Origin of the sequence: Phytopseudomonas flavescens (assembly GCF_900100535.1) — a bacterium.
Classification (GTDB): domain Bacteria; phylum Pseudomonadota; class Gammaproteobacteria; order Pseudomonadales; family Pseudomonadaceae; genus Aquipseudomonas; species Aquipseudomonas flavescens.
The window spans coordinates 224,791-443,083 of sequence record NZ_FNDG01000002.1 but is presented as its reverse complement, the minus strand read 5'-3'; the positions used below and the strand labels follow the sequence as shown (position 1 = coordinate 443,083).

Genomic DNA, 218,293 nt, shown 5'->3' with positions numbered 1-218,293 from the left:
CGCTGGCTATGTCGCGCTTTGGCAGTGTGGTCAGCGCTTTGACCTTGAGTCATCCGCCGTTCAGAAGCACCGCGCCCGCCTGCGCCAGATCGGTATCGATATCAAGTTGCCGTTCGATGCGACCCGCCACGGTGTGGTCTTCATCCGCAACGTTCGGGAAATCGAGCGCACCTTTGACGCTCCGCTGCCGTCGTTCTACCGACCGGCCGTGGTGCCGCGTCACCTGCAATTGGTGGCCGCATGAAAACCGAGCGCGGTTATGCCTGCGACTGCTGCGGCGCTGAGCTCGTGCGAGATATCGAGCTCGATGCGCTGGGCTCGGTGTTCTGGGCCAATGAGGCAGAGCATGTCTGCCTGATGTGCTGTTTTGTTTCAGGCGCAGACGCTCTTGCTCTTCGGGCGAGCGACTCCGGAAAACAAGCGAAGCGCAGCCCGTCGCACGAATGTGCAGAGGGTGAAGAGCGCGTAGCGGCACGTAGTGCGAACTCTTCATTGACGGCATTGGAGCGAGCCCGGCTCTTGACGTTGAGGGATTCGGCATGACCCTCCGCACTGTCTACCGCCTCACGGTGCTTGCTGCTAACGGCTGCTACGTCGCGCCTCGTTACGTCAATGTCCGCGCCTTGATGCTCGATGACGACTCGCAGTGTCTGTACACGCCGATCCGCTGGCTCGCTTATGAGGTGGCCGCATGATCGCCGCGACCATGGATATAGCCATCATCACGACGGCCGGCGTCGCAGCCATTATCTGGCTCGGCGATTGGGTGCGCGCATGAACCGTGTCCAGCTGCAGGGCAGGGCGCCCACGCTTCGCGAGCAGCAGCGCGCCGCGCTTTCTCGCTTCAGCACCGTTCCTACGGCCAATTGGGACGCCCTTCGCGAGCGCTTCGCCCCGTTCGTTGGCCCGTACGCGCCGCCTGTGATCGATCACGACGCAGAGACCCGCGCCTATTGGCGCATGGCCCATCAATTCGAGCGGTTCGGCCGCCTGATCCCCGAAGAATCCTTCACCGGTGTTCCGTTCTGCGGCGACCGGACATTCACGCAACAGGAGAACACCCTATGAAAATCCTCCGCGGCTACGTCAAAGGCGTTATCACCAAAGGCACTGAGCAAAAGCCCTGGTCGATGGTCGGCATCGAGTGCACCAGCCAGGATCGCGACGGCTTCGATCAGACCATTTTGGTCAAATTCATGGTCGCCGGTAAGCAGCATCAGGAAGGCCTGCAGAACGCCTACCGCGTGCTTATCGGCTCCGAGGTGTTCGCGCCCTTCAGCGATGAAATCGACGAGTACAACGGCAAGTCGCGCATCCGCTACAGCCTGCAGGGCATCCCGCTGCGCCTGCAGGAAATTCAACGCGAGCGCCCGGCGACTGCACCAACTTCCACCCAGCAGCCACAAGTTAAGGCCGCTGGTTAATGAATTTCATTGCGTGCGATGGCCAATGGGAAGTTGTCGACCATAGACCAAGTTGTGTCGGCACTCTTATTACTGTCGCCCGCGATGATTTAATCCCGCAAGGGGCCACCGCCGAAGACTACGCACAAGTTAAAGGGTTTGCCCTGGAGTTGTTCGTAATCATTTTCGGAATTCTTGCACTTCGCAAGGTACTTTAAAGGAGCAACATCGATGCGTAACTTCAAAGTTCTGACCCGTTCCCTGGGCGCTGCCGCTGCTACTGGCCTGCTCATGGCTCAACAGGCCTACGCCGCGCTTCCCGCTGAGGCTGAGGCTGAAATGAGTTCTTCCAAGGCTGACGCTATCGCCCTGGGCGGTCTCGTCCTCGTCGTGCTGATCGCTATCGCTGCGTTCAAGTACATCCGCAAGGCTCTGTAACTTTCGCCGCTGCAAACAGGCCCGCTTAGTTTGCGGGCCTTTCTTTTTCTGGAGTATTAAACATGCTCGACGCCCAATCTTTGATGTACCTCGTTATCATCGTCTCTTTCGCCTTTTTGTTATTTGGGCGGGTCTGATATGCGTTATATTATTTCTCTTCTGATTCTCCTGTCTTTTTCTGCTTTTGCCGATGAGTACAAATGGCACTCTATTTATAATGGTGCTATGGGGCCTAAGTTTTCTAAACCTCAGCAAGCATGCGACTGGTATAAGGCATCTGCAAAATCTGTTACTCAAGTTACGGCCTCCGTCAGGTCTGCCGCTGCTGGCGTTTGTGTTTATTACTTCAATTCCAACTATGGCAGTTCTGCTCCTCCACGTATTCAGGGGCCTTTTGAGGATGTGCCCCTGTATAGGACTGGTGACGAATGTATTTCACCTGCTATTTACAATGCATCTAACGGTGAGTGTGAGATTCCTCCCCAGGACTGCAAGTCAACTCTTGGCCAAGAAAACTCTAATCTTTCTTATGCCGGCCCTCGTGCAAATTTCCCCCCGGGTGCTTCTGTATCGCCTGTTAATAAGCGTATGTGTGATAACAAGTGCGCCTATCAATACACTGGCGGCGAAACAACTAAGTGCGGTTCGTTAAAGGGCGGTGATCCTGAATCCTTGTTCTGTATTTTCACCTATAAAGGTACTGGCGAAACTTGCATTGATAGTGATGAACCATCCGATGCAAACGCACCACCTAATCCTGATCCACCTGCTGACCCTAATGACCCTACAGACCCCCGCAATAACTGCGGCCCTGGTTATGCTTGGTCTGGTACAACTTGCGTTCCATACTTCGATCAAGACCCTGACCCAACTAATCCAGATCCTGGCACTGGCGGCGGTGGCGGCGGCGGTGGCGACCCTGGAACAGACCCTGGCACAGACCCTGGTACTGGTTCCGGTACAGATCCAGGCACTGGCGGTGGCGGTGGCGGTGGTGCCCCCGACACTGATCCAACTGATGATGACAAGCTTGAGGGTGAGGCTTGCGATCAGATCCTTCAGTGTTCTGGTGACACTATTCAGTGTGCAATGTTGCGTCGCCAGAAAGAGCAAGCTTGTTCTTGGGACTACGCCAAAGTATCGAAAGATATTGACGCAACAGCAGCTGGTGACGCCTATAAGCTAACTGAGTCCACTGTTGATATCGGTAACTCATTTAATGAGGCTGCCGGTTCTGCGCGCTGGCTGTCTTCGTCTTGCCCCTCACCAAAGTCTGTCAGCATTCATGGCAAGACATATCAACTTGATTTAGCGCCTACTTGCCAATTTGCAAGCTCCCTTTCTTACGTACTTGTCGCACTTGCAGGACTTTTCTTCGCCGTTTATGTCGGTCGAGCCTTCGGAGATTAACTTATGCCATTCGTAGCCATATTTGCATTTCTATCATCCATTGCCGGCCCCTTGGTTGCTCGCGTCTTGCTGTCACTTGGTATTGGCGCGATAACCATTTCCGGCATGCAGCTTTTGATTAATCAGGCCAAGCAATACGTCATGACTAACTTTTCCGGCTTGCCCTCTGACGCTGTTGCCATCATGGGTCTTGCTAAAGTCGATGTTTGCGTAAACATCATGTTTGCCGCTGTCGTTACTCGTGCCGTTGTCGCAGGTATGAATAAAGCGACTGGCTCAATTAGCAAGGTTGGCGCAGTAGGGAAGGGTAGCTAATGTTCGTTCTTAGAACTGGCCTTCAGGGAAACGGCAAAACCCTTAACACGATCATTGAAGTTGATGCTTTGGCGGCTAAGCAGGGTAGGACTGTTTACTATCACAACATCCGCGAGTTCAATCCCGCTCATCCTGCAATCAAAGCGACCTGGGTTGAGTTTGAAAAGCCTCAGGAGTGGTACGACTTACCTCAGAACGCGGTTATCGTTATTGATGAGGCGCAAACTTTCTTTCGTATTCGTCCCCAAGCTGCTGCCGTTCCTAAGTACGCCAGCGCCCTGGAAACTATGCGCCATTCCGGCCACGAACTGCACTGTATTACGCAGAATCCCGGCCTTATCGATCATCACTTCCGCAAGCTCTGCAACTCACATATTCATTATGTCCGAGGCCATAAGGGCAAGGTTATTAAGCGCTGGGAATTCGAGCGCCCCAATATGGAAGTTGAGAAAAAGAACACCTTCGCCGACGGTGAATCCAGCCGGCTATTGATCAATAAGGATTACTTCGGCTGTTATAAGTCTGTTGCCGATGGCTCTCAGCATCATTTCAAGTTTAAGCCGCCCAGGGCACTGTTTGTTCTGCTCGGGTGCATACTGTTATTCGGCGTGTTCGGCTACCGGTTCTACAGTAACCGCATAGCTCCTGCGGACGCGCCTGAGCCAAAGCCCAGTGCAGATGCCTATGTCGCAGCCGGTCAGGCCGTCCCCAGCGCGCTACCGTCCCAGCAGAACGCTAACAGGCCACTTACTACCGAGGAATGGCTAGAGCAACGCCAGCCACGCATACTCGACGTCCCTAGTTCTGCGCCGATTTATGATCAGATCACGCAGCCGGTGACCTATCCGAAGCTATCGTGTCTATCGTCCATCGATGATGATTTCGTGCTCAGGAATCGCGAACGCTTCATCGTAGGTGTCTACAAGGGCCGTACTACAGGCTGTCGGTGCAACACGCAGCAAGGCACCCGCTATGATGTTTCTTTCGCCTCATGCATGTCCTACGTCGAAAACGGGGCGTTTGACCCGGCCAAGCCGGACCGTCAGCAACAGCCAATAGCGACAGCAGGCAGCGCGCCTGGGCTAGCCGAGGAACGAGGCAGTACAGGCGTGCAGCCAGTCGAGCGTTCAGTGCCTCCTGAAATCGTTTCCGTTGGCGGCGGAAAACCTGGGCTTTTGTGGTGAGGACTGACCATGCACGACGCACACGTATGGGAATTCAAGCGACGCCAGTTGATCATCGACATCATGATCGCTGGCTTTCCGATCTGGCTTGCAGCACGTGAGAGAGCCATTGATCGTCAGCTACGTGGCTTCGCATAATGTATATTATGTTAAATGGCGCATACCACGATACCTGTCTTGGCTTGTTGGCTTGAATGCAACCCAGGCTAATTGGTTGGCCCCCATTTTAGTTACGCCTTTCCTGCGTTCATGATGGCCACTACACGAACGGCCCCGTTGCATGACGAATTCCGCTAAGGTCGCGTGCTCGATCTTTTTTGGATACAGGTACATGAAGTCGTTGTTCCGCTTGGAGGATTTAGAGTTCAGCCAGGCACAGTTGCGTCTGGTGGTCGCTTTTACGGTTTCGCTGTATGCCTTGATCATGTATCCACTGGGGCTGCTCGATGGCGATCTGCTAAAGGCTGTCCTCATCACAGGCGGCCTGTTCACGTGCCTGTCGCTGCTACTGCTCGCCCATCTCTGGTTCTTTCCCCAGCCGTTGGTATGGCGAAGGGTTACCGCCATGCTGCTGGACAATATGGGCGCCTGCGCCGTGATGATCATCGGTCAGGAAACGTTGCTGCCGACATTCTGCGTCCTGCTGAGCATGACCGTGGGCAATGGAGTGCGTTTTGACCGGCCCTACCTGATCCTGGCCACCTCCTTTGGCCTTGCATCGCTGTCGCTCATCGCGGTCTACGTGCCCTTTTTGCAGGAGTATCCGGCGGTGCTGGTGATGATGGTGTTGAGCATGCTGGTGCTGCCAACTTTCAGCTATTTCTTGCTAGGTCGTTTACAGGAGGCCATGGAAGCGGCGAAGCGGGCCGATCAAGACAAGTCTCGTTTTTTGGCGCAGGCCAGCCACGACCTGCGGCAACCCGTTCACGCCATTGGTCTGTTCACGACATGCCTGCGTGGCACTTCTCTGAATGCCGAGCAACACCAACTGATCGACAGCGTCGACCGCTCCCTGCTCAGTGTCGAGCAACTGTTCCGCTCCCTGCTCGACATCTACACGCTCGATCAACAGCAGGTCCTGCCGCGCAAACAGATGCTTGATCTGCGCCAATTGCTGGCAGACCTGAAGGATCAGAACAGCGAGGCGGCACGCTGGGCGCAGGTGGATATCCGGATACGTGGCGCGGCCCCAACGATCTACACCGACCCCGCGCTGCTAAGTACCCTGCTGCAAAAAATGCCATCAAATATGCCCCAGGTAGCCCGCTGCTGATCGCCTGCCGTCGGCGTGGCTCGACCCTCACCGTACAACTGCATGATCGCGGCCCGGGCATCGCCGCAGAGCACCTGCCACACCTATTTGAAGAGTTCTATCGCGTACGCGAAGCGCGAGACCGCGATGTCGAAGGCATTGGACTGGGCCTGAGCATCGTGAAACGCATCGCCGCCCTGCTCGACCTGCAGATCACCTTCGCTTCGCGAGTCGGCCATGGCACCTCAATCACACTGTCAGGCCTGCCGGTGGTCAAGGCCAGTGCCATGCCGAGTACCTTGCCGACGGTGGCACCTGCCCAGCGTTTGGAGGGTGTCCATGTGTTGCTCATCGACGATGACAGCAGCGTCCTCGAGGCGATGGCCAGGCTGCTACGAAGCTGGGGCTGCACGGTGACTGCGCTTGACGGCCCACCCAGCGAAGCCCTGTCGTGCGATGTCGTGGTGACGGATTTCGACCTTGGCCGGGAGGCCACAGGCGTCGAATGCCTGGCACAGCTCGAAAAGTGGCAGGGTCGCTCACTACCGGCCTTGATTCTTACCGGCCATGATCTGGACAAGATCAGATCCGCCTTACCGGATCCACGCATCCCGCTGCTATCGAAACCTGTCCGCTCAGGCGACCTGCAGAAGGTCATAGCGGAACTGGCCGGACGTCCAGTCGGCCCCTCCCCTGGCTAACCCCCGGCGCTTCGATTCTGAGCGCCGAGCCCATGACGAGCGCCGACAGCCGCTGCCGCCGCACGCGTGCTCACGTTCAAAGCGCTTAGCAACGCAGACACATGGATTCTGACGGTAAAGGGCGAGATACGCAGAGCCTGCGCTATCTCCTTGTTGCTCAGCCCTTCGATGATGAGCTGCAGCACCTCCAGTTGCCGGGCTGTGAGCGCCGTGAAGTATTCAGCGGCGGCAGGCGGCTCAAACGAGGTGAAGCCTCCCTGAGGGGCGCAGCGCACGAGGCGCTCGCCTTTCAACGCTGCCTTCAATGCCTCGGCAATCTCGCGAGAGGGTAGCGATTTGCCGATGAAAGCGCTGGCACCTTGGCTCATGACACGCTCGATCACCAGCGGGTCTTCGCACATGGACACCACTATCAGCAGCGAATCAGGAAATTCCTGACGCCAGTCGGCAATGGAAGCCCATTCGGGGCCACTGGAATACATCAGATCCAGCAGAATGCCCGCTGGGGGCTGCAACCGTGCCAGTGTCAATGCTTCATCCAGAGTCGCCGCCTCCTGAAGCGAGGCCTGCGGGCGTACCTGAGCAAGCAGCCGCACCAGTCCATCACGGAAGATCGGGTGGTCATCGGCGATGATGTACAGATCATCGAGCATTATTAGAGTTGTCCGCACGTCAGGCTGTGGCTGACACGATACCGCATCCTCATGCGTGTGACAGCCGGCGGGGCCGTTGCGACGTCCAACAAAGTGAGCGCCGGTCAGCTAAAGCCGTCTCTACATTTGAAACCTGGCTGGCCCTGCCACTGCGCAGGAGCCGCCCATTGGCCTTGTCCAAGCCCTTGCTCAGCCTGGAAGCGTTCGGCATTTTCGAGATCGGCAAGCGGAGACAGCAGCCCTGGATCGAAAGCGTTCAAAGGCCTACCGTCAGCCAGCCGCCTCGGCCAATCGGCATGCATAATCGCGCCACGCCCGAGAGCAACTGCATCGGCTTCGTCTCGGCGGACCATGCCGGCGGCCCGGTGCTGATCATGGAGCGAACCGTTGGCCAGCACTGCCAGAGCAGCGTACTTTTTCGCCAGAGCAGCGAGACTCGGCCCTTTGCTGAAGGCGGGTGTCCAGGCGTCATATTCCGTGGTGTGCAGATAGTCCAGAGGCAACGTGCCCAGGGTGGTGAAAATCTCGGCAGCCTCCTGTTCACCACGCGACCACTTATGGGTGAAATCATTGACCTTGGCCTGGGAGATGCGCAATCCGACGGCGAACCCTGGCCCGGTCGCATCACGTACTGCAGCGACCACCTCATTGATCAGGCGTAACCGTCCGGCGAGGCTTGCCCCGTGGATGTCACTGCGAAGGTTGCTGCCTTCGGTTAGAAACTGATCCAGGAGATAGCCGTTGGCTCCATGAATCTCGACACCGTCGAAGCCTGCTTCACGGGCACGTACAGCCGCCTCTGCAAAGCCAGCAATTGCATTCGAGATATCCTGCAGCGTCATCGCTTCCGGCACGGGATACTCACCCTTGCCACGATAAAAGGCCATCTGCTGCCCCTTCGGCCGCACGACCGAAGGGCCGAGGTTTCGATCGCTGTGAGCGCTGCCCTGGGACAACGCCCCTGCATGCATGAGCTGGGCAATGATCCGCCCGCCCCCATCATGAACATTCGCGACGATCTTTCGCCATCCGTCGAGCTGAGCCGCATTGGCCAGGCCGGGTTGAAACAGATACCCCTGGGACGATCGTCGGTCCGTATAAAGGCCTTCGGTGATCACCAAGCCAAAGCCACCTTCGGCGAAACGGCGGTAGTAATCGCTCATTCGCGCAGTAGGCACCCCCTGCTCGGTCGCGCTCACGCGGGTCATCGGGGCGACCACCAGCCGGTTCGCCAGGGCCAGCCGGCCAAGCCTGGACGGCTGGAGGAGCAACTGGCGGTCTTGTTGCGCTGCGGTGCTTGAAGAGCCTGCCATTTCACTGCCCTCCTGGTTGTCGCACGACGGCAATGGCTTCGATTTCGATCATGGCCCTCGGGTCGTAAAGTGCGCTGATCTCGGCGATGGTATCGGCCGGATAAGGTGCCGAGAAAAACCGGCGGCGCAGCTCGACAACCTCGTCGAAGTGGCCCATGTCAGTCACCAACAGGGTCACCTTGATCACGTCCTGGAGGCTGGAACCCCCTGCCTCCAGCGCCCGGCGCAAGTTAGCGAACGCTTGTTCGCCTTGGGCGAGGAAGCCACCTGCAACGATTTGCCCATCAGCTCCACTGCCAGCCTGGCCGGAAATGAACACGAGGTTTTCGAACTTGATGCCTTGTGACAGCAAGTACGGTTCGTAGGGGTCAGGGTGAGTGACGATACGTTCAATCATGATTGCCTCCAGTAGCCGTACGCCTTCATGGATGACCTGATGTCATCGGACCGGCTTCGAATCCATACTGAAGTGCTAGAAACAGGCAGACAAACGATCAAATATCAGGTGTAAGATGATTTCAGATCATTCATGCACAGCCTCCGATCCATGCGCCGACTTCTTCCTCTTTCAGCCCTGCGTGCTTTCGAAGCGGCGGCACGGCATGGCAGCTTCAAACAAGCCGCCCACGAATTGGCTGTCACACCTACCGCGATTAGCCATCGGATTCGTACCCTCGAGGAGCACACCGGCCTGGAGCTGTTCGTACGCTCAGTGCGTCAGGTCACCTTGACTGAAGCGGGCGCAACACTGTTCCCGGTGTTGAGGCAGGGTTTCGACGCTTTCGAGGCGGTGTTGCAGCAACTGACACAGCCCACCCGGCGCAAGCGTGTCATCATCACCGCCACCAACGCGTTCACCGCGAAGTGGCTGGTGCCTCGCCTTTCCCGGCTTCATACGCTGCATCCGGATATTGATCTGCAGATCCACGCCAGCGACCAGGCAGCCCTTTTGTCGGGGCAGGCCTTCGACATCGCCTTGCGCTACGGACGAGGGCCGTATCCCGGCTTCAACGCGGAACCGCTGTTTACCGACGACTATGCGCCGGTGGTCAATCCGCTGCTACGGGTGAGCGAGGTGTCATCGCTGCGATCAGTGCCGCTGATTCATTTCGCCTGGACACGGGACAGCCCTGACAACCCTACTTGGCAGAGGTGGCTGGCTCACGCGGGCCTGCAGGGAATGCCTCTCCAGGGGCACTTACACTATTCGGACGAGGGGCATGCGATCCAGGCGGTTGTCGCGGGCCAGGGCATTGCCCTGCTCAGCCTTGCACTGGTTGCCGAAGAGCTTGCTGCCGGGTATCTGGTGCAGCCGTTCGGACCAGCGATTTCCGGTTATACCTACCACCTGCTGACTCGTGCAGACAGACAACCCGAGCCCTCGGTACAGAATGTGCTGACCTGGCTTCGGCAAGAGTTCGAAGCCTGCCGCTGACCCGGCGCCTGCAACCCTGGTCGGCCGCAACCGGCTGAAAGCCGATGCGAGCCCGTTGGGCCAGGCGCCCTGCTCTACGGCAGATTAGTGCGAGGTGGTGATTTTCACCATTTCAGTGGTCACGTCCGGTAAGCCGCCATGGGCAGGAACGAAGGTTTTCAGGAGGCGACCGCTATAAGGCCCCTCGGACGCAAACCAGCTCTCGATGACGGCCAGATTGGATGCGGGCCCGGAGGAAATCTCATTGGTGAACTTGCACGTATCGAAGGTACCCAGCGGGGTCTTGATCGTCTCTCGACCGATGTAGGTGTGCTTCTCCGTGATCTCGGACTCGGCACCCGGACCGGCGGTGACGGTTTTACTGAGATAGCTGACCGTAACGCTTTGCCCCGGCTGGAAATCGATCGGTACAGCCGGTGGCGGGATGTTGTAGGTAGTGACCAGTGAAGCACCGCTGCCGTGTTGATTGCCATATCGGATGATCTTGCCATCCACCAGGTCAACAAAGGCGTAACCCGTGAAGACGGGGGCATTGTTGATCAGCGTCGTTTGCGCCTGAACCAACGGATTGGCATCCGCAAATGACTGACGGCCCCGGGTTTCGGTTTTGTTGTGACCTAACACATCGGGCGAGTTGCTGATCCGCGCCTGCGTTTCGACCACACTGCCCTGGCGGAAGTCTGCCTCGGCAATGCAGTCACCCGATGACGTGTCACTTGCAGCCGATGAACCCGCGAATGCCCCGCTCCACGCCAAGACCATCACAGCGGTAACGCGCGTCGTTCGCTTGAGGCAACGATGTTGCACACCGATTTCACCCATGAAGCGCCTCTTGTCTGCCAGTAATGAACGCCCTTCGCCTGGCGCAAGTCGCTCGGCTGCGCCAGCGTAGAGGCAAACCATGGAAATTATCAGTGGCTCGAAGGGGGCTCAATAGCACAGATGTGCTGCAAGACGGCTCTCTCCTTGCCGATATGCCGGTGGCCTCATGGACGCTGCGTGTCGCGCTCACAACACGCTGGCAAGAAACTCGCGCAGGCGCGGGTGTTGAGGGTTGTCGAGCAGCGTACGGGCGTCACCGCCCTCCACCACCTTGCCGTTGTCCATGAATACGATATTGTCCGCCACCTCCCGGGCAAAACCGATTTCATGGGTCACCACCACCATGGTGATGCCCGAGTGCGCCAGTCGCTTCATCGCCTGCAGCACTTCACCGACCAGTTCGGGGTCGAGGGCGGATGTCGGTTCGTCGAACAGCATCACGTCGGGCTGCATGGCCAGTGCCCGGGCGATGGCCACACGCTGTTGCTGGCCGCCAGACAGCTCGCGCGGCCAGGCGTGGGCGCGGTGCGCCAGGCCCACCTGCTCGAGCAGTTGCATGGCCCGCGCTTCCACCTCGGCACGCTTCTGGCGAAGGATGCGCAGCGGTGCGTCGACGATATTCTGCAGCACGGTGCGGTGCGGGAACAGGTTGAACTGCTGGAACACCATGCCGATACGCTGGCGCTGCCGGGCCACGAGCTTTTCCGGCAGCTCGTACAGGGCCTGGCCCTTGCGCTGGTAGCCGATCAGGGTCTCGCCGACGTGGATGGTGCCGCCGTCGAGCTTTTCCAGATGGTTGATGCAGCGCAGCAGGGTCGACTTGCCGGAACCGGACGGCCCGAGGATCACCGTCACCGAGCCGGCGGCGATGTCCAGGTCGATACCGTGCAGCACGGTGTTGCCGGAGAACTGCTTGTGCACGCCACGCAGGCGGATGGATTCACTCATGCTTCGGACTCCTGCGTGCCCTTGTTGCGGCGCAACCAGCTGCTGCGTGCAGGGCCATTGCCACGGCTGAACCACACTTCCACGTAATGCTGCAGCACCGACAGCAGCGAGGTCATCACCAGGTACCAGGCGGTGGCCACCAGCAGCAGCGGAATCACTTCATAGGTGCGCTGATAGATGATCTGCGCCGAATAGAGCACGTCCTGCAGCGCGATCACCGACACCACCGCAGTGGTTTTAAGCTGGCCGATCACCTCGTTGCCCGCCGGCGGCAGAATGGTGCGCATGGCCTGGGGCAGCACCGTCTGGCGGAAGATCTGCCCAGGCCGATAGCCGAGCGCCTTCGCAGCCTCGAGCTGGCCCTGGCCGACACTCTGGATACCGGCCCGGATGATCTCTGCCGCATAGGCGGACTGGTGAATGACCAGTGCCAGCACCGCCGCGCTGAACGGGCTGATGATCTCGTTGGTGGCAGCGCTCCATACTTCGCCAATGAAAGGCAGGCTCAGCGACAACTGCGGGTAGAGCGCGGCGATGTTGTACCAGAGAAACAGCTGCACCAGCATCGGCACCGCCCGAAAGAACCAGGTGTAGCCCCAGCTGACAGCGACCAGCACCGGATTGGCAGACAGGCGCATCAGGGCCAGCAATGTGCCGCCGGCGAAGCCGAAGACCACCGATATGACCGTCAGCTCGATGGTCATCAGCACGCCCTTGAGGATCGACTCCTCCGTCAGGTTCTGTGCCACCACGTCCCATTCGAAACGTGGGTTGTTGACCATCGAAGTGGCCACCAGCGACAGCAGCAGCAAGACGATCAGGGCGCTGAACCAGCGCCCCCAATGACGGTTTCGGACGATGCGCAGCCCGGCGATGTCGTCGTCAGGCCGTGGGCTCATTTGATGTTTTCTTCGTTGAGGCCAGCGGACTCGACCGCGCCGAAGCCGATTTCCCACTTGTCGAGAATCTGCTGGTAGGTGCCGTCCTTGATCAGCGAATTGAGCGCGGCCTGGATCGGTTTACCCAATGGCGAGTTCTTGGCCAGGGCGATGGAAACGATGGTGTCCTCGATGGTGATCTCCCCCGCCAGCTTCAGCGCCTTCACCTGGCTGGCCTGGTAGCGCAGGCCCTCGTAGGGGCCGAAGAACATCGGCACGCGGCCGCTGATCACCGCCTGCACGCCAGCCGGACGATCCGGGAAGATCGGCACCTTGATGGCGGGCTTGCCATCGGCCACGCAGGCGTCGCTGGCCTGTTGCAGGCGGGTCACCTGAGAGGTGCCGGCACCGGCGCCGACGGTCTGCCCGCACAGTTCCGGGAAGGTGTTGAACGGTCCCAGATTGGCATCGCTACGACCGATCAACGCCAGTTTGGAGGCGTTGTAGTAACCGACGAAATCCACCTGTTCGAGACGCTTGGCATTGGCGTCGATATTGGAGATCGCGGCATCGTAACGCCCGGACTTCAGGCCCGGAATGATGTTGTCGAAACCACCGGTATCGCGCAGCTCCAGCTTCACGCCAAGGCGATCGGCAACGGCGCTGATGATGTCGATTTCACGCCCGGCCAGGGTCTTGTTGTCAGCCTGGTAGAAGGTGGTCGGCGGTGTGTTCGGGTTGGTGCCGGCGATGATGCTGCCACGCTTCTTGATCGCCTCCGGCAGGCTGTCGTGCAGCGCGGCATCGGCCTCCGGCTTGGCGGTAGCGTTGAAGGGCACACCCTTGTCGGCGGCAAAGGCGCCGGACAGTGGCAGCAGTGCGAATGCAGCAGCGGTCAGTGCAGAACGTTTCATGACTTATTCCTTCTCGGTTGCCAGCGGGGCAACGGCGGCAAAGTTTTCTTCAACGGGGGGCAGGCCGAGGTTTTCCCGCAGCGTGCTGTAGTGGTATTCGCTGCGGAACAGGCCGCGGCGCTGCAACTCGGGAATCACCAGCTCGACGAACAGTTCCAGCTGGTCAGGCAGCACGGCGGGCATGATGTTGAAACCATCGGCACCGCCCTGCTCCAGCCACAGCTGGAAGTCATCGGCGATATCTTCTGCGGTCCCGACCACCACACGGTGGCCGCGCGAGCCTGCGGCCACCGCAGCCAGTTGGCGCAGGGTCAGGTTTTCCCGGGCGGCCAGCTCGGTGAGCAGCTTGACGCGGCTCTGGCTGCCTTCGGTCGCGGGGATTTCCGGCACCGGGCCATCGAGCGGATAGGCGGTCATGTCCACCCCGAAGCGAGCGGACAGCTGCTCGATACCGTTGTCGATATCCACCAGTTCATTGAGCTGGTTCCAGACTTCCTGCGCCTGCTCGCGGGTGCGCCCGACAATCGGCATCACCCCCGGCAGAATCAGCAGGTGGTCGGCGTGGCGACCGGCGTCACGCACGAACTGCTTCTGGCTCTTGTAGAACGCCTGGCCTTCTTCCAGCGAAGACGCCGCGGTGAACACCACCTCGGCGGTTTGCGCCGCCAGTTGCTGCCCGGCAGGCGAAGAACCCGCCTCGATGATCACCGGGCGGCCCTGGGGAGAACGCGCGATGTTCAGCGGGCCCTGCACCTGGAAGTGCTTGCCCTTGTGGTTGGCCGCGTGAATCTTGCTGTCGTCGGAGTAACGGCCAGTGTCCTTGTCACGGACGATGGCGCCCTCCTCCCAGCCGTCCCACAGTTTGAAGGCCACATCGAGGAACTCGCGAGCCATTTCATAGCGGTCGGCGTGGGACGGCAGGTCTTCGCGGCTGAAATTGCGTGCCGCGTCGAGGGAGAACGACGTGACCACGTTCCAGGCGCCACGCCCGTGGCTGATGTGGTCCACCGAGCAGAGCGCGCGGGCCAGGTGGAACGGCTCATCGAAGGTCGTGGAGGCCGTGGCGGCCAGGCCGATGTGCTTGGTTTGCACGGCCAGCGCGGACAGCAGGGTCAGCGGTTCGAGGCGCGACAGGGTGGACGGCAGACGATGCACGCTGGTGGCCAGCGCATCGCCGACGAAGAACATGTCGAACTTGCCCGCTTCCGCGGTCTTGGCGATCCAGGTGAACCACTCGACATCGGTGGGCGAACCTTTCGCGCCCTCGGCACGCCAGCCACCCACGTGGTGCCCCAGCGCCTGCACGAACAGACCAAGGCGTAACTGACGGGGCGACGTTTGTTGCACGGACATAACCAATCCTTATTGAAAGCCAACGAGTGAGATCAGGCGATGCAACGCGGCATCGTCTGCAAGGCGTAGATCCTGACTGATCGCGAATACCCGCTCATCAGGCAGCGATCGAAGATTCTTGTGCAGCTTGGCCTGCACATCGGTGGGCAGTGCGGCGGTCTCCTTGCGGGTCACGCAATGGCTGTGGGAAGACCCGTCGGCCATGAACAGGGTGACCCGGTGAAAGCGCAGGTCCGGGTCGAGCTCGTCCGCCGGCGCATCCAGGTCCGGCACGCGGCGCACCCGCGCAGCCAGTTCGGTAATGGTCGGCTCGACCGCTGCCTCTCCGTAGCGTTCGAGGGACACCGCACCGTTGATCAGCGCATCGGCGATCACGTACTCCAGGCTGAAGCGCGCCTGCACGCCATTGACCGGTGCGATGATGTTCGGCGCGGTATCGGCACCCGGCGGGAAGCTCACTTCGATGCGCTGCACGGCGTCCAGTTCAGCGTCGATCCGCTCGCGCAACACGAACGCCGCCTCGGCAGCGCTGTGGGTGCCGCCGCAGGTGGGGTAACGCTTGAACTCCAGGCCCGGCGCGATGATCCGCCACGGCTCGCCCCAGCCCGCCAGCAGGTCATCCGGCTGGGCCACACCGAAACCGAGTGTGGCGAGAAACGCCTCCAGCACCCCTTGGCGCTGCGCCGCGAACCCGCTACGGGCCAGCTCGATGCTGTTGACCGCACTGCGCGCCGCATAGCCGGCATGCAGTGCCTTGGCGGCAGAGCCGAACTGGGCGCGCAGGCCCGAAGCCTGAGTAGCGGCAAGGCCGATGGCGACTTCGGTCTGCTCTAGGGTCAGGCGCAGCAGGCGGCTGGCGGCACCGGCGGCGGCAATCCCCCCCAGGGTCGCGGTACTGTGCAAGCCAGCCGCGTAATGACGGGTACCAATGGCCTTGCCCAAGCGGCCGGCCAGTTCCACACCGACCACATAGGCATCGAGAAAATCGTCAGCCGCCTGGCCCGGATACCGTCCGCTCAAGGCCAGCAGCGTGGAGAGCACCACCGTGGTGGGGTGCCCACGAAACGTCGCGTGGTAGTCGTCGAAGTCCAGCGCATGGCTCATGTAACCCAGCTGCAGCGCCTGGTTCTGCGTACTGCCCTCAGCGGGGAATACGTCGCGAACAGGCACCAGCCCGGAATCGGCAAGCAGACCCAGCTGCACGGGCAACAGGCACGCGAAATAATCCATCAGCCCTTCGCGGGCCTGCTGGCGTTCAGGTTCACCTGGGTGGATATCGAAAAGCGCCTTGGCCAACTGGTCACTAAGGGAAGGGTTCAAAAGGCACCTTTAAAAGTAAGGCTTTGACCTATATCAAGAAATTCTTACGACCGGGCATTTTCCTTGCCCGGGAAAAGCCCCGCAAATATCCAAAAGCTATTTGCTTAGCGCCAAAAGACATAACCAGTGGAGCGCAAGGCGGCGTCTGCTCACCCTGAATGCGGCCACGACCTCGACCCGGCGTGGGGCGACGCGATACCCGGCATGGCATGCTGAGTGCCTTCGATCCCACCGCTATCTCATGACAGGATCGCCTCTGGATCTCGCTGCGCTCGACCACAGCCTACAGGGCCGTACCAGTCGCATTTGCTGTGCTCAAGGACTACCCTGCCGCTATATGGCCGAACGCAGCCAGCATGGCGGACACACCACAAGCCACTGGTCTACGGCTACCAGCGGATGCTCCTCTCGTACGAAAACGCGGTCACGAGCTCATCGACCACCGGGTATTCGAGGGCCTGAAGGGTCTGGGCATGCTCGGGGGTGGCGGCTCGATGACGGGCTGATTGGTAATACCGAAGGGCACATGCACCGAGGGAGCGACCGCACTCGCTGACTTGAGATGCCCTGGCTGATCGTCGAAGAATATGTGCGGCTTCAACACCGCGAGCACTCTTCCTTTCTCGATTATGTCCGCAATCCTCAAACAGCTACAGGGTGACGATATCCCGGCTGAATACCGCCACCCCGATCGAGGCACCCTATTCCAGGTCGTTGCCGATGATGGCGAGGCGTTCATGTTCACCAGTGAGCTGGATGCGGCTGCCAAGGTGGTCGAGCTTACCGAGCACGAGGCAAAGCTCTAGGCCGCTTTACTCGAAACGAAGCGCCAGCAGCCTAACTGCTGATCACATCGCGCAGGAATTGAATCAGCGCCTGCCAGAGCGCCGGCGCGTCATGGGTGTGGCTCCATACCAGCCCGACGTCCATGGAAGGCACCTCATCGCTGATCGGGCGGCGCACGATGCGTTGCCCCTCCAGTGACCAGGGCCGATAGACCAGATCCGAAAGGATGGTCACCCCTTCGCCTGCCGCCACCAGGCTGCGAACCGCTTCGATCGATTGGCTTTGCAGGCTCACCCTGGGCCTCAGCCCGTGGTGCCCCCAGTAGCGCTGCACCGTCGTCAGGTGCTCATCCATGTCCAGCAACAGGTAGTGCTGTGTCGCGATGTCGGCCAGGGACACCCGTTCCTGCAGCAACAGCGGGTGCTCCTGGCTGGCCCAGAACTGTCGATTCGAGCGCAGCAGGGTTTCGCAGTGCAGGCCCGGATGCCCGGACAGGTTGCTGGTCAGCATCAGGGCCAGATCCAGCTTGCCAGCCAGCAGCGCTTCTTCGGTCTGCTGCCGCTCCTGCTCGATGCAGACCACCTCCAGCTGCGGAAACTTGCGGTGCAATGCGGGCAGTACGCGAGGCATGAGGTAGGCGCTGATGGTCTCGGTCAGGCCGATTCTTACCGTGCCTCGGGTGGCCACCGGCACGGTCCGAATATCGCTCACCGCCTCGTCCAGGCTGCTGATCACCCGTTGTGCATTGCGCAAGAAGCGCAGGCCTTCGGTGGTCAGGCGGATGCCGCTGGCCTGGCGCATGAACAGGTCGACACCGAGCACCTTCTCCAGCCCCTGCAGCGAGGCGGTCATCGCCGATTGCGAGACATGGCAGCGCAGCGCAGCACGGGACACCTGGCCGGTCTCGGCCAGGGCCACGAAATGGTGAAGTTGTCGGATCGTGGGTTGCATCGATTTTCTCGATAATGCTTTTTCCAAAATTCGAATTAGGAATATCACAACGCCCTGCATACATTCCAATCCCATGCCCACTCAGCATGGATTTCGTTTTGGCACTCAAAGCTGGTTACTGCACCCTCTGCCGCTCACGCTGCGGCACGCTCAATACGGTCGAGAACGACCGGTTGATCGCTGTGCAACCGAACCCCGAGCACCCGACCGGTGCAGCCATGTGCCTCAAGGGCAAGGCGGCCCCCGAGTTGGTGGACAGTGCCGACCGACTGCTTTACCCGATGCGTCGCAGCCGCCCGAAAGGCGATGCGGACCCGGGCTGGGAGCGTATCAGCTGGGATGAGGCGCTGGACGAAATCGCCTCGCGCATGGGCGATATCAAGGCGCGTCGCGGTGCCGAAGCCTTCGCCTTCAGCGTGACAACGCCGAGCGGCACACCGCTGAGCGACAGCATCGACTGGATCGAGCGACTCATTCGCCGCTACGGCAGCCCCAACACCTGCTATGCCACGGAAATCTGCAATTGGCACAAGGATGTCGCCCACGCGTTCACCTTCGGGTGCGGCATTCCGGTGGCCGACTACCGCAATGCTGGCCTGATCCTGCTCTGGGGGCACAATCCCACCAATACCTGGCTGGCCCAGGCTCAGGCCATAGCCGACGGCCGCCAGAACGGCGCCAGGCTGCTGGTGGTCGACCCTCGCGGCACGGCGCTGGCACGCGAAGCGGACGTCTGGCTGCAGGTCAAGCCGGGCAGCGATGCGGCGCTGGCCATGGGCCTGGCCAACCTGTTGATCGAGTCCGGTCGCTTCGACATGGCGTTCATCGATCGCTGGTCCAACGGCGCACTGCTGGTACGCACCGACAATGGCCGCTTCCTGCGAGCCAGCGACCTGACCGTCGACGGCGATGACAGCTGGCTGGCCTGGGACGAGCGACGTGACGCTGCGGTTCTGCTGCCCAGCCTGCCGCAGGACGACGAAGGCCTGCGGGTGTCTCTGCGTGGCCGCTACCTGATCGACACGCTCAGCGGCCCGGTCAGTTGCAGGCCGGCATTCGACCTGTACCGGGAAACCTGCGCGACCTTCACCCCCAGCCTCACCGCCGAGCTCACCTGGGTGCCTGAAGAGACGCTGAGAAAGGCCGCCGACCTGATCGCCGATGCTCACAGCGTGGCTTACCACGCCTGGTCCGGTGTCGCTCAGCAACACAATGCCAGCCAGGCCGAGCGCGCCATCGCCTGCCTGTATGCGCTGACGGGCAGTTTCGATGCGCCAGGCGGCAACAGGCTGCTGGGCAAGCTGCCGACGATTCAGGTCAGTGGCCAGGACCTCATCGCCCCGGAACAGCAAGCCAAGGCCCTCGGCCTTTCGCAGCGCCCTCTCGGGCCACCGTCCCAGGGCTGGATCATGGCGCGGGATCTGTACCACGCGATCCTCGACGGCCAGTCCTACAAAGTGGAGGGTCTGCTGGCCTTCGGCAGCAACCCGCTGAGCTCCCAGGCCGATGCCGAGCTGGGGATCGAGGCCCTGAAAGCGCTGGAGTTCTACGCCCACTGCGACCTGTTCATCAACCCCACGGCGCGCTATGCGGACATCCTCCTGCCGGTGAACACCCCCTGGGAGCGCGAAGGCCTGCGGCTCGGCTTCGAGATTTCCGAGCGTGCTCAGCAGCACGTGCAGTTGCGTCAGCGCATGGTCTCGCCACGGGGCGAATCGCGCTCGGACAACGACATCGTCTTCGCGCTGGCCAACCGCCTGGGCATGGCCGACGACTTCTTCGGCGGCACGCTCGAACAGGGCTGGAACGCCATGCTCGAACCCATGGGGCTGAGTACCAGCCAGCTCCGGGAACGGCCCGAGGGTATCGATGTCCCTCTACGTCACGAGCATTTCAAATACCGCCACAGCGGCTTCGCCACGCCAACGTCGCGGGTGGAGCTCTACTCCGAGCGGCTTCTCGATCATGGCTATGCCGCGCTGCCCGAAAGCGCCGCCCCGGCGGCGGCTGACGCGCGCTTTCCGCTGCTGCTCACCTCGGCGAAGAACGGCTATTTCTGCCACAGCCAGCACCGTAACCTCAGCAGCCTGCGGCGCAAGGCACCAGCTCCCGGCCTGCTGATAGCCCGCGAGCTCGCACACGAGAAAGGCATTGCCGAGAACGACTGGGTGCGCATCAGCACCGCAGCCGGAAGCGCGCGCTTCCAGGCCAGGCTGGATGACCACCTGCACCCTCGCGTGGTGGTGGGCGAGTTCGGCTGGTGGCAGGCCAACCAGGCCCTCGGGCTGGATGAAACCCCGGTGCACGGTGCCGGCAACAGCAGTTACAACGCCCTGGCCAGCGCCGAGCATTGCGACACCATCAGCGGCTCGGTGCCCCTGCGCGAACTGCATTGCAGCTTGCGCCGCGAAGCACCGCCCCAGCAGGTTCCCGCTCGTTGGAGCGGCTTTCGGGCGTTTATCGTCACCGAGCGCCGTAGCGAAGCCGAAGGGGTGACCAGCGTGCATCTGCAGGCCGCCGATGGCGGGTTGCTGCCGGATTACCGGCCTGGGCAGCACATCACCCTGCGCGTCGACACCCCAGGCGACGGCGAACAGACCCGTGCCTATTCGCTTACCGGCCCGGCAGTCGACCCGGATCGACGCCAGTACCGCATCGCCGTGCGCCATGCCCAGGGCGTAACGACCGAAGGCAGCGCGTGGTTCGGCAAGCTGTCCTCGCACATCAACCAGGCCCTCGCCGTCGGCGACCGCGTCGAGGTTCAGGCGCCCGGCGGCACCTTCCTGATTCCCGAGCGCTCCCAGCGGCCCTTGGTGTTCTACGCCGGAGGGGTGGGTATCACGCCCTTCATGAGTGCGCTGGAGAGCGCCGCGGCCCTGGAATTTTCCGGCGACATCCTGCTGCTCTACGGCAACCGCAGTGGTGCCGGCCATGCCTTCCGCGAGCGTCTGGAAGCACTCGGCCAGCGACTGCCGGGGCTGCGCGTGGTGGATGTCTACAGCGCGCCGACGGCTGAAGAAAAGCTGCACCTCGATTTTCAGGTACGAGGCAATGTCAGCCGCTCGCTGGTGCCCGACAGCTTCTTCGCCAGGCGCGCCCTGCACTACCTGTGCGGCCCCCAGGTGATGATGGATACCCTCATCGGCGAGCTGCTTGCCGCGGGCGTGCCGCGCTTCGACATATTCAACGAGGTTTTCCGCTCGCCGGCCGTCCTGCCGAGCGGCAACCAGCGATTTGCCGTGACGTTCGCCCGCAGCGGGCAGACCCACGAATGGAACAATGAGGCCGGACCATTACTGACGTTCGCCGAGCGACTGGGCATCCAGTTGCCGAGTGGATGCAGGGTCGGTCAATGCGAGAGCTGCGTGGTTCGCGTGCTGGAGGGCGAAGTCGTCCACCTGCACGGTCAGGAGCCCGAAGATGCTCGTGTATGCCTGAGCTGTCAGGCAATACCTGCCACAACTCTGACACTGGATGCCTAAGCGTTAGCGCCCTGAAAACGGCGCTTCCGACCAAGCTTCGGTGTTCCCAAATGACGTTCGCAGAGGCCGCTCTGTGCGCCACCGTGCGCTCTGCGAGCTCATAAAGGACGCAGGCCGTCAGGTCGAGCGTCACTCGAATATTCGGAGAGGTAGGTCATGAGCATAGATATAACAATAAATCGGCAAGCCCCGGATGCTTCGGGGCGCCTGGAACGAATAGCCATTCGGGTCAGTAACTGGGCAGAGAAATGGTTCCCCGACGCCTACATCTTCGCCGCGCTGGCAGTGATCGTGGTCGCCTTGGCGGCCTGGGCCATGGGCGCGCCGGCGCATGCCGTCGCCCAGGGTTTCGGCGATGGCTTCTGGAGCCTGATCCCGTTCACCATGCAGATGGCAGTCGTGGCCATCTCAGGTTACGTGGTGGCGGTCTCCCCGCCCGCCGCCAAGCTGATCGAAGCACTGGCGCGCATGCCCAAATCGGCGCGTTCGGCAGTGGTGCTGATCGCCACCATCAGCCTGGTCTCGACCCTCTTCAACTGGGCCATCAGCCTGATTTTCAGCGGCCTGCTGGCTCGCGCCATCGCTCGCCGCACGGACCTGCGAGTCGACTATCGGGCGATGGGTGCCGCTGCTTACATGGGCATGGGCGGCATCTGGGCACTGGGCATCAGCTCCGCTCCGGCGCAGTTGATGGCCAACCCGGCGAGCCTGCCCAGCGGTTTGCTGGAAATATCCGGCGTGCTGCCCTTCACCGAGACCATCTTTCTCTGGCAATCGATGGTCATGACCCTGGCGATACTGCTCATCTCGGTGCTGGTCTGCTTCTACTCGGCCCCCACCGGCGAGCGTATAAAGACCGCCAAGGACCTTGGCGTCGACCTACAGGATTCCGACATCAGGTTGGACAAGCCGACACGTCCGGGCGAATGGCTGGAATACTCGCCGTTGGTCACCGTTGGCCTGGCCTTCATCAGCGCCATCTGGCTGTTCGGTGAATTCACCGGCAAAGACCCGCTGCTCGCTATCTCCAACCTCAACACCTACAACTTCCTGTTCCTGACCATCGGCATGCTGCTGTGCTGGCGGCCGATCCGCTTCGTCAAAGCGTTCTACAAGGCGGTACCTTCGGTGAGCGGCGTGCTGATCCAGTTTCCGCTCTACGGTGGCATAGCCTTCATGATGACCAAAGTGGTCAACGAGCAGGGCGAAACCCTCTCCCACCTGCTGGCGTCCGGCTTCGTGGCGATCGCCACCCAGGAAACCTTTTCCGTGGTCATGGGCGTGTACTCCGCGGTGCTCGGCTTCTTCATTCCGTCGGGTGGTGGCAAGTGGCTGATCGAGGCGCCCTACGTGATGCAGGCGGCCAATGACCTGAAGGTTCACCTCGGCTGGGCGGTGCAGGTGTACAACGCGGCAGAAGCCCTGCCCAATCTGATCAACCCGTTCTGGATGCTGCCGCTGCTGGGCGTTCTGGGGCTCAAGGCACGGGATATCGTGGGCTTCACCTTCACCCAGTTGCTGATTCATACGCCGCTGGTGCTATTCATGCTGTGGTTCTTCGCCGGCACGCTCACCTACGTACCGCCGGTTATACCGGGCTGACCCTCTGCATCGGGCCGGTAGCGCGCATGCACCGGCCTCGATGCAACCTACCCAATCTGGAGCCATCGAATGCAGTTCTACAATGCCCGACAAACCGCTGAACGCCTGCCGTTCCACGAGCTGGTCGCAGCACTGCGGCAGGCAGTCGGCGAATACGCCAGCGGCCGGATCATCAGCCCTGAGCGGATGGTCGTGCCCCTCGTGGAAGGTGGCATCATGCTCAGCATGCCGGCCACTGCCCCCGACATCGCCATTCACAAGCTGGTCAACGTACAGCCCGCCAACGCTCGCCGTGGCCTGCCGACCATTCACGGTCAGGTCGCGGCGTTCGACAGCGTTACCGGGGTCCCGCTGTTCACCCTGGACGGGCCAACGGTGACCGGGCGGCGGACCGCAGCAGTTTCCCTGCTGGGAATCGACACCCTGCTCGCTGCACCGCCCCGCTCGGTCCTGATCATCGGCACGGGGACCCAGGCCGATCACCATGTGCTGGCGGTCCAGAGCCTCTACCCGCAGGCGGATATCTGGGTACGCTCCCGAGACGAGCGAAAGGCGCGTGCGTTCTGCGCTCGCCATCAGGATTGTGCCGAGCCTCCCAGGCCCTGTTCGGGCGAGCAGATCCCCAGCGGGGTGGAGGTGATCATCACGGTGACCACCAGCAGCACACCGATCTATGACGAGGCAGCCCAGGCTGATCGGTTGATCATCGCTGTAGGCGCCTTCACGCCGCAACTGGTGGAAATCGGCAGCACCACCATCGCGCAAAGCAGGCTGCTGGTCGATGACCTGGCGGGAGCCAGACACGAGGCCGGTGACTTCATCCAGGCGGGCGTGGACTGGGCGCAGGTGCAGACACTGGCCGAGGCAATCGACGCAGGACCGCACAGCGAAAAGCCCGTGGTACTGAAAACCGTGGGCTGTGCCGCCTGGGACCTTGCCGCGTGCCGTACGGCGCAGGCCAGCCTCGCTGGGGAGGGTCACAAGCGATTCTGAAGCCTCGAATGGGTGATGGGGCGTAGGGAAACAACGCACCTGCTCGAAACGTTTCGAGCAGGTGATGCCCAATGTTCTATTCCGAACCGCTGGTGTCGTAGCGACCCGCCATCGCTGTCGGCACGCTCCAGTTTGTGCTCACCGGTGATGACATAGAGAACGTCTGCACCTGCATCTTCAACAGCAGTAAGCGGCATCAGGAAAGCGCATACCGTTTTCGTACTTGCCTTGTGCATTGGCTTTGACGCCACCCGGCTCCCCTTACATACCGAGCAATAATGCAATAACATAACATTTAAAGTTGCGTAAGCTCGGAAGCGAATGATCATGCATAGACGTCAACTACTGCACTTCGCCCTGGCCGGTATCACCCTCCCCTGGGCCTTGGCCGCATCCGCCTCCCAGAAAATCCTCCACGCTCGCGCATGGGACGATGGAGAGAAACTGAGGCTGGTATTCGAATTGAGCGGCCCGACGAACTATCAGATTTTCTCGCTGAAGGCCCCGGAGCGACTGGTCGTCGATCTCACCGATACGGGTATTCTCACCAGCCTCGACGAGCTGTCCGTCGGCAGCCGGGTGGTCAGCGCCATTCGCAGCGGCGCTCAGTCGGGTGGCACGCGCATCGTGCTCGATCTGAAACAGCCTGCCAGGGTGAAAAGCTTCCTCCTGGGGCCAGCCGGCAGTGAGGGCCACCGGCTGGTCGTGGACCTGCACGGCAACGCCCCCGTCACGCAGAGAGTCGCCGAGCAGCAGCCCGCCGACAATCGCTCGCTGCGGGACGTGGTCGTGGTGATCGACGCCGGGCACGGTGGCAAGGACCCTGGCGCCCTGGGCAGCCAGGGCGAGCAGGAAAAAGTCGTGGCCCTTGCCATCGCCAGGCTGCTTGCGCAGAAGCTCAACCGCCAGCGTGGCTTCAAGGCGCAACTCGTGCGCAACCAGGATGTCTTCGTCCCCTTGCGAAAACGGGTCGAAGTGGCTCGCCGTCACAACGCCGACATCTTCATTTCCGTGCATGCCGACGCCGCGCCCCGCAAGAGCGCATCGGGAGCCTCGGTATTCGCCCTGTCGGAAAATGGCGCCACCTCGACCACCGCACGCTGGATGGCCGAGCGGGAAAACAGCGCGGATCTGCTCGGCGCCAGGGATCTGCTTTCGCTCAAGAACAAGGACCCGGTGCTCGCCGGGGTACTGCTGGACATGTCACTGACGTCCACCATCACCACCAGCCTGGATCTGGGCAAGACCATTCTCGATGATGTGGGCAAGGTTGCCGGCGTCCATCAGAAACGCGTCGAACAGGCCGGTTTCGCCGTTCTGAAGTCGCCGGACATTCCATCGATACTGGTGGAAACCGGCTTCATCTCGAACCCCGCCGACTGCCGCAAGCTCTGCGACCCTCTTCACCAGAAGCGCGTCGCCGACGCCATTTGCAACGGCGTGCAGAAACACTTCGCAGCTCGCCCTCCGGTGGGCACCTTCCTCGCCAGCCAGAAGGAAAGGTCCGTCAGCTGAGCGTTGCATGCGAGGCATGCATTCCCGTAGATCAACCCGCCAGGCCGCAGGCATCCTGAACATGGGAGGCATTCAGCCGCTATCAAACATTTGCCATGCGTCAATATAATGCGCAACCCAAAACCCGATCGAATCACGCGCATTTAAAGGGAATTGACTCATGCCAACAGGCGGATCGCAGCACGTCGCCTCCCGCTTGGACAAGTGGATCAACACCACCCTGGTCGTCGTCAGCCTAGGTATCTTGCTGAGTTTCCTGCTGATCGATACGGACTTCTATAAAGCCTACCGAGCGCAAGTGAAAACGCTTACGCAGTTGAGCGTGTTCGAAAACGCACTGCGCACGATGGAGGCCATGTCCACCGAGCGTGGGCCTACGAACGGCATGCTCGGCGGTCTCGATGGTGATCCGCAACGGCTGCTGCGCGCCCGTACGCTGAGCGACGAGAGGCTCCACTCTCTAACGGTTGCGATCTCCGACTGCCAGCCGTGCGAAGAATTGCCCTACCGGGTATCGGATATAAGCGAAGCCCTGGAGAAAGCCCGCGCGAACGTCGACAGTCTGCTGTCGCAACCCGTTGAGCGGCGCGACCCGGCGAGCCTCGCAACAGCCGTTTCGGCAATGATCGCGGCCACGGAGCAGATGTTCCCGCTCATCGATTGGCTATCGCGCGACATGGTTCGCCGCACACCACAGATAAGCGCCACGCTTTTCAACACCTACTGGGCCGCGCATCTGCGGGAGATCGCCGGCCAGTGGGGCTCACAGCTGACCTCTGCGCTTGCTGAGCAGCGCCCTGTCAGCGTTGCCGAAGCCCGGCAGTTGCAGACAACCGAGGGCCGCATCGTACAGTTGCAGATGCAACTCGGGCTCGGTATGGACAACCTGCCGAGCCACTTCGATGCCGCGGCTTCACGCGAATTGAAGAGTGCCTACGCAAACATGCATCAGGTTTATCGCCGTGAGGGAATGGAGTTTCACCGCAGCGTGGTGGATTCACTGGCCCAGGCCGTGGCGCCGAGCCCGGCCGCATTCGCAGAGCGTTATGTGCCCACCATGGCCAGTATCCTTGCGTTGCGTGACACCGCCCTGCGTCTGACCAAGGCGGATTTGCAGCGCACGACTCGCAAGTCGTTGACCCATCTGCTGCTGGTAACCGGCTCGGAGCTTGCGCTCCTGCTGCTACTGGGTGCCGGCTTTCTGTGGTTCAGGCGACGTGTAATCAAACCGCTGGTTTTGGGTACGCACAAGATAATGACGCTCGTCGATTCGCAAAATGCGACGCAGCCTGGCTCAGGCAGCGAAGGCTACAGCGTGTTCGAGACCCTTCACGACCTAGAACGTCAGTTGCGTCAGGCCCACGCGTTACGTCGCGAGCGCGATGAGCTGATCACGGAACTGAAGGCGAACGCGGAAACCGATCACCTTACCGGGCTGCCGAACCGCCGCGCCTTCGACCGCGTGTTCTACACGCCCGGACAAGACGACAACCGTCACCGCACGATCATCCTGTTCGATATCGACCACTTCAAGCGCATCAACGACACGTACGGGCATCCGGCTGGAGACAGGCTCCTGCAACTCATCGCCGCTCGCTGCCAGGCGCAGATGCGCGGAGAGGAGCGCATCGCCAGAATTGGCGGTGAAGAGTTCGCCATCCAGCTGTGGCTATCGAGCGCCGAGGCTGCCCTGCACTTCGCCGAGCGCATACGCTGTGCCATCAGTGACGCGCCGTTCGATCTCGGCCTCGATCAGCCCATTGAAGTGACGGCGAGTTTCGGTATCGCGCAGGCAAACTCGGCGAGCCGCGATGATGTTGAAAAGTTACGCGCCCGGGCAGACGAAGCGCTTTACAGAGCCAAGCGCAGTGGCCGTAACCGCAGCGAGCTGGCCATCTAGGCGATAGACAGAACTCTTGGCCTCGGCCGAGCCAGCGAACTTCAGGCGAACGGCAGCACCACCCGTACTTCCAGGCCGCCCTGCTTTCGGTTGCGTAGCGTCAGGGTGCCGCCATGTTCCAGCACCGTGGAACGGGCGGCAGAGAGACCCGGGCCAACCCCGCCGGTATGTTGTTGCGCGAGCCCTCGATGCGGAAGAAGGGTTTGAAGACCTCTTCCAGATGCTCTTCAGCGATACCAGGCCCGCGATCCAGCACCCGCATCGTCACCGCCTGCGCGCCCTCCTCCAGCTTGATGAGCGGCGCCTGCCCGTACCTGATGGCGTTGTCCAGCAGGTTGACGCCGATCGGGCGACCGACGTACTCCACCCGGCTCGGGCCGCTCAGTTGTACTTCGATGCCGGCATCCTTGTAGTCGTCGAAGATGGTGTGCAGTAGCCTGATGAGCGTCAGCGCGGTATTTGCAGAAGGCCTGAGGTAGCGGTAGCCTGAAATGCCCGCCCTGCCCGCAGAAGAGGCAGTCCCGCAGCGTTGTGGCGCGCCACCGGCCTGCGGGCTCCCGGCCCTCAGCTGATACGAGGATCGATAGCAGGCCACGGGCAGTTTTCCCTGTGTATCAAGGTTGCGCACGGTTTCTGGCTTAGTTGGAGGTATCCGTTGGATCCTGTTACCCGTCGCACCCGGGAGGTCATGACCCGTTACCACAAAGCCTGGATCGAACGAGACGTCGAGAGCATCCTGCAGCTCTATCACCCCGAGCTCGAATACTACGACTTCTTCAACAACCTGCAGCTCTCCTATGCCGACATGCAGGATTATGTCCGCACCGGTATGCCCAGGAATGCCGAGCAGCACATTGAGCATATCGATCGAATTCGGGTGGACGGCGACACGGCTTTCATCCAGTACTGCTCGCGCCTTTCGCTCAGGCGCAGCAGCCGCCTGGCTTCCTTCCGCGCGAGCGAGGCCGTCACCGTCAAGGATGACCTGATCTGGCGCGTCCACGAGTACGCCACCATGGTTCGCGACGAGCCGCTGGCGAACCAGAGCAAGGTGCAACGCCTGGGACTGTCGAGGCAGCAGCTGAGTGTCATGCTGCTGGATCTGGAGCAGTTCTTCGCCACGCGCAAGACCTTCCTGGAAGCCGATTTCGACCTGACCCGGCTGGCCAGTACCATCGGTTACACGCGCAACCAGATGTCCTACCTGCTCAACCAGGTGCTGGGCCAGAGCTTCTACCAGTACCTCAGCCAGGCACGGATCGACTGGCTGCTCGAACGCCTGCAGGAGAATCCGCAACTGCGGCCGGACGACCTCGCCTTCATGGCGGGTTTCAATTCGCTGTCGGTGTTCTATCGCTGTTTCCGCGAACGCACCGGCATGTCGCCCAAGGCCTACATGAAGCAACTGGCCAGCAAAAATTCCTGACGTGCACGGAAGAAAGACGCCGGGCCGCCTGAACTCCTAACCTCCGTCATGCACGTTGATTGGGAGTCGCCAATGTCGGCCTGGAAACATGTCAGTCTGTGGATGGATCAGCTTGGCGAGACGGTCGCCGCTCGTCCCTGCCTGGATCAGGACCGCGATGTGGACGTCGCCATCATCGGCGCTGGCTTCACCGGGCTGTGGACGGCGTACTACCTCAAGCGCCAGGCGCCGCAGCTCAATATCGTCGTCCTCGAAGCCCAGACCAGCGGTTTTGGCGCCTCCGGCCGTAATGGCGGCTGGCTGATCGGTGGCATGCTCGGCGAAGCACGCCTTCTCGGCCAACTGAGCGCCGAACGACGCAGACAGGCGTACCGGCTGTTGCAGGCCATCCCCGACGAGGTGCAGAGCGTGCTCCTGCGCGAGGGCATCGATTGCCACTACCGCAAGGCGGGCATGCTCAATTGTGCGGCGCGTTACCCGGAGCAGGCCACCCGCCTGCGCCAGGAACTGCAGGCCCTGTACGACGAGGGCCACGACCAGGACGATTACCGCTGGCTGGATGCGCAGGAACTGGCGGCCCAGGTACGCATCCCCGGCGCCTATGGCGCGATCTACTCGCCGCATTGCGCGACCATCAGCCCCGCCCGCCTGGTGCGCGGCCTGGCCGATGCCGTCGAACGCCTCGGCGTGAGCATCCATGACCAGAGCCCGGTCAGCGACTGGCGCGGGCGTGAAGTGCGCACCGACAAGGCGCGTATCCGTGCGCAATGGGTGGTACCCGCCGTGGAAGGCTACGCCGCGGATTTCGCCGCCCTGAGAAGAATCCAGATCCCCGTTCAAAGCATGCTGGTGGCCACCGAGCCGCTGTCGGCGGAGCGCTGGGAGCAGATCGGCCTCGACCGGGGCCAGGCCTTGTGCGAGCACAGCCGCCAGGTCACCTATGCCCAGCGCACCCTGGACGACCGCCTGGTGTTCGGCGCCCGGGGTGGCTATCGCTTCGGCGGCCGTCTGCGCGCGGATTTCCAGCTCAGTGACGATGAAATAGGCCTGCGCCGCATGCTCATGGAGTCGCTCTTCCCCTCGCTCGGCGGTGTTCGCCTGACCCATGCCTGGGGCGGCAACCTGGGCATGGCCCGGCGCTTCCGCCCGCACATGCTGTGCGACAGGCGGCAGGGCCTGGCCCTGGCAGGCGGTTTCGGTGGCGAGGGGGTGGGCGCCACGCACCTGGCGGGCCAGACCCTGGCCGACCTGATCCTCGAGCGCGCGACCAGCCGCGTCGAACAACCCTGGGTGATCCGGGAGAAGCCCCTGTCGACACTGCCGGCCTGGGAACCCGAGCCCTGCCGCTGGATTGCCTACAAAGGGATCATGTCGGCATTCGCCAACGAGGATCGCCTGCTGGCGAACCCGAACACCGCGCCCTGGCGCAGGGCGCTGGCGAGCAGGATCGCCGCGAGCCTGGAGCACCTGATGCGCTGAACCGAATCCCCCATAAGAAAGAGCCACACGACTGCCTGTACAGACAAGCCAGTCCGCAACACTTGCCAACTGCCTAGAAACGGTACGCACCCGCCGCTGGCCGCGGAGCGTTCAGTTCCAATATCAATAATGAAAGGAGTTGACCATGTCCACGCAGTGCACACTCAGCAAGTTCCGGTTCAACAAGACTGCAGCGGGCCTCGGCCGCATCCTGCGCCCGTTCACCTCGCTGTTGCTGGCAGGCTCGCTGGCCTTCGCCGGCACCGTTCAGGCCCAGACCTACAAGGTCGGCACGACCACCTCCGGCATGCCCTTCACCTTCCTCGACCTGGGTTCGGAAGAAATCCAGGGCTTCGTTCCGGATCTCATGCAGGCCCTGGCCAAAGAACAGGATTTCACCTACGAGCTGGTGCCCAGCCGCTTCGACTCGCTGATCCCGGCCATCGGCGCCGGCAAGATCCAGATCATCGCCGCGCCCATGTACATCACCGAGGAAAGGGAGAAGGTCGTCGACTTCACCCAGCCCATCTACACCTACGGAGAAGGCTTGCTGCAGCAGGCCGACGACCCCACCGGCTACCGCACCCTCGATGACCTGAAGGGCAAGGTCGTCGGCGTCGAAACCGGCACGACCTTCATCGAAATCCTGCAAAAACGTGGCGACATCAAGGAAATCAAGACATACGGCTCGTCGGTGGACCTGATGCGCGACGTGGCCCTCGGCCGCGCCGATGTCGGCCTGTGGGATGCGCCGATCCTCGCCTTCCAGTTGCAGAAAAAACCCAACGCCAAGCTGAAGGTGGCCCCGAACTACCACGCCCAGATGTCCGGCAGCATCGGTTTCTCCGTCAAGGACGGCAATACCGAGCTGTTGAACAAGCTCAATGACGGCCTCGATGCGCTGAGAAAGGATGGCCGCCTCGATGCCCTGTTGAAGAAATGGACGCTCGAGTGACGTCGGGCTCTCGAACCGCTGGTTCCTTTCAAGCTGTGACGAGATCTCCCAGTCATGATGGATAACGTTCTTCAGTTCCTGCCACTGCTGCTGGCAGCCTCGGTGGTGACGGTGAAGGTTTCGCTGCTCGCCCTGCTGGTCAGCAGTGGCCTGGGACTCGTTCTGGCGCTGCTGAAACTCTCGCCCAGGCGGGCGCTGTCTTATCCGGCAGGCGCCCTGGTCAACATCATCCGGGGTCTGCCGATCCTGATCGTGCTGTTCTACATGTACTTCGTCCTGCCGGAGCTGGGTATCGGCCTGACGGCTTTCGAAGCGGGCGTGCTCGGCCTGGGGATCGGCTATGCGGGCTACCAGGCGGAGATCTTCCGTGCCGGCATCCAGGCGGTCGACCAGGGACAGGTCGAAGCGGCCAAGGCCATCGGCATGAAGTCCAGCATGACCATGCGCCGTGTCGTGCTGCCACAGGCGCTGCGCATCAGCCTGCCGCCCTACGCCAACACCTTCACGATGATCCTCAAGGACTCGTCGCTGGTCTCGACCATCACGGTGGCGGAGATGACCCATGCCGGACAGCTGATCGCCTCTTCCACCTTCCAGAACCTGACGGTTTACACCCTGACCGCCCTGCTCTACCTCGCCATGAGCCTGCCGCTGCTGTTCCTGGTCGGCTGGCTCGAACGGCACCTGCGTCGATAAGGGAGGGACCATTCATGATCAAGCTATCCAACGTGCGCAAGCACTACGGCAACCTCGAGGTGCTCAAGGGCATCAGCCTGGACGTGGCCAGCGGCGAAGTGATCTGCCTCATCGGGCCCTCGGGCTCCGGCAAGTCGACCCTGCTGCGCTGCATCAATGCCCTGGAGACCTACGATGGCGGCGATATCTTCATCGGCGACAAACGCGTCGATGCGCGGAGCAGGGACATCCACGAGTTGCGCACCCAGGTGGGCATGGTGTTCCAGCGTTTCAACCTGTTCCCCCACCGCACGGTGCTGGAGAACGTCATCGAAGGCGCCGTGCACGTTCGCCGCGAGCGCAAGCAGCACGCCATCGACTACGCCATGGAGTTGCTGAACAAGGTCGGCATGCACGGCAAGCGGGACTGCAAGCCCCAGCAGCTGTCCGGCGGGCAGCAGCAACGGGTGGCCATCGCCCGCGCCCTGGCCATGCGGCCGGCGGCGTTGCTGTTCGACGAACCTACCTCCGCGCTCGATCCGGAACTGGTCGGCGACGTGCTGGGGGTCATGCGCGAACTGGCCGACGAGGGCATGACCATGGTCGTGGTCACCCATGAAATGGGCTTCGCCCGCGAGGTCGCGGACAGGGTCTGCTTCCTCTACGACGGGGTCATCGCCGAGAGCGGGCCCGCGGCCCAGGTACTCGAGGCGCCACAGCATCCACGCACCCAGGACTTCCTGCGTCGCGTCCACCGGCACGTGCCACCCATCCCTTTCATTCCTCCAGAGACGTCCGCATGACCCCTATCAAACGCATCCAGCCCTATTGCGGGCTACTCAGTCATGCCTCCGTCTACAACGGCGTGGTCTACGTGACCGGCCAGGTCGCCGATGACTGCAGCCAGGATGTCCACGGCCAGACCGAGCAGATCCTCGCGCGCCTCGACGCCTTGCTGGCCGAAGCCGGCTCCGACAAGAGCCACATTCTCTTCGCCCAGGTGTGGCTCAAGCACGCCGTGCAGGACTTCGAGGAGATGAACAGGGCCTGGCGCCACTGGGCGCCGCCGCAGTCGCTGCCCAGCCGCGCCACCGTCGAAGCCAACATGGCCGGCGAGGACATCCTCGTCGAGATCGCGATCCAGGCGGCAGTCAAGGCCTGACAGGCCGTCGGGCGAGGCTTTCGCCCATCATCTGATGCCGGGTGCGTACCCGGCCCTTGCGGAGCCACCATGACGAAAAGAATCCCTCACCTGATCAACGATACCCACGTGGTAGGTACGGGGCGCAGCGCCGATGTCTACAACCCTTCCACCGGGCAGGTCATCGCCCAGGTCGGTCTGGCCGATGCCGATGTACTGCGCCAGGCGATCGATGCGGCCAGCGCGGCCTACCCGGCATGGCGCAACACGCCGCCGGCCAAGCGCGCCCAGGTCATGTTCCGCTTCAAGCAATTGCTGGAGACGCACGAAGCGGCCATCGCCCGCCTGATCAGCGAAGAACACGGCAAGACCCTGGAAGACGCCGCCGGCGAACTCAAGCGCGGCATCGAGAACGTCGAGTTCGCCTGCGCGGCGCCGGAACTGCTCAAGGGCGAATACAGCCGTAACGTCGGCCCCAACATCGACGCCTGGAGCGACTTCCAGCCGCTCGGCGTGGTGGCCGGTATCACCCCGTTCAACTTCCCGGCGATGGTGCCGTTGTGGATGTATCCGCTGGCGATCGTCTGCGGCAACTGCTTCATCCTCAAACCCTCGGAGCGCACCCCCAGCGCCACCCTGTACATCGCCGAGCTGCTCAACGAGGCCGGTCTGCCCAAGGGCGTCCTGAACATCGTGCAGGGTGACAAGCAGGCCGTGGACGGCTTGCTCGAGGCACCGCAAGTCAAGGCCCTGAGCTTCGTCGGCTCGACGCCCATCGCCGAGTACATCTACAGCGAAGGCACCCGGCGCGGCAAACGCGTACAGGCGCTCGGCGGCGCGAAGAATCATGCCGTGGTGCTGCCGGACGCGGACCTCGACAACACCGTCAACGCGCTGATGGGCGCCGCCTACGGCTCCTGCGGCGAACGCTGCATGGCGATCTCCGTGGTGGTAGCCGTGGGTGGCCAGGTCGCCGACAGCCTGGTCGACAAGCTGCTGCCGAAAATCCGCGAGCTGAAAATCGGCGCCGGCACCTCTGCCGGCCTCGACATGGGCCCGCTGGTCAGCGCGGCGGCGCAGGACAAGGTCGTGGGCTACATCGCCAGTGGCGTCGAACAGGGCGCCAAGCTGTTGCTGGACGGCCGCGACCTCAAGGTGAGAGGCAACGAGCCAGGCTTCTTCGTCGGCGGCACCCTCTTCGATCACGTCAAGCCCGGGATGACCCTCTACCAGGAAGAAATCTTCGGCCCGGTACTGTGCATCGTGCGGGTCGCCAGCCTGGAAGAAGCGATGGCCCTGATCAACGCCCACGAGTACGGCAACGGTACCTGCATCTTCACCCGCGATGGCGAGGCGGCGCGGCTGTTCTGCGACGAGATCGAGGTCGGCATGGTCGGTGTCAACGTGCCACTGCCGGTACCGGTGAGCTACCACAGCTTCGGCGGCTGGAAGCGCTCGCTGTTCGGCGACCTGCACGCCTACGGCCCGGACGGCGTGCGCTTCTACACCCGGCGCAAGGCGATCACCCAGCGCTGGGTCAAGCGCAAGAGCCATGAAGCGGCCCAGTTCGCCTTTCCCAGCAACAGCTGATCGCGCAACCCGGCGACATGGAGCACTGCGAGCCTGCAAACCGCACGTCCGTGCTCCTCGCCCGCACGGGCTGGCAACCTGCGCCGCTGTCGAGGCGGTGTGGCAGTAGCCCGAATGGACGGTGACCACGATAGCCGCGATGGTGAGGTACATCACCAGAAACCGCCGTGGCGCAGGCGCGCATGCTACGGCGTTTCGCTTAGCCGAGTGGCAGCACGATCCTGATCGCCAACCCGCCATGCCGGCGGTTGGCGAGGGTCAGCGTCCCGCCATGCTCGAGCACCGTTGCCCGGGCCGCCGACAAGCCCAACCCGACGCCACCGGTATGCTTGTTGCGTGAACCTTCGATGCGGAAGAACGGCTTGAATACCGCCTCATGGTACTCGGGCGCTATACCCGGCCCGCGATCCAGCACGCGGATTTCCAGCCTGTCGACGTGCTCGACCAAGGCGACAGCGGGTTCGCGCCCGTACTTGATCGCGTTGTCCAGCAGATTGATCAGCATCCGCTTGATCCCGATCGGTCGCCCCGTGTAGACGAGGCGGTTGGGCCCGCTCAGTGCGACTTCCACGCCGGAGTCCCTGAAATCATCGACCACGGTGTGCAGCAGCTCGGCGATGTCGAAGGCGGTGGCCGGTTCGAGGCGCGCATCGTCACGGAAGAATTCCAGGGCGCTGTTGATCATCACCTGCATCTCGTCCACGTCGCGGAACAGCTTGGCCTGCTGGTCGGGATCCTCGACGAACTCGCCGCGCAGGCGCATACGCGTCAGCGGCGCGCGCAGGTCGTGGGAGATCGCTGCGAGCATCTGCGTACGGTCGTTGATGAAGTGCTGCAGCTGGGCCTGCATGGCGTTGAAGGCGACAATGGCCTGGCGGATTTCCTGTGGCCCTTCCACGGCAATCGGCGGCGCGCGGAAGTCGCTGCCGACGCGTCGCGCACCGCGGGCGAAGCGCTCCAGGGGGCTGGCCAGATGGCGGGTGGCAATCAGCGCGACGATGATGGTGGACAGCAAGACCAGTGCAACGATGATGAGGCCGCGAGGCAACTCATTCAGACCCCAGATGCGCGTCAGTGCCGAGAATTTCACCCAGCTGCCATCGTGCATTTCAACCATCAGGGCATAACCCGCTCCCGGCTGATCCGATGGCCAGTCGGCAGGCTCGTAACCTTCTATCCTCGCGTTGGGATTTCGCAACTGACTGCGTAAATAGTCCTCACCGGTGCGAAACCCGACGTCCTCATCCGCCGGTGGCAGGCCGGCCTCTTCGTATGTCAGCAACCAAGTGGTTGTGTAGGTTTCATCGCTGGCGGATCGGGCGATGGCCGGCCGCTGCTCGCGTGGCGCTGCGTCGATAATGCGGCTGATGCTGGCCAGCCGCTCCAGCAAGCCAGTCTCCAGCAGCGGCGGCCGTGCCCACACGCCGGCCAGTTGGCTGAGCAGCCAGGTTAGGGCCAGCGCCGTCAACATCGCGGCCATGGTGGTCAGGGCGATCCAGCGCGCCACGGTATCGCTGGGACGATTGAGCCTCTCCAGCAGTTTCATCGTTTCACCAGTACGTTGGGCGTGAACAGGTAGCCGCTGTTACGCACGGTACGAATCATCGGCGAGGCGCTGACATCGCCCTCCAACTTGCGGCGCAGGCGGCTGACCTGCACGTCGATGCTGCGGTCGAAGGCCTCGAAGGCTTCGCCGCGGGTCATGTCGAGCAGTTGCTGGCGGGTCAGCACCCGGCGCGGGTGTTCGGCGAACACCAGCAGCAGTTCGAATTCGCCGCCGGAGAGCGGAATCATCACCTTGTCCGGCGAGCGCAGCTCCCGGCGGGTGACGTCCAGCTGCCAACCGGCGAACTCCAGGGTTGGCCGTGGTTTGTCGTTCAGCACGCTCTTGACCTCCCCCGTACGGCGCAGCACCGCCCTTACCCGGGCCAGCAGCTCGCGGGCGTCAAAGGGTTTGGTCAGGTAGTCGTCGGCGCCGAGCTCCAGGCCCACCACTCGGTCGCTGAGTTCGCCCATGGCGGTGAGCATGATTACCGCCACCGCGTGCTCACTGCGCAGGCGCTGGCAGAGCACCAGGCCACTCTCGCCAGGCAGCATGACGTCGAGGATGACCAGATCCGGCAGCTGCCGCTCCACCGCTTGCCACAGGCTGTCGCCGTCGGTTGCCACATCGACGCAATAACCGTGTTGCTCGAGGAATTTCTTCAGCAGGGCGAGGACTTCGAGGTCATCGTCCACAAGCAGTAAATGGATCACGCAAAGCTCGCTGCCGGCAGTTTCTAGAATGTCTATCTAAAACCATTGGCGCAGGCGCGTCATATATTTCAATCCGGCAATAAAGCTGCCGTTTTGCAACAGTGGAGAAATTCTCGAGCAAAACCTCGGAGGCAACATGGGTGCAGTCCCCATCGAGGTTTCAGCATGCCGACCATCACCCTCGTTACCCCCTTCGTCCGCACCCTTTCGCTCGCCGCTGCCGTGGCACTTGCCAGTGGCTGCGCGAGCTCACCACCAGCCGGCAGCAGCGCCGCCTGTCAGGCGGCGGCCTACCAACCCCGTGACCCTGCCGAGCCGGTCAACCGCGGCATCTTCGCCTTCAACAGGACGGTGGATGACTACGTGCTGTCGCCGGTCGCCCGGGGCTATCGGCACCTGCCGGGTTTCGTGCAGAGCGGCGTGCACAACTTCGTGGCCAACTTCGGCGAGCCCAAGGTGTTCATCAACGACCTGCTGCAGGGCAACGGGAGGCGTTCGGTGACCACGGTGGGCCGCTTCGCGCTCAACACCACGGTGGGCATCGTCGGCCTGGTGGATGTGTCCGGGCGGCTGGGCATGGAGCGCCACGACGCCGACTTCGGCCAGACCTTCGGTGTGTGGCATATCGCCAACGGCCCTATCGTCGAACTGCCGCTGCTGGGCACCGGGAATTTGCGTGACGCCACGGGCAAGGTGCTGAGCTTCGCGGTGTCGCCGTTCGGCAGCAGCGATACGGTGGAAACCCTTAGCACGGTGAATACCGTCGGCGGCATCGTCGATGGCCGCGCGGAGGCCCTGCCGCTGACCGACAAGCTGAGAAAGGAGCCTGACTATTACGTGGCGCTGCGTAACGCCGTGGCCGAGCGCCGGGCGCACTTCGTGAGCGAAGGAAAACTCGGCACCGAGCTGGACCTGGCTCACGGCTGCGAGAACGGAGTGCAATGATGAACAACGACGACGTGCTGGTTCTGCATCGGCGGATCAGAACGCCGGACAGCGCATCGCTGCACTGCCGCGAACTCGAACTGCGCCTCGACGCCGATGGCCGCCACCTGGTGCTCAGCCGCTATACCGAGCTGTATTGCGAAGACCAGTCCATCTGGGGCGCCACGCGCGATCACAAGGTGCCGCTGGTCAGCCTGCTGCGCTGGGTGATCAGCCAGGGGCACGGGCTCGAGATCGCCGTGGTGGACAAACAGAGCGTTGTCCAGCCTGCATCCTGTGATCGCCGGGTGGTGGACGGATGAAGCGTCGTCCACCCTACGATCTATTCGTGGACTTGGTGGGCTTTAGCCCACCAACCCTTAGCTCCCACGAGCGTAGGGTGGATGACGCTTTTCTCATCCACCATTGCGATCCCCGTTCGGAGCGCGGGTCGACGGGAAACGGAGCGCGTGTAGGGTGGGCCTCAGCCCAGCACGTGGTCTAGCCGCGCCTGCAACTCGGCGCGCCGCGCGGCATCGGCGGCTTCCTTGTTCTGCAGGCGTTCCAGCAAGTCAGCGGCCTGTTCGGCCGCGAGCACGTAGATGCCATCGTCGTCGGCCACCAGCAAATTGCCGGGCTGCACGTCGACGCCGCGGATGGTCACCGGCACGTTCACCGCGCCGTGCTCAGCGAGGGAGCGCGTGGTGTAGGCACTGACGCCGCTGCAGAAGATCGGCAGGCCAAGCGCTCGCAGGGCACGCACGTCGGTCACCGGGCCGTCGATCACCACGGCGGCCAGGCCCTTGATGCGCGCGGCGAGGGTACGCAGCTCCCCCCAGCAGGCGCAGCCCTGCTCGCCCAGGTTGGCGACCACCAGCACATCACCGGGCTGGCTGGCGATCAGGGCATCGCGCAGCACGCTGCCGTCCGGCGCGTGGATCTGCACGGTGGTGACACGGCCAACGACGTGCACGTCGCCCACCAGCGGTGGCAGGCCGTGAATGTGGCCCTCACGCAGAAAGTGGCCGATGGTCGACGCGGCGATGCCTCGGTAGGCATCGAGCAGTGCGGCGGGAATGCGGTGGGCGGGTGCTGCGCATGTCATCGGGAGGCCCTCGGGCGGATCAATGGGCAGGTCGAGCAATATTCCACCGGATCGCTGGCCTGGTAGTAGAAACAGCAGGTTCTGCGAAAGCGCACGGCGCGCGCGCCGTCGTCGACCTGCGTCAGCGGCCGGTTGAAGTGTTTGAGCGGGTTGTAGTCGAGGCCGAACACGCTGCCCGGCGCCTGCTCCGTCAGCCAGTGGAAGTCCTCGGCGCAGCGCTGGCCGGTTTCGGCGCAGTCGAGCTTGGCAAGGCGCCGCTCGTACAGCGAGTACACCCGCACCGCGGTGTTTTCCCAGAGGATGCGCCGCGATACGCCCGTGACACCATGGAAGGTATCCCACAGGGGCTGCAGCAGCCCGGCGAACAGCTGCGTGGCCACGGCCTCGCGCCAGTCATCACGAGCACCCGGCTCGGCCCGGCTGACCGCCAGGCTGTGCAGCGGCAGCGACGACGTCCACACACCGTCGTCGTGGCCATACTCGATGAAGGTGTTGGCCAGCGACAGTTGCAGGCCCTTGTCGTAAGCCGACATGGCGTACAGGCAGGCGCCGGTGAGCAGGAACGACAGGCGCTTGCCCAGCAGGGAGGCGGTGATGCGCCGCGACGGCGAAAGGATCACCGGGCCGAGCTGGTCCAGCAGCGCGATGCAGGTGGTTTCGTCCAGCAGCTCGGCGGCCGGCAGGCTGCGTCCACGGTCGCGTTCCTCCTCGCGGCGCAGTCGCAGCGCGCCTGACAGGCTGGCCCATTCCGCGCCGCTGAAGCTCATCGCGGAATGTCCCGGCCAAAGGGGATGCACAGCGGCGTATGGAAGAACGGGTCGGGAATGATCCGGCAATCCAGATCGAACACCGTCTTGACCAGCGCCTCGGTGAGAATGTCCGCCGGGCGGCCCTGGGCATAGGCGGTGCGCTGGTGCACGGCGACCATGTGATCGGCGTAGCGGCAGGCCAGGTTGAGGTCGTGGAGGACCATGACGATGGTCTTGCCCTCCTGACGGTTGAGCTCGCGCAGCAGATCGAGCACTTCGATCTGATGGGCCAGGTCGAGAAAGGTGGTCGGCTCGTCGAGCAGTACCAGCTCGGTTTCCTGGGCCAGGGTCATGGCGATCCAGGCGCGTTGCCGCTGGCCGCCGGAAAGGGCGTCCACCGGACGTTCGGCCAGTTCATCCAGGCCGGTGCGGCTCAGAGCTCGGGCCACCACGGCCTCGTCTTCGGCGGACCATTGCTGCATCCAGCTCTGGTATGGATAGCGCCCCAGAGCGACCAGCTGGCGCACGCTGATGCCCTCGGGCGGCACCGGCATCTGTGGCAGGATCGCCAGCTCCCGGGCCACGGCGGCGGTCGGTTTGCGCTGGATGTCGACGCCATTGAGGATCACCGTCCCCGACTGGGGCTTGAGCAACCGCGCGAAGGATTTGAGCAGGGTGCTCTTGCCACAGCCGTTGCTGCCGATCAGCACCGAGACCTGGCCGCGGGGCAATTCCAGGTCCAGGGCGTCGATGATGGTCTGGCGTTGGTAGGCCAGGGTCAGGTTGCGGCTGGCGATCGCGGTCATGTCGATGATTCCTCACTGCCGCTGTTTGATCAGCAGGTACAGAAAATAGGGAGTGCCGAACACGGCGACGAAGATGCCGGCAGGCAGGTCCAGCGGCAGAAACAGGGTGCGCCCCGCCAGGTCGGCGAGCATCACCAGGTTGGCGCCGACCAGCGCCGCCATGCAGGCCTGGGCGGCGAAGCCGATGGGGATCAGTTGCCGGGCGATATGCGGGGCGATCAGCCCGACGAAGGCCATGGCCCCGCCCCAGGCGATGGCCGAACCGGCCAGCGCCACGCTGACGGCGAGCAACGCGGCGCGCAGCCACTGCACGCGTACGCCGATACCGCGCGCCAGCCCTTCGTCCAGTTGCTGAACCACCACATGGCGCGACAGCAGCATCAGGATCGGCAGCAGGCAGGCCAGCCAGGTCGCCAGGGCACGCACTTCGGGCCAGCCGGCGCCGTACACGCTGCCGGTCAGCCAGACATAGGCCGACAAGGTGGTGGTCAGCGGGCTGAACACCAGCATGAAGGTGGTGGCCGCGGCCAGCATCGCCGAGATGCCGACCCCGATCAGCACCAAGCGCAGCGGTGACGTGCCCTGCTTCCAGGCCAGGGCATAGACCGCCAGCGCGGCGGCCCCGGCGCCGAGCATCGCCGCCAGCGGCAAGCCGCCCATGCCCCACACCGCTGCGAAGCTGGACAGGTACAGCACCGCCGCCGCACTGGCGCCACTGGACAGCCCGAGCAGGTCCGGCGACGCCAGTGGGTTGCGCACGATGGCCTGCAGGATCAGCCCGGACACCGCCAGGGCGCCGCCGATCAGCGCACCGAGCAGCAGGCGCGGCAGGCGCAATTGCTCGACGATGAACGACCAGGCCGCACCGCCCTCGCCCGCCAACACCTGCACCACGCTCTGCGGCGACAGCACGACCTTGCCCAGGCACAGGCTCAGCAGCATCACCGCCACGCTGAACAGCACGGCCAGCAGCAGGCGTAACGAGCCCTTGCGCTCGATGCGGCGGGAGAACCCTCGCCAGCGTAACGTCATCACGTCAAGCATTGCGGCCTCCGCGCCTGGCCAATGCAATGAAGAACGGCGCACCGAACAGGGCCGTCATCACCCCGACCGGCACTTCCTGCGGGAGAATCACCACCCGGGCCAGGATGTCGGCCACCAGCAGCAGCGTGGCCCCGAGCAGCGCGCAACCGGGCAGCATCACCCGGTGGTCGATGCCGATCAGGCGGCGCACCACGTGCGGCACGATCAGGCCGATGAAACCGATGCTACCGGCCAGCGCCACCGCGCTACCGGCCAGCATCACCACCAGCACGCCCAGTTGCAGGCGAATCAGCCCGGTACGCTGGCCCAGGCCGATGGCGATCTGTACACCGGCGTTGAGCACGTTGACCTGGGCACCGAGCAGGCAGGCGACCAGCAAGGCCAGCAGCGCGCAGATCAATAACGGCTGAGCGGTTTCCAGGCTGCGCTCGCTGAGCGAACCGGCCAGCCAGAACAGCACCGTGTCCAGGCCCTGCTGATCGATCACCAACAGTGCCTGACTGAAAGCGGTGAACAACGCGGTGATCGCCGCACCGGCGAGCACCATGCGCAACGGATTGAGCGCGCCCTGCCCGCTATTGCCCACCAGCCACACCAGCGCCCCGGCCACCGCCGCACCGATGAAGGCGCTCCACAGCCATTGCTCGGCAGAACTGATGGAAAACAGCGACAGGCAGAGAATCAGCGAAAACGTGGCCCCGGCATTGATGCCGAACAGCCCCGGCGACGCCAGCGGGTTGCGGGTCATGGCCTGCATCAGTGCGCCGGCCACCGCCAGGCTGGCTCCGACCACCACCGCCATCAGTGTGCGCGACAACCGTGTGGTGCTGACCAGCAGTTGCTCGATGTTCAGCGGGTCGGCATGCAGCAGCGCGGCTAACACCGTGCGTGGCGCGATCCAGCTGGCGCCGATGGACAGGCTCAGCGCACAGCAGGCCAGCAGCATCAGCAGCGCGATGCCCAGTTTGACGACGACGCTCATGAGTGGCCGCCCTGCACAATCGTGCGTTCGATATCGTCGAGCATGCGGTTGGCGCCGAGAATGCCGCCGGAGAAGATCCACGCCACCCCGTCCACCCACCAGACCCGCCCCGCCTGGGGTGCCGCCATGCGCTGCCACAGCGGATGGGCGGTCAGGCTCTGGTAATGACGCTGGACGCCCGGGCTGTCGGCACGCCCGAAGACGAAGAACACGTCGGCATCCACCACCGGCAGGCTTTCCCGACTGCTGAGCTTCATGGACACGCCCTGGGCATTGCGGCCCTGCTCGTTCCACACGAAACCGAGCTGGCCGAGCACGCTGCCGGCGAAGCTGTCGGGCAGGTAGCTGCGCAGGTGATCCTCGCGAACATCCAGTACCGACACGCTGAGCGGCCAGCGCTCGCCGAAATGCGCCTGCAGACGAGCCCCGAGCGCAGCGATGCGTGCGTCCCAGCTCGCCTGCAGGGCATCCGCCTCGACCCTGCGCGCGGTGGCGACACCCATCACGCGCAGGGTCTTCTGAAATTCGAAAACCTCGTCCAGCATCACCACCGGGCACAGCTGTTCGAGCAACCCCTGGATGCGCTCGTGGCGAAACCGCGAGGCGACGATCAGATCCGGCGCGAGCAAGGCGATGTCCTCCAGACTCGGCTGGGTTTCCAGGCCGACATGGGGCACGCCTGTAAGGGCTGCGCGCAGGTAGCGATACATGGGCTTCTCGCTCCACGAATCGACTACGCCAGCCGGCCGAATGCCGAGCGCCACCGCGGTATCGGTGGCGCCCTGAAACAGGGTGATGACGCGCTGCGGTGCCGTCCCGGCCTTGGCCACAGGGATTGCACTTGCAGCGAGCGCTCCCAGGGACAGGCGCATCAACGTGCGCCTGGACAACGACCCCGTGCCGGGTGCCTCTAAAAACGTAGGCGAGGCAGTCACCGCAAGGCGAAGCCCGGCGAAAAAGCGCAGTTTACGAGCTGTAAATGAGCATTTTGAGCTGGGTTTCAACGCCGCGGTGGCAACGCAGCTAGTTTTTAGAGGTGCCCGGTTCTCACGTTCCAAACTCGATCCTTTGCAATGGATTGACGACTAGCCCCTTGCCGAACGGCATGCTGCCCGGCCCACCGGCTCGTTCGATCATCGGGCGCAGCAGGAGTTTCTGCGGCCAGGTGGCGGATTCGAACAACTGGCCACGCAACACCGCGCGGGCCTGGTCATCGAACGGCACGGCGGCGATTCGCCCTGTCAGCGCGTCACGCAACACGCGCCAGGCCTGCACGGCCGGCACGTCGTAGACCCGCTCCAGGGTGTCGATGATACCGCGCAGGTTGACCTGGATGCCCAGCGTCTGCAGCCAGAACAGCAGATCCTCGGGGCGCTCGTGGTAGAGCGTCTGGGCGTGGCCCTTCTTGATCCGATACTGCGGGTCGAGCATGCCATTGCGCTCCAGCCAGGGCACGTACAGGCGCAGCGAGTCATGGTCGCGCAGCAGCAGGCCGCTGACCGTGCCCGCGTCATACACCAGCACCGCGTTCTGGCCGTGTACCTCGCCCAGCATGCCGAGGCGGAACATGCGCAGGTTGACGTCGAAGAACAGCTCGCACAGCTCAAAGAACAACTGCAGCACCGAGGACGGGCCCGCAGGCAGGCCGCGCTGGCGGATGCAGTCGTCGAAGAAATGCCGGTCGCTGTCCTGCAACGGTGTGCCCAGCGCGGCCATGGGCAGCAGGCGTTTGGCGGGGTCCGCGAGCAGTTTCGGCGGATAGCCGCGAACCATGGCCGAGAGGTGCCGGGGCGCCTCGTCGAACAATGTGCCGCCGTCAGGCATGTACCCCCACCATTTGCTTTCGTCGCAGATGTGCAGGGTTTCTCGCAGCACCTCGTCACGCTCCCGGCCCTGGCGCAGCAACGCTTCGCTCAGCCCGCCGTTGATCATCTTCACGGCGGGCAGATAACGGGAGGCGCCCAGGGAATACACCGCCATCGGCAGCTTGATGTGATCGGCCGGCGCCGCCGCGCAAGCCAGTGAACGCAGGGAGGACGTGGGGTTGAAGCGGCCCTTCTGGAAGTTCAGACGCTGACAATCACCCCGCTCGAATGCGCCGCCGAGCTGCGCAGGCAGCACCCGCTCCAGTTGCCAGGGGTGCACAGGCAGGGCGACATGGCTGTCAGCGAGGCCGAGGGCACGCAATTCGGCATCCAGGTCTGCGCGCTGCTCGGTATCGAGGATGTAGTGGGCTGGCTGGCAGCTGTCCAGGCCGTCGACGCCATCGCCAAAGGTCAGACTGCCCTTGGTCACGGCCACCCAGTTGAGGGCCAGGGGTTGGTCGAACTCCGCCTGATACTGCCGGTACTGGGCATCGTCCAGGCCCTGCTTGGCCTTGGCCAGGGGATGGAACGGGCGGTCGCGCAGCGAGCCCCACTGCTCCATGGCCAGGAAGAAGGCGGCACCGTCCTTTTCCAGCAAGCCGCCCGTAGGCACCTGATGATCGAGTGACAGCGCAGTCTGCCGGACGCTGGTACGCAGCACGTCCATGAACAGCTCGATGCCCTTGTGGTTGTCGAGCGCATCGACTTTCACGCCCTTGAGGGCCAGCGCCATGAACGCATCGGGGCTCAGCAGCCGGGTGCTGCCGCCCTGCACGTCGAGCACCGGGGTGCCCGGTACCTTCTCCCAGGCCTGGGTGATGCCGGCCCGCAGGGCGACCGCCAGGCCGCGCTGCTCGGCCGCGTCGTAGTGCCAGTGCCAGATCCTGTGCGGCGCCTCCAGGCTGGCGAGCGGCGAGTCGGGCTGAGCGGCACGCCAGGCGGCCGGCTCGATCAGGTTGGCGTCGAGGGTGCCGAAGAAGTCTTCGGCGAGCAGGCAGTCGATCAGGTCCTGCATCACCAGATCGTTGGCGATGGCTTGCTTGGTGGTGGTCATGAGATCAGTTTCCTCTCGTCGAGGTGGCGGCCAGTCTGGCCTGGAGGGCGCGGAACGCGATGCCGCGTTCGTCGCCCAGCACGAAGGTATTGACGCCGCGTTCGAGCCACCGCAGGTGGTCATCGGGCTGGCGTGGTATGGCGCAGTACGGGATGCCGGCAGCCTGGGCGGCACGCCAGGTATCGATCAGCGCTTCCTGCACGGCGGGCTGGTCGATACGCCAGGGCGTGCCGAACGACTGGGAAAGATCGGCAGCGCCTTCGAGGATCATGTCCAGCCCCGGCACTGCGGCCAGCTCGGCGGCACGCCGCACGCCCTCGACGCTCTCGATCATGGCCACGACCATGATCTGGCCGTTGGCCTGGGTGACGTACTCGGCCAGGCTGGCCTTGCCGAAGGCACCGGGACGACCGGCATTCAGGCTGCGCTCGCCCAGCGGGTGGTACTTGCAGGCGCGGGTCGCCGCGCTCAGGTCTTCCGGCCGTTCCACCTGGGGCAGGACGATGCCCTGGGCGCCGCCGTCGAGCAGCCGCAGCATGCGTTTGCGGTCGAAGTCCGGCACCCGCACCAGGGGCGTGAGCCCATAGCTCTCGGCGGTGCGGATCATGTGCTCGACGGTTTCCGGGTTGATCAGCACATGCTCCAGATCGATGATCACGAAGTCGTAGCCGGCTTCGGCGATCAGCTCGATGGATGCCGGCGAGGGAATCGACGCGATCAGGCCACGGGTCCCCTCGCCCGCGGCCAGTTGCGCCTTGAGTCGATTGGTTCTCAGCATGTGCGTGGCCCATGGATGTGCAGTGGATTGGGCACCCGCTTGAAGCGTCGCTCACCGTCACCGAGCAGCCGGCGCTTGGTCAGTTCCTCCACTTCGTACTCGGCGGCGAACACGTCGAACACGGCGAAACGCGCTGCGTGTTGCGGGTGCTCGCGCTGGTAGTCGAGCACCACGGCGGCGGTCATGCGCCAGAACTCGCCCTCTTCCAGCCCATAGTGCTGACGCAGGAAGATCGCCAGCTCGGCCAGGCAGATGAAGAAGAACGCATCGCAGGAAAAATCCCGCACCGCATCGACATCCTCGGTGAGGATGAACGAGTTGCGGTTCAGCCGCGCGTGACTCTCGGGCAGCGGCACCAGGTGCGGCGCCAGGTGCGGGCGGGCCAGGTGCGCGGGCGAGTAGCGCACGCCGTCATGGAAGTCCTTGAGGGCGATACGCTCTGGCCAGCCGTCACGGTGGATCAACACGATGTTCTGGCCGTGGGACTCCATGCCGATGCCTTCGGCATAGAGCATGTGCACGATGGGCGCCACGCTGACCCGCAGCAGTTGCTGCACCCAGGCGTGCAGGCCATGGCGGGTGATCCAGGCATCGATGAAGGGCTTCTGGTCACCTTCGCCGTGGCGGTTCTCGACATGGCTGAGGCCATTGAAAGGCACGCCCTGCTCGCCCGGCTTCAGGTAGGTATTGAGGTTCTCTCGCCAGATCGCCCCCAGGGTGCCGTAGGCCTGGCTTTGCCGGATGGCCGGTAGCTGGGCGTAATCGAAACTCACCCCAGCGACCTCGCCAAGCACCACGAAACCCAGTTCCCGGGCCGTGGCGTCGGTGGCGATCAGCTGTTGCAGCCAGTCGTTGATGATCGGCCCGTTCATCACCGTGTGCCGCGCCAGAATGCGCGTGCTGGAGGTGTTGGTCATGCTCAGCGCGAGCTTCACGTAGGGCTTGGTGGGCTCCTCGACGTTGGCCAGCGTGCGAATCGACTGCTGAGCCCGGTAATCGGCCCCCGAGGTGCCGAGGTACAGCAGCTCGCCACTCGCCAGCTCGGCCTGGAAGGTCGGCACGATGACCTGCTCCCACTGCCAGGGGTGCACGGGGATTGGCCAGTAATCGTCCAGAGAACGGCCCTGCTCGGCCAATGCACGGTCGATCTCGGCCCAGCGCTGCTGACCGAATGCATCCGTCAGGAACGCCTGCAGATCCACACCCCGCGAGCCATTGGCGGAACCCAACTGCCGGGCGATGCCAAGCCAGACCACGGCCAGCGGCTGGCCGAACTCGGGGCCGTAACGACGGTTGTCGTCCAGGGAAAAGCCGATGCGCGACTTGTAGCAAGGGTGGTAGCTGTGGGCATCCATGAAATGCCGCTCCAGGGTATCGGCATCCAGGGTGTGCGGCACTGCGGCGGGCCGGTAGCTCTGGGTGCGCGACTGCAGATCCTTGAGCAGCGTCTGCTCCAGCTCCTGGATGAAACGCGGCATGTGCGGGCCGTCGGCCAGGGCGCCGAGCAGTTCCGCCAGGGCCTGGTGCAGATCCGGCTGGCTGGTCTGGCCCTGGGCATCGACACGCTGCAGGGTGGCCGGGTCCAGACGGATGATGGCGAAGCTGTCGCTGAGCAGCCCCAGGCAGCGGTACTCGACCACGGCCTGGGCCTGCTCATCGCGCCCTTCGACGATGAAGCGCTGGCGGCCGCCTGCGAGTGGCTCGCAACGATAGCTCAGCACATCTTCGAAGAGCAGGGTTTGCAGCAGTTGCCCGATCACCCGTTGCGACACCTGGCGGTAGCGTTGGGGGTCAGCCGGGGTCAGCCATGCGTGGGCATGGGCGATCAGTTCGGGCAGGCGAAGGGGAGTAAAGGAAGACATGGATAGACACCTCATGAACGGTGTTCGGACAGGGCCGAGCCTTGCTCGACCGGGTCGTTGGAAAGGGTATTTGGAAAGCGCCAGGCGAACGGCAGGGCAAGCAGGATCAGCACACCGGTGGCGATGAACACTTCGCCGATGGCGCTGGCCGTACCGGCATGGGCTGCCCCGGAGTGCACCGCGCCCCAGTTATCGCCGAGGCGGATCTGCAGCCACAGCGAAGCCAGCACGATGGCCAGTGACGACAGCAGGCGGCGCGAGATGTTGTTCATCGCCGCGCCCTGGGTGACCAGCGCCTCGGGTAGCACGTCCAGCCCGGCGGTGGTCACCGGCATGTAGGACAGCCCCAGGCCGGCACCACGCACCACCATCAGCAGGCAGATGGCGAGCATCCCGACATCGTGATCGATGGTGCCCAGGGCGAAGGTCGCCAGGCCGGTCAACAGCAGGCCGGCAGAGACGATGCCCCGTGGCCCGTGGCGGTCGAGCAGCCTGCCGCCGTAGTGCCCGCACAGGCTGGCCGACAAGGCGGTGCAGAGCAGCGCGATACCGGTCCAGATGGCGTTGTGGCCCATCACCATCTGCACCAGCAACGGCACCAGTACCAGGCACTCGAACATGCCGACGGACTGCGCCACGGCGATGATCACGCTCGACCGGTAGCCTTTCAGGGCGAAGATGCGCAGTTCCAGCAGGGGCGCCGTGTGGCGCAACTGCTGCCTGACGAACGCCGCCAGACAGGCCACCGCCAGCAGCAGGCCGAGCAGGTTGAGCGGATCAGCCAGGGCCTGCAGGTGGCGCATTCGGCCCACGGTGACCATCAGCACGCCGATACCGACCGCGACCAGCAGGTAGCCGGTCAGGTCGAACGGCTTGCCCGCCCCCGCCTCGTTCCTCGGCAGCACCTTGACGCCCAGGCCGAGGGCCAACAGACCGATGGGCAGGTTGACCAGGAACAGCGCCCGCCAGTCGTACCCCTGCAGCACCAGGCTGCCGCACAGCGGCCCGACCGCCGGTGCGAGCATTACCGCTGCGCCCCAGAGGCCGGTGACCGCACCCCGCTCGCCCTTCGGGTAGACCGAAAAGATGATCGCCAGGGACAGCGGAATCATCAACCCGCTGGCGATGCCCTGCACCACCCGGGCGGTGATCACCCAGGCGATGGAGTCGGCCATGGCGCCCAGCAGCGAGCCGCCGATGAACAGCGCCAGGCCCGCAAGGTACAGGGCCTTGCGCCCCACGCGCTGCGCCAGGTAGCTGGTCAGCGGCATGGTCATGCCCATGCTCACCATGAAGGCCGCGACGATCCAGGTGGCCATCACCGGGCCCAGCGCGAACGCCTCGATGAAAGCCGGCAGTGCCGGATTCAGCGAGGTGTTGTTGAGGCTCACGGTAGTGGTGCCGAGGATCACCGCAGCCACCACCAGCCGGCGCGATGCCGGTAGCGGCGCCATCAGCCATCCCCTCCCCGGTCGCCCTCGGCCCTGACGAACAGCTGCTCGGGACGAGGATGGCAAAGGAAGTCGAGGTGCGAGATGTTGTAGCCGTAGGCACCGGCCAGCGGCAGTACCAACAGATCGCCCACGGCGGCATCGACCAGTTGCCGGCCACGACTGAGCACGTCCTTGGGCGTGCACAACTGGCCGACGATGGTCCATGGCCGCGCTACGCCACTCGCCGCGCGCCCGGCCACCGGCAGATGGATCACCGGGTGATCGTGGCCCTGGGCCACCGGCAGGCGGAACTGGTGGGTGCCGCCACGGCAGACCAGAAAGTGCTGGCCATGGCTGGATTTGGCGTCCAGCACCTCGATGACGTAGTAGCCGCAGAACGCACTGATGAAGCGGCCCGGCTCGAAACGCACCACCGGTGCATCTTCAAGCTCCCCAAGACGACGTTCCAAATGGCGGCACAGGCGCGGCCAGTCGAAACGCTCGCCGCCCAGGTAATCCACCCCGATACCGCCACCGACGTTCAGGTGGGTGACCGTCTCGGGTCGGCTGGCCAGGGCCTTCCACTGCGACCAGCGCTGCAGGTACAGGTCGAGCAGTTGCTCGTGGCGCTCCACCTGCTGCTGGTGGGACATCGCGTGCACGTGGAAACCCTGGAGGGACAGGTGGCTGCACGCCTCCACCCGTTTGACCGCCTGCGGCACCTCGGACTCGTCCAGCCCGAACGGCGTCGCGGTACCGGCCATGGCCAACCGGGTGGACAGCGTGGCCGGCAGCTCCGGGTTGATGCGGATGAACACCGCCTGCACCCGGCCGAACTCGGCCGCGATGCGTTGCAGGCGGTCGATCTCGCCCAGGCTCTCGACATGAATCGCCGCCACCCCCTGGCCGAGCGCGGCACGCAGTTCGGCGTCGAGCTTGCCAGGGCCGGAAAACACGAAGGGCTTGTCGCTGGCGGCCGCCTGCAGCCGCTCGATCTCGCCACCGGAGGAAATCTCGAAGCCATCCACCAGCGGCAACAGGGTCTGCAGGACAGGCGCCTCGCTGTTGGCCTTGATCGCGTAATACAGCTCCACCCCCGCGGGCAGTTCGGCCATCACCTCGCGGACATGCTGCGCCAGGGCATCGAGGTCGTAGACGAACACCGCCAGAGGATCCGCCGCATGGCTGCGAGCCTGCTCGATGGCGTCGAGCACCGTGCCGGGCAGCTTATCCATGCTGCACCTCCTCGGCCCATGGGCAGGCCAGGCGCACGTAGCCGGCATGGCGGTCGGCCTGGGCCGACAGGCGCACCTTGAGGTTGGTCTTGCAGGCGATGGGCTCACCGGCGAGCAGCGCGTCCAGCTCGGGCGCCGGCCTGATCAGTTCGCCGCGCAGCTCCAACAGCTGACGCGCCACCGCCTGCCACATGCGGGCAGCCAGGTGCGGACGATCCCAGCTCAGTGCCAGGATCGCCTCGGACAGGTTATTGACGAACAGGCAGTAACTGATGCGTTTCCAGCCCTGCTCACGCGAGTAGGTCAGCGATTGACGGACCCGGGGCTGCACGTCCTCCTCGAGGTAATCCACGCCCAGGTCATCGGTGAGCTTGACACCTTCGAAGTCGCGCAGCAGCAATTGCGCCGGCCAGCCATTGTCGTGCACCAGCACCGCGTTCTGCAGGTGCGGCTCCAGCACCACGCCATGGTTGAAGAACAGCGACAGCACCGGGCGCAGCAACAGCGCCTGGTAAGCCGCGAACCAGTCCAGCAGATGGTCGTCGCTGTGCTTTTTCGATCCCTGCTGCAGGAAACCATGGATCAGCGGCCGCAGTTGCAGGTCCCTGGCGAACAGCGTACCCGCCATCAGACAGGATTCGGGCGGTGCGTAGCGGCAGAAGTTCTCCCGCAGGATGGCGCCGGTCTGCTCGCGGAACCAGTGGCTGTCTTCGGCACTGCTGCCCACCGGCGCCCAGCTCAGCGAACCCGGCTCGCTGACCAGGGTGGCGCCGCCGATGGTCATCGGCTGTTCACGCTGCAGGCGGGTGAACAGGCGATCGATGAGCATGGCGCTGTCCAGCTCGTACCAGGCGTTCTTGCGCACGCAGTTGGTGATGCGCACGTTGAGCGAGCCCTTGAGAAAATAGCCGCGGCCGTCACCGTACCAGGTGCGCATCGAGGCGGTGGGGCTGGCCAGGGGGCCCGTCTGGCCAAGGTCGACGATCTCGCCACGGGCGATCAGCACCGCGACCCGGGGGTCGGCGAGAAACAGCTGGGCCTGTACCGGGTGCAGGCAGATCGCTGCCCGCCCGCGGCGCGCCAGGCGCTGGCTGGCGAAGCCGTCGAGCACCTGATCGACACTCAGGCCGTTACCGCTCACCTGCAGGCCGTCCTGGGGCACCTCGATGACATGCAGCGGCACCCGGGCGCGAAACTCTGGCGCATAGGTCTGCTGCCCCAGGTGTTCGGGCCACAGCCGGGCCTTGGGGGCCGGATGGTTGGGGTGGCCGAACCACAGCCCCTGTTCGCTGGCCAGGTAATCGCGCAGCGGCTCGTTGTGCGCGCCCTGCAGCGCGCTGTCGACGATGGCCGCCGTGACGCCCTGGCTCTGCATCACCTGGTCGAGCAACTCGGCATTGCGCGAGCCGGTGAGTTGCTGGCAGGCCTCCAGCAGTTGCGCCGCGAATTCGGCGAAGGTCGGGCAGCGCCAGTCGGCGTCGCCCTGCCGGGTGTAAACGTCGCTCAGGTAACGCTGGCTGCCGAGCGGATCGCGGCGATCCACCAGCACCAGAAACTGCCGCCGTTGCGGCAGGTCGATCACCAGTGGCAGGCCTCTGCCCTGGATGGCCCGCAGGTAGCTGGCGGGGGCGATGCCACGCACATGGGACGGCCAGGCATAGCGCGCGCAGTTCTCCGGCAGCGCGAACTCCTTGATCAGGCAGTTGAGCAAGGCATGGGTAGCGGCCATTTCACTGACCACCTGCGCCTGGCTGGCGCGCACCCCATCGTTGTGGGGGGCGTCGGCCGGGGAGGCATCCGGGTCTGGGTGGGCGCGCACGGCGCGTGCGGACAGATCAGCCACGGGCACCTCCCGGCGCGGCGGCCAGTGCGGCGTCCAGCGCACGCTCGAAACGCACGATCACTTCACCGCACTGCGCCTCGTCGATGATCAACGGCGGCAGCAGGCGGATCACGCTGCCATTGCGCCCGCCACGTTCCAGTAGCAGTCCCTGCCTGAAGCAGTGGCTCTGGATCGAAGCCGACAAGGCAGCGTCCATGGGGTGGGCACCCTGGGCATCGACCGGCTGGCGCTCGTCGACGATTTCCAGGCCGAGCATCAGCCCGCGCCCACGCACCTGGCCGATGGCCGGGTAGCGTTCACGCAGCGCGTCGAGGCGTTGCTTCAACCAGTCGCCACGCACACGGGCCTGCCCGGCAAGGTCATCGCGCTGGATCACCTGCAGGGTGGTCATGCCACTGGCCATGGCCATCTGGTTACCGCGGAAAGTGCCCGTGTGGGCGCCCGGCTGCCAGGCGTCGAACTCGCGTTTGATGGCCAGCACCGCCAGCGGCAGGCCACCGCCGATCGCCTTGGACATGACGATGATGTCGGGCTCGATACCGGCATGCTCGAAGGCGAACATCCGTCCGGTACGCGCAAAGCCGGCCTGCACCTCATCGACGATCAGCAGGATACCGTGCCGTTGGGTGACGTCGCGCAGGGTGCGCAGCCAGTGGTCGGGGGCCGGGTTGGCACCGCCCTCGCCCTGCACCGCCTCGACGATCACCGCCGCCGGCAGGCAGACACCGCTTTCGACATCCTCGATGAACTGGGTGAAGTAATACGCCAGGGCACGGGCACCGGCCTCCCCGCCGATGCCCAACGGGCAGCGATACTCGTGGGGGAACGGCATGAACTGCACGCCCGGCATCAGCGAAGCCACGGCGTCTTTCGGCCCGGTGTTGCCGGTCACCGCCAGGGCGCCGTGGGTCATGCCGTGATAGCCGCCGGAAAAGGCGATGACGTTGCTGCGCCGGGTCACCGTCTTGGCCAGCTTGAGCGCGGCCTCCACGGCATCGGCCCCGGAGGGGCCACAGAACTGCAGGCAATAGCCCTGGCCCGGCAGCACGCCGAGCAGGGTCTCGCTGAAGGCATCCTTCAGCGGCGTGGTGAGGTCCAGGGTGTGCATGGGCACCCCGGAAGCCAGAAAGCTCGACAGGCTATCGACGATGGCTGGGTGGTTGTGGCCCAGTGCCAGGGTTCCTGCGCCGGCCAGGCAGTCGAGATAACGCCGCCCTTCGACGTCGGTCACCCATACGCCCTGCGCCTTGGCAATGGCCAGGGGCAGCTTGCGCGGGTAACTGCGCACATTGGATTCGAATCGTTCCTGGCGTTCCAGGTAGTCCGCGTTGTTGCTGTGGGCCGATTCGCGCTGGAATCGGTCCAGTGGTATCGCTCGTTCACTCAACATGGTGCTCGCCTCTATCTGTTCGAGGCTCCGGATGGAGCCGTTGAAAGTCGTCAGCACTGCACTCATCAGTCAATGGCAGGTCACGCAAAGCACGGGACAACCCTGAGGTGTCCCGCTTCATCCCTGAATTAACTGGTTTTATTGTGTGCGGCGCCCGCCCGATGCAGCGGCGGGCGCCGTGGGGAGTTACGGACGGTCAGAACCCAAGGGTGGCCGACAGCACGAAGGTACGTGGAGCAGACAGGGTCAGGCCCGCCTCGCTGTCGTCGGAAGCGCCGGCGGAGATCCAGTCCCGGCTGTCGAACAGGTTCTCGACGGTGCCGCGCAGGGTCACGTCGGTATCGTCGACCTTGAAGGCATAGCGGGCACCGGCGTCATAGCGCGTCCACGAGCCGATCTCCTTGGTATTGGCCTGGTCCAGGTATTGCGAACTGCTGTAGATACCGCGTCCGGTCAGGGTCAGCCCCTGCACCCCGGGAATGTCCCACTCGGCACCGAGATTGGCATTGAGCTTGGGCGTCGCCGGGGCACGATTGCCGTCGTTGACGCCACCGTTATTGGTACCGGTCAATTCGCTGTCGATGTACATCACCCCGCCCAGCAGACGGAAACCCTTGACCGGCTCGCCGAAGACGCTGAGCTCGACGCCATCGTTGACCCGCTTGCCATTGGAACCAAAGGTGCCACGCGTCTGGCCCGCCTGTGCAGCAGCCGTCTCATAGGCCGGCTGCTTGATCCTGAACACGGCAGCCGTAATGGCGAACCTGCCCAAATCGTACTTGGCACCAGCCTCCATCTGCCGACTGATGAAGGGCGGAAAGATCTCGTCCTCGTTTTCGGCCGTCGACGGGGCGATCTTGCCTTGGCTCAGGCCCTCCATGTAATTGGCGTACAACGACAGCTGATCGGTGGCCTTGAACAGTACGCCCGCCGAAGGCGAGAGCTTCTCTTCGTCATAGGCGGTCGGCTGCTTCACGCCATCGGCCCAGTCATCGACCTTGACCCGCTGCCAACGAGCGCCGAGGGTGACCAGCAGGCGATCTTCCATAAAGCCGAGCGTGTCGGAGAGCGCAACGCCCTCGAAGCGATTCTCGGTGTAAACGGTCGGCCTGCGCGATGCGCCGGTAGTAGGCTCTGGCGATGCAATCGGGTTGTAAAGATTGCTGTTGAGATTTTCATAGCGCTGCTCGATGTTCTTGAAGTCCATAGCGAAAACATCGGCGGTAGCATTTATTTCATGGCTCACCGGACCAGTCTGCAGCCATTTGCGAAAACCCACGTTTGCCGTTTTCACATCTTCCTGGCGCGTAAAGTTACGGGTTTGATACCGAAAATCGCCAGCGGCATTCAGCAGGTTGACGTTATGGCGCACAAAGTCATGGTCACTCTTGCGCGCCCCTACCGCGCCATAGACCATCAGGGAGTCATCGATATCGTACTCGCCACGCAGCGCGCCGAAGGTGTCGCGGGTCTCGGCCTTGCTCCAGGCCTGGGCATAGTTGTGGCGTACATCGTCTGCCCTTGGCACAGGGGCGTTGGCGCCAACCAGCACGCGTTCCTGGGGCGCGTCGGTATCGCGTTCGGTATGGCCCAGGTCCATCGACAGGCGCAGGCGCTCATCGCGGAAGTCCAGGCCGACCACGGCCATTTCGCGGTTGACCTTCTGGTGATCCCACTCGGTATCGCCCGACTGCTTCACGCCGTTGAAACGGACACCGAAGCGGTTGTCTTCGCCGAAGCGCCGGCCCACGTCCACCGCACCACCGACCTGGCTGTCGGAGGCGTAGGTACCGGTGAACTCGGTGATCGGCTTGTCGGTGGCACGCTTGGGCACCACGTTGATGCCACCACCGACGCTGCCCCGCGGCGAGATGCCGTTGACCAGTTGGGTCGGGCCGCGAAGGATATCGACGCGGTCGGCCATCTCCATATCGATGGAGTAGGTCGGCATGATGCCGTACAGCCCGCCATAGGACACGTCGCTGTTGAACAGGCTGAAACCGCGGATGGTGAACTGCTCGAAACGCCCGCCAGCCGGGTTGGTGGAGCGCACCGCCGGATCGCTGGCAGTGAGGTCGGCCAGGGTGCGCGACTGGTTGTTCTTGACCGCCTCGCTGGTGTAGGTGGTCATGCTCAGCGGCGACTCCATGAAGTCCCGCGAACCGAGCAGCCCCTGGGAACTGCGCCGCGCCACCTGCCCGCCGGCATAGCGCTCGCCTTGCAGGCTCTCGGCTGGATCGGTAACGCCGCTGATCGCCGTCGGGGCGATTTCCATGGCTGCGGCGTCTTCGCTGGCCGGCACCAGGGTGTAGGCCTCAGCACCAACCGGCTGCAGGCGCAACCCGCTGCCCTGCAGCAGCCGCGCGAAACCCTCGTCGACGCTATAGCTGCCGGAAAGCCCCGGGGAGCTGCGGCCGCTGACCAGCGCCGGATCCACGGAAAGGCTCACCCCGGCCTGGCTGGCGAAGCGGCTCAACGCGTCGCCGAGATCGCTGCCTGGCACGTTATAGCTGCGATCCTGGGCCTGGACCTGGCTGATGAACGGCGCGATGGGCCCGAAGCCGAGCAGCAGGCCCAGGCACACCGTCGGGTAGGAAATGGATGACACCAGACGAGGCCGATGACGTGTCAGGGATGGCATTGGCAGGACTCTCTTTTTAATTCACCTACTACCCATGACAGGCCAGTCAGCGAAAAGGGACAGCCTCTGGAAAAAATCCTGCCGCACTGTCTCCGAGTGGCTCCGGGTCAGGGCTGGGCGACGGGGAGACCGGCTCAAGCGACGCATTGCCGCGACTCGCCTTGAAACGTCAATAGCGCCTAGCTCCGCTCCATGAACTGCAGCTCGGCCAACCGCGCATACAGTGGGTTGTCGGCAACCAGCTCGGCGTGCTTGCCCAGGGCGACCAATCGTCCCTGATCGAACACGGCGATGCGGTCCGCGCTCTTCACCGTGGCCAGACGATGGGCGATCACCAGGGTGGTACGGCCGCGCATCAGCTCGGGCAGCGCCTGCTGGATCAGGTGTTCGCTCTCGGCATCCAGGGCGCTGGTGGCTTCGTCCAGCAGCAGGATCGGCGCATCCACCAGCAACGCACGGGCAATCGCCAGGCGCTGACGCTGGCCACCTGAAAGGCCCAGCCCGGCATCGCCCAGGTGGGTCTGATAGCCCTGCGGCAAGCGCTCGATGAAGGTATGGGCATGGGCCGCACGGGCAGCGGCCTGCACTTCCGCGCTGCTGGCGTCCAGGCGCCCGTAGCGGATGTTGTCTTCCACGCTGCCGAAAAACAGCGCGGGGTGCTGGGAGACCAGCGCGAAGCTTTCGCGCAATACCTGAGGATCGAGACGCTCGATCGGCAAGCCATCGAGGAGGATTCGCCCCTGCTGCGGGTCATAGAAGCGCAGCAGCAGGTCGAACAGCGTCGACTTGCCCGCCCCGGACGGCCCGACGATGGCCAGGGTCTCGCCGGGCACGACGGTCAGGTCGATGCCCTGCAGGGCCAGGCTTTCCGGGCGGGTCGGATAGGCGAACGACAACCCCTGGACCTCGATGCGGCCTTGTACCGGCGGCACTGGCGCCAGCGCGCCCTCGAGCGGGGCGTGAATCTCGTTGCGCGCACGCAGCAACTCGCTGATGCGTTCGGCGGCGCCGGCCGCACGCTGCAACTCGCCGATCACCTCGCTGAGGGTGCCGAACGAGGAACCGACGATCAGGCTGTAGAACACGAACGCGGCCAGCTCGCCACCACTGATGCGCCCGGCGATCACGTCCATGCCACCGACCCAGAGCATCACGCCAACGGCGCCAAGCACCAGCACGATCACCACGGTGATCAGCCAGGCGCGTTGGGCGACCCGCTTGCGCGCCGTATCGAACGCCGCCTCGGCGGACAGACCGAAACGACGACGGTCTTCGGCCTGGTGGTTGTAGGCCTGCACCGTCTTGATCTGCCCGAGCACTTCACTGACGTAACTGCCGACATCGGCGATACGGTCCTGGCTGAGCCGTGACAGTTCCCGCACCCGGCGGCCGAACAGCAGGATAGGTGCCACTACCAGCGGCAACGCGGCCAGCACGATGGCGCTCAACTTGGGGTTGGTGACCACCAGCAGGAGCATGCCGCCAACCAGCATGATCAGGTTGCGCAAGGCCATCGACAGGGAGGAACCGATCACCGATTGCAGCAGCGTGGTATCGGCGGTCAGCCGCGACTGGATCTCCGAACTGCGGTTGTGCGCATAGAAGCCCGGGTGCAGCCCGACCAAGTGATCGAATACCCGCTTGCGAATGTCCGCCACCACCCGCTCGCCAAGCCAGGACACCAGGTAGAACCGTGTGTAGGTGCCGACCGCCAGGGCCAGTACCAGCACGAAGAACAGCAGGATCGAATGGCGCAGCGCTTGCGGCGATTGGGTGGCCAGGCCCTGATCCACCAGCAGTTTGATGCCCTGCCCCATGGACAGGGTAATGGCTGCGGTGAACAGCAACGCCAATAGCGCACCGGCCACGCGGCCACGATAGGGGGCGATAAACGCCCACGACATGCGCAGGGCCTCACGCTGGCGGGACGACATAAACAGGTGCATGGCGGGCTCGAAGGCTGATGGCAGAAGGGCTCTAGCCACTCAGATGGGGCCATGAGCGGTAAACATCAAGCACGGGGGCCACGGTTGGCGGCAGACTGCCGTTGAAATTAACATGTGGAACTCAATTCCAAAAACAATCATAAGCCGCCAGGAGCCCACCATGTCCGCCGCCGTCCCTGCCCCACTCCCTCAAGACTGCGACCTGCTGGTGGTCGGCTCCGGCGCCGCCGGGCTGGCCGCAGCGGTGACCGCTGCCTGGCACGGCCAGAAGGTCGTGCTGGTGGAAAAGGACGCGGTGTTCGGTGGCGCCACCGCCTGGTCGGGTGGCTGGGCCTGGGTACCGCGCAATCCGCTGGCACGTCGGGCCGGGATTGAAGAAGACATCGCGCAGCCGCTCACCTACCTGCGCCACGAGCTGGGCGAGCATTTCGACGGCGAGCGGGTCGAGGCCTTTCTCGACGCCTGCCCGCATATGGTGGCGTTCTTCGAACGGCACACGGCCCTGCAGTTCGCCGATGGCAACGCCATTCCCGATATGCACGGTGATACGCCGGGTGCCGCCACGGGCGGCCATCAGGTGATTGCGGCCCCCTATGATGCGCGCGAGGTCCTGGATCTGCTGCCCCGCCTGCGCAAGACGCTGCGGGAGACCTCGTTCATGGGCATGCCGATCATGGCCGGTACCGACCTGGCGGCTTTTCTCAGCATGACCCGCTCGGCGAAGTCACTGTGGCACGTGATCCGGCGTTTCAGTGCTCACCTCTACCACATGGCCCGCTATGGCCGCGCCATGCATCTGGTCAACGGCGTCGCGCTGGTCGCACGACTGGTGCGCTCGGCCGCCGACCTTGGCGTGCAGTTGATCGATTCGGCACCGGTGGTCCGCCTGCATCGCCAGGACGGCCACATCAGCGGCGCTACGCTCCGCCGCAAGGATGGCGAGCATTTCATCAGCGCCCGCGCAGTGATTCTCGCCGCAGGCGGCTTCCCCAACGATCCCAAGCGTCGCCAGCAGCTGTTTCCCCGCGATGCCAGCGGCCAGGACAACCTGGCGCTGCCACCCGTCTCCTGCTCGGGCGACGGACTGCGCCTCGGCGAGGCATTGGGTGCCCAGGTCGATACCAGGCTGAAGTCGCCCGTCGCCTGGGCGCCGGTTTCCAGGGTGCCGCGCCGCGACGGCAGCGCGGGCCACTTCCCGCATATCATCGAACGTGGCAAGCCAGGCATCATCGGGATACTGGCCAACGGCAAACGCTTCGTCAACGAAGCGCACGGTTACTATGACTATGTCGCGGCCATGGTCGAGCAGGTCCCGGATGGCCAGCAGGTGTGTTCCTGGCTGATCTGCGACCATCGTTTCCAGCGCCGCTACGGCCTGGGCTTCGCCCGCCCGGCTCCCGTGCCGCTGTGGCCGGCGCTACGCAGCGGCTACCTGCAGCGTGCTGCCACGCTGGAGCGACTGGCCCTGCAATGCGGGATCGATCCGGTTGCGTTCGCCACCACGGTGGCTACATTCAATCAACACGCACGCGTCGGCGAGGATCCCGAGTTCGGCCGTGGCAGCACCGCCTTCAACCGCAAGCAGGGCGACCCGTTGCATCCGGGACCCAACCCCTGCGTCGCGCCAATCGAACAGGGCCCCTTCTATGCCGTCAAAGTACAACCCGGCTGCTTCGGCACGTTCGCCGGCCTGAAGACCGACGCAGCGGCCCGCGTACTGGACGCCGAAGGCCTGCCGATCAGCGGCCTGTACGCTGCCGGCGCGGACATGGCCAGCGTGTTCGGCGGCCACTACCCCTCGGGCGGCATCAACCTGGGGCCCGCCCTCACCTTCGGCTACGTCGCCGCGCGCCACGCTGCGGGCGTCAGCGCCTACGAATAGTCACCCGTTGCTCATCAGGAGGATTCACATGCAGGCCATCCGCAATCGTTACCAATTGAACATGCCGAAACTGGGGCTGGGCACCTGGCCCATGCAGGGCGACGAATGCACCCGGGCGGTGCAGCAGGCCCTGGAGATCGGCTACCGGCATATCGACACCGCCACCGCCTACGAGAACGAAGCGGCCGTCGGCAAAGCGCTGGCGGCCACCGAAGTGGCGCGCGAGAAGATCCACCTGACCACCAAGGTCTGGTGGGACAAGCTGCAGCCGGACGCCATCCGCGCCTCGCTGGCCGAGAGCCTGCAGGCGCTGCGCAGCGAGTATGTCGACCTGTTCCTGATCCACTGGCCGGGCAACGCCGGCAGCCTGAAAGGCGATGACCTGCGTCGTGCCCTGGACACCCTGGCGGCGCTGCGTGACGAAGGCAAGACGCTGAACATCGGCGTCGCCAATTTTCCGTTGCCGCTGCTGCGCCAGAGCATCGAGGAATTCAAAGCCCCCATCGCCGCCATTCAGGTGGAGTACCACGTGCTGCTCGATCAGCAACCGCTGCTCGACTACGCCCGCGAACACAACCTGGCATTCACCGCCTATTGCCCGCTGGCCCGTGGCGAGGCCGCGCAGTTGCCGGAAATCCGCCAGATCGCCGCCAAGCACGGCGTGTTCCCCAGCCAGGTGGTGCTGCAGTGGCTGCTCGCCCAGGACAACGTGGCGGCGATCCCCAAGGCCAGCGGCGTGGAAAACCAGCGGGCCAACCTGGCCGCTCTGGACATCCGCCTCGACGACGAAGACCGCGCGCTGATCGCCGGCCTGCCCAAGGACCGCCGCCTGGTCAGCCCGGACTTCGCACCGCAGTGGTAAGCCGATAAGCAAAAGCCCCGCGTCTGCGGGGCTTTTACGTAGCCTGGGTCGAGCGGAGCGATACTCGAATCGCCTGGTGGAAGAAACAGCGTCTTCCACCCTACGAAACTTGCCTACGCCTTGCTCAGCGACTCCACGCCGACTTCGTCCCACAGCTCTTCGGCGAGGTGGAAGGTCGCGTTGGCTGCGGGAATACCGCAGTAGATCGCGCTTTGCATGATCACTTCCTTGAGTTCCTCTCGGGTCACGCCATTGTTCTTGGCGGCCTTGAGGTGCAGCTTCAGTTCACCCTCGCGGTTCATGCCGATCAGCATGGCGATGGTGATCAGGCTGCGGGTGTGACGTGGCAGCCCCGGGCGCGTCCAGATATCGCCCCAGGCATGCCGGGTGATCATTTCCTGGAATTCTTCGTTGAACGGCGTCAGCTTTTCCAGGCTGCGGTCGACGTGGGCATCACCCAGTACGGCGCGGCGCACCTGCATGCCGGCTTCGTAGCGTTGTTTCTCGTCCATCGGTAACTCCGGTCTCGTAGGGTGGATCGGGGCGCGTCGCTCATGCCCCATCGATCCAGTATTCAGGCTGGATCAGTCGCGGGCAGTCAGTTGGTGTGCAGAAAATCCAGCACACGCCGGGTGAACAACTCGCCTGCCTGCACGTTGGACAAGTGCGCGGCGTCGAACTCGACCAACTCGGCAGCGGCGATACGCTCCTGCATGAAGCGGCCGTGCTCCGGCGTGGTCACCGCATCGCCGGTGCCGCAGACGATCAGGGTCGGCGCGCTGATCGACGCGACCTGCTCGCGGAAGTCGGCGTCGCGTACCGCCGCACAGCTGGCCGCGTAGCCCTGAGGCAAGGTCTGCGCCAGCATGCTGACGATGGGGTCGACCTTCTCCGGGTGCTCGGCAGCGAACGGCGGGGTGAACCAGCGCTCGATGGAGGCATCGCGCAGATCGCGCATGGCCTTCTCGCCACCCTTGAGCACGGTGTCGATGCGGGTATTCCAGGCCTCGTCGCTGCCGATCTTCGCCGCCGTGTTACACAGCACCAGGCGCTGCAGACGCTCGCCTGCATGGATGCCCAGCCACTGGCCGATCAGGCCGCCCATGGACAGGCCGCAGAAATGCACCGTGTCGATGACCAGCGCGTCGAGCAGCGCGAGGACGTCGCGGCCGTTCTGTTCGATGCTGTAGAAGCCAGCGCTGACCAGCGACTGGCCATGGCCACGGGTGTCGTAGCGCAATACGCGAAAATGCTCGCTGAACGCCGGGATCTGCGCGTCCCACATGTGCAGGTTGGTGCCCAGGGAATTGGACAGCACCAGCACCGGCGCATCCGCCGGGCCGTCGAGTCGGTAGTTCAGGTCGCCATCGGCGAGGGATACCACAGGCATGACAATCTCCTAAATGATCTGCGAATTCAGTTCTCGGCTCTGCGCCACGGCACGCTCGACCCAACGGCGCGCCTGGCCCAGGTAATGGGCAGGATCGAGTAGGCGATCCAGTTCTTCTGCGGATAGCTGGGCAGTGACCTCGGCATTGGCGCCCAGCACTTCACGCAGATGAGCGCCCTCCTTCACCGCTTGTTTGCAGCACTGCTCGACCAGGTGATGAGCCGCATCGCGACCGATGCGTTGCGCCAGGGCGATACTCACCGCCTCGGCCAGCACCAGGCCACGGGTCAGGTCGAGGTTGCGGGCCATGCGCTCGGCATCCACTTCGAGCCCCGGCACCACCAGCATCGCTTGCTGCAAGGCACCGGACACCAGGCAGCAGAGCTCCGGCAGGGTCTCCCATTCGGCATGCCACAGGCCGAGGCTGCGCTCGTGCTCCTGAGGCATGGCCGCGAACATGGTGGCCACCAGGCCGGGCGCCCGGGTCGCGGCGCCGATCAGTACCGCAGCGCTGACCGGGTTACGCTTGTGCGGCATGGTCGAAGAGCCCCCCTTGCCCGGCGCAGAGGGCTCGAACAGCTCGCCGGCCTCGGTCTGCATCAGCAGGCTGAGATCACGGCCCAGCTTGCCCAGGCTGCCGGCGATCAGGCCGAGCAGGCTGGCGAATTCGACCAGGCGATCACGCTGGGTGTGCCAGGGCTGTTCCGGCAGATGCAGATCCAGCTCAAGCGCCAGGGCTTCGGCCACCGGCCAGGCCTTGTCGCCCAGCGCCGCCAGGCTGCCGGACGCACCACCGAACTGCAGGCACAGCAGGCGCGGTTTGATCTCTGCGAGACGCTGGCGATGGCGGTCGACCGCCCCCAGCCACCCGGCGATCTTCATACCCAAGGTTACCGGCGTGGCGTGCTGCAGCCAGGTGCGCCCGGCCATGGGGGTCGCGGCATGCCGCTCGGCCTGTTCGGCCAGCAGTCGGCTCAGGGCATCGAGGTCGCTCTCCAGCAATACGATGGCAGCGCGCAGCTGCAGCACCAGGCCGCTGTCCATGGCGTCCTGGCTGGTGGCCCCCAGGTGCAGGTAGCGTTCGGCCTCTTCACGCTGCGCGGCGATGCGCTTGCCCAGCGCCTTGACCAGCGGAATCGCCGAATTGCCCGCGCTGCCGATGGCGATGGCCAGGGCGTCGAAATCATAGAGCTCTGCCCGGCAGGCGGCTTCGATATCCGCCACCACGGCCGCAGGAATCACTCCCACCGCAGCCTCGGCCCGCGCCAGCGCCGCCTCGAAGTCGAGCATGCCCTGCACCCGGCCATGGTCGCTGAACACCTCGCGCATCGGCGTGCTGGTGAAATAGGCATCGAACAGTTGGCTGCAGGGCCTTGAACGCATACGGCTGGAACTCCGTGGTCAATGATCGTGGTGTAGGTAGCTGGCCTGGCGCGGCAGACGCAGGCTGACCAGGAAGGCCAGCACCATCATGCCCGACACGTACCAGTAGAAGGTCTGCTCCAGGCCGATGGACTTCAGGCCCAGGGCCACGTATTCGGCGGACCCACCGAACAGGGCATTGGCTACCGCGTAGGCCAGGCCGACGCCCAGGGCGCGTACTTCCGGCGGGAACATCTCGGCCTTAACCAGCCCGCTTATCGAGGTATACAGGCTGACGATGGCCAGGGCCACAATGATCAGCAGGAAGGCCACCACCGGATTGTGCACGGTCTGCAGCAGCGCCAGGATCGGCCAGGTGAAGATCGCCCCCAGGGCACCGAACCAGAGCATCGACGTACGCCGACCGATGCGGTCGGACAAGGCGCCGAACAGCGGCTGCATGATCATGAACAGAAACAGCGCAGCGGTCATGATGCCGCTGGCGGTCTTGGCGCTCATACCTGCCGAGTTGACCAGGTACTTCTGCATGTAGGTGGTGTAGGTGTAGAAGGCCAGGGTACCGCCCATGGTCAAACCGACCACGGTGAACAGCTCCTTGGGATGGCGCAGCAGGGTGCGCATGATGTTTTCCTTCGGCGCCTCGGTCTTCTTGAACGAGTCGGTCTCCTCCATGCCGCGACGCAGGTACATGGCCACCACCGCGCACAGCGCGCCGATCACGAAGGGTATGCGCCAGCCCCAGGCGCGCAGTTCGTCTTCACTGAGCAACTGCTGGAGTATCACGACCACCAGCACGGCCAGCAATTGCCCGCCGATCAGGGTGACGTACTGGAACGACGCGAAGAACCCGCGCTGCCCCTTGAGCGCCACTTCGCTCATGTAGGTCGCCGTGGTGCCGTACTCGCCGCCCACCGACAGCCCCTGGAACAGGCGCGCCAGCAACAGCAGCAACGGCGCAAGAGTGCCGATGCTGTCATAGGTCGGCATGCAGGCGATGGCCAGCGACCCCAGGCACATCATCAGCACGGAGATCATCATCGAGACCTTGCGTCCGTACCTGTCGGCAACCCGGCCGAACACCCAGCCGCCGATCGGCCGCATCAGAAAGCCGGCAGCGAACACGCCTGCGGTGTTGAGCAACTGCACGGTGGGGTCGTCGGAAGGAAAGAAGGCCGGCGCGAAGTAGATCGCGCAGAAGGCGTACACGTAGAAGTCGAACCACTCGACCAGGTTGCCCGAGGAGGCGCCGACAATGGCGAAGATGCGCTTGCGGCGCTCTTCCGGGCTGTAGTTCGGGGCTTCGTACACCGTGCTGTTATCAGAACTCATCATGGACACTCACTGGCAAGGAACGGGACGGTTCCCTACTTCGACTTACATGTAACCGAATGATTCGTCATTTTGGGTCACCCATCCTCACCAGGGCACGGGATCGTGGCCCGTGCCCTGGTGAGGACAAACGAAACTTCGAAGGTCGTCTTAGCAATAGAATTGACAGCTTGGTCATGATCGTGGGAACGGGCCATGCCCGCGAATCGGGCGCATGGCGCCCTCCCACAAAATGCACGGTCTGGGTCGCGGGCCGTAGGGTGGACGGCGCTTTATCCGTCCACCGCGTCGCAATCGCACCGGTGGACAAAAAGAGCGTTGTCCACCCTACGACAGGCCGCTTCGTCACCATGCAAACAGCCCGTTAAACCCGCTCGACCGCCAATGCCAGCCCCTGGCCCACCCCCACGCACATGGTCGCCAGACCGAGCTTGCCGCCGGTCTTTTCCAGGTGGTGAACGGCAGTCAGCACCAGGCGGTTGCCGCTCATGCCCAGGGGGTGGCCGAGGGCGATGGCGCCGCCATTCGGGTTGACCCTAGGGCTGTCGTCCGCCAGGCCGAGGTCACGGGTGACCGCCAGCCCCTGGGCGGCGAATGCCTCGTTCAGCTCGATCACGTCGAAGGCATCGATATCGAGGTTCAGGCGGCTCAGCAACTTGCGTACCGCCGGTACCGGGCCGACACCCATGACCCGAGGGGCCACGCCACCGCTGGCCATGCCAAGCACCTTGGCGCGGGCCTTGAGGCCATGTTTCTGCACCGCTTCGGCAGACGCCAGGATCATCGCCGACGCCCCGTCGTTGAGGCCCGAGGCGTTGCCTGCAGTTACCGTCTTGTCCGGACCGTTGACCGGCTTGAGCTTGGCCAGCGCCTCGGCGGTGGTGTCGGCGCGGGGATGTTCGTCGGTGTCGACGATGCTCTCGCCCTTCTTGGTCTTGATCACCACCGGGACGATTTCCTCGGCGTAGTAACCGCTTTGCTGCGCCACCGCCGCGCGCTGCTGGCTGCGCAGACCGAAGGCGTCCTGGTCGGCACGGCTGACGCCGTAGTCCTCGGCCACGTTGTCACCGGTCACCGGCATCGGGTCGACGCCGTAGCGCTCCTTCATCGCGGGATTGACGAAACGCCAGCCCAGGGTGGTGTCTTCCAGCTTCTGGCCACGCCCAAAGGCGCTGTCGGCCTTGCCCAGCACGTACGGCGCGCGGGTCATCGACTCGACGCCGGCAGCGATGGCCAGTTCCATTTCGCCGGAAGCGATGGCTCGGAAGGCAGCGCCCACCGCTTCCATGCCCGAGGCGCAGAGGCGGTTGAGGGTCACGCCCGGCACCGTCTCCGGCAGGCCAGCGAGCAGCAGCGCCATGCGGGCGACGTTGCGGTTGTCCTCGCCGGACTGATTGGCGCAGCCCATGAACACTTCATCGACCGCCGACCAGTCGACCTGCGGGTTACGTTCGATCAACGCCTTCAGCGGAATCGCCGCCAGGTCGTCGGCGCGTACCGCGGACAGGCCGCCATTGAGCCGACCGATCGGCGTACGCACCGCATCGCAAATGAATACGTCGCGAGTCATTCGTCACTCCCCTTCTGCCCATGGGCAGCGGCGGTGCGTGCTTCCAGATCACGCAGCGCAGCCAGTTCTTCGGCCTTCGGCGCTTCGGTGGTGGTCACCTTGTCGGCGAAACGGATCTGCCAGCCGGTGTTCTCGACCACCTGTTCGCGGGTCACGCCCGGATGCAGGGAGGTGACGATGAATTCGTTGCTGCCGGCTTCCGGCTCCATGATGCACAGGTCGGTGATGATCGCTACCGGGCCATCACCTGGCAGGCCGAGACGCTTGCGGTGATCGCCACCTTCGCCATGGCCCACCGAGGTGATGAACGCCAGCTTGTCGACGAAGGTGCGATGCCCCTGCTTGAGGATGATCAGCACCTTCTTGGCGCTGCCAGCGATCTCCGGCGCGCCACCGGCACCCGGCAGACGCACTTTCGGCGCATGGTAATCACCGATCACCGTGGTGTTGATGTTGCCGAACTTGTCGACCTGGGCGGCACCGAGGAAGCCGACATCGATACGCCCGCCCTGCAACCAGTAGCGAAAGATCTCGCCGGTCGGCACCACGGTATCGGCAGTCTCGGCCAGCTCGCCGTCACCGATGGACAGCGGCAGCACGGTGGGCTTGGCGCCGATCGGGCCGGATTCGTAGATCAGTACCACTTCCGGGGCATGGGTCAGGCGCGCCAGGTTGGCCGCCTTGGAGGGCAAACCGATGCCGACGAAGCACACGCTGCCATTGCCAAGGCGGCGCGCAGCGGCCACGGTCATCATCTCATTGGTGTTGAAGTCGCTCATCACTTGGCCTCCCCGTTAACCTTCGCCTGGTACTGCGCAAAATCCTCGGTACCACGGATGTATTCATCGATCCAGGCAGTGAAGGTTTCACGGTCGCGGGCGATGGGGTCCCAGGCCTGATAGAAGCGGTTGTCGCGCTCGTAATAGCCATGGGCATAGGATGGATGAGCACCGCCAGGCACCACGCAGACCGCGGTCAGTGCCCAGCTCGGCAGCACGCAGGCGTTCATCGGCGCCTGCAGGTCGTCGACGATTTCCTCGACGGTGACGATGCAGCGCTTGGCAGCCAGGGCGGCCTCCTTCTGCACACCGAGAATGCCCTGGATCAGCACGTTGCCCTTGCGGTCGGCCTTCTGGGCGTGGATGACGGTGACGTCAGGACGCACGCTCGGCACGGTAGCCAGGCTCTCGCCGGTGTACGGGCAGTCGATGAATTTGATTTCCGGGTTGACCTTGACCAGGTCCGAGCCCTGATAACCGCGCAGCACGGCGAACGGCAGGTTGGACGCGCCGGCGACATAGGCGTTGGCCATCGCGGCGTGGCTGTGCTCGCTGATTTCCAGCTTGTGCGGCCAATGCTTCTCGACCGCGTCGCGCAGACGGTGCAGGGAGCCGACACCGGGGTTGCCACCCCAGGAGAAGATCAGACGCTTGGCGCAACCCGCACCGATCAGCAGGTCATAGACCAGATCCGGGGTCATGCGCACCAGGGTCAGGTCTTTCTTGCCCTGACGGATCAGTTCATGGGAAGCCGCAGTGGGAATCAGATGGGTGAAGCCTTCGAGGGCGATGGTGTCACCATCGTGAACGAAGCGCTCGACCGCCTCGCGCAGGGAGAGAATTTCAGCCATGGTCGTTCTCGTCTTATTGCTCTGGAAACCGTGGGGCGGCTATTGCGCCGTATGCGCACAAGGTACCCACCCCATAGCCTGCTAACAATCCGATAATCGATTAGAGGTTCGATAATCGAACGATACTTGAACCTGTCGGCCTGCCCCTCCAGGCACTACAGGGCTCAGCGATTGCGCTTGTAGGTCTGCGACGGCAACTCGCCAAAACTGCGCCGGTAGCATTCGGCAAAACGCCCAAGGTGCAGGAAGCCATGGTCGAGGGCGATTTCGGTGACGCTGCGCACCGTGCAGGCCGGATCGAGCAATTGTGCGTGAATGCGCTCGAGCTTGCGCTGGCGAATGTAGTCCTTGGGCGTGATGCCGGCATGCCGCTCGAACAGCGCATACAGCGAGCGCTCGCTGACCCGGGCGACGGCCAGCAACTGATCGACGCCGATGTCCTGGGTCAGATGCCGTTCGATGTAATCCACCACCTGTTCGAACGACGAGGCATGGCTCTGGGGCTGCACGCGCTGCACGTTGTTGCCCAGCAACGCCAGCAGCTTGCTGGCCACGATGCGCACGTAGTGCTCCTGGACCTGAGGCAGGCTGGCCGTGGCTTCGGCCTCCCCGCAGATCAGCCCGAGCAGGCCGGCGAAGCCTTCCAGCCCAGCCATGTCATGCCGCGCCGCCGTGAAGCGGATGCCACCTTCCGGCAACATCCAGCGTTGTTCCAGGCAGGTGTTCTCGAACAGGCTGACCGGCAGCTTGACGATGAACTTCTCGCAGTCCGCCGAGTAGGTGAGATCCACCGGGTCGTCCGGATTGATCAGCAGCAACTCCCCCGGTACATAGAAATGCTCCAGGTCGCGGCACTGCGAGCGACAGTGTCCCTTGAGGAGGATCTGCAGGTGGTAGATGGTCTCCAGCGCCGGCGAGGTGACCCGCACGCTGCCGCCGTAGCTGATACGGCACAGGTCGAGGCTGGAGAACTTGCGATGCTTGAGGCTCGCCTCGGGAAAGCCGCTGTTGGGCAGGCGTATGCAATGGGCGCCCACGTGCTGGTTGACGTAATCCGATACCGCATAGGGATCGGCGCGCAGGAACACGCTGCTGCGTTCGCTCAGCAATGAATTGCTCATCATCAGGCCTCTTTGTTTTTCTTATAGGGCCGAATCGCCAGTGACGGGCAATCCGCTAGCCACCCGGCGATTCTAACCACCCCTTGCACCGCAATACGGCGGCGTGACAAAGGGTTACATCTGCGTCTGCCAGGCAACCGGCCGCACATGGCTACTGCACGGGCAGCGACGCGTCCAGGGGCGCCTGCCCGGCGAGCGCCTGACGACGATGGATGAACAGCATCATCGCCAGGGCCGCGACGGCCCCAGGCGCCGCGAACACCAGAAAATTCAAGGCCAGCGGCAGCTGCGCGGCGAGTAATGCGCCACCCAGGAGCGGCCCGATGATCGCGCCGGTCCGACCGATACCCATCGCCCAGCCCAAGCCGGTCGAACGGACCTGTGCCGGGTAGAACTGTACGGCACAGGCATTGGCGAGAATCTGCGTGCCGATGGTGCCCGCTCCGGCGAGGGCGACCAACAGATACAGCACTGCAGCGGGGCTTTTCAGCCCCAGCAGGGCGATGGCCAACGCAGCCATGGCGAAAAAGGCGACCAGCACCCTGTCGAGCCCGAAGCGATCGCCCAGCCAGCCGCCAGCAATGGCGCCGATGATCGCTCCGAGGTTGAGTACCAGTAGAAACGCGAGGCTGGAACCAAGCCCGTAGCCGGCCGTGCTCATCAGTTTCGGCAGCCAGGAATTGAGCGCGTAGACCATCAGCAGGCAACAGAAGAACGCCATCCAGAGCATCAGCGTGCAAAGCGTGCGCTTGCCGTGGAACAACTGCGACACGCCGACACTGGCGACCTTGCCGGAGGCGATGCTGAAACGGTCACCCGGCTGCGGGCGATAACGTGGCTCGACCGCGTGCAGCAGGTCGCCGGCCCGCCCTTCGGCACCACCCGACCCGAGAAGAAAACTCACCGACTCGGGCAACTGACGCATCGCCAGTGGCAACAGCAGCAAAGGCAGCACGGCGACGAAGAACACCGACGACCATCCGAATGCCGGTATCAACACAATGCCCAGGCCGGCCGAGAGCATGCCGCCGACCGAGTAGCCACTGAACATGATCGCCACCAGCAGGCCACGGCTGCGCTTGGGCGCGTACTCGTTCATCAGCGCCACCACATTGGGCATCACCCCGCCGATACCGAGACCGGCGATGAAACGGCAGGCAGCGAACTCCCCGGGATTGCGCGCCAGCCCATTGAGCACGGTGAACAGGCTGAAAAGGATCACGCAGCAGGCGATGACCTTGCGCCGGCCGATCCTGTCGGACAGCGAGCCGAAGAACAACGCCCCGAACATCATGCCGAACAGCGCATAACTGCCCAGCGCCCCGGCCTGCAGCGGGGTCAGCCCCCACTCCTGCATCAGCACCGGCAGCACCACGCCGTAGATGACCAGGTCGTAACCGTCGAAGACGATGATCAGCGCGCACCAGAACAGCACGCGCCAATGGAAAGCATTGAATCTCGCCTCGTCGAGCAAGACATTCACATCGATGGTGCGCATGCTATCGATCTCTTTATCGTTGTCCCGAACGTCACGCTCGCCTATGCGCGCCGCTGACTGCGCGAATGGCCAGCCCTGCACCACAGGTCCCGCCGCCAGGCTCAGGCGCTGGTCGTGCTGGGCCAGCCCAGCAGGCGCTGTGCCCGGGCCACGTCGGCGTCCTGGTCGTGGTTCCACAACCAGGCGAAACGGCTTTCCAGGGCGGCCGCCATGGCTTCCTCGTTGGCGCCGATCTGCGGGTCGCGCCATTCATACAACTGCCCCGCTTCCCACGACGTGCGCTGCACCCGGCAAGCCCGCGGCCGACGCACACGGTCGTATACGGCGAGCAGCTCGGGTACCTGCCCGGCAGCGAGGCGCGAATCGCTCAATAGCTGGGCCAGGAAATAGGCATCCTCCAGGCCCTGGCCCGCCCCGGCCCCCTGGTGCGGCAGCATGGCGTGCGCCGCATCGCCGATCAGGGCCACGCGGCCATGGGCATACCCGGACAGCTCCGGCAGGTCGTGCAACGCCCAGCAGGTTGGTGCGGCGATGCACTCCAGCAGCGTACGGGCGGCGGCGCCCCAGCCGGAGAAGTCCTGCAGCATCTGCCGCTGGCTGGCCTCACGCACCCAGGCCTGATCCTGCGGCCATCGTGGTGCGGGAGAACGGCGATCGGAAACGAACGCCACCACGTTGATGATGCGACCGCGCTTCACCGGGAAGGTCAGGATGTGGCGGTCCAGCCCCAGGTACATCTGCGGCACGTCCACCAGGTGCTCGTCCACGCCGTTGGCGCGCAACGCTTCGCGCAAACGCTGGCTATCGATCATCCCGCGGTAGGCGCAGGTGCCACTGAAACGCGGTCCGCGGTCCGCCTCGCCCAACCCGGCCAATACGTGCCCACGCAGGGCGGACTTGATGCCATCGGCGCCGAACAGCACGTCGCCCTGGTAGGAACTGCCATCGGTAAACTGCACGCACACGCCGTCGGCGCGCTGTTCGACAGCTGCAGCGCGTTTGCCGAAATGCGCCAAGCCTGGCGGCAGGCAGGCGGCCAGTGCATCGAGAAAGTCCGCACGGTGCACCGAAGACTGCCCGACGCCCGGCGCCACACTGGCACCCAGGTAACCGGCATCGTGGCCCCGCCGCCATTCGAACCACACATCCTGCCAGGGCTGCGGCGTACGGTCAGCCATCTGGTGGTAGGCCTCGGCCAGGCCAAGTCCGGTGATCGCCCGTACCGCATTGGCGCCGAACGACACCCCGGCGCCGACTTCCCCGAATGCCGCCGCCGACTCGAACAGGTCGACCTGCAGGTGAGCGTGGCGGCACAGCCCGAGGGCCAGGCCGACACCGGCAATGCCCCCGCCAACGATACCGATGCGCAGGGGACGCGCTTGTGTGAGGTTATTCATGACTGCTCTCCACTCCGTTATTGCATCGAGGCGCAGCGGCGGCAGCGACGAAAAAACAGTCGTCCCCCGGCTGTCAGCGGACGCCGGTCACGGGCCTGCCTCACCGCTGCGCGACCTGACACGCCAGTTGTTCGAGGCGCCCCTCAGACCTCCAGCGCGCGCACCCGCTCGTGGCGTCGCTGGGCCCTGGGCTCGGCGGTGGATTGCAAGGTGAAATCGAACTCGAACTCGATCTCGGCGAAGCGCCCCTCGACCCCATGGGCCCTGGCACGCAGCGCATCGTCGTGGAAATCGATCTTGGCGATCAGCTCATCGCGGGTGGCGTAGGCGAAGTCGTCATGCAGGTACCGGTCGCCATCCAGGTTGATTTGGGTGGTCAGGTGACGATGGCCCGGCGCCGAGATGAAGAAATGCACGTGTGCCGGACGCTGGCCATGGCGGCCGAGCTGGTCGAGCAATTGCTGGGTGGGGCCGTCGGGCGGGCAGCCATAGCCGGACGGCACGATGCTGCGGAAACGATAGCGGCCCTCGGCGTCGGTCTCGATACGGCGGCGCAGGTTGAACTCTGATTGCGCCGGGTCGAAGTAGGAATAGGTGCCGCCCGTGTTGGCGTGCCAGACATCGACGATGGCGCCGGCCAGCGGTTTGCCGTCGGTGTCGAACACCCGCCCCTGCATGAACAAAGGCGTACCGGCATCCTGGCCGTCGTCCAGACGGGCTTCGCCCTTGCTCAGCGGCGCGCCGGCGACATACAGCGGCCCCTCGATGGTGCGCGGCGTGCCGCCGGTGCGACCGGCCTCTTCGTCCTCGGCGTCCATCAGCATGTCGAGGTAATGCTCGATGCCCAGGCCGGCGACCACCAGGCCGGCCTCCTGGCGGCTGCCGAGTTCGTTGAGGTAGTTCACCGCCTTCCAGAATTCTTCCGGGGTGATCTGCAGATCCTCGATAAGCTTCGCGGTGTCGTTGAGCAGGCGGTGAATCACCGTCTTCATCCGCGCGCTGCCCTGGTCGTTGCCGAAACCACTGGCCTCTTCGAAGAACTTCTGCACATCCACGGTCTGGGCGATACGTACGGTCATGGTCTTTTCCTCATCTTGTTTTTGTCTTGAAGGCAGTAGGCAGGCGAATCAGCGATCGTCGTCATGGATCGAGGACGGGTGACGGCACAGCGCCATGACCTCGATCTCCATGTAGGGGTACAGCGGCAGCCGCATCAGCGTGTCATGCAGGGCCTGGGCATCGGCCACGTCGAACACGCTGACGTTGGCGTACAGCCCGGCGATGCGCCACAGGTGGCGCCAGGTACCCTCGCGCTGCAGGCGCTGGGCCAGCTGTTTTTCATCGGCCTTCAGGCGCTCGGCCTGCTCGGCCGGCATGTCGGCGGGCAGTTTTACGGTCATGCGCACGTGGAACAGCATGGCAACGTCCTTTCGGTAGGCATCAACGACGGCGGAAGTGCTGCAGACGCTCCTCATCGAGCGTCACACCCAGGCCGGGAGTGGTCGGAATCTTCAGTTCGAAATCGCGGTACACCGGTACGTCGACGAGGATGTCCTCGGTCAGCAGCAATGGGCCGAACAGCTCGCTGTGCCACTCCAGCCTGGCCAGGGTGGAGAAGGCGTGAGCAGAGGCCAGGGTACCGACGCTGCCTTCGAGCATGGTGCCGCCGTACAGGCCGATACCGGCCGCCTCGGCGATATGGGCACTGCGCAGCACGGCACGCGGGCCACCATTCTTGGCGATCTTCAGGGCGAACACCGGCGCGGAACCGGCACGGGCCAGATTGAAGCTGTCCTCGACGCTTTCGATGGCTTCGTCGGCCATTATCGGTACCGGGCTACGGGCGCTGACGCGCGCCTGGGCCTGTACGTCATGGCGGGCGATAGGCTGTTCGATCAGGTCCACACCGGCATCGCCCAGCGCCTGGCAGGCACGCAGGGCAACCGCTTCGCTCCAGGCCTGGTTGACGTCGACCCGCACACTGGCGCGCTCGCCCAGTGCACGCTTGATCGCTGCCACGTGGGCAATGTCTTGGGCGGCATCGCGGCTGCCGATCTTCAACTTGAAGAGCCGATGGCGACGCAGGTCGAGCATGCGCTCGGCCTCTTCGATGTCCCTGGCGGTATCGCCGCTGGCCAGTGTCCAGGCAACCTCCAGCCCGTCGCGCACGCGGCCGCCCAGCAGCTCGGCGACCGGCAGGCCGAGGCGCTTGCCCTGGGCATCGAGCAGCGCGGTTTCCAGCGCCGAGCGGGCGAAGGTATTGCCGCGCACGGCACGATCGATACGCTGCATCGTCGCGTTGATGTTGCCGGCCGGCTGGCCGATCAGCAGCGGCGCAAAATAGCTGTCGAGATTGGTCTTGATACTTTCCGGGCTTTCCCCGGCATAGGCCAGGCCACCGATGGTGGTCGCCTCGCCGATACCCTCGATGCCATCGCTGCAGCGCAGGCGCAGGATCACCAGGGTCTGCCGCTGCAGGGTGTGCATCGCCAGCTTGTGGGGGCGGATGGTCGGCAGGTCGACGATCAGGGTGTCGAGGCGCTCGATCAGGGGCACGCTCATTGCAGGTGCCCCGTGGGCTGGATAGAACGGCTGGCCCAGGGCAGCACCGCGCTCACCTGGCCGGCCGGGCATGGGAAATAAGCGCAGGAACACAGGAGGCGAGTCATCGCGAGCATATCCTTCAGGTTTTATTTTTGTTCGGGCACAGATTGACCTCAGCAAATGAGCCAGTCCAATATTGAATCGGTCTGGTTTCATACCCTGGAGGTATCATGGAGCTGCGCCACCTGCGCTACTTCCGCGTGCTGGCTGAAACCCTCAACTTCACCCGCGCGGCTGAGCGCCTGCACATCGCCCAGCCACCACTGAGCCGGCAGATCCAGCAACTGGAGGACGAACTGGGGGTCGCGCTGATCGAGCGCGGTCGCCCGTTGCGCCTCACCGAAGCCGGGCGTTTCTTCCATGAGCACTCCGTGCAGTTGCTCGAGCAGCTCGGTCGCGTCAGCGAAGACACGCGACGAATCGCCGAAGGGCAAAGACGCTGGCTGGGCATCGGCTTCGCCCCCTCCACCCTGTATGGCGCATTGCCGGAGCTGATCCGTCAGTTGCGCAGCGAGGCGGCCATCGAGCTGGGGCTGTCCGAGCTGATCACCCTGCAGCAGGTGGAAGCGCTCAAACGTGGGCGTATCGATATCGGTTTCGGGCGCATCCATATCGACGACCCGGCCATTGTCCAGGAAGTGATTCGTGAAGACCCTCTGGTCGCCGCCCTGCCCGCCGGCCATCGGCTGTTGGCCGCTCCCGCATCCCTGGAAGACCTGGCCCGTGAACCTTTCGTGCTCTATCCGGGTACCCCGAGGCCCAGCTATGCCGACCATGTGCTCGGGCTGTTCGCGCGCAACGGCTTGAAGATTCGCGTGGCACAGATGACCAATGAACTGCAGACCGCCATCGGCCTGGTGGCAGCCGGTATCGGCATCACCCTGGTGCCCGCCTCGGTACAACGCCTGCACCGCGACGATATCGGCTACACGCCCCTGCTCGATGCCAATGCCACCTCGCCGATCGTCATCAGTTACCGCAAGGACGATGAGTCACCGCTGCTCAGGCGTTGCCTGAATCTGGTCAAGAACCTCGATCTCGACTAAGCCGCTATCTGGTTTGCCTGCCGAGTCCGTGAAGCGGGCCTCTCCCTCGACGAGACGTCACACGCAATCACAGCAAAAAGGCGGAAGCCGCCGTAGGGTGGATGACGCTCTTTTCATCCACCATCGCGATCGCAGAGCGGTGGACGGATGAAGCGCCGTCCACCCTACGAATGTCCGCTAGCGCCCCATGGCCGCCGCCCCATATATTCGCCAAGATCGCGGACAGGTGCTCAGAGCAGCGTCCAGGTGTAGCTGACGATCAGCCGGTTCTCGTCGATATCGCTGCGGTAGTTCGAACGCGCCTCGACGTTGCGCACGCGCACGCCCAGCCCCTTGAGCGAACCGCTCTGCACGACATAGGCGATATCCACATCGCGCTCGCGATCCTTGCCTTCGTAGCCCAGGCCGGTGTCGACGTTGTTGCCACGAATGTACCGCACGGTGGTGGTCAGGCCCGGTACGCCGAGGGCCGCGAAGTCATAGTCGTAGCGAGCCTGCCAGGAACGCTCGTCGGTGTAGGCGAACTCGTAGGTCGGCACCTCGTTGCCCAGCGGGGTGACGTTGGCGAAGACCCGTGGAAACGGATTGCCGCCGAACATCGCCTGATAGCCGACATAGAAGGTATGCCCATCGTACTTGGCCGACAGCAGCGAATAGAACGCCTGGTTGTCGATATCACCCAGCAAGCGGTCGCCGTCTTCGCGGCTGTCGAAGTAACCCAGGGTGGCGCCCAGTGCCCAGGCGCCCAGCGGCTCGCTATGCTTGAGGCCGATAAAACGCTGGCTGTAGATATCCTCCAGCTGCGCGTACCAGAGGCTGGCGGTGGTACGTTTATCGTTGAGCGCGTAGTCGACACCCAGGTAGTTGAAGGCATCGCTGCTGACCTGGCGCTGCGGCACATGGCCGAGCATGGCCTGCAGCTTGTCGTCGCCTGCTTCGTTGCGCAGGCTGGTAGAGCGCAGATGGCCGCCCTGCAGCGTCAGCCCGTCGATCTCCCGGGACAGCAGCGAGGCGCCCTGATAGCTCGGCGGCAACAGGCGGATATCGCTGAAGGTCAGTACCGGCAGGTTCGGCTGCAGCTCGCCGACACGCAGTTCGGTCTGCGAATGGCGCGCCTTCAGCGCCACGCCAAGGCGACTGTATTCATCGGCGGCCTCGCCATTGTCGCGTACCGGTAGCAACCCGGTATTGGCCCGATCACGGCTGCTGTCGAGCTTGATGCCAAGCAGCCCCTGCGCGTCCAGGCCAAAGCCGAGCACGCCCGGCGTATAACCGGACTTGAAATCGAGGATGAAGCCCTGGGCCCACTCTTCGGCCCTGGACTGTCGGTTGGCGCCGACGATGTCGGAAAAGTCTCGACTGAAGTAGTAATTGCGCGCCTGCAGGGTGGCGCTGGCGCCTTCGACGAATCCCTCGTTCGCCGCCTGTACGGCAACCGGCAGACTCAGAACGCTCAGGGAAAACAGGGACCGGGTAATCGGATGCTGGCTCATGGTCGTGTGCTCTTGTTGTTATTTCACGGGTACAGCGGCACTCCCGCCGACATGCAGCGCAAGGTTGGGAGATAGCCGGATGAGGTGCCCGCCGGAGCGGGAAACAGGGTGGCAGGATCAGCGCATGGGCTGATCCTGCGTGGGTTGCAGGGCGCTCTTGTGGGCTTCGGATCGGGGTCGCTGCGTCAGCAAGAGATGGGCGAACAGACCAAAGATCAGCCCCCAGAATGCGGCGGACAAACCCAGGAAGGACATGCCCGATGCGGTGACCAGAAAGGCCACCAGTGCCGCCTCACGCTCTTGCGGCACCGCCATGGCGGCGGCCAGTGAGGTGGCGATTGCACCGAACAGCGCCAGCCCGGCCAGCGCCGCCACCAGTGCCTGGGGAAAGGCCGTGAACAGCGCCACCAGCGTAGCGCCGAACAGCCCGAACAGCAGGTAGAACAGGCCACCCACGACACCGGCGACATAGCGCCGGTCAGCCCGTTCATGGGCATCGCGACCAGTGCAGATGGCCGCGGTGATCGCCCCCAATGCCAGGCCATGGCAGGCGAACGGGGCCAGTAACAGGCTGCCAAGCCCGCAGGAGGCCAATAGCGGCCGCGCCGGTGTCCCGCCGTAGCCGCTGCTGCGCAGCAGCGCCATACCGGGGATGAACTGGCCGGTCAGCGCCACCACAGCCAGCGGTACGCCGATATTGAGTATCGCCGTCCAGGAAAACGCCGGGGTGATCCACACCGGTGTGGCCAGCCCGACCACCCAGGCGTCCGCGCTCAACTCACCTCGGCCGATGACCATGCCCACGCCGACCAGCAGCACCGCCAGCACCGCATAGCGGGGTAACCAGCGCTTGCACAACAGGTAGGTCACGAACATCGCTAGCACCAGCGCGGGCTGTTCCTGCAAGGACACGAACAGCGTGCTGCCGAAGCCGAAGAGGATGCCCGCCAGCATCGCCGCGCAGACCGACAGTGGCAGCCGCGCCACCACCTTGTCGAACGCGCCGCTGAGGCCCACCAGCAGCACGATCAGGTTGGCCACCAGGTACGCCCCTACCGCCTGGGCGATCCCCACCTGGGGCAACAAGGTGACCAGCAAGGCAGAACCGGGCGCCGACCAGGCGATCACCACCGGCACCCGGTAGCGCAGGCTGAGCACGATGCCCAGCACACCGCTGCCGATGCTGATCGCCCAGATCCATGACGACAGCACCTCGGCCGGCAAATCGGCCGCATGCGCCGCCTGGAAGATGATCACCAACGGCCCGGCGTAGGAAATCACCGTGGCGATGAAGCCGGCGACCAGCGCCGACAGCGAAAAATCCTTGAACAGCGTCATTGCATCGCTCCATCGGACCGAGCGGCCAGCCCATGGGCACGGCCGCTGCTGCCCTCGATGACCGACACACTGCAGGTCATCGAGGCTGCGTCATGTTGCGGACCCGTTCGGCCGTCAGGCCTTGCTCGCCTGCAAGGCGACCTTGCCGGCATTGGCGCTGCTCAGGGCGAACACCGTCATCGCCAGCGCGGCAATCGCACCGGGAATCGCGAAGGCCATGAAGTTGAGCTGCAGCGGCAGGCTGATCGCCAGCAAGGCGCCTCCCAGCAACGGCCCGACGATGGCGCCGTTGCGGCCGATCCCCGAGGCCCAGCCCAGGCCGGTGGAGCGTATCGACAGGCCATAGAACTGTGCGGTGCAGGCGTACAGCAGGATCTGCGTGCCGATGGTGGTCGCCCCAGCGATAAAGATCAGCAGGTACAGGACCGGCATGGGGCTCTTGAAACCCAGCAGGGTGATGGACACGGCAGCGGCGATGAAAAAACCCACCACAACCCTCGGCAGGTTGAAGCGATCACCGAGAAAACCACCCGCGATGGCGCCGAACATGCCGCCGAAGTTCAGGGCCAGCAGGAACGACAGGCTCGAACCCAGGCTGTAGCCGGCATTGGCCATCAGCTTCGGCAGCCAGGAGCCCAACGCGTAGACCATCAACAGACAGCAGAAGAACGCCACCCAGATCATCAGGGTGCGCAGCGCGCGGCCCTCGCGAAACAGCTCCAGCACCGGAGCGCCCTGCCCCTTGCCATCGTCCATGCGCAGTTCGCTGTCGCTCAGGTCACGCTGCGGATCGACCCGTGCGAGCATCGCCCGAGCCTCGTCGTGTCGCCCCTGGCGAACCAGAAAGCCCACTGATTCCGGCAGGTAACGCAATACCAGCGGCAGCAGTGCGAGCGGCAGCAACGCGGCGAAGAACATCGCCTCCCAGCCGAAACGCGGCAACATGTAGATGCCCACGCCAGCCGAAAGCATGCCGCCCAGCGAGTAACCGCTGAACATCACCGCCACCAGGGTACTGCGCAGGCGCTTGGGGGCATATTCGTTCATCAGCGCCACCACGTTGGGCATCAGCCCGCCGATCCCCAGACCGGCGATGAAACGGCAGATACCGAACTCGGTCGGGTTGCGCGCCAGGCCATTGAGCACGGTAAAGCCGCTGAACAGCACGAAACAGATGGCGATACCTTTCTTGCGGCCGATCCTGTCGGCGAGCGGGCCGAAGAACAGCGCACCGAACATCATGCCGAACAGCGCATAGCTGCCCAGTGCGCCGGCCTCCATGGGCGTGAGGTTCCACTCCTGCATCAGCACGGGCAGCACCACGCCGTAGATGAACAGGTCATAACCGTCGAAGATGAGCAGCAAGGCGCACCAGAACATCACCTGCCAGTGAAAGCGGGAAAAGCGCGCGTTATCGATGATCTCGTGTACGTCGGTGGTTCGCATGGCATGGGGTCTCTTTTATTGTTGTTGTAAAACGGCGTGCAGGGCGTGTGATACGCCCTAGGGCCTGTTAACGCTACCGCGCAAGCCGCGTTGCTGCGCAAAATCTCGCCAGGCCGGGCGGCGATCCGCTAGGCGGAGGACGCAGGGAATGGTTGTTCCCTTGCCAAGTCCTCCAACAACGCATGGCGAGATTTTTCGCGCAACCCATAGGGCCGGGCCCGTTTTGCCGCGATACGGCGTTTCTCGCCGGCTCATTTAGCCCGCTAAACTTCGCGGCTCGTGCCTTGCATCGCGGCAAAACGGGCTCCGGCGCGGTCGTGCGGTAGTGTTAACAGGCCCTAGCCCAGGTCGCCACCGCCGACCGGCAGGGTCACCCCAGTGATGTAGGAGGCCTCGTCCGAGGCCAGGAACAGGATCGCGCCGACCTGTTCGTCGAGCGTGCCGTAGCGCTTCATCAGGCTGCTTTCCAGCGTCTGGTCGACGATCTGCTGGTACCAGACCTTCTCCTGCTCGCTTTGCTCGGCGCTGTTGCGCGGAATGCGCCGTGGCGGTGCCTCGGTACCACCCGGTGCGGTGGCATTGACGCGGATGCCCCGCTCGGCATTCTCGAAAGCCAGGCAGGCAGTCAGGGCATTGACGCCTCCCTTGGCGGCGCCATAGGGCACACGGTTGAGACTGCGCGTGGCGATCGACGACACATTGACGATGGCCCCGCCCCCCTGCTCCAGCATCACCGGCACAACCGCGTGGCAGCACCACAGGGTCGGGAACAACGAACGACGGATCTCGGCTTCGATCTCTTCCTCGCGGTAATGCTCGAACGGCTTGGCCCAGAGGGTGCCGCCCACATTGTTGACGAGGATGTCCAGGCGCCCGTAACGCTCGACGGCCTGCCTCACCACCCGCTGGCAGTCGCTGTAACGCTCCAGGTCGGCGGTCAGGGTCAACAGCTCGCAACCTTGACCCAGATCGTCCTGCAGCTCATGAACCAGCTCGGCACGGTCGACCGCCACCAGCCGCGCGCCTTCGGCAAGCAAGCGCTCGGCGACACGGCGGCCGATACCCTGGGCTGCGCCGGTGACCAGCGCCACCCTGTTCTCGAATCTCTTGGTCATGCAACGCTCCTCAGGCCGGTATGGCCTGCCGGTCGACGGTTACGGTCTGGGTCGGGGTGAACTTCTCGTAATGGAAGCTCGCAGGGGTGACGCCCTGCTCAGTGAAGTGCTTGCGGACGGCGTCGACCATCGGCGGTGGCCCGCACAGGTACACGTCGACGTCGCCGTCGTTGAGCATCGTCGCGGTCATGTGCCCGGTGACGTAGCCCTTGCGCGGGTGCGCGGACTGCGGCTCCGCCACGCAGGTGATCACCGCCAGGGTCGGCAGGCGCTCGGCCAGCTCCTGCAGGCGCTCGAGCAGCACCAGATCGAGATCGCGGGTCACCCCATAGATCAGGCTGATCGGCTGTTCGCAACCACGCTCGGCGAGCACCTCGAGCATCGACAGGAATGGCGCCAGGCCGGTGCCACCGGCGAGCAGCAACAGCGGGCGGCCCACCTCACGCAGGTAAAAGGTGCCCAGCGGCCCGCTGAACTGCAAGCGCTCCCCCGGCTGCGCCTGATCCAGGTAGGCACTCATCAGCCCACCGGGCACGCGCTTGATCAGGAAACCGAAGCGCGCTTCCCCAGGCTTGCTGCTGAACGAATAGGCCCGGGTCTGGGTACCACCCGGCACACCGATGTTCACGTATTGACCCGGCAGGAAGGTCGGTGCCAGTGCGCCCGCGACGATGTCGAACGTTACCTCCAGGGCTGCATCGGCGTGGGGGGTGATCGACGCCAGCTCAGCCTCGAAACTGTTGGTGCCGGTCTTGCAGGCGGTGGATGGCACCGGCACGGCGATCACGCAATCCGAGGCCGGCACCATCTGGCAGGTCAGCACCAGGCCGTGCTCGGCCTCGTCCTCGCTGAGGGCGTCCTCGATATAATCCTCTCCCTGGTCGTACTCACCGTCTTCGCAGCGGCACTTGCAGGTGCCACATACGCCGTCAGAGCAGTCCATGGGCAGATTGATACGGTTGCGGAAGGCTGCATCGAGCACCTTCTCGTCGGCCTTGCAGTCGATGAAGCGGGTCACGCCATCTTCAAAATTCAGGGCGATGGTGTACGTCATGGCGATACCTCGCCACCGCCAGGCAACGGATACATGGCGGCGGCACACGGACTCAGATGTGGTAGATGTCCAGAACCTGGTGCACGTAGTCGTTCTTCAGCACCACCTTCTTGCAGGTGATCAATGGCTGATCGCCGCGTACGTCCAGGCTGTAGAACGAGGTGCCGAAATAGACATCGGTACTCTTGTAGCGATGGCTCAGGGTCTGCCAGTTGAAGCGCAACTCGACCTGTTCGGCACCCTCTTCCAGCACTTCCAGATTGGCGATGAAATGCGCCGTACGCGGCTCCGGCGTACTGGCGCTGGAGCGCTCGGTCTTGATGCGGAAGACGCGATCTTCCAGCCCCTCGCGATTGGGGTAGTAGATCAGCGAGATTTCCCGCTGCGGATCTTCGGTGAGGCGATCATCGTCGTCCCAGGCCGGCATCCAGAACACCGCCGTGCTCGAATAGCACGCGAGCCATTCGTCCCACTGGCGGTCGTCCAGCAGGCGCGCTTCGCGGTAGATGAAATCGAGCAGTTGCTGGCGCTTCAGGCTCATGCGGCATGCTCCCCATCGGTGGCGATGAGCTTGCCTCGCTCGGCCTCGATAGCCTTTTGCATGGCCTGCGCCCAGTAGGCGTGCTGGCGCACGAACAGCCCCTCGTCTTCGGACTTCACACCGCTGAGCAAGGGCTGCATGCCCATGGCCCTGGCGTTGTCGTCCGCCCCTTCGATCCAGTGGCTGGCACCGCGGCTGAGATCGTTCCACTGTGCGGCCTGGCCGGCGTACCCGGTCTGGCAGGCGCGGAACTCCTCCAGGTCATCCGGCGTGCCCATGCCGGTGACGTTGAAGAAGTCCTCGTACTGGCGAATGCGCAGCGCACGGGCCTGGTCGCTCTCGCCCCTGGGCGCGAAGCAGTAGATGGTCACCTCGGTCTTGTCCACGGCGATGGGGCGCACCACGCGGATCTGCGTGGAAAACTGATCCATCAGGTAGACGTTGGGGTACAGGCACAGGTTGCGCGTCTGGCCGACCATGATGTCGGCACGGGTATCACCGAACCTGGCGGCCAGTTCGTCGCGGTGCTCGAAAACCGGGCGCACTTCCGGGTTGATCAGGCGCGTCCAGAGCAGGATATGGCCATGCTCATAAGCGTAGAAACCGCCGATGCTCTTCGACCAGCCGTTGGCATCCACGGTACGGGTGCCCTCGGCTTCGTAGTTGCGCCGCTGCATGGTCGCCGAGTAGTTCCAGTGCACCGAGCTGACGTGATAACCGTCGGCCCCGTTCTCGATCTGCAGCTTCCAGTTGCCGTCGTAGAAGTACGAAGAATTGCCGCGCAGCACCTCAAGCCCTTCAGGCGCCTGGTCGACGATCTGGTCGATGATCACCCGGGTTTCCCCCAGGTAGTCCTCCAGGGCGAGCACGTCTTCGCTGAGGCTGCCGAACAGAAAACCACGGTAGCTCTGGAAGCGCGCCAAGTGTTTGAGGTCGTGGGAGCCCTCGCAATCGAAGCTCTGCGGGTAGCCACCGGTCTTGGCATCCTTCACCTTGAGCAGCTTGCCGGCATTACTGAATGTCCAGCCGTGGAAGGGGCAGGTAAACGAACCCTTGTTGCCCTGCTTGCGGCGACACAGTACGGCTCCGCGGTGTGCACAGGCGTTGATCAGGCCGTGCAGCTCGCCCTGCTTGTCGCGGGTGATCACGACCGGCTGGCGGCCGATGTGGCTGGTGAAGTAATCGTTGGTTTCGGCAATCTGGCTCTCATGGGCCAGGTAGACCCAGCCGCTCTCGAAGATGTGCTTCATCTCCAGTTCGAACAGCTCGGGGTCGGTGAAAACATCGCGTCGGCAACGGAAGAGCCCCTTGTCGGGATCCTCCTGGACGGATTCGGCAAGCTGCCGGGCGAGGCGGTCGAATGTGCCGGTCATGGGTCGTACCCTCCGTTGTTCTTGTATCAGGCTGAGCCAGATTAAGAGCGGGTACGAGGTGGCAATAGCCGTTTACTGCAGATCGCTATCCAGATACTGCAGAGGCCAGTTGCAGGGTGCCACAGAGCAGAAGAAGCCTGTCTACGGGCACAAAAAAGGGCGACCGAAGTCGCCCTTTTTCTGGATTACCCGAACTTAGTTCTGGTTTTCCATTTGCGCGCGGATCAGATCACCGATGGTGGTCGGACCGGAAGTTTCAACTTCCTGCTTGCGCATTTCCTTGATGGCTTCTTTTTCGTCTTCGACGTCTTTCGACTTGATCGACAGGCTGATCACGCGGCTCTTGCGATCGACGCTGATGATCTTGGCTTCGACTTCTTCGCCTTCCTTCAGGACGTTACGCGCGTCTTCGACGCGGTCACGGCTGATTTCGGAAGCTTTCAGCGTCGCTTCGATGCCTTCGGCCAGGGTAACGATAGCGCCCTTGGCGTCGACTTCTTTCACGATACCGCGAATGATGGTGCCCTTGTCGTTGACGGCAACGTAGTCGGAGAACGGATCTTCTTCCAGTTGCTTGATGCCCAGGGAGATGCGCTCGCGCTCCGGGTCGACCGACAGGATGACGGTTTCCAGCTCGTCGCCCTTCTTGAAGCGACGTACGGCTTCTTCGCCGACTTCGTTCCAGGAGATGTCGGACAGGTGAACCAGGCCGTCGATGCCGCCGTCCAGACCAATGAAGATACCGAAATCGGTGATCGACTTGATGGTGCCGGAGATCTTGTCACCCTTGTTGAACTGACCGGAGAAGTCTTCCCATGGGTTGGTCTTGCACTGCTTGATACCCAGGGAGATACGACGACGCTCTTCGTCGATGTCCAGAACCATGACTTCCACTTCGTCGCCAACCTGAACGACTTTCGACGGGTGGATGTTCTTGTTGGTCCAGTCCATTTCGGAAACGTGTACCAGGCCTTCCACGCCTTCTTCCAGCTCTGCGAAGCAGCCGTAGTCGGTCAGGTTGGTCACGCGCGCAACGACGCGGGTGCTTTCCGGGTAACGCGCCTTGATGGCAACCCATGGGTCTTCGCCCAGTTGCTTGAGGCCCAGGGAAACACGGTTACGCTCGCGATCGTACTTCAGAACCTTGACGTCGATCTCGTCGCCAACGTTGACGATCTCGGACGGGTGCTTGATACGCTTCCAGGCCATGTCGGTGATGTGCAGCAGGCCATCGACGCCACCCAGATCGACGAATGCGCCGTAGTCGGTGAGGTTCTTGACGATACCCTTGACCTGTTGGCCTTCCTGCAGCGATTCCAGCAGGGCTTCGCGCTCTGCGGAGTTCTCGGCTTCCAGGACGCTGCGACGGGAAACGACAACGTTGTTGCGCTTCTGGTCGAGCTTGATGACCTTGAATTCGAGCTCTTTGCCTTCCAGGTGAGTGGTATCACGCACCGGACGGACATCGACCAGGGAACCTGGCAGGAACGCACGGATGCCGTTAACGTCGACCGTGAAGCCGCCCTTAACCTTACCGTTGATAACGCCCTTGACCACTTCCTCGGCGGCGAAAGCTGCTTCCAGGACGATCCAGCACTCGGCGCGCTTGGCTTTCTCGCGGGACAGCTTGGTTTCACCAAAGCCATCTTCAACCGCGTCCAGCGCAACGTGGACTTCGTCACCGACCTTGATGGTCAGCTCGCCTTGTTCGTTGAAGAACTGCTCCAGAGGGATAACGCCCTCGGACTTCAGGCCAGCGTGAACGGTAACCCAGTCGCCGTCGATGTCGACCACGATGCCAGTGATGATGGCACCCGGCTGCATGTCCAGGGTTTTCAGGCTTTCTTCAAAAAGTTCTGCAAAGCTTTCGCTCATGTTTATTCCTGTTGGATCGGGCGGGGATTCGCCCTGCTCCGCACTCCAGACAATGCGGGTTTATTCATGTGAAAGAAGGCCTGCGGGACGTGGACTGGTCTCCCGCAAGCCTCCCCTGCGAGCCGAGATGGCTCTTTTTCAACTGGCGAGGTCGCGACTGGCGACTTCGCTCAGAATTCTTTCCAGCACCTGCTCGATGGACAATTCGGTGGAATCCAGCTGGATCGCGTCGGCCGCCGGCTTGAGCGGAGCCACCGTACGCTGGGTATCACGCTCGTCGCGTGCCCGAATCTCCTCAAGAAGACTCGCGAGATTAACATCATCGCCCTTGGCCTTCAACTGCAGGTAACGTCGGTTGGCCCGCTCCTCGGCGCTGGCGGTGAGAAAAACCTTCAATGGCGCATCGGGAAACACCACCGTGCCCATGTCACGACCATCGGCCACCAGGCCCGGCGCCTCGTTGAAGGCGCGCTGACGCTGCAGCAGCGCCTCGCGCACCGCAGGCAGTGCGGCGACCTGGGAGGCCCCGGCACCGACCTGCTCGTTGCGGATGGCATCGGTCACCTCCTCGCCCTCGAGGATGATGCGCTGCGGCTTGCCATCACCGGCGGCGAGAAACTGCACGTCGAGGTGCGCGGCGAGCAGCGTCAGCGAGGCCTCGTTGCCCAGGTCGACGCCATGGTTGCGTGCGGAGAACGCCAGCAGGCGATACAGCGCGCCGGAGTCCAGCAGGTTCCAGCCCAGTTGCCTGGCCAGCAGGCCGGCTACCGTGCCCTTGCCCGAGCCGCTCGGCCCGTCGATGGTGATGACTGGTGCGACGTTCATCGCTGCCCCTCCACTGCCACGCGAATGCCGACCTGCTCGGCCAGGGCGAGGAAGTTGGGGAACGAGGTGGCGACGTTGGCGCAGTCGTGGATGCGGATCGGCGCGCTGGCACGCAGCGAGGCGACACTGAAGGCCATGGCGATACGGTGATCGCCGTGGCTGTAAACCTCGCCGCCACCAATGACCTGGCCACCGTCGATGATGATGCCATCGGCGGTCGGCTCGACCTTCACGCCCAGGCTGGTCAGGCCGTCGGCCATCACCTGGATGCGGTCGGACTCCTTGACCCGCAGTTCTTCGGCGCCACGCAGCACGGTGCGCCCTTCGGCGCAGACCGCAGCGACGAACAGCACCGGGAATTCGTCGATGGCCAGCGGCACCAGCGCTTCGGGAATCTCGATGCCTTTGAGCCTGGCACCGCGCACACGCAGGTCGGCCACCGGCTCGCCGCCGACTTCCCGCTGGTTTTCCAGGCGGATATCACCGCCCATCAGGCGCAGGATCTCGATCACGCCAATGCGGGTCGGGTTGATGCCGACATGCTCGAGCAGCAGGTCACTGCCTTCGGCGATGGAGGCCGCCACCAGGAAGAAGGCTGCCGAAGAAATGTCCGCTGGCACTTCGATACGGGTAGCGGTCAGTTTGCCACCTGCCTGCAGCGAGGCAACCGGGCCTCTGGAGTCGACCGCATAACCGAAGCCGCGCAGCATGCGCTCGGTGTGATCGCGGGTCGGCGCCGGCTCGGTGATGGTGGTGACACCTTCGGCATACAGGCCAGCCAGCAGCAGGCAGGATTTGACCTGGGCACTGGCCATCGGCAAGGTGTAGGTCAGCGCCTTGAGCCTATGGCCGCCGCGGATGGTCAGTGGCGGGCGACCGTCCGGGCCGGTCTCGACCACCGCGCCCATCTCGCGCAACGGGTTGGCCACGCGGTTCATCGGGCGCTTGGACAGCGACGCGTCGCCAGTCATGGTCACGTCGAACGGCTGGCCCGCCAGCAGGCCGGACAGCAGGCGCATGGAGGTCCCCGAATTGCCCACGTAGATCGGCCCGGGTGGCGGCTTGAGGCCGTGCAGGCCAACGCCATGGATAGTCACGCGGCCATGATGCGGGCCCTCGATGACCACGCCCATGTCGCGAAAGGCCTGCAGGGTCGCCAGGGCATCTTCGCCCTCCAGGAAGCCTTCGACCTCGGTAGTGCCTTCGGCCAGCGAGCCGAGCATGATCGAGCGGTGGGAGATGGACTTGTCGCCGGGAACGCGGATACGCCCACGGACAGCGCCACCAGGATTAGCCAGGAAAACCAGATCGTTCGAGTGCATAGCGTCCACATAGGCCCGGCGGGCCAGTATTTTGCTGAAATGTTCGCGGGCCACGCGGGCGCGCGTGAATACGCCCAGCAGGTGATGCCCGTCCCCTGCGTCGACCGCGTCGCGCAGGGCGTCGAGGTCGTCGCGAAATACATCCAGAGTGCGCAGCACCGCCTCGCGGTTGGCGAGAAAGATGTCGTGCCACATGACCGGATCGCTGCCGGCGATCCGGGTGAAGTCGCGGAAGCCGCCGGCGGCGTAGCGAAAGATCTCCAGATTCTCGTTGCGTTTGGCCAGCGAGTCGACCAGGCCAAAGGCCAGCAGGTGCGGCAAATGGCTGGTGGCCGCGAGCACCTGGTCGTGGTGTTCGACCTGCATGTGCTCGACGTCGGCCCCCAGCTCGCGCCAGAGCTGGTCGACCCGCTGCAGGGCCGTCGCATCGGTCTGCGCCAGCGGTGTGAGGATCACCTTGTGGCGCTTGAACAGCTCGCCGTTGGCGGCCTCGACGCCGCTCTGTTCGGAACCGGCGATAGGATGGCCCGGTACGAAACGCACCGGCACCCCGCCAAATACCGCTTCGGCCGCCCGCACCACGTTGCCTTTGGCGCTGCCGGCATCGGTCAGAATGGCATCGCCGAGGTTCAGCCTGGCCAGTTCGCCGAGCACCCGCTCCATGGCCAGGATGGGCACGGCCAGCATGATCACGTCGGCGCCCTGACAAGCGGCGGCCAGTTGCTCCTCGCAGCGGTCTGCCACGCCCAGCTCGACGGCCATGCGGCGCGCCTGCGGATCAAGATCGACGCCAACCACCTCACGACACACACCACGGGCGCGCAGGCCCTTGGCGAAGGAGCCACCGATCAGGCCGAGCCCCACCACGACCAGGCGCTCGACCAGCAACCCGGTCACCGGCGCATTGCGTTCGATCACGCGTTCAGCACCTTGCGCAGTGCCTCCAGGAAGCGGGCATTCTCGGCCGGCAGGCCGATGGACACGCGCAGGTGGTTGGGCATGCCGTAGCCGGCGACCGGCCGCACGATCACCCCCTCACGCAGCAGGCCCTGGTTGATCGCCGCGGTGTCACGGCCGAAGTCGATGGCCAGGAAGTTGGCCTTGGACGGGATCCAGCCAAGGCCCAACGCGCGGCAGCCTTCTTGCAACTGCAGCATACCGGCGGCGTTGACCTCGCGGCTGCGCGCCAGGTATTCGCTGTCGTCGAAAGCCGCACAAGCCGCAGCCAGGGCGAAGCTGTTGACGTTGAACGGCTGGCGAACACGGTTCAACACGTCCGCCACATCCGGTCGGCTCAAGCCATAGCCAACCCGCAACGAGGCCAGACCGTAGGCCTTGGAGAAGGTACGTGAGACCAGCAGGTTGGCATGGCCGGCGAGAAAATCCAGGCCATCCGGCAGCTCGTCGCCGTCGGCGTATTCGATATAGGCCTCGTCCAGCACCACCAGCACGTTTTCCGGCACGGCAGCAAGGAAGTCATGCAGCGCCTGCTTGTCGAACCAGGTACCGGTCGGATTGTTCGGGTTGGCGATGAACACCACCCGGGTGTTGGCATCGATAGCCGCCAGCATGGCCGGCAGGTCATGGGCGAAGTTTACCGCCGGCACGACCCTGGCCTGGGCGCCAACGGCCTGGGTAGCGATCGGGTAGACGGCGAACGCGTGCTCGCTGAACACCGCATTCAGACCGGGGGCCAGGTAGGCGCGAGCGACCAGTTCGAGGATATCGTTGGAGCCATTGCCCAGGGTCACCTGGGCGGTGGTCACGCCACAGCGCTCGGCCAGCAGGGTCTTCAGGGTGAAGCCGTTGCCGTCCGGATAGCGGGTCAGCTCGTCCAGCTCAGCGCGGATCGCCGCCAGCGCTTTCGGGCTCGGGCCGAGCGGGTTCTCGTTGCTGGCCAGTTTGACGATGCTGGCCGGGTCCATGTTCAGCTCGCGGGCCAACTCATCCACCGGCTTGCCCGGCACGTAGGGGGAAAGTTTCTGTACGCCTGGCTGAGCCAGGGCGATGAAATCACAAGACATAGCTGCAAGCCTCAAGCTATAAGCCGCAGGCCACGAGCCGGAACGCCGCTCACGGGCAGCGTGTGGCTCGCAGCGTGCAGCTGCTGTTTAAAGTACCGCTTTCGGGTAGGAGCCCAGCACCTTGAGCGCCACGGCTTCCCCATTGATTTTTTCCAGCACGTCCTTGATCAGCGGATCGCGATGGTGGCCGACGAAATCGATGAAGAAGGCGTAGGTCCACTTGCCGCTGCGCGAGGGGCGGGTTTCGATGCGGGTCAGGTCGATATCGTTCTGGTGGAACGGCACCAGCAGCTCGTGCAGCGCGCCCGGCTTGTTGCGCATGGAGACGATCACCGAGGTCTTGTCATCGCCGGTCGGCGGCACTTCCTGGTTGCCGATGATCAGGAACCGGGTGGAGTTGTCCGGGCGATCCTCGATCTTCTCGGCGAGCCGGGTCAGGTCGTACAGGTTGGCGGCCATGTCACCGGCGATGGCTGCCGAGTTCCATTCGCTCTTCACCCGCCGTGCAGCGTCGGCGTTGCTGGAAACCGCCACGCGCTCGACGTTCGGGTAATGGGCGTCCAGCCATTTGCGGCACTGGGCCAGGGACTGGGCATGGGAATAGATGCGGGTGATGCGGTCGGTCTTGGTGGCGTCGCCGACCAGCAGATGATGGTGGATGCGCAGTTCCACTTCGCCGCAGATCACCAGATCGTGCTCGAGGAAGCTGTCGAGGGTGTGGTTGACCGCCCCTTCGGTGGAATTCTCTACCGGTACCACGCCGAAGTTGACGGCACCGGCCGCCACTTCGCGGAACACCTCGTCGATAGCCGCCATGGGCTGGCTGATCACCGCGTGACCGAAATGCTTCATCGCCGCCGCCTGGGAGAAGGTGCCTTCCGGGCCCAGGTAGGCAACCTTCAGCGGATTCTCCAGCGCCAGGCAGGAGGACATGATTTCACGAAACAGCCGCGCCATGTCCTCGTTGCCGAGCGGACCGCGGTTGCGCTCCATGACCCGCTTGAGCACCTGGGCCTCACGCTCGGGCCGATAGAACACCGGCTGCTCGCCAACGGGCAGCGCGGCCATCTTCACCCGCGCCACTTCTTCGGCGCAGCGTGCGCGGTCGCTGATCAGTTCGAGAATCTTCTCGTCCAGGCTGTCGATGCGCAGGCGCAGGGCCTGCAACGCCTGGTCGCTGTTCACGTCCGTGGTCATCAGCCGTGCTCCTTCTCGAACTCCGCCATGTAAGCGACCAGGGCCTGTACGGCATCCAGGCCCACGGCATTGTAGATGGAGGCACGCATGCCGCCCACCGAACGGTGGCCCTTGAGGTTGAGCAGGCCACGGGCATCGGCACCGGCCAGGAACGGCTTGTCGAGGCGCTCGTCAGCCAGGCGGAACGGCACGTTCATCCACGAGCGGGCATTGCCGGCGATGGGGTTGCTGTAGAACTCGCTGGCGTCGATCACGCCGTACAGCAGCTCCTTCTTGGCCTTGTTGCGTTGCTCCATGGCGGCCACGCCACCCTGTTCCTTCAGCCACTCGAAGACCAGGCCGGACAGGTACCAGGAGAAGGTCGCCGGGGTGTTGTACATCGAGCCGTTGTCGGCAGCGATCTTGTAATTGAGCATGGTCGGGCAGGCGCTGCGCGCGCGGCCGAGCAGGTCTTCACGAACGATCGCCACCACCAGGCCGCTGGGGCCGATGTTCTTCTGGGCGCCGGCATAGATCAGGCCGAACTTCGAGACATCCACTTCACGCGAGAGAATATCGGACGACATGTCGACCACCAGCGGAACGTCGCCAGTCTCGGGGATCCAGTCGAACTGCAGGCCGCCGATGGTTTCGTTGCTGGCGTAATGCAGGTAGGCGGCGTCCTTGGACAGCTGCCATTCGTTCTGCCCGGGAATGGCGAAGTAATCGTAGGGCTTGGCGCTGGCGGCGACGTTGACGTTGCCGTAGCGGCGGGCTTCCTCGATGCTCTTCTTCGACCAGATTCCAGTGTCGACGTAATCGGCAGTGCCGTCCTCAGGCAGCAGGTTGAGCGGGATTTCCGCGAACTGCTGGCTGGCGCCGCCCTGCAGGAACAGCACCTTGTAATCGGAGGGAATGGTCAGCAGGTCGCGCAGATCCTGCTCGGCCTTTTCAGCGATGGCCACGTAGTCGTCGCTGCGGTGGCTCATTTCCATGACGGACAGGCCTTTGCCCTGCCAGTCGAGAAGCTCGGCCTGGGCACGCTGCAGAACGGCTTCGGGAAGCGCGGCGGGGCCGGCGCAGAAGTTAAAGGCTCGCTTGCTCACAATTCACTCTCGCTTGACTGTCTGGTTACAGCGCTACATCCATCTGGCGAAATGCTGCCTGCAGCACCCCTGCTGCAGGCAGCGCGGCGCGCTCACGCGTCGCGGTCTTCTTCTGCAGGCTGGTCGCCCTCTGCTACCGGCTCGTCACCTTCGGCAGTTTCATCGGCTTCAGCGACGGCGATCGGATTGCCCTCTTCGTCCAGCGCCTCTTCGATGTCCTCTTCGGATGGCTCCTGCACGCGCTCCAGGCCGACCAGCTTCTCGTCCTTGGCCAGCTTGATCAGGGTCACGCCCTGGGTATTACGACCGGAACTTGACACCTCGTCGACCCGGGTACGCACCAGAGTGCCCTGGTCGGAAATCAGCATGATTTCCTCGCCATCCTGGACCTGCACGGCGCCGATCAGCTTGCCGTTACGCTCCTTGGTGACCATGCCGATCACGCCCTGGCCGCCACGACCGCGGCGCGGGAACTTGCTCAGCGCGGTGCGCTTGCCGAAGCCGCGCTCGGAGGCGGTGAGAATCTGCGCACCGGACTCGGGGATCAGCATGGAGATCAGGCGCTGCTCCTTGCCGATACGCATGCCACGGATACCACGGGCGCCACGGCCCATGACGCGCACCACGCCTTCGGCGAAGCGGATCACCTTGCCGGCATCGGAGAACAGCATGACTTCCTTGGCGCCGTCGGTGATGGCGGCAGCGATCAGGGTATCGCCCTCTTTCAGCTTGAGCGCGATCAGGCCGTTGGAGCGTGGCCGGCTGAACTGCACCAGCGGAGTCTTCTTCACGGTACCCAAGGCGGTGGCCATGAAGATGTAGGCACCGGTCGGCTCGGCCACCAGCTCGGCGGTTTCGCCGTCGACTTCTTCGACCTCGGCCACTTCACCGGCCTCTTCGGCATCGACCACTTCGCCTTCGATCACCGCATCGTCACCGTCATCCAGGTCGTCATCGGCGCCACCGCTCTGCTGCTGCAGGGCTTCGAGGTCGATCTGCAGCATGGTGGTGATGTACTCACCGTCGTCCAGCGGCAGCAGGTTGACCAGTGGCCGGCCACGGGCGGCACGGGACGCTTCGGGAATCTCGTAGGTCTTGAGCCAGTACACCTTGCCCTTGCTGGAGAACAGCAGCAGCGTGGCGTGACTGTTGGCGACCAGCAGGTGCGCGATGTAGTCCTCATCCTTGATGCCGGTGGCCGACTTGCCCTTGCCGCCACGGCGCTGCGCCTGGTAGGCGGTCAGGGGCTGGGTCTTGGCATAGCCACCACGGGAAATGGTCACCACGCGCTCTTCTTCGGGGATCATGTCGCCGAGGGTCAGATCCAGGCGCGAATCGAGGATCTCGGTACGGCGCTTGTCACCGAACTCGGCCTTGACCGCTTCCAGCTCCTCACGGATCACTTCCATCAGGCGCACGGCGCTGGTGAGGATGCGGATCAGCTCGCCGATCTGGGTGAGGATTTCCTGGTATTCGGCCAGCAGCTTCTCGTGCTCGAGGCCGGTCAGGCGATGCAGGCGCAGGTCGAGGATCGCCTGGGCCTGTTCCGGCGACAGGTAGTACTTGCCATCACGCAGACCGAACTGCGGATCGAGGTTCTCAGGGCGGCACGAATCGGCACCGGCACGCTCGACCATGGCCTCCACGGCGGTCGATTCCCACGGCGTGGAAATCAGCGCTTCCTTGGCCTCGGAAGGCGTCGGCGAGGCCTTGATCAGGGCGATGACCGGGTCGATGTTGGACAGCGCGACGGCCTGACCTTCGAGGATGTGGCCACGCTCACGGGCCTTGCGCAGTTCGAACACGGTGCGCCGGGTCACCACTTCACGGCGGTGCAGGACGAAGGCGTCGAGCATGTCCTTGAGGTTGAGGATCTTCGGCTGGCCGTCGATCAGCGCCACCACGTTGATGCCGAACACGCTCTGCATCTGGGTCTGGGCGTAGAGGTTATTGAGGATCACCTCGGGCACTTCGCCGCGGCGCAGCTCGATGACCACGCGCATACCGTCCTTGTCGGACTCGTCGCGCAGCTCGGTGATGCCTTCGAGCTTCTTCTCTTTGACCAGCTCGGCGATCTTCTCGATCAGGCGCGCCTTGTTCAGCTGGTAAGGCAGTTCGGTAACGACGATCTGCTGGCGACCGCCAACCTTGTCGATGTCTTCGACTTCGGCGCGGGCACGGATGTAAATCCGCCCACGACCGGTGCGATAGGCTTCGACGATACCGGCGCGGCCGTTGATGATGCCCGCAGTGGGGAAATCCGGGCCGGGGATGTATTGCATCAGGTCATCGACCGTCAGCTCCGGGTTGTCGATCAGGGCCAGACAGCCGTCGATGACTTCGCTCAGGTTGTGCGGCGGAATGTTGGTCGCCATGCCCACGGCGATACCGCTGGAACCGTTGACCAGCAGGTTGGGGATCTTGGTCGGCATGACCGCCGGGATCTGCTCGGTGCCGTCGTAGTTGGGTACCCAGTCGACGGTTTCCTTGTGCAGGTCGGCCAGCAGTTCGTGGGCCAGCTTGGTCATGCGCACTTCGGTGTAGCGCATGGCGGCGGCGTTGTCGCCGTCCACCGAACCGAAGTTGCCCTGGCCATCGACCAGCAGGTAACGCAGCGAGAACGGCTGGGCCATACGGACGATGGTGTCGTAAACGGCGGTATCACCGTGGGGGTGATATTTACCGATCACGTCACCGACCACACGGGCGGATTTCTTGTACGCCTTGTTCCAGTCGTTGCCCAGCTCGCTCATGGCGAACAGCACCCGACGGTGCACGGGCTTGAGACCATCGCGCGCATCCGGCAAGGCACGCCCGACGATCACGCTCATGGCGTAGTCGAGGTAGGACTGTTTCAGTTCGTCTTCGATGTTGACCGGGAGGATTTCTTTGGCCAGTTCGCCCATGAGTAGCCTGATTCCTTTTTTCTGGTGAAACTCCGCCCCGTTCGCTGGGAACCTGGCGAAGCGCGTCGCGATGGCATCAGGCCAGCGACGACTCACGACAAATCAATACGTTATGTCATGCATTCGAGCAGTGACGGCGACCGCTGACGGCGCCCTTGAAAACTGCCGGAGCTTACCACAAAGCGTGCCTCGCACCTATCCCCGCAGGCTCATGAAGCCAGGGCCTCAGTGCAGCCGCTTGCGAGACATCAACTGGGCGATCTTGGCAGCGTCCGGACGCTCGATCACGCCCTTCTCGGTGACCAGATAATCCACCAGATCGGCGGGCGTCACATCGAATCGCGGCTCGACCTCGTCCACCCCCGCCACCCGCTCACCCTCTGGATAAGCCAACGGCGCATGGCCGAGCTCGTGAAAACATCCTTCGCCACTCCCGGCCTGCAGATCGATGAGGGCGCTCGGAGCTACCACCATCAACCTGACGCCATGGTGCATGGCGGCTACCGCCAGTTGGTAGGTACCGATCACACCGAGCACGTCACCGTTGGCGGCGATCCGCTCGGCACCGACGATGGCCCAGGTGATGCCACGCTCCTTCATCAGGTGGGCCAGCGCCGCATCCGCGCCGAGCCCCACGGCGATGCCCTCCTCGCGCAGTTCCCAGGCCGCCAGTCGTGCGCCTTGCAGCAGCGGCCGGCTTTCCCCCAGGTAGCAGCGTTCCAGCAGACCCTCGAGCTGAGCTGCGCGGATCACCGCCAGGGCCGTGCCAAAACCACCACTGGCCATGGCCCCGGCGCAGCCGATGCTGAGCAGGTTCTGCGAATTGCCCTGGAAACCGCGAATCAGCTCGACGCCGAGCTGTGCCATGGCCAGGCTGGCTTCGCGGTCACGTTGATGGATGCACTGAGCCTCGTCCTCCAACACGGCGAGCAACGGCATGCCGGGCCGCGAACGCGCCAGGCGCTCGTGCAACTGCAGCAGCACACGCTGGCAGTCGACGGCGTGCAACCCGGCGGCGACCAGCCGCTGGCCATCCGCCTGCAGCCCGGCGTACCAGTCGCCGCCCTCGTCGGCACGCTGGCGGGCGCCCAGCAACAGGGCGTAGGCGCTGCAGATGGCCCTTGCGGCGCCCCCCTGCAAGGCGCCGCCGGCGAGCATCTCCACCACGGCGGATAGCGAATGGCAGGCGTGCCAGACCTGCTCGCCGGGAAGGCGGCGTTGATCGAGCACATGCAGGGCGCCTTCGCGCCAGACAAAGCCCACGACCTGCTCGGCAGCCAGCAATCGCTCGCGCATCACCCACTCCATCCTCGAAAGCCGGCCAGTATACGCCGCGCGAACCGGTGGCCGCACCCCGTGCACGGCATCCTGCAGCGCCGCACACCTTCAAGACGGGGGCATTCCTCTATAGACTCAGCGTTTTCAACGACGGAACCCACCCCATGGCAGACGCTCCGCTCGACCTTTTGCTGCTGCCCACCTGGCTGGTACCGGTCGAGCCCGCCGGCGTGGTGCTGCATGATCATGGCCTGGGCATCCGCGATGGCAAGATCGCGCTCATCGCACCACGCGCCGAAGCCTTGCGGCGCGGCGCCACGCAGATCCGCGAGTTGCCCGGGCGCCTGCTGACACCGGGCTTGGTCAACGCTCACGGCCACGCCGCCATGACCCTGTTCCGCGGCCTGGCCGACGACCTGCCACTGATGACCTGGCTGGAAAAGCACATCTGGCCCGCGGAGGCCAAATGGGTCGATGAACAGTTCGTCCAGGACGGCACCGAACTGGCCATTGCCGAGCAGATAAAAAGTGGCATCAGCTGTTTCGCCGACATGTACTTCTTCCCCGAGATGGCCTGCGAGCGGGTACACGCCAGCGGCATGCGCGCACAGATCAGCATCCCGGTGCTGGATTTCGCCATCCCCGGCGCCCGTGACGCGGACGAGGCGCTGCGCAAGGGCGTGACGCTGTTCGACGAACTCAGGCACCACTCGCGCCTGAGCGTCGCCTTCGGCCCTCACGCGCCCTATACCGTCAGCGACGCCAACCTCGAAAAACTGCGCATCCTCGCCGAAGAGCTGGATGCCGGCATTCATATGCACGTGCAGGAAACCGCCTCTGAAGTGCAGCAGAGCCTCGAACAACATGGCGAACGCCCGCTGGCCCGCCTGTACCGCCTCGGCCTGCTCGGCCCGCGCTTCCAGGCGGTGCACATGACCCAGATCGATGATGACGATATCGCCCTGCTGGTCGCCACCAACAGCAGCGTGATCCACTGCCCGGAATCCAACCTCAAGCTGGCCAGCGGCTTCTGCCCGGTCGAGAAACTCTGGCAGGCCGGCGTCAATGTCGCCATCGGTACCGACGGTGCCGCCAGCAACAATGACCTCGACCTGCTCGGCGAAACCCGCACCGCCGCGCTGCTGGCCAAGGCTGTAGCCGGCTCGGCCAGCGCCCTGGACGCGCATCGCGCGCTGCGCATGGCGACCCTCAATGGCGCCCGCGCCCTGGGCCTCGATGGCGAGATTGGCTCACTGGAGCCCGGCAAGGCCGCCGACATCGTCGCCTTCGACTTGCGCGGCCTGGCCCAGCAACCGGTCTACGACCCCGTTTCGCAGTTGATCTACGCCACCTCCCGAGACTGCGTCGAGCACCTCTGGGTCGCCGGCAAGCCACTGCTCGAAGACCGCAGACTGACGCGCCTCGACGAGGAGCGCATCATCGCCACCAGCGGGCAATGGGGGGCGAAGATAGCCGGGCGTCCGACTCACTGATTAAACTGTCACCCAATCAGAGGCCAGCACCGCGCGCACCATGCCGGGCAAAGCTGGCACCATGCCAAATGCATTCGCCATTCAGGGAATCCCATGAGCAACGTCGACCACGCCGAAATCGCCAAATTCGAAGCCCTCGCCCACCGCTGGTGGGATCGCGAGAGCGAGTTCAAGCCCTTGCACGAGATCAACCCGCTGCGGGTCAACTGGATCGACGAGCGTGCCGGCCTGGCCGGCAAGAAGGTGCTCGACGTCGGCTGTGGCGGTGGCATCCTCAGCGAAGCAATGGCACAGCGTGGCGCCACGGTGACCGGTATCGACATGGGCGAGGCCCCCTTGGGCGTGGCTCGCCTGCACCAGCTGGAGTCGGGCGTGGAGGTGGATTACCGGCAGATCACCGCCGAAGCCATGGCCGAGGAGATGCCCGGTCAGTTCGACGTGGTCACCTGCCTGGAGATGCTCGAGCACGTGCCCGACCCATCCTCGGTGATCCGCGCCTGCCACAAGCTGGTCAAGCCCGGCGGCCAGGTGTTCTTCTCCACCATCAACCGCAATCCCAAGGCCTACCTGTTCGCGGTGATCGGCGCCGAATACATCCTGCGCCTGCTGCCGCGCGGCACCCATGACTTCAAGAAATTCATCCGCCCCTCGGAGCTGGGCGCCTGGAGCCGCGAGGCCGGCCTGCAGGTCAAGGACATCACCGGCCTGACCTACAATCCGCTGACCAAGCACTACAAGCTGGCCAACGACGTCGACGTCAACTATATGGTGCAGACCAGCAAGGCTGGCTGACACCACGAGGCGAGCGCACGCTCAGGCGCTCGCCGCTCACCCCGCCTGCCTGGCCAGGGGCGGTGCTATCGCCAGCGCCTGAACCCAGTCCACGCACGCCTCAATGGCCAGCGCCACGTCGCCCACCTCGACGGCCTCGGCCGGGTGATGGCTGACCCCTCCTGCACAGCGCACGAACAGCATGCCGACCGGCCAGCGCTCGGCCATGGCGATCGCATCATGGCCGGCACCGCTGGGCAGCGCCAGGCTGCGCCCCTGCACCTGGGTCAGCACCCGCGCCAGGGAAGCCTGCATGGCCTCGTCGCAGCGGGTCGCCGGAATACCGTAGTACTGGTTGGCGTGGAACTGCAGCCCACGCTGCCGGGCGATCGCCTGGCCCTGGCTCAACAGGTCATCGAGCAGCTCCGCCAGGGCCTGATCCTGCGGGCCGCGTACGTCCAGGGTCAGGGCGACCTCACCGGGAATGACATTGACCGCACCAGGGTGGCACTGCAGGCTGCCCACCGTGGCCACCAGTTGCGGATCGCGCCGGGCCGTCTGCGCCTCGATATAGACCATCCACTGCGCGGCGGCGGCCAGGGCGTCCTGGCGGTGGCTCATCGGCACGGTACCGGCATGCCCGGCCATACCGACGAAGCGGCAATTCAGGCGGCGCGCGCCATTGATGGCCGTCACCACGCCCAGTGCCAGCCCTTCACGCTCCAGGCAAGGGCCCTGCTCGATATGCAGTTCCAGATAGGCGGCGAAGTCATCCGCTTTCCGGGCCGCACTGGGGATGTCAGCCGCATCCAGGCCAAGCGCAGCCATTGCCTGGGCGACACTCACGCCATTGGCATCGGCCTGCTCGACCCAGCCTTGCGGCCAACTGCCGGTCAGGCCGCGGCTACCCAGCAGGGTGATGCCGAAGCGGGTACCCTCCTCGTCGGCGAAACCGACGATCTCGATGGCCAGCGGCAGACGTATGTCGCGGTCATGAAAGTGCTGCACGGTCTCGATGGCGGCGACCACACCGAGCATGCCGTCGTAACGACCGGCGTTGCGCACCGTATCCAGGTGCGAGCCGAGCAACAGTGCCTGCGCGCCAGCACGCTGACCTTCGTAACGCCCGCAGATGTTGCCCACGGCGTCCTGCCAGACGCGCATGCCGGCCGCCTGCATCCACTCGCCCACCAGTGCGTTGGCACGCCGGTGTTCCGCCGACAGGTACACGCGGGTCAGGCCATCGGCGGACTCGCTGATTGCCGCCAGTTCGTCGCAGCGCGCCATGATCCGCGCGCTTGCGCGGCCTGCCGCCATCTTGTCCATGGCACTCATCAGCAACGCTCGCTGTAGTGATCCCAGGCCGCCTGCATGGCAGCGCCCTGGGTGGTGCGCAGGCCGAGGCGGTTGAGTACCGCTTCCAGGGCGCTGAGAGTCTGCATCACGCAGTCCTTGCGGGCGTTGTAGCCCATGGTGCCGATGCGCCAGACCTTGCCAGCCAGCGGCCCGAACGAGGTGCCGATCTCGATGCCGAAGTCCTCGAGCATCAGCTTGCGTACCTGGTCGCCGTTGACCGCTTCGGGAATCACCACGCCGAGAACGTTGTTCATCTTGTGATCAAGGTCACCGAAGGTCTCCAGGCCCATGCCCTGGATGCCCTTGAGCAGGGCATCACCATGCAGTTTGTGGCGGGCGATCCCCGCGTCCAGACCTTCCTCGCCAATCACCCGTGCGCACTCGCGGGCCGCAAACAGCGCCGACGTGGCTTCGGTGTGATGATTGAGGCGCTCGGGCCCCCAGTAATCGAGGATCATGCCGAGGTCGAAATAGTTGGAATAGATCATTTCCTCGTCGCCGTCGCGGTGGGCGGCGGTACGGATGCCCGCCTCCACGCAGGCGCGTCGGCGGATCACTGCCTCCATGGGCGCGCTGAGGGTGATCGGTGCGGTGCCGGATGGGCCGCCAAGGCACTTCTGCAGGCCGGCGGACACCGCATCCAGCCCCCAGGCATCGGCTTCCAGCCGGTTGCCGCCCAGGGACGCCGTGGCATCGGTATAGAACAGCACGCCATGGCGGCGGCAGATGTCCCCCAGCTCGGCCAGTGGCTGCAACATGGTGGTCGAGGTATCGCCCTGCACGGTCAGCAGCAGCCGTGGCTTCACCTGCTTGATGGCATCCTCGATCTGCTGTGGGGTGAACACTTCACCCCAGGGCACCTCGATGGTGTGAACATCGGCACGGCAACGCCGGGCGATTTCACAGAGCAGATGGCCGAAACGACCGAACACCGGCACCAGCACCCTGTCGCCAGGGCGAATGGCCGAGACCAGGATGGCCTCGATGCCGGCCCGCGAGGTGCCGTCGACCAGCAGAGTCGCAGTGTTGGCAGTACGGAACACGCCGCGGTACAGCGCCATCACCTCGTTCATGTAGTGGGTCATGGCCGGGTCGTACTGGCCGATCAGTTGGCTGGACATGGCGCGCAGCACACGCGGGTCGGCATTGATCGGTCCTGGCCCCATCAACAGACGCTGGGGCGGATTCACTGGCAGGAAAGTCGTGTTCATCTGGGATTTCTCGTTCTAAAGACGCTCAGTTCAGTCCACGCACGGACGAAATGAATTGCTTGAGTTCGGCGCTCTGCGGATTGGCGAACAGCTCGCGGCTGGGGCCCTGCTCCCATACGCGCCCCTGGTGCATGAACACCACGCGGTCGCCAACTTCCTGGGCGAAGTTCATTTCGTGGGTGACCAGAATCAGCGTCATGCCCTCCTTCGCCAGTTGCTCCAGCACCTTGAGCACTTCGCCGACCAGCTCGGGATCGAGGGCCGACGTGATCTCGTCGCACAGCAATACCTTGGGCGACATGGCCAGGGCACGGGCGATGGCCACCCGCTGCTGTTGCCCGCCGGAAAGATTGGCCGGGTAATAGTCCATGCGGTCACCCAGGCCGACCTTTTCCAGCATCCGCGCGGCCAGCTCGCGGCACTCGGCATCGCTCTTCTTCAGCACCCGGCGCGGCGCCAACATGACGTTCTCACGGGCGGTCATGTGCGGAAACAGGTTGAAATTCTGGAACACCATGCCGACCGAGCGGCTGATTTCCCGCGCCTGGGAGTCGCGGTCGGTAACGGTCATGCCGGCCAGCTTGATGCTGCCATCCTGGTAGCCCTCGAGGCCGTTGATGCAGCGCAGCAAAGTGCTCTTGCCCGAGCCGCTGCGGCCGATGATCGATACCACCTCGCCCACCTCGATATCGAGATCCACGCCTTTGAGCACATGGTTGTCGCCGTAGTACTTCTGTACCTGATCAATGGTGATGAGCGGCATTGAATTTCTTCTCCAGATACTGGCTGTAACGCGACAGCGGATAACACATGAGGAAGTAGCCCAGCGCCACCAGGCCGAACACCTTGAAAGGCTCGTAGGTGACGTTGTTGAGAATGGTGCCGGCCTTGGTCAGCTCGACGAAACCGATGATCGACGCCAGGGCCGTACCCTTCACCACCTGCACGGCGAAGCCAACGGTCGGTGCGATACCGATGCGCAGCGCCTGGGGCAGGATGACGCGAAACAGGCTCTGGCCGAAGTCCAGCCCCAGGCAGCGGCAGGCTTCCCACTGGCCCTTGGGCAGCGCGCGGATGCTGCCGTGCCAGATGTCCACCAGGAACGCACTGGTATAGAACGTCAGCGCCAGCGAGGCCGCCGTCCAGGGCGATACGTCGATACCCAGCAGTGCCACGCCGAAGAACGCCAGGAACAGCTGCATCAGCAGCGGTGTGCCCTGGAACAGCTCGGTGTAGCCGCGGATCAGCCGCTGCGGCCAGACCCGCCTGGACAAGCGCGCCATGACCAGCGGGATGGCCACCAGGGTGCCGCCGATGAATGCAGTGAGAGACAGCAGAACGGTCCAGCGCGCGGCCAGGAGCAGATTGCGCAGGATGTCCCAGTCGGTGAAGGTGGTCATCATGGCTGATCTCCAAACCATTTGCGGCCGGCAGCCAGCAACAGCTGACGCATGGCGATGGACAGTGCCAGGTACATCAGCGTGGTCACCAGATAGACCTCGAAGCTCAGGAAGGTACGCGACTGGATCAGGTTGGCGGCGAAGGTCAGCTCCTCATGGGACACCTGGGAAACCACCGACGAGCCGAGCATGACGATGATGCACTGGCTGACCAGTGCCGGATAAATGCGTTTCAGGGACGGCGGCAAGACCACCTGAATGAAGGTTTGCGTGCGGCTCAACCCCAGTACGCGGCCGGCCTCCCACTGCCCACGGGGCGTGACCTGGATGCCGGCGCGGATGATCTCCGTGCTGTAGGCACCCAGATTGATCAGCATGGCCAGTAGGGCGGCCTCGCCCGCCGTCAGTTTCAGTCCCAGGTTGGGCAAACCGAAGACGATGAAGAACAGTTGCACCACGAACGGCGTGTTGCGAATCAGCTCGACATAGACGCCCCACAGGCGACTGAGAATGGTCGGCCGGCCGCTGCGCAGTGCAGCGCCGAGAATGCCCAGGGCCACGCCGCCGACGGTCGCCATCAGCGAGAGCTGGATGGTCACCCAGAGGCCGGAAAGCAGCTCCGGCCAGTAGGGCCACAGGGCGGAGAAATTCAGCTGCGCCATCATCGCGGAGTCCTTATGCGCCCAGGTTCGCCGGCAGTGGCGCCTTCAGCCACTGTTCGGACAGGCCGTTGAGCGTGCCATCGGCTTTGGCCTGTTCGATCAGCGCGTCGACCTTGGCCTTCAGCGCGGCTTCGCCTTTGCGCAGGCCGATGTAGCAGGGAGAATCCTTGAGCATGAATTTGGCGACGGGTGCCCGATCGGCGTTCTGACGCTCGATGGCCGCTACCACCAGGTTGCCGGTGGCAACGAACTCGACCTGCCCGGACAGGTACGCGGACAAGGTGGTGGTGTTGTCTTCGTAACGCTTGACCTGGGCGCCGCTCGGCGCCACCTCGGTCAGCACCATGTCCTCGACGGCGCCACGGGTGACGCCAATCGATTTGCCCGAGAGTTCCTCGGCCTTCTGCAGGGCGCTGTCCTTGGCGCCGAACACGCCGAGAAAGAAGGGGGCGTAGGCGCTGCTGAAATCGATCACCTGCTCGCGCTCGGCATTCTTGCCGAGGCTGGAGATGACCAGATCGACCTTGTTGGTCTGCAGGTACGGAACGCGGTTGGCGCTGGTGACGGGAACCAGCTGCACCTTGAGTTTCATCTCCTTGGCCAGGTACTTGGCCATATCGATGTCATAGCCCTGGGGCTGCAGATCGGTCCCCACCGAGCCGAAGGGAGGAAAATCCTGCGGCACGGCGATGCGGATCACCCCGCGCTTCTCGATCTCCTGCAATTGATCCGCCAGAGTGGCAGTGGCCTGGGTCAGCAGCAGGCCAGCGGTCAGTATCGCGATCAATCCCTTCTTCATTTTCGTCACCCCGTTGATATCAGCCATGAAACAAAAGATTCTTCATGGATTATTTTGCAACCAACGTGCCACGAAACTTCACATCATCCACTTTTTCTGCCGGCAGCGCCCTGAAGGCGGCCCATGCCCCGAAAGATGCGCCTCACGGCAGCCCTGCCAATGCTGTGAAGGACGCGAAAAAACTGAATCCTTGGCTGAATCCACTCGGGCCATGCCACAAAAAAGGGCGCCGCACTGGCACCCTATCAGTTCGCACGCACCGCAACAGTGCAAGTAAAGTCGCCCACGTCGGTGCTGGGGGGCGGTGCCACCCTCGGGCCGGATCCGTTCTACCGCGATGCTGCGTTTCTGCCCGGCTCATTTAGCCCGCTAAACTTCGCGGCGATGTGACCCAGACATGGATGAGGGAAATGTCGCCAGCCCGCCGGGAGCGGGCGCGGCCCTCGCCCCGCGGCAAAACGGGCTGCCGCGTGGCCGAGCGTGAAACGTCAACAGCCCCTAGCGCTGTTCAAGTTCGTCGAGTTGCCCATACAGGCTGGCAATCTGATGAATTCGCTGCCGGCCCTCGCTCAGTTGCTCGTGCAACATGGCATTGACCAGCAGATTGATCAGGCTGTTGGCACCGGCATAGCTGTCGAACGCCGATACGCTGTCCAGAGGGGTGCACAGCCGCCATCTGGCCAGTTCGATGATCGCCTGGGCCTGTGGCTCGCAGATCACCAGCGTCGGGACCTGCTGCACCTGCAAGGCCTGCAGAAGCGGGCGAATGATCCGCGGCCGACGCCGGAACGCCAGCATCACCACCATGTCTTCGGCGCTCAGGTCCACCAGTTCCTCCGACAGCGTCTGCCCCGGCTGGGGCAGCACTTGGACGCCGCTGCGGATCTGCAGCAGTTGCTGGCGCAGGTGCAACGCCACGGGAAAGGCGTTGCGCATGCCAATGACGAAGACGCGCCTGCTGTGGCCCAGTGCCTGCACCACTTCGGTGAACTGCCCGGCATCGATACCGCTCACCCACTGGCTGAGGTTGGCCATCTCCTGCTTGTAGTGACGGGCCAGCAGGGTGTTGCCCTGGACCACGTCGCGGTTGTCCGCGACGGGCATGCCACTCTGGCGCAGGGTGCGCTGCTCCTCGCGCATGTCCTTGTATTTTTCGTAGCCCAGGCGCTTGAACAGGCGGCTGACGGTAGCCTTGGAGACACCGGCCAGACGCGCCAGCTCGGCGCTGTTGTAACTGACCAGGTCGTCGTAATGGTCGAGCACGAAGTCGGCGATTCGCTGCTCCTGGGGAGCGAGCTGCGAATAGTGGCTACGCAGACGTTCATCGAGTCGGTTCATGGCAACGCCTTGTAACTTTCGTTTCATTCAGCCGATGATATAGGAAGTCACCTGCCTGCTTGAAGACGTAGCGACAGCGTCGCTGATGCCGCCGGCAAGGACTCGCCAACCCATGCACGGGCCATGCCGCCAGCGCCCCCGCGAGGAAATCACCATGACACCGATCACGCCCGACTGGGCCGCGTACGTCGCGCAGATGGAGCAGGTTCTGGCCCTGGAACTGGACGACGCGCGCCGCCACGAATTGCTCACCCAGTTCAGCCGCATCGCGGCGATGGCCAAGCCGCTGATGGACTACCCCCTCGACGACCGGCTGGAAGTCGCCGGGGTGTACCAGGCATGAACCCGGCCCTTTTGTCGATTGCCCAGATGAGAAATGCCCTGGCCTCAGGCGACCTCAGTGCCCTTGAAATTGCCGAATGCAGCCTGACGAGGATCGAGCGACACGACCCGGCGATCAATGCCTGGACGCAGATCACCCACCAGCGGATGAGGGACGAGGCGGCCAGCCTTGATCGCCTGCGCCGCCAGGGCTCCACCCTGCCCGCTCTGGCGGCCGTGCCTTACGCAGTGAAGAACCTGTTCGATGTCGCCGGTTTCCCGACCCTGGCGGGCGCCCGCCTGTTCCAGAACCGCCCGGCGGCAGCGGTTGACGCCTGGGCGGTACGCCAGGTGGCCGCTGCCGGCGGCCTGCTGGCGGGCATGCTGAACATGGATGCCTACGCCTACGGCTTCACCACGGAGAACAGCCACTTCGGCGCGACCCGCAACCCCCATGACCATTCTCGTATCGCGGGTGGGTCTTCAGGGGGATCGGCAGCCGCCGTGGCGGCCGGACTGGTGAATTTCTCCCTGGGCAGCGACACCAATGGCTCGATCCGCGTGCCTGCCTCGCTGTGCGGGATATTCGGACTGAAGCCGACCTTCGGTCGGTTATCGCGCAGTGGCTCCCACCCGTTCGTGGGCAGCCTCGACCATATCGGCCCGTTGGCACGCAGCACCGGTGATCTCGCCGAGGTCTACGACGTGCTGCAAGGGCACGATCCGCAAGACGGCTTTCAAGCCGCGCAGGGTCGCCAGCCAGTGGCAGCGCTGCTGGATCGCGGCCCGCACGGCCTGCGCTTCGGGGTACTTGGCGGTTATTTTCAGCAATGGTGCGATGACAGCGCTCGCGATGCCGTGGCCCGAGTGGCCAAGGCCCTCAACGCCAGCGAAGAAGTCATCCTGGCAGAAGCAGAACTGGCACGTACCTCGGCGTTCATCATCAGTGCATCGGAAGGCGGCAACAGCTACCTGCCGGCGTTGCGCAGCTCGCCGGAATCCTTCGAGCCGCTGTCACGTGAGCGCCTGCTGGCCGGTGCGATGATCCCTGCCGCCTGGTACGTACAGGCCCAGCGTTTCCGCCGCCACTGCCAGAGGCAGGTATTGCCGCTGTTCGCCGACGTCGACGTGTTGATCGCTCCGGCGACACCGAGCAGCGCCACGCCCATCGGCCAGGCAACCATGCGTATCAACGGCACCGACCTGCCGACCCGTGCCAGCATGGGCATGCTGGCTCAACCCATCTCCTTCCTTGGCCTGCCGGTGGTCAGCGTGCCGTTGCGCAGCGCCAGCGGATTGCCGATCGGCGTGCAACTGATCGCCGCTCCGTTCAAGGAAGAAGCCTGCCTGCGCGCTGCCAGTGCGCTCGAGCGCATGGGCATCACCCACGCCGCACCTGCCAACCTGGAGTGAACCGATGAACCCTCAACAGATAGACCTGCCGGACGTACTCGCGGAGGTCACCCATGCCTTCCAGCGCTACGAGAAAGCCCTTGTCGGCAACGATATCGACGTATTGGACGAGCTGTTCTGGCACGACGAACGCACGGTACGCCTGGGCGCCGGCGAGAACCTCTACGGCATCAGCGAAATCCGCGAGTTTCGCGCTGCGCGGCCTGCGGCGGGTCTGTACCGCGAATTGAGAAACACCGTCATCACCACGTACGGCGATAGCTTCGCGGTGTGCAGCACCGAGTTCACCCGTGAGGGCAGCGACAGGATCGGGCGCCAGCAGCAAAGCTGGGTGAAACTGGCTGGCAGCTGGCGCATCGTGGCTGCGCAAGTCAGCTTGATGAGCTGAAGTGCCACCCGTTCACTGCACGCTGCGACAAAGTGACATACAGTGAGAGCATTACCACTGCCCAATCAAACGCTGGAAACTGGCAACATGAGACGCTGCAGATGGTTGACAACCAGCTGCCAGCCCGCTGCCGAATACCAGACTGCGGGCCGATATGCCAACGCTAGACTCGAATCCCCAAGGAGGCCCGATGCGCTTGCGCGCGGTTCTTTTCGACATGGATGGCACACTGCTCGACAGTGCGCCGGATTTCATCGCCATCTGCCAGGCCATGCGCGCGGAGCGCGGTCTGCCGCCAGTGGCTGAAAAGCTGATTCGCGATCACGTCTCGGGCGGTGCCCGGGCGATGATCCTCAACGCATTCGACATCGACCCATTGAGCAACGGCTTCGAGGCGTTGCGCCTGGAGTTCCTGGAGCGCTATCAGGATCACTGCGCGGTGCTCACCCGCCCCTATGACGGCATCGAGACGCTGCTCGAGGATATCGAGCGCGCCAAACTGATCTGGGGTGTGGTGACCAACAAGCCGCTGCGCTTCGCCGAACCGATCATGCAGCGTCTGGGGCTGGCCGAGCGTTCCTCCCTGCTCATCTGCCCCGACCATGTCACCCGCAGCAAGCCGGATCCCGAGCCGATGATCCTCGCCTGCTCGACCCTGGGGCTGGATCCTGCCAGCGTGCTGTTCGTCGGCGACGACCTGCGTGACATCGAGTCCGGTCGCGACGCCGGCACCAGGACCGCAGCGGTGACCTACGGCTACATCCACCCCGACGATAACCCTCGCCACTGGGGGGCGGACGTGGTGGTCGATCACCCGCTGGAATTGCGCAGGGTGCTCGATCAGGCGCTGTGCAGCTGCTAACCCGGCAGTTGCAAGCCGCGCGCTCACGCACCGTTCACATCTCAGAATACCAAGCTTTGGCTTGAAGCTTGTGGCTTGAAGCTTTTAGCTCTCCGAAGGAGCCTTCCCATGTTCGATTACAGCGCCCGCCCCGATTTGCTCAAGGGGCGGGTGATCCTGGTCACCGGAGCCGGACGCGGCATTGGCGCAGCGGCAGCCCGCACCTATGCGGCACACGGTGCCAGCGTACTGCTGCTCGGCAAGCGCGAGGACAACCTGGCGCGCACCTACGACGCCATCGAGGAGGCAGGCCACCCGCAGCCGGTGGTGATCCCGTTCGACCTGGAAAGCGCCCTGCCGCACCAGTACGACGAACTGGCGGCCATGATCGAGAAGGCATTCGGCAGGCTCGACGGCTTGCTCCACAACGCCTCGATCATCGGCCCACGTACGCCGCTGGAGCAACTGTCCGGCGAGCACTTCATGCGCGTCATGCAGATCAACGTGAATGCCATGTTCATGCTCACCAGCACGCTGCTGCCGCTGCTCAAGCTGTCCAGCGACGCCTCGGTGGTGTTTACATCCAGCAGCGTCGGGCGCAAGGGGCGGGCCTACTGGGGCGCCTACGCGGTCTCCAAGTTCGCCACCGAAGGGTTGATGCAGGTGATGGCCGACGAAGTCGATGGCATCACCGCGATTCGCGCCAACAGTGTCAATCCGGGCGGCACCCGTACCGACATGCGCGCCCAGGCTTACCCGGGCGAGAACCCCGGCAACAACCCGCTGCCCGATGCCATCATGCCGGTCTATCTGTACCTCATGGGCCCGGACAGCAAGGGCATCAATGGCCAGGCTTTCGACGCGCAGTAGCGCGTTCGGTCATGCTGCGGATGGCCTCGCCCCTGGCGGCGAGGTGCCTAACGAGGCGGCGACATTAAATTGTCGTGGCCACCGGGAAACCGGCAAATCATTGCCGTCATTCTGGCGGCGGATTGCCACTAATGGCCCTGTGCCGCCCTACCATAAGCCCAACTCCTTGAACCTAAAGCCTTTTGTAGAGGCCGAAAATACTGGCACGAAATTCGCTCTATTGCTCACAAGCCGTAACGAAGCGCCAGAGGTTCATCAAAATGGTTCCACCCAGCCAGAAAAACATGATCGATTTCGACGCTGCCAAACTGCAGCGCCTCGGTTTCTCGACGCACAAGAACGAGGCGCGCCCGATGAGCCTCCTGCAGCTGCGCCAGCGCTTGGGCCTGCAATTGCAGACCAGCCTGGACGTAGAGCGCATTCTTGGCATGTTCCTGCGTGAGCTGCAGCACCTGCTGCCGGTCGATGCGCTGGGCTACCAGCATTCGAGCAGCGACCTGCGCCTGGACATGGGCCAACAGGCCAATCACTCCGCCACCTACCGACTCAGCCATGAAAGCGAGTACCTGGGCGAGTTGACGTTCCGCCGTCGTCAGCGTTTCTCCGACCAGGAACTGACCCAGCTCGAGTCGATGCTGGCGAGCCTGCTGTTTCCGCTGCGCAACGCACTGCTCTACCGCGTCGCGATCCAGAGCGCCCTGCGCGATCCGCTGACCAACACCGGCAATCGCATTGCCATGGATCAGGTGTTGGGCCGGGAAATCGAGCTGGCCCGTCGCAACACCCAGCCCTTGTCGCTGTTGATGCTGGATATCGACCACTTCAAACGCATCAACGATGAGTACGGCCACAGTGCCGGCGACGAAGTGCTGAAAGCCGTCGCCACCACCCTCAAGGATCAATTGCGCAATATCGACATGGTGTTCCGCTACGGCGGCGAAGAGTTCCTGGTGCTGCTGTCCGGCACGTCCCGCGAGGGTGCCGCGCTGGTCGGCGAGCGCCTGCGCCAGGCAGTGCTGGAGCTGCAGTGCGTGGCCCAGGGCAAACCCATCGAGTTGTCGGTCAGCCTGGGCTGCGCGGCCCTGGGCCCTGGCGAATCGGTCGAAAGCCTGCTCGAGCGAGCGGACAAGGCGCTGTACCACGCCAAGCGCAATGGCCGCAACCGCATGAGCATGGCCAGCTGATAGAAGCTTCGCTGGTCCGGGAAATCAAAAGGGCCCCACTCCTGACGGATGGGGCCCTTTTTCATGGCCGCTGTACCAGCGGCCAGGCGATCAGTCACTGCGGCTTGCGGCTACCACGACCGAACCCCGGACGCTGACCTTCGCCTGCCGGGCGACCGCGGCCCTTGTCGGCACCTGCCGGCTTGCGCGGTGCGCGTTCGCCGGATTGGGCACGCTCGCCACGCGGTTTGCCGGGTTTCTTGCCGACGTCACGTGGGCGCTCGGCCACTGGCGTGCCACGCGAGGGCTCGCTGCGGCCCTCTCCGCGCGCTGCGCGAGGTGCACGCGTCGGGCGTTCGCCCTGCTCGTCACGCGCGCCACGACCACTGCCGGTTCCCTGAGTGGGAGCAGCAGCGCCAGGGCGCAGGGTGCGCGCCGGACGCTCACCCCGGCCAATGGGCTTGGCGGCCTTACGCTGCAGACGATCGAGCTTCTCGCGGGTCTTTTCCTTCATTTCCGGCAGAGCCACTGGCTTGAGGCCGACTTCCTCGCTGAGGATGTCGACCTCGCGCTGGCCCATTTCGCGCCAGCGGCCCATTGGCAAGTCGGAAGTCATGAACACCGGACCGAAACGCACCCGCTTCAGACGACTGACCACCAGCCCCTGGGACTCCCACAGGCGACGCACCTCACGGTTGCGCCCTTCCATGACCACACAGTGGTACCAGTGGTTGAAACCTTCGCCCCCGGGCGCTTCCTTGATATCGGTGAACTTCGCCGGGCCGTCTTCGAGCATCACGCCGGCCTTGAGGCGTTCGATCATCTCCTCGTCGACTTCGCCCCGTACGCGTACCGCGTACTCACGGTCCATCTGATAGGACGGGTGCATCAGGCGGTTGGCCAGCTCACCGTCGGTGGTGAACATCAGCAGACCGGTGGTATTGATGTCGAGACGGCCGATGTTGATCCAGCGGCCTTCTTTCGGACGCGGCAAACGATCGAATACGGTTGGACGTTTTTCCGGGTCGTCGCGGGTGCAGATCTCACCGTCGGGCTTGTTGTAGATCAGCACGCGGCGTACGGTTTCCGCCGCTTCTTCGCGGCGCAGCACGCGGCCGTCGATGGCAATGGCGTCGTGCAGATCGACGCGCTGGCCCAGGGTGGCATCTTTGCCGTTGACCTTGACCCGGCCAGCACTGATCCAGGACTCGATTTCGCGGCGCGAAGCAAGGCCCAGGCGAGCCAGGACTTTCTGCAGTTTTTCGCCAGCGGGGCTGTATTCTTCGGTTTCACTCATCTGGGCACCTCCCGGTGTTCTCTGGTGATAGGACGATCATGTCGTCGAAGGGGCGCGCATCATACGCGGATCAGGCGCTCGACGCACCTGGCGCCAGAGCATAGCTGAGCAAATGACGGCGTCCAGCCAGTATCGTACTCAGCGCTTGCGCCGGGCTTTCGGGCCAAGCGAGATCAGGCGCATATCCGCTTCGGCCATCACCAGGCGCTGTTCAGCCTTGTCGAGTTTCTTCCAGGCCTTTATCTCGGTCTTGCTACGCCCGCAACCCAGGCAGATGCCGTCATCGAATTTGCAGACGCTGATGCAGGGGTCTTTCATGGGCGCTCTTCACGGCTGTCATCCTCAGCTGTAGAGACATCACCCTGCTCTTCGCGGTTCGGCTCTTCGTCACCGCGCGCCAGGTCATCGAAATCGGTTTTCAGGCCCTGCTCCATGGCATCGAGTTCAGCCAGCAGCGAACCGAAGCTGGTCTCGGCAGCGGCTTCGGAGCGGCTATCCGCTTCAGGCTCTTCGCCCAGGGCAAGATCGGCACGAGCCTGCAGGCTCGGCGGTACGTCCGGATCGTCAAGGATCGGCTCGGGCTCCAGCTCGCGCAACGCGGCCAGGGGCGGCAACTCATCGAGGCTCTTCAGATTGAAGTGATCGAGAAAGCCCTTGGTGGTGGCGAACATCGCTGGCCTGCCGGGCACCTCCCGGTAGCCCACCACGCGAATCCACTCGCGCTCCTGGAGGGTCTTGACGATCTGGCTGTTGACCGCCACGCCACGGATCTCTTCGATCTCGCCGCGGGTGATCGGCTGACGGTAGGCGACCAGTGCCAGGGTTTCCAGCATGGCCCGGGAATAACGCTGGGGGCGCTCCTCCCACAGACGCCCCACCCAGGTGGAGAGGTTCTCGCGGATCTGCAGGCGGTAACCGGAGGCTACCTCCTTGAGTTCGAACGCCCGTCCCTTGCAACTGCCGCCCAGCATCGCCAGCGCTTTCCTGAACACATCCGCCTCGGGCCGTTCGGCCTCTTCGAACAGCTCCATCAGCCGTTCCAGGGACAAGGGCTTGCCAGCGGCCAGCAGCAGGCCTTCGAGCAGGGTGGAGAGTTGCTTGGGATCGGACAGGTTCATCGTCTGGATAAGGTCTGCTTGGGTGCGGGGCGGCGCCAGCTTAGCAAATCAGCGGGCGCCACACCGTCATTGGCTGACGATCTCGCTCGCCGCGATGATTTCGGCAACCAGCACCCGCTCCGGGCCATGCAGGTAGTATTCCGCCTCGGCTGGCTCGCGCAACCGCATGAACTCGGTTTCTCCGACCTGCATGGTGTGCCCTGCCTCCATCTGCGCGCCACTCTGGATCAGATAACCGAGCACGTTATTGAAGATATCCATGTAGCGCTCGCCCTCATGGTGGCCGGCAGCAAGGGCGGCGAAATCCGGCTGGCCGAAGGCGTCGCTGCCATAGGTACGCATCCACACGCCCTGCACACCCTCGACCTGGTATTTCACGAAGCCGCAATAGAGCATGGTCAGGGGCAGATCGCGAAGGATCTCGAGGCTGTGCTCGCCCATGTCGTCATCGGCGAACATGGCGGCCGGCAACGAGGTATGCGCAGTCTCGTTGAGCACCGCCAGCGCGCCGAAACCGCTCAGCGCACCGGCCACGCCAGCCAGGGCCACGTATTGCTCAAGCGGATCGGTTTCGTGCCCCGCGTAGTACAGCAGGATGTGGCTGGCCTGCTGGCGCACCTGATCCTTGACCTGTTGCGGGTAGTGCGCCGGGGCAACACATGCTTCCACGGCGTCGGCGGGAAACGGCTGGTCGAAACCGACCATTTTCACCACATGGGGGCCCCAGCCGGCCAGGGCGAAGAATTGCTCGACGTCGCCGCTGATGTCGCAACGGGCACCGCTCATGCTCGGATGATAACGACGCAAGGCTGCGCTCAGTTGCGCCTCGGTGATCGCCAGGGGTTGGGCGAACAGCACTTGCAGGCTGAGCGGGTTCTCGATACCTGGCTTGGCTACCAGTTCGCCGACGTCGGCATTGCCGCCATCATGGCGGCCGAAGAAACGGGAAAACAGACTCATCGAATCGTCCTAAATTCATGGTGGGGGGGGCGTGTTACGGAAATGGCGCTCGGAGAATGCGACTCAGGGCGAGTCGAGCAGTTCCTCGTGGTCGTGTTCGATGCGCAAACGTACGTGCACGGCGGCGAATGCTTCGTTCTGCACCAGTTCCACCAGCGATTCCTTGACCAGTTCAAGAATCGCCATGAAGGTGACCACGACCCCCAGGCGCCCTTCCTCGGCCGTGAACAGCTCGACGAAGGGCACGAACTCGCCGCCTCTGAGGCGCTCCAGCACCTCGCTCATGCGCTCGCGGGTCGACAACGCCTCGCGGCTGACCTGATGGCTCTCGAACATGTCGGCGCGGCGCAGCACCTCGGCCATGGACACCAGCAACTCCTGCAGGCTGACCTGCGGCAGCAGCTTGCGCGCCCGCGCATCGGGCGCCTCGACCTGCGGAACGCTAAGGTCACGGCCGACCCTGGGCAAGGTGTCGATGCCTTCGGCCGCCGCCTTGAAACGCTCGTACTCCAGCAGCCGGCGGATCAGTTCGGCACGCGGATCGTCCTCCTCCGCTTCGGCTTGCGAGGAGCGCGGCAGGAGCATGCGCGACTTGATCTCGGCGAGCATGGCGGCCATCACCAGGTATTCGGCGGCCAGCTCCAGGCGCACGCTGTGCATCAACTCGACATAGCCCATGTACTGGCGGGTGATCTCCGCCACGGGAATATCCAGCACGTCGATGTTCTGTTTGCGAATCAGGTAGAGCAGCAGGTCCAGCGGGCCTTCGAAGGCTTCGAGAAACACCTCCAGGGCGTCCGGCGGAATGTACAGATCCACCGGCAGTTCGGTGAGCGCCTGCCCATAGACCAGGGCAAAGGGCAGTTCCTGTTGAGCACCGGCCTGGCTGTCGACCTGTTCGGCAGGGGCGGACATCGGTTCAGCGCCGCTCGGCAAAGGGTGACGGATCGCCACAGCCAACGCGAATCACCTCGGGCTCGTCATCCACCAGGCTGATGACCGTGGAGGCTTCCAGACCGCCGAAACCGCCGTCGATGATCAGATCCACCTGATGCTCGAGGATCTGGCGCATTTCGTAGGGATCGCTCATGGGCAGATCCTCGCCGGGCAGGATCAGGCTGACACTCATCATCGTCTCGCCCAGTTCCTCCAGCAGCGCCGACGCGATCGGATGATTGGGCACGCGCAGGCCGATGGTGCGGCGCTTGGGATGCAGCAGCATGCGCGGCACTTCCCGGGTGGCGTTGAGAATGAAGGTGTAGGGACCCGGCGTGTGGTTCTTGAGCAGGCGAAAGGCGGCGGTGTCCACCTTGGCGAAGCTGCTGAGCTGCGACAGGTCGCGGCACACCAGGGTAAAGTTGTGTTTGTCATCGAGTTGGCGCAGGCGGCGAATGCGCTCCAGCGCACTCTTGGCGCCCATCACGCACCCCACCGCGTAGGACGAGTCGGTGGGATAGACCACCACACCGCCGTTACGGATGATTTCGACCGCCTGCTTGATCAGGCGGGCCTGTGGACTCTCCGGGTGGATCTGGAAAAACTGGCTCATGGCAACGGGCTCTCAAACGGCATCGACAGACGGGGCGCAGGCGAACCGCGTCCAGATGGGGGACAGGTCAGCGGGCAGGGGCCGGCACAACCCCAGCTCCGACCAGTCGCCAGGCGCGTGGAAATCGCTGCCGATACTGGCCAGCAGACCGAACTCGCGCGCCAGGATCGCCAGGCCACCGACCTGCTCCGCAGGCTGCATGCCGTTGACCACTTCCAACGCATGACCACCAGCCGCCGCAAAGGCGGTCACCAGCTTGCGCCGCTTGCTGCGGGTGAAATCGTATTGCCAGGGATGGGCCAGGCTGATCCATGCGTTGGACTGGCGCAGGGTCTCGAGCGTTTCATCTAACGTCGGCCAATGCTGCTTGACGTCGCCCAGTTTGCCAGAGCCCAGCCACTTGCGGAACGCATCGGCACGGTCCTTGACGTAACCGCCGCGCACCAGGAATTCGGCGAAATGCGGACGCGCCGGCGCGTTGCCGCTTTCGCCCTGAGCCTGTTGAATGGCCCGCGCACCTTGCAGCGCGCCATCCATGCCCTTGAGCGCCAGGCGCCGGGAAATCTCTTCGGCGCGCAGCCAGCGCCCCTGATGCAAGTCGGCGATCGCCTGGCGCAATGCCGGCGCTTCACGGTCGAAGGCATAACCCAGCACATGGATGGTCGCACCGCCCCAGGTGCAGGACAGCTCGATGCCATTGACCAGCCGCACCCCCAGCGCACTGGCCGCCGCGCAGGCCTCGTCGAGCCCCTCGAGGGTATCGTGGTCGGTGAGTGCCAGCATGCGCACGCCGCGTCCGTGCGCACGGGCGACCACCTCGGCAGGCGACAGGGCGCCATCCGAGGCGGTGCTGTGACAATGGAGATCAACCTGCATAAGGGGCGCTTTCCCGATGATTCATGTTTGTTATTATGCCCCGGCCAGCGGATTCTTGCTGGCACTGCACAGCGTTGCCGCCCGATGTTTCCGCACACAAGGATCGACATGCTCTACGCCATCATCGCCACCGACGTGGAAAACTCCCTGGACCGCCGCCTCTCCGTGCGCCCCGCTCATCTGGCGCGGCTGGAACAGTTGAAAAGCGAAGGCCGGCTGATCCTCGCCGGCCCACACCCGGCCATCGACAGCAACGATCCCGGCCCGGCAGGTTTCACCGGCAGCCTGGTGGTCGCCGAATTCGAGTCGCTGCACGCCGCGCGCGCCTGGGCCGATGCCGACCCTTACCACGACGCCGGCGTCTACGCCGAGGTGGTGGTCAAGCCGTTCAAGCACGTGCTGCCGTGACCAGGAGTCGTCACCTCTTACCATGAGCAATCTGCTGCTGATCGACGACGACGTCGAACTCTGTGACCTGCTGGCCAGTTGGCTGACCCAGGAAGGCTTCCAGGTCACCGCCTGCCACGACGGCCAGAGTGCCCGCCAGGCACTCGCCCGCAACGCCCCTGATGCCGTGGTACTGGATGTGATGCTGCCAGACGGCAGCGGCCTCGAGCTGCTCAAGCAGCTACGCAGCGAACACCCCGAACTGCCCGTGCTGATGCTGTCGGCTCGCGGCGAGCCGCTGGATAGGATCCTCGGCCTGGAACTGGGGGCCGACGATTACCTGGCCAAACCCTGCGACCCGCGCGAGCTGACCGCCCGCCTGCGTGCCGTGCTGCGCCGCAGCCTGCCACCGGCGACGTCCAGCCAACTGGAACTGGGCGACCTGCGTTTCAGCCCGGCCCGCGGTGTGGCGGCGCTTGGCGAAGACGGCCAGGAGATCGTCCTGACCCTGTCCGAGAGCCGGGTCCTCGAAGCACTGCTCAGGCAGCCCGGCGAGCCGGTGGACAAGCAGGTGCTCGCGCAGCTGGCCCTGGGTCGCAAGTTGACCCTTTACGACCGCAGCCTGGATATGCACGTCAGCAACCTGCGCAAGAAGATCGGCCCGCACCCGGACGGACGACCACGCATCATCGCTCTGCGCAGCCGCGGTTACTACTACGCGATCTGACGGCCTGTGCAAAGTCTCGCGAGCCAGAACCAAGGATGGCCTGACAGGACACTATGGGTCCGAAGCCGCCTTTCGTAGGGTGGACGACGCTTCATCCGTCCACCAACCTAGCGATCGCAATGGTGGATGAAAAGAGCGTCATCCACCCTACATGCTGCGCCTGGCCTGACCGGCAACAAAGTGGCCGAAGCGGTCATCGGCGCAGTATCTGTGGGAGCGGGCGGGGACGCCCAGTCCATGCCCGCGATTTCTCGCGCGCATGGCGCGCTCCCACAGTGGATCGGCGAACGGCCGCTACCGCCTTGTTGCGGTCGCACCTGTTACGTCTGCAGGCGGCACGCAGCAGATCATGAACAGGTTCTGAGCGATTTACACAGCCCGGCGTCTCTTTACCCTGCCTTTACCTTGGCTGACCGCGCATTACCTTGAAGGCCCTAATCTGGGCACATCCGGCAACTGGCCGGTTTCGAGACAAGGAGATACACCATGCGCAAGACCATGACCGCCCTGCTCCTCGCCATGACCCTGCCGACCCTGGCAATGGCTGCTCCTGGTGGTGACCATCGCCCCGATGGTGATCGCGGCCCGCGGTTCTTCCATGAGCTGGATCTGAGCAAGGACCAGGAGCGCCAGGTACACAAGCTGATGGAGGAACAGAGACGCGACAACCGCGAACTCACCCAGCGCTACCTGGACAAGCTGCCGGCCGCCGACAAGCAGGCCCTGCAAACCGAGCGCAAGGCATCCCGTGACAAGCAGCAGGCCGCCATTCGCGCTCTACTGACACCGCAACAGCAGAAGACTTTCGATGAGCAGGAAGCCAAGATGAAGGAGCGCAGGGCCGACCGCGAAGCCTTCGAGGCCTGGAAAGCCGAGCACAAGAAAGCCAACTGATTTCAACGATCCGCCGCCTGGCCGCCAGGCGGCACCTATCATCCGCCTGCGCCACTCACCTGGCGCAGGCTTCTGGCGTTTTCAGGAGTTCATGTGCGTTCAATGTTCTGGCGGATTCTCGGCAGTTTCTGGCTGGCGATCGCCCTGGTGGCAGGCCTGTCCATGCTGCTTGGCCGCGCCCTGAATCAGGACGCCTGGATTCTCAATCAGCACCCCGGCCTGGAAAACCTGCCCGCCCAATGGGCCCAGGCCTACGAGAACGACGGTGCACGCGCCGCGCAGGACGTGCTGGAACAGCGCAAGCGACACTTTCGCATCGACACCCAGGTCTTGACGGAAACCGGCCAGCCCGTGGTTCGCGGCACCTTCCCGCCCCGTGCCGCCGCCTTCGAGGAACGCAACGAGGGCGAACGCCGCCTACCCTGGCGACGCCTGACCACCGACTACACCAGCCCAATGAGCGGCGAAACCTACCTGTTCATCTACCGCATCCCACACCCGGAACTGGACGCCTGGCACCGTGGCAGCCTGCTCTGGCCGCTGAGTGCGCTGGGTATCGCGCTGGTGGTACTGACCCTGTTCAGCCTGCTGTTGACGCTGTCCATCACACGCCCGCTGAATCGCCTGCGCGGCGCGGTACACGACCTTGGGCAGACCGCCTACCAGCAGAACAGCCTGGCACGCCTGGCCAGCCGCGGTGACGAGTTCGGCGTGCTGGCCAACGACTTCAACCGCATGGGCGCGCGCCTGCAGGATCTGATCGGCAGCCAGCGCCAGTTGTTGCGTGACGTCTCCCACGAGCTGCGTTCGCCGCTCGCCCGGCTGCGTATCGCCCTGGCGCTGGCGGAACGCGCCGAGGCGGCCGAACGGGAGAAACTATGGCCACGGCTGATTCGCGAATGCGACCGCCTGGAAGACCTGATCAGTGAAATCCTCGCCCTCGCCCGTCTCGATGCCGAACCCGGCTCGGCGCAGAGCATCGAACTGGCGCAACTCGTCGGCAAGCTGCGCGAGGACGTGAAGCTCAGCCACCCCGAACAGCAACTGGACGTCAGCCTGCAGCCGGGCATGCATTTGCAGGGCTGGCCGGCCATGCTCGAGCGGGCGCTGGATAACCTGCTGCGCAATGCCCTGCGCTTCAATCCCAGCGGGCAACCCATCGAATTGAACTTCGTACGCCGCGGCCACGAGGTGCATCTGGAAGTCCGCGATCACGGCCCCGGTGTCGCCGATCAGCACCTGGCCCAGCTCGGCGAACCCTTCTTCCGCGCTCCCGGCCAGAGCGCCGCCGGTCACGGCCTCGGCCTGGCCATCGCACGCAGGGCCGCAGAGCGCCATGGCGGCCGTCTGCAACTCGACAACCACCCGAGCGGCGGCTTCAGCGCCAAGCTGATTCTGCCGCTGGAGGCGGCGGTTTGACGCCTAACACGTGAGCCTGCTTGGTGGCGGTCATTCGGGGCTCACCGTGGCAGCGGGCCGTGCCCGTGATTCGCGCGCATGGCGCGCTCCCACACAAGCAGGCCACCCTCCATTGTCGATGGCTGCCAGGCTCCTGCGTGGCCACGCGCGGTACTGGACGCGGAACGTGGCAACGATCTCATCGTCTGTCTCAAGGCCTCCAGACGGCACTCTTCACATCGACCCGTTTGGGCAGCAGGCGGTTTTCCAGAAACAGGTCGGCGGTACGTTGCTGGGCGGCGATGATCTCGTCGCTGAGCGCAATGGGCGGCGACGCCGGGCGATGGCTGAAGGTGCGTTCGATCACCGCTTCGGGCAAGCCCATGAAACGCGACAGCAGGCGGATGCTGGCAACCTTGTCGTCGCGGGTCAGCGCCTCGGCGCGGCCCAGCTCGTCGAGCAGTTTCGCGATGAATGCCGGGTTGGCCTGCGCATAGGGCCGCGCGGCGAGGAAAAACGGGCCGAGCAGGCCGAGATCCTCGCCATTGGCCAGCAGGCGCGCCTTGCCTTGCAGCTCGATGGCTGAATAGAACGGGTCCCAGATGGCCCAGGCATCCACACTGCCGCGTTCGAAGGCCGCGCGGGCGTCCGCCGGCGCCAGGTACGTCGGCTGGATATCGGCGAAACTCAGGCCTTCACGCCGCAGTGCGCGCAGGAGCAGGTTGTGCGCACTGGAGCCCTTCTGCAACGCCACCTTGCGGCCCTTGAGTTGCTTCACCGAGTGGATCGGGCTGTCCTTCGCCACCAGAATCGCTTCGGCCCGGGGCTTGGGCGGCTCGGCGGCGATGTACAGCAGATCGGCACCGGCTGCCTGGGCGAAGAGCGGCGGAATATCGCCGGTGGCGCCGATGTCCAGGCTGCCGATGTTCAGCGCTTCGAGCATCTGCGGGCCCGCCGGGAACTCGATCCACTGCACCTTGGTGTCGGCGAAGCGCTGTTCCAGCAGGCCGTGCTCCTTGGCCAGCACCAGACTGACCGAGCCTTTCTGATAGCCGATGCGCAAGGTCTGCGGGTCGGCATGTGCAGCCTGGGCAAGACCGAGCAGCGCCAGTGCGGCAACCGCTAACTTCATACCTTTCATGCTCACTCCTGCCAGTCGGTCGACGGTTTTTCCCAGAGGTTGATGCCGCCCTCGACGGCGTAACGGTCGATCTCCGCCAGTTCCTCGGCGCTGAACGCCAGGTTGTCCAGCGCCGCGACGTTCTCGATGATCTGCTCCGGCTTGCTCGCGCCGATCAGCGCCGAGGTGACCCGCGGATCGCGCAACGTCCAGGCCAGCGCCAACTGCGCCAGACTCTGGCCGCGACGTTGGGCGATTTCGTTGAGGGCGCGGGCACGAGCAATGTTGTCGTCGGACAGATGCTCGGGCCGCAGTGACGCGCCACCCGGGCGATTGACCCGGGCGTCGGCGGGAATGCCATCGAGGTACTTGTCACTGAGCAGCCCCTGGGCCAGCGCGGTGAACACGATCACCCCGGCGCCCTCCTCCTCGGTCGCCGTCAGCAGATCCTTCTCGATCCAACGATTGAACAGGTTGTAGGCCGGCTGATGGATCAGCAGCGGCACGTTGCGCGCCCGTAACAACGCGGCGATTTCCTGGGTCTTGCCCGCCGAATAGGAGGAGATGCCGATGTACAGCGCCTTGCCCTGCTCGACGATGCTGGCCAGTGCCCCGGCGGTTTCTTCCAGCGGCGTGTGCGGGTCGAAGCGGTGCGAATAGAAGATGTCGACGTAGTCCACGCCGAGGCGCTGCAGGCTCTGATCGAGGCTGGAAATCAGGTACTTGCGCGAACTGCCGCCCTGCCCGTAGGGGCCGGGCCACATGTCCCAGCCGGCCTTGGTGGAGATGATCAGCTCATCACGGTACTGCCTGAAATCCTCACGCAGCAAACGGCCGAAATTGCTCTCGGCGCTGCCATAGGGCGGCCCATAGTTGTTGGCCAGATCGAAGTGATTGATCCCCAGATCGAACGCCGTACGCAGCAGCGCGCGCTGGGTGTCGATGGGCGTGGCGTCACCGAAGTTATGCCACAGGCCCAGAGACAGGGCCGGCAGCACCAGGCCACTGCGGCCGACGCGGCGGTACGGGACACGCTCGTAGCGCTGCGGGTTGGCGATGTAGGTCATCAGAGGTTCTCCATCAGGGAATGAGTGCCGGTTGCGCAGCGGGCAGGTGGTACCACTCGAGGCCCACGGCGCTGCGATGCTTGAAACCATGCCAGTAGCTGTGATCGGCCTGCTGGCGGCCCTCGCCGTCCAGCGACCATGTGCCGTCGATGGCCAGTGGCGTCAGATCGAGATAGGCCTTTCTGTCCAGCCCCTTGAGCTGCTGGTCGAGAAACGCCAGAACGAAATGCTGGTTGATGTTGTTGATCCGCGCACTGTCCCACACCGGCTCCGCATAGGCGGAGAAATCGTCGGGATGACTGCTGGCGGCAGGCGGTGGCGGATTCGGCGCCACGTTATGGCGTGCATTTTGATAGACCAGCAGATAGCGCTCGGCATTCACCGCGCCGTCTACCAGGCGCCTGATACCGTCGCGATAACCGGAGACGTCATCCTGGTCACCGGCGACGAACAGGCTCGGCACCCGCAGGCCAGCCAGGCCGGCCTGATCGAAGATGCCCTGCCGCCCGCCCCAGGGCGCGAACAGCACCAACGCCTTGATCCGTGTATCTCGGCCACCCTCGTAAACGTTGTTTCCGGCACGTCGCGACTCGAGCGCGGAGCCCGGCACCAGGCTGCTGGCCACCGCGCTGACTCCGGCGCCGGCGGCATTCAATGCGCCGTAGCCGCCCATGGAGTAACCCAGCAAAGCGCTGCGCTGCACGTCCAGATGCCCGGCCAGGAAGCTGTCACTGCCAGCCTCGCTCAAGGCGCTCAACTGCTGGAGCACGAACAGATCGTCCAGCGGGCGATTGAGCAGTGTGCTGGCGAAGCCGGCCTTGTCCGCCCGGGTCGACTCCGGGTGGTCGATGGCCGCCACCACGTAGCCGTGGGAGGCCAGGTGCTCGGTCAGGTAGCTCATCTGCAGACGCGAGCCCGGGTAGCCGTGGGAGACGATGACCAGCGGGTAACGGCCCTCGCTGGCCGGCGCGTTGCGCAACGCCCGGCCCTGGAACTCGAACGGCGTGTTGGGCCGCCTGGGGTCGTTGGCACCGGCACCCAGCACGTCGCGGTAGGTGGTCAGCTCCTGTTGTCCGGCCGGCAGTTGCGCGGGATACCAGATTTCCAGGCGCAGCCTTCGCTCGTAACGTGGCGCGGGATTCCTGGCATCGATGGACAGCACGTCGAGTTGATCGCGGTTTACCAGCTCAAGGGTACGTACCCCCACATGATACTCGCCGCGCGCGGCAAGCTCGGGGGCGTCGGGGCGGGCGTCGCCATACAGCGCGAACGCGCTGCCGGGAACCCCGAGGGCGAACAGACAGGCGAGGACGAGTTTCATCGATTTTCCTGTGCGAAGAAACGGTTCTGCGGCGCATTCAGGCCCAGGTGATCGCGCAGGGTACGGCCTTGGTACTCGCGGCGGAACAGCCCCCGGCGCTGCAGTTCGGGCACCACCTGCGTGGCGAAATCTTCCAGACCGGCAGGCAGATGCGGTACCAGCACGTTGAAGCCGTCGGCGCCGCGCTCCTCGAACCAGGCCTGTAGTTCATCGGCGATCTGCGTGGGCGTGCCGATCAGGCTGTAATGCCCGCGCCCGCCAGCGATACGCCGCCCCAGTTGCGCCAGGGTCAGGTTCTCCGCCCCTGCCAGCTCGGTCAGCAGTTTCTGCCGGCTCTGCTGACCATTCTCGGTCAGCGGCAGCTCCGGCAGCGGACCATCGGCCGGGTAGCCGGACAGATCGAAGTTGCCCAGCATGCGCCCCAGCAGCGCGATGCCGACCTGTGGTTCGACCAGGTCCTGGAAACGCTCGAATTTCTCGCGGGCTTCGCCCTCGCTCTGACCGACCACCACGAACACGCCGGGCATGATCTTCAGCGAATCCTCGCGGCGCCCGAAGCCGTGCAACCGACCCTTGAGATCGGCATAGAACGCCTGGGCCTTGGCCAGCGAGGTCTGCGCCGTGAAGACCACTTCGGCGGTCTCTGCGGCGAGCTGCCGACCGGTTTCCGAGGAGCCCGCCTGAACGATCACCGGTCTGCCCTGGGGCGAGCGGGCCACGTTCAGCGGCCCGCGTACCTTGAAGTGCTCTCCCTGATGGTCGAGCACATGCAGTTTGGCCGGATCGAAGAACTGGCCGCTTGCCTTGTCGTGCAGGAAGGCGTCATCCGCCCAGCTGTCCCAGAGCCCGGTGACCACATCATGGAACTCCCGCGCGCGGGCATAGCGCTCGGCGTGGGGAATGTGCGCGTCGCGGCCGAAGTTGTAGGCCTCGGCGGCGGCGTCCGAGGTCACCAGGTTCCAGCCCGCGCGACCACCGGAGAGCTGGTCGAGGGAGGCGAACTTGCGGGCCACGTGATAGGGCTCGTTGTAGCTGGTGGTCACCGTGCTGATCAGGCCGATGCGCTCGGTCACCGCGCTCAGCGCAGAAAGCAGCGTCAGCGGTTCGAAATGCGCCGAGCGCGGCATCCGGCTGGCGATGGCATCGGTCGGTGCGGCCACGCTGTCGGCCACGAACAGCGCGTCGAAGCAGGCCGCTTCGGCGATCTGCGCAGTACGTTTGTACACCGAGAAATCCAGCGGATCGGCTGGTACATCCGGATGGCGCCAGGCAGCGACGTGGTGCCCGGTGGCCATGAGAAAGGCACCAAGGCTGAGCCGGCGGGTGGATCGAGTCATGATGAATCCCTGGGTGAATGCATGACCGCCCTGCCGTTCTGTCGGCTCGGGCGGGTTGCGCACGCGAGACAGGCGCACCGACTGCTTGGGCGCACCTGACTTGCATCAAAAGTCTTTACGTAACTGCACACCGAAATAGCGTTGATCGTCACGGGGCGCCATACGATAGATATGGTTACCGCCCGAGGCCAACAGGGTGGAGTAGGACTTGTCGGTGAGGTTCTTCGCCAACAGCGCCACACGCCAGCCATCGTTGTAGTTGGCCAGGGCCACGCTGGCATTCCAGATGCCGTAGGCGCTCTGGGTGGTGCCTGGGTTCTGGTCGAGGCTGTACTGCACCTTGTCCTGCCAGCTGTAGTCCGAGCTCAGTTCCACGTCCAGGCCGTTGTCCAGCGGGATGCTGTAGTCGGCACGCACGTAGCTCTTCCAGTCCGGCGTGAACGGCAATGGCGAGCCATCGATATCGCAGGTTGCCGCAGCGCCCGGCGGGCACTGGAAGCTGTCGACCCGCGCCTTGGTGTAGGCAACGGCACCGGACAGTTTCAGCTGACGAGTGGCCTGCAGGCTGTAGTCCAGCTCGACGCCCTGGGTCTTGACGCTGCCAGCGTTGATCAGGCGGGTGACCACCTGATTGGCCACGGTGTCGAAGAAGTTGGCCTGGTAGTTATCGTAATCGGTGTGGAATACCGCGAGGTTGGTGATCAGGCGGTTGTTCCAGGCGGTGCTCTTCAGGCCGATTTCGTACGAATCCGAGGTCTCCGGTTTCAGCGCCTCGGTATCGCGCGGCTGCATGTTGAAGAACACGTTGTAGGCTGGCCCCTTGTAACCACGCGAGTAGGTGGCGTAGCCCATCAGGTTGTCGGTGAAGTCGTACTGACCGCCGATACGGCCGGTCCAGCCATCTTCATCGACCGAACCGGAGCTGCGCGTCGCTGGCTGGATGCCGGTGACTGCCGTGGCCGATGTGGAGGCGCGACGGTGATCGTACTCGACGTCGTCATGGGTCCAGCGCAGACCGAGGATGCCGCGCAAATCATCGGTGAAATGGAAGGTGTTCTCGCCAAACACCGCGTAGCTGTCGTTGGTCACGCTGTAATCGGCACGGCCGTTGTTGGTAACGCCGCCGTTGATCGATTCACGGCGATAGACCTCATCCGAACGGCCATGCATGTAGAAGGCGCCCACCACGTATTCGAGAAATTCGCCTTTTGGCGAAGCCAGGCGCAGCTCCTGAGAATACTGGTCGTAGCGTACGTCGCCCTTGTCGTGAGAGGCAGTGGTCGGCAGTTGGGCACTGCGGTCGCCATCCTGGTACTGGGTGTTGTCCCAGCCGCGCCAGGCAGTGATCGAGGTCAGCGTGAAATCACCCAGGCTCCAGTCGGCCTGCCCGGACAAGCCGGTATTGGTGTCCTCGACGTGGGTCTTGTAGTCGCTGTTGATCTTGCTGTTGTGCTCGCTCGGCCGCAAACCGGCGGCCAGGGCCGGCGCGGTGGTCGAGACGATGATGCCGCTGGGAATGGTGTCTTCGCCTTCCAGGTAATCACCGATCAGGGTGAATGTGAAATCCTCGTTGGGCTCGAACTGCAGCTTGCCACGCACGCCCTTGCGGTCGTAACCGTTGACGTCATGGCCATTGGCGACATTCTCGACGTTGCCGTCGTAGCGGCCCCACAGGGTACTCAGCGACCCCTTGAGGGTGTCGGTCAACCGGCCGCCGATGCCGAAGCGCAGGCGGTTTTCGTTGCCACCACCGAAGTGCGAGTAATCCACATAACCGCGGGTCTCCTCGGGCGCCTCACGGGTAACGATGTTGAGGACGCCAGCCGAGGCGTTCTTGCCGAACAAGGTGCCTTGAGGGCCACGCAGCACCTCGATGCGCTCGAGATCGAGCAGGTCCAGGGTCGACTGACCCGGCCGGCCGAACACCACGCCGTCGACCACCGTCGCCACCGTCGGCTCGACACCCGGCGAGGTGGAGATGGTGCCCACACCGCGAATGAACAGCGAGGTGTCCTTGTTCGATGCACCTGAGCGGAAGTTCAGGGTAGGCACCTGCTGCACGATGCTGGCGACGCCGTTGCGATTGTCACGTTCGAGCTGCTCGCCATCGACCACCGACACGGCGACCGGCACGTCCTGCAGGGATTGCTCGCGGCGGGTCGCGGTGACCGTCACGGCTTTCAACGAGGTGGCGGCGGGCTCGCTTGGCTCGGCCGCCCAGAGCGGTGCGGCCCCGGAAGCGAGCACCACGGCGACCGCCAGTGGGTGGAGGGAAATCGAACCACGGAGGCGGCGCGCACTGCGGGCGGCCGGCAAAAATGCGTTATGCATGGCGTTCACTGCCTGATTGACCGAGTGATGCTCGCCCCATGGCGAGCGTACTGCACACAGTCGTCAACGGATCTCGCTCGTGCGAGTGGCAGTCATGCGACAAGGGTGCGATGCGCTGTTAGCGCTAACAGGGCAAAGTGTGGAGAGGCCCCCAGAGATCGTCAAATACTAAAAAATGCTTTTTATATTCCAAAAAAATAAATATCCAGGATCGCCACGCCCTCTTCTGTTAGCGCTAACGCTGCAGTATGTTGAGCGCCCGAGTCGCATGCAGGATCAGCCCATGTCGCGCCCTCCAGCCGATTCACCGCGCAAGAGACGCGGCGCTGGCCGTATTACCCTGAGCAGCGTCGCAGAGCGCGTCGGCGTGTCCTCGATCACCATCTCGCGCTACTTCAACCAGCCGGATCAGGTGTCCGAGGAACTGCGTGAGCGCATCCGCAGTGCGGTGGACGAATTGGGCTATGTGCCCAACCTGGTGGCTGGCGGGCTGGCATCCGCGCGGGGGCGGATCGTCGGCATGGTCATCCCGAACATCTCCGGGCCGATCTTCGCCCAGACCATCCAGGGCTTCAGCGACACCCTCAGCCGCCACGGCTACCAGTTGCTGCTGGCTTCCAGCTATTTCAGCGAAGAACAGGAAGAAAGCGCAGTGCGCGCCTTTCTCGGCTGGTCGCCGGCCGCTCTGGTGGTCACCAGCCACTTCCACAGCGCCGGGACGGAGAAGATGCTGGCTGATGCCGACATCCCGCTGGTGGAGATCTGGGACTACCGCCCCGAGCGGGCGCCCCTGCAGGTGGGTTTTCTGCATTACGAAGTGGGCGTCAGCGCCGCCCGCTATCTGCTCGACAAGGGCTACCGGCGCATCGCGTTCGTGCAGAACAGCGTGCCGGGGGATTTCAGCGCGCTGGAGCGCCGCGACGGCTATGCCGATACCTTGCGGGCAGCAAGTCTCGAACCTTGGGCGTTCGCACCGGATGAGAACCTGCAACCCTTCGAGGCGGGCAAGCAGGCAATGGAAAGCCTGATGCAAGGGGCGCAGCGCCCGGATGCGATCATCTTCGCCAACGACAACCTGGCCGCTGGCGGCCTGCTCGCCGGCCGCCGCGCCGACCTGCGCATACCGGAAGACTGCGCGGTGGTGGGCTTTGGTGATTACGCCTTCGCGCCGATGCTGATCCCCAGCCTGACCACCATCCGGCCACCGGCCAGGCAGATCGGCGAAGTGGCGGCGCAGCGCATCCTGCAGAAACTAGGGGTTCTCGAGGAGGCATCGAGCGATGCCCCGCAACCGCTGGTGTGCGAGCTGATCGAGCGGGAAAGCAGCTAGGGCCTGTCAACGCTACCGCGCGACAGCTCCTCGCCGCGCCAGGCCGCGACGAAATCGTCGACGGTTGGCTGCGGCGGCGAGCGCAGTTCCCGCTCCGGCGTTCCCAGATAGAGATAGCCGACGATCCGCTCGTTCGCGGCAAGCCCCAGGCCTGCATCGACATGTCGGTCGTGGGACAGCTCGCCGGTGCGCCACACGGCGCCGATACCCTGGGCGTGAGCGGCGAGCAGGATGCCGTGAGCTGCACACCCGGCGGCCAGCAACTGCTCCTGGGCGGGCACCTTCGGGTGCTCTTGCAGGCGGGCGATGACGACCACCAGCAAGGGCGCGCGCAGGGGCATGTTGCGTGCCTTGGCCAGGGCGTCCTCGCTCGCTTCGACCGGCCTGGCCATCAGCGCACCGGCATACAGCTCGCCCAGGGCATGCCGGGCCTCGCCCTCGACGGTCAGGAACCGCCAGGGGCGCAGTTGCCCGTGGTCCGGCGCGCGCAACGCGGCGCGAAACAGCTGCTCACGCTGAACAGCGCTCGGCCCGGGTTCGATCAGACGGGGAACGGAAACGCGGTTGATCAACGCATCGAGGGCATCCATCGGCTCTTCTCCAGAACAAGGAAGCCGGATTCTAGCAGCCAGGCCCACGCAACAGGCACGGCGCGAGCGCGGGCGCCCATCGACGGCAGGCCAGGCTCGCGTACCACGACGTAGGGGAGCGACGCGCCGCTAGGGCTTGTCGGGCATGCCGTCCTCCACGCCGGCGCTGTTATCCAGCAGGCTCTTGGTGGCGGTCTGCAGGAAGCCTTCGAGGCGCCTCTTCAGCAACTCGTCGACCGGGCCCTCGATGCGCTCGGCGGTCGGCTTGGCGCCCAGGCTGTAGCGATACAGGCGCGGTTCGAAGCCCTTGGGCTGCACCAGCACCTGATCGGGGGTGACGATGGCCACTGTCTGGTCACCGCCCGACGGCTTGATCACGCCAATGCCACCGTCGCCGTCCGGCAGGTTGAGCAGGTCGCGCCCCCAGCACTGGTGCCGCACTTCACCACCCAGGCGGCCCATGATGGTCGGCACGATATCGACCTGGGTCCCCACGGTGTGGCTGACCTTGCCGAACTTCTCCTGAATCCCCGGCGCGATCAGCAACAGCGGCACGTTGAAACGTTGCAGGTCCATCTCGGTGACCTGGTCGAAACCACCGAAGCCGTGGTCACCCACCACCACGAACAGGGTTTCCTTGAAGTAAGGCTCCTTGCGCGCCTTCTCGAAGAACTGCCCCAGGGCCCAGTCCGAATAGCGCATCGCCGTGCGGTGCAGGTTCTCCTTGCCGTCGATCAGCACCGGTTGCACCGGCAGATCCTTGGGCAAGGCGTAAGGCGTGTGGTTGGACAGGGTCTGCAGCAGCGCATAGAACGGCTTGTCGCCGTAGTTGGTTTTCAGCTCCAGGGCACCGCGGTCGAACATGTCCTGATCGGACACGCCCCAGGTGGGATCCATGAATACCGGATCGACGAAATCCTCGCGGCCGATGAAATCGGTCATGCCCTGGTTGCTGAAGAAGCCGGACTGGTTGTCCCACTGGAAATTGCCGTTATAGACATACAGGTTATCGAAGCCACGGCCCCCCAGCAGTTGCGGCAACCCGGAGAACTTGTGGGCGCCTTCCGGCGTGCGCATCAGGTACTCGAAGCCCGGCAGGTTGGGGAAGCAGGCCATGGTGGCGAACATGCCCTGGTGGGTATGGGTGCCATTGGAGAAGAAGCGGTCGAACAGCAGCCCTTCCTTGCTCAGCTTGTCGAAGTAAGGGGTGATGTTGCCTGGCGCGCCGAGTGCACCGACGGAATGGCCGGCGAAACTCTCCATCAGGATGACCACCACGTTGCGGATCGGCAGCGTGCCGTCGGCAGGTGGCGTGTAGACACGCCGGATGGCGGCACTGTCGGCGTCGACCAGCTTATCGTCCGGGGTCAGCAACATGTCGCGGGTGATCTGCCGGGCCAGGTCGTCTTCCAGAGTGGGTTGCCAGGTGTTGTCGCGATGCGGGCCGAAACTCGCCTGGGCTGCGGTGAACAGGGTCAACGTACCATTGAGCCCCAATTGGTTGGCGAACATCGACTCGGTGGTATAGGCGTCGCCCCAACGCAGCGGCGGGCCCTGGCGCAAGTGGCCGCGGGCGGCCAGCACGGCGATCAGCAGGCACAGGAAGAACACCGAAACGCGCCAGTACCAGGCCACACCAGGCAGGACGGCGACCGTGCCGCGTGGCGTGTTAGCCCGGCTGGCGCGGTCGAACCGGGTGAACATCCACCACAACAGGCCGGTGATGACGAACCAGGCGAGCAGGTAGCGAAGGACGGGAAAACCGTTCCACAGCATGCTCATCACGGTGGCCTGGTCTTCCTGCAGGTACTGGAACACCAGGCTGTTCAGGCGCTGGTGGAACTCCTTGTAGAAATCCAGTTCCGCCAGGCCGAGAAACAGCGTCACACTGGCGAAAAAGGTCAGCCACAGCCGTTGCCAGCCCCGCACGCGCATGGCGCGGTTGCTGAGCAAGGCGATCAACAAGGGGGCGCAGGCGTAGACCACCACGCGCAGGTCGAAACGCAGGCCGTTGAAAAAGGCTTCGGCGAACACCGCCACCGGCGTGTCGCCGATCAGGTCGCGGTTGTAGGCCAGCAAGGCGGCACGCAACAGGCTGTACATCAGCAGCAGCGCGATGGCGCTGTAGAGGGTGAAGAGCAGTTGGCTGCGTAGCGGGTCGAAGGTGCGCGAAGGCGCCGGAGGAGTGCCCTGAGCGGCAGTAGGGGTCATGTTTTTCATCATCCACGGAAGCGAGTGTCTGCCCTGCGCCCACACCGGAGGTGCCCGCAGTGCGGCGCGAGTGTGCGCCAGGGAATGTGAAAATTCTGTCGGGAACGCTCCCATCCAGGGGCCGGACGCATGCCTGCGGCGCCATTCCCCGAGACTGCCCCGGCCAAGGGCTCAGAGCCGCACGTGCCGCACGTGCCGCACCAGGAACTCGAGGAACGCCCGGACGCACAGTGGCAGGTAGCCGCCCTGGCCCATGACACTGCATGCACCTCCTCACGGTCTCCCGGGTTGCAGGCCTGCAAAACCACGACCAGGCGCCCGGCGGCGATATCCTCGCGCGCCTGGAACATCGCCAGCCGTGCCAGTCCGAGGCCGGCCAGGGCCAGTCGGCGTACGCCCTCGCCGTCGCTGGCCTGGGCGTGGCCGACGGGCACGATGATCTGTTCCTGGTCGCCCCCGCACAGCGGCCAGCCGCTGGCGGCGCGTGCATGGTTCAGGCCGAGCAGGCTGTGGTGTTTCAGATCCTCGGGTGTGGCGGCGGCAGCCACGCAGCGCTTGGGCTGGTCGAGGTCGTCGATCTGCATGCCCTGTTGCCAGGTCTGGGTACCTTTGCGGCCGGCCCCACCGCGCCCCAGGAACCCTGATGCATGCCATCCGCCCCCTGAGGGCTCGGATCCATCGCGGTATGCCGATCCAGGCTGGCAAGTACGGGGCCGAGGCCGCGCTCCTCAATGACCGGGCCGGCCTGCCGCTATGAAAGTCACTTTCGACGCAGACAACAGGCCCGACGACGGTTATCGTCTGCGCCATGAACCCGAACGATCCGCTCCTGCTGCCCTACCAGCCGCCCTGGCACTGGCAGCAGTTCCACGAGCACTTCCGCCTGCGCGCCATCGCCGGCCAGGAGCGGCTGGGCGCACAGGACTACTGCCGCAGCTTTCGACTGGCTGACGTTACCGGCTGGTTTCGCGTCAGCCCCCTACCCGAGCAGAACGCAGTGCAGCTGGCTTACAGCCCATCGGCTGAAGCCTGCCTGCCGCAACTGACCCAGCGCGTACGGCGCATGTTCGATCTCGACGCCGACCCGGCCATCATCGCCGCCCACTTCGCGGCCGATCAGTTCCTTGCACCGATGCTCGCGCGCAACCCGGGCCTGCGCCTGCCCACCGCGTTCGATGCCTTCGAGCAGGCCGTGCGGGCCATCGTCGGTCAGCAAGTCACGGTCAAGGCAGCGGTAACCATCACCGGGCGTCTGGTCAGCCGACTCGGCGAATCGCTGGCAGACGCACCCGCCGGTATCGACCGCCTGTTCCCGACACCCGCCGCTATCGCTGCCGCCAACCTCGACGGCATCGGCATGCCCGGCAAACGCGTGCAGACTCTGCAGCATTTCGCCGCCCAGGTGGCTGCCGGCGACTTGCGCCTGGACATCAGCCAAGGGGCCAGCGAACTGATCGCGCGGCTCTGCGCCCTGCCCGGCATCGGCCCCTGGACCGCCGAATACATCGCTCTGCGGGCGTTCGGCGACGCCGACGCCTTTCCCGCCAGCGACCTCGGCCTGCTGAAAGCGCCCATCTGGGGAGCTGCTGGCATCACCGCGCGACAGCTGCAGGCCCATGCGCAAGCCTGGCGGCCGTGGCGGGCCTATGCGGCAGCCCATCTCTGGCAAGACTATTCAGGAAGCTGAAGATGTTCTATCGCTACCACGACAGCCCCATCGGCCGCCTGTTCATGGTCGGTGACGAAGCTGGATTGCAGCAGTTGCTCATGGACGTGGAACGCACACCCTGGCGGATCGACGAGCGCTGGCGCGAGGCAGGCTCGCAGCTCGATGAAACCAGCCGCCAGCTCGACGACTACTTCGCCGGCCGTCGCCAGCGCTTCGAGCTGCCGCTCAACCCCCAGGGCACGCCGTTCCAGCAGTCGGTGTGGCGCGCCTTGCAGGATATTCCCTTCGGCCGCCTCGACAGCTACAGCGCGCTGGCCCGGCGTATCGACAGACCCAGAGCGGTACGCGCCGTCGGTGCGGCCAATGGCGCCAACCCGATCTGCATCATCATTCCCTGCCACCGGGTGATCGGCCGCGACGGCAGCCTGACCGGCTTTGCCGGCGGCCTGCCACGCAAGCAGTTGCTGCTGGAGCTGGAGGGCGCGGTGCCGCGAACGCAGGCCTCGCTGTTCGACTAGGGTCTGTCCGAAAAGTACCTGCGCTCGGTGATGCTTCGTTAAAAATCGGTTCGGAATGCTCATTTACAGCTCGTAAACTCCGCTTCCTCACCGATTTTTGCCTCGCCTGACCTTCGCTCGGAGACTTTTCAGACAGACCCTAGGCCAGCTCAGTCTTCCAGGCGCGGAAAAGAGGCGGCGATGGGATCACCGCTGGGCTTGCCCGCAACATCGCTGCCGGACGAAAGGCGCAGCAACGCGCAATGGGGAAACTCGCCCAGATCGAACCAGTGAGGCGTACCGGCGGGCACCGAAACCAGCGCATTGCGCTCACCCAACAGCGCATACACGTAGTCGTCGACATGCAGACTCAGCAGCCCCTGCCCGGCCAGGAACAGGTAAAGCTGCGCGCCGTCGGAGATGATTTCCTGCGGCGGCTCGGCGGGCTTTTCGCCCTCCTTCGGCCAGCGGCGCTGGTCGACACTGATCACCTCCACGTGACCCAGACCGTGATCACGCTTGAGCTGCTCCAGCGGTCCGGCAAGCGCGGCGAGGATGGCGTCCGGCGCTGCCCCGGCCTGCAGTTTGGCGTCAACATCGACGACGCTGTAATCGATACCGGCTGCTGTCAGCGTGCTGGCGATGTCCTCAGCATGGCCCAGTATCTTGTTGGGAATATGGGGGCTGGACTGATGGTGGACGCTCAGGCGGCTCATGGAGAAAATCCTTCAGTAAGTGCTCGCCACCCTGGGGGCAGCTTGATTTGGCCAGCGATCAGGGGCGCGCCGGATCGGTCGTGCGTCTGACCATGATAACGGCTGCCGCCAGCGCAGCCAGCCCTGCCAGGGCGAAGGTCCATTGCGCGCCCAGGCCGTTCCAGCTGTAACCGGCATACAGCGCGCCCAGGGCACCGCCGGTGCCGGCCAGCGAAGCGTACAACGCCTGGCCCTGCCCCTGCTGGCGAGCGCCGAAACTGCGTTGCACGAAGGCGATGGAGGCGGCGTGAAAACTACCGAAGGTGGCGGCGTGCAACACCTGAGCGAACAGCAGCACGGCCAGGTGATCGGCGAAGAACCCCATCAACACCCAACGCAGTGCGGCGATGGCGAAGCTGGCCACCAGCACCTGACGCAGGCTGAAATGCCTGAACAGTCGCGCCATTGCCATGAACACCAGCACTTCCGCCACCACCCCCAGGGCCCACAGCATACCGATCAGCCCGCGGCTGTAGCCGAGTTGTTCCAGGTAGATACTGAGAAAGGTGTAGTACGGCCCGTGGGACAGCTGCATCAGCGCCACGCACAGATAGAAGGCCAGCACGCCGGGCTGCTTCAATTGCTGCAGGAAGCCACCACGGCTTGCCGATTGCGACGAGGCAAGCGGCCGGGCATCCGGCACCCAGAAGCTGCTCAGGGCGATACCGACGATGATCAGCAGCAACACCCAGGGGTAGACGTCCAGGCTGAACAGGTCGAAGGCCTTGCCCAGCCCGACCACGCTGAGGATGAAACCGATCGAGCCCCACAGGCGGATCCGTGCATAGCGGGCCGACTGCTCGCGCAGGTGCGCCAGGGTGATGACCTCGAACTGCGGCAGTACCGCGTGCCAGAAGAACGCGTGCAAGGCCATCACCATGGCCAGCCAGGCATACCCCTTGCTGACGAAGATCAGGCTCAGGCTGAACAGCGTACACAGCGCACCGAGGCGCACGATCAGCAAGCGCCTGCCGCTGTAATCGCCGAGCCAGCCCCACAGGTTCGGCGCGATGCAGCGCATCAGCATCGGGATGGCCACCAATTCGCCGATGCGCGCGGGCGAGAAGCCCAGGTGCGCGAAATACAGGCCCAGGAACGGCGCCGTGGCGCCCAGCAGCGCGAAGTAGAACAGGTAGAAGCCGGACAGGCGCCAGTAAGGGACGACCGTGGTCAAGCCGGACCACCCTGGCTATCGAAGAACTGGCGAATCAGTGCACGGCCGGCGGCGGGCTCGCGCAGGGTGACCAGCGTACCCTCCTCGTCCACGGTGAAGTGCCCCTTGAAGGCCTCCGGCATGGCCTGGTACTGCGCCTCGACCTGTTCCAGGGTGTCGCGCAGGCAGGCATACCCATAGCGCTCGACCAGGTACGGCAAGGCATTGCGCCCCCTGAGCAGCTCGTACTCCTGATAGTTGTAGGGCGTGGACTGCTGCCTTTTCGACAAGGCCTGGCGAAAGCCCTCCAGCAACGTCTGCAATTGCCCTTCGTCCGCCCGGCGCGCCAGGCCGCGCAGAGCGTAGAGCTTCATGTCCAGGTAGCGCTCCTTGCCAAAGGCCTCGGCAAAGAACCGATCGAGCACAGGGAAATCGAGGTCGTAGAGCAGCCGCAGGATCTGCCTGCGTACATCGAGCTGCTTGCTGCGCTGGTAGAGCGCCGCCAGATGCCCGGCCGCCGCCTCGTCGACCTGCCCCGGCAGCAGTGCGAACAGGGCATCGCGCACGGCCGAAATACGCGGTTTGCCTTCGCTGCTGCGCAGCACCTCGGGGAGCTGGTTCATCGCATCCTCGCAGGGCAATGCCCGGTCAGCGTTGTGGCAACACCGGCGTGCTGACCCGCACGTCGGCATTCTGCCCACGGTGGCGCAGCAGGTGATCCATCAGCACGATGGCCATCATCGCCTCGGCGATCGGCGTGGCGCGAATACCTACGCACGGATCGTGACGCCCCTTGGTGATCACCTCGGCCAGGTTGCCGTCGACATCGACGGAGCGGCCTGGCGTGGTGATGCTGGACGTCGGCTTGAGCGCCAGGTGAGCGACGATCGGCTGGCCACTGGAAATCCCACCGAGAATGCCGCCGGCGTTGTTGGACAGGAAACCTTCGGGGGTCAGTTCGTCACGGTGCTCGGTACCGCGCTGTGCCACCGATGCGAACCCGGCGCCGATTTCCACCCCCTTGACCGCGTTGATGCTCATCAGCGCGTGGGCCAGTTCGGCGTCCAGGCGGTCGAAGATCGGCTCGCCGAGCCCGGGCATCACCCCCTCGGCGACCACGGTGATCTTCGCGCCAACCGAATCCTGGTCGCGGCGCAGCTGATCCATGTAGGCCTCCAGCTCGGGCACCTTGTCCGGGTCGGGACTGAAGAAGGCGTTCTGCTCCACCGACTCCCAGCTCTTGAAGGGGATTTCGAGGGGCCCCAGCTGGCTCATGTAGCCACGCACGACGATACCCTGGCTGGCCAGGTACTTCTTGGCGATGGCGCCGGCGGCCACGCGCATGGCGGTCTCGCGCGCCGAACTGCGGCCACCGCCACGGTAGTCGCGGATACCGTACTTGTGGTGGTAGCTGTAGTCGGCATGGGCCGGACGGAACAGATCCTTGATGGCCGAGTAGTCCTTGGACTTCTGGTCGGTGTTGCGGATCAGCAGGCCGATGGCGCAGCCAGTGGTCTTGCCCTCGAAGACCCCGGAGAGGATTTCCACCTCGTCGGCTTCCTGGCGCTGCGTGGTGTGGCGGCTGGTGCCCGGCTTGCGGCGGTCGAGGTCACGCTGCAGGTCGTCCAGGCCAATGTCCAGTCCGGGCGGGCAGCCGTCGACGATGGCGACCAGCGCGGGGCCGTGGCTCTCGCCTGCCGTGGTGACGGTAAACAGCTTGCCGAAGGTATTGCCGGACATTGCGCGAGGCTCCACGTCAGTTCGATCAGCAGCCTGCGGCGAAAAGGCAGGCCCAAGAGGAAAGCCGCTGAGTATACTCCGTCGTAACGGCGCAGATCATCCGCCAGCGAACCTTTGGCCAATCGCCAGCGTCCAACAGACCCCATCACAGACACGTCCCTATCATGCTGCGAGCCCTGATCTTGACCCTCTCCCTGTTCACCGGCCTGGCCCAGGCCGCCCCCATCCTGCGCGAACCGGTCAGCCTGGATACCGGCCAGGGCGTGCTGCAGGGCTCGCTGATGCTGCCGCAGCGCAGCGAAGGCGTACCGGTGGTGCTGCTGGTGGCGGGTTCCGGGCCGACCGACCGTAATGGCAACAACCCCGGTGGCGGGCATAACGATGCCCATCGCAAGCTGGCCCAGGCACTGGCTCAGCACGGCATCGCCAGCGTGCGCTACGACAAGCGCGGCATCGCCGCCAGCTTTGCTGCGACCCCCCACGAGCGGGACCTGAGCGTGGAGCGCTATGTCGCCGACGTGGTGGCCTGGAGCCACAAGCTGCATCAGGACAAACGCTTCAGCCAGGTGATTCTGATCGGCCACAGCGAAGGGGCGCTGATCGCCAGCCTGGCAGCCCCCGAATCCGGCGCCGATGCCCTGGTGTCCATCGCCGGCAGCGCGCGCCCCATCGACCAGTTGCTCCAGGAGCAACTGCGCAACCGCCTGCCGCCGCGCCTGCGCGCCGAAAGCGATGCCTTGCTGGTCGCCCTGCGCGAGGGCCGCCAGGTGGCCGAGGTGTCCGACGAGCTCACCGTGCTGTACCGCACCAGCGTGCAACCCTACCTGATCTCGCTGTTCCGCCAGGATCCGGCGGCGGCCTTCGCAAACGTCCGCATACCGGCGCTGATCGTCCAGGGCGACCATGACATCCAGGTCAGCGTGCAGGACGCCGAAGCGCTGCATGCCGCCAAGCCGGATGCCCAACTGCAGATCGTCACCGGCATGAACCACGTGATGCGCATCGTGCCGATGGACTTCGAGGCGCAAATGGCCTCGTACGACAACCCGGACCTGCCCCTGGCCCGTGGCCTGACCAGTCGCATCGTCGGTTTCATCAAGGGATTGCCGCCTGTAGAAACCCATGTCGCTGCCGATAGCCATTAAGCCGACGCTCGAGGTGGTGACGGCTTTTCGAGGAATGCTCCATGACCGACAGCGAAACGCCAGCCGTTGCCGCGCCTGAGGACGAACAGCCCGAGCCATCCCATCCGTGGGCCAGGCTGGGCCCCGAGCACTTTCGCCTGCTGCGCCTGGCCCCCCTGCCCACCGACCGCGCCAGCGGGGCACGGCCGCTGCGTTTCGTGCAGTTTGGCCGGGTCGAACGGCACAGCAAGGAACAGAGCCTGCTGCGGCTGAGCGTGCAATTGCCGGGGCAGAAGGTGCGCAAGGAACAGAACGTGCTGGAACTGTGGCTCGATCACCGCGCCAAGGAAGCCCGTTTCGGCCCGGACAGCGGCCTGAGCCTGGAACCGCAGAACCGTGGCCTTGGCCGTTTTCTGCTGGCCCAGGCGGCCGCCTGGGCCAAGCAGCACTGCGCCCACTACAACGTCGAAAGCGGTCCGCTGCCGAGCCGTGACGCGATGAGCGAAGACGCCCGCGCCCGCCGCGACCACTGCCTCAATGCCCAGGGCTTCGCCGTCGACTACCAGGAAGGCCAGCTCAAGGCGCTATACAGCGCCCCTCGCCTCGGCGCCCTGCACAGCGACTGGAACGGCGAAAAGATCAGCTTCGTCGAACAACTGGACGCCGCGCAGATGCTCCAACAGGCGGATCAGAACCTGCGCGAGCAGGATGTGCAGCTGCGCCAACAACTCCAGCGCCTGGAACAGCTCAGCCGCGAGGACGGTGGCCTGCGTTTCACCATTGCCTGCCTGGTGGCGTTCGCCCTGTTCCAGGCCGGGCTGTTGATCTGGATCGCTACCCACTAAAAACTGCCGTCGCCGACGTGCAGCGGCATGAACGGCAAACCAAGAAAAGGCCGTTACCCCGAAGGGTAACGGCCTTTCTGGTTACCGCTGACAGGCGATGATCAAACCCGGAAGTGGCTGACCATCGTCTGCAACTGGCCGCCCAGGCGCGCCAACTCGACGCTGGACGCCGCCGTCTCTTCGCTGGCCGCGGCGGTCTGCTCGGAGATGTCACGCACGTTGATCACACTGCGGCTGATCTCCTCGGCCACCGCACTCTGCTGCTCGGCAGCGGCGGCGATCTGCTGGTTCATCGACTGGATGTTCGACACCGTGCGGGTGATGCTTTCCAGCGAGCCGCCGGCCTTGCGGGTCAGCTCCACGGTGCTGTCGGTCAGTTCGCGGCTGCTCTGCATGATGCTGGCTACCTGCTGGGTACCCTGCTGCAGGCCGGCGACCAGCCCTTCGATCTCTTCGGTGGACTTTTGCGTACGTTGCGCCAGGCCCCGCACCTCGTCGGCGACCACCGCGAAGCCACGGCCTGCCTCACCGGCACGTGCGGCCTCGATGGCCGCGTTGAGGGCCAGCAGGTTGGTCTGCTCGGCCACCGCCTTGATCACGTCCATCACGCTGCCGATCTTGTTGCTCTCCTCCTGCAGGTGGCCCATCGCCTCGGTGGAGCGGGTCACTTCGGCAGCCAGGCGTTCGATCTGGGCGATGGCTTCGGCCACCACGCGGTCGCCCTGAGAGGCTTCGCGATCAGCGTCCGATGCGGCACGCGAAGCATCGGCGGCGTTGCGCGCCACTTCCTGCACCGTGGCGGACATCTCATGCATCGCCGTGGCTACCTGATCGGTTTCCACTTTCTGGCTGTTGACCCCGGCACTGGTCTGTTCGGTCACTGCCGACAGCTCTTCGGCGGCGCTGGCGATCTGGGTGACGCCGTCACGAATGCCGCCAATCAGCTCGCGCAGGGTGGTGCCCATGCGCTGGATGCCCTGTTGCAGCACGCCGATTTCGTCACGCCGCGACACTTGCAGGGTCTGGCTGAGGTCGCCACCGGCGATGCGCTCGACCGCGACCAGGGTGTCGTGCAGCGGACGGGTGATCTGCCGGGTGATCAACCAGGCGGCCAGGATGCCGACCAGCAGCGCCAACAGCGTGGCAACCGCCTGCAACGTCTGCGCCGAGGCGCTCTCGGCATCTCGGCGCTCCATCTGGATGGCGGTCAGCGCCTTGCTGATACGAACGATCTCGTAGCCTTCCTCGGTGAGTTCCTTGCGCGCCACGGCGATGTTCTCGGTGGCGGTCTTGAAACTCGCCACCGCGGCGCGATAGCCATCCAGCGCCTGTTCCATGGCAGCGATACGTGGCCCATGGTCACTGGCGAAGGCAGCACGGAACTGGCCAAGCGCAGTGCTGGCAGCCGTTATCGCCGCCACGGATTTCTGCTCGGCATCGCCACTGAGGTTGGCGACCAGGCCGCGGACTTCATAACGGGCGGCCTGCCAGTCGTCGTTGAGTCGAGCGACCGACTGCAACTGGGCGAAACGGTTTTCGTCGAAGGCCGGCAACCCCGAGACGGCCTGCTCGACCTGATCGAGGGCCTGTTCCAGTGCCACGGCCTGCTGCTGCATCTGCTGGCGTGCCTCGCCTGCGGCGCGATAGCCGGCACGCATCTTGTTGATCGACAACTGGTAGGCTTCGATCTGCGCGCCCTGCTCCTTGAGCAGTCGCACGTTATCCGGGCTCTTGAACTTGGCCAGAGTCTCGGCATGCTGGGCGGCGAAACCGTCCAGCGATTTCTGTACGGTTTCGGCCGACTGCTCGTCGCCGTTGGTGAGCATGTACTGCAGGCGGGTGACGCGCAGGTCGGTGAGGGTGTCATTGAGCTGCGCGATGTCGTTGGTCCAGTCGCTACGCTGGATCAGGCCGCCAAGGCTGGTCCAGCCGGTGAAGGCGAGCACGACGGTGAGCGCCAGTACGAGACCGAAGCCCAAGGCAAGTTTCCAAGTAACGCTGATATTGGCGAACCAGCTGTTCATAATGTCTCCGATGTATGCAGAATTCCGTTTGGCTGGAGATTTGTTGTTGTGACCAGCAGATGACAGGGGGCAAATATTCTATCGGCGGTAAAGAAAATAACTAGAACAACCCGTATCAATTATTCACCCAGGCTCCCCGTAAACCTCTGCACTGCCTCCCAATGGTGGTCACAAGCCTACATGAATCAATCGGCTAGGTAGGCCTCGAAAGGCCAAATGTATTGGCGCCAATTTTCTGGCTGCGACATCAAACCGCAGATATCCCCAGGCTCAGCGGCCACACCCCACCGTCCAGTGTGCCGTAGAGGCATCGCTCTGGCGCGGTGCCGATGGCCATGCCGCCGGTGAACTCGCCGAAGGCTGGCAACAAGGTGATGTGCGGCTCGACACTGAAGCACGGCATGCGCACGCGATCACGCCCCCGTCCGCGCAGCACGAATACCGGGTGCAGGTGCCCGGCCAGCACATGCAGACCTGGGCAATCCAGCGGTTCGTGGCACAGCGCGAACGGCCCCATGCACCAGGGTTCGCTGACCACCTCGATGGCCAGCTCGGCCGGTGGATCGCCGGCACTGCGGTCATGGTTGCCGCGGATCAGCACCATCCGTAGCTCGGCATGCCGTGTTCGCCACGCCAGCAGGGCCGCCAGGGTGGTGCCGACGCGCGCCGGGCGCGCATGCAGAAGATCGCCGAGAAACACCAGGCGGCGAGTCGGATAGCTCGCCAGCAACTCATCGAGCCGCTGCAGATTGCGCGCGGTGGTGCCCCGAGGCACCGGTTGCCCCAGGGTGCGGTAAGTGGCAGCTTTGCCGAGATGGGCATCGGCGATCAGCAAGGTCTGCTCGGCAGGCCAGTACAGGGCCCTGTCCGCCAGCAACCAGAGGGTCTCACCAGCGATCTGCACGGCCAGGTGCGGCGCGGCACTCACGCCTGGCTACCCTTGGCCTTGCGGCGCGGGCGGCCGTCCTTGCGCTTGCGTTCGCCACGGCGCAGGGCGGGTTCGACCTCGACCAGCGGCTTGCCGGCCACCTGCCCGCCCGGTCCCGCGGCGCGTTCGAGTTCGCCGAGCATGCGGGCGATGCGGTCGGCGAGCTTCTCCGAACTGAGGCGCTCGCGGAAACGCTCGACCATCAGCGGGAAGGCCAGCGGCGTCGCCCGGCGCAGCTCGTGCAGGTTCAGACGCGCCGCGCGCATGTCGGCCAGGGTGCGCTGCAACTGAGCGACATCCAGCTCCTGGCTGAGCACTTCATCGTGTGCCTGGGTCAGCAGCAGGTTATCCGGGTCGTACTGGCGGAACACATCGAAAAACAACCCGCTGGAGGCCTGGACCTGGCGCAGGCTCTTGCCTGCGCCAGGGTAGCCACCGAACACCAGGCCGGCGATACGGGCGATCTCGCGAAAACGCCGTTGGGCCAATTCGCTGGCGTTGAGGCTGGCGAGCACGTCATGCAGCAGGTCGTGGTCGTCGAACAGATCACCGTCGAGCAGCCCCGCCCAGTCCACCTCGCTGGCGCACAGCAACTCCAGGCCATAGTCGTTGACGGCAATCGAGAAACTCAAGGGCTGCCGCTGCCCCAGGCGCCAAGCCAGCAGACTGGCCAGTCCCAGGTGCACGTTGCGCCCGGCGAAGGGATACAGGAACAGGTGCCAGCCTTCACGCGAGTGCAGGGTTTCAGCCAGCAACGTCCCTGGTGCCGGTAACGCGGACCAGTGCGCCTGCACCTCCAGCAGCGGTCGCAGCATGCGCATTTCCGGGCCATCGAAGTGACCCTGCGCTGCCTCGCCGAAACGCGCCACCACGGCTTCGGCCAACGCACTCGAGAGCGGCATGCGCCCGCCATTCCAGCGCGGCACGCTGGCCTTGCTGGAATTGCTGCGCCGCACGTAGGCCGTCATGTTCTCCACCCGTACCAGCTCGAGCGGTCGCCCACCGAACAGAAACACATCGCCCGGGTGCAGGCGGGCAATGAAGCCTTCCTCGACGCTGCCGAGCGAGCCACCGCCGCCGCCTTTGCTCCACCATTTAACGGTAACGCTGGCGTCGCTGACGATGGTGCCCACGCTCATCCGGTGGCGGCGCGCGAGACGCTGGCTGGGCACGCGCCAGATGCCCTCTTCGTCCGGCTCCACGCGCTGATAATCGGGGTAGGCGCTGAGCGACTCCCCGCCCTGTCGCACGAACGCCAGGGCCCAGCGCCACTGGGCATCGTCCAGATCGCGATACGCCCAGGTGCTGCGTATCTCTTGCAGCAGCTCATCAGGTATAAAGCCGCCGCCCAGGGCTACGCTGACCAGATGCTGGACCAGCACATCCAGCGCCTGATGGGGTGATTCGCGCGCCTCGATACGCCCGGCCGCCACGGCGTCCTGCACGGCAACGGCCTCGATCAATTCGAGGGCATGGGTCGGCACCAGGGTGATCCGCGAGGTACGTCCCGGCGCATGGCCGGAACGCCCGGCGCGCTGCAGCAGGCGCGCCACACCCTTGGCCGAACCGATCTGCAGAACCCGCTCGACGGGCAGAAAGTCGACCCCCAAGTCCAAGCTGGACGTGCAGACCACGGCTTTCAGCTTACCCTGCTTGAGCCCGGCCTCGACCCAGTCACGGACTTCCCGGGCCAGCGAGCCATGATGCAACGCGATCAATCCGGCCCAATCCGGTCGCGCTTCGAGCAATGCCTGATACCAGAGTTCGGACTGCGAACGGGTGTTGGTGAACACCAACGTGACGCTACTGCTTTCCAGCTCCTCGACGACTTGAGGCAGCAGCCGCAGGCCCAAGTGACCGGCCCAGGGAAAGCGTTCCATCGCCGCCGGCAGCAGCGTATCGATCTGCGGCCTGGCGCCCTGCTCGCCGCGAACCAGGTGTCCGCCTCCGTCAGGCAGCAGCACTTCCATGGCATGGGGCTGGTTGCCGAGGGTAGCCGACAGCCCCCAGACGATCAGTTGCGGGTTCCACTGGCGCAGCCGCGCCAGTGCCAGTTGCAGTTGCACACCGCGCTTGTTGCCGAGCAGCTCGTGCCATTCATCCACCACCAGCATGCCCACATGGGCGAACTGCGCCCTGGCCTCGGCACCGGTGAGCAACAGCGTCAGGCTCTCGGGCGTGGTCACCAGTGCCGTCGGCAAGCGGCGGGCCTGGCGCTGCCGCTCGGCGCTGCCGGTATCGCCGGTGCGCATGCCCAGCGTCCAGGGTATTTCCAGGCCATCGAGCGGCGCCTGCAGGGCCCGCTGCGTATCAGCGGCAAGGGCGCGCATCGGCGTGATCCATAACAGGGTGAGTGGCGCAGCAGGTGGTGCACGTTTGCCGCTCAGCACTTTCTTCGGCGCGGTCTTGCCCGCGAAGCGATTGAGCGCGGCCAGCCAAACGGCATAGGTCTTGCCTGCTCCGGTCGACGCATGCAGCAGGCCGCTATGCCCCTCGGCAACCGCCTGCCACACCTCTTTCTGAAAGCCGAAAGCTTTCCAGCCATTGCGGCGCAGCCAGGTGCTGGCCAGGCTCATTGCAGCAATTCCTGCAGCAGCGCCAGGGTATCGGCCTCCTCCACCGTCTTGTCATGGCGCCAGCGCAACATGCGCGGAAAACGCACGGCGATGCCGCTCTTGTGACGGGGGGAGCGAGCGATGCCTTCGAAACCCAGTTCGAACACCAGGCTTGGCGTGACACTGCGCACCGGGCCGAACTTCTCCACGGTGGTCTTGCGCACGATAGCGTCGACCTTGCGCATTTCCTCGTCGGTCAACCCGGAGTAGGCCTTGGCGAACGGCACCAGTCGGCGCTCGGGATCACCCGGCGCACCGTCCCACACGGCGAAGGTGTAGTCGCTGTACAGGCTGGCTCGCCGGCCATGGCCACGCTGGGCGTAGATCAGCACGGCATCGACGCTCAGGGGATCGATCTTCCACTTCCACCAGACACCGACATCCTTGCTGCGCCCTACCCCGTAAGCGGACTCACGGGCCTTGAGCATCATGCCTTCCACGCCCAGCGCCCGTGACGCTTCGCGCTGTTCGGCCAGGGCCTGCCAGTTATCGCCATGCAGCAGTGGCGACGGCATCAGCCTCGGGCTCGCGCAACGGGCCACCACCCGCTCCAGCTGGGCACGTCGCGCGTGTTGCGGGCGGCTGCGCCAGTCCTCGCCCTGCCACTCCAGCAGGTCGTAGGCCAGCACGGCGACCGGCACCTCTTCGAGCAGCTTGCGGCTCAGGGTCTTGCGGCCGATGCGTTGCTGCAACAGGGCGAAGGGCTGAATGCCGTATTGTTCGAGCTGTTCCTCGACCTGGTCGTTGAGCCGCTCGGCAGATTGCCCGGCAGCCTGGGCCATCAACTCGCCCTGCCGGGCGGTGGCCTCCGGGGCGTGGCGCCAGACCACCAGTTCGCCATCGACCACGGTGCCGTCAGGCAGCGACGCCGCAAGCTCCTGAAGTTCGGGGAAGCGCTCGCTGATCAGCTCTTCGCCCCGTGACCAGACCCATAATTGGCCGTCACGCTTGACCAGTTGCGCGCGAATGCCATCCCACTTCCATTCGATCAGCCAGTCGGCGGGCAAACCCAGGCTGGCGTCGAATTCTTGCAGTGGCCGCTGCAACGGATGGGCGAGAAAGAACGGGTACGGCTGGCCACCGCGCTGGGCGTGCTCGTCATCCGACTCGACGGCGATCAGCCGCTCATAGGAAGCAGCGGTGGGCCGGTGCGACAGGTCGGTGTAGCCGACCAGGCGCTGGGCGACGCGCTTGGCATCGACATCGGCAATGGCCGCCAGGGCGCGGGTGACCAGCAGCTTGGAGACACCGACGCGAAAGGCGCCGGTGATGAGTTTGATACTGACCATCAGCGAGGACGCATCGAGCTGCGCCCACAGCGCGTCGAGGCGCATCGCCAATTCATCCGGTGGCAGCCCGCGCAGCGGCAGGAGCTTGTCCTCCACCCAGATCGCCAGCCCGTCCTGGGAGGTGATGGAGGCTGGTGGCAGCAACAGCGCGATGGTTTCCGCCAGATCGCCGACCGCCGAGTAGCTTTCCTCGAACAGCCACGCCGACAGGCCGGCCCGCTGCATGGCCAGCTCGCGCAACTGCCGGGAGGGCACCAGTTGCCGCGGCCTGCCACCGGCGAGAAAGTACACCGCCCAGGCGGCGTCCGCCGGTTCGGCGTCGCGCAGGTAATCCTGCAGCGCCGCCAGCTTGGCGTTGCTCGAGGTGGTGGCGTCGAGGCGCGCATACAGCTGCGCGAAGGCGATCATGGGGCGGGCTCCGCGGCTGCGTCGTCTTCCTCGCCATACTCGGTGTCGAACGCTTGGGCATCCAGCCCCTGCTCGCGCAGGTGACGAACCAGAATGTTCACCGAACCGTGGGTGACCATGACCCGCTCGGCGCCGGTCTGCTCGATGGCCCACAACAGGCCAGGCCAGTCGGCATGATCGGAGAGCACGAAGCCACGATCGACACCGCGCCGCCGACGTGTGCCACGCAATAGCATCCAGCCGCTGGCGAACGCATCGCTGTAGTCGCCGAAGCGCCGTATCCAGGTGCTGCCGCCCGCCGACGGTGGCGCCAGGACCAGTGCCTGGCGCAGCAACGGGTCACCCTTCGCCACCTCACCCGCGTAGCGTGTTGGCGGCAGATGGACGCCGGCCTCGCGATAGACCTGATGCAAGGGCTCCATGGAGCCATGACCCAGGATTGGCCCGATGCTCGCGTCGATGCCGTGCAGGATGCGTTGCGCCTTGCCGAAGGCATAACAGAACAGCACGCTGGCCCGGCCGGCTTCACGGTTCTGCCGCCACCAGTCATTGATGCCGGCGAAGATCTGCGCCTGAGGCTGCCAGCGGTAGATCGGCAGGCCGAAGGTGGATTCGGTGATGAAGGTGTGACAGCGCACCGGCTCGAAGGGGTCGCAGGTGCCATCTGGCTCCACCTTGTAGTCGCCAGAGGCTACCCAGACTTCGCCGCGGTATTCGAGGCGTACCTGGGCCGAGCCCAGCACGTGGCCGGCAGGATGAAAGCTGAGGGTAACGCCATGGTGGTCGATGGTCTCGCCATAGGCCAGGGTCTGCAGGTTGATATCGCGCCCCAGACGGGTGCGCAGGATGCCTTCACCCGGTGCTGCCGCCAGATAATGGGCGCTGCCGGTACGGGCGTGGTCGCCGTGCCCGTGGGTGATGACGGCGCGCTCGACAGGGCGCCAGGGGTCGATATAGAAATCTCCGGGGGGACAATACAGGCCTTCGGGCCGTGCAATCACCAGATCCAAGCAGGCGACCTCCGGAAATGAAAAGACGGGAATGAAACGGGGTGTGCAACGAGTAGAAGCCAGAGCCATCAGCGGCAGGCGCCGCCGACAGCGATGCCTGCGTCAGTGACGCAGGCGCTGGCTCACAGGTAACCGAGTAGCAGCAGCACCAGCACGATCACCAGCACCAAGCCGAGCCCCCCGGTGGGCCCGTAGCCCCAACTGCGGCTGTGTGGCCACGCCGGAATGGCGCCGACCAGCATAAGGATCAGAACGATCAGTAGTATGGTTCCCAAGCCCATGGCTATCTCCTTGCGTATCTGTCGACGGGCCACTCGAGGTGGTCCGCCTGGCATCAGAAGCCTGTGCAGGCATCCGTTCGGATGCAGGGCCATGCCCTACATCTTTTACGACTTGGCAGGGAAACGGAAAGTGCAAACTTTAAGTCGGCCGGGGCGACTCGGGCGCTGAACCTGGACGCTAGAGGGGTGGGCATATCGCCCGACGAAGGCCCTATTCGGTCAGAGCGAAGCGTGCCGCACGTTCGATCAGTTCGCCATCGGGGCGCACCCCGGTGTACAGGGCGAACTGCTCCACGGCTTGCAGGACGATCACCTCGCCACCGGTGATGACCGGTTTGCCCAACGAGCGGGCCAGGCGGATCAACGGCGTTTCCACCGGCACGGCGACCACGTCGAATACCCACTGCGCGGCAGCAACGGCGCGCTCGTCGAAGGCCAGTTGCTCGGCCTGCGCGCCACGCATGCCCAGTGGCGTGACGTTGACCAGCAGGTCTGCCGGCTTGTCGTCCAGTGCGGCGCACCAGTTCACCGCGCACTGCGCCGCCAGCGCCCTGCCCGCCACCTCGTTGCGGGCGACGATGTCGCCATTGCCGAAGCCACTGTCGCGCAATGCGCAGGCCACCGCCTTGGCCATGCCACCACTGCCGCGTAGCGCGTAGTGGCTGCTCGGGGGTACGCCGTGTTGCGCGAGCAGATGCACCACTGCACTGTAATCGGTGTTGTAGCCGGTCAGGTGGCCGTCGTCGGCGACGATGGTATTGACCGACTGCAGGGTCGCGGCCGACTCGTGCAAGGCGTCAAGGTGCTCGATGCAGGCTTCCTTGAACGGCATCGACACCGCGCAGCCGCGAACGCCCAGGGCACGGATACCGCCAATGGCAGCCGGCAGGTCGGTGGTGGTGAACGCCTTGTACAGGTAGTCCAGTTGCAGTTCCCGGTACAGGTAGTTCTGGAAACGCGTACCGAAATTGCCTGGCCGCCCGGACAGCGACATGCACAGGCGGGTGTCCTTGCTGATGCTGAGTGTCATGCAAAAAACCCCGGAACCGTCCAAAGTCTGCCGCGCGCAGGCATTGCTCCAGCGCGCGAGACTTTGCAGGCCGTTAGAAAATGTAATCGGTGGTCAGGAAATTCGACGAACGCTGACGGATCACTTCGCTGACCAGTGCCTTGTTGTCGTCCGTGAAACGGGTCGCCACCAGGGTACGGATCGAGAAGGTGCGCAGGGCGTCGTGCACCGACAGCGTGCCCTCGGCGGAATCCTTGCGACCGTTGAACGGGAAGGTGTCCGGCCCGCGCTGGCACTGGGCGTTGATGTTGATTCGGCCGACCTGGTTGGCGAAGGCGTCGACCAGGCGGCCGATCTGCTGCGCATCGGTGCCGAACAGGCTGAGCTGCTGGCCGAAATCGGACTGCAGCACGTAATCGATCACCTGCTCGAGGTCCCGGTACGGCACGACCGGCACCAGCGGGCCGAACTGTTCTTCGCCATACAGGCGCATCTGTGGCGTCACCGGGCACAGCAGCGCCGGATAGAAGAAGCTCTCGCGGTGTTCGCCGCCGCCCGGGTTGATGATCTTCGCGCCCTTGTCGAGGGCATCGGCCATGACCGTTTTCAGGTACTCCACCTTGCCCCGCTCGGGCAGCGGCGTCAGCGCGACCCCCGTCTCCCAGGGCATGCCGGGCTTGAGTTTGGCCAGACCGGCGCTGAACTTGTCGAGAAAGGGCTGCAGTACATCCTCGTGAACGAAGAGGATCTTCAGCGCCGTGCAACGCTGGCCATTGAACGACAGCGCACCGGTCAGCGCCTCGCTCACCGCGTTGTCCAGATCCACATCGGGCAGCACGATGCCCGGGTTCTTGGCATCCAGGCCCAGCGCCGCGCGCAGGCGATGGGGCTTGGGATGCAGCTTCTTCAGGTCGCTGGCCCCCTTGTGGGTGCCGATGAAGGCGAATACGTCGACCTTGCCACTTTCCATCAAGGCGCTCACCGTCTCGCGCCCACGGCCGTAGATGATATTGATCACCCCTGGCGGGAAGCTGTCGCGGAACGCCTCCAGCAACGGGCGCATCAGCAGGACGCCGAACTTGGCCGGTTTGAATACCACGGTGTTGCCCATGATCAACGCCGGAATCAGCGTGGTAAAGGTTTCGTTCAGCGGGTAATTGTACGGCCCCATGCACAACGCGACCCCCAGCGGCACGCGGCGGATCTGCCCCAGGGTGCCCTGCTCCAGTTCGAAACGGCTGGAACGCCGATCCAGTTCCTTGAGCGCGCCGATGGTGTCGACGATGTAATCGCAGGTACGGTCGAACTCCTTTTCGGAGTCCTTGAGGTTCTTGCCGATCTCCCACATCAGCAGCTTGACCACCGCGGTGCGCTGCTCGCGCATACGGGCCAGAAAGGCCTCGACATGGGCGATGCGCTCGGCGACGCGCAGGTTGGGCCACTGCCCCTGGCCATGATCGTAAGCCGCGACCGCAGCATCCAGCGCGGCCAGGGCGGCATCGGCGTCGAGCAGCGGCGTACTGCCGAGCACCACCTGGCGCTCGCCCTGCTCCTCGGCGAGGTAGATGGGGCTGCGTACCTGGGCCAGCGGCCCCTGCCAGTGGCGCAACTCGCCGCCAACCAGGTATTCACGCTGCTCGACCGGCGCATCGGGGCGGTAGGCTTCGGGGATGTCGTGCAGGCGGGGAAACAGCGCAGCGGGGTCGAACGGACGGGACATGGGAGCTCCTCGACGGAGAAAGCCCGGCACCACGGCACGGGCTGTCACGAAATGGATTGACTCAGTTGAGCAGCGCCAGGGCCTCGGCGCTCGCCTGGCGGACCTTGTCCCAGCCGGCGGAGTTGTCCAGCATCCAGCTGCCACCGACACACATTACGTTGCCGAGGGCCATGTAGCGCTGCAGGTTGTCGGGGCCGACACCGCCCGTCGGGCAGAAGCGGATATCGCCGAACGGGCCGCCGAGGGCCTTGAGTGCGGCGGTGCCACCGCAGACTTCCGCCGGAAACAGTTTGAAGCGGCGATAGCCGAGGGCATAGCCGACCATGATCTCCGAGGCACTGGACACGCCAGGCAGCATGGGTACCGGGCTGTCCAGGGCCGCACGCAGCAGTTCGTCGGTGGAGCCGGGGCTGACGATGAACTGGGCACCGGCCTCTTGCACCGACTCGAGCATGTGTCGATCCAGCACCGTGCCGGCGCCGACGCACAGGTGCGGGCGCTCCTCGCGCAGGCGGCGGATGGCGGTCAGCCCGTGGGCCGAGCGCAGGGTGATCTCCAGCACCTGCAGGCCGCCGGCATCCAGGGCATCGGCCAGCGGCAGAATGTCTTCCTCGCGGGCGATGGTGATCACCGGCATGATCCGCGCCCGCGCGCAGAGTGCATCGATGCTGGCGATCTTCTCGGCCATGCTGGGGGCCGAGCGACTGATGGCATGTGTCATGTTGTTTGATCCTTGTTGAGACCTCAGGGGCACCAGTAGATTTCCAAAGGCGCGTGAAGAAACGCGCTGATCGGCATGGCTTTTTCATCATCCTGCTGCAGCGCCTGTTGCAGCACATGCAACTTGCCTGCCCCTTCGATGGACAGCAGTTGCCGGCGCGCGGCCCTGAGCACCGGCAGGCTCAGGGTCAGGCGCTGGTGCGGCACGCTGGGTGCGAGCATCGGCAGGCAGCGGCGCGAGCAATCTGGCTGCAGTGCCTCATCGAGGTTGGGGCTGTTCGGGAACAGCGAGGCGGTATGGCCGTCGCTGCCCATGCCCAGTACCAGTACGTCGATGGGCGGCAAGTCGCGGAGTGTCTGCTCGGCGAGCGCCGCCGCCTCGTCGAGGCTGCCGGCACTCTGGTACAGCCCGAGCAGGCGCGCGTCGGCAGCCGGGCCCTGCAACAGGTGCCGACGCACCAGCGCTTCATTGCTGTCGTCATGGCTGGCCGGCACCCAACGCTCGTCGGCCAGGCTGACCAGTACCTTCGCCCAGGGCAGTGGCTGCCTGGCCAGCGCCTCGAAGAAGGCGACCGGACTGCGCCCGCCAGACACCACCAGGGTGGCCTGGCCACGGCTGTCGATGGCATCGCGCAGGGCCTCGGCCACGGCTTGCGCCAGAGAAGCCGCCAGGTGCCCGGCATCGCTGTGACTGCGGGCGGCCACGCCTGCGGGGAATTCGAGGTCAGAGATCGCCATACCAGGCCCTCCCGTCGCGAGTGATCAGGGCGATGGAACTCATCGGCCCCCAGGTGCCGGCGACGTAGGGTTTGGGTGGGTCGCCGAGTTTCTTCCAGCCGGCGATCAACTGATCGCACCATTGCCAGGCATGCTCGATTTCGTCCTTGCGCACGAACAGGTTCTGACTGCCACGCATGACCTCCAGCAGTAGCCGCTCATAGGCATCGGGAATCCGCGCGCTGCGGTAGGTGGCCGAGAAATTCAGTTGCAACGGGCCGCTGCGCAACTGCATGCCCTTGTCCAGCCCCTGATCCTTGGTCATCACCTGCAGGGAAATGCTCTCGTCAGGCTGCAGGCGAATGATCAACTTGTTGCCGATCAACTGCCGCTGCTCGGGGGCGAAGATGTAGTGCGGCGGTTCCTTGAAATGGATGACGATCTGCGACAGCTTCTGCGCCATGCGCTTGCCGGTGCGCAGGTAGAACGGCACACCGGCCCAGCGCCAGTTGCGGATATCGGCGCGCAGGGCGACGAAGGTCTCGGTATCGCTCTGGGCGTTGGAGTTCTCCTCCTCCAGATAGCCCGGCACTGGCTTGCCATCGCTGGTGCCGGCCACGTACTGGCCACGTACCACATGCCGGCTGAGGGCTTCCGGGGTCATCGGCTCCAGGGCCTTGAGCACCTTGACCTTCTCGTCACGGATGGCGTCCGCCGAGAGATCACCGGGCGGATCCATGGCGATCAGGCAGAGCAGCTGCAGCAAGTGGTTCTGGATCATGTCGCGCAGCTGACCGGCCTTGTCGAAATAGCCCCAGCGGCCTTCGATACCGACCTTTTCCGCCACGGTGATTTCCACGTGGGTGATGTGGTTCTGGTTCCACTGGGTCTCGAACAGGCTGTTGGCGAAGCGCAGGGCGATCAGGTTCTGCACCGTCTCCTTGCCCAGGTAATGGTCGATCCGATAGACCTGGGTTTCCGGAAAATATGCCGCCACCGCGTCATTGACCGCACGGGACGATTGCAGATCATGGCCAATGGGTTTCTCCAGCACCACCCGGGTGCCCTCGGCCAGCCCGACCGCGGCGAGGTTGGCGCAGATGCCGCCATATACCGAGGCGGGCGTGGCGAAATAGGCAATCAACTGACGCCCGCTGCCAACCGCCTCGGCCAGTTGCGGATAGGCGTCGGCTGGCAGGAACTCCATACTCAGGTAGCGCAGGCGCGCCTGGAAGCGCTGCATCACCGCCTCGTCCAGCTCGTTGGCCGGCAGGTAGCGGCGCAGGTGACTGTCGATGGCGCCCAGGTGTGTGCCGGGATCACCGCCTTCGCGCGCCAGGGCGAGCAGCCGGGTATCCTCGTGCAGCAGCCCGGCGCGGTCGAGCTGATAGAGGGCAGGAAACAGCTTGCGCAATGCCAGGTCGCCCAGGGCGCCGAACAGAGCGAACGTACAAGGTTCAACAGGAATCACGGACATGATCTTTTTTCTTCTATCAAGTTAAGGTATTGATAGCGGCTAATCCGGGGATGCACAAGGCTTAATGTAGTAATAAGAACAACATAATTACAATCTGCAGATCCCGATAGCCAGTGGACAGCGGCAATCGTACGATTGACCGGTGTTTTAGCAGACAAGGATAACAATGGACCGCGTGCGCAATCTTCTCGAGCAGATCCAGGGCCGCCTCGACAGCCTGAACAAGGCCGAACGCAAGGTTGCCGAAGTGATCCTGCACAACCCACAGCAGGCTACCCGCCTGAGCATCGCCGCCCTCGCCCAATCCGCCCAGGTCAGTGAACCGACGGTGAACCGCTTCTGCCGCTCGTTCGGCGTCAACGGCTACCCCGAGCTGAAAATGCAGTTGGCGCAGAGCCTGGCCAGCGGCGCCGCCTACGTCAGCCGCGCCGTGGAAGCGGACGACGGCCCCGAGGCCTACACCCGCAAGATCTTCGGCAGTGCCATCGCGTCGCTGGACAGCGCCTGCCAGAGCCTCGATCCGCAGTTGATCAGCCGCGCCGTCGACCTGTTGATCCAGGCCCGGCAGATCCATTTCTTCGGCCTTGGCGCCTCGGCGCCGGTGGCCCTGGATGCCCAGCACAAGTTCTTCCGCTTCAACCTCGCGGTCTCCGCCCACGCCGACGTGCTGATGCAACGGATGCTGGCCTCGGTGGCCCATACCGGCGACCTGTTCGTGATCATTTCCTATACCGGGCGCACCCGCGAACTGGTCGAGGTGGCGCGACTGGCGCGGGAAAACGGCGCGTCGGTACTCGGCCTCACCGCCGCCGGTTCGCCCCTGGCCCAGGCCAGCAGCCTGAGCCTGGACATCCCGCTGCCCGAAGACACCGACATCTACATGCCGATGACCTCGCGGATCATCCAGCTCACCGTGCTCGACGTACTGGCCACGGGCATGACCCTGCGCCGTGGCGTGGATTTCCAGCCACACCTGCGCAAGATCAAGGAAAGCCTCAACGCCAGCCGTTATCCGGCCAGCGAAGAGCCGCTGTAGCCATTGCAAGCTGCAGGCTGGCGTTGCGTGACTGCAGAATCGTAGCCGGCTTTCACTTGCGGCTTGTCGCTTGCAGCTCGAGGCCTTACTTCCACCAGTACTCCACCTGCACCCCGAAGTTTGAGCCGTTGCGTGCGCTGCCGAACGCGCCGGTGTCGGACAGTGCCGAGCCTTCCGCCAACAGATTCGCCGCTTCCTGCGCTGCCTTGTTCCAGGTGGCGTAGGTGTAGTACAGACGAATTTCCGGACGTTCGAAGAAGCCGGGGCCGGCCGGTGACCAGGTCGGTGCGACGGTGAACTTGCTCAGTTTGCGCGTACCGCCGGAGGCGTCCACCTGATCATGGCCGATCTCGCCGACCAGCTTGAATTGCTGGGTGAAGGCATAGCTGGTACGCCCGCCCACGGACCACCAGTCCTGGTCGGCGCCGTCATCACGCTTGTCCTTCTGGTAGACGGCCTGGACCTGGCCGCCCAGACGCGGGGTCACCTGGAAGTCGAAGAATTCGACCACCCGCCAGCTCTTGGCGCCGCCATCGAGAGTCGGATCGCCGGTGTAGCCCAGGCCGGTTCCCGGCCCCTCGCCATATTGCAGTGCCAGCTTGTTGTCACCGCCGAGGCCGAGGAAGTCCTTCTGCACATGCTGGCCCGTAACCGCCCAGCCGCTGTGTGCATCGTCGCTGTCGGGCTTGTCGATGTAACTGACGCCCACCTCGATCTCGCCGCCCGGGTTGGGGACGAAGCCGCCGACGTTGAAGTCGTGGCGGTTGATGTACTGCTTCTGATCGTAGTTATCCTTGCGCGAGAACACGTAGCTGTACTTGTAATCGCCGATCTTCATCTCGTCGATACCGAAACCGGTGGCGCTCTGGTTCCAGTAGTAGAAGTCGGAGATGTGGATGTCGTTTCGCTTGTAGAAACGTCGCCCGGCCCACAGCGAGCCACCGTTGAGCGCCGGCATGTTGCTCCACTCGGCGTACATCTGGTTCATCCGCGCGGTGCCACGATCACCGGTGAATTTCGGCGTGTGGCCATACTGGTTGTAGAGCTGCGCCATGCCCTCGATGCTCAGCACCGAGCCATCGTCCAGGCTGAACAGATCCTGGCGCAGATCCAGCTCGGCATAGTGTTCGCACTCGTTGCCCAGACGGTACTTGGACTGTGCCCCGGGCAGCTGGAAGCATGATTGCCGGCCATTGCCATCGGCGCTGCCGGCGCCGCTACGCACGTAGCCGGTGAACTCCAGTGCCATCCCCGTGGCCGGTAGCGTCAGCGAACCCAACGCCATGGCCAGGCCGAAACCCGTTGATCGTTTCATACCCTCTCCTGCTGTTTTTATTGTTGTTACCGCTCTTATGCCGGCATCAGGACAACCGAGGCCAGGACGGCACTCGCGAGACCGACTCCTTCTCAACGATTCTTTAACTGGGTGACATTGCTCTGCGCAGCGCTGTGAGTTTCGGGGCGTACGCGCTCGCCGCTGTCGGCATCGAACAGCAGTACCCGCGAGGCATCGATCTGCAACTCGACGTGCTGTCCGATCTCCGGTGCCTGGTCCGGTGCCAGGCGGCAGCACAGCTTGGCGTCATTCACGCTGACGAAGACCAGAGTGTCCGGCCCGGTGGGCTCGGTGACCTCGACCACGGCAGGCAGTGACGCAGCCTGACCGGGCGCACTGGCCGGCTGAATCTGTTCAGGGCGGATACCGAGCAGCAGCGTGCGCTGCTCGGTGCCCTCGGGCAGGTGGCCGAGGGGCAGTTCGCAGCTGCCGGCCGACGAAGTCAGCGTTGCCCACACCTGGCCAGCACGGCGCTGCAGTTGCACGGGCACGAAGTTCATGGGCGGCGAGCCGATGAAACTGGCCACGAACAGGTTGGACGGGTCGTTGTAGATCTGCTGCGGGGTGCCGAACTGCTGGATCACGCCCTCCTTCATCACCGCCACCTTGTCGCCGAGAGTCATGGCCTCGATCTGGTCGTGGGTGACGTACACCGTGGTGGTCTTCAGGCGCTGGTGCATCAGCTTGATTTCGGTGCGCATCTCCACCCGCAACTTGGCGTCGAGGTTGGACAGCGGCTCGTCGAACAGGTAGATCTTCGGCCGCCGCGCCAGGGCCCGGCCCATGGCCACGCGTTGCTGCTGGCCACCGGACAGCTGCCCCGGCTTGCGCCCCAGCAGATGCTCGATCTGCAGCAGCTTGGCGACTCGCGCCACTTCCTCGTCGATGGCCGCCGGGGCCATCTTGCGCATCTTCAGGCCGAAGGCGATGTTGTCGCGCACGCTCATGGTCGGGTACAGCGCGTAGGACTGGAACACCATGGCGATGTCACGATCCTTGGGGCTCATGCCGCTGATGTCGGCGTCATCGACCAGGATCGCGCCGTTGCTGATGCTCTCCAGCCCGGCGATGCAGTTCATCAGGGTGGATTTCCCGCAACCCGAGGGGCCGACCAGGATCAGGAACTCCCCGGCATCGATCTTCAGGTCGATGCGCTTGAGCGTGTCCGTCAGGCCACTGCCATAGGACTTGTTGACGTTGCGCAATTCGAGCGTTGCCATTTACTTCTCCACTTGTGAAAGCGCAGCTTTCAACCCTTTACCGCGCCGGCCGTGAGGCCGCGCAGGAAGTACTTGCCCGCCACGATGTACACCAGCAGGGTCGGTAGCCCGGCGATCATCGCCGCGGCCATGTCCACGTTGTATTCCTTGGCCCCGGTGCTGGTATTGACCAGGTTGTTGAGGGCCACGGTGATCGGCTGGGAGTCGCCGCTGGCGAACACCACGCCAAAGAGGAAGTCGTTCCAGATCTGGGTGAACTGCCAGATCAGGCAAACCATGATGATCGGCAGCGACATGGGCAGCAGGATGCGCCCGAAGATGGTGAAGAAGCCCGCGCCATCGAGGCGCGCCGCCTTGACCAGCGCATCCGGCACGCTGACGTAGAAGTTGCGGAAGAACAGCGTGGTGAAGGCGATGCCATACACCACGTGGACCAGCACCAGGCCGCTGGTGGTGTTGGCCAGGCCGAACTTGCCGAGGGTGAACGAGGCTGGCAGCAGCACCGTCTGGAACGGCAGGAAGCAACCGAACAGCAACAGCCCGAAGAACAGCTGCGAGCCGCGAAAGCGCCACATCGACAGCACGTAACCATTCAGGGCACCGACCGCCGTGGAAATCAGCACGGCCGGCACGGCGATCTTCAGCGAGTTCCAGAAATAGCCACCGACCACGTCCCAGGCCTTGACCCAACCGATCAGGGTGAACGCATCGGGCCAGGACAGCAGGTTGCCGGCACGCACGTCTTCGGGGGTCTTGAAGCTGGTCAGCAGCATCACGATCAGCGGCACCAGGTACAGCGCCGCGGCGAACAACAGGGTGGCGTAGATCGCCACACGGCTTGGGCTGAAGGCTCTAGTCATGGCGTTTGCCCCGCAGTTCCGAGTAGAGGTAGGGCACCAGAATCGCCAGGATCGCGCCGAGCATCAGCATCGCGCTGGCCGAGCCGATGCCCATCTGGCCGCGGCTGAAGGTGAAGTTGTACATGAACATCGCCGGCAGATCGGACGAGTAACCAGGCCCCCCCGCAGTCATCGCCGCCACCAGGTCGAAGCTCTTGATGGCGATGTGCGCGAGGATCATCACCGCACTGAAGAACACCGGCCGCAGGCTCGGCAACACGATGCGCAGGTAGATGGTCGGCAGGCTCGCGCCGTCCACCTGAGCGGCCCGGATGATCGATTGATCGACGCTGCGCAGCCCAGCCAGGAACAACGCCATGACGAACCCCGAGGCTTGCCACACGGCAGCGATCACCAGGCAGTAGACGACCCGGTCCTGATCCACCAGCCAGTCCAGGCGAAAGCCTTCCCAGCCCCAGTCGCGCAACATCTTGTCCAGTCCCAGGCCAGGATTGAGCAGCCATTTCCAGGCGGTACCGGTGACGATCATCGACAGCGCCATGGGGTACAGGTAGAGGGTACGAATGAAGCCTTCGCGACGAATGCGCTGATCGAGCAACACGGCCAGCAACACGCCGATGACCAGGCTGATGCCGATGAACATGCCGCCGAACACCATCAGGTTCTTGCTTGCCACCCACCAGCGGTCGTTGTCCATCAGCCGCACGTACTGCTGCAGACCCACCCACTTGTAGCTGGGCATGAAGCTGGAATTGGTGAACGACAGCACCAGTGTCCAGAGGATGTAGCCGTAGAAGCCGACCAGCACCACCAGCATGCTCGGCGCCAGCACCAGCTTGGGCAGCCAGCGCTGCAGCGCGTCGAAGGGTGAAGCCTTGCCGATTACCGTCGTGACACTCATCGGGCGTTACCAGTGTGGAGATGAAATTCGGGTCGAACGCCGCCAGCGACTGGACCGAGGCCAGGTCGAAGGAGGCTTTGCTGATAAGAACCTGTTCACGATCTAGCGAGCTAAGGAAATGGGCCGGCTAACCGGCCCGGATCAACCTACTGGGCGGATTTGATCGCCGCGTTGATCTGCGCGCCGGCCTTGCTCGGGTCGGCGTTCTTGTCGCTCATGAAATTGGTGACCACGTCGAAGATGGCGCCCTGCACCGCCAGGTTGGTGGCCATGCTGTGGGCCATGCTCGGCTCCAGCTTGCCGCTCTTGTCGGCCGCCTGGAAATCCTTCATGGAGGCCTGGGCACAGCTGTCGAACTTGCTCATGTCGAGGTCGGAACGCACCGGAATCGACCCCTTGTTCTCGTTGAACACGTACTGGAACTCGGGCTCCAGGGCGATGCGCGCCAGGGCGTGCTGGGCGGCGATGTCGCCCTCGTTCTTGAGCTTGAACATGGCCAGGGAGTCGATGTTGTAGGTGTAGCTGCCGGCAGTGCCTGGCATCGGCACGCACTGGTAGTCCTTGCCGGCGACCTTGCCGGCGGCCGTCCACTCGCTCTTGGCCCAGTCACCCATGATCTGCATCCCGGCCTTGCCATCGATGAGCTCGGCCGTCGCCAGGTTCCAGTCACGGCCGGCGCGGTTGTCATCCATGTAGGTAGAGAGCTTTTTCAGCGCGGTGAACACTTCGGTCATCTGCTCGCTGGTGAGGGTCGCCTCGTCATTCTCGACGAATGCCTTGTGGTAGCCCTCGGCACCCATGATGCCAAGCACCAGGCCTTCGAACACGGTGCTGTCCTGCCACGGTTGACCGCCATGGGCCAGGGGTACGAAGCCGGCGGCCTTGAGCTTGTCGCCAGCGGCATACAGCTCGTCGAGGGTGGTCGGCGCCTTGTCGATGCCGGCTTTCTTGAAGACCTGCGGGTTGATCCACAGCCAGTTGACGCGGTGGATGTTCACCGGCACGGCGACGTAGTGGCCGTCGTATTTCATGGTGGTGGCAACGGTCTTCGACAGCAGGCCATCCCAGTTGTTGGCCGTGGCGACGTCATCCAGCGGTGCGAGCAGATCCAGCGCGCCCCACTCCTGCAGATCCGGCCCCTTGATCTGCGCAGCGCCAGGCGGGTTGCCGGAAACCACACGGGTCTTCAGTACGGTCATCGCGGCAGAACCCGCGCCACCGGCCACGGCACTGTCCTTCCAGGTGTAGCCGTCTTTTTCGACCAGCTCGCGCAGCACCTTCACGGCCGCAGCCTCGCCGCCGGACGTCCACCAGTGCACGACTTCGACCGTACCTTTGGAGTCGGCTGCCAGAGCAGCGAGCGGGAATAGCGAGGCGAGAGAAACGGCAGTGGCGAGACGGGTGATCGCGTTCATCGAAGTACCTTTCTTGTTGTTAGCAGCAAGTCGTGGCGCTTGCGTTGCATGGAGTGTAATCAGGCTTTGCCGGCAGCCAGGTAACGAAGGGATGCGCGAATGTCACCACCTCGTTACATGGCTGCCAATGCCGAGGCCAGGCTCGGCGCCAGCGGCAGACGCGGCAGCAGAACGGCCTGGTAGGCGTGATAGAGATCGGGCTTACCAGGCCAGATGCTGGAGGCCGGATGGTTGTCGCTGTCGAGTTCGTGGTGCCAACTGCCATTTTGCAGGTCGATGAAATGGCTGCAGGCAAACTCCCAGAACCGTCGATACCACTGCTCGTAGATGGCCTCCCCCGTGCGTCGCAGCAAGGCCGCGGCGGCGGCACAGGCCTCGGCCTGCACCCAGTGCAGCCGCGCGCGTACCACCGGGCGCCCCAGCCAGTCGAGGTTGTAGACCAACCCTGGTGCGCCATCGGCATGCCAGGCATCGCGACAGGCGCTGGCGAACAGCCCACGGGCATCCTCCAGCAGCCAGTCGGGCGCGTCTAGGCCGGCTCGGGCCAACGCGGCTTCGAGGTGCAACAGTAGACGCGCCCACTCGAAACTGTGCCCCGGCGTACTGCCATAGGGCCGGAACGGGTCGGCACGGTTATCGGCGTTGTATTCGGGCAAGGCCTGCCACTGCGGGTCGAAATGCTCGACCACCACATAGCCCCGGGAGGCCGCGTGATGGTGGATCAGGCGCTCGACGATACGCAGCGCGCGCTGTAGCCAGAGGGCATCACCGGTGACATCCGCCAGGGCGAGAAACGCCTCGGTGGCGTGCATGTTGCTGTTGGCACCGCGGTAGGCCTCTTCCTGCAACCAGTCGCTGCTGAAGCTCTCGCGCAGCGCGCCCTCCTCTTCGCACCAGAAATGCCGCTCGATAATGCCGATCGCCTCGGCCAGCAGCGCCTCGGCTCCGGGCCTGCCGGCAGCCTGCGCAGAGCTGGCGGCCAGGGCCACGAAAGCATGCAGGTAGGCTGACTTGTCGCCCTTGCGACTGGCGTCGGCGAACCAGCCGCCAGCCCGTTCGTCACGCAAGTCGCCCTGCAGCGCGGCGATGCCGTGATCGAGCAGATGGGCATAGCCGGGAATACCCTGGATATGGGCCAGGGCGAAACAGTGAGTCATGCGGCTGGTGTGCATCAGCTCGGCGCTGGCATCCGCAGGCAGTCGCCCCTGGCCGTCCAGCGCGGCAAAGCCCTGCGCCACGCGCGAGGCGCTGGCGAACGGCAGCAGCCGCATGCCTTCGGCGTTCAGCCAGGCGCGATGAGGGGGTTGCGCCAGCCAGCTGTCGGAGGGCAGTGCAGGTGTTTTCATTGTTGTTATTCCGTGCAAACGATAAATGCTTGAACCGTAGGGTGGGTGACGCTTCATCCACCCACCAATCCCCTCGGCGCTCATGGCAAGAGTCTAACGGCGGCTGCCCGTCACCCAAGTAACGAAGGCCGGTCGCTTCGTCACCATCTGGTGACATTCACTCCGGCGACCGCGGCAGTTGCAGCGTCACCCGCAGCCCGCCCTCACGCAGATTCTGCAGGCTCACCTCGCCGCCATGGCTGTGGGCGATATTGCGCGCGATGCCCAGCCCCAGGCCGTAGCCCTGCTGCTGCCCGGACAAACGGAAGTGCGGCTCGAAGACCTGCTCCAGGCGCTGCTCTGGGACACCTGGCCCTTCGTCGTCGACATGCAGCACATAGGCAGCCTCGTCGTCTTCGACGTGCAGGTGCGCCGTGTGGCCGTACTTGAGGGCATTGTCGATCAGGTTGCCGATGCAGCGCCGCAACGCCAAGGGCTTGCCCAGGTAGGCGGCGCGTGCCTGGCCATACAGGGTGACCCGTCCGTTGCCAGCCGGCGCCAGGTAGGGCTCGACCAGGCAGTGCAGCAGCAGGTTGAGGTCGACGGGCTCGATGTTTTCGTGGATGTCGGTGTCCTTGACGCACTGCAAGGCGCCCTTGACCAGCAGTTCCAGCTCGTCCAGGTCCCGGCCGAACTTGGTCTGCAGCGCCTCGTCGTCGAGCAGCTCGACGCGCAGACGCAGGCGCGTGATCGGCGTGCGCAGGTCGTGGGAAATGGCGCTGAACAGCTGGGCACGCTCGGTCAGGTAACGGCTGATGCGCTCGCGCATGGCATTGAACGCCCGGCCCACCTCGACCACTTCACGGCCACCGCCCTCGAGCACCGGTTCGACGTCGGCGCCCAGGGACATGTGCCGAGCGGCCCGCGCCAGTCGCTTCAGTGGCCGGCTCTGCCAATGCACCAGGATGCCGATGAACAAGAGCAGGAAGCCGCTACTGAGCAGAATGAACCACAGCTGCTGGGTCGGCAGCACCGGCTCCTCGAGGCTGGTATAGGGTTCCGGCAGCAGCGAGGCGATATACAGCCACTCGCCAGGCGCCAGCTGGATCTGCGTGACCAGCACCGGCGGATTGACCGGCTCCAGGGTCAGCGCGTAATGCGCCCAGGAGCGCGGCAACTCGTCGAGCTTCAGGCCGCCATTGAAGATCCGCAAGTCATCCGGGCTGACGAAGGTCACGGAAATGTCCGCAGCGTTGCCCAGCGACGCGCGCAGCACCTCGCTCACCGCCTGGATCACCGCCTGCTTGCGCGGCGTGACCGGCAACAGATGCATCGACAGTGGCCGGTCATTGAGGCTGACCACGAAGCGCGTGCCGCCCATGCTGCGCAATTGGTCGAGGACCATCGGCCTGTAGGCCACCGGCAGCGAGCGGAAGTAACGCACACTGGCCGACATCGAATGGGCCAGACTGCGCGCCGTGGTCACCAGCCCTTCGAGCTGCGTGGCGCGCAGCTGGGACAGCCAGATGGCGCTGGACAGTGCCTGGGCGACCAAAACCGATAGCAGGGTCAGCAACACCATGCGCCCCAGCAACGACCGGGGAATCGGCAACAGCCGACGCCAGTCAACGCGCATTGCCGGCCTGGGCACTGACGGTGGCGGCCAGTTGGTAGCCACTGCCGCGCACGGTACGGATCAGCCGCGGCGGCTTGTCGGTGTCGCGCAAGCGTTGACGCAGGCGGCTCACGGCCATGTCGACGATGCGCTCCAGCGGCATCACCTCGCGCCCGCGGGTAGCGTTGCCGATGGTGTCGCGATCGAGGATCTGTTGCGGGTGATCGAGAAACAGTTTGAGCAGCGCGAAGTCGGCGCCGGACAGCAGCACCTCTTCACCGTCGCGGTGGAACAACCGGTGGCTGACCATATCCAGGCGCCATTGATCGAACGCCAGTACATCCGCGCCGCGCTCCTGGGAAAAGTGCACGCGGCGCAGCAGCGCCTTGATACGCGCCAGCAGTTCGCGGGGGCTGAACGGCTTGCCGAGGTAGTCGTCGGCCCCCAACTCAAGGCCGATCACCCGGTCGGTCTCGTCGGAACTGGCGGTCAGCATGATGATCGGCACCTGGGCGAAACGCTGGTGCCCGCGCGTCCAGCGGCACAGGCTGAAGCCATCTTCATCGGGCAGCATGACGTCGAGAATCACCAGGTCCGCGCCGCCTTCGCACAGCGCCTGGCGAAACCCGGCGCCATCCGCCACGGCGTTCACCTGCAGGCCGGCACGGCCCAGGTAGGTTTGCAGCAGTTCACGAATATCCTGGTCATCGTCGACCAGCAGGATGGATTTTCCAGCTCTCACATCGATAATCCTTGTTGTTGTTATCAGCGATGCTTGGACACGCTATTTGCCTGCTAACTCCGTAGGAGGTGTTGTTGTGCGGCCACCCCCGCGCCCACCAGGCCAGGGTATTCGGCAGTCACCAGCCAGACCGGCAGGTCATCGAAATAATCGCTCATGCAGCCCTTGTCGCGCAGGCTGCTGGAGAAGCCACTGGCCATGAAGAAGTCGGCGAAACGCGGCACCATGCCGCCGGCGATGAACACACCGCCACGCGCCCCGAGGGTCAGCACGTTGTTGCCGGCGACCCGGCCGAGCAGGCAGCAGAACTGCTCCAGCACGTTGACCGCCAGGGGCTCGCCCTGCAGCGCGGCGCGAGTCACCTGGGCCGCGCTCTGCAGCGCGGCGGGCTGGCCGTCCACCGCGCAGGTCGCACGGTACAGCGCCAGCAAGCCGTTGCCACTGAGCGCACCGGCCTCGGCGCTGACATGCCCGAGCTGGCGATGCAAGGCCTGCCAGATCAATGCCTCGCGGGCGCTGCCCACCGGCAGGTCGACATGCCCGCCCTCGCCCGGCAGCGCGTGCCAGCTGCCATCCGGCAGCGCCAGCAGCGTGCCGACGCCAAGGCCGGTGCCGGCGCCGATCACCACGGCCGGGCGCTGCGGCTGCGCCACGCCAGGGCAGACGCTGATGTATTCATCGGCCCGCAGGCGAGTCATGCCCAGCGCCATGGCGGAGAAATCGTTGATCAGCAGCAGCTCGCGCACCTGCAGTTCGGCACGAAACGTCGCACGGTCGATGCGCCATGGGTTGTTGGTGAAGCGAAAGGGATCCACTTCGACCGGGCCGGCACAGGCCAGGCAGATGGTCTCCACCTCACCGAGCGCCAGGCCCTCGGCCGCCAGGTAGGCCTGGATAGCCTGCTCGACGGTGGCGTGATCGGCAGTGGCCGATACACGCACCGACTCCAGGCGTTCGTCACGCCACAGGGCGAAGCGCGCGTTGGTGCCGCCAATGTCGCCAACCAGCGCCAGACTCATCGCAGCGAGTCCAGTTCTGCGGTGAAGGCACTGGCGCCCTCTTCCGCCGGGCTGAACGCGGCGCGCATGAAAGCGAACAGCTCGCGGCCGCAACCGACGCCGGTGCCTTGCGGACGCAGCGCCGAATCGCGGGCGGCCCATTCGATCTCGTCGACCAGAATCTGCAAGTGCCCCTGCACGCCATCGACGCGAATCACGTCACCGTCGCGCACCCGAGCCAGCGGCCCGCCATCCCAGGCTTCCGGGCTGACGTGAATGGCCGCCGGCACCTTGCCGGAAGCACCGGACATGCGCCCGTCGGTAACCAGCGCCACCTTGAAGCCGCGATCCTGAAGGATACCCAGGTAGGGGGTGAGCTTGTGCAACTCCGGCATACCGTTGGCCTTGGGGCCCTGGAAGCGCACCACCGCGATGAAATCGCGCTCCAGCTCGCCGGCCTTGAAGGCTTCGGCGAGATCCACCTGAGTCTCGAATACCCGCGCCGGGGCCTCGACCACCTGGTGCTCCGCTGCCACTGCCGAGACCTTGGCCACACCATTGCCGAGGTTGCCCTTGAGCACGCGCAGCCCGCCTTCCGGCGAGAACGCTTCCGGCACGCCACGCAGGATATTGCGGTCCAGGCTCTGCTCCGGGCCCTGGCGCCAGACCAGGCCATTGTCGCCGAGGAACGGCTCCTGGGTGTAACGCGACAGGCCATGGCCGGCGACGGTGTAGACATCTTCGTGCAGCAGCCCGGCATCGAGCAGCGTGCGCACCATTAAGGGCACCCCACCGCAGGCATGGAAGTGGTTCACGTCGGCCTGACCGTTGGGGTAGACCTTGGCCAGGGTCGGCGTGATGGCGGACAGGTCAGCCATGTCCTGCCAGGTCAACTGGATGCCGGCGGCACGGGCAAAGGCCGGAATGTGCAGGGTATGGTTGGTCGAGCCGCCGGTGGCGTTGAGCGCCACCACCGAGTTGACGATGGCCTTCTCGTCGATGATCCGGCACAGCGGCGTGTACTCGCCACCCTGGCGGGTCAGGCGCACCACCTGATGCGCCGCCTCGGCGGTCAGCGCGTCACGCAGCGGCGTGTACGGGTTGACGAAGGACGAGCCCGGCAAGTGCAGGCCCATGATTTCCATTACCACCTGATTGGTGTTGGCGGTGCCGTAAAAGGTGCAGGTGCCGGGGCTGTGGTAGGACTTCATCTCCGACTCCAGCAACTGCTCGCGGGTCGCCTTGCCTTCCGCGTAGAGCTGGCGGACCTCGGCCTTTTCCTTGTTGGGAATACCTGAGGGCATCGGCCCGCCCGGCACAAAGATCATCGGCAGGTGGCCGAAACGCAAGGCGCCGATCATCAGCCCGGGGACGATCTTGTCGCAGATGCCCAGCAGCATCGCCGCATCGAACATGTTGTGCGACAGCGCCACGGCGGTGGACATGGCGATCACTTCGCGGCTGGCCAGGCTCAGCTCCATGCCCGGTTCGCCCTGGGTCACGCCGTCGCACATGGCCGGCACGCCACCCGCCACCTGGCCGACCGAGCCCACCGCGCGCAGCGCCTGCTTGATCAGCTCGGGGTAATGTTCGTAGGGCTGGTGGGCCGAGAGCATGTCGTTGTAGGCGGTGACGATGCCGACGTTGGCCTCGTTCATCAGGCGCAGTCGCTGCTTGTCGTCGGTCGAGCCACAGCCGGCAACGCCATGGGCAAAGTTGGCGCATTGCAGCGCACCGCGGTGCGGACCATCACTGTCAGCAGCGGCCATCTGCGCCAGGTAGCGCTCGCGGGTGGCCCGGCTGCGGGCGATCAGGCGGTCAGTTACCTCGAGGATGCGGGGGTGCATGGTATCGGCTCCAGGCTAACAGGTAGCTTTTAGAATTGTATTTTTATCAAAATACTGACAGCAAAGATGCTGGTTTACTACTTTACTCAGAACAATATTGTTTTTAAAACAACAAACCGAGGGAGCAACCTGCCATGACTCTGCGAATCGCCATCAATGGTTTCGGTCGTATCGGCCGCAACGTGCTTCGTGCACTTTATACCCAGAGCTACCGGCAACGGCTGCAGGTCGTCGCCATCAACGACCTGGGTGACAGTGCGATCAATGCACACCTGCTCAAATACGACAGCGTACACGGCATTTTCGATGTGTCCGTCGAAGTCGAGGGGCAGCACCTGATCATCAATGGCGACCGGATCGCTGTCAGCGCCATCCGCAACCCGGCGGACCTGCCCTGGAAAGATCTCGACGTCGACGTGGTCTTCGAGTGTACCGGCCTGTTCACCGACCGCGACAAGGCTGCCGCACACCTGACTGCAGGCGCTCGCAAGGTGATCATCTCCGCTCCCGCCAAAGGTGCCGATGCCACGGTGGTCTACGGCGTCAACCACGACAATCTGCGCGCCAGCCACCAGGTCATCTCCAACGCCTCCTGCACCACCAACTGCCTGGCGCCGGTCGCCCAGGTGCTGCAGCGCGAACTGGGCATCGAGAGCGGGCTGATGACCACCATCCACGCCTACACCAACGACCAGAACCTATCCGACGTCTATCACAGCGACCCGTTCCGCGCGCGCTCGGCCACCCAATCGATGATTCCCACCAAGACCGGCGCGGCCGAAGCGGTCGGTCTGGTGCTGCCGGAGCTGGCGGGTCGCCTGACCGGCATGGCAGTGCGCGTGCCGGTGATCAACGTCTCGCTGGTCGACCTGACGGTGCAGGTGCAGCGCGACACCAGCGCCGAGGAAATCAATGCCCTGCTGCGCGCCGCCAGCCAGCAGTCGCCGGTATTGGGCTACAACGAACTGCCGCTGGTGTCCTGCGACTTCAACCACAACCCGCTGTCGTCGATCTTCGACGCCAACCACACCAAGGTGCACGGCCGGCTGGTCAAGGTACTGGCCTGGTACGACAACGAGTGGGGCTTCTCCAACCGCATGCTCGACACCTGTCTGGCTGCCCACGCGGCCAACTGAGCCGGCGCTGACCAGCGCAGCGAAGACCGAGCGGCATTAAGGCTCGGTAATTCGCCGCGAGCGGATTACAATTGCCGCCCCCTTGAACCTCAATGCCGGCCATTGACGCCAGATCGCTCTGGTCGGCCTCGCCAGCCGGGTCGGCAGGCAGCAGGTACTTTGTCATCCGAACATCACTGGAAGCCGCATGGACTCTAGCCGCAACACACTCGAACAGCACTACACCGCGATCCTCGGCCAACTGGGCGAAGACGTTTCCCGCGAAGGCCTGCTCGACACGCCCAAACGCGCTGCCAAGGCCATGCAGTACCTGTGCAATGGCTATGCGAAGACGCTGGAAGAAGTCACCAACGGTGCGCTGTTCAGCTCTGAAGCCAGCGAGATGGTGGTAGTCAGGAACATCGAGCTTTATTCGCTGTGCGAGCATCACCTGCTGCCCTTCATCGGCAAGGCCCATGTCGCCTATATCCCCAACGGCAAGGTGCTGGGGCTCTCCAAGGTGGCGCGCATCGTCGACATGTATGCCCGTCGCCTGCAGATCCAGGAAAGCCTGAGCCGGCAGATCGCCGAAGCGGTCCAGCAGGTCACCGGCGCCCTTGGTGTGGCGGTGGTCATCGAGGCGAAGCACATGTGCATGATGATGCGCGGTGTGGAGAAGCAGAACTCCTCCATGGTCACCTCGGTGATGCTCGGCGAGTTCCGCGAAAACGCCGCGACCCGCAGCGAGTTCCTCAGCCTGGTCAACAACTGAGTCCCACGCAGTTGCCGTGGGGCAGCTGACTTTTCGCAGTAGCCACTGCCGCCATACCGTCAGACGGCGCGTTCGCGGGGCGTCAGGGTCACCCAGTAGCGGGTGCGGGCCTGCACGGTCAGCGGCAGGCTGGCGGCGAGCAGATCGAGGATGGCATCGGTGTCGGCCAGGCGGAAGCTGCCCGTGACACGCAGCGATTCGAGGGCTGGCGACCAGCGCAGGATGCCGGGCCGATAACGATCCAGCTCACGCAGGAAATCACCCAGCGGCTGGTCGTTGGCCATCAACACGCCGTCACGCCAGCCGGGCACATCGGTGTCGAAGGCCTGTGTCGATTCGACAGCGCCATCGCGCAGGCGCACCCGCTGCCCAGGACGCAACGCCAGTGTGTCGTAGCGCGTTGGCAATAGCTGTGCCGCACCGCTGAACAGCGAGAATTCGCATGCATCGCCCTGCTGGCGCACGCAGATCTGCCCGGCATTGACCGTCGCCCTGCCCTGAGTGGTGTCGATGATGAAGGGCGTGGTGCCGGCAACGCGCAAGGCGATCTCACCGCGTACCAGGGTCAATTGCCGCCGGCCAGCGTCGAGATTCACCGCCGAGGCGGTATTGAGTTCCAGGACGGCGCCATCGGCCAGGGACAGGCTGCGGCGCTCGCCGGTGCCGGTGGACAGGTCCGCCCGCCAGGCATCGATGGGCAGTTCGTGGCTCACCAGCCAGGCCGAGGGCGCCAGCGCGGCCACTCCGAGCATGCCCTTGAGCAGGCGTCGACGGCCCTGGTCAGGGCGGTTAAGGCTGGCCATGGCCAGCTCCGGTGGCAGTCCGTCGAAGCGCGAACGCAGGGCTTGGATGCGCTGCCAGGCGTACTCATGGGTAACGCTGTGGTCGCGCCAGCGCTGCAGCGCGGCATGCTCCCGCTCACCGGCCTCGCCGGATTCGATCAGCGCCAGCCAGCGTGCGGCAGAGCGCGCGATCCGCCGGGTATCCTCGCTGACCTCGCGGTTCAGCACAGCTCGACCAACAGGCAGTGCTCGTAGGCCTGCACCATGTAGCGCTTGACGCTACGCTCGGACACCTCGAGCCGCTCGGCGATGTCGCGGTAGCCCAGCCCTTCGAGCTGGCTGAGCAGAAAGGCGCGCCGTACCACCCGTGGCAGGCCGTCCAGCAGCTCGTCCAGGGCCTGCAGGGTTTCGAGCACCAGCCAGCGTTGCTCCGGGGACGGCGCGCTGGCCTCGGGCAATTGCATCAGCGCATCGAGATAAGCCTGCTCCAGGCTGCGCCGCTTGTGGAGGTTGATCAGCAGACGCTTGCCGATGGTTTTCAGGTAGGCACGCGGTTCCTGCAGGTCGGCGATCGTCTGCGAGCCTGCCAGTACGCGCATGAAGGCGTCCTGGCTGAGATCGGCAGCGTCCCAGCCATTACCCATGCGCCGGCTCAACCACTGCTCCAACCAACTGCGATGATCACGGTAGAGATCGTGAAAAGCCCGCTCACTTGATACAGCCGAACCGACCATGCAGAACACCATTACGGAAACCAATAACGAGATCGATTCTAATTAACAACTGACCCGAACGGTAGCCTTGCGCATGGATTTAAAGCGCCCTGATCGCCCCGTTCATGCGATGGCAACACCGCCAGCACGTGGCTCACCCGGAAATCCACGGCCCGGGGTCGCCCCCAGCACCGCAAAATATTTGGCAACGACTTCCCCGCACTCTATTGTGCTGCGAGTTTTCGACAGAGCGGCCTGCCATGAAGTGTTTCTCCCTCCTGCTGTTGAGCATCATGTCCTGGTCTGCCTGGGCTGCCGATGCCCCCGTGAACGCCTCGACCCCCTGGACACTGCTGGATCAGTTCGAGAACCCCTATACCCTGGATAACGCGGCCCGCGTGGTGCTGGTCGCACGCAGCATGTCGACGGCGCGCCTGGTGAACGGCGCACTGGAAGAAAAGCCGCAAGGCTTTCTGCAAGAACGCCACGTCGTCTACGTCGCGGACATCGAGAAGATGCCTTCTCTGGCGAAAATGGTCGCCGTGCCGGCCATGCGCTCGGCGAAGTACCGCATCATGCTCGACCAGACCGGCAGGGTCGCGAGCCGCTATCAAGGCGACCGGGAAACCGTGCAGTGGCTCGAGCTCGAAGACGGCAGGGTGATTCGCCAGCAACGTTTCAGCGATGCCGGCGAGTTGCAGCGCGCGCTCGAGGCCCTGCCTCGCTAGGTCTCGGCGTTCAGGTGAACAGCATGCCCAGGAAGCGGCCGATGTAGGGGTCGCCCCCGTAGGCTTGGTCCAGGCACATCCGGGCACGCGCCAGGTGCCCCTCGAGGCGTTCACGCACCCGCTCCTCTCCATACAAGGCCAGCAAGGTCGATTTGCCATCGTCCTTGCCCTGGTCCTTGGCATTGTTGGGGTTGGCGTCCTGCAGATCGTCGTAGAGCTGTACGGCATGGCCGAGCTCGACGGCGAAGCGCTGCAATACACCGCGCAGCGGTTTCGGCGCAGCGCTGATCAGGTAGGCCATGTCCATGATCGCGCTGAACAGGACGCCGGTCTTGAGGGTGTTGGTCTCGGCGATTTCTTCTTCCGAACGTGCATGCTTGCCGTCGCGCAAGTCCTGCAACTGCCCCTGCACCAGGCCTTGCGAGCCGACCGTACGGGCGACGATCTCCACCAACTGGGTGCGCACCAGCGGCTTCAGCCCCTCGATCGACGCGACCACCCCGAAGGCCCGGGCCAGCAAGGCGACAGCCGCGAGGATGGCGATATCCTCACCGAACGCCAGGTGCACCGTGGCCCGGCCACGGCGCACCTGAGCGTCGTCCATGCAGGGCATGTCGTCGAGGATCAGGGACGCTGCGTGGATCATTTCCACGGCACAGGCAAGATCCAGGGCCTGCTGCTGGTCGGCGCCCAGGCCATTGGCCGCGAGCAGCAGCAACAGGGGACGCATGCGCTTGCCGGGTGCCAGCGCACCGTCACGAACGGCAGCGGCTACCAGGTCCCGTTCGTTGCTGACGGCCGGTAGCAAGGCGTCCATCCTGGCCTCGATGGATCGGCGCAGCAGCGCCAGGTGTTCGGTGAATCCGCTGTCGATCGTTGCAGTCGCATAGGCTGACATCGTTCCCTCTCTTCTTCTGTATTCCGGCAATACTTGGACACGCTTTTCGCGTACGGCAAGGCCACGGCAGAAGGATCCTGACATTGAAATGACCGCAACTGAAGCTGCTTCGTAATGTTGGAACACCCAATGCGTACAGTTGCCTGATAATGTGGCCAATTCAAGCCGGGCGGGTGTCGACAAGTCATTCGACCACACCGTTCTGGACAGACCGTCTGCACCCCGAAATGATTCCTGCGCAATGGAGCCTGCATGAATAATAGCGACCTGAGTCGGCGTAAGGATGATCATCTGGATATCGTTCTGGATCGATACAGGGCGGCTGCACGTGTCAGCCCGGGCTGGTCGGCCGTGCAGTTCGAGCATTGCGCCTTGCCGGAGCTCGATCATCGGCAGATCGACCTGCGCAGCTCGCTGCTCGGCATCGCCCTGCAGGCACCTTTGCTGATCAGCTCCATGACCGGCGGGGCCGCGCGTTCCGAAGCCATCAACCGCCACCTCGCCGAAGCCGCCCAGGAGCTGGGCATCGCCATGGGAGTCGGCTCCCAGCGCGTCAGCCTGCAGAGCGGCAACCACCAGGGCCTGACCCGCGAGCTGCGGCGCCTGGCGCCAGGCATACCGCTGCTGTCCAACATCGGTGCGGCGCAGTTGCTGGAACCGCAAGGCCTGGACCTGGCGCGCCGTGCGGTCGACACGCTGGAAGCCAACGGCCTGATCATTCACCTCAACCCGTTGCAGGAAGCCGTACAGCCCGAAGGCGACCGAGACTGGCGCGGCGTGCTGGCGCAAATCGCCCGCGTGACAGCCAGCCTGCCGGTGCCGGTGATCGTCAAGGAGGTGGGTGCCGGGCTATCGGTACCGGTGGCCCGTTCGCTGCTCGAGGCCGGTGTGCAGGTCATCGATGTGGCGGGTGCCGGCGGCACCAGTTGGGCGGCGGTGGAAGGCGAGCGCGCGGCGCACCCGGCCGATCGCGCCGTGGCCATGGCCTTCGCCGGCTGGGGCATCCCCAGCGCGACAGCGGTGCAGTCGATACGCGATGCGCTGCCGGCGGTGACGCTGATCGCCTCCGGCGGTGTGCAAGACGGCGTGGATGCCGCCAAGGCGATTCGCCTGGGCGCCGATATCGTCGGCCAGGCCGCAGGCGTGCTGGCCGATGCCACGGTGTCGACCGAGGCGGTGATCGAACACTTCCAGATCGTCATCCGGCAATTGCGTACGGCGTGTTTCTGCACCGGCTCCGCCGACCTGGCGGCGCTGCGCAATGCCCGGCTGCTCCCGGCCGGCTCGCTGCAAACGGATCGAGCATGAGCCATTTCGCCGTCGTTGCGCCGCCCTACTACAGCCATTTCCAGGCGCTCCAGGCGCTCGCCGTGGTCCTCATCGAGCGCGGCCACCGGGTGACCTTCTTCCACCAATCGGACGCCGCCCACTGGCTCAGCGACCCGCGTATCGGCTTCCGTTCGGTGGGCGCCGGCAGCCATCCACCGGGCAGCCTGGAGCACACCCTGCGCCAGGCGGCGCGCCCGGACACGCCCTGGGGCCTGCGGCGAATCATCAAGCAGATGGCGGGTACCACGGCCATGCTCTGCAACGAGCTACCGGGGGTGTTCGCCGACAACGGCATCGAGGCCGTGCTCTGCGACCAGATGGAGCCCGCTGGCGGGCTGGTCGGTGAAAGCCTGGGGCTGCCGTTCATTTCCGTCGCCTGCGCGCTGCCGGTCAATCGCGAGCCGGGGCTGCCGCTGCCGGTGATGCCGTTCGCCTATGCCAGCGACGAGCGCAGCCAGCACATGTACCGTGGCAGCAGCCAGGTTTACGACTGGCTGATGAAGCCGCTTGGCAAGGTAATCGCCGATGCTGCCCTGCGCCTGGGCATCGCGCCACGTACCGCGCTGCACGAATGCCTGTCGCCGCTGGCGCAGATCAGCCAGACCCTTCCCGGTTTCGATTTTCCGCGCAGTCAGTTGCCGATGCACTTTCACGCGGTCGGCCCGCTGCGCAGCCCGGCGAACACGCAGCAGGGCGAATGGCCAATCGACAGGCAGAAACCCTTCTTCTTTGCCAGCCTCGGCACTCTGCAGGGCGACCGTATCGGCCTGTTCGAACGGATCGCCAAGGCCTGCCGCCGCCTCGACGGCCAGTTGCTGATCGCCCACTGCGGCAAGCTCGATGCCGCTCAGGAACGTCGGCTGATCGAGCGCGGCGCCACCTGGGTCACCGATTTCGCGCCACAGCAATGGGCGCTTGAGCAGGCTGACGCGGTGATCACCCACGGCGGCCTGAATACCGTGATGGATGCGATCGCCGCGCGCACGCCGATGCTGGTGATGCCGATCGCCTTCGACCAGCAGGGGGTGGCCGCACGGGTGGCCTATCGCGGTGTCGGCAGCCAGTTGAGCCGCCGCGCCAGCGCCTCACGCATCGAAGGGGCGCTACGTGCCTTGCTCGCGCAGCCCTTGCCGGGTTTCGACCCCTTGAGCGCCGAACTGCAGCAGGCCGGCGGTGCTCCCCGAGCCGCGGATATCGTCGAGGCGGCGCTGTTGCAATCGACGTCCACACGGGCTGACGACCTATGAGCCACGACCTGATTCTGGCGGGTGGCGGCCTCGCCAATGGTCTGATCGCCTGGCGCCTGCGCCAGCAGCGACCGGATCTCAAGGTGCTGTGCATCGACGAGCAGCCGCGCCTGGGCGGCAACCACACCTGGTCGTTCCACGATGGCGACCTGAGCGAGGCTCAGCACCGCTGGCTGGAGCCGCTGGTGGTGAAACGCTGGCCGAGCTATCAGGTGCACTTCCCCTATCTGTCACGGGCCATGCACAGTGGCTACGCGAGCATCACCGGTGAGCGTTTCGCCGAGGTCATAACCCCGGCGCTGGGTTCGTCCCTGCGCCTGGGTAGTACCATCGCCGAGATCAGCCCTACCCAGGTGACGCTGGAAAACGGCGAGCGGCTCGACGCCCGGGCGGTGATCGATGGTCGCGGCGCCCGACCCAGCAACAATCTGGTACTCGGCCAGCAGGCCTTCGTCGGCCAGTTGCTGCGCCTCGCACGGCCCCACGGACTGACGGCACCGATCATCATGGATGCGCGGGTGCCCCAGGGCGATGGCTATCGTTTCGTCTACGTACTGCCGTTCTCGGCGGACACGCTGCTGATCGAAGACACCCATTACGTCGACAATCACCGTGCCTCCACCGAGCAGTTGCGCGAACACATCGCGGCCTACGCCCGCCAGCATGGCTGGCAGATCGCCGAGTGCCTGCGCGAGGAACAGGGCATCCTGCCGATCACCCTGGCCGGCGACTTCGACGCTTTCTGGAACGAGGCGGCAGGCCAGCCGCTGTCCGGGCTGCGCGCCGGGCTGTTCCATTGCACCACCGGCTATTCCCTGCCCCACGCCGTCCGCTTGGCCGAGTGGCTGAGCAACTATCAGTTGCGTGACGCCGCCACCCTGGCCCACGACCTGCGCGCCCATGCGCGAGGCGAATGGCGCAATCAGGGTTTCTACCGCCTGCTCAACCGCATGCTGTTCCTGGCCGGGCGCCCCCAGGATCGCTGGCAGGTGATGCAGCGCTTCTACGGACTGCCGGCAGGGCTGATCGAGCGTTTCTACGCCGGCAGCAACCCCTGGTACGACCGTGCACGAATTCTTGTCGGCAAGCCGCCGGTGCCCGTTGATCAAGCCATGCGGGCGGCCGTGCGCCATTCCCCGCGGCATTTCGAGACTCGTTCATGAACCAAGCGAAAACAGCCATCGTCATCGGCGCCGGTTTTGGCGGGCTGGCCCTGGCCATTCGCCTGCAGAGCGCAGGCATCCACACCACACTGCTGGAAAAACGCGACCAGCCGGGCGGCCGCGCCTACGTCTATCGCGACCAGGGCTTCACCTTCGACGCCGGCCCAACGGTGATCACCGACCCGAGCGCCATCGAGGAGCTGTTCGCGCTCAGTGGCAGAAACATTGCCGACTACGTCGAGTTGCTCCCGGTCAAACCCTTCTACCGCCTGTGCTGGGAGGACGGCACGCAGTTCGACTACGCCAATGACCAGGCCGAGCTGGATCGTCAGATCCAGGCCCTCAACCCTGCCGACGTGGAGGGTTACCAGCGTTTCCTGGCCTACTCCCGTGCGGTGTTCAAGGAGGGTTACCTGAAGCTCGGCGCGGTGCCCTTCCTGTCGTTTCGCGACATGCTGCAAGTCGGCCCGCAACTGGCGCGGCTGCAGGCCTGGCGCAGCGTTTACTCGATGGTCTCGACATTCGTCGAACACGACAAACTGCGCCAGGCCTTCTCGTTCCATTCCCTGCTGGTGGGCGGCAACCCCTTCGCCACCTCGTCGATCTACACCCTGATCCATGCCCTGGAGCGCGAATGGGGCGTGTGGTTTCCCAAGGGTGGCACCGGCGCGCTGGTGCAGGGCATGGTCAGGCTGTTCGAAGACCTTGGCGGCACCCTGGAACTGAATGCCGACGTAGCCGCCATCGACACCGATGGCAACCGTGCCACTGCGGTGCGCCTGCAGGACGGTCGCCACTTCACCGCTGACAGCGTGGCTTCCAATGCCGACGTGGTGCATACCTACGCCAAGCTGTTGGCCGACCACCCCCGGGGCCGCCAGGAAGGCCGTCGCCTGAAAGGCAAACGCTTCAGCAATTCGCTGTTCGTGATCCACTTCGGTCTCAAGCGCCCACAGCCGCAGCTGCAGCACCATACGGTGTGCTTCGGGCCGCGCTACCGCGAGCTGATCGAGGACATCTTCTCCGGCCAGACCCTGGCCGAGGATTTCTCCCTGTACCTGCACGCGCCCTGCGTGACCGATCCCAGCCTGGCGCCTGAAGGTTGCTCCAGTCATTACGTGCTGTCGCCGGTACCGCACCTGGGCAATGCGCCCATCGACTGGGAGGTCGAGGGCCCGCGCTACCGCGATCGCATCCTCGACTACCTAGAGGCGCACTATATCCCGGGGCTGCGCGAGGACCTGGTGACCTGCCGGATCTTCACGCCCAATGATTTCCGCGATGAGCTGTATGCCTATCAGGGTTCGGCGTTCTCCCTGGAGCCGGTGCTGCAGCAGAGCGCCTGGTTCCGCCCACATAATCGCGATGCGCAACTGGACAACGTCTACCTGGTCGGCGCAGGGACCCACCCTGGCGCCGGTGTTCCCGGCGTGATCGGCTCGGCCAAGGCCACTGCAAGCCTGATGATCGAGGATCTTCAGTCATGAAGAACGCCGTGGCCACGGACGATCAGGTGCTGATCGAGCACGCCAAGCAGAGCATCGCGGTGGGCTCGAAGAGCTTCGCGGCAGCCTCGAAGCTGTTCGACGAGCCGACCCGACGCAGCGCGGTGATGCTCTACGCCTGGTGCCGCCACTGCGACGATGTGATCGACGGTCAGGAAGCCGGCCACGATGCGGTGCCCATCAGCCGCCAGGAAGCCGAGCAGCGCCTCGCGCATCTCAAGGCCCAGACCCGCGCGGTGTATGCCGGCACACAACTGGACGACCCCGCCTTCGCCGCCTTTCGCCAGGTGGTGCGCGCCCACGGCATTGCCGAGCAGCATGCCCAGGAGCACCTGGCAGGTTTCGAAATGGATGTGCTGGAGCGCCGCTATCGGAGCCTCGACGACACCCTGCAGTACTGCTACCACGTGGCCGGGGTGGTGGGTCTGATGATGGCGCGGGTGATGGGCGCCCGAGATGAAGCGACCCTGGATCGCGCCTGCGACCTCGGCCTGGCATTCCAGCTGACCAATATCGCCCGGGATATCGTTGATGACGCCGCCGTGGGCCGCTGCTACCTGCCTGAACAGTGGCTGGAGGAACTGGGGGTGCCGCGCGATCAGGTCGCCGCCATCCAGCATCGCCCCGCCGTCGCGGCGCTCGGCCAGCGCCTGGTGGAGCTGGCCGAGCCTTATTACGCCAGCGCCCAGGCCGGTCTCGGCGCCCTGCCCTGGCGCTCGGCCTGGGCGGTGGCAACGGCGGCGGCGGTCTATCGGCAGATCGGCATGAAGGTACTGGACGCTGGCGATCACGCCTGGGACGCGCGCATCTCCACCTCCAGGGCGGAGAAGATCGGCGCCGTGCTGAGCGGTTTGTGGCGGGCGGTTACGAGTCGTTTCGCGCGCTGGCCGGCTCGCCCCGGGAACCTGTGGCGACGTCCGCATCCGTCTTGCGCAGCGGCCCGTGATGCATCGCCCGCAACTGAGCCTTCAGACGCGCCGTAGGGGGCGCGTAGAGAAAGCCGAAGGACACGCAGCGCTCCTTGCCATCCACCGCGTGGTGCATCAGGTGCGCCTGGTACAGGCGCTTGAGGTAGCCGCTGCGCGGTACGAAGCGAAAGGGCCAGCGATGATGAACCAGGCCGTCATGGACCACGAAGTACAACAGCCCGTAGGCGGTCATGCCCGCACCGATCCACTCCAGCGGGTGCATGCCTTGAGTACCGAGGGCGATCAGCACGATGGCCAGCCCGGCGAATACCGCCGCGTACAGATCGTTCTTCTCGAACCAGCCTTCGCGCGGCTCGTGATGGGAACGATGCCAACCCCACCCCCAGCCGTGCATCACGTATTTGTGGGCGAAATAGGCCACACCTTCCATCGCGGTCAGCGTGACGAGAAAAACCAGGGCGTTGATGATCATCGTGCGGCTGATCCTTGCGAGCGGCTGCAGCCAGGCTTAGAGCGATTGAGCGGCACGCGGTAATCCTTCAGGCGGCGGTGATTGGGGCCTCTGCTATCGACACCCGGCAGCGCCATGCGATCCATCTAGCCGCGCAGCGGCGCGCCATGTCGGCAACATGGCACCCATCCTACCGCGCCGCAACGAATTGGCACAGAAAGCTCAAGGATAAAGATTCCGCAGTGCAGCCGATTGCCCCTTCACCCTGACCAGTTTCGAACACTTGGCGGGGCCAGGGTCTGTTGACGTTTCACGCACGGCCGCGCCGTCCAGCAGGCTAGATGAGCCGGCGGGAAGCGCATCACGGCTAAACGGGCCCGGCCCTGCCGGTAGGGCCGCCGGATTTTTCACGGCAACGCGGCTCTCGTTGAAACGCCCCCCTGGACAAGGCCGTTTCGCCTTGCCCTCAGCCATTCGTCAACGCCGAGCCCCTGCAGGCATAAAAAAACCGGGTTTGCCACCCGGTCTTTCATACCGCTCGGCGTATCAGCCGCGGCCTTCGCGGTAGAGGTTCTCGAAGCAGAAGTTGGTCGCTTCGATATAGCCCTCGGCACCGCCGCAGTCGAAACGACGGCCCTTGAATTTGTATGCCAGCACGCAACCTTCCTGCGCCTGCTTCATCAACGCATCGGTGATCTGGATTTCACCGCCCTTGCCAGGCTGGGTGTCCTTGATCAGGTCGAAGATATCCGGCGTGAGGATATAGCGACCGATGATCGCCAGGTTCGAAGGCGCGTCTTCGGCTTTCGGCTTCTCGACCATGTGGCTGACCCGGAAGATGTCATCGCGGATCATTTCGCCGGCGATCACGCCGTACTTGTGGATCTCTTCCATCGGCACTTCCTGCACCGCGACGATCGAGCAGCGGAACTGGTTGTACAGTTTGACCATCTGGGTCAGCACGCCGTCGCCTTCGATGTTCAGGCACAGGTCATCGGCCAGTACCACGGCGAACGGCTCGTCACCGATCAGCGGACGGCCGCTGAGGATCGCGTGCCCCAGGCCCTTCATTTCCACCTGACGGGTGTAGGAGAAGGTGCAGTTGTCGATCAGGCGACGGATGCCGACCAGGTATTTTTCCTTCTCGGTGTCGCGGATCTGGTGCTCCAGCTCATAGCTGATGTCGAAATGGTCTTCCAGAGAACGCTTGCCACGCCCGGTGACCATGGCGATCTCGGTCAGGCCGGCATTCAGGGCCTCCTCCACGCCGTACTGGATCAGCGGGGTGTTGACCACGGGCAGCATTTCCTTGGGCATGGCCTTGGTCGCCGGCAGAAAGCGGGTGCCATAACCGGCAGCTGGGAACAGGCATTTCTTGATCATGGGTTTTCCTTGAGTGGTCGATAGTGCACGAGTCGGCGAAGCGCTGGCATCAGGACGTCTGACGCAGCCGTTCGTAGTAATAAGGCAGTTGCAGCAAGGCGTGGCGCGCGGCCGCCGCGCGTCTTTCGTTGTTGTCTCCGGGGAATGTGACGGTCTCGCTGGTCACCCCCTGGTGCTCGGCCAGGCGCGTGGCGCAGGCGAAGCACATGGCACCGTCGATCACCTGCTGGCCGCTCCGGTCGTCGGCGGTCGGTGCGCCGGTGATCGCCAGGATGATGTCGGCACTGCTGACCTCCAGGACGCCGAGGGCCATTTCGCGAGCGACCTCTTCGCTGTTCATGCCGAAGATCTCGATGGTTTCCGCTTTCACCCCGAGGCTGGCCTGCATGGCGCGCTTGGAATAGGCGACGAAGGCGCTTTCCAGCACGCCGTCACAGCCTGGCACCGCCGCGACCGTGGCGGCCAGCAGCCCGGCAGTGGCCGACTCGGCAGTGCTCAGCACCAGGTTGTACTTTTCCAGGAAGTGCACCGCCTGCTCGATGTTTTGCATGCTGGCGAAATTCTCCGAGCCAATCGTTTCCGTGTGTCTATGGCAGTACAGGGGGCACACAAGTTCCGGACAATTAGCAGCGACCATTTATCGCGCAGCGTGAACTCTATGCCCTCCCCGTCTTTCCCACGCTAGACAGCAGGCCGACGGCAAAGGGGCAATGAAGTGAATACTCTGCGCAAGCTGCAAGATACCCATGAGCTGCATGACGTCAGCGACGTATCCATACGTGGCGCGTTCATCCAGGCATTGAGCGACAAGGCACGCCCGCTGTTCGAAGAAGCGGCCAGCTACGCACGCCACCACGACCTCGACGTGGTGGTGGATCTGGTGCTGGAGAACGACAAACCGCGCCTGATTCTCGCCGTCAGCCGGCCCGAGCAAGGCTTGGTCAGCAGTTACAGCCTGGTCGCCAATGTCACCGCGCAACGCATGCTGCACGAGGAATACTACGCCGACAGCGGCGACATCCACCGCCAGGAGTCGCTACTCGCATCTGTCAACGAAAAGGTCATCGACACCCGTCTGGCCAATTTCTTCCGCAAGGGTTTCGCCCTGCCGCTCGACTACCTCAACGAACGCCACCCCATCGGTTTCTGGTGAGCGCGGCGTTTGCCTGATCCCGAGCAATGCCTTGCAGACGCTGCTGACCTATAATGGGCACCTGTCAGAAACTGCGGGGAGCCTTCATGCAAGCGGATGTCGTCATTGTCGGAGCCGGGCCGGCGGGCCTCTGCCTGGCGCGCTCTCTGTCCGGCCACGGGCTGTCCATCGTACTGATCGAACGTCAGTCGCTCCACGACCTGGCGAATCCTGCAGCAGATGGCCGCGAAATCGCCCTCACCCATGCCTCCCAGCAGACGCTGCAGGCCCTTGGCATCTGGCAGCACATACCGCCCGATGAAATCGCCCCGTTGCGCGATGCCCAGGTTCTCAATGGCCCTTCCCCGTACGCGTTGCGCATCGCCGCAGCGGCCGTCGGCCAGGAGCGACTGGGCTGCCTGCTACCCAACCAGGCGATCCGCCGCGCAGCGTTCGCTGCGGCGAGCGACTGCCCCGACGTCCGATTGCTGAGCGGCTGCTGCATCGCCGACCTGCACTGCGCCAGGCAAGGCGTAGCGCTGCGCCTGAGCGATGGCCAGTGTCTGGATGGGCGCCTGCTGGTGGCGGCCGACAGCCGTTTTTCGGACACGCGGCGGCGCCTGGGAATCGGCGCGCGCATGGAAGACTTCGGCAAGACCATGCTGGTCTGCCGCATGGCCCATGAGCACTGTCATGAGCAGGTGGCCTGGGAGTGGTTCGGCTACGGGCAGACCCTCGCCCTGCTGCCCCTCAACGGTAACCGTGCTTCGGCGGTGCTGACCTTGTCGCCGGAAGACATGAACGGGGTGATGAAGCTGGAGCCCGGCGCCTTCGCACGCGACATGGAGCGACGTTTCGAGCACCGCCTGGGGCGTATGGAGCTGCTGGGCGAACGCCATACCTATCCACTGGTCGGCGTCTACGCACAGCGCTTCGCCGGGCTGCGCAGTGCATTGATCGGTGACGCGGCGGTGGGCATGCACCCGGTAACGGCCCATGGTTTCAACTTCGGCCTGCAGAGCCAGAAGCGGCTGGCGGATGCGCTGCTCGCTGCCCGGCACCACGGCCGCGACATCGGCGAACCCGGCGTCTTGCAGGGTTACGCCGGTGCTCAGCAGCGCGCCAGCTGGCCGTTGTACCAGGCCACCAGTGCGCTGGTGCGGCTGTATACCGATGATCGAATGCCCACGCGCCTGCTGCGCAATGCCGGCCTGCGCCTGGCGCAGAACCTGCCGCCGTTCAAGGCGGCGCTGGCCCGCCACCTGACCCAGGTCTCTGGCTGACTCAGCTGTCGGCGGCGCGCTGCAGGTTGAGCCGCTGACGCCACTCCATGTAGGTCTTGAGCAACAGTGTGAACAACGCCATGCAGGCCAGCAGGGCCGCTGCGGTGAAGGCCGCCACCGGCTTGTAGTCGTTGTTCAGCTGATCCACCAGCAGCGGCAAGGTCAGGGTCTGGTTGAGGATGGTGCCGGAGACCACCGACACCGCACCGAACTCGCCCACTGCCCGCGCATTGGTGACCACCACGCCGTAGAGCAGCGCCCATTTGATGTTGGGCAGCGTGATATGGCGGAAGATCTGCCAGCCATTGGCACCCAGACACAGCGCCGAGGTTTCCTCGTCATTGCCCTGGGACTGCATGACCGGAATCAGGATGCGCGCCACGTAAGGCGCGGTGACGAACACCGTGACCATGACGATACCGGGCCAGGCGAACATCAACTGCATGTCGTTATCGTAGAACCATTGGCCCAGGGCACCTTCCAGTCCGTAGACCACCAGGTAGCAGAGACCTGCGACCACCGGCGACACGGCATAGGGAATGTCCACCAGGGTGGTCAGCAGCTTGCGGCCACGGAAGTCGTAATGGGTCACGCACCAGGCCAGCAGGATGCCGAAGCACAGGTTCAGCGGCACGGTAAGCGCGGCGACCAGCAGGGTCAGGCCGATGGCGTGCTGCATGTAGTCCTGGGAGAGGTTGTCGACCAGCACGCTCCAACCGCCACTGAGCGCCCTGGTGAAAATCAGCGCAAGGGGAACCAGCAGCATCAGCGCCACAGCGCCGAGGCCGAGAATGATGAGTAACCATTGATGCCAGTACTGAGGCTTTTTCATCGGCTTTGCCGCTGCCATTTGAACAGACGTCCCTGCACCACCTGCAAAGCGAAGAGCAGGAACAGCGAAGCCAGGAGGATGACCGACGCGATCGCCGCCGCTGCCGGGTAATTGAATTCCTGCAGGCGCACGAAGATCATCAGCGACGAGACTTCGGTCTTGAAGGGGATGTTGCCGGCGATCATGATCACCGCGCCGAACTCGCCCAGGCTGCGCACGAACGCCTGGGACGCACCGGTGATCAGGGCCGGCGCCAGGCTCGGCAGCACCACGTAGGCAAAGCTCTGCCACTTGTTGGCGCCCAGGGTACTGGCCGCCTCCTCGTATTCCGTCCCCAGGCTCTGCAGCACGGGTTGCACGGTACGCACCACGAACGGCAGGCTGGTGAACACCATGGCGATCAGCAGGCCGGGGTAGGCATAGGCGATCTTGATGCCGGCTGCGGCGAAATACTGACCGAGCCAGCCACCGGGCACCAGCAGGGTCGCCAGGGTCAGCCCGGCGACCGACGTAGGCAAGGCGAACGGCAGATCCACCAGGGCGTCCACCAGGCGCCGGCCGGGAAACTCGTAACGGGTGATGATCCAGGCGATCAGCAGGCCGATCAACAACACGATGACGGTGGAATAGAAGGCACCACTGAGGGTGACCTTGTAGCTCTGTACTACGCGCGGATCGCTGATCGCCTGCCAGTACTGCGCCCAGCTCATGTCGCTGACGTAGAGCAACAAGGCGGACAGCGGGAACAGGATAACCAGCGACAGGTAGAAGACGCTGAAACCGAAGCTCAGGCCGAAGCCCGGCAGCAACGGATTCTGCAGAAAGAAAACGGGGGTCTTGCTCACTCGTAAATCCTTCAATGCACAAACCGCCGGAGAATCGGCGGTTTGTGAAATACGGCTGATGCAGTTCGATAGTCAGGGTGGTTCGGCACTCACGGGCCGCAGCCATTGGCCGCTATTGCCAAGAACCTGTTCATGATCTTTCGCCGTAACTCCCTGTGCAATGCCGCACAGTGGCGTATACGCCCATTGGATTGGGTGGGCGCCATGATCTATGAACCGCGAACAGATTCCAAGGCCGCCGGCCGGCGCCCAGCAGGCGTTGCACGTCGATTACCGGCCCTCGGCCAGCAACTGATCGAGGATCGCATTGCCGTCGAAGTGCTTGGCGGTGATCTCGTCCCAACTGCCGAGCACGTCGGTCGGGTCGATCAGGCGCAGATCCTGGAATTGACCTGCTGTCTCGGCAGCCACCTCCTTGTCCTGTACGCGGTAGTGGTAGGTGGTCAGCAGTTTCTGGATATCCTTGCTGTACTGGAAGTCCAGGTAGGCCTTGGCGACCTCGCGGGTGCCCTTCTCGTCGACCACCTTGTCCACCACGGCGACCGGGAATTCGGCCAGCACGCTTACCGGCGGCACGATCACCTCGAACTCCGCGGAGTTGAACTCTTCGCCCTTGGCGATATTCACCACTTCCGATTCGAAGCTAAGCAGCACGTCGCCCTGCCCGTTCTGGGCGAAGGCCACGGTGGCACCACGACCGCCGGTGGGGAAGTTCTCGACGTTGTGGAGGATCTTGCCGACGAATGCCTTGGTCTTCGCTTCATCGCCCTTGAACGCCTCGTTGGCGTACAGCCAGGCACCCAGGTAGCTGTAGCGGGCGTTACCGGAGGTTTTCGGGTTGGGGAATACCAGCTTCACGTCGGAACGGGCCAGGTCGTCCCAGTTCTTGATGTGCTTCGGGTTGCCCTTGCGCACCAGAAATGCGGTGGTGCTGTAGTACGGCGAGCTGTGGTTGGGGAACTGCTCGGCCCAGTCCTTGCGCAGCAGACCGCGCTTGGCCAGGATGTCCACGTCGGTGACCTGGTTGAAGGTCACGGTGTCGACCTTCTTGCCCTGGATGATGTCCTGAGCCTGGCGCGAAGTGCCGGCGAACGACTGGTCGATCTTCAGATCCTTGCCAGTCTCGGCCTTCCAGTGGGCCTGGAACTTGGGATTGATCTCGGCGAACAGTTCACGGGCGACGTCGTAGGACGCATTGAGAATCGGCTTGTCCGCAGCCAGCGCAGCGGCGCTACCGAACAACGAGGTGGTGACGGCAGTCGCCAGCAGGAGTTTCTTCAACATGATGCGGAGTTTCCTTACGGGTTGGGCGCGGATGACGGCGCCAGTCTGCTGGATGGCCTTATGCCTTAAAAGTATCTATTCAGCATAAGCATATTCTCTTGTGCAGTAGCAAACCGGCTGCCCTTCCTTTTGTGCTGCGCCGGCTTCAACCAACCCTTATAAATTCCCCAAAAGAATTACCACATGAAAATTGATTATTTATAGATCTAAAAAAGTGTGGGTAGAGTCGTGACTTACGACTCAGAGCAAGAGCTTCCCCCATGACCCACACAGCCACCGTGATCGACTTCGCCAGCTACCGTAAACGCCGTCAGGCGCGGCTCATGGCCGAAGCGATGTGGGCCATGTACGCCAGTCGTTTCAACCATCCGAACGCTCAGATGCCGATGATGCACAGGGATCTGGCCTGCCGGAGCTGAGGGCGGTGACTACCCTCAACCCCCTTTCCGCCGCCCCGGAGGGGGTCGGTACGCCCGACGACAACGAACCCGACGACCAGACCAGCCAGCTGGTGGCCCATAATCTTCAGCGCCTGCGCTGCAAACGCAATCTTTCTCTGGATGCCCTCGCCCGCCAATGTGGAGTGAGCCGTGCCATGCTGGCGCAGATCGAGTCCGGCCGCAGCACGCCGTCGATCAAGGTGCTGTGCAAGATCGCCAGGGGCCTCAAGGTATCGGTGGCCGCCTTTCTGGAAAGCCGGGCATTCGAGGGCGTCGCGCTGTTGCCGGCACGCACCAGCCGGCGCTTGGTGAGTGCCAGCGGCGAGTTCGTCAGCCGCGCGCTGTTTCCCTTCGATATCGCCCGGCAATCGGAATTCTACGAGTTGCGCCTGGCCCCGCTGGCCGAGGAGCGAGCGGATGGGCACGCCCCGGGAACCCAGGAAAACCTGGTGGTGGCCCAAGGCGTACTGGAGGTCTGCGTCAATGAGGAACGCTATCTGCTGTCGACTGGCGACGCAATTCTCTTCTACGCCGATCAGCCACACCGCTACCGCAACCCGGCAGACAGCGAAGCGCTGTGCTATCTGGTGGTCAAGTACCCGGAACGGCTGGACTGAAAACGCAGAAGCCCGGCGCAAGGCCGGGCTTCTTTTTGTGGCCTGCCATCCCTGGCGGTCACCCTAGGGGCCGTCGCAAGCGACGTCAAAAATCGCTCCTGGCGATTTTTTGCCACTGTCTACTGCTGTCGAATCAGCAGGTGCAGCACATCATCGGCATGCCATTGCAGCTCATCATCATCGGCATACCGCAGTCCATCATCTTCATCATCAGTTCGCAGCAGCGCTTGAACATCATCATGTCCATACCGGGCATCGGCATCATCTTGCACATCATCATGCCTTCGGCGCTCATGCTGCATTCCATGGCGCACTGCATGGACGGCATCGGCATGCCCATACCCATGGCAGGCATCATCATCATGTTCATCGGCATCTTGGCCATGGCGTCCTGCGACATGCACATCATCGACATGTTGCCGCAGTGCATCATCATCGGCATGGCGCAATCCATCATCATGGCCATCATTTCGGCGCTGTTCTTGAACATCGCCTTGTCCATGCCAGCAGCCGGCATCATGGTGCAGTTCATGCAGTCGGCCTGCATGTCGCAGCTCATGGTCGCCATCATCATGGGCATGCCCATCATCATCGGCATGTTGGCATTCATCGGCATTTGCATTGCGTTCATCATGGTGAACTCCTTGATTGGCTGGAAAGGTCTTGAAGCTGTTTCGTTGGAGGCGATTCTAGGCCGCTCAGCACACCAGGCAAGCTGTCAGCAGCGCAGCCAAAACGGGCGTATTGACGGGGAAAATCGAGCGATTTGCGTCACCGTAACGTGCCACAGCGTCGGAAACGGCGCTTAAGCGATCAGCGTAGATGCCATGAAGAGGATATGGACGTTATGGATATATCTTTCAGTGCTTAGTAAATAACCGAAGTGAATAATCGTTCTAACCTGAGCACAAAAAAACGTCCTGAAGGCGACACCCTTGCCTATTGCCTGCCTCAGACCACCGTCTGACAAACTTCACGAGCCCCCAATGCAGCAAGGCCCGCCTGGTTTCCCAGGCGGGCCTTGCTGAATTGCAGCTGTAGTCAGGAGCGAATCACTCCTTCCACTTGCCGCCTTCGACGATGATCGCCTGCGGGTCGGTACCTTCCGCCAGCTCCGGGCGCACGTACTGGTCATACAGAGCGAGCAGGAACTTCTCTTCTCCCAACTTGGCCAGCTCGTCGTTCACCCAGTCGCGCAGTTCGAAGTTGCCCTTCTTAACTGCCGGTGCGATCGGCGCTTCATCCCCCAGGGTTTCGGGTAGAACGCGATAGCCCGGATTCTGCTTGGCCCAGCTGAACAGCACCAGATTGTCCTGGGCGTAGGCATCGCCGCGGCCATTGGCCAGGGCCTGCAGCGACTCGGAGTTCTTCTCGAACTTGAGCAGCTTCCACTCCGGGTGGTTCTTGGTCAGCCAGATATCGGCCGTGGTACCGGTGGTGACGATGGTGGTCTTGTCGGCCAGATCATCGAGTTTTTTCACTTCGCTACCATCGGCCACCAGGGCCTGTACGGCGACACGCAGGTTCGGGTTGGTGAAATCCACCGCCTCGGCACGCTCCGGGGTGACGGTCATGTTGGCGAGGATCAGGTCGACCTTGTCGCTCTGCAGGAAGGGAATGCGGCTGGCCGGCTCGACCACCACGAACTCGACTTTCTTCTCGTCGCCGAGCAGGTCCTTGGCGAAGCGTTTGGCGATATCGGTATCGAAGCCGACGTGCTCGCCCTGCTCGTTGACGAAACCGAACGGCGGCTTGTCGCTGAAGACGCCGACGATCAGCTTGTCGCGGGCCTTGATCTTCTCCAGGTAGCTGTCGCTCGGTGCAGCTTCGGCAGCGGGTGGCGTCGGGGCGGCAGGCTGGGCAGCGGCCTGCTTGGGTTCATCGGACGGACCGCAGCCGATCAGCAGGCTGGCGGCGAGCAAGGGGAATACCAGGGCAGATTTGAAGGTCATTGCGCTTTCCTTTTGGGCATGTTTTCCACGTAGGAGAACTTCTCCAGAAACTGCTGCGCGCGTGCGGTTCGCGGGTTGCTGAAAAAAGTCTCGGGGTCGTTCTGTTCGGCGATCACGCCGCCGTCCATGAACAGGATTCGGTCGGCCACCGCCCGGGCGAAGGCCATTTCATGGGTGACGATGAGCATGGTCATGCCGCCTTCGGCGAGGCCCAGGATGACTTCCAGCACTTCCTTGACCATCTCCGGGTCGAGGGCTGCGGTCACCTCGTCGAACAGCATCACCTGGGGGTTCATGCATAGCGCGCGGACGATGGCGATACGCTGCTGCTGCCCACCCGACAGCTCGCGGGGATAGGCATTGCGCTTGTCCAGCAGGCCGACCCGCTCGAGCAGACGCTCGGCCTGCTCGAGGGCTTCGACGAAGGGGCGCTTCTGCACCTTGAGCGGGCCGAGCAGGACGTTCTCCAGCACCGTCTTGTTGGGGAACAGGTGGTAGCTCTGGAACACCATGCCGATTTCCTGGCGCACGGCACGCCAGTCGGTCTTGCCGCCCAACTCGCGGCCGGCGAAACGCAGGCTGCCGCCCTGCCCTTGCTCGAGGCCATTGAGGCAGCGCAGCAAGGTGCTCTTGCCGCAGCCGCTGGGGCCGAGGATCACCACCACCTCGCCGCGCTCGACGCGCAGGTCGACGGCACGCAGCACGGGTGTGGCGCCGAAGCTTTTACTGAATGAAGAGAGTTCGATCAACGCGGTCATGCATGACTCCAGCGCCGTTCCAGCACACGCGAAGCGGCGGACAGCGGATAACAGAGCACAAAGAAGAACAGGAACAGAAAGCCGTAGATCAGCACCGACTCGTAGGTGCGTTCGATGATCTGCTGGCCCACCTTGATCACATCCACCACGCCGATCAGCACCGCCAGCGAGCTGGTCTTGATCAGCCGCGTGTAGACGTTGATGGTCGGCGGCGTGATGCGCTTCAGCGCCTGGGGCAGCAGCACCTCACCGTACAGCTGCCAGGTATTCAAGCCGATCGCCAGGCCCGCTTCACGCTGGCCACGGGGTAGCGATCGCAAACCGCCGCGCACCACTTCGCCCACCTCGCTGGCGCCCCACAGGGACAGCACCAGCACCGCGCACCAGAAGCTCGGCACGCTGACACCAACAAAGATCGGCAGGCCGAAGAACATCAGGTACAACCAGACCAGCACGGGAATCGCCCGGAACAGTTCCAGGTAGACCCGCAGTACGCCGTCGACCCAGGCGGAACCCAGGCTGCGCAGCACCCCGTAGAGCACCCCGCCGGCGGTACTGAAGGCGATGGCGGACGTCGAAATGCTCAGGGTTTCCCAGGCGCCGCGGGCCAGTTGTGGCGCCGACACCCAGAGTAATTCAAGACCCGAACTGGCCATGTTGCAGCCTCCTTTCCAGTACACCCAACAGCAGCGACAGCGGCAGGAACAGCAGCACGCACAGGGCGGTCATCACCGCGAGCATCTCGTAGGTCTTGTAGTACAGGGCTATGTAGCTCTTGGTGGTGTAGAGAATCTCCGGCACTGCCACCGCCGATACCACGGTGGTTTCCTTGAGCAGGAAGATGAAATTGGCGAACAGCGCCGGCAGGCTGAGCAGACCGGCCTGGGGCAGGATCACGTGGCGCAGCAGCTGCCAGCGCGACAGGCCGATGGACAGCCCCGATTCGATCTGCGCCCTGGGCACCGCTTCCACGCCAGCGCGCAGCACCTCGGTCAGGTAGGCGCCGCCGAGAAAGGTCATGGCGATGATCGCCGCCGCGAAACCGGACAACCGAATGCCGATGACCGGCAAGGCGAAATAGATTAAGAACAGCTGGATAAGCAACGGCGTATTGCGCGCCACTTCGACGTACAGGCCGACCAGGGGGCGCAGCAAAGCCACGCGCCAGACCAGGATCGCCGAGTTGATCAGCGCCACCAGCAAGGAACAGGCGATGGCGATGGCACCGACCTGCAGGGTGACGCCAACGGCTTCCAAAAAGGCCGGCAGCGTCGATAACACGAATGGCCAGTCGAAGCTCATGGCTGCGCACCGCCGTCATACCAGGGGGCCTGCACCTGCAGGCCGGTTACCACGAAAGAACGCATCATCGACACCAACAGTAGACTGCCGCGTTGTGCGCAGCAGTGCAGGGCTAATTGCGCGCGGAGATCACCCGCGCTAGCGGGCTGTTGAAAAACTATCTGCGTTGCCATCGCGGCGTTAAAAACAGTCTCGTATCCGAGTCCAATCAAAATGCTCATGTACTACTCGTACACTCCGCTTTTTACTCACTACGTTCGCCCTGCGGGCCAGCCTTCGGCTGTTACTCCGCTACGCTACGTTTCGCCTGTTTTTGCCTTGCGCTGGCTGCCTCGCTGACGTTTTTCAACGGCCCCCCAGTTTCTGATCACCGCTATCAGCTACCCGGATTGGCGTAGGCTTCTTTGAAGAAGTAATCCTTCCAGGACGCCGCCTTGTTCTTCAGCACGCCCAGTTCATGCAGCTTCTCGGCGTAGATGAAAGTGCGCTCCGGCGACACGGTGAAATCGATCTCCGGGTCGGTGACGATCTTCTGCACGAATGCCAGCGGCAGCTTGGAGTTCTCCACCTTGATGTAGGTCTCGGCCGCTGCGGCCTTGTCGGCCTTGATGATCTGCGAAGCCTCGACCAGCGCGTCGTAAAAGGCCTTGTAGGTCTTCGGGTTCTCGTCGTGGAATTTCTCGGTGGCGTACAGCACGTTGAAGGTGGCTTGTCCGCCAAGGATGTCGTAGGAGCTGATCAGCTTGTGCACGTCCGGGTTTTCCAGCGCCTGGTACTGGAATGGCGGGCTGGAGAAATGCGCGGTGATTTCCGAGCCACCCTTGGTCAGCGCTACGGTAGCGTCCGGGTGCGGCAGGCTCACGGAGATCTTGTCGAAACGCTGGAAGTCGGCATTACCGTACAGCTTGGCGGTCTCCAGCTGCAGAGTGCGTGACTGGAAGCCCACACCGGCGGCAGGTACGGCGATGCGGTCCTTGTCGCTGAGATCATTCAGGGTCTTGACCTCTGGGCGATTGCTCAGCAGGTAGTTGGGCATGGAACCCAGGGCCGCCACGGCCTTGACGTTCTGCCGGCCATGAGTGCGGTCCCACACGGTGAGCATCGGCGGTACGCCGGCCGAGACCACGTCGATGGCGCCGGCGAGCAGTGCTTCGTTCATCGCCGTGGCGCCGGAGATGGTCCGCCACTCCACATCGATCTTGTCCAGGCCCTGGGCCTTGGCGTGTTTCTCGATCAATTGCTGATCCTTGACCACGTGCAGCACCAGGTAGCCGATGCCGAACTGCTGGGCGATGCTGATCTTGCCTTCGGCATGAGCGACCAGCGGGGCCGCCAGGGCGCCGAACAGGCCCAGGGCGGCTAGTGCAGTGGCCAGCCGGCCAAGTTTGAAGGTGTTGGTCATCGATTGTTCTCGTTGTCGATTATCGGTAGTTCGGATCGAGCGCAGTTTCGTAGGGTGGATCGCGCTTCACCGATCCACCGATCCGGTGGATGAGAAAAACGTCGGCTACGCGCCCGATCCACCCTACGGCCCTAGCGCTGCATGCCCCAGCGCTTCACGGTGACGCGTTCCAGCGTGGCGAACACCAGGTTCTCCACCAGCAGGCCGATCAGGATCACCGCCGCCAGGCCGGCAAACACCTTGTCGGTGTACAACTCGTTGCGGTTCTGGAAGATGTACCAGCCCAGGCCGCCCTTGCCGCTGGAGGCGCCGAACACCAGTTCGGCGGCGATCAGCGTGCGCCAGGCGAAGGCCCAGCCGATCTTCAGGCCGGCAAGGATCGAAGGCAACGCAGCGGGCACCAGAATGAACAGCACGAAGCGCAGGCCCTTGAGGCCATAGTTGCGCCCGGCCATGCGCTGGGTCTCGGAAACGCCGAGAAAGCCCGCGTAGGTGTTCAGCGCCAACGCCCACAGCACCGAGTGCACCAGCACGAAGATCAGGCTGTTCTCGCCCAGGCCGAACCACAGCAGCGCCAGCGGCAGCAGCGCGATGGCGGGCAGCGGGTTGAACATCGAGGTCAGGGTGGAAAGCAGATCTCGGCCCAGCTGCGTCGACACCGCCAGGGTGGTGAGCAGGAAAGCCATGCCGATGCCGACCAGGTACCCCTTGACCAGCACCGACAGGGAAATGGCGGTCTTCTCCACCAGCTCGCCGGTGCCCACGCCCTCGATGAAGGCGCGGGCGGTCTGCAGGAAGCTGGGCAGCAGCAGGTCATTGCCCTGGTAGCGGGCCGCGAGTTCCCAGATCAGCGCCAGGCCGAGCAGGATCACCGACTTGCGTAGCCATCCCTGTTGCCAGAGACGCTGCCCCAGAGACAGCTCGCGCTCTACCTTGAGGCCAGGCAACGGTTGCAGGGGGATTTCGTATTCCTCACGCCGTGCGGGGGAAAGATTCATGGTTGAACGCTCCTCAGTAGGCGATGCGGATATCGTGGAAGCCCAACTCGACGCCTTGGCCGTTGTCGACCTCCTCGTCGAACAGCAGGCGATGGATGCGTTGCGCGGTCTGCTGGAAGGCCACGCCGCCTAAGCTGTGCAGGTCGAACTGATGGCTGTTGATTTCCGCACGCACGCGCCCCGGGTGGGGTGACAGCAGCAGGATGCGATTGCCGACGACCAATGCCTCCTCGATGGAGTGGGTGACGAACAGCAGGGTGAAGCGCACCTCCTCCCAGAGTTCCAGCAACTCCTCCTGCATCTTGCGACGGGTCAGCGCATCGAGGGCGGCGAAGGGCTCGTCCATCAGCAGGATCTTCGGCTGCATGGCCAGGGCGCGGGCGATGGCCACACGGGCCTTCATGCCGCCGGACAGGGTGTGCGGATAGGCATCGGCGAACGCCGCCAGGCCGACCTTTTCCAGGTAATGCAGGGCGCGTTCTTCTGCGTCCTTGCGGCCCAGGGTGCGCGAGGCCAGCAGCGGGAACATCACGTTCTGCTTAACCGTCTTCCAGGGCGGCAACTGGTCGAATTCCTGGAACACCACGATGCGGTCCGGGCCAGGTTCGCGCACCTGGGCACCGTCGAGACGGATGCTGCCGCCGACCGGTTCGATGAACCCGGCTACCGCCTTGAGCAGGGTGGACTTGCCGCAGCCCGAGGGGCCGAGCAGTACGAAACGATCGGCGCGGTCCACCTCGAAGCTGACTTCGTGGGTGGCGCGCACCACGCGCTGCGGGGTGCGGTATTCGAGGCTGACCTGGTCGACCTGCAGCAGGGTGTCGAAGACGCCAGCCTGTGGCGTGCTGGCCGCGTGGCCTTGCAGTGGGGCATTCATGGCGTTCAGCTTCCCTGGCCGATGGCGGGATCTTCGAAGAAATAATCCTGCCAGGAGGCCGGTTTGTTCTTGATGGCGCCGACACGGTAGAGGAAATCGGCCAGCGGATAGGTGTTGGTGGGGGTCACGGTGAACTGGAAGTCGTCGTTGTCGATGATTTTCAGCAGCTCCTCGCGGCTGATCTTGGCACCGGTGACGCGGATGTAGGTGTCCGCCGCGGCGCCCTTGTCCTTCTCGGCGAATTCGGCCGCTTCGGCCAGTGCGCCGACGAAAGCCTTGTAGGTCTTGGGGTTGTCGGTGCGGAATTTCTCGGTGGCGTACAGCGCGGTGGGGGAGTTCGGGCCGAGCAGCTTGTAGGTGTCGAGCACCACGTGCACGTTGGGGTTCTCCAGCGCCTGGTTCTGGAACGGCGGGTTGGAGAAGTGCCCGGTCAGCTCGGTGCCACCGGCCTTCAGCGAAGCGGTGGCATCGGGGTGCGGCAGGGCCACGGTGTACTTGTCCAGGCGGTTGTACTGGTCATCGCCCCATTGTTTGGCGGCGGCATACTGCAGGAAGCGCGACTGCACCGACACGCCCACGGCCGGCACGGCGATACGATCCTTCTCGGTGAAGTCGGCGATGGTCTTGACCTTGGGGTTGTTGCTCACCAGGTAATAGGGAAAGTTGCCCAGCGACGCCACGCCCTTGACGTTCTGCCGGCCATGGGTACGGTCCCATACGGTCAGCAGCGGGCCGATACCGGCGCCGGCGATGTCGACGGCGCCGGACAGCAGGGCGTCGTTGACCGCCGAACCACCGGACAGCTGCTGCCAGTCGACCTCGATGTCCAGACCTTCGGCCTTGCCGTGCTTCTCGATCAGCTGCTGGTCACGCACCACGTTGAGCAGCAGGTAGACGATGCCGAACTGCTCGGCGATGCGGATCTGGCCCTCGGCATGGGCGACCTGCGGAGCGGCCACGCCACCTGCCAGCAGGCTCAGACTCAGGGCGATGCCACCGGCCAGACGGCCGAAACGGGGAACAGAGGGAAAGCGCTTACCTGCCGACATATAGAGGCTCCAGTCAGAACGTGCAGAAGTGGGGTTACAGCGGGGTGAGGCGCTTAGAAAGGCACGTCACCCTGAATGGTCGTGCGGTGCATGCGCCGGCGCAGGTGGCTCGGGCAGCCGGTCGCCAGGTGGATCAGCGCGCGGTTGTCCCAGAACACCATGTCGTGCGGTTGCCACTGGTGGCGGTAGCTGAACTCGGGCCTGGCGCTGTGGGCATACAGCTCGGCGAGGATCTGCCGGCTTTCGTCCTCGGGGATATCGAGGATGTGGGTGGTGAAGTTCTCGTTGACGAACAGGCCCTTGCGCCCGGTTTCCGGGTGGGTGCGCACCACCGGGTGAACCACCGCCTTGACTTCGGCCAGCTGGGCCTCGGTGAGGGTCGGGCGACGAATGCCGGCGAACACCTCGTCGGCATAGCGTGCGGTATAGGAGTGGGCGGCGCGCTTGCCCTGAATCGCCTGGCGCAGCGCCTCTGGCAGGGTTTCATAGGCCAGTTGCTGGCTGGCGAACAGGGTGTCGCCACCCTCCTCCGGCAGTTCCTGGGCGAGCAGCATGGAGCCGAGGCTGGGGAACTCCTTGTAGGACAGGTCCGAATGCCAGAACTTGCCGGCATCGCCCAGGCCGATCGGCTGACCGTTCTCCTTGATGTTGGAGATGATGAAGATTTCCGGGTGGTTGGCCAGCAGGAACTGCTTGAGCACATGGATCTGCAACACGCCGAAACGACGGCTGAAATCGATCTGCTGCTGCGCCGTGATGCGCTGGTCGCGAAACACCACGACGTTGTAATCGAGGTGAGCCCGGTGAACCCGGGCGAAATCGGCGTCGTTCAGTGGGCGACTGAGGTCGAGGCCGACGATCTCGGCACCGACTGCAGCGGAAAAGGGGCGTACTTCAAAATTCTGCGTTGGCTGGTGATTGGCAGAACTCAAGGACACGGCAGACATTCGCGCAACTCCACACGTAAGGGCGCCAGCAAGGCGCGTCTCAGAAGCAGGTGTTCGGCACCCGTATTCAGTCGTGCGGCGTGCCGGTTGGCCGGCAGGTACGCATGGAGCGAACTATATAGGTATAAAAAATTTATTTTAAATATCTTTTTCACATATCCATATACGCGCTCGCCCGGGTGCGTCGGCACGCCATCTGTCAGGGGGGCGTTGCCACAGCCGCCGTAGCAGAGCCGTCGCGGCCTTCGGCATGGTGTATCAGGGCAAGCAGGTGCGCGGTCACCTGCTGGGGGGTTTCCAGCATCAACTGATGCCCTGCCTGCTCGAGCACCTCGAACTGCGAGCCGACGAGGCGTTCATGCAGCGCCAGCCCGCCTTCGGGATGGGTGACCCGGTCGGCCCCGCCGGCAAGGATGCGCACCGGCGCCGCGAGGGGCGGCAGCGGATCGGGAATCCAGCGGTTCTGCTCGATCAGGGCCTTGAACACGTGCAAGGCGTTGCGCTCGGTCAGGGCGTCTTCATAGGCCACCAGGGCCGGATCGGTGTCCGGGTGCCAGGCGGCCTGGCGAAAGCCCCTGGCCAGTCGCGGGCGGATCCATTCGAGGGCCCAGGCGGGTAGTTTCAACAGCGGGCTGCGCAGCGGGGCCTGCAATTGGGTGCCCAGCAGCAGCACGCCATCCACGCTGGGCGCCGGCTCCCGCCCTGCCAGGCGCGCCAGGGCGCTGAGGGTCAGGGCGGTACCGAAGGAATGGGCCACCAGGATGTTACGCGGCCCGGCGAAGCGCCGCAGGATCGCCACCTGGTCATCCACCAGTTCATCCCAGGCATAGGCGGATGCCTGACGGGGTCGGTCGCTGACCCCATGGCCGAGCAGATCCCAGGCGACCAGATGATGCCCGGCAAGACGCGGGTCACGCCACTGTTCACGCCACTGGTCCTTGTTGCCGCCACCGCCGTGGGCGAAGAACACCGTGCTCGCGCCAGGGCTCTCGGCCGAACGATGGGCCAGGCTGAGAAAACGTCCCGGACGGACTTCCACGCGTTGCCCCTGCACCACAGGGTCGATTTCGAGCTTAGCCATTGACGAGTTCCTTAGGGTTCGGGGAGACAGCCAGCCCAAGATGGTCGCGTAGACTCTGGCCGGTGTACTGGGTGCGGAACAGCCCGCGGCGTTGCAGTTCGGGAATCACCTGGGTGACGAAATCGTCGAGCCCACCAGGCAACCAGGCTGGCATGACATTGAAGCCGTCGGCGCCATACTGGCGAAACCAGTGTTCCATCTGGGCGGCAACGTCCGTCGCGGTGCCTACCACGGCCAGGTGCCCGCGGGCTCTGGCGATACGCAGGTACAGCTGGCGAATGCTGAGGTTCTCAGCACGGGCCATCTCGACCAAGAGGTGCTGGCGGCTGCGCCCGGACTCGGTAACGGGCAGATCGGGCAACGGCCCATCGAGAGGATAGCGAGAAAGATCGACGCCTCCGGCGACATCGGACAGCAGCGACAAGCCAACCTCCGGCTCGATCAGTGCCTGTAGCCGTTCATGGCGCTCCTTGGCCTCGGCAGCGGTGCGCCCGATGATCGGCAGGATGCCCGGCATGATCTTCAACTGCTGCGCTGAGCGTCCATGTTGCGCCATGCGCGCTTTCACATCCCGATAAAAGGCGCGAGCGCCCTCGAGGGTCGGCTGGGCGGTGAACAGCACTTCGGCATGGCGAGCGGCGAAATCGCGTCCCGCTTCGGAGTCACCGGCAAGCACCTGAACCGGCCTGCTGCCCTGCTCGGCCCAGCGACCTTGCACCTGGGCGAGGAACTGCTCGGCCAGGCGGTAACGGTCGCCATGGGCGAAGTGCTGCTCACGTCCGAAGTTGTGGGCTTCCCGCGCGTTGCTGGAGGTCACCAGATTCCAGCCGCAGCGGCCGCCACTGATGCGTTGCAAGGCGGTAAAGCTGCCCGCCACGTTAGCGACGTCGTTATAGGACGTGGTGACGGTAGCGATCAGCCCGATGTGTCGGGTCGTGGCAGCCAGCGCGGCAAGCAGCGTCAACGGCTCGAAGTGCTCGGTTCGCGCCATGCGGCTCAATGCGCCTGGGTCACCTGGCAACATGGCCAGGGTATCGGAGAGGAACACGGCGTCGAAGCAGCCCCGTTCGGCGGTTTGCGCCAGTTGCCGGTAGTGATCGATATTCAGGCCGCCATCAGCCTGGGCATCCGGGTGGCGCCAGCCGGCAACATGGTGCCCGGTGGCCATCAGGAATGCATTGAGACGCAGGGTTTCATTGTTTCTGGGGGTCATGTCGCCTCGAGCACGGCATCGGTTGCAGCAATCGTCGTGTGGCCGGCATGGGCGGCCAGCAGTGTGCGGGTGTAGGGATGCTGCGGGGCGGCGAGCAACTGCGTGGTGGGGGCGTTCTCGACCACGCGGCCCTGATGCATGACCAGCACGCGGTCGCACAACCGTGCGGCGACGCCAAGGTCATGGGTGATGAAGATCATCGACAGACCAAGCTGGCTCTGCAGGCGCTCGAGCAGTTCGAGAATCTGTGCCTGAATCAGCGCATCCAGCGCCGACACGCATTCGTCGGCCACCAGCACCCGCGGTTCTGGCAGCAGCGCGCGGGCAATGGCAATGCGCTGCCGCTGACCACCGGAAAACGCATGGGGATAGGCGTCGTAGGCACTGGCGGGTAAACCGACCCACTCCAGCAACTCGCGGGCCCGGCGCTCGGCCTCCGCTTTGCCGACGCCGCGAAGCAGCAGCCCGTCGATCAAGGCATCCCCCACACGTCGGCGCGGGTTGAACGAGGCGGATGGATCCTGAAAGACCATCTGGATATCCGAACGCGCTGCCCGCAGGCCGCGCGGGTCGAGATCGAGAAACTCCCGACCTGCGAGGCGGATACTGCCCTGATCGAGCGGCAGCAGGCGCAGCAGTACACGCGCCAGCGTGGACTTGCCGGAGCCGGATTCGCCGACGATCCCCAGCGTCTCACCGGGGCGCAGTTGCAGGCTTACACCGTCCAGCGCCGTGACCGCCTGGCGTCGCAAGCCGTGGCGCTGCCAGTGGCGTTTGTGCAGGTCACGGGCTTCCAGCAGTGGCGCAGCATCGGCCACTTGCCCGGCACTGCGCGGCTGCAGACGGGTGGCGGCCAGCAGGCTGCGGGTGTAATCCGCCTGTGGGTTTTCCAGCACCTGGCGACACTCACCCTCCTCCACGACCCGCCCATGACGCATCACCAGCACACGATCGGCCACCGCACGAACCACGGAGAAATCGTGGGTGATCAACAGCACCGCCATGCCGGTGTCGCGGCGAATACGCTGCAACAGGTCGAGAATCTGCGTGCGGGTCGCGGCATCCAGCGCCGAGGTCACCTCATCGGCAATCAGCAGGCGAGGCTCGCAGGCCAGGGCGATGGCGATGGCCACCCGCTGGCGCTGCCCACCGGAAAGCTGGAAGGGATAGGCACGGCGCAGTCGTGCAGGCCGCGGCAGGTCGACATAGCCCAACAATTCCAGCACCCGCGCCTGACGTTCACGGCGTGACAGCGCCGTGTGCAGTTGCAGCGCCTCGTCGATCTGCGCGCCGATACGCTGCACCGGGTTCAATGCGGCGAGGGGGTCTTGAGCAACCAGGGCAATATCGCGCCCACGAATATCGCGCAGCTCGCGCTGGGTCAGGGCCAGCAGGTCACGCCCAGCCAGTTGCACGGTGCCGGCCTCCGCCCTCAGGCCAGGCGCCAGCAGTCCAAGGATCGTCGAGCCCAGCGTGGACTTGCCCGACCCGGACTCGCCGACCACGCAGAGCAGCTCACCACGGGCCAGGCGCACGTTCACATCGCATAGCGCGTGGCTGCGCTCCGACGACGCAGGCAGGCGCACGTGCAGGCCTCGGACATCCAGAAGGATTTCGCTCATGCTGCACCTCGCTCACGCGTGTTGAAGGCGATGCGCAACCCTTCGCCGACCTGGTGCGCGGCAAGCACCGTGAGCAGGATCGCCAGGCCTGGCCAGACGCTCAGCCACCACGCCTGGCGGGCCAGATTGCGAGCCGCATCGATCATCGCCCCCCAGCTCATGGCTTCAGGGTCGCCCAGGCCAAGGAAAGACAGGGCCGACTCACCAAGAATCGCCGCCGCCATGACCAGCCCCACCAGCGACAGCACCGGTGGCAGCGCATTGGGCAGAATTTCCACGAAAACGATATGCCAGGGGCCGAGACCGGCAGTACGCGCCGCGAGCACGAACTCCCGCTGCCGCAGGGCGAGAAACTCGCTGCGCACGATGCGTGCAACCGGCGACCAGGCCGACAGGGTAATCGCCAGCACCAGGGAAAAGGTCGAAGGTTCGAGAATGGCGACCAGGATGACCGCCAGAAACAGGCCCGGAATCACCTGGAATATATCGCTCACGCGCATCAGTACGCTGTCCACCAGACCACCGAAATAGCCGGCCAGTGCGCCGACCAGCACGCCCAGGCTCAGCGTGGCGACGGTCGTCAGCAGACCGATGCTGAGGGAAACCCGCGCGCCGAAGAGCAGCCCGGCCAGGGGATCGCGCCCCAGCAGGTCGGTGCCCAGTGGCCACTGCCACGACGCCAGCGGCGGTTGCAGCGGCGGCGCGACAATGGCCCAGGGCGAAGCCGGATACAGCCAGGGAGCGGCCAATGCCAGGACACCCAGGATCAGCAGAAACAGCAGACCGAGTAGCGCAATCGGCTGGCGCAAGAAACGCTTCGCGACACTCATACCCGCTCTCCTCCCGCCGCCAGCCGTGGATCGAGCAGGTAGCACAGCAGCTCACCGAGCAGGTTGCCAAGCAGCACCAGCAGCGAGATGACCAGAAATACTCCCAGCAGCAGCGGGTAATCGCGAGCCTCCAGGGATTCGTAAAGCAGCCTGCCGATTCCTGGCCAGGCGTACACCACCTCCACCAGCAGGCTGGCGCTGGCCAACTGGCCCAGCTGCAGGCCGGCATAGGTGGTGACAGGCAGCAAGGCATTGCGCAGCACATGGCGAATCAGCACGCGAGACTCACTGGCGCCCTTGGCACGCGCGGTACGCACGAACTCCTGCTCGAACACCTCGAGCATCGCGCTGCGGGTCAGTTGCACGTAAACCGCCAGGAACACGAAGCTCAGCGACAGGCAGGGCAACAACAGGTGCCGGGCTACGTCCAGCGCGTACTGCCAGCCGCTGAAACCGGAGCCCACGGTTTCCATGCCGAACGCGGGCAGCACGCCAAGCGTCAGTGAAAACAGGATCACCAGCAACAGCGCGAGCCAGAAGGTCGGCGTGGCGAACAGCAACAGCACCACGGCACCGATCACGCGATCCAGCCAACCACCCTGCTGACGGCTCCAGGCCGCCAATACGCCGAGGCTGACACCGATGATGATGGACGTCAGCAACGCAGCCAGCAGCAACAGCAGGGTCGCGGGAAGGCGCTCGGCAATCAGCGACCACACCTGTGCCTGGTTACGATGGGAATAGCCCAGGTCACCCTGGGCCAGCGCTCCCAGGTAGTCGAGCAACTGCACGCTCAGCGGACGATCCAGGCCCATCTCCCGGCGCAACTGCTCTACATACGCGGGGTCATCCAGGCCGGCGGCACTGGCCATGGTCAGCGCCGGGTCGCCAGGTGCCAGGCGCAGCAACAGAAAGGTGCCGACCAGCACCACCAGAACCACAAGCACCACCCTGCCCAGGCGCAACCCGAAAAACATCAGCCCCTGAGCCAGGGAGGTAGCCACGGTCATCGAGTGCCCTCCTCCAGATACACGTCATCCAGGCTTTCGTTGACGCTGGTCGCGGTGCGCAGGAGGTTTTTCACATCCTTGTGGTAGAGCGTCGGGAAGTTCATCTCGTAGATCGGCAGGATCGGCAGGTCACGGTTGAGCAGATTCTCCAGGCGCCAGTAAGCCGCCTGCCGGGCCTTGTCGTCCTTCGCGTTGACCGCTTCGTGCCAGAGCCCATCGGCCTCGGGGTTGGAATAGCCGCCCACGTTGCCCCACGGCGAGCCCTTGACGATGTTGTCGCTGCGGTACAGATAGGCAGTGGACAGATAGGGATCGCCGACCTGAAAGATGAAGTTGTAGGTGAGATCGAACTCCCAGTCGCTGACCCGCTGGTACCAGGTCGCGGAATCCGAGGTCACGACCTGAACCTTGATACCCAGGGGTAGCAGCGCCTGGCGGGTGTATTCGGCCAGGCGCTCCCAGGCACCGCCCTTCTCGCCATTGAGCAAGCGCAGGCGCAGCTTGCTGACATCCACGCCGGATTCCTCAATCAGCTGGCGGGCCTTGGCCGGGTTGTAGTCATGCTGCGGCAGCTGCGGGTCGTGCTCCGGACTGCCCGGCGCGAACACGCCCTGCGACGGGCTACCGGTGCCGAAGAAGATATTGTCGACGATGAACTGGCGATCCAGCGAGAGCAGAATCGCCTCACGCACCTTGGCGTTGTCCAGCCCCGGCTTGCGGGTATTGATCTGCAGGAAGGCCTGGCCATGGAACAGCTCCCAGCCCTTCTCGCTGCGCACCACATCCGGCAGCGCGGCAAGGCGAGACAGGTCGGCGTAATCGGCATCACCGCTGCGCAGCGCCTTGACATCGCCGCGCTCGAACGCCACGGCACGCGAGGCAGCATCGGGAATCACATGGAACACCACGGCATCCAGATACGGCAGGCCGGCCTTCCAGTAATCGGCATTGCGCTCCAGGCGAATGTAGGCGCCGCGCTTCCACTCCTTGAACACGAACGGGCCGGTGCCAATGGGGTTCAGATTGACCGGATTGGCGCGGTAATCGCCCTTGCCGTCATACAGATGCTTGGCGACGATCGGGCGCAAACCGCTACCGAGCGAATCGAGCAGCGGCGAGAAGACTTTCTTCAGTTGGATACGCACCTGAAGCGGCCCGCTGGCTTCGACATTGTCGAAGTACTCCTCGTAAAGCGAGCGCTGGCGCGGATCCACGGCCGGGTAGAAATCGCGCAGGCTGAACACTACGTCCGCCGCGGTGAACGGCTGGCCATCGTGCCACTTCACGCCCTCCTGCAGGTCGAAGGTCCAGGTCAGGCGGTCATCGGAAACCTGCCAACTGCGTGCCAGTACCGGGATCGGCTTGAGCCCGTGGTCGAACGCCAGCAGGCTCTGCAGTACCTTGCCGCTGACATACTGGGTCGAAACGTGCGACACCAGAGCGTGGACCAGCGCTGGCGGCTCCGGCTGGGCGACCAGGCCGAGCGTTCCACCGCGCACAGGCTCGGCCGAAGCACCCGCCACTCCACTCAGCAGCAGTGCCGCTACCAGCGCACTCAGGGTGGTACGTAGGCCGGCTGCTGGGCCAGTTGCTGATTTTCTGTAGGACATCGCTCGTCTCATCATCGACCTTAAGGACGACAGAGCAGGAGCAAGCGCCATGCCAGCGCCAGAGCGGGCGCTTTCAGTGGCTGCGGGCCAAGGCAGATTGCCGCGACTGCTGGGAAAGCAGCAGGCCGCCCCGCAGATTGCGCGGAATCCAGCAGTGTCGACGCGCCAGCGAACGGGCAGATGGGGCCGCGGGGTTGGCACGGGCTTTGCTACAGCCCGACTCATTCAACGGCGGAGCGACCTGCATGCCCCATGACTTTCTCGGCAACCCCTTGTCCACCAGGGAGCCCCACACGCTCGCAGCGATCGATGACTTCATTGGCGGCTTTCTGACCTACGAGCCCCGTGCCGAAGGCATTCTCGCCGCTGCCGACGCGGCTGCGCAGGATCTGCCGGCCAACGCCTATGCGGGCTTTCTGGCGATGTTCATCGAGTCACCGCAAGCGGCGCAGCTAGCCACTCGCTACCTGGCACGAGCCCAGGCGAATCTCGGCGAGGTCACGAGCTGGCGTGAGCGCACCCTGCTCGAGACCCTCGACGCCTGGATCGCAGATGACGTACCCAGGGTTCTGCAACAGGTCGACGCCCTGCTGGACGCTCATCCCCGCGACCTCTTCGCGCTGAAACTCAGCCAGTACCTGCGCTTCAATCAGGGCGACTCGCCGGGCATGCTGCGCGTCGCCCTCAAGGCTCTGCCGCACGCCAGCGAGATCGCCCAGTTGCACGGCATGCTGGCCTTCGCCTACGAGCAATGCCACCTGCTCGACGAGGCCGAAGCGGCTGCGCGCACGGCGCTAGAGATCGAGCCATGCGAACCCTGGGCCCAGCATGCGCTGGCGCACGTGTTCCTGACCCAGGGACGCATCGCCGAAGGCACTGCATTTCTGGAGTCGGTCAAAGACGGCTGGGACGGCCTCAACTCGTTCATGTACACCCACAATTGGTGGCACCTGGCGCTGTTTCATCTGGCCCGCGGCAACCTGCAGCGCGTGCTGGAGATTTACGACAACCACGTCTGGGGCATTCTTCCCGAGTACTCCCAGGATCAGATCGGCGCGGTATCGCTGCTGACTCGCCTGGAGCTGGCCGGGGCGCAGATCGGCCAACGCTGGCAGCAACTGGCCGAGTACCTGCAGGTACGCGAGCAGGACACCGTGCAGCCGTTCCTGTCTCTGCAGTACCTGTACGGTCTGGCCCGCGCCGACAAGCCCCAGGCAGAAGGCCTGCTCGCCGCACTGGAGGCTCGCGCGGAACGCGCGCCAGCCTTCAGTCAGTCGGTCTGGCGTGACGTCACCCTGCCCGCCGCTCTGGGCCTCTACGCCCATGCTCGAGGGGATTTCGCCCGCGCCGCGCGGCTGCTCGACCAGGCCTTGCCACGACTGGTCGAAGCAGGAGGCAGCCACGCCCAGCGCGACCTGTTCGCATTGATCGCCCAGGATGCCCACCTGCATGCCGGGCATTGGATCACCGCGCAACAGCTGCTGGAGCTACGCCGCCGCTATGACGCTGATGACATTCCCACCAATCGTGCACTGGCTGCCGTATACCGTGAACTGGGCCTGTCGCAGTTGGCCACGCAAGCCCAGGCGAGGGTCGAACAGGTGCTGATCAGTACCTCAGTGCACGAGCAGACCACCGAGAAGGAGCCGCGCGGCGATTAGCGTGGGCAACGCCGAGTGGGTCAAGCACGCCTTGCCGCTGCATCCGCCTCGTACACGCCTCGGGCGATAGCGCGGGCCAGGCAATCCGCCGCTGCCGAGCCCAGCAGCGAAAGCTCCACCGGCCGACGCGGGCCGTCCTGGAGCTGCCGCTCGCCACTGGCCAGGGCGAACACCGTATCGCCATCGAAAGGCAGGTGCGCGGGGCGAATGGCCCGGGCGATACCGTCCTGGGCCATGATCGCCAGACGCTTGCACTCGGCGGTGCTCAACGCTGCGTTGCAGGCCACCACCGCCAGCGTGGTATTGGCTCCGGCTTGCAGCCGCCCCAGAGATTCGAGGCGCGACAGCTCGGGGATCGGGTCACGGTGTGCAGATTGAGAAAGCGGCCTGCGGTCGCCGAATTCGCCCTCTATTTCCCAGGGCCAGGCCCAGAAGCTGCTGCCGTCGTCCATGTACACGCTGCCAACCGGGTTGACCGCCACCAGCGCGCCCACGGTCAGGCCATCGCCCAACACCAGCGAAGCCGAACCCAGGCCACCCGGCCGCGTACCCGCCAATGCACCGCGCCCCGCTCCCACGGCGCCCAGCTCGAAAACCTCGGCAGCATTGGCCAGCGCTTCCCTGCCCCAACGCTGATACGGTGGCTCCAGCCCCCAGTCCTTGTCGCCGTGATTGGCCAGGTCATGCAGCACGGCCGCAGGCACGATGGGAATGGCGGGCGTCCAGGGTTGCACGCGCACGCCGACGTTTTCCTGAGAGAGCGCGGCAGCGACACCGTCGGCAGCAGCGAGGCCGAATACCGAACCACCGCTGAGCACCAGGGCATGCAGCTCACCGATCATGTTTTCCGGCTCCAGCGCTGCGATCTCACGCCCACCAGGCCCGCCTCCACGAACATCCACGCCTGCCCGCCAGGCCCTGTCCGGGCGCAGCACCGTTACCCCGCTGCGCACGCGTTCATCGGTCAGATTGCCGACCCTGAGGCCATGGACGTCGGTGATCAGGTTGTGGGGGCCGGGGCGATACATGGACAACTCCATCGAGGGGTAAGACCTGTACTAAAGCCAGATACATGCCAGCCCGCCACGTCGGTAACCATCACCCATCTGGCTCATCGGCGCTTCGACAACGCTGCTGTTTAGCCAGCAGCCTGTTCGCGACTTGCTGCAAAACAGACAACCCGAGCGCTCAAACAGCCATCTGTCACAAAACGGTAATGCCCTTCGCTTGCAGGGGCTGTAGGCGGTTTTCCCGATAGTGGCACAACGCATGCTATTGCCCCGGCACCGGACTCTACACAGAGCGGATAGCTCGACGGGCAACAGGCCTTCTGCCGCGTGCCCGCATAATCCAAAAGGAATCTGCCATGCACACGCACAATGCCCTCGCCGCCACTCACCCATCCGGAGGTCGCCGCCTGGTACTGACCAGCACCATTCTCCTCGCCCTGCAGGCACCGCAAAGTTTCGCAGCGCAAAGCAGCGAAGAGGCGACCGCGCTGCCCAAGCTCACCGTGACCGCCCAGAAGCGCGAGGAGCAGGCCCAGGATGTCGCCGTAGCCCTGACCCCACTGACCGGCAAGGACCTGGAGGAACGCGGCATTACCACGATCAATCAACTGCAATATCAAGTTCCCAACCTGGAGATCGACCCTGCGTACGGCAGCAGCCAGACGCTATTCCGCATCCGCGGCATCGGCCTACGTGACTACGCCAGCAACAACACCTCGACGGTCGGAGTTTACATCGACGAAGTAGCCTATCCGTTCCCGGTGCAGAGCCAGGGGCTGCTCTTCGATCTCGACCGCGTAGAGGTGCTGCGTGGCCCACAGGGCACCCTGTACGGGCGCAACAGCACCGGCGGTGCGGTCAACTTCATCAGCCGCAGGCCTACCAAGGAGTTCGAAGGTGAGATCAAGGCGGGCTACGGCTCCAACAACCTCAGCACCCTGCAAGGTTTCGTTTCCGGGCCTCTGACCGACAATCTGCGCGGGCGCCTGGCGTTTTCGGGGGAAGACGGCGGCGCCTGGCAGAAGAGTCGTGATACCGGACAGAAACTCGGTGACAAGGACATCAACGCCTTTCGTGGCCAACTGGAATGGGACGCCACCGATGACCTGCGCTTCAACCTCAACGTGCACCATGCGCAAGATAAATCCGAAAGCCGTGGCGCCCGTGCCTATCAGGGCGTGATCCCGCATCCCACTCGCGGTGCCGGTTACGCGGCGATCCCCGCCGACCGCAAACACAACGCTACCGGCTGGGGCCTGACGCCTGCGTTCGCGGCGCTTACCGGGCTCAAGGTCGGTGACAAACCTCATCGTGACAACGACAGCAATGGCCTGTCGCTGACCACCAGCTGGGCTATCGACGATCATCTTTCGCTGACCAGCATCAGTGCCTACAACAGCTTCAAACGTCGCGAATACATCGACTGGGACGGCACGATCATTCCGCAGTCCGATGAATACTTCAAAACCGATATCGACGTGTTCTCCCAAGAGCTGCGCCTGGCTTCGCAAGGCAACGAGCTGTTCAACTGGGTGATCGGTGGCTACTACTCCAAAGAGAAGCTCGACGAACAGTTCTTCTCCGACTTCACCGCCAACCTCGGCTACGCCACCCTCACCCAATATGGGCAGAACGCAGACAGCTACAGCCTGTTCGGCCAGGGTAGCTATGCACTGACCGACAAGCTGAACCTGGTCGTGGGCCTGCGTCAGGAACACGAGAAGCGCGAGCTGGAGGGTTTCTCCACGCAGCGCATCACCAACGGCGTCTATGCGAACCCATCGTTCAACAATGGCGACCGCTCCCTGAGCAGTGACGAGACCTCCGCCAAACTGGCATTGGAGTACCGTCCTGTCGAAGGTCATCTGGTGTATGCGAGCATCAGCCAGGGCGTGAAATCCGGCGGATTTACCGCCTACAACTCGACCTATGCGGAACAGGTCGATCCCTTCAAACCGGAAAAGCTGCTGGCCTACGAGATTGGTTTCAAGAGCGACCTGAGCCGCTCCCTGCGACTCAACGGCGCGCTGTTCTATTACGACTACCGTGACCAGCAGTTCCAGTCTCAGGTCTATATTTCCCCTGAAATCGGCAACGTCGGGCGCCTGATCAACATTCCCAAATCGGAACTCTGGGGTGCCGAGCTGGAGCTGCAATGGCAGCCGCTACCCGGCCTGACCATCCGCCAGAACGCCGGCTACAAAGAGGGTCGCTACAAGGACTTCCAAGGCCTCGACGTGACGGCCACCCGCGCCAATGGTTTCGCCTTCCCGGTCTACAGCGACTTCTCTGGTGACAAGCTGACCAGCTTCCCGGAAACCAGCTACGGTGGCTCCTTGCGCTACAGCCGTCCGGCAGCCGGTTTCGAGTGGACAGGCTTCTTTGACTACGCCTACCACGACACGCTGGTCAATGCCGACCCACTGCGCAGCACCAACCATTACTGGCTGGCCAACGCACGCCTGTCGGTGGAACCGCAGGACGCGCAATGGGAGCTCGCCGTCTACGCCCGCAACCTGTTCAACGAAGAGTACGACCTCTACAAAGGCTCCTTCCTCTCCAACGCACAGATGGCTCACTCCGGTGACCCGAGGAGCTACGGCCTGGAAGCCACCTATCGCTTCTGAGCCCGCACGACAGAGCCTCACAAAAGCCCGCGGGCACTCTGCGGGCCACCCGGACAGTACATCTCATGACCGACGATTCGATCAGCAGGCGCAGTGCATTGCGTCTGCTTGCCGGGGCAGCGGCTACGCCCTGGCTCCTGCGTCATGGCCAGGCTCTGGCCAATGTGGAAACACCCTTCACGCTTGGCGTAGCCAGTGGCGATCCCTGGTCGGACGGCTTCGTGATCTGGACACGGCTGGCTAGCGCACCGCTCTACCCTGGCAGCGAAGAACGTCTGCCGGCCAGCATGCAGGTGGGTTGGGAAGTCGCCGAGGACGCTGGCTTTCAGCGCATAGTCCAACGCGGATACAGCGCCGCCCTGCGCCTGCGCGGCCATGCCGTGCATGTGGAATTGCGTGGCCTGCAACCGGGCCGGGAATACTGGTATCGCTTCAGCGCTCTGGGCGAACGCAGCCCCGAGGGCCGGGCGCTGACACTTCCTGCGCCCGACGCCCATGCCGAGCGACTGCGTCTGGCGGTTGCCTCCTGCGCCAACTGGGAACGCGGCTACTTCAGTGCCTACCGGCACATGGCCGAGGAGCGTCCGGATCTGGTGCTGTTTCTGGGCGATTACATCTACGAATACAGCCTGCCCCTCGACACCCCGGGGCTGGCACGCCACTACAACGCAGCAGAGGCCACCGATCTGGCCGGCTACCGGTATCGTTATGCGCTGCACCATAGCGACCCTGATCTGCAGGCGCTGCACGCGGCAGCTCCGTGTATGGCGACCTGGGACGACCACGAGGTGCAGGACGACTACTCCAGCGAATACTCGAAGGATCCCAGGCTTGGGCGAGTCGCCTTCCTGCGCCGACGCGCAGCCGCCTACCAGGCCTTTCTGGAAAACCTGCCGTTACGCCAGGTGCCGTTCGATCGCAATGGAAACCCACTCATCTACCGCAGTTTCACTTACGGCAATCTGGCGACCATGCCACTGCTGGATGGCCGCCAATACCGCTCCCGGCAGCCCTGCTACCAGGCACCGAACTATGGCAAGGGGCACGTGGAAGGGGTCAGTTGCGTCGACCTGAAAGATCCTCGCCGAACCCTGCTCGGCTTCGAGCAGGAGCGCTGGCTGCGTGAGCGACTCACGCGCAGCGCCACCTCATGGAATCTGATCGCGCAGAACCTGCTGGTTGCACCGCTGCGCATCGACCGGCCAGGGCAGGACGAAGAACGCTACTGGAGCGACAGCTGGGACGGCTACCAAGCGGCACGCCTGCGCCTACTTGAAAGTGTGCGACAAAGCCGGGTGAGCAACCCGGTGATCCTCAGCGGCGACTACCATTCGTTCTGGGCCAATCACCTGCATCTCAATCCGCAGGACCCGAGCTCACCGCTGGTAGCCGCGGAGTTCGTCGGCACCTCGATCACCTCGAACGGCCCAGGCTACGAGTCGATACAAGGCATTCTCCCGGACAACCCGCAGATTCGCTTCTATGACAGCCGCTCGCGTGGCTACCTGTCGCTCGACCTGCAGCACGAGCGTCTCGACGTTCGCATGCAAAGCATCTCGGACCGCCTCGACCCGCAAGCCAAACTGGCAACGCTCAAGCACTTCGTCGTGGAAAAAGGTAGCTCACGGTTACGACAAGCCTGAACGCTGCTGTGCGCTTCTCAACAGCCTGCATGGCGGGCTGCTTAAAAATCAGCAAAGCCCAGTGAAATAAACAATAAAAGCATTTGAATACAGCCACTTAATAAATGGCATAGCTATTGCTAAACCTGTTATCACCCAGCTACGCCACACCCGGACGCGCCAGGGAGCTGACCCACCAGTTCGCCAAGGAGCGTTCCAATCATGTCGATACCGTTCAAATCCCAGCCAAAGCCACTGGCATTGGCCATCGTCCTCGCCAGTGCCGGGGTATTCATGGCCACGGCTCAGGCGCAAACCACGCCGGCCAGTAGCCAGCCGACCGATGGCGTTACCGTCCAGCCTGCAGCCGCCCTGCCTGGAGCGGCCCTTCCCAAGGTGGTGGTCACCGCACAGCGCCGCCAGGAGGCTGCTCAGGATATCGGCGCGGCGATCTCGGTAATCGGCGGCGAGGCGCTCAAGGAAAAAGGTGTCAGCACGGTCAACGATCTGCAGCACGCCACACCCAGCCTTGAGATCGAGCCGGCATTCGGCAGTGGCCAACCGCAGTTCCGTCTGCGCGGTATTGGCTTTATCGATTACACCTCGAACAACTCGTCCAGCGTTGGCGTCAGCGTCGACGACGTCTCCTTCGCCCTGCCCATTCAAACCCAGGGCGTGTTGTTCGATGTCGACCGGGTGGAAGTGCTGCGCGGCCCGCAAGGTACCCTGTACGGGCGCAATACCACCGGTGGCACGGTGAACTTCATCACCAACCGGCCGACCCGCGAACTCGAGGCAGGCATCAGTTCCGAATACGGCTCCTACAACGCCTGGACCACCGAAGGCTTCGTTTCCGGTTCGCTGGCCGACAACCTGCGCGGGCGTCTGTCGTTCATCCGGGATGATGGCGGTGCCTGGCAGAAGAATCGTGAGACCGGGCAATCGCTGGGCGACAAGGACAAACTCGCCGTGCGTGGCCAGCTGGAATGGGACATCACCGATAACTTCGATGCCCACCTGACCCTGCAGCATGCCTACGACAAATCAGAGAGCCAGGGGCTGCGCCTGTTCGAAGACTACAACCAGCCCGGTCGTTCCATCGCTTCCGACAGCAACCGCCGCCACACTGGCTGGAGCCTGCGTCCCGAGTTCGCCGCCGCAGCAGGTGTATCCGGCGGCGCCAAACCTCACGTCGACAACACCAACGACACCGCCAGCCTGGCACTCAACTGGCACCTGGACGGCAATTTGGTGCTGACCAGCATCAGCGCCTACAACGAGCTGCGCCGCCGTGAACTGGGTGACTGGGATGCCACCAGCAATGCCGACTCTGACGAGTACTTCGATGACCGGGTCAGCAGCTTCACCCAGGAATTGCGCCTCGGCTCGGATGAAAGGCAGCGCCTGAACTGGGTGAGCGGCCTGTACTACTCGCAGGATCGCCTCAACGAGAAATTCAACTCCGACTTCACCGACCGCCTGAACTTCATGACCCGCACCAGCTACGTGCAGAAGGTCAAAACGATGGGTGCCTTCGGCCAGGTGGACTACGCCATCACCGATCGACTCAAGGGCATCGTCGGTCTGCGCCAGGAATACGAACAACGCAGCCTGGACAACTATTTCTCCGGTTTCATCGACGGCACCCAGTTCAATGGCAGCAACGTCAATCCTTTCCCGCAGCACACCTCGTTCTCCAATAACGGCACCTCGGGAAAAGTCGCTCTGGAGTACCAGCTGTCACCTGCCAGCCTGATTTACGCCAGTTTCAGCCGTGGCTACAAGTCCGGTGGTTACACCGCGCACAACAGCGGTAACGTGCTGGCACTGGAGGCCTTCAAACCTGAAGCGGTGAACGCCTTCGAAGTCGGTTTCAAGAGCGACCTGACGGACTCTCTGCGCCTCAACGGCGCGCTGTTCTACTACGGCTATCACGATCAGCAGGTGCTCTCGACCGTATGGAGCCAGCAATCCAGCTCGCTGGTCGGCAGCTTCGTCAACGCGCCGCGCTCGCGCATCGTCGGCGGCGAACTGGAACTCCTCTGGCAGCCGATCCATGGCCTGGAGATACAACAGTACCTTGGCTACAAGGAAGGCAAGTACACCGATGACTTCCTGGCGGTCAACGGCACTGCCACCGTGGCTGCCGGCGGTGAGGTCTACAACAATTACAAGGGCGAGCAGCTGAGTTTCCCGAAACTCAGCTACGGCGGTTCCATCGCCTACACCTGGCCGGTGGCGGAATTCGACGTGCGCGCCGAAACCAACTTCAGCTACCGCGACGAGTACAAGCAGTTGCTGCTGCTCGGCCCCAATTACACCCTCGATCCTTACTGGCTGGTCAACGCCAACCTCACGGTATCGCCGCGCAACGGCAACTGGAGCGCCGGGGTGTGGGCGCGCAACCTGCTCGACAAGGAGTACGACCTGACCCGCAACTTCTTCCTGCCCGGTACCAGCGTTGCTGCTGCTGGCGAGCCACGTAGCGTGGGTCTGCGCGTGTCCTACAACTACTGATGGGAGGTACCGGCATGTCAAAACGTACCGACCAGCTTCACCTCGGCGCCTTTCTCGCCAACGGCGGCCACCACGTCGCCTCATGGCGCCACCCGCAGGCCCAGGCGGACGCCAGTCAGGACTTCGAGCACTTCAAGCGCATCGCCCAACTGGCCGAGCGCGGCAAGTTCGATGCGCTGTTCATCGCCGATGTGGTCGCACTCTGGGGGCATCATCTCGATGCGCTCAGCCGTACCGCACGCGCCGAGCATTTCGAGCCGCTCACCCTGCTTTCGGCGCTGGCAGCGGTCACCGAGCGTATCGGCCTGATCGCCACGGCGACCACCACCTATAACGAGCCGTACCACATCGCCCGCAAATTCGCCTCGCTGGACCACATTTCCAAGGGCCGCGCCGGCTGGAACCTGGTCACCTCGGTGGTTTCCGACGAAGCCTGGAATTTCGGCCGGGAAAACCATGTCGAGCATGCCGATCGCTACGGGCGTGCCGAGGAATTCCACGACGTGGTCAAGGGCCTGTGGGACAGCTGGGATGACGACGCCTTCCTGCGCGACAAGGAAAGCGGCCGCTATTTCGACCCGGACAAACTCCACGTGCTCAATCACAAGGGCGAGCATTTCTCGGTACGTGGCCCACTCAACGTGGCACGCGCGCCCCAGGGCCATCCGGTGCTGGTACAGGCTGGCGCCTCGCAGGATGGCCGCAGGCTCGCGGCTCGCGTGGCGGAGGTGATCTTCGTCGCGCCCCACGATGTCGAGGCCGGCAAGACGTTCTACCGCGAGATAAAGGAACAGGCCGCCGAATTCGGCCGCGGACCGGACGAGATCAAGATCCTGCCCGGTATCACCCCCTTCGTCGGCCGCACCCGTGAAGAGGCGCAGGCACAGTTCGACGACTTGCAGGCGCTGGTCGATCCAGTGGTTGGCCTGCGTCTGCTGGCCGATACCCTGGGCGACGATATCGACCTGTCCGGCCATGACCTCGACGGCCCGCTGCCGGACACTCCAGCCGGGCAGCGTGGTAGCCGCAGAGACAATGTCATCGCCCTGGCGCGTCGGGAAAACCTGACCATTCGCCAGCTTTACCTGCGCCTGGCCGGAGCCAACCCGGCGATCGGCACTGCCGACGATATCGCCGACATATTCGAGCACTGGTTCCAGTCCCGTGCCTGCGATGGCTTCAACGTGTTCTTCCCCGTGTTCCCAGGCTCACTGGAAAGCTTCATCGAGCTGGTGATTCCCGAACTGCAACGTCGCGGCCTGTTCCGCAGCGAGTATGCCGGTACCACCCTGCGCGACCACCTGGAACTCAAGCGCCCCGTCAATCGCTTCAGCAAGCAGAAGGTCGGCGCATGAAGCTCACCACTTCCTGGCGCCTGGCGGGCGCCCTGACACTGGCCCTGGGGGCCACGCCAGCCAGCGCGCTGAACATCCTGCTCAGCAACGACGACGGCTATGATCACCCCAACCTGCGGGCGGTTTACGACACCCTCAAGGCCCGCGGCCATACGGTGAAAATCAGCGCGCCGTATCGGGAGCAAAGCGCCCGTGGCGGCGCCTTCTTCTATGGCCGCGAAGTCCGTATCGGTCGCGACCGGAATCCGGTCTATCCCGACAGCTACTACCTGACCACCTGGGAAGACGGTCGCTGCGAAAGCCCTGCGTGTGAGGGCAAAGACGTACGCATCGAAATCAGCGGTACGCCGGTGATGGCCGTTCTGCTTGGCCTGGAAAAGATCCTGCCGAATCCCGACCTGGTTATCGTCGGCCCCAATCCGGGCAATAACCTCGGCCCCCTGAACACCATCTCGGGCACCTTCAACGCAGCGGCCACCGCATTGCACAAGGGCGTGCCGAGCATTGCCGTGAGCGTCGACCTCAAGGAGAAGGACACCGCTCGCGTCGCGGAAATCGTCGCCCGCCTGGTCGATACCCTGGAACGCAATCGCGCCCCTGGCGCGGCACTGCTGCCGCCAGCCACCGGCCTGAACGTCAACCTGCCACCCGTGAACGCCATCGCCGGCATCCAGCTGACCCGCGTCGGCAGCAAGGTGCCCTTCGACATCGTTTATACCGATGACCTCGCTCCTCTGTTCAAGGCCCAGGCTGGCAAGCCCGGAATCAGTTTCGCGGCCGCAACGCCGCCTACAGAGGCTCAGCAAGAGGACGAAGCCGTGTGGTTGGCCAAGGGCTATATCACCATCAGCCCGTTTACCGGCTTGCCCGGCGAGACCGCACAACCAACTGTCTCGAAAGCGCTGCTCGGTCTACCTCTGCAAACTGCCAAGGAGACCCGGCAGCCATGAGCGAAACCTTCCGGCTGGGTTTCCTGAACCGTGTCTACAGCCCGTACTTCACACCGCAGGTGTACCAGGACGCCCTGGAGTTGTTCAGCGTGGCCGAGGCGCTCGGTTTCGACACCGGCTGGGTCGCCCAGCACCATCTCGGCTGCGAGAGCGGCCGCCTGCCCTCGCCCTTGCCACTGTTGGCCGCAGCAGCTCAGCGGACGCGACGCATCGGCCTGGCAACCGGCATCATCGTGCTGCCTCATGAACCCGCGCTGCGCCTGGCGGAAGACGCTGCCGTGCTCGATCTGCTCGCCGACGGCCGCTTGCAGCTGGGCCTTGGTGCCGGTTTCGATCCAGATAGTTTCAGCAGCTTTGGCCAGGACATCGGCCGCCGCCATGACGAATACGACACACGTATCGAGCAGTTGCAGTGCTTTATCAGCGGCGCGCAACTGAACGCCAACGGCCAGGCCCTGAACCCGCCGGCCCATGGCCTGGCGCAACGCACCTGGGAAGCCACTTCCCGTGTCGAGCAGGTAGCCCTGCGCGGCAACGGCTTGATCGTGGCACCCAATCCCAATCTGCCCGCAGCCGCCAATACGGCCCTGATCGAGCGTTATCGAAATGCATGGAGCCACGGAAACCAGCGCTCACGGGTCGCGCTCGTTCGTGCCGTGTTCCCCGGTGCCGATGCCAATGATCCGGCCTCCACCCTGAACCGGGACATTCATGCCTATATCCGCGGTAAGCAAAGTATCGGCTCCTACGACAGTGGCGGAGCCGACGGTTTCGCTGCCGTGCTGGAACGCCTGGATATCCTCCATGGCAGCAGCGCCGGCATCATCAGCCGCCTGTCACAGGGGCCACGACTGGGCGCGGGCGATCATCTGGTCGTACAGGTGCAAACCAGTTCGACACGCCTCGACGAAGCGATTCGCCACCTCGCATTGATCGCGCGCGAAATCGCCCCGGCGCTGGGCTGGAAACGCGCTGTTTCCACTCACTCCTTGCACAAGGCCGCTCTGTCATGACCTCGCCCGCTCGCCAGCAACGCCCTTTCAAACTCGGCTTTCTCACCCACGCCTTTGGCACCGATCCGCGTCAGGCCTATCGCGACCTGATCGAACAGTTCGAGGTGGCAGAAGCCCTTGGCTTCGATGGCGGCTGGATCGCTCAGCACCACCTGAGCGGCGGTTTCGGGCAATTGCCCTCGCCACTGGTGCTGCTATCGGCAATAGCGGCCCGCACTCGTCATATAGAGCTGGGCACCGGTGTCATCGTCCTGCCGCTGGAAGACACCCTGCGTCTGGCAGAAGATGCCGCGGTTCTCGACCAGTTGAGCGAAGGCCGCGTGCAGTTGGGCCTCGGCAGCGGCGGTGCAAATCTGGGCGTATTCGAGGCCTTTGGCCGTGATCCGGATCGTCGTCAGGACGATTTCCAGCAAGGCATACAGCAGTTGCAACAGGCCCTCGCGGGAACGCCGCTGGCAGGTAGCGCCAGCCTGCAGCCACCGGGCGAAGCGCTGAGTCAGCGTCTCTGGCACTCCCACGGCAGCCCGCAAGGTGCGGTGCATGCAGCGCAGCAAGGCAACGGCCTGCTGCTCGGCACCGCCACCCACGATCCACTGACCGTGCAGAAACCATTGGCCGATGCCTACCTGAACGCCTGGCAACACAACCATCGTGCGCCTCGCATCGGCGTGGTTCGCGCGGTATTTCCGGCAGCCGATCGCCAGAGTGCCCAGGCCGAGCTGGCAGCCGATATCGAGTTGCATGTGCCAAGGCTGATTCGTGAAGGGCTGATCGATGAAGCCGCGAACCTCGAGCAACACCTGCAACTGCTCAACGTCCACCATGGCCATCCCGAGGAGATCATCCGCAGCCTGCGTGGCGATCCCTCCTTGCTACCCTATGCCGACTATTTCATAGCAGTTGTACAATCGGAAAGTTCGACCCAGGCACAGGTTTTGCGCCGCCTGGAAAGTATCGCCCGGGACATCGCTCCTGCGCTCGGCTGGACGCCTGCCAATGCCGACAAGGCCGCCGTTCGGGCTCGCATCGCGCAGGAATGAACGCCCTTCGGAGCCCGCACCATGAGCCTTTCGATCAGCTGGAAACTCCCGGCTATACCCAACGCCTCCAGCGGCGTCGGTGCCTGGATTCAGGTCGCCCAGGCCGCCGAATACGCCGGGCTCGATGGCCTGTTCATCCCCAGCGGGCCCGGATACCCGGAGAGTTTCACCGTGGCGGCGGCACTCTGCGCGCATACCTCACGGCTGAAGCTGACCACCAGCCTGTCCACTGAAGTGATGTTGCCTGCCGCCCTCGCGGCAGCCGCCCAGAGCCTGCAGTCCATCAGCCATGGTCGCCTGCGCTTGCACCTGCCTGACAGTGAGCAGAACAGCGTGCGGCGCACCTTCGGTGAATTGCTCAACCGCGATCAGCGCAACGAACGCATCGGCGAGTACCTGCACATCCTCAGTCACCTGTTGAGGCCGAACAGCGAGCCACTGGATTTCTCCGGGCGCTACTTTCAGCTGGAAAATGCCGGCCTGGCCCGTCGTGACATAGCGCCTCCTCCACTGCTGCTGGATGACACCCTCAGCCCCCAGCTGATCGCCAGTCATGCCGGCCAATGCCTGCTGCAGGCCGACCATCCTCAGCGCCTGTCTGCCAACCTGCAGCGGCTGGGTGACGCCGCCGTCCAACAGTCGCGCTCACTCGGTTTCGCGACCCGACTGGGGTTGATCGTCCGTGACGATGCCGAGCAGGCCTGGCTGGAGGCATCGGCCTGGCTCGAGCGACAGTCGGGCTGCCCACTGGCTACCGCCGGCTACGGTGACGCCCGGGTGATCGGCCTGACTGCCAATGCAGTCAGGCGTTTCGAGCTTTACCCGAACATCTGGCAGCCGGTTGCGAGCCTGCCAGCGCTGCTGGTCGGCAGCATCGACCAGGTAGTCGCCAGGCTCGAAGAGCTGCATGCCCTGGGCATCGGTCACCTACTGCTCGAATCCTGGCCATCGGTGCACGAGATCTTGCGCCTGGGTGAACAAGTGCTGCCGCGCCTGCAGGCCAGGGGTATCGAAATGGGAGAATCCACTGCGTGCTGAACCCACCCTGCGCTGTCGAAGTGAACTGGTTTCTGCCCACCAATGGCGATGGCCACCACCTGACCAGTAGTGGTTTGCCGCGTGCCGCACTGTTCCAGCAGGGCGACCGGGCGCCAACCCTGGACTATTTGAGGCAGATCGTTCGCGCAGCACAACTGAGCGCCTTCGACGCGATCATGATCCCCACCGCCAGTGGCTTCGAGGATCCCTGGCTG

200 protein-coding genes and 3 pseudogenes (1 of these 203 cut by a window edge) are annotated in these 218,293 nt (G+C 64.2%); 71 read left to right on the top strand and 132 right to left on the bottom strand.

The window, feature by feature from the left end; genetic code table 11:
• From BLR94_RS04150 to BLR94_RS27885, 12 genes are all read left to right on the top strand, one after another.
• The coding region (locus BLR94_RS04150) for a phage/plasmid replication domain-containing protein (protein ID WP_244158067.1) at positions 1 to 244 on the top strand (244 nt) is incomplete at its 5' end.
• A complete protein-coding gene (locus BLR94_RS27080; RefSeq protein ID WP_139207410.1) occupies positions 241 to 543 on the top strand; it encodes a hypothetical protein in 303 nt (100 codons plus the stop codon). The genes BLR94_RS04150 and BLR94_RS27080, both read left to right, overlap by 4 nt.
• The gene (locus BLR94_RS27495) at positions 540 to 695 is read left to right on the top strand and encodes a hypothetical protein (RefSeq protein WP_167359709.1); all 156 of its coding nucleotides are present in this window, start codon (positions 540 to 542) and stop codon (positions 693 to 695) included. The genes BLR94_RS27080 and BLR94_RS27495 overlap by 4 nt, the downstream gene beginning before the upstream one ends.
• Positions 696 to 774: 79 nt before the next feature.
• Positions 775 to 1,068 (top strand): hypothetical protein, encoded by a 294-nt coding sequence (locus tag BLR94_RS04145; RefSeq protein WP_084303121.1) that lies wholly within the window; start codon positions 775 to 777, stop codon positions 1,066 to 1,068.
• On the top strand, positions 1,065 to 1,424 hold the full coding sequence (locus BLR94_RS04140) for a hypothetical protein (protein ID WP_175154205.1): 360 nt from the start codon (positions 1,065 to 1,067) through the stop codon (positions 1,422 to 1,424). The genes BLR94_RS04145 and BLR94_RS04140 overlap by 4 nt, the downstream gene beginning before the upstream one ends.
• Before the next feature lie 210 nt (positions 1,425 to 1,634).
• Positions 1,635 to 1,841: a major capsid protein gene (locus BLR94_RS04130; RefSeq protein WP_084303123.1), complete on the top strand. Its 207-nt coding sequence runs from the start codon at positions 1,635 to 1,637 to the stop codon at positions 1,839 to 1,841.
• Positions 1,842 to 1,979: 138 nt separating this feature from the next.
• Positions 1,980 to 3,251: a virulence factor TspB C-terminal domain-related protein gene (locus BLR94_RS27075; protein WP_139207409.1), complete on the top strand. Its 1,272-nt coding sequence runs from the start codon at positions 1,980 to 1,982 to the stop codon at positions 3,249 to 3,251.
• Positions 3,252 to 3,254: 3 nt separating this feature from the next.
• Positions 3,255 to 3,566 carry a DUF2523 domain-containing protein gene (locus BLR94_RS04120; protein WP_084303125.1) on the top strand — a complete coding sequence of 104 codons (312 nt, stop codon included), beginning with the start codon at positions 3,255 to 3,257 and terminating at the stop codon, positions 3,564 to 3,566.
• Complete coding sequence (locus BLR94_RS04115) at positions 3,566 to 4,750, top strand: zonular occludens toxin domain-containing protein (protein ID WP_084303126.1); 1,185 nt, start codon at positions 3,566 to 3,568, stop codon at positions 4,748 to 4,750. The genes BLR94_RS04120 and BLR94_RS04115 overlap by 1 nt, the downstream gene beginning before the upstream one ends.
• 9 nt (positions 4,751 to 4,759) lie before the next feature.
• Positions 4,760 to 4,888: a hypothetical protein gene (locus BLR94_RS28145; protein WP_279615837.1), complete on the top strand. Its 129-nt coding sequence runs from the start codon at positions 4,760 to 4,762 to the stop codon at positions 4,886 to 4,888.
• A 193-nt stretch (positions 4,889 to 5,081) separates the two neighbouring features.
• Positions 5,082 to 6,023 carry a sensor histidine kinase gene (locus BLR94_RS27890; protein ID WP_244158066.1) on the top strand — a complete coding sequence of 314 codons (942 nt, stop codon included), beginning with the start codon at positions 5,082 to 5,084 and terminating at the stop codon, positions 6,021 to 6,023.
• A complete protein-coding gene (locus BLR94_RS27885) occupies positions 5,993 to 6,703 on the top strand; it encodes an ATP-binding protein (RefSeq protein WP_341845521.1) in 711 nt (236 codons plus the stop codon). Before BLR94_RS27890 ends, BLR94_RS27885 begins: the two co-directional genes overlap by 31 nt.
• Here the strand turns inward: BLR94_RS27885 and BLR94_RS04105 are convergent.
• The 3 genes from BLR94_RS04105 to BLR94_RS04095 form a co-directional block, all read right to left on the bottom strand.
• Positions 6,700 to 7,356, bottom strand: coding sequence for a LuxR C-terminal-related transcriptional regulator (locus tag BLR94_RS04105; protein ID WP_084303127.1), 657 nt, complete (start codon positions 7,354 to 7,356; stop codon positions 6,700 to 6,702). The genes BLR94_RS27885 and BLR94_RS04105 overlap by 4 nt on opposite strands.
• A gap of 104 nt (positions 7,357 to 7,460) precedes the next feature.
• Entirely contained in the window at positions 7,461 to 8,669 is a 1,209-nt protein-coding gene (locus tag BLR94_RS04100; protein ID WP_084303128.1) for an NADH:flavin oxidoreductase, read from the bottom strand.
• A 1-nt stretch (position 8,670) separates the two neighbouring features.
• Positions 8,671 to 9,066 carry a RidA family protein gene (locus tag BLR94_RS04095; RefSeq protein WP_084303129.1) on the bottom strand — a complete coding sequence of 132 codons (396 nt, stop codon included), beginning with the start codon at positions 9,064 to 9,066 and terminating at the stop codon, positions 8,671 to 8,673.
• Positions 9,067 to 9,216: 150 nt separating this feature from the next.
• Between BLR94_RS04095 and BLR94_RS04090 the strand changes: the two genes are divergently transcribed.
• Positions 9,217 to 10,104, top strand: a complete 888-nt coding sequence (locus BLR94_RS04090; protein ID WP_084303130.1) for a LysR substrate-binding domain-containing protein — start codon at positions 9,217 to 9,219, stop codon at positions 10,102 to 10,104.
• An 84-nt stretch (positions 10,105 to 10,188) separates the two neighbouring features.
• Here the strand turns inward: BLR94_RS04090 and BLR94_RS04085 are convergent, their stop codons facing one another.
• From BLR94_RS04085 to BLR94_RS04055, 7 genes and pseudogenes are all read right to left on the bottom strand, one after another.
• Positions 10,189 to 10,926 (bottom strand): DUF3108 domain-containing protein, encoded by a 738-nt coding sequence (locus BLR94_RS04085; RefSeq protein ID WP_090423651.1) that lies wholly within the window; start codon positions 10,924 to 10,926, stop codon positions 10,189 to 10,191.
• 186 nt (positions 10,927 to 11,112) lie between these two features.
• Positions 11,113 to 11,874 (bottom strand): amino acid ABC transporter ATP-binding protein, encoded by a 762-nt coding sequence (locus tag BLR94_RS04080; protein ID WP_084303131.1) that lies wholly within the window; start codon positions 11,872 to 11,874, stop codon positions 11,113 to 11,115.
• Positions 11,871 to 12,773, bottom strand: a complete 903-nt coding sequence (locus BLR94_RS04075) for an amino acid ABC transporter permease (protein WP_084303132.1) — start codon at positions 12,771 to 12,773, stop codon at positions 11,871 to 11,873. The genes BLR94_RS04080 and BLR94_RS04075 overlap by 4 nt, the downstream gene beginning before the upstream one ends.
• On the bottom strand, positions 12,770 to 13,666 hold the full coding sequence (locus BLR94_RS04070) for an ABC transporter substrate-binding protein (RefSeq protein ID WP_084303133.1): 897 nt from the start codon (positions 13,664 to 13,666) through the stop codon (positions 12,770 to 12,772). The genes BLR94_RS04075 and BLR94_RS04070 overlap by 4 nt, the downstream gene beginning before the upstream one ends.
• A gap of 3 nt (positions 13,667 to 13,669) precedes the next feature.
• Positions 13,670 to 15,019, bottom strand: coding sequence for an LLM class flavin-dependent oxidoreductase (locus tag BLR94_RS04065; RefSeq protein WP_084303134.1), 1,350 nt, complete (start codon positions 15,017 to 15,019; stop codon positions 13,670 to 13,672).
• 9 nt (positions 15,020 to 15,028) lie between these two features.
• Positions 15,029 to 16,339: an MmgE/PrpD family protein gene (locus BLR94_RS04060; RefSeq protein ID WP_084303135.1), complete on the bottom strand. Its 1,311-nt coding sequence runs from the start codon at positions 16,337 to 16,339 to the stop codon at positions 15,029 to 15,031.
• 424 nt (positions 16,340 to 16,763) lie between these two features.
• Positions 16,764 to 16,967 (bottom strand): annotated as a pseudogene (locus tag BLR94_RS04055) (5'-nucleotidase); the annotation flags it as partial.
• Between BLR94_RS04055 and BLR94_RS27490 the strand changes: the two are divergent.
• On the top strand, positions 16,927 to 17,145 hold the full coding sequence (locus BLR94_RS27490; RefSeq protein WP_167359701.1) for a hypothetical protein: 219 nt from the start codon (positions 16,927 to 16,929) through the stop codon (positions 17,143 to 17,145). The pseudogene BLR94_RS04055 and the gene BLR94_RS27490 overlap by 41 nt on opposite strands.
• 31 nt (positions 17,146 to 17,176) lie before the next feature.
• Here the strand turns inward: BLR94_RS27490 and BLR94_RS04050 are convergent, their stop codons facing one another.
• Positions 17,177 to 18,076 carry a LysR family transcriptional regulator gene (locus tag BLR94_RS04050; RefSeq protein WP_084303136.1) on the bottom strand — a complete coding sequence of 300 codons (900 nt, stop codon included), beginning with the start codon at positions 18,074 to 18,076 and terminating at the stop codon, positions 17,177 to 17,179.
• Between the two features lie 98 nt (positions 18,077 to 18,174).
• On the opposite strand from BLR94_RS04050, the gene BLR94_RS04045 reads away from it, so the two are divergent.
• The 3 genes from BLR94_RS04045 to lhpI all read left to right on the top strand — a co-directional run bounded on the left by BLR94_RS04045 (position 18,175) and on the right by lhpI (position 24,153).
• A complete protein-coding gene (locus tag BLR94_RS04045) occupies positions 18,175 to 21,558 on the top strand; it encodes a molybdopterin-dependent oxidoreductase (RefSeq protein ID WP_208601331.1) in 3,384 nt (1,127 codons plus the stop codon).
• Positions 21,559 to 21,714: 156 nt separating this feature from the next.
• Positions 21,715 to 23,160, top strand: a complete 1,446-nt coding sequence (locus BLR94_RS04040; protein ID WP_084303138.1) for a short-chain fatty acid transporter — start codon at positions 21,715 to 21,717, stop codon at positions 23,158 to 23,160.
• 69 nt (positions 23,161 to 23,229) lie between these two features.
• A complete protein-coding gene (gene lhpI, locus BLR94_RS04035; protein ID WP_084303139.1) occupies positions 23,230 to 24,153 on the top strand; it encodes a bifunctional Delta(1)-pyrroline-2-carboxylate/Delta(1)-piperideine-2-carboxylate reductase in 924 nt (307 codons plus the stop codon).
• Positions 24,154 to 24,293: 140 nt separating this feature from the next.
• Here lhpI and BLR94_RS27880 read toward each other — a convergent pair.
• Positions 24,294 to 24,414: pseudogene (locus BLR94_RS27880) on the bottom strand (transcriptional regulator); the annotation flags it as partial.
• A 66-nt stretch (positions 24,415 to 24,480) separates the two neighbouring features.
• On the opposite strand from BLR94_RS27880, the gene BLR94_RS04030 reads away from it, so the two are divergent.
• Entirely contained in the window at positions 24,481 to 25,668 is a 1,188-nt protein-coding gene (locus tag BLR94_RS04030) for an N-acetylmuramoyl-L-alanine amidase (RefSeq protein ID WP_084303492.1), read from the top strand.
• A 196-nt stretch (positions 25,669 to 25,864) separates the two neighbouring features.
• Entirely contained in the window at positions 25,865 to 27,568 is a 1,704-nt protein-coding gene (locus tag BLR94_RS04025) for a GGDEF domain-containing protein (protein ID WP_167359708.1), read from the top strand.
• Positions 27,569 to 27,609: 41 nt separating this feature from the next.
• Here BLR94_RS04025 and BLR94_RS27875 read toward each other — a convergent pair.
• Positions 27,610 to 28,025 (bottom strand): annotated as a pseudogene (locus BLR94_RS27875) (ATP-binding protein); the annotation flags it as partial.
• Positions 28,026 to 28,256: 231 nt separating this feature from the next.
• On the opposite strand from BLR94_RS27875, the gene BLR94_RS04015 reads away from it, so the two are divergent.
• From BLR94_RS04015 to BLR94_RS03985, 7 genes are all read left to right on the top strand, one after another.
• Entirely contained in the window at positions 28,257 to 28,994 is a 738-nt protein-coding gene (locus tag BLR94_RS04015) for an AraC family transcriptional regulator (RefSeq protein ID WP_084303141.1), read from the top strand.
• A 72-nt stretch (positions 28,995 to 29,066) separates the two neighbouring features.
• On the top strand, positions 29,067 to 30,473 hold the full coding sequence (locus tag BLR94_RS04010; RefSeq protein WP_084303142.1) for an NAD(P)/FAD-dependent oxidoreductase: 1,407 nt from the start codon (positions 29,067 to 29,069) through the stop codon (positions 30,471 to 30,473).
• Positions 30,474 to 30,618: 145 nt separating this feature from the next.
• Positions 30,619 to 31,428 (top strand): ABC transporter substrate-binding protein, encoded by an 810-nt coding sequence (locus BLR94_RS04005; RefSeq protein ID WP_084303143.1) that lies wholly within the window; start codon positions 30,619 to 30,621, stop codon positions 31,426 to 31,428.
• A gap of 57 nt (positions 31,429 to 31,485) precedes the next feature.
• A complete protein-coding gene (locus tag BLR94_RS04000) occupies positions 31,486 to 32,124 on the top strand; it encodes an amino acid ABC transporter permease (protein ID WP_084303493.1) in 639 nt (212 codons plus the stop codon).
• 14 nt (positions 32,125 to 32,138) lie between these two features.
• Positions 32,139 to 32,906 carry an amino acid ABC transporter ATP-binding protein gene (locus BLR94_RS03995; RefSeq protein WP_084303144.1) on the top strand — a complete coding sequence of 256 codons (768 nt, stop codon included), beginning with the start codon at positions 32,139 to 32,141 and terminating at the stop codon, positions 32,904 to 32,906.
• On the top strand, positions 32,903 to 33,265 hold the full coding sequence (locus BLR94_RS03990; protein ID WP_084303145.1) for a RidA family protein: 363 nt from the start codon (positions 32,903 to 32,905) through the stop codon (positions 33,263 to 33,265). The genes BLR94_RS03995 and BLR94_RS03990 overlap by 4 nt, the downstream gene beginning before the upstream one ends.
• Positions 33,266 to 33,334: 69 nt before the next feature.
• Positions 33,335 to 34,834 carry a CoA-acylating methylmalonate-semialdehyde dehydrogenase gene (locus BLR94_RS03985; RefSeq protein WP_084303146.1) on the top strand — a complete coding sequence of 500 codons (1,500 nt, stop codon included), beginning with the start codon at positions 33,335 to 33,337 and terminating at the stop codon, positions 34,832 to 34,834.
• 199 nt (positions 34,835 to 35,033) lie between these two features.
• On the opposite strand, the gene BLR94_RS03980 is transcribed toward BLR94_RS03985, so the two are convergent.
• Positions 35,034 to 36,380 (bottom strand): ATP-binding protein, encoded by a 1,347-nt coding sequence (locus BLR94_RS03980; protein WP_084303147.1) that lies wholly within the window; start codon positions 36,378 to 36,380, stop codon positions 35,034 to 35,036.
• Entirely contained in the window at positions 36,377 to 37,090 is a 714-nt protein-coding gene (locus BLR94_RS03975) for a response regulator (protein ID WP_084303148.1), read from the bottom strand. Before BLR94_RS03975 ends, BLR94_RS03980 begins: the two co-directional genes overlap by 4 nt.
• Before the next feature lie 165 nt (positions 37,091 to 37,255).
• Between BLR94_RS03975 and BLR94_RS03970 the strand changes: the two genes are divergently transcribed.
• Both BLR94_RS03970 and BLR94_RS03965 read left to right on the top strand, forming a co-directional pair.
• A complete protein-coding gene (locus tag BLR94_RS03970; protein ID WP_084303149.1) occupies positions 37,256 to 38,035 on the top strand; it encodes an MlaA family lipoprotein in 780 nt (259 codons plus the stop codon).
• Positions 38,035 to 38,337: a hypothetical protein gene (locus BLR94_RS03965; RefSeq protein ID WP_084303150.1), complete on the top strand. Its 303-nt coding sequence runs from the start codon at positions 38,035 to 38,037 to the stop codon at positions 38,335 to 38,337. Before BLR94_RS03970 ends, BLR94_RS03965 begins: the two co-directional genes overlap by 1 nt.
• Before the next feature lie 161 nt (positions 38,338 to 38,498).
• Here the strand turns inward: BLR94_RS03965 and BLR94_RS03960 are convergent, their stop codons facing one another.
• The 15 genes from BLR94_RS03960 to BLR94_RS03890 all read right to left on the bottom strand — a co-directional run bounded on the left by BLR94_RS03960 (position 38,499) and on the right by BLR94_RS03890 (position 58,747).
• Complete coding sequence (locus BLR94_RS03960) at positions 38,499 to 39,119, bottom strand: RraA family protein (RefSeq protein WP_084303151.1); 621 nt, start codon at positions 39,117 to 39,119, stop codon at positions 38,499 to 38,501.
• On the bottom strand, positions 39,116 to 39,886 hold the full coding sequence (locus tag BLR94_RS03955; protein ID WP_084303152.1) for an IucA/IucC family C-terminal-domain containing protein: 771 nt from the start codon (positions 39,884 to 39,886) through the stop codon (positions 39,116 to 39,118). The genes BLR94_RS03960 and BLR94_RS03955 overlap by 4 nt, the downstream gene beginning before the upstream one ends.
• Positions 39,883 to 40,674 (bottom strand): ABC transporter ATP-binding protein, encoded by a 792-nt coding sequence (locus BLR94_RS03950; protein ID WP_084303153.1) that lies wholly within the window; start codon positions 40,672 to 40,674, stop codon positions 39,883 to 39,885. The genes BLR94_RS03955 and BLR94_RS03950 overlap by 4 nt, the downstream gene beginning before the upstream one ends.
• 12 nt (positions 40,675 to 40,686) lie before the next feature.
• Positions 40,687 to 41,718 carry a FecCD family ABC transporter permease gene (locus BLR94_RS03945; RefSeq protein ID WP_084303154.1) on the bottom strand — a complete coding sequence of 344 codons (1,032 nt, stop codon included), beginning with the start codon at positions 41,716 to 41,718 and terminating at the stop codon, positions 40,687 to 40,689.
• A complete protein-coding gene (locus tag BLR94_RS03940) occupies positions 41,711 to 42,700 on the bottom strand; it encodes a FecCD family ABC transporter permease (protein ID WP_084303155.1) in 990 nt (329 codons plus the stop codon). The genes BLR94_RS03945 and BLR94_RS03940 overlap by 8 nt, the downstream gene beginning before the upstream one ends.
• On the bottom strand, positions 42,697 to 43,572 hold the full coding sequence (locus BLR94_RS03935; protein ID WP_084303156.1) for an ABC transporter substrate-binding protein: 876 nt from the start codon (positions 43,570 to 43,572) through the stop codon (positions 42,697 to 42,699). Before BLR94_RS03935 ends, BLR94_RS03940 begins: the two co-directional genes overlap by 4 nt.
• Positions 43,573 to 43,747: 175 nt before the next feature.
• On the bottom strand, positions 43,748 to 45,619 hold the full coding sequence (locus BLR94_RS03930; protein ID WP_084303157.1) for an IucA/IucC family protein: 1,872 nt from the start codon (positions 45,617 to 45,619) through the stop codon (positions 43,748 to 43,750).
• A gap of 4 nt (positions 45,620 to 45,623) precedes the next feature.
• Positions 45,624 to 46,397: an HpcH/HpaI aldolase family protein gene (locus tag BLR94_RS03925; RefSeq protein WP_084303158.1), complete on the bottom strand. Its 774-nt coding sequence runs from the start codon at positions 46,395 to 46,397 to the stop codon at positions 45,624 to 45,626.
• Complete coding sequence (locus tag BLR94_RS03920) at positions 46,391 to 48,259, bottom strand: IucA/IucC family protein (RefSeq protein ID WP_084303159.1); 1,869 nt, start codon at positions 48,257 to 48,259, stop codon at positions 46,391 to 46,393. Before BLR94_RS03920 ends, BLR94_RS03925 begins: the two co-directional genes overlap by 7 nt.
• 11 nt (positions 48,260 to 48,270) lie before the next feature.
• Entirely contained in the window at positions 48,271 to 49,713 is a 1,443-nt protein-coding gene (locus BLR94_RS03915) for a DHA2 family efflux MFS transporter permease subunit (protein ID WP_084303160.1), read from the bottom strand.
• Complete coding sequence (locus tag BLR94_RS03910) at positions 49,713 to 50,927, bottom strand: type III PLP-dependent enzyme (protein ID WP_084303161.1); 1,215 nt, start codon at positions 50,925 to 50,927, stop codon at positions 49,713 to 49,715. The genes BLR94_RS03915 and BLR94_RS03910 overlap by 1 nt, the downstream gene beginning before the upstream one ends.
• Positions 50,920 to 52,656: an IucA/IucC family protein gene (locus BLR94_RS03905; protein WP_084303494.1), complete on the bottom strand. Its 1,737-nt coding sequence runs from the start codon at positions 52,654 to 52,656 to the stop codon at positions 50,920 to 50,922. The genes BLR94_RS03910 and BLR94_RS03905 overlap by 8 nt, the downstream gene beginning before the upstream one ends.
• Before the next feature lie 106 nt (positions 52,657 to 52,762).
• Positions 52,763 to 54,160 (bottom strand): diaminobutyrate--2-oxoglutarate transaminase, encoded by a 1,398-nt coding sequence (locus BLR94_RS03900; RefSeq protein ID WP_084303162.1) that lies wholly within the window; start codon positions 54,158 to 54,160, stop codon positions 52,763 to 52,765.
• Positions 54,161 to 54,356: 196 nt separating this feature from the next.
• Positions 54,357 to 56,801 (bottom strand): TonB-dependent receptor, encoded by a 2,445-nt coding sequence (locus tag BLR94_RS03895; RefSeq protein ID WP_084303163.1) that lies wholly within the window; start codon positions 56,799 to 56,801, stop codon positions 54,357 to 54,359.
• 179 nt (positions 56,802 to 56,980) lie between these two features.
• Positions 56,981 to 58,747, bottom strand: a complete 1,767-nt coding sequence (locus tag BLR94_RS03890; RefSeq protein WP_084303164.1) for an ABC transporter transmembrane domain-containing protein — start codon at positions 58,745 to 58,747, stop codon at positions 56,981 to 56,983.
• A gap of 160 nt (positions 58,748 to 58,907) precedes the next feature.
• On the opposite strand from BLR94_RS03890, the gene BLR94_RS03885 reads away from it, so the two are divergent.
• The gene (locus BLR94_RS03885; protein ID WP_084303165.1) at positions 58,908 to 60,629 is read left to right on the top strand and encodes an FAD-dependent oxidoreductase; all 1,722 of its coding nucleotides are present in this window, start codon (positions 58,908 to 58,910) and stop codon (positions 60,627 to 60,629) included.
• Between the two features lie 28 nt (positions 60,630 to 60,657).
• On the top strand, positions 60,658 to 61,491 hold the full coding sequence (locus BLR94_RS03880) for an aldo/keto reductase (protein WP_084303166.1): 834 nt from the start codon (positions 60,658 to 60,660) through the stop codon (positions 61,489 to 61,491).
• 113 nt (positions 61,492 to 61,604) lie between these two features.
• On the opposite strand, the gene pcaC is transcribed toward BLR94_RS03880, so the two are convergent.
• From pcaC to BLR94_RS03815, 13 genes are all read right to left on the bottom strand, one after another.
• Positions 61,605 to 62,003: a 4-carboxymuconolactone decarboxylase gene (pcaC, locus tag BLR94_RS03875; protein ID WP_084303167.1), complete on the bottom strand. Its 399-nt coding sequence runs from the start codon at positions 62,001 to 62,003 to the stop codon at positions 61,605 to 61,607.
• An 86-nt stretch (positions 62,004 to 62,089) separates the two neighbouring features.
• Entirely contained in the window at positions 62,090 to 62,881 is a 792-nt protein-coding gene (gene pcaD, locus BLR94_RS03870; RefSeq protein WP_084303168.1) for a 3-oxoadipate enol-lactonase, read from the bottom strand.
• Positions 62,882 to 62,890: 9 nt separating this feature from the next.
• A complete protein-coding gene (locus BLR94_RS03865; protein WP_084303169.1) occupies positions 62,891 to 64,264 on the bottom strand; it encodes a 3-carboxy-cis,cis-muconate cycloisomerase in 1,374 nt (457 codons plus the stop codon).
• A gap of 18 nt (positions 64,265 to 64,282) precedes the next feature.
• Entirely contained in the window at positions 64,283 to 65,593 is a 1,311-nt protein-coding gene (locus tag BLR94_RS03860; RefSeq protein ID WP_090423652.1) for an MFS family transporter, read from the bottom strand.
• A gap of 364 nt (positions 65,594 to 65,957) precedes the next feature.
• On the bottom strand, positions 65,958 to 67,163 hold the full coding sequence (pcaF, locus tag BLR94_RS03855) for a 3-oxoadipyl-CoA thiolase (protein ID WP_084303171.1): 1,206 nt from the start codon (positions 67,161 to 67,163) through the stop codon (positions 65,958 to 65,960).
• Positions 67,160 to 67,942, bottom strand: coding sequence for a CoA-transferase subunit beta (locus BLR94_RS03850; protein ID WP_084303172.1), 783 nt, complete (start codon positions 67,940 to 67,942; stop codon positions 67,160 to 67,162). Before BLR94_RS03850 ends, pcaF begins: the two co-directional genes overlap by 4 nt.
• On the bottom strand, positions 67,942 to 68,793 hold the full coding sequence (locus BLR94_RS03845; RefSeq protein WP_084303173.1) for a CoA transferase subunit A: 852 nt from the start codon (positions 68,791 to 68,793) through the stop codon (positions 67,942 to 67,944). The genes BLR94_RS03850 and BLR94_RS03845 overlap by 1 nt, the downstream gene beginning before the upstream one ends.
• Before the next feature lie 164 nt (positions 68,794 to 68,957).
• Entirely contained in the window at positions 68,958 to 69,914 is a 957-nt protein-coding gene (locus tag BLR94_RS03840) for an AraC family transcriptional regulator (protein WP_084303174.1), read from the bottom strand.
• Positions 69,915 to 70,065: 151 nt separating this feature from the next.
• A complete protein-coding gene (locus BLR94_RS03835) occupies positions 70,066 to 71,412 on the bottom strand; it encodes an MFS transporter (protein WP_084303175.1) in 1,347 nt (448 codons plus the stop codon).
• A 101-nt stretch (positions 71,413 to 71,513) separates the two neighbouring features.
• Positions 71,514 to 72,809, bottom strand: a complete 1,296-nt coding sequence (gene salA, locus BLR94_RS03830; protein WP_084303176.1) for a salicylate 1-monooxygenase — start codon at positions 72,807 to 72,809, stop codon at positions 71,514 to 71,516.
• Between the two features lie 143 nt (positions 72,810 to 72,952).
• A complete protein-coding gene (gene catA, locus BLR94_RS03825; RefSeq protein ID WP_090423650.1) occupies positions 72,953 to 73,888 on the bottom strand; it encodes a catechol 1,2-dioxygenase in 936 nt (311 codons plus the stop codon).
• A 48-nt stretch (positions 73,889 to 73,936) separates the two neighbouring features.
• A complete protein-coding gene (catC, locus tag BLR94_RS03820) occupies positions 73,937 to 74,227 on the bottom strand; it encodes a muconolactone Delta-isomerase (RefSeq protein ID WP_084303178.1) in 291 nt (96 codons plus the stop codon).
• Positions 74,228 to 74,249: 22 nt separating this feature from the next.
• Complete coding sequence (locus BLR94_RS03815; RefSeq protein WP_084303179.1) at positions 74,250 to 75,371, bottom strand: muconate cycloisomerase family protein; 1,122 nt, start codon at positions 75,369 to 75,371, stop codon at positions 74,250 to 74,252.
• A gap of 212 nt (positions 75,372 to 75,583) precedes the next feature.
• On the opposite strand from BLR94_RS03815, the gene BLR94_RS03810 reads away from it, so the two are divergent.
• Positions 75,584 to 76,459 carry a LysR family transcriptional regulator gene (locus BLR94_RS03810; RefSeq protein ID WP_084303180.1) on the top strand — a complete coding sequence of 292 codons (876 nt, stop codon included), beginning with the start codon at positions 75,584 to 75,586 and terminating at the stop codon, positions 76,457 to 76,459.
• A 230-nt stretch (positions 76,460 to 76,689) separates the two neighbouring features.
• Here BLR94_RS03810 and BLR94_RS03805 read toward each other — a convergent pair whose 3' ends face one another.
• The 15 genes from BLR94_RS03805 to BLR94_RS03735 all read right to left on the bottom strand — a co-directional run bounded on the left by BLR94_RS03805 (position 76,690) and on the right by BLR94_RS03735 (position 97,349).
• A complete protein-coding gene (locus BLR94_RS03805) occupies positions 76,690 to 77,952 on the bottom strand; it encodes an OprD family porin (protein ID WP_084303181.1) in 1,263 nt (420 codons plus the stop codon).
• 117 nt (positions 77,953 to 78,069) lie between these two features.
• On the bottom strand, positions 78,070 to 79,290 hold the full coding sequence (locus BLR94_RS03800) for a benzoate/H(+) symporter BenE family transporter (RefSeq protein WP_084303182.1): 1,221 nt from the start codon (positions 79,288 to 79,290) through the stop codon (positions 78,070 to 78,072).
• Positions 79,291 to 79,404: 114 nt separating this feature from the next.
• A complete protein-coding gene (locus tag BLR94_RS03795; RefSeq protein WP_084303183.1) occupies positions 79,405 to 80,736 on the bottom strand; it encodes an MFS transporter in 1,332 nt (443 codons plus the stop codon).
• A gap of 338 nt (positions 80,737 to 81,074) precedes the next feature.
• The gene (locus BLR94_RS03790; RefSeq protein WP_084303184.1) at positions 81,075 to 81,851 is read right to left on the bottom strand and encodes a 1,6-dihydroxycyclohexa-2,4-diene-1-carboxylate dehydrogenase; all 777 of its coding nucleotides are present in this window, start codon (positions 81,849 to 81,851) and stop codon (positions 81,075 to 81,077) included.
• A gap of 10 nt (positions 81,852 to 81,861) precedes the next feature.
• Entirely contained in the window at positions 81,862 to 82,905 is a 1,044-nt protein-coding gene (gene benC, locus BLR94_RS03785; RefSeq protein WP_084303185.1) for a benzoate 1,2-dioxygenase electron transfer component BenC, read from the bottom strand.
• Between the two features lie 52 nt (positions 82,906 to 82,957).
• Positions 82,958 to 83,446: a benzoate 1,2-dioxygenase small subunit gene (benB, locus tag BLR94_RS03780; RefSeq protein ID WP_084303186.1), complete on the bottom strand. Its 489-nt coding sequence runs from the start codon at positions 83,444 to 83,446 to the stop codon at positions 82,958 to 82,960.
• Entirely contained in the window at positions 83,443 to 84,819 is a 1,377-nt protein-coding gene (locus tag BLR94_RS03775; protein WP_084303187.1) for a Rieske 2Fe-2S domain-containing protein, read from the bottom strand. The genes benB and BLR94_RS03775 overlap by 4 nt, the downstream gene beginning before the upstream one ends.
• Positions 84,820 to 85,014: 195 nt before the next feature.
• Positions 85,015 to 86,694 carry a 30S ribosomal protein S1 gene (gene rpsA, locus BLR94_RS03770; protein ID WP_084303188.1) on the bottom strand — a complete coding sequence of 560 codons (1,680 nt, stop codon included), beginning with the start codon at positions 86,692 to 86,694 and terminating at the stop codon, positions 85,015 to 85,017.
• A gap of 138 nt (positions 86,695 to 86,832) precedes the next feature.
• Positions 86,833 to 87,519: a (d)CMP kinase gene (cmk, locus tag BLR94_RS03765; RefSeq protein ID WP_084303189.1), complete on the bottom strand. Its 687-nt coding sequence runs from the start codon at positions 87,517 to 87,519 to the stop codon at positions 86,833 to 86,835.
• The gene (locus tag BLR94_RS03760) at positions 87,516 to 89,726 is read right to left on the bottom strand and encodes a bifunctional prephenate dehydrogenase/3-phosphoshikimate 1-carboxyvinyltransferase (protein WP_084303495.1); all 2,211 of its coding nucleotides are present in this window, start codon (positions 89,724 to 89,726) and stop codon (positions 87,516 to 87,518) included. Before BLR94_RS03760 ends, cmk begins: the two co-directional genes overlap by 4 nt.
• 29 nt (positions 89,727 to 89,755) lie before the next feature.
• Complete coding sequence (hisC, locus tag BLR94_RS03755) at positions 89,756 to 90,865, bottom strand: histidinol-phosphate transaminase (protein ID WP_084303190.1); 1,110 nt, start codon at positions 90,863 to 90,865, stop codon at positions 89,756 to 89,758.
• 87 nt (positions 90,866 to 90,952) lie between these two features.
• Positions 90,953 to 92,062, bottom strand: a complete 1,110-nt coding sequence (gene pheA / locus BLR94_RS03750; RefSeq protein ID WP_084303191.1) for a prephenate dehydratase — start codon at positions 92,060 to 92,062, stop codon at positions 90,953 to 90,955.
• Complete coding sequence (gene serC / locus BLR94_RS03745; RefSeq protein ID WP_084303192.1) at positions 92,062 to 93,147, bottom strand: 3-phosphoserine/phosphohydroxythreonine transaminase; 1,086 nt, start codon at positions 93,145 to 93,147, stop codon at positions 92,062 to 92,064. The genes pheA and serC overlap by 1 nt, the downstream gene beginning before the upstream one ends.
• A 92-nt stretch (positions 93,148 to 93,239) precedes the next feature.
• Complete coding sequence (gene gyrA / locus BLR94_RS03740; RefSeq protein WP_084303193.1) at positions 93,240 to 96,053, bottom strand: DNA gyrase subunit A; 2,814 nt, start codon at positions 96,051 to 96,053, stop codon at positions 93,240 to 93,242.
• A gap of 225 nt (positions 96,054 to 96,278) precedes the next feature.
• Positions 96,279 to 97,349 carry a s-methyl-5-thioribose-1-phosphate isomerase gene (locus BLR94_RS03735; protein WP_084303194.1) on the bottom strand — a complete coding sequence of 357 codons (1,071 nt, stop codon included), beginning with the start codon at positions 97,347 to 97,349 and terminating at the stop codon, positions 96,279 to 96,281.
• Positions 97,350 to 97,495: 146 nt separating this feature from the next.
• On the opposite strand from BLR94_RS03735, the gene BLR94_RS03730 reads away from it, so the two are divergent.
• Positions 97,496 to 98,824, top strand: coding sequence for a TRZ/ATZ family hydrolase (locus BLR94_RS03730; protein WP_084303195.1), 1,329 nt, complete (start codon positions 97,496 to 97,498; stop codon positions 98,822 to 98,824).
• A 93-nt stretch (positions 98,825 to 98,917) separates the two neighbouring features.
• Complete coding sequence (ubiG, locus tag BLR94_RS03725) at positions 98,918 to 99,616, top strand: bifunctional 2-polyprenyl-6-hydroxyphenol methylase/3-demethylubiquinol 3-O-methyltransferase UbiG (protein WP_084303196.1); 699 nt, start codon at positions 98,918 to 98,920, stop codon at positions 99,614 to 99,616.
• Between the two features lie 36 nt (positions 99,617 to 99,652).
• Here ubiG and hpxK read toward each other — a convergent pair whose 3' ends face one another.
• From hpxK to BLR94_RS03690, 7 genes are all read right to left on the bottom strand, one after another.
• Entirely contained in the window at positions 99,653 to 100,930 is a 1,278-nt protein-coding gene (hpxK, locus tag BLR94_RS03720; protein ID WP_084303197.1) for an allantoate amidohydrolase, read from the bottom strand.
• Complete coding sequence (locus BLR94_RS03715; protein ID WP_084303198.1) at positions 100,930 to 102,162, bottom strand: pyridoxal-phosphate-dependent aminotransferase family protein; 1,233 nt, start codon at positions 102,160 to 102,162, stop codon at positions 100,930 to 100,932. Before BLR94_RS03715 ends, hpxK begins: the two co-directional genes overlap by 1 nt.
• Before the next feature lie 25 nt (positions 102,163 to 102,187).
• Positions 102,188 to 102,925: an amino acid ABC transporter ATP-binding protein gene (locus tag BLR94_RS03710; RefSeq protein WP_084303199.1), complete on the bottom strand. Its 738-nt coding sequence runs from the start codon at positions 102,923 to 102,925 to the stop codon at positions 102,188 to 102,190.
• Positions 102,906 to 103,562, bottom strand: a complete 657-nt coding sequence (locus BLR94_RS03705; protein ID WP_084303496.1) for an amino acid ABC transporter permease — start codon at positions 103,560 to 103,562, stop codon at positions 102,906 to 102,908. Before BLR94_RS03705 ends, BLR94_RS03710 begins: the two co-directional genes overlap by 20 nt.
• Positions 103,562 to 104,227 carry an amino acid ABC transporter permease gene (locus BLR94_RS03700; protein ID WP_084303200.1) on the bottom strand — a complete coding sequence of 222 codons (666 nt, stop codon included), beginning with the start codon at positions 104,225 to 104,227 and terminating at the stop codon, positions 103,562 to 103,564. The genes BLR94_RS03705 and BLR94_RS03700 overlap by 1 nt, the downstream gene beginning before the upstream one ends.
• A gap of 10 nt (positions 104,228 to 104,237) precedes the next feature.
• Positions 104,238 to 105,032 (bottom strand): transporter substrate-binding domain-containing protein, encoded by a 795-nt coding sequence (locus BLR94_RS03695; protein WP_420492661.1) that lies wholly within the window; start codon positions 105,030 to 105,032, stop codon positions 104,238 to 104,240.
• Between the two features lie 489 nt (positions 105,033 to 105,521).
• Positions 105,522 to 106,361, bottom strand: coding sequence for a MurR/RpiR family transcriptional regulator (locus BLR94_RS03690; RefSeq protein ID WP_084303201.1), 840 nt, complete (start codon positions 106,359 to 106,361; stop codon positions 105,522 to 105,524).
• Between the two features lie 154 nt (positions 106,362 to 106,515).
• On the opposite strand from BLR94_RS03690, the gene hpxX reads away from it, so the two are divergent.
• From hpxX to BLR94_RS03660, 6 genes are all read left to right on the top strand, one after another.
• Positions 106,516 to 106,704 carry an oxalurate catabolism protein HpxX gene (hpxX, locus tag BLR94_RS03685; RefSeq protein WP_084303202.1) on the top strand — a complete coding sequence of 63 codons (189 nt, stop codon included), beginning with the start codon at positions 106,516 to 106,518 and terminating at the stop codon, positions 106,702 to 106,704.
• Positions 106,701 to 108,095 carry an AtzE family amidohydrolase gene (locus BLR94_RS03680; RefSeq protein ID WP_084303203.1) on the top strand — a complete coding sequence of 465 codons (1,395 nt, stop codon included), beginning with the start codon at positions 106,701 to 106,703 and terminating at the stop codon, positions 108,093 to 108,095. Before hpxX ends, BLR94_RS03680 begins: the two co-directional genes overlap by 4 nt.
• A 4-nt stretch (positions 108,096 to 108,099) precedes the next feature.
• Positions 108,100 to 108,483 (top strand): oxalurate catabolism protein HpxZ, encoded by a 384-nt coding sequence (hpxZ, locus tag BLR94_RS03675; protein ID WP_084303204.1) that lies wholly within the window; start codon positions 108,100 to 108,102, stop codon positions 108,481 to 108,483.
• 190 nt (positions 108,484 to 108,673) lie between these two features.
• Positions 108,674 to 109,345, top strand: coding sequence for an N-acetylmuramic acid 6-phosphate phosphatase MupP (gene mupP, locus BLR94_RS03670; protein ID WP_084303205.1), 672 nt, complete (start codon positions 108,674 to 108,676; stop codon positions 109,343 to 109,345).
• Positions 109,346 to 109,453: 108 nt separating this feature from the next.
• Positions 109,454 to 110,194 carry a YciK family oxidoreductase gene (locus tag BLR94_RS03665; protein WP_084303206.1) on the top strand — a complete coding sequence of 247 codons (741 nt, stop codon included), beginning with the start codon at positions 109,454 to 109,456 and terminating at the stop codon, positions 110,192 to 110,194.
• 260 nt (positions 110,195 to 110,454) lie between these two features.
• Positions 110,455 to 111,378, top strand: coding sequence for a GGDEF domain-containing protein (locus BLR94_RS03660; RefSeq protein ID WP_084303207.1), 924 nt, complete (start codon positions 110,455 to 110,457; stop codon positions 111,376 to 111,378).
• A 94-nt stretch (positions 111,379 to 111,472) separates the two neighbouring features.
• Here BLR94_RS03660 and rluB read toward each other — a convergent pair whose 3' ends face one another.
• The 7 genes from rluB to BLR94_RS03625 form a co-directional block, all read right to left on the bottom strand.
• A complete protein-coding gene (gene rluB, locus BLR94_RS03655) occupies positions 111,473 to 112,654 on the bottom strand; it encodes a 23S rRNA pseudouridine(2605) synthase RluB (RefSeq protein WP_084303208.1) in 1,182 nt (393 codons plus the stop codon).
• A gap of 138 nt (positions 112,655 to 112,792) precedes the next feature.
• Positions 112,793 to 112,972: a DUF1289 domain-containing protein gene (locus BLR94_RS03650; RefSeq protein WP_084303209.1), complete on the bottom strand. Its 180-nt coding sequence runs from the start codon at positions 112,970 to 112,972 to the stop codon at positions 112,793 to 112,795.
• Positions 112,969 to 113,772, bottom strand: a complete 804-nt coding sequence (scpB, locus tag BLR94_RS03645) for an SMC-Scp complex subunit ScpB (protein WP_084303210.1) — start codon at positions 113,770 to 113,772, stop codon at positions 112,969 to 112,971. Before scpB ends, BLR94_RS03650 begins: the two co-directional genes overlap by 4 nt.
• 66 nt (positions 113,773 to 113,838) lie before the next feature.
• A complete protein-coding gene (locus BLR94_RS03640; RefSeq protein ID WP_084303211.1) occupies positions 113,839 to 114,732 on the bottom strand; it encodes a DUF4261 domain-containing protein in 894 nt (297 codons plus the stop codon).
• Between the two features lie 63 nt (positions 114,733 to 114,795).
• Positions 114,796 to 115,647 carry a segregation and condensation protein A gene (locus BLR94_RS03635; RefSeq protein WP_084303212.1) on the bottom strand — a complete coding sequence of 284 codons (852 nt, stop codon included), beginning with the start codon at positions 115,645 to 115,647 and terminating at the stop codon, positions 114,796 to 114,798.
• A gap of 4 nt (positions 115,648 to 115,651) precedes the next feature.
• Positions 115,652 to 116,281 carry an L-threonylcarbamoyladenylate synthase gene (locus BLR94_RS03630; RefSeq protein ID WP_084303213.1) on the bottom strand — a complete coding sequence of 210 codons (630 nt, stop codon included), beginning with the start codon at positions 116,279 to 116,281 and terminating at the stop codon, positions 115,652 to 115,654.
• A gap of 12 nt (positions 116,282 to 116,293) precedes the next feature.
• Positions 116,294 to 117,157, bottom strand: a complete 864-nt coding sequence (locus tag BLR94_RS03625) for a PHP domain-containing protein (protein WP_084303214.1) — start codon at positions 117,155 to 117,157, stop codon at positions 116,294 to 116,296.
• Positions 117,158 to 117,265: 108 nt separating this feature from the next.
• Here BLR94_RS03625 and BLR94_RS03620 point away from each other — a divergent pair, with 108 nt between their 5' ends.
• From BLR94_RS03620 to BLR94_RS03605, 4 genes are all read left to right on the top strand, one after another.
• A complete protein-coding gene (locus BLR94_RS03620) occupies positions 117,266 to 117,565 on the top strand; it encodes a YciI family protein (protein WP_084303215.1) in 300 nt (99 codons plus the stop codon).
• A gap of 22 nt (positions 117,566 to 117,587) precedes the next feature.
• Positions 117,588 to 118,271, top strand: coding sequence for a response regulator transcription factor (locus BLR94_RS03615; RefSeq protein WP_084303216.1), 684 nt, complete (start codon positions 117,588 to 117,590; stop codon positions 118,269 to 118,271).
• A gap of 486 nt (positions 118,272 to 118,757) precedes the next feature.
• Positions 118,758 to 119,165, top strand: coding sequence for a Spy/CpxP family protein refolding chaperone (locus BLR94_RS03610; protein WP_084303217.1), 408 nt, complete (start codon positions 118,758 to 118,760; stop codon positions 119,163 to 119,165).
• Positions 119,166 to 119,258: 93 nt separating this feature from the next.
• The gene (locus tag BLR94_RS03605) at positions 119,259 to 120,584 is read left to right on the top strand and encodes a sensor histidine kinase (RefSeq protein WP_084303218.1); all 1,326 of its coding nucleotides are present in this window, start codon (positions 119,259 to 119,261) and stop codon (positions 120,582 to 120,584) included.
• Between the two features lie 190 nt (positions 120,585 to 120,774).
• On the opposite strand, the gene BLR94_RS03600 is transcribed toward BLR94_RS03605, so the two are convergent.
• The 5 genes from BLR94_RS03600 to BLR94_RS03580 form a co-directional block, all read right to left on the bottom strand.
• Positions 120,775 to 121,704: an aliphatic sulfonate ABC transporter substrate-binding protein gene (locus BLR94_RS03600; protein WP_084303219.1), complete on the bottom strand. Its 930-nt coding sequence runs from the start codon at positions 121,702 to 121,704 to the stop codon at positions 120,775 to 120,777.
• Positions 121,705 to 121,706: 2 nt separating this feature from the next.
• The gene (gene mgrA, locus BLR94_RS03595) at positions 121,707 to 122,750 is read right to left on the bottom strand and encodes an L-glyceraldehyde 3-phosphate reductase (RefSeq protein ID WP_084303220.1); all 1,044 of its coding nucleotides are present in this window, start codon (positions 122,748 to 122,750) and stop codon (positions 121,707 to 121,709) included.
• Between the two features lie 13 nt (positions 122,751 to 122,763).
• A complete protein-coding gene (locus BLR94_RS03590) occupies positions 122,764 to 124,071 on the bottom strand; it encodes an alpha/beta hydrolase family protein (protein ID WP_084303221.1) in 1,308 nt (435 codons plus the stop codon).
• Entirely contained in the window at positions 124,068 to 125,408 is a 1,341-nt protein-coding gene (locus BLR94_RS03585; protein ID WP_084303222.1) for an LLM class flavin-dependent oxidoreductase, read from the bottom strand. The genes BLR94_RS03590 and BLR94_RS03585 overlap by 4 nt, the downstream gene beginning before the upstream one ends.
• A gap of 105 nt (positions 125,409 to 125,513) precedes the next feature.
• Positions 125,514 to 127,739, bottom strand: a complete 2,226-nt coding sequence (locus BLR94_RS03580; protein WP_084303223.1) for a TonB-dependent receptor — start codon at positions 127,737 to 127,739, stop codon at positions 125,514 to 125,516.
• A gap of 283 nt (positions 127,740 to 128,022) precedes the next feature.
• Here BLR94_RS03580 and BLR94_RS03575 point away from each other — a divergent pair, with 283 nt between their 5' ends.
• Positions 128,023 to 129,069 (top strand): LacI family DNA-binding transcriptional regulator, encoded by a 1,047-nt coding sequence (locus tag BLR94_RS03575; protein ID WP_084303224.1) that lies wholly within the window; start codon positions 128,023 to 128,025, stop codon positions 129,067 to 129,069.
• Here BLR94_RS03575 and BLR94_RS03570 read toward each other — a convergent pair.
• The 3 genes from BLR94_RS03570 to BLR94_RS03560 all read right to left on the bottom strand — a co-directional run bounded on the left by BLR94_RS03570 (position 129,066) and on the right by BLR94_RS03560 (position 132,454).
• Entirely contained in the window at positions 129,066 to 129,659 is a 594-nt protein-coding gene (locus BLR94_RS03570) for a nitroreductase family protein (protein ID WP_084303225.1), read from the bottom strand. The two genes, BLR94_RS03575 and BLR94_RS03570, sit on opposite strands and share 4 nt — an antisense overlap.
• A 129-nt stretch (positions 129,660 to 129,788) precedes the next feature.
• Complete coding sequence (locus BLR94_RS03565) at positions 129,789 to 131,870, bottom strand: LTA synthase family protein (RefSeq protein WP_084303226.1); 2,082 nt, start codon at positions 131,868 to 131,870, stop codon at positions 129,789 to 129,791.
• Between the two features lie 8 nt (positions 131,871 to 131,878).
• Positions 131,879 to 132,454 (bottom strand): LysR substrate-binding domain-containing protein, encoded by a 576-nt coding sequence (locus tag BLR94_RS03560; protein WP_244158061.1) that lies wholly within the window; start codon positions 132,452 to 132,454, stop codon positions 131,879 to 131,881.
• 224 nt (positions 132,455 to 132,678) lie between these two features.
• Here BLR94_RS03560 and BLR94_RS03555 point away from each other — a divergent pair, with 224 nt between their 5' ends.
• Positions 132,679 to 133,557, top strand: coding sequence for a DNA-3-methyladenine glycosylase family protein (locus tag BLR94_RS03555; RefSeq protein ID WP_084303227.1), 879 nt, complete (start codon positions 132,679 to 132,681; stop codon positions 133,555 to 133,557).
• A 2-nt stretch (positions 133,558 to 133,559) separates the two neighbouring features.
• Positions 133,560 to 134,057 carry a methylated-DNA--[protein]-cysteine S-methyltransferase gene (locus tag BLR94_RS03550; protein WP_084303228.1) on the top strand — a complete coding sequence of 166 codons (498 nt, stop codon included), beginning with the start codon at positions 133,560 to 133,562 and terminating at the stop codon, positions 134,055 to 134,057.
• Positions 134,058 to 134,206: 149 nt separating this feature from the next.
• Here the strand turns inward: BLR94_RS03550 and BLR94_RS03545 are convergent, their stop codons facing one another.
• The 4 genes from BLR94_RS03545 to aroC are packed head-to-tail and all read right to left on the bottom strand — an operon-like array spanning position 134,207 to position 137,684.
• Positions 134,207 to 134,752 (bottom strand): hypothetical protein, encoded by a 546-nt coding sequence (locus tag BLR94_RS03545; RefSeq protein WP_084303229.1) that lies wholly within the window; start codon positions 134,750 to 134,752, stop codon positions 134,207 to 134,209.
• A gap of 58 nt (positions 134,753 to 134,810) precedes the next feature.
• On the bottom strand, positions 134,811 to 135,965 hold the full coding sequence (locus BLR94_RS03540) for an MFS transporter (RefSeq protein ID WP_084303230.1): 1,155 nt from the start codon (positions 135,963 to 135,965) through the stop codon (positions 134,811 to 134,813).
• The gene (locus BLR94_RS27660) at positions 135,962 to 136,567 is read right to left on the bottom strand and encodes a hypothetical protein (RefSeq protein WP_208601329.1); all 606 of its coding nucleotides are present in this window, start codon (positions 136,565 to 136,567) and stop codon (positions 135,962 to 135,964) included. The genes BLR94_RS03540 and BLR94_RS27660 overlap by 4 nt, the downstream gene beginning before the upstream one ends.
• 25 nt (positions 136,568 to 136,592) lie before the next feature.
• Complete coding sequence (aroC, locus tag BLR94_RS03530; protein WP_084303231.1) at positions 136,593 to 137,684, bottom strand: chorismate synthase; 1,092 nt, start codon at positions 137,682 to 137,684, stop codon at positions 136,593 to 136,595.
• A gap of 164 nt (positions 137,685 to 137,848) precedes the next feature.
• On the opposite strand from aroC, the gene BLR94_RS03525 reads away from it, so the two are divergent.
• Both BLR94_RS03525 and BLR94_RS03520 read left to right on the top strand, forming a co-directional pair.
• Positions 137,849 to 138,829: an alpha/beta hydrolase gene (locus BLR94_RS03525; protein ID WP_084303232.1), complete on the top strand. Its 981-nt coding sequence runs from the start codon at positions 137,849 to 137,851 to the stop codon at positions 138,827 to 138,829.
• Positions 138,830 to 138,870: 41 nt separating this feature from the next.
• Positions 138,871 to 139,653 carry a hypothetical protein gene (locus BLR94_RS03520; RefSeq protein WP_084303233.1) on the top strand — a complete coding sequence of 261 codons (783 nt, stop codon included), beginning with the start codon at positions 138,871 to 138,873 and terminating at the stop codon, positions 139,651 to 139,653.
• Positions 139,654 to 139,754: 101 nt separating this feature from the next.
• On the opposite strand, the gene BLR94_RS03515 is transcribed toward BLR94_RS03520, so the two are convergent.
• The 11 genes from BLR94_RS03515 to zwf all read right to left on the bottom strand — a co-directional run bounded on the left by BLR94_RS03515 (position 139,755) and on the right by zwf (position 153,851).
• Entirely contained in the window at positions 139,755 to 141,677 is a 1,923-nt protein-coding gene (locus BLR94_RS03515; protein WP_084303234.1) for a HAMP domain-containing methyl-accepting chemotaxis protein, read from the bottom strand.
• A 247-nt stretch (positions 141,678 to 141,924) separates the two neighbouring features.
• Complete coding sequence (pdeM, locus tag BLR94_RS03510) at positions 141,925 to 142,605, bottom strand: ligase-associated DNA damage response endonuclease PdeM (RefSeq protein ID WP_084303235.1); 681 nt, start codon at positions 142,603 to 142,605, stop codon at positions 141,925 to 141,927.
• Complete coding sequence (locus tag BLR94_RS03505; RefSeq protein ID WP_084303236.1) at positions 142,602 to 145,181, bottom strand: ligase-associated DNA damage response DEXH box helicase; 2,580 nt, start codon at positions 145,179 to 145,181, stop codon at positions 142,602 to 142,604. The genes pdeM and BLR94_RS03505 overlap by 4 nt, the downstream gene beginning before the upstream one ends.
• Positions 145,178 to 146,917: an ATP-dependent DNA ligase gene (locus tag BLR94_RS03500; RefSeq protein WP_084303237.1), complete on the bottom strand. Its 1,740-nt coding sequence runs from the start codon at positions 146,915 to 146,917 to the stop codon at positions 145,178 to 145,180. Before BLR94_RS03500 ends, BLR94_RS03505 begins: the two co-directional genes overlap by 4 nt.
• Complete coding sequence (locus BLR94_RS03495) at positions 146,914 to 147,927, bottom strand: ligase-associated DNA damage response exonuclease (protein WP_084303238.1); 1,014 nt, start codon at positions 147,925 to 147,927, stop codon at positions 146,914 to 146,916. Before BLR94_RS03495 ends, BLR94_RS03500 begins: the two co-directional genes overlap by 4 nt.
• Positions 147,928 to 148,049: 122 nt before the next feature.
• Positions 148,050 to 148,208, bottom strand: coding sequence for a DUF3309 family protein (locus BLR94_RS03490; RefSeq protein ID WP_084303239.1), 159 nt, complete (start codon positions 148,206 to 148,208; stop codon positions 148,050 to 148,052).
• Between the two features lie 211 nt (positions 148,209 to 148,419).
• Entirely contained in the window at positions 148,420 to 149,238 is an 819-nt protein-coding gene (locus BLR94_RS03485; protein WP_084303240.1) for a shikimate 5-dehydrogenase, read from the bottom strand.
• 73 nt (positions 149,239 to 149,311) lie between these two features.
• Positions 149,312 to 150,937 (bottom strand): NADP-dependent glyceraldehyde-3-phosphate dehydrogenase, encoded by a 1,626-nt coding sequence (locus tag BLR94_RS03480; protein ID WP_084303241.1) that lies wholly within the window; start codon positions 150,935 to 150,937, stop codon positions 149,312 to 149,314.
• Between the two features lie 61 nt (positions 150,938 to 150,998).
• Entirely contained in the window at positions 150,999 to 151,658 is a 660-nt protein-coding gene (locus BLR94_RS03475) for a bifunctional 4-hydroxy-2-oxoglutarate aldolase/2-dehydro-3-deoxy-phosphogluconate aldolase (RefSeq protein ID WP_084303242.1), read from the bottom strand.
• A 23-nt stretch (positions 151,659 to 151,681) separates the two neighbouring features.
• Positions 151,682 to 152,395 (bottom strand): 6-phosphogluconolactonase, encoded by a 714-nt coding sequence (gene pgl, locus BLR94_RS03470; protein WP_084303243.1) that lies wholly within the window; start codon positions 152,393 to 152,395, stop codon positions 151,682 to 151,684.
• Positions 152,382 to 153,851 (bottom strand): glucose-6-phosphate dehydrogenase, encoded by a 1,470-nt coding sequence (zwf, locus tag BLR94_RS03465; protein WP_084303244.1) that lies wholly within the window; start codon positions 153,849 to 153,851, stop codon positions 152,382 to 152,384. The genes pgl and zwf overlap by 14 nt, the downstream gene beginning before the upstream one ends.
• A gap of 166 nt (positions 153,852 to 154,017) precedes the next feature.
• Here zwf and BLR94_RS03460 point away from each other — a divergent pair, with 166 nt between their 5' ends.
• A complete protein-coding gene (locus BLR94_RS03460) occupies positions 154,018 to 154,887 on the top strand; it encodes a MurR/RpiR family transcriptional regulator (protein WP_084303245.1) in 870 nt (289 codons plus the stop codon).
• Positions 154,888 to 154,972: 85 nt separating this feature from the next.
• On the opposite strand, the gene BLR94_RS03455 is transcribed toward BLR94_RS03460, so the two are convergent.
• The 10 genes from BLR94_RS03455 to edd all read right to left on the bottom strand — a co-directional run bounded on the left by BLR94_RS03455 (position 154,973) and on the right by edd (position 167,146).
• Positions 154,973 to 156,202: a maltoporin gene (locus BLR94_RS03455; RefSeq protein ID WP_084303246.1), complete on the bottom strand. Its 1,230-nt coding sequence runs from the start codon at positions 156,200 to 156,202 to the stop codon at positions 154,973 to 154,975.
• A gap of 92 nt (positions 156,203 to 156,294) precedes the next feature.
• Positions 156,295 to 157,443 (bottom strand): ABC transporter ATP-binding protein, encoded by a 1,149-nt coding sequence (locus BLR94_RS03450; protein ID WP_084303247.1) that lies wholly within the window; start codon positions 157,441 to 157,443, stop codon positions 156,295 to 156,297.
• Positions 157,444 to 157,472: 29 nt separating this feature from the next.
• Positions 157,473 to 158,303 carry a carbohydrate ABC transporter permease gene (locus BLR94_RS03445; RefSeq protein WP_084303248.1) on the bottom strand — a complete coding sequence of 277 codons (831 nt, stop codon included), beginning with the start codon at positions 158,301 to 158,303 and terminating at the stop codon, positions 157,473 to 157,475.
• Complete coding sequence (locus BLR94_RS03440) at positions 158,296 to 159,204, bottom strand: carbohydrate ABC transporter permease (RefSeq protein ID WP_084303249.1); 909 nt, start codon at positions 159,202 to 159,204, stop codon at positions 158,296 to 158,298. Before BLR94_RS03440 ends, BLR94_RS03445 begins: the two co-directional genes overlap by 8 nt.
• 146 nt (positions 159,205 to 159,350) lie before the next feature.
• Positions 159,351 to 160,619 carry an ABC transporter substrate-binding protein gene (locus BLR94_RS03435; RefSeq protein WP_084303250.1) on the bottom strand — a complete coding sequence of 423 codons (1,269 nt, stop codon included), beginning with the start codon at positions 160,617 to 160,619 and terminating at the stop codon, positions 159,351 to 159,353.
• A gap of 113 nt (positions 160,620 to 160,732) precedes the next feature.
• Positions 160,733 to 161,965 (bottom strand): D-mannose isomerase, encoded by a 1,233-nt coding sequence (locus BLR94_RS03430; RefSeq protein WP_084303251.1) that lies wholly within the window; start codon positions 161,963 to 161,965, stop codon positions 160,733 to 160,735.
• A 157-nt stretch (positions 161,966 to 162,122) separates the two neighbouring features.
• Complete coding sequence (locus tag BLR94_RS03425; RefSeq protein ID WP_084303252.1) at positions 162,123 to 163,580, bottom strand: ATP-binding protein; 1,458 nt, start codon at positions 163,578 to 163,580, stop codon at positions 162,123 to 162,125.
• Entirely contained in the window at positions 163,570 to 164,301 is a 732-nt protein-coding gene (locus tag BLR94_RS03420; protein WP_084303253.1) for a response regulator, read from the bottom strand. Before BLR94_RS03420 ends, BLR94_RS03425 begins: the two co-directional genes overlap by 11 nt.
• A 53-nt stretch (positions 164,302 to 164,354) precedes the next feature.
• A complete protein-coding gene (locus tag BLR94_RS03415) occupies positions 164,355 to 165,320 on the bottom strand; it encodes a glucokinase (RefSeq protein ID WP_084303254.1) in 966 nt (321 codons plus the stop codon).
• Positions 165,317 to 167,146: a phosphogluconate dehydratase gene (edd, locus tag BLR94_RS03410; protein ID WP_084303255.1), complete on the bottom strand. Its 1,830-nt coding sequence runs from the start codon at positions 167,144 to 167,146 to the stop codon at positions 165,317 to 165,319. The genes BLR94_RS03415 and edd overlap by 4 nt, the downstream gene beginning before the upstream one ends.
• Positions 167,147 to 167,280: 134 nt before the next feature.
• On the opposite strand from edd, the gene gap reads away from it, so the two are divergent.
• Positions 167,281 to 168,282 carry a type I glyceraldehyde-3-phosphate dehydrogenase gene (gap, locus tag BLR94_RS03405; RefSeq protein WP_084303256.1) on the top strand — a complete coding sequence of 334 codons (1,002 nt, stop codon included), beginning with the start codon at positions 167,281 to 167,283 and terminating at the stop codon, positions 168,280 to 168,282.
• 187 nt (positions 168,283 to 168,469) lie between these two features.
• Complete coding sequence (folE, locus tag BLR94_RS03400) at positions 168,470 to 169,033, top strand: GTP cyclohydrolase I FolE (RefSeq protein WP_084303257.1); 564 nt, start codon at positions 168,470 to 168,472, stop codon at positions 169,031 to 169,033.
• Between the two features lie 59 nt (positions 169,034 to 169,092).
• Here folE and BLR94_RS03395 read toward each other — a convergent pair whose 3' ends face one another.
• The gene (locus BLR94_RS03395; RefSeq protein ID WP_090423648.1) at positions 169,093 to 170,043 is read right to left on the bottom strand and encodes a FecR domain-containing protein; all 951 of its coding nucleotides are present in this window, start codon (positions 170,041 to 170,043) and stop codon (positions 169,093 to 169,095) included.
• Entirely contained in the window at positions 170,037 to 170,549 is a 513-nt protein-coding gene (locus BLR94_RS03390) for a sigma-70 family RNA polymerase sigma factor (RefSeq protein WP_084303499.1), read from the bottom strand. The genes BLR94_RS03395 and BLR94_RS03390 overlap by 7 nt, the downstream gene beginning before the upstream one ends.
• A 239-nt stretch (positions 170,550 to 170,788) precedes the next feature.
• Between BLR94_RS03390 and BLR94_RS03385 the strand changes: the two genes are divergently transcribed.
• Positions 170,789 to 171,256, top strand: coding sequence for a hypothetical protein (locus tag BLR94_RS03385; RefSeq protein ID WP_084303258.1), 468 nt, complete (start codon positions 170,789 to 170,791; stop codon positions 171,254 to 171,256).
• A gap of 10 nt (positions 171,257 to 171,266) precedes the next feature.
• Here the strand turns inward: BLR94_RS03385 and BLR94_RS03380 are convergent, their stop codons facing one another.
• Positions 171,267 to 172,154, bottom strand: a complete 888-nt coding sequence (locus tag BLR94_RS03380) for a polyprenyl synthetase family protein (RefSeq protein WP_084303259.1) — start codon at positions 172,152 to 172,154, stop codon at positions 171,267 to 171,269.
• 252 nt (positions 172,155 to 172,406) lie between these two features.
• Between BLR94_RS03380 and fni the strand changes: the two genes are divergently transcribed.
• From fni to crtB, 5 genes are read left to right on the top strand one after another with little or no spacing between them, the layout of a single operon-like run.
• Entirely contained in the window at positions 172,407 to 173,462 is a 1,056-nt protein-coding gene (gene fni / locus BLR94_RS03375; RefSeq protein WP_084303260.1) for a type 2 isopentenyl-diphosphate Delta-isomerase, read from the top strand.
• Positions 173,459 to 174,730: a glycosyltransferase gene (locus BLR94_RS03370; RefSeq protein ID WP_084303261.1), complete on the top strand. Its 1,272-nt coding sequence runs from the start codon at positions 173,459 to 173,461 to the stop codon at positions 174,728 to 174,730. The genes fni and BLR94_RS03370 overlap by 4 nt, the downstream gene beginning before the upstream one ends.
• Positions 174,727 to 175,893, top strand: coding sequence for a lycopene beta-cyclase CrtY (gene crtY / locus BLR94_RS03365; RefSeq protein WP_084303262.1), 1,167 nt, complete (start codon positions 174,727 to 174,729; stop codon positions 175,891 to 175,893). The genes BLR94_RS03370 and crtY overlap by 4 nt, the downstream gene beginning before the upstream one ends.
• Positions 175,890 to 177,380 carry a phytoene desaturase gene (locus tag BLR94_RS03360; protein ID WP_084303263.1) on the top strand — a complete coding sequence of 497 codons (1,491 nt, stop codon included), beginning with the start codon at positions 175,890 to 175,892 and terminating at the stop codon, positions 177,378 to 177,380. The genes crtY and BLR94_RS03360 overlap by 4 nt, the downstream gene beginning before the upstream one ends.
• Complete coding sequence (gene crtB / locus BLR94_RS03355; RefSeq protein ID WP_139207408.1) at positions 177,377 to 178,381, top strand: 15-cis-phytoene synthase CrtB; 1,005 nt, start codon at positions 177,377 to 177,379, stop codon at positions 178,379 to 178,381. Before BLR94_RS03360 ends, crtB begins: the two co-directional genes overlap by 4 nt.
• Here crtB and BLR94_RS03350 read toward each other — a convergent pair.
• From BLR94_RS03350 to BLR94_RS03340, 3 genes are all read right to left on the bottom strand, one after another.
• Entirely contained in the window at positions 178,263 to 178,799 is a 537-nt protein-coding gene (locus BLR94_RS03350) for a sterol desaturase family protein (protein ID WP_084303264.1), read from the bottom strand. The two genes, crtB and BLR94_RS03350, sit on opposite strands and share 119 nt — an antisense overlap.
• Positions 178,800 to 179,324: 525 nt before the next feature.
• Positions 179,325 to 180,161, bottom strand: coding sequence for a UTP--glucose-1-phosphate uridylyltransferase GalU (gene galU, locus BLR94_RS03345; protein ID WP_042554636.1), 837 nt, complete (start codon positions 180,159 to 180,161; stop codon positions 179,325 to 179,327).
• Positions 180,162 to 180,210: 49 nt separating this feature from the next.
• Positions 180,211 to 180,711 (bottom strand): CinA family protein, encoded by a 501-nt coding sequence (locus BLR94_RS03340; protein WP_084303265.1) that lies wholly within the window; start codon positions 180,709 to 180,711, stop codon positions 180,211 to 180,213.
• 165 nt (positions 180,712 to 180,876) lie between these two features.
• Here BLR94_RS03340 and BLR94_RS03335 point away from each other — a divergent pair, with 165 nt between their 5' ends.
• Positions 180,877 to 181,314 carry a hypothetical protein gene (locus tag BLR94_RS03335; protein ID WP_084303266.1) on the top strand — a complete coding sequence of 146 codons (438 nt, stop codon included), beginning with the start codon at positions 180,877 to 180,879 and terminating at the stop codon, positions 181,312 to 181,314.
• Positions 181,315 to 181,400: 86 nt separating this feature from the next.
• Positions 181,401 to 182,576, top strand: a complete 1,176-nt coding sequence (gene ubiM / locus BLR94_RS03330) for a 5-demethoxyubiquinol-8 5-hydroxylase UbiM (RefSeq protein WP_084303267.1) — start codon at positions 181,401 to 181,403, stop codon at positions 182,574 to 182,576.
• A 1-nt stretch (position 182,577) separates the two neighbouring features.
• On the opposite strand, the gene cysW is transcribed toward ubiM, so the two are convergent.
• From cysW to cysP, 3 genes are all read right to left on the bottom strand, one after another.
• Positions 182,578 to 183,408, bottom strand: coding sequence for a sulfate ABC transporter permease subunit CysW (cysW, locus tag BLR94_RS03325; protein WP_084303268.1), 831 nt, complete (start codon positions 183,406 to 183,408; stop codon positions 182,578 to 182,580).
• The gene (gene cysT / locus BLR94_RS03320; RefSeq protein WP_084303269.1) at positions 183,405 to 184,253 is read right to left on the bottom strand and encodes a sulfate ABC transporter permease subunit CysT; all 849 of its coding nucleotides are present in this window, start codon (positions 184,251 to 184,253) and stop codon (positions 183,405 to 183,407) included. Before cysT ends, cysW begins: the two co-directional genes overlap by 4 nt.
• A 270-nt stretch (positions 184,254 to 184,523) precedes the next feature.
• Positions 184,524 to 185,537 carry a thiosulfate ABC transporter substrate-binding protein CysP gene (cysP, locus tag BLR94_RS03315; protein ID WP_084303270.1) on the bottom strand — a complete coding sequence of 338 codons (1,014 nt, stop codon included), beginning with the start codon at positions 185,535 to 185,537 and terminating at the stop codon, positions 184,524 to 184,526.
• A 260-nt stretch (positions 185,538 to 185,797) separates the two neighbouring features.
• Between cysP and BLR94_RS27485 the strand changes: the two genes are divergently transcribed.
• Both BLR94_RS27485 and BLR94_RS03310 read left to right on the top strand, forming a co-directional pair.
• Complete coding sequence (locus BLR94_RS27485; RefSeq protein WP_167359707.1) at positions 185,798 to 185,956, top strand: hypothetical protein; 159 nt, start codon at positions 185,798 to 185,800, stop codon at positions 185,954 to 185,956.
• 5 nt (positions 185,957 to 185,961) lie between these two features.
• Entirely contained in the window at positions 185,962 to 186,594 is a 633-nt protein-coding gene (locus BLR94_RS03310) for a helix-turn-helix domain-containing protein (protein ID WP_084303271.1), read from the top strand.
• Positions 186,595 to 186,727: 133 nt separating this feature from the next.
• Here the strand turns inward: BLR94_RS03310 and BLR94_RS27870 are convergent, their stop codons facing one another.
• The 17 genes from BLR94_RS27870 to BLR94_RS03225 all read right to left on the bottom strand — a co-directional run bounded on the left by BLR94_RS27870 (position 186,728) and on the right by BLR94_RS03225 (position 203,245).
• On the bottom strand, positions 186,728 to 187,228 hold the full coding sequence (locus BLR94_RS27870; protein WP_084303272.1) for a hypothetical protein: 501 nt from the start codon (positions 187,226 to 187,228) through the stop codon (positions 186,728 to 186,730).
• Positions 187,229 to 187,646: 418 nt separating this feature from the next.
• Positions 187,647 to 188,546 carry a transporter substrate-binding domain-containing protein gene (locus tag BLR94_RS03300; RefSeq protein ID WP_084303273.1) on the bottom strand — a complete coding sequence of 300 codons (900 nt, stop codon included), beginning with the start codon at positions 188,544 to 188,546 and terminating at the stop codon, positions 187,647 to 187,649.
• Complete coding sequence (locus BLR94_RS03295; protein WP_084303274.1) at positions 188,543 to 189,304, bottom strand: amino acid ABC transporter ATP-binding protein; 762 nt, start codon at positions 189,302 to 189,304, stop codon at positions 188,543 to 188,545. Before BLR94_RS03295 ends, BLR94_RS03300 begins: the two co-directional genes overlap by 4 nt.
• A complete protein-coding gene (locus BLR94_RS03290) occupies positions 189,301 to 189,960 on the bottom strand; it encodes an amino acid ABC transporter permease (protein WP_084303275.1) in 660 nt (219 codons plus the stop codon). The genes BLR94_RS03295 and BLR94_RS03290 overlap by 4 nt, the downstream gene beginning before the upstream one ends.
• The gene (locus BLR94_RS03285; RefSeq protein WP_084303276.1) at positions 189,941 to 190,606 is read right to left on the bottom strand and encodes an amino acid ABC transporter permease; all 666 of its coding nucleotides are present in this window, start codon (positions 190,604 to 190,606) and stop codon (positions 189,941 to 189,943) included. Before BLR94_RS03285 ends, BLR94_RS03290 begins: the two co-directional genes overlap by 20 nt.
• On the bottom strand, positions 190,603 to 190,827 hold the full coding sequence (locus tag BLR94_RS03280; RefSeq protein WP_084303277.1) for a hypothetical protein: 225 nt from the start codon (positions 190,825 to 190,827) through the stop codon (positions 190,603 to 190,605). Before BLR94_RS03280 ends, BLR94_RS03285 begins: the two co-directional genes overlap by 4 nt.
• 155 nt (positions 190,828 to 190,982) lie before the next feature.
• Positions 190,983 to 192,008 (bottom strand): ABC transporter substrate-binding protein, encoded by a 1,026-nt coding sequence (locus BLR94_RS03275; RefSeq protein WP_084303278.1) that lies wholly within the window; start codon positions 192,006 to 192,008, stop codon positions 190,983 to 190,985.
• A gap of 131 nt (positions 192,009 to 192,139) precedes the next feature.
• The gene (locus BLR94_RS03270; RefSeq protein ID WP_084303279.1) at positions 192,140 to 193,006 is read right to left on the bottom strand and encodes an ABC transporter permease; all 867 of its coding nucleotides are present in this window, start codon (positions 193,004 to 193,006) and stop codon (positions 192,140 to 192,142) included.
• A 13-nt stretch (positions 193,007 to 193,019) separates the two neighbouring features.
• Positions 193,020 to 193,883 carry an ABC transporter ATP-binding protein gene (locus tag BLR94_RS03265; protein ID WP_084303280.1) on the bottom strand — a complete coding sequence of 288 codons (864 nt, stop codon included), beginning with the start codon at positions 193,881 to 193,883 and terminating at the stop codon, positions 193,020 to 193,022.
• A 5-nt stretch (positions 193,884 to 193,888) separates the two neighbouring features.
• A complete protein-coding gene (locus BLR94_RS03260) occupies positions 193,889 to 194,932 on the bottom strand; it encodes an ABC transporter substrate-binding protein (protein ID WP_084303281.1) in 1,044 nt (347 codons plus the stop codon).
• A gap of 53 nt (positions 194,933 to 194,985) precedes the next feature.
• Entirely contained in the window at positions 194,986 to 195,879 is an 894-nt protein-coding gene (locus BLR94_RS03255; protein ID WP_084303282.1) for a TauD/TfdA dioxygenase family protein, read from the bottom strand.
• A gap of 199 nt (positions 195,880 to 196,078) precedes the next feature.
• Complete coding sequence (locus tag BLR94_RS03250; protein ID WP_084303283.1) at positions 196,079 to 196,960, bottom strand: alpha/beta fold hydrolase; 882 nt, start codon at positions 196,958 to 196,960, stop codon at positions 196,079 to 196,081.
• Positions 196,953 to 198,173: an LLM class flavin-dependent oxidoreductase gene (locus tag BLR94_RS03245; protein WP_084303284.1), complete on the bottom strand. Its 1,221-nt coding sequence runs from the start codon at positions 198,171 to 198,173 to the stop codon at positions 196,953 to 196,955. The genes BLR94_RS03250 and BLR94_RS03245 overlap by 8 nt, the downstream gene beginning before the upstream one ends.
• Positions 198,170 to 199,795, bottom strand: coding sequence for a dipeptide ABC transporter ATP-binding protein (locus BLR94_RS03240; protein WP_084303285.1), 1,626 nt, complete (start codon positions 199,793 to 199,795; stop codon positions 198,170 to 198,172). The genes BLR94_RS03245 and BLR94_RS03240 overlap by 4 nt, the downstream gene beginning before the upstream one ends.
• Positions 199,792 to 200,625: an ABC transporter permease gene (locus BLR94_RS03235; protein WP_084303286.1), complete on the bottom strand. Its 834-nt coding sequence runs from the start codon at positions 200,623 to 200,625 to the stop codon at positions 199,792 to 199,794. Before BLR94_RS03235 ends, BLR94_RS03240 begins: the two co-directional genes overlap by 4 nt.
• Entirely contained in the window at positions 200,622 to 201,635 is a 1,014-nt protein-coding gene (locus tag BLR94_RS03230) for an ABC transporter permease (RefSeq protein ID WP_090423647.1), read from the bottom strand. Before BLR94_RS03230 ends, BLR94_RS03235 begins: the two co-directional genes overlap by 4 nt.
• Entirely contained in the window at positions 201,632 to 203,245 is a 1,614-nt protein-coding gene (locus BLR94_RS03225; RefSeq protein ID WP_084303287.1) for an ABC transporter substrate-binding protein, read from the bottom strand. The genes BLR94_RS03230 and BLR94_RS03225 overlap by 4 nt, the downstream gene beginning before the upstream one ends.
• 245 nt (positions 203,246 to 203,490) lie before the next feature.
• Here BLR94_RS03225 and BLR94_RS03220 point away from each other — a divergent pair, with 245 nt between their 5' ends.
• The gene (locus BLR94_RS03220; RefSeq protein WP_084303288.1) at positions 203,491 to 204,906 is read left to right on the top strand and encodes a tetratricopeptide repeat protein; all 1,416 of its coding nucleotides are present in this window, start codon (positions 203,491 to 203,493) and stop codon (positions 204,904 to 204,906) included.
• Positions 204,907 to 204,926: 20 nt separating this feature from the next.
• On the opposite strand, the gene BLR94_RS03215 is transcribed toward BLR94_RS03220, so the two are convergent.
• Entirely contained in the window at positions 204,927 to 205,934 is a 1,008-nt protein-coding gene (locus tag BLR94_RS03215) for a P1 family peptidase (protein ID WP_084303289.1), read from the bottom strand.
• Between the two features lie 338 nt (positions 205,935 to 206,272).
• On the opposite strand from BLR94_RS03215, the gene BLR94_RS03210 reads away from it, so the two are divergent.
• From BLR94_RS03210 to BLR94_RS03170, 9 genes are all read left to right on the top strand, one after another.
• The gene (locus BLR94_RS03210) at positions 206,273 to 208,543 is read left to right on the top strand and encodes a TonB-dependent receptor (protein WP_084303290.1); all 2,271 of its coding nucleotides are present in this window, start codon (positions 206,273 to 206,275) and stop codon (positions 208,541 to 208,543) included.
• Positions 208,544 to 208,608: 65 nt separating this feature from the next.
• Entirely contained in the window at positions 208,609 to 210,186 is a 1,578-nt protein-coding gene (locus tag BLR94_RS03205; RefSeq protein WP_084303291.1) for an alkaline phosphatase D family protein, read from the top strand.
• A gap of 201 nt (positions 210,187 to 210,387) precedes the next feature.
• On the top strand, positions 210,388 to 212,682 hold the full coding sequence (locus BLR94_RS03200) for a TonB-dependent receptor (protein ID WP_084303292.1): 2,295 nt from the start codon (positions 210,388 to 210,390) through the stop codon (positions 212,680 to 212,682).
• Positions 212,683 to 212,696: 14 nt separating this feature from the next.
• Entirely contained in the window at positions 212,697 to 214,037 is a 1,341-nt protein-coding gene (locus BLR94_RS03195) for an LLM class flavin-dependent oxidoreductase (RefSeq protein ID WP_084303293.1), read from the top strand.
• A complete protein-coding gene (surE, locus tag BLR94_RS03190) occupies positions 214,034 to 214,987 on the top strand; it encodes a 5'/3'-nucleotidase SurE (RefSeq protein ID WP_084303294.1) in 954 nt (317 codons plus the stop codon). The genes BLR94_RS03195 and surE overlap by 4 nt, the downstream gene beginning before the upstream one ends.
• Positions 214,984 to 216,000: an LLM class flavin-dependent oxidoreductase gene (locus BLR94_RS03185; RefSeq protein ID WP_084303295.1), complete on the top strand. Its 1,017-nt coding sequence runs from the start codon at positions 214,984 to 214,986 to the stop codon at positions 215,998 to 216,000. Before surE ends, BLR94_RS03185 begins: the two co-directional genes overlap by 4 nt.
• Entirely contained in the window at positions 215,997 to 217,040 is a 1,044-nt protein-coding gene (locus tag BLR94_RS03180) for an LLM class flavin-dependent oxidoreductase (RefSeq protein WP_084303296.1), read from the top strand. The genes BLR94_RS03185 and BLR94_RS03180 overlap by 4 nt, the downstream gene beginning before the upstream one ends.
• Positions 217,041 to 217,061: 21 nt before the next feature.
• Positions 217,062 to 218,078, top strand: coding sequence for an LLM class flavin-dependent oxidoreductase (locus BLR94_RS03175; RefSeq protein ID WP_084303297.1), 1,017 nt, complete (start codon positions 217,062 to 217,064; stop codon positions 218,076 to 218,078).
• Positions 218,072 to 218,293, top strand: the start of a protein-coding gene (locus BLR94_RS03170) for an LLM class flavin-dependent oxidoreductase (RefSeq protein WP_244158060.1). Its footprint extends 912 nt past the window's final position; only the first 222 of its 1,134 coding nucleotides appear in the window; the start codon lies at positions 218,072 to 218,074; its stop codon lies off the right edge, out of view. Before BLR94_RS03175 ends, BLR94_RS03170 begins: the two co-directional genes overlap by 7 nt.

Coding starts and splice junctions, on each gene's coding strand:
- BLR94_RS27080 (WP_139207410.1), top strand. CDS start 241: ATGAAAACCGAGCGCGGTTATGCCTGCGACTGCTGCGGCGCTGAGCTC.
- BLR94_RS27495 (WP_167359709.1), top strand. CDS start 540: ATGACCCTCCGCACTGTCTACCGCCTCACGGTGCTTGCTGCTAACGGC.
- BLR94_RS04145 (WP_084303121.1), top strand. CDS start 775: ATGAACCGTGTCCAGCTGCAGGGCAGGGCGCCCACGCTTCGCGAGCAG.
- BLR94_RS04140 (WP_175154205.1), top strand. CDS start 1,065: ATGAAAATCCTCCGCGGCTACGTCAAAGGCGTTATCACCAAAGGCACT.
- BLR94_RS04130 (WP_084303123.1), top strand. CDS start 1,635: ATGCGTAACTTCAAAGTTCTGACCCGTTCCCTGGGCGCTGCCGCTGCT.
- BLR94_RS27075 (WP_139207409.1), top strand. CDS start 1,980: ATGCGTTATATTATTTCTCTTCTGATTCTCCTGTCTTTTTCTGCTTTT.
- BLR94_RS04120 (WP_084303125.1), top strand. CDS start 3,255: ATGCCATTCGTAGCCATATTTGCATTTCTATCATCCATTGCCGGCCCC.
- BLR94_RS04115 (WP_084303126.1), top strand. CDS start 3,566: ATGTTCGTTCTTAGAACTGGCCTTCAGGGAAACGGCAAAACCCTTAAC.
- BLR94_RS28145 (WP_279615837.1), top strand. CDS start 4,760: ATGCACGACGCACACGTATGGGAATTCAAGCGACGCCAGTTGATCATC.
- BLR94_RS27890 (WP_244158066.1), top strand. CDS start 5,082: ATGAAGTCGTTGTTCCGCTTGGAGGATTTAGAGTTCAGCCAGGCACAG.
- BLR94_RS04105 (WP_084303127.1), bottom strand. CDS start 7,356: ATGCTCGATGATCTGTACATCATCGCCGATGACCACCCGATCTTCCGT.
- BLR94_RS04100 (WP_084303128.1), bottom strand. CDS start 8,669: ATGGCAGGCTCTTCAAGCACCGCAGCGCAACAAGACCGCCAGTTGCTC.
- BLR94_RS04095 (WP_084303129.1), bottom strand. CDS start 9,066: ATGATTGAACGTATCGTCACTCACCCTGACCCCTACGAACCGTACTTG.
- BLR94_RS04090 (WP_084303130.1), top strand. CDS start 9,217: ATGCGCCGACTTCTTCCTCTTTCAGCCCTGCGTGCTTTCGAAGCGGCG.
- BLR94_RS04085 (WP_090423651.1), bottom strand. CDS start 10,926: ATGGGTGAAATCGGTGTGCAACATCGTTGCCTCAAGCGAACGACGCGC.
- BLR94_RS04080 (WP_084303131.1), bottom strand. CDS start 11,874: ATGAGTGAATCCATCCGCCTGCGTGGCGTGCACAAGCAGTTCTCCGGC.
- BLR94_RS04075 (WP_084303132.1), bottom strand. CDS start 12,773: ATGAGCCCACGGCCTGACGACGACATCGCCGGGCTGCGCATCGTCCGA.
- BLR94_RS04070 (WP_084303133.1), bottom strand. CDS start 13,666: ATGAAACGTTCTGCACTGACCGCTGCTGCATTCGCACTGCTGCCACTG.
- BLR94_RS04065 (WP_084303134.1), bottom strand. CDS start 15,019: ATGTCCGTGCAACAAACGTCGCCCCGTCAGTTACGCCTTGGTCTGTTC.
- BLR94_RS27490 (WP_167359701.1), top strand. CDS start 16,927: ATGTGCGGCTTCAACACCGCGAGCACTCTTCCTTTCTCGATTATGTCC.
- BLR94_RS04050 (WP_084303136.1), bottom strand. CDS start 18,076: ATGCAACCCACGATCCGACAACTTCACCATTTCGTGGCCCTGGCCGAG.
- BLR94_RS04040 (WP_084303138.1), top strand. CDS start 21,715: ATGAGCATAGATATAACAATAAATCGGCAAGCCCCGGATGCTTCGGGG.
- lhpI (WP_084303139.1), top strand. CDS start 23,230: ATGCAGTTCTACAATGCCCGACAAACCGCTGAACGCCTGCCGTTCCAC.
- BLR94_RS04030 (WP_084303492.1), top strand. CDS start 24,481: ATGCATAGACGTCAACTACTGCACTTCGCCCTGGCCGGTATCACCCTC.
- BLR94_RS04015 (WP_084303141.1), top strand. CDS start 28,257: ATGACCCGTTACCACAAAGCCTGGATCGAACGAGACGTCGAGAGCATC.
- BLR94_RS04010 (WP_084303142.1), top strand. CDS start 29,067: ATGTCGGCCTGGAAACATGTCAGTCTGTGGATGGATCAGCTTGGCGAG.
- BLR94_RS04005 (WP_084303143.1), top strand. CDS start 30,619: ATGTCCACGCAGTGCACACTCAGCAAGTTCCGGTTCAACAAGACTGCA.
- BLR94_RS04000 (WP_084303493.1), top strand. CDS start 31,486: ATGGATAACGTTCTTCAGTTCCTGCCACTGCTGCTGGCAGCCTCGGTG.
- BLR94_RS03995 (WP_084303144.1), top strand. CDS start 32,139: ATGATCAAGCTATCCAACGTGCGCAAGCACTACGGCAACCTCGAGGTG.
- BLR94_RS03990 (WP_084303145.1), top strand. CDS start 32,903: ATGACCCCTATCAAACGCATCCAGCCCTATTGCGGGCTACTCAGTCAT.
- BLR94_RS03985 (WP_084303146.1), top strand. CDS start 33,335: ATGACGAAAAGAATCCCTCACCTGATCAACGATACCCACGTGGTAGGT.
- BLR94_RS03980 (WP_084303147.1), bottom strand. CDS start 36,380: ATGAAACTGCTGGAGAGGCTCAATCGTCCCAGCGATACCGTGGCGCGC.
- BLR94_RS03970 (WP_084303149.1), top strand. CDS start 37,256: ATGCCGACCATCACCCTCGTTACCCCCTTCGTCCGCACCCTTTCGCTC.
- BLR94_RS03965 (WP_084303150.1), top strand. CDS start 38,035: ATGAACAACGACGACGTGCTGGTTCTGCATCGGCGGATCAGAACGCCG.
- BLR94_RS03960 (WP_084303151.1), bottom strand. CDS start 39,119: ATGACATGCGCAGCACCCGCCCACCGCATTCCCGCCGCACTGCTCGAT.
- BLR94_RS03955 (WP_084303152.1), bottom strand. CDS start 39,886: ATGAGCTTCAGCGGCGCGGAATGGGCCAGCCTGTCAGGCGCGCTGCGA.
- BLR94_RS03950 (WP_084303153.1), bottom strand. CDS start 40,674: ATGACCGCGATCGCCAGCCGCAACCTGACCCTGGCCTACCAACGCCAG.
- BLR94_RS03945 (WP_084303154.1), bottom strand. CDS start 41,718: ATGCTTGACGTGATGACGTTACGCTGGCGAGGGTTCTCCCGCCGCATC.
- BLR94_RS03940 (WP_084303155.1), bottom strand. CDS start 42,700: ATGAGCGTCGTCGTCAAACTGGGCATCGCGCTGCTGATGCTGCTGGCC.
- BLR94_RS03935 (WP_084303156.1), bottom strand. CDS start 43,572: ATGCGCCTGTCCCTGGGAGCGCTCGCTGCAAGTGCAATCCCTGTGGCC.
- BLR94_RS03930 (WP_084303157.1), bottom strand. CDS start 45,619: ATGACCACCACCAAGCAAGCCATCGCCAACGATCTGGTGATGCAGGAC.
- BLR94_RS03925 (WP_084303158.1), bottom strand. CDS start 46,397: ATGCTGAGAACCAATCGACTCAAGGCGCAACTGGCCGCGGGCGAGGGG.
- BLR94_RS03920 (WP_084303159.1), bottom strand. CDS start 48,259: ATGTCTTCCTTTACTCCCCTTCGCCTGCCCGAACTGATCGCCCATGCC.
- BLR94_RS03915 (WP_084303160.1), bottom strand. CDS start 49,713: ATGGCGCCGCTACCGGCATCGCGCCGGCTGGTGGTGGCTGCGGTGATC.
- BLR94_RS03910 (WP_084303161.1), bottom strand. CDS start 50,927: ATGGATAAGCTGCCCGGCACGGTGCTCGACGCCATCGAGCAGGCTCGC.
- BLR94_RS03905 (WP_084303494.1), bottom strand. CDS start 52,656: ATGGCCGCTACCCATGCCTTGCTCAACTGCCTGATCAAGGAGTTCGCG.
- BLR94_RS03900 (WP_084303162.1), bottom strand. CDS start 54,160: ATGTTGAGTGAACGAGCGATACCACTGGACCGATTCCAGCGCGAATCG.
- BLR94_RS03895 (WP_084303163.1), bottom strand. CDS start 56,801: ATGCCATCCCTGACACGTCATCGGCCTCGTCTGGTGTCATCCATTTCC.
- BLR94_RS03890 (WP_084303164.1), bottom strand. CDS start 58,747: ATGCACCTGTTTATGTCGTCCCGCCAGCGTGAGGCCCTGCGCATGTCG.
- BLR94_RS03885 (WP_084303165.1), top strand. CDS start 58,908: ATGTCCGCCGCCGTCCCTGCCCCACTCCCTCAAGACTGCGACCTGCTG.
- BLR94_RS03880 (WP_084303166.1), top strand. CDS start 60,658: ATGCAGGCCATCCGCAATCGTTACCAATTGAACATGCCGAAACTGGGG.
- pcaC (WP_084303167.1), bottom strand. CDS start 62,003: ATGGACGAGAAACAACGCTACGAAGCCGGCATGCAGGTGCGCCGCGCC.
- pcaD (WP_084303168.1), bottom strand. CDS start 62,881: ATGCCTGTGGTATCCCTCGCCGATGGCGACCTGAACTACCGACTCGAC.
- BLR94_RS03865 (WP_084303169.1), bottom strand. CDS start 64,264: ATGCGTTCAAGGCCCTGCAGCCAACTGTTCGATGCCTATTTCACCAGC.
- BLR94_RS03860 (WP_090423652.1), bottom strand. CDS start 65,593: ATGAGTTCTGATAACAGCACGGTGTACGAAGCCCCGAACTACAGCCCG.
- pcaF (WP_084303171.1), bottom strand. CDS start 67,163: ATGACTCGCGACGTATTCATTTGCGATGCGGTGCGTACGCCGATCGGT.
- BLR94_RS03850 (WP_084303172.1), bottom strand. CDS start 67,942: ATGAGCGACTTCAACACCAATGAGATGATGACCGTGGCCGCTGCGCGC.
- BLR94_RS03845 (WP_084303173.1), bottom strand. CDS start 68,793: ATGGCTGAAATTCTCTCCCTGCGCGAGGCGGTCGAGCGCTTCGTTCAC.
- BLR94_RS03840 (WP_084303174.1), bottom strand. CDS start 69,914: ATGAGCAATTCATTGCTGAGCGAACGCAGCAGCGTGTTCCTGCGCGCC.
- BLR94_RS03835 (WP_084303175.1), bottom strand. CDS start 71,412: ATGCGCACCATCGATGTGAATGTCTTGCTCGACGAGGCGAGATTCAAT.
- salA (WP_084303176.1), bottom strand. CDS start 72,809: ATGAATAACCTCACACAAGCGCGTCCCCTGCGCATCGGTATCGTTGGC.
- catA (WP_090423650.1), bottom strand. CDS start 73,888: ATGACCGTACGTATCGCCCAGACCGTGGATGTGCAGAAGTTCTTCGAA.
- catC (WP_084303178.1), bottom strand. CDS start 74,227: ATGCTGTTCCACGTGCGCATGACCGTAAAACTGCCCGCCGACATGCCG.
- BLR94_RS03815 (WP_084303179.1), bottom strand. CDS start 75,371: ATGAGCGTGCCCCTGATCGAGCGCCTCGACACCCTGATCGTCGACCTG.
- BLR94_RS03810 (WP_084303180.1), top strand. CDS start 75,584: ATGGAGCTGCGCCACCTGCGCTACTTCCGCGTGCTGGCTGAAACCCTC.
- BLR94_RS03805 (WP_084303181.1), bottom strand. CDS start 77,952: ATGAGCCAGCATCCGATTACCCGGTCCCTGTTTTCCCTGAGCGTTCTG.
- BLR94_RS03800 (WP_084303182.1), bottom strand. CDS start 79,290: ATGACGCTGTTCAAGGATTTTTCGCTGTCGGCGCTGGTCGCCGGCTTC.
- BLR94_RS03795 (WP_084303183.1), bottom strand. CDS start 80,736: ATGCGAACCACCGACGTACACGAGATCATCGATAACGCGCGCTTTTCC.
- BLR94_RS03790 (WP_084303184.1), bottom strand. CDS start 81,851: ATGACCAAGAGATTCGAGAACAGGGTGGCGCTGGTCACCGGCGCAGCC.
- benC (WP_084303185.1), bottom strand. CDS start 82,905: ATGACGTACACCATCGCCCTGAATTTTGAAGATGGCGTGACCCGCTTC.
- benB (WP_084303186.1), bottom strand. CDS start 83,446: ATGAGCCTGAAGCGCCAGCAACTGCTCGATTTCATCTACCGCGAAGCG.
- BLR94_RS03775 (WP_084303187.1), bottom strand. CDS start 84,819: ATGACCGGCACATTCGACCGCCTCGCCCGGCAGCTTGCCGAATCCGTC.
- rpsA (WP_084303188.1), bottom strand. CDS start 86,694: ATGAGCGAAAGCTTTGCAGAACTTTTTGAAGAAAGCCTGAAAACCCTG.
- cmk (WP_084303189.1), bottom strand. CDS start 87,519: ATGAACGTCGCACCAGTCATCACCATCGACGGGCCGAGCGGCTCGGGC.
- hisC (WP_084303190.1), bottom strand. CDS start 90,865: ATGTCTTGTGATTTCATCGCCCTGGCTCAGCCAGGCGTACAGAAACTT.
- pheA (WP_084303191.1), bottom strand. CDS start 92,062: ATGACCACGGACGTGAACAGCGACCAGGCGTTGCAGGCCCTGCGCCTG.
- gyrA (WP_084303193.1), bottom strand. CDS start 96,053: ATGGGCGAACTGGCCAAAGAAATCCTCCCGGTCAACATCGAAGACGAA.
- BLR94_RS03735 (WP_084303194.1), bottom strand. CDS start 97,349: ATGCGCGAGCGATTGCTGGCTGCCGAGCAGGTCGTGGGCTTTGTCTGG.
- BLR94_RS03730 (WP_084303195.1), top strand. CDS start 97,496: ATGGCAGACGCTCCGCTCGACCTTTTGCTGCTGCCCACCTGGCTGGTA.
- ubiG (WP_084303196.1), top strand. CDS start 98,918: ATGAGCAACGTCGACCACGCCGAAATCGCCAAATTCGAAGCCCTCGCC.
- hpxK (WP_084303197.1), bottom strand. CDS start 100,930: ATGAGTGCCATGGACAAGATGGCGGCAGGCCGCGCAAGCGCGCGGATC.
- BLR94_RS03715 (WP_084303198.1), bottom strand. CDS start 102,162: ATGAACACGACTTTCCTGCCAGTGAATCCGCCCCAGCGTCTGTTGATG.
- BLR94_RS03710 (WP_084303199.1), bottom strand. CDS start 102,925: ATGCCGCTCATCACCATTGATCAGGTACAGAAGTACTACGGCGACAAC.
- BLR94_RS03705 (WP_084303496.1), bottom strand. CDS start 103,562: ATGACCACCTTCACCGACTGGGACATCCTGCGCAATCTGCTCCTGGCC.
- BLR94_RS03700 (WP_084303200.1), bottom strand. CDS start 104,227: ATGATGGCGCAGCTGAATTTCTCCGCCCTGTGGCCCTACTGGCCGGAG.
- BLR94_RS03690 (WP_084303201.1), bottom strand. CDS start 106,361: ATGAACCGACTCGATGAACGTCTGCGTAGCCACTATTCGCAGCTCGCT.
- hpxX (WP_084303202.1), top strand. CDS start 106,516: ATGACACCGATCACGCCCGACTGGGCCGCGTACGTCGCGCAGATGGAG.
- BLR94_RS03680 (WP_084303203.1), top strand. CDS start 106,701: ATGAACCCGGCCCTTTTGTCGATTGCCCAGATGAGAAATGCCCTGGCC.
- hpxZ (WP_084303204.1), top strand. CDS start 108,100: ATGAACCCTCAACAGATAGACCTGCCGGACGTACTCGCGGAGGTCACC.
- mupP (WP_084303205.1), top strand. CDS start 108,674: ATGCGCTTGCGCGCGGTTCTTTTCGACATGGATGGCACACTGCTCGAC.
- BLR94_RS03665 (WP_084303206.1), top strand. CDS start 109,454: ATGTTCGATTACAGCGCCCGCCCCGATTTGCTCAAGGGGCGGGTGATC.
- BLR94_RS03660 (WP_084303207.1), top strand. CDS start 110,455: ATGGTTCCACCCAGCCAGAAAAACATGATCGATTTCGACGCTGCCAAA.
- rluB (WP_084303208.1), bottom strand. CDS start 112,654: ATGAGTGAAACCGAAGAATACAGCCCCGCTGGCGAAAAACTGCAGAAA.
- BLR94_RS03650 (WP_084303209.1), bottom strand. CDS start 112,972: ATGAAAGACCCCTGCATCAGCGTCTGCAAATTCGATGACGGCATCTGC.
- scpB (WP_084303210.1), bottom strand. CDS start 113,772: ATGAACCTGTCCGATCCCAAGCAACTCTCCACCCTGCTCGAAGGCCTG.
- BLR94_RS03640 (WP_084303211.1), bottom strand. CDS start 114,732: ATGAGTCTGTTTTCCCGTTTCTTCGGCCGCCATGATGGCGGCAATGCC.
- BLR94_RS03635 (WP_084303212.1), bottom strand. CDS start 115,647: ATGTCCGCCCCTGCCGAACAGGTCGACAGCCAGGCCGGTGCTCAACAG.
- BLR94_RS03630 (WP_084303213.1), bottom strand. CDS start 116,281: ATGAGCCAGTTTTTCCAGATCCACCCGGAGAGTCCACAGGCCCGCCTG.
- BLR94_RS03625 (WP_084303214.1), bottom strand. CDS start 117,157: ATGCAGGTTGATCTCCATTGTCACAGCACCGCCTCGGATGGCGCCCTG.
- BLR94_RS03620 (WP_084303215.1), top strand. CDS start 117,266: ATGCTCTACGCCATCATCGCCACCGACGTGGAAAACTCCCTGGACCGC.
- BLR94_RS03615 (WP_084303216.1), top strand. CDS start 117,588: ATGAGCAATCTGCTGCTGATCGACGACGACGTCGAACTCTGTGACCTG.
- BLR94_RS03610 (WP_084303217.1), top strand. CDS start 118,758: ATGCGCAAGACCATGACCGCCCTGCTCCTCGCCATGACCCTGCCGACC.
- BLR94_RS03600 (WP_084303219.1), bottom strand. CDS start 121,704: ATGAAAGGTATGAAGTTAGCGGTTGCCGCACTGGCGCTGCTCGGTCTT.
- mgrA (WP_084303220.1), bottom strand. CDS start 122,750: ATGACCTACATCGCCAACCCGCAGCGCTACGAGCGTGTCCCGTACCGC.
- BLR94_RS03590 (WP_084303221.1), bottom strand. CDS start 124,071: ATGAAACTCGTCCTCGCCTGTCTGTTCGCCCTCGGGGTTCCCGGCAGC.
- BLR94_RS03585 (WP_084303222.1), bottom strand. CDS start 125,408: ATGACTCGATCCACCCGCCGGCTCAGCCTTGGTGCCTTTCTCATGGCC.
- BLR94_RS03580 (WP_084303223.1), bottom strand. CDS start 127,739: ATGCATAACGCATTTTTGCCGGCCGCCCGCAGTGCGCGCCGCCTCCGT.
- BLR94_RS03575 (WP_084303224.1), top strand. CDS start 128,023: ATGTCGCGCCCTCCAGCCGATTCACCGCGCAAGAGACGCGGCGCTGGC.
- BLR94_RS03570 (WP_084303225.1), bottom strand. CDS start 129,659: ATGGATGCCCTCGATGCGTTGATCAACCGCGTTTCCGTTCCCCGTCTG.
- BLR94_RS03565 (WP_084303226.1), bottom strand. CDS start 131,870: ATGACCCCTACTGCCGCTCAGGGCACTCCTCCGGCGCCTTCGCGCACC.
- BLR94_RS03560 (WP_244158061.1), bottom strand. CDS start 132,454: ATGCAGATCGACGACCTCGACCAGCCCAAGCGCTGCGTGGCTGCCGCC.
- BLR94_RS03555 (WP_084303227.1), top strand. CDS start 132,679: ATGAACCCGAACGATCCGCTCCTGCTGCCCTACCAGCCGCCCTGGCAC.
- BLR94_RS03550 (WP_084303228.1), top strand. CDS start 133,560: ATGTTCTATCGCTACCACGACAGCCCCATCGGCCGCCTGTTCATGGTC.
- BLR94_RS03545 (WP_084303229.1), bottom strand. CDS start 134,752: ATGAGCCGCCTGAGCGTCCACCATCAGTCCAGCCCCCATATTCCCAAC.
- BLR94_RS27660 (WP_208601329.1), bottom strand. CDS start 136,567: ATGAACCAGCTCCCCGAGGTGCTGCGCAGCAGCGAAGGCAAACCGCGT.
- aroC (WP_084303231.1), bottom strand. CDS start 137,684: ATGTCCGGCAATACCTTCGGCAAGCTGTTTACCGTCACCACGGCAGGC.
- BLR94_RS03525 (WP_084303232.1), top strand. CDS start 137,849: ATGCTGCGAGCCCTGATCTTGACCCTCTCCCTGTTCACCGGCCTGGCC.
- BLR94_RS03520 (WP_084303233.1), top strand. CDS start 138,871: ATGACCGACAGCGAAACGCCAGCCGTTGCCGCGCCTGAGGACGAACAG.
- BLR94_RS03515 (WP_084303234.1), bottom strand. CDS start 141,677: ATGAACAGCTGGTTCGCCAATATCAGCGTTACTTGGAAACTTGCCTTG.
- BLR94_RS03505 (WP_084303236.1), bottom strand. CDS start 145,181: ATGAGCCTGGCCAGCACCTGGCTGCGCCGCAATGGCTGGAAAGCTTTC.
- BLR94_RS03500 (WP_084303237.1), bottom strand. CDS start 146,917: ATGATCGCCTTCGCGCAGCTGTATGCGCGCCTCGACGCCACCACCTCG.
- BLR94_RS03490 (WP_084303239.1), bottom strand. CDS start 148,208: ATGGGCTTGGGAACCATACTACTGATCGTTCTGATCCTTATGCTGGTC.
- BLR94_RS03485 (WP_084303240.1), bottom strand. CDS start 149,238: ATGACACTCAGCATCAGCAAGGACACCCGCCTGTGCATGTCGCTGTCC.
- BLR94_RS03480 (WP_084303241.1), bottom strand. CDS start 150,937: ATGTCCCGTCCGTTCGACCCCGCTGCGCTGTTTCCCCGCCTGCACGAC.
- BLR94_RS03475 (WP_084303242.1), bottom strand. CDS start 151,658: ATGACACATGCCATCAGTCGCTCGGCCCCCAGCATGGCCGAGAAGATC.
- pgl (WP_084303243.1), bottom strand. CDS start 152,395: ATGGCGATCTCTGACCTCGAATTCCCCGCAGGCGTGGCCGCCCGCAGT.
- zwf (WP_084303244.1), bottom strand. CDS start 153,851: ATGTCCGTGATTCCTGTTGAACCTTGTACGTTCGCTCTGTTCGGCGCC.
- BLR94_RS03460 (WP_084303245.1), top strand. CDS start 154,018: ATGGACCGCGTGCGCAATCTTCTCGAGCAGATCCAGGGCCGCCTCGAC.
- BLR94_RS03455 (WP_084303246.1), bottom strand. CDS start 156,202: ATGAAACGATCAACGGGTTTCGGCCTGGCCATGGCGTTGGGTTCGCTG.
- BLR94_RS03450 (WP_084303247.1), bottom strand. CDS start 157,443: ATGGCAACGCTCGAATTGCGCAACGTCAACAAGTCCTATGGCAGTGGC.
- BLR94_RS03445 (WP_084303248.1), bottom strand. CDS start 158,303: ATGACTAGAGCCTTCAGCCCAAGCCGTGTGGCGATCTACGCCACCCTG.
- BLR94_RS03440 (WP_084303249.1), bottom strand. CDS start 159,204: ATGAGTGTCACGACGGTAATCGGCAAGGCTTCACCCTTCGACGCGCTG.
- BLR94_RS03435 (WP_084303250.1), bottom strand. CDS start 160,619: ATGAACGCGATCACCCGTCTCGCCACTGCCGTTTCTCTCGCCTCGCTA.
- BLR94_RS03430 (WP_084303251.1), bottom strand. CDS start 161,965: ATGAAAACACCTGCACTGCCCTCCGACAGCTGGCTGGCGCAACCCCCT.
- BLR94_RS03425 (WP_084303252.1), bottom strand. CDS start 163,580: ATGCGCGTTGACTGGCGTCGGCTGTTGCCGATTCCCCGGTCGTTGCTG.
- BLR94_RS03415 (WP_084303254.1), bottom strand. CDS start 165,320: ATGAGTCTGGCGCTGGTTGGCGACATTGGCGGCACCAACGCGCGCTTC.
- edd (WP_084303255.1), bottom strand. CDS start 167,146: ATGCACCCCCGCATCCTCGAGGTAACTGACCGCCTGATCGCCCGCAGC.
- gap (WP_084303256.1), top strand. CDS start 167,281: ATGACTCTGCGAATCGCCATCAATGGTTTCGGTCGTATCGGCCGCAAC.
- folE (WP_084303257.1), top strand. CDS start 168,470: ATGGACTCTAGCCGCAACACACTCGAACAGCACTACACCGCGATCCTC.
- BLR94_RS03390 (WP_084303499.1), bottom strand. CDS start 170,549: ATGGTCGGTTCGGCTGTATCAAGTGAGCGGGCTTTTCACGATCTCTAC.
- BLR94_RS03385 (WP_084303258.1), top strand. CDS start 170,789: ATGAAGTGTTTCTCCCTCCTGCTGTTGAGCATCATGTCCTGGTCTGCC.
- BLR94_RS03380 (WP_084303259.1), bottom strand. CDS start 172,154: ATGTCAGCCTATGCGACTGCAACGATCGACAGCGGATTCACCGAACAC.
- fni (WP_084303260.1), top strand. CDS start 172,407: ATGAATAATAGCGACCTGAGTCGGCGTAAGGATGATCATCTGGATATC.
- BLR94_RS03370 (WP_084303261.1), top strand. CDS start 173,459: ATGAGCCATTTCGCCGTCGTTGCGCCGCCCTACTACAGCCATTTCCAG.
- crtY (WP_084303262.1), top strand. CDS start 174,727: ATGAGCCACGACCTGATTCTGGCGGGTGGCGGCCTCGCCAATGGTCTG.
- BLR94_RS03360 (WP_084303263.1), top strand. CDS start 175,890: ATGAACCAAGCGAAAACAGCCATCGTCATCGGCGCCGGTTTTGGCGGG.
- crtB (WP_139207408.1), top strand. CDS start 177,377: ATGAAGAACGCCGTGGCCACGGACGATCAGGTGCTGATCGAGCACGCC.
- BLR94_RS03350 (WP_084303264.1), bottom strand. CDS start 178,799: ATGATCATCAACGCCCTGGTTTTTCTCGTCACGCTGACCGCGATGGAA.
- galU (WP_042554636.1), bottom strand. CDS start 180,161: ATGATCAAGAAATGCCTGTTCCCAGCTGCCGGTTATGGCACCCGCTTT.
- BLR94_RS03340 (WP_084303265.1), bottom strand. CDS start 180,711: ATGCAAAACATCGAGCAGGCGGTGCACTTCCTGGAAAAGTACAACCTG.
- ubiM (WP_084303267.1), top strand. CDS start 181,401: ATGCAAGCGGATGTCGTCATTGTCGGAGCCGGGCCGGCGGGCCTCTGC.
- cysW (WP_084303268.1), bottom strand. CDS start 183,408: ATGAAAAAGCCTCAGTACTGGCATCAATGGTTACTCATCATTCTCGGC.
- cysP (WP_084303270.1), bottom strand. CDS start 185,537: ATGTTGAAGAAACTCCTGCTGGCGACTGCCGTCACCACCTCGTTGTTC.
- BLR94_RS27485 (WP_167359707.1), top strand. CDS start 185,798: ATGACCCACACAGCCACCGTGATCGACTTCGCCAGCTACCGTAAACGC.
- BLR94_RS27870 (WP_084303272.1), bottom strand. CDS start 187,228: ATGATGAACGCAATGCAAATGCCGATGAATGCCAACATGCCGATGATG.
- BLR94_RS03300 (WP_084303273.1), bottom strand. CDS start 188,546: ATGACCTTCAAATCTGCCCTGGTATTCCCCTTGCTCGCCGCCAGCCTG.
- BLR94_RS03295 (WP_084303274.1), bottom strand. CDS start 189,304: ATGACCGCGTTGATCGAACTCTCTTCATTCAGTAAAAGCTTCGGCGCC.
- BLR94_RS03290 (WP_084303275.1), bottom strand. CDS start 189,960: ATGGCCAGTTCGGGTCTTGAATTACTCTGGGTGTCGGCGCCACAACTG.
- BLR94_RS03285 (WP_084303276.1), bottom strand. CDS start 190,606: ATGAGCTTCGACTGGCCATTCGTGTTATCGACGCTGCCGGCCTTTTTG.
- BLR94_RS03280 (WP_084303277.1), bottom strand. CDS start 190,827: ATGAGCATTTTGATTGGACTCGGATACGAGACTGTTTTTAACGCCGCG.
- BLR94_RS03275 (WP_084303278.1), bottom strand. CDS start 192,008: ATGACCAACACCTTCAAACTTGGCCGGCTGGCCACTGCACTAGCCGCC.
- BLR94_RS03270 (WP_084303279.1), bottom strand. CDS start 193,006: ATGAATCTTTCCCCCGCACGGCGTGAGGAATACGAAATCCCCCTGCAA.
- BLR94_RS03265 (WP_084303280.1), bottom strand. CDS start 193,883: ATGAATGCCCCACTGCAAGGCCACGCGGCCAGCACGCCACAGGCTGGC.
- BLR94_RS03260 (WP_084303281.1), bottom strand. CDS start 194,932: ATGTCGGCAGGTAAGCGCTTTCCCTCTGTTCCCCGTTTCGGCCGTCTG.
- BLR94_RS03255 (WP_084303282.1), bottom strand. CDS start 195,879: ATGTCTGCCGTGTCCTTGAGTTCTGCCAATCACCAGCCAACGCAGAAT.
- BLR94_RS03250 (WP_084303283.1), bottom strand. CDS start 196,960: ATGGCTAAGCTCGAAATCGACCCTGTGGTGCAGGGGCAACGCGTGGAA.
- BLR94_RS03245 (WP_084303284.1), bottom strand. CDS start 198,173: ATGACCCCCAGAAACAATGAAACCCTGCGTCTCAATGCATTCCTGATG.
- BLR94_RS03240 (WP_084303285.1), bottom strand. CDS start 199,795: ATGAGCGAAATCCTTCTGGATGTCCGAGGCCTGCACGTGCGCCTGCCT.
- BLR94_RS03235 (WP_084303286.1), bottom strand. CDS start 200,625: ATGAGTGTCGCGAAGCGTTTCTTGCGCCAGCCGATTGCGCTACTCGGT.
- BLR94_RS03230 (WP_090423647.1), bottom strand. CDS start 201,635: ATGACCGTGGCTACCTCCCTGGCTCAGGGGCTGATGTTTTTCGGGTTG.
- BLR94_RS03225 (WP_084303287.1), bottom strand. CDS start 203,245: ATGTCCTACAGAAAATCAGCAACTGGCCCAGCAGCCGGCCTACGTACC.
- BLR94_RS03220 (WP_084303288.1), top strand. CDS start 203,491: ATGCCCCATGACTTTCTCGGCAACCCCTTGTCCACCAGGGAGCCCCAC.
- BLR94_RS03215 (WP_084303289.1), bottom strand. CDS start 205,934: ATGTATCGCCCCGGCCCCCACAACCTGATCACCGACGTCCATGGCCTC.
- BLR94_RS03210 (WP_084303290.1), top strand. CDS start 206,273: ATGCACACGCACAATGCCCTCGCCGCCACTCACCCATCCGGAGGTCGC.
- BLR94_RS03205 (WP_084303291.1), top strand. CDS start 208,609: ATGACCGACGATTCGATCAGCAGGCGCAGTGCATTGCGTCTGCTTGCC.
- BLR94_RS03200 (WP_084303292.1), top strand. CDS start 210,388: ATGTCGATACCGTTCAAATCCCAGCCAAAGCCACTGGCATTGGCCATC.
- BLR94_RS03195 (WP_084303293.1), top strand. CDS start 212,697: ATGTCAAAACGTACCGACCAGCTTCACCTCGGCGCCTTTCTCGCCAAC.
- surE (WP_084303294.1), top strand. CDS start 214,034: ATGAAGCTCACCACTTCCTGGCGCCTGGCGGGCGCCCTGACACTGGCC.
- BLR94_RS03185 (WP_084303295.1), top strand. CDS start 214,984: ATGAGCGAAACCTTCCGGCTGGGTTTCCTGAACCGTGTCTACAGCCCG.
- BLR94_RS03180 (WP_084303296.1), top strand. CDS start 215,997: ATGACCTCGCCCGCTCGCCAGCAACGCCCTTTCAAACTCGGCTTTCTC.
- BLR94_RS03175 (WP_084303297.1), top strand. CDS start 217,062: ATGAGCCTTTCGATCAGCTGGAAACTCCCGGCTATACCCAACGCCTCC.